The organism is Beduini sp. (assembly GCF_047239305.1).
Taxonomy (GTDB): Bacteria; Bacillota_I; Bacilli_A; order Erysipelotrichales; family Coprobacillaceae; genus Beduini.
On the sequence record NZ_JBKTEM010000001.1, the window covers coordinates 519,045 to 742,391 of the forward strand.

At 36.4% G+C, this 223,347-nt stretch carries 210 protein-coding genes, 1 tRNA gene and 2 rRNA genes (1 of these 213 cut by a window edge); 59 read left to right on the forward strand and 154 right to left on the reverse strand.

Annotation, left to right across the window (positions count from 1 at the left end):
- The 17 genes from ACLRVU_RS02700 to ACLRVU_RS02780 all read right to left on the reverse strand — a co-directional run.
- Nucleotides 1-2,005: the 5' portion of a diguanylate cyclase domain-containing protein gene (locus tag ACLRVU_RS02700; protein WP_412890574.1), read on the reverse strand. 701 nt of this gene lie to the left of the window's left edge; the window shows 2,005 of its 2,706 coding nt (coding positions 1-2,005); its start codon is at nucleotides 2,003-2,005; the stop codon falls past the left edge of the window.
- 1 nt (nucleotide 2,006) lies between these two features.
- Entirely contained in the window at nucleotides 2,007-3,683 is a 1,677-nt protein-coding gene (locus tag ACLRVU_RS02705; protein WP_412890575.1) for a putative bifunctional diguanylate cyclase/phosphodiesterase, read from the reverse strand.
- 162 nt (nucleotides 3,684-3,845) lie between these two features.
- The gene (locus ACLRVU_RS02710) at nucleotides 3,846-5,663 is read right to left on the reverse strand and encodes a hypothetical protein (RefSeq protein WP_412890576.1); all 1,818 of its coding nucleotides are present in this window, start codon (nucleotides 5,661-5,663) and stop codon (nucleotides 3,846-3,848) included.
- 195 nt (nucleotides 5,664-5,858) lie between these two features.
- The gene (locus ACLRVU_RS02715) at nucleotides 5,859-6,683 is read right to left on the reverse strand and encodes a prepilin-type N-terminal cleavage/methylation domain-containing protein (RefSeq protein ID WP_412890577.1); all 825 of its coding nucleotides are present in this window, start codon (nucleotides 6,681-6,683) and stop codon (nucleotides 5,859-5,861) included.
- 108 nt (nucleotides 6,684-6,791) lie between these two features.
- A complete protein-coding gene (locus tag ACLRVU_RS02720) occupies nucleotides 6,792-19,052 on the reverse strand; it encodes a SpaA isopeptide-forming pilin-related protein (RefSeq protein ID WP_412890578.1) in 12,261 nt (4,086 codons plus the stop codon).
- A 12-nt stretch (nucleotides 19,053-19,064) separates the two neighbouring features.
- Nucleotides 19,065-20,246 (reverse strand): AfsR/SARP family transcriptional regulator, encoded by a 1,182-nt coding sequence (locus ACLRVU_RS02725; RefSeq protein WP_412890579.1) that lies wholly within the window; start codon nucleotides 20,244-20,246, stop codon nucleotides 19,065-19,067.
- Nucleotides 20,247-20,423: 177 nt separating this feature from the next.
- Nucleotides 20,424-21,479: a type IV pilus twitching motility protein PilT gene (locus ACLRVU_RS02730; protein WP_412890580.1), complete on the reverse strand. Its 1,056-nt coding sequence runs from the start codon at nucleotides 21,477-21,479 to the stop codon at nucleotides 20,424-20,426.
- A 1-nt stretch (nucleotide 21,480) separates the two neighbouring features.
- A complete protein-coding gene (locus ACLRVU_RS02735) occupies nucleotides 21,481-21,858 on the reverse strand; it encodes a hypothetical protein (protein WP_412890581.1) in 378 nt (125 codons plus the stop codon).
- The gene (locus ACLRVU_RS02740) at nucleotides 21,848-22,216 is read right to left on the reverse strand and encodes a hypothetical protein (protein WP_412890582.1); all 369 of its coding nucleotides are present in this window, start codon (nucleotides 22,214-22,216) and stop codon (nucleotides 21,848-21,850) included. The genes ACLRVU_RS02735 and ACLRVU_RS02740 overlap by 11 nt, the downstream gene beginning before the upstream one ends.
- A gap of 10 nt (nucleotides 22,217-22,226) precedes the next feature.
- Entirely contained in the window at nucleotides 22,227-22,676 is a 450-nt protein-coding gene (locus tag ACLRVU_RS02745; RefSeq protein ID WP_412890583.1) for a DUF4860 domain-containing protein, read from the reverse strand.
- Entirely contained in the window at nucleotides 22,669-22,968 is a 300-nt protein-coding gene (locus ACLRVU_RS02750) for a hypothetical protein (RefSeq protein ID WP_412890584.1), read from the reverse strand. Before ACLRVU_RS02750 ends, ACLRVU_RS02745 begins: the two co-directional genes overlap by 8 nt.
- A 10-nt stretch (nucleotides 22,969-22,978) precedes the next feature.
- The gene (locus tag ACLRVU_RS02755) at nucleotides 22,979-24,007 is read right to left on the reverse strand and encodes a type II secretion system F family protein (RefSeq protein WP_412890585.1); all 1,029 of its coding nucleotides are present in this window, start codon (nucleotides 24,005-24,007) and stop codon (nucleotides 22,979-22,981) included.
- A 10-nt stretch (nucleotides 24,008-24,017) separates the two neighbouring features.
- The gene (locus tag ACLRVU_RS02760) at nucleotides 24,018-24,914 is read right to left on the reverse strand and encodes a transglutaminase-like domain-containing protein (protein WP_412890586.1); all 897 of its coding nucleotides are present in this window, start codon (nucleotides 24,912-24,914) and stop codon (nucleotides 24,018-24,020) included.
- Nucleotides 24,915-25,126: 212 nt separating this feature from the next.
- Nucleotides 25,127-25,852 (reverse strand): hypothetical protein, encoded by a 726-nt coding sequence (locus ACLRVU_RS02765; protein ID WP_412890587.1) that lies wholly within the window; start codon nucleotides 25,850-25,852, stop codon nucleotides 25,127-25,129.
- Nucleotides 25,852-26,712 (reverse strand): ABC transporter ATP-binding protein, encoded by an 861-nt coding sequence (locus ACLRVU_RS02770; protein ID WP_412890588.1) that lies wholly within the window; start codon nucleotides 26,710-26,712, stop codon nucleotides 25,852-25,854. Before ACLRVU_RS02770 ends, ACLRVU_RS02765 begins: the two co-directional genes overlap by 1 nt.
- A complete protein-coding gene (locus ACLRVU_RS02775) occupies nucleotides 26,699-27,076 on the reverse strand; it encodes a GntR family transcriptional regulator (RefSeq protein WP_412890589.1) in 378 nt (125 codons plus the stop codon). Before ACLRVU_RS02775 ends, ACLRVU_RS02770 begins: the two co-directional genes overlap by 14 nt.
- 119 nt (nucleotides 27,077-27,195) lie before the next feature.
- Entirely contained in the window at nucleotides 27,196-28,182 is a 987-nt protein-coding gene (locus ACLRVU_RS02780) for an NADH:flavin oxidoreductase (RefSeq protein WP_412890590.1), read from the reverse strand.
- Nucleotides 28,183-28,289: 107 nt separating this feature from the next.
- On the opposite strand from ACLRVU_RS02780, the gene ACLRVU_RS02785 reads away from it, so the two are divergent.
- Together ACLRVU_RS02785 and ACLRVU_RS02790 are read left to right on the forward strand one after the other, a co-directional pair.
- A complete protein-coding gene (locus ACLRVU_RS02785; RefSeq protein WP_412890591.1) occupies nucleotides 28,290-28,622 on the forward strand; it encodes a winged helix-turn-helix transcriptional regulator in 333 nt (110 codons plus the stop codon).
- A gap of 129 nt (nucleotides 28,623-28,751) precedes the next feature.
- Complete coding sequence (locus tag ACLRVU_RS02790) at nucleotides 28,752-29,642, forward strand: LysR family transcriptional regulator (RefSeq protein ID WP_412890592.1); 891 nt, start codon at nucleotides 28,752-28,754, stop codon at nucleotides 29,640-29,642.
- A gap of 175 nt (nucleotides 29,643-29,817) precedes the next feature.
- Here the strand turns inward: ACLRVU_RS02790 and ACLRVU_RS02795 are convergent, their stop codons facing one another.
- From ACLRVU_RS02795 to ACLRVU_RS02850, 12 genes are all read right to left on the reverse strand, one after another.
- A complete protein-coding gene (locus ACLRVU_RS02795) occupies nucleotides 29,818-30,870 on the reverse strand; it encodes a GGDEF domain-containing protein (RefSeq protein WP_412890593.1) in 1,053 nt (350 codons plus the stop codon).
- 369 nt (nucleotides 30,871-31,239) lie between these two features.
- Nucleotides 31,240-32,028, reverse strand: a complete 789-nt coding sequence (locus tag ACLRVU_RS02800; protein ID WP_412890594.1) for a DUF134 domain-containing protein — start codon at nucleotides 32,026-32,028, stop codon at nucleotides 31,240-31,242.
- A 139-nt stretch (nucleotides 32,029-32,167) separates the two neighbouring features.
- Entirely contained in the window at nucleotides 32,168-32,710 is a 543-nt protein-coding gene (locus ACLRVU_RS02805) for a dihydrofolate reductase family protein (protein ID WP_412890595.1), read from the reverse strand.
- A 526-nt stretch (nucleotides 32,711-33,236) separates the two neighbouring features.
- Nucleotides 33,237-33,800: a hypothetical protein gene (locus ACLRVU_RS02810; RefSeq protein ID WP_412890596.1), complete on the reverse strand. Its 564-nt coding sequence runs from the start codon at nucleotides 33,798-33,800 to the stop codon at nucleotides 33,237-33,239.
- Nucleotides 33,801-34,013: 213 nt separating this feature from the next.
- Nucleotides 34,014-34,373 carry a molecular chaperone Hsp90 gene (locus ACLRVU_RS02815; RefSeq protein WP_412890597.1) on the reverse strand — a complete coding sequence of 120 codons (360 nt, stop codon included), beginning with the start codon at nucleotides 34,371-34,373 and terminating at the stop codon, nucleotides 34,014-34,016.
- 402 nt (nucleotides 34,374-34,775) lie between these two features.
- The gene (locus tag ACLRVU_RS02820; RefSeq protein ID WP_412890598.1) at nucleotides 34,776-36,002 is read right to left on the reverse strand and encodes a Wadjet anti-phage system protein JetD domain-containing protein; all 1,227 of its coding nucleotides are present in this window, start codon (nucleotides 36,000-36,002) and stop codon (nucleotides 34,776-34,778) included.
- 3 nt (nucleotides 36,003-36,005) lie between these two features.
- Nucleotides 36,006-37,277 (reverse strand): SbcC/MukB-like Walker B domain-containing protein, encoded by a 1,272-nt coding sequence (locus tag ACLRVU_RS02825; RefSeq protein ID WP_412890599.1) that lies wholly within the window; start codon nucleotides 37,275-37,277, stop codon nucleotides 36,006-36,008.
- Nucleotides 37,225-39,267, reverse strand: a complete 2,043-nt coding sequence (locus tag ACLRVU_RS02830) for an ATP-binding protein (RefSeq protein ID WP_412890600.1) — start codon at nucleotides 39,265-39,267, stop codon at nucleotides 37,225-37,227. The genes ACLRVU_RS02825 and ACLRVU_RS02830 overlap by 53 nt, the downstream gene beginning before the upstream one ends.
- Nucleotides 39,264-39,647, reverse strand: coding sequence for a hypothetical protein (locus ACLRVU_RS02835; RefSeq protein ID WP_412890601.1), 384 nt, complete (start codon nucleotides 39,645-39,647; stop codon nucleotides 39,264-39,266). The genes ACLRVU_RS02830 and ACLRVU_RS02835 overlap by 4 nt, the downstream gene beginning before the upstream one ends.
- A complete protein-coding gene (locus tag ACLRVU_RS02840; RefSeq protein WP_412890602.1) occupies nucleotides 39,644-39,973 on the reverse strand; it encodes a DUF4406 domain-containing protein in 330 nt (109 codons plus the stop codon). Before ACLRVU_RS02840 ends, ACLRVU_RS02835 begins: the two co-directional genes overlap by 4 nt.
- Before the next feature lies 1 nt (nucleotide 39,974).
- On the reverse strand, nucleotides 39,975-40,136 hold the full coding sequence (locus ACLRVU_RS02845; protein ID WP_412890603.1) for a hypothetical protein: 162 nt from the start codon (nucleotides 40,134-40,136) through the stop codon (nucleotides 39,975-39,977).
- Between the two features lie 144 nt (nucleotides 40,137-40,280).
- Complete coding sequence (locus ACLRVU_RS02850; protein WP_412890604.1) at nucleotides 40,281-40,844, reverse strand: hypothetical protein; 564 nt, start codon at nucleotides 40,842-40,844, stop codon at nucleotides 40,281-40,283.
- A gap of 565 nt (nucleotides 40,845-41,409) precedes the next feature.
- Here ACLRVU_RS02850 and ACLRVU_RS02855 point away from each other — a divergent pair.
- Entirely contained in the window at nucleotides 41,410-42,507 is a 1,098-nt protein-coding gene (locus ACLRVU_RS02855) for a hypothetical protein (protein ID WP_412890605.1), read from the forward strand.
- A 46-nt stretch (nucleotides 42,508-42,553) separates the two neighbouring features.
- Here ACLRVU_RS02855 and ACLRVU_RS02860 read toward each other — a convergent pair whose 3' ends face one another.
- The 7 genes from ACLRVU_RS02860 to cls form a co-directional block, all read right to left on the reverse strand.
- The gene (locus ACLRVU_RS02860) at nucleotides 42,554-43,669 is read right to left on the reverse strand and encodes a DNA cytosine methyltransferase (RefSeq protein WP_412890606.1); all 1,116 of its coding nucleotides are present in this window, start codon (nucleotides 43,667-43,669) and stop codon (nucleotides 42,554-42,556) included.
- Between the two features lie 346 nt (nucleotides 43,670-44,015).
- On the reverse strand, nucleotides 44,016-44,459 hold the full coding sequence (locus ACLRVU_RS02865) for a very short patch repair endonuclease (RefSeq protein ID WP_412890607.1): 444 nt from the start codon (nucleotides 44,457-44,459) through the stop codon (nucleotides 44,016-44,018).
- 170 nt (nucleotides 44,460-44,629) lie between these two features.
- Nucleotides 44,630-44,872 carry a hypothetical protein gene (locus ACLRVU_RS02870; protein WP_412890608.1) on the reverse strand — a complete coding sequence of 81 codons (243 nt, stop codon included), beginning with the start codon at nucleotides 44,870-44,872 and terminating at the stop codon, nucleotides 44,630-44,632.
- Nucleotides 44,873-44,892: 20 nt separating this feature from the next.
- Nucleotides 44,893-45,237: a hypothetical protein gene (locus ACLRVU_RS02875; RefSeq protein ID WP_412890609.1), complete on the reverse strand. Its 345-nt coding sequence runs from the start codon at nucleotides 45,235-45,237 to the stop codon at nucleotides 44,893-44,895.
- 253 nt (nucleotides 45,238-45,490) lie between these two features.
- A complete protein-coding gene (gene rlmD / locus ACLRVU_RS02880; RefSeq protein WP_412890610.1) occupies nucleotides 45,491-46,630 on the reverse strand; it encodes a 23S rRNA (uracil(1939)-C(5))-methyltransferase RlmD in 1,140 nt (379 codons plus the stop codon).
- 12 nt (nucleotides 46,631-46,642) lie between these two features.
- Nucleotides 46,643-46,903, reverse strand: coding sequence for a ParB N-terminal domain-containing protein (locus tag ACLRVU_RS02885; protein ID WP_412890611.1), 261 nt, complete (start codon nucleotides 46,901-46,903; stop codon nucleotides 46,643-46,645).
- Between the two features lie 10 nt (nucleotides 46,904-46,913).
- A complete protein-coding gene (cls, locus tag ACLRVU_RS02890) occupies nucleotides 46,914-48,443 on the reverse strand; it encodes a cardiolipin synthase (RefSeq protein WP_412890612.1) in 1,530 nt (509 codons plus the stop codon).
- 76 nt (nucleotides 48,444-48,519) lie between these two features.
- Between cls and ACLRVU_RS02895 the strand changes: the two genes are divergently transcribed.
- Complete coding sequence (locus tag ACLRVU_RS02895) at nucleotides 48,520-48,804, forward strand: hypothetical protein (RefSeq protein ID WP_412890613.1); 285 nt, start codon at nucleotides 48,520-48,522, stop codon at nucleotides 48,802-48,804.
- A gap of 24 nt (nucleotides 48,805-48,828) precedes the next feature.
- Here ACLRVU_RS02895 and ACLRVU_RS02900 read toward each other — a convergent pair whose 3' ends face one another.
- The 4 genes from ACLRVU_RS02900 to ACLRVU_RS02915 all read right to left on the reverse strand — a co-directional run bounded on the left by ACLRVU_RS02900 (nucleotide 48,829) and on the right by ACLRVU_RS02915 (nucleotide 52,682).
- The gene (locus ACLRVU_RS02900; RefSeq protein WP_412890614.1) at nucleotides 48,829-49,773 is read right to left on the reverse strand and encodes an L-lactate dehydrogenase; all 945 of its coding nucleotides are present in this window, start codon (nucleotides 49,771-49,773) and stop codon (nucleotides 48,829-48,831) included.
- Between the two features lie 54 nt (nucleotides 49,774-49,827).
- Nucleotides 49,828-51,516 carry a DUF2207 family protein gene (locus tag ACLRVU_RS02905; RefSeq protein ID WP_412890615.1) on the reverse strand — a complete coding sequence of 563 codons (1,689 nt, stop codon included), beginning with the start codon at nucleotides 51,514-51,516 and terminating at the stop codon, nucleotides 49,828-49,830.
- Entirely contained in the window at nucleotides 51,509-52,051 is a 543-nt protein-coding gene (locus ACLRVU_RS02910; protein WP_412890616.1) for a LemA family protein, read from the reverse strand. Before ACLRVU_RS02910 ends, ACLRVU_RS02905 begins: the two co-directional genes overlap by 8 nt.
- A gap of 103 nt (nucleotides 52,052-52,154) precedes the next feature.
- On the reverse strand, nucleotides 52,155-52,682 hold the full coding sequence (locus ACLRVU_RS02915; RefSeq protein ID WP_412890617.1) for a TetR/AcrR family transcriptional regulator C-terminal domain-containing protein: 528 nt from the start codon (nucleotides 52,680-52,682) through the stop codon (nucleotides 52,155-52,157).
- Between the two features lie 127 nt (nucleotides 52,683-52,809).
- Here ACLRVU_RS02915 and ACLRVU_RS02920 point away from each other — a divergent pair, with 127 nt between their 5' ends.
- Both ACLRVU_RS02920 and ACLRVU_RS02925 read left to right on the forward strand, forming a co-directional pair.
- Nucleotides 52,810-54,246, forward strand: a complete 1,437-nt coding sequence (locus tag ACLRVU_RS02920; protein ID WP_412890618.1) for a glycoside hydrolase family 1 protein — start codon at nucleotides 52,810-52,812, stop codon at nucleotides 54,244-54,246.
- A 13-nt stretch (nucleotides 54,247-54,259) separates the two neighbouring features.
- Nucleotides 54,260-54,667 (forward strand): PTS sugar transporter subunit IIB, encoded by a 408-nt coding sequence (locus ACLRVU_RS02925; RefSeq protein WP_147549004.1) that lies wholly within the window; start codon nucleotides 54,260-54,262, stop codon nucleotides 54,665-54,667.
- Between the two features lie 149 nt (nucleotides 54,668-54,816).
- Here the strand turns inward: ACLRVU_RS02925 and ACLRVU_RS02930 are convergent, their stop codons facing one another.
- Genes ACLRVU_RS02930 through ACLRVU_RS02950 form a run of 5 tightly spaced genes read right to left on the reverse strand, consistent with a single transcriptional unit; the run spans nucleotide 54,817 to nucleotide 60,133 of the window.
- Nucleotides 54,817-56,064, reverse strand: a complete 1,248-nt coding sequence (locus ACLRVU_RS02930) for an alkaline phosphatase family protein (RefSeq protein ID WP_412890619.1) — start codon at nucleotides 56,062-56,064, stop codon at nucleotides 54,817-54,819.
- Between the two features lie 11 nt (nucleotides 56,065-56,075).
- A complete protein-coding gene (locus tag ACLRVU_RS02935) occupies nucleotides 56,076-57,368 on the reverse strand; it encodes an ABC transporter substrate-binding protein (protein WP_412890620.1) in 1,293 nt (430 codons plus the stop codon).
- 12 nt (nucleotides 57,369-57,380) lie between these two features.
- Nucleotides 57,381-58,199: a carbohydrate ABC transporter permease gene (locus ACLRVU_RS02940; protein ID WP_412890621.1), complete on the reverse strand. Its 819-nt coding sequence runs from the start codon at nucleotides 58,197-58,199 to the stop codon at nucleotides 57,381-57,383.
- 12 nt (nucleotides 58,200-58,211) lie between these two features.
- The gene (locus ACLRVU_RS02945) at nucleotides 58,212-59,090 is read right to left on the reverse strand and encodes a carbohydrate ABC transporter permease (protein WP_412890622.1); all 879 of its coding nucleotides are present in this window, start codon (nucleotides 59,088-59,090) and stop codon (nucleotides 58,212-58,214) included.
- Nucleotides 59,087-60,133, reverse strand: coding sequence for an ABC transporter ATP-binding protein (locus ACLRVU_RS02950; RefSeq protein ID WP_412890623.1), 1,047 nt, complete (start codon nucleotides 60,131-60,133; stop codon nucleotides 59,087-59,089). The genes ACLRVU_RS02945 and ACLRVU_RS02950 overlap by 4 nt, the downstream gene beginning before the upstream one ends.
- Nucleotides 60,134-60,345: 212 nt before the next feature.
- On the opposite strand from ACLRVU_RS02950, the gene ACLRVU_RS02955 reads away from it, so the two are divergent.
- From ACLRVU_RS02955 to ACLRVU_RS02965, 3 genes are read left to right on the forward strand one after another with little or no spacing between them, the layout of a single operon-like run.
- Nucleotides 60,346-61,149, forward strand: a complete 804-nt coding sequence (locus ACLRVU_RS02955) for a Cof-type HAD-IIB family hydrolase (protein ID WP_412890624.1) — start codon at nucleotides 60,346-60,348, stop codon at nucleotides 61,147-61,149.
- A 50-nt stretch (nucleotides 61,150-61,199) separates the two neighbouring features.
- The gene (ahpC, locus tag ACLRVU_RS02960; RefSeq protein WP_412890625.1) at nucleotides 61,200-61,766 is read left to right on the forward strand and encodes an alkyl hydroperoxide reductase subunit C; all 567 of its coding nucleotides are present in this window, start codon (nucleotides 61,200-61,202) and stop codon (nucleotides 61,764-61,766) included.
- Nucleotides 61,766-63,358, forward strand: a complete 1,593-nt coding sequence (locus tag ACLRVU_RS02965; RefSeq protein ID WP_412890626.1) for an FAD-dependent oxidoreductase — start codon at nucleotides 61,766-61,768, stop codon at nucleotides 63,356-63,358. Before ahpC ends, ACLRVU_RS02965 begins: the two co-directional genes overlap by 1 nt.
- A gap of 9 nt (nucleotides 63,359-63,367) precedes the next feature.
- On the opposite strand, the gene ACLRVU_RS02970 is transcribed toward ACLRVU_RS02965, so the two are convergent.
- Nucleotides 63,368-64,690 carry an NCS2 family permease gene (locus tag ACLRVU_RS02970; RefSeq protein ID WP_412890627.1) on the reverse strand — a complete coding sequence of 441 codons (1,323 nt, stop codon included), beginning with the start codon at nucleotides 64,688-64,690 and terminating at the stop codon, nucleotides 63,368-63,370.
- Nucleotides 64,691-64,885: 195 nt separating this feature from the next.
- Between ACLRVU_RS02970 and ACLRVU_RS02975 the strand changes: the two genes are divergently transcribed.
- A complete protein-coding gene (locus ACLRVU_RS02975) occupies nucleotides 64,886-65,431 on the forward strand; it encodes a hypothetical protein (protein ID WP_412890628.1) in 546 nt (181 codons plus the stop codon).
- Here the strand turns inward: ACLRVU_RS02975 and ppk1 are convergent.
- The 3 genes from ppk1 to ACLRVU_RS02990 all read right to left on the reverse strand — a co-directional run bounded on the left by ppk1 (nucleotide 65,421) and on the right by ACLRVU_RS02990 (nucleotide 68,976).
- Entirely contained in the window at nucleotides 65,421-67,520 is a 2,100-nt protein-coding gene (ppk1, locus tag ACLRVU_RS02980; protein ID WP_412890629.1) for a polyphosphate kinase 1, read from the reverse strand. The two genes, ACLRVU_RS02975 and ppk1, sit on opposite strands and share 11 nt — an antisense overlap.
- Complete coding sequence (locus ACLRVU_RS02985; protein ID WP_412890630.1) at nucleotides 67,513-68,430, reverse strand: hypothetical protein; 918 nt, start codon at nucleotides 68,428-68,430, stop codon at nucleotides 67,513-67,515. Before ACLRVU_RS02985 ends, ppk1 begins: the two co-directional genes overlap by 8 nt.
- A gap of 84 nt (nucleotides 68,431-68,514) precedes the next feature.
- On the reverse strand, nucleotides 68,515-68,976 hold the full coding sequence (locus ACLRVU_RS02990; RefSeq protein ID WP_412890631.1) for a MarR family winged helix-turn-helix transcriptional regulator: 462 nt from the start codon (nucleotides 68,974-68,976) through the stop codon (nucleotides 68,515-68,517).
- 344 nt (nucleotides 68,977-69,320) lie between these two features.
- On the opposite strand from ACLRVU_RS02990, the gene ACLRVU_RS02995 reads away from it, so the two are divergent.
- Complete coding sequence (locus ACLRVU_RS02995; protein WP_412890632.1) at nucleotides 69,321-69,917, forward strand: DJ-1/PfpI family protein; 597 nt, start codon at nucleotides 69,321-69,323, stop codon at nucleotides 69,915-69,917.
- Nucleotides 69,918-70,075: 158 nt separating this feature from the next.
- On the opposite strand, the gene ACLRVU_RS03000 is transcribed toward ACLRVU_RS02995, so the two are convergent.
- From ACLRVU_RS03000 to ACLRVU_RS03025, 6 genes are all read right to left on the reverse strand, one after another.
- Nucleotides 70,076-70,936: a DegV family protein gene (locus ACLRVU_RS03000; protein ID WP_412890633.1), complete on the reverse strand. Its 861-nt coding sequence runs from the start codon at nucleotides 70,934-70,936 to the stop codon at nucleotides 70,076-70,078.
- A gap of 142 nt (nucleotides 70,937-71,078) precedes the next feature.
- Nucleotides 71,079-71,792 carry a hypothetical protein gene (locus tag ACLRVU_RS03005; protein WP_412890634.1) on the reverse strand — a complete coding sequence of 238 codons (714 nt, stop codon included), beginning with the start codon at nucleotides 71,790-71,792 and terminating at the stop codon, nucleotides 71,079-71,081.
- On the reverse strand, nucleotides 71,785-72,267 hold the full coding sequence (locus ACLRVU_RS03010; protein WP_412890635.1) for a sigma-70 family RNA polymerase sigma factor: 483 nt from the start codon (nucleotides 72,265-72,267) through the stop codon (nucleotides 71,785-71,787). Before ACLRVU_RS03010 ends, ACLRVU_RS03005 begins: the two co-directional genes overlap by 8 nt.
- A gap of 19 nt (nucleotides 72,268-72,286) precedes the next feature.
- The gene (locus ACLRVU_RS03015; RefSeq protein ID WP_412890636.1) at nucleotides 72,287-72,628 is read right to left on the reverse strand and encodes a hypothetical protein; all 342 of its coding nucleotides are present in this window, start codon (nucleotides 72,626-72,628) and stop codon (nucleotides 72,287-72,289) included.
- A 96-nt stretch (nucleotides 72,629-72,724) separates the two neighbouring features.
- Nucleotides 72,725-74,506 carry an ABC transporter ATP-binding protein gene (locus ACLRVU_RS03020; RefSeq protein WP_412890637.1) on the reverse strand — a complete coding sequence of 594 codons (1,782 nt, stop codon included), beginning with the start codon at nucleotides 74,504-74,506 and terminating at the stop codon, nucleotides 72,725-72,727.
- Nucleotides 74,499-76,235 carry an ABC transporter ATP-binding protein gene (locus ACLRVU_RS03025; RefSeq protein WP_147549045.1) on the reverse strand — a complete coding sequence of 579 codons (1,737 nt, stop codon included), beginning with the start codon at nucleotides 76,233-76,235 and terminating at the stop codon, nucleotides 74,499-74,501. The genes ACLRVU_RS03020 and ACLRVU_RS03025 overlap by 8 nt, the downstream gene beginning before the upstream one ends.
- A gap of 227 nt (nucleotides 76,236-76,462) precedes the next feature.
- Between ACLRVU_RS03025 and ACLRVU_RS03030 the strand changes: the two genes are divergently transcribed.
- On the forward strand, nucleotides 76,463-77,281 hold the full coding sequence (locus ACLRVU_RS03030) for a MerR family transcriptional regulator (RefSeq protein ID WP_147549047.1): 819 nt from the start codon (nucleotides 76,463-76,465) through the stop codon (nucleotides 77,279-77,281).
- Between the two features lie 16 nt (nucleotides 77,282-77,297).
- On the opposite strand, the gene ACLRVU_RS03035 is transcribed toward ACLRVU_RS03030, so the two are convergent.
- Genes ACLRVU_RS03035 through gpr form a run of 3 tightly spaced genes read right to left on the reverse strand, consistent with a single transcriptional unit; the run spans nucleotide 77,298 to nucleotide 79,305 of the window.
- Entirely contained in the window at nucleotides 77,298-77,600 is a 303-nt protein-coding gene (locus ACLRVU_RS03035; RefSeq protein WP_412890638.1) for a hypothetical protein, read from the reverse strand.
- Nucleotides 77,597-78,361 (reverse strand): stage II sporulation protein P, encoded by a 765-nt coding sequence (locus ACLRVU_RS03040; protein ID WP_412890639.1) that lies wholly within the window; start codon nucleotides 78,359-78,361, stop codon nucleotides 77,597-77,599. The genes ACLRVU_RS03035 and ACLRVU_RS03040 overlap by 4 nt, the downstream gene beginning before the upstream one ends.
- A 56-nt stretch (nucleotides 78,362-78,417) precedes the next feature.
- Nucleotides 78,418-79,305, reverse strand: a complete 888-nt coding sequence (gene gpr / locus ACLRVU_RS03045; RefSeq protein WP_412890640.1) for a GPR endopeptidase — start codon at nucleotides 79,303-79,305, stop codon at nucleotides 78,418-78,420.
- A 120-nt stretch (nucleotides 79,306-79,425) separates the two neighbouring features.
- Here gpr and rpsT point away from each other — a divergent pair, with 120 nt between their 5' ends.
- The 4 genes from rpsT (at nucleotide 79,426) to ACLRVU_RS03065 (ending at nucleotide 82,931) form a co-directional block, all read left to right on the forward strand.
- A complete protein-coding gene (gene rpsT / locus ACLRVU_RS03050; RefSeq protein WP_041139167.1) occupies nucleotides 79,426-79,689 on the forward strand; it encodes a 30S ribosomal protein S20 in 264 nt (87 codons plus the stop codon).
- Nucleotides 79,690-79,781: 92 nt separating this feature from the next.
- Nucleotides 79,782-81,560, forward strand: a complete 1,779-nt coding sequence (gene pepF / locus ACLRVU_RS03055) for an oligoendopeptidase F (RefSeq protein WP_412890641.1) — start codon at nucleotides 79,782-79,784, stop codon at nucleotides 81,558-81,560.
- Between the two features lie 4 nt (nucleotides 81,561-81,564).
- Nucleotides 81,565-82,620, forward strand: a complete 1,056-nt coding sequence (gene ispG, locus ACLRVU_RS03060; protein WP_412890642.1) for a flavodoxin-dependent (E)-4-hydroxy-3-methylbut-2-enyl-diphosphate synthase — start codon at nucleotides 81,565-81,567, stop codon at nucleotides 82,618-82,620.
- A gap of 56 nt (nucleotides 82,621-82,676) precedes the next feature.
- On the forward strand, nucleotides 82,677-82,931 hold the full coding sequence (locus tag ACLRVU_RS03065) for a DUF2624 domain-containing protein (RefSeq protein ID WP_412890643.1): 255 nt from the start codon (nucleotides 82,677-82,679) through the stop codon (nucleotides 82,929-82,931).
- Here ACLRVU_RS03065 and ACLRVU_RS03070 read toward each other — a convergent pair.
- Nucleotides 82,923-83,783, reverse strand: coding sequence for a deoxyribonuclease IV (locus ACLRVU_RS03070; protein ID WP_412890764.1), 861 nt, complete (start codon nucleotides 83,781-83,783; stop codon nucleotides 82,923-82,925). The two genes, ACLRVU_RS03065 and ACLRVU_RS03070, sit on opposite strands and share 9 nt — an antisense overlap.
- 4 nt (nucleotides 83,784-83,787) lie before the next feature.
- On the reverse strand, nucleotides 83,788-85,164 hold the full coding sequence (locus tag ACLRVU_RS03075; protein ID WP_412890644.1) for a DEAD/DEAH box helicase: 1,377 nt from the start codon (nucleotides 85,162-85,164) through the stop codon (nucleotides 83,788-83,790).
- A gap of 162 nt (nucleotides 85,165-85,326) precedes the next feature.
- Between ACLRVU_RS03075 and ACLRVU_RS03080 the strand changes: the two genes are divergently transcribed.
- The gene (locus ACLRVU_RS03080; protein ID WP_412890645.1) at nucleotides 85,327-85,695 is read left to right on the forward strand and encodes a hypothetical protein; all 369 of its coding nucleotides are present in this window, start codon (nucleotides 85,327-85,329) and stop codon (nucleotides 85,693-85,695) included.
- Nucleotides 85,696-85,713: 18 nt separating this feature from the next.
- Nucleotides 85,714-86,640 (forward strand): 4-hydroxy-3-methylbut-2-enyl diphosphate reductase, encoded by a 927-nt coding sequence (ispH, locus tag ACLRVU_RS03085; RefSeq protein ID WP_412890646.1) that lies wholly within the window; start codon nucleotides 85,714-85,716, stop codon nucleotides 86,638-86,640.
- Between the two features lie 65 nt (nucleotides 86,641-86,705).
- Here the strand turns inward: ispH and ACLRVU_RS03090 are convergent, their stop codons facing one another.
- The 21 genes from ACLRVU_RS03090 to ACLRVU_RS03190 all read right to left on the reverse strand — a co-directional run bounded on the left by ACLRVU_RS03090 (nucleotide 86,706) and on the right by ACLRVU_RS03190 (nucleotide 103,693).
- Nucleotides 86,706-88,394, reverse strand: coding sequence for a CoA-disulfide reductase (locus ACLRVU_RS03090; RefSeq protein WP_412890647.1), 1,689 nt, complete (start codon nucleotides 88,392-88,394; stop codon nucleotides 86,706-86,708).
- Nucleotides 88,395-88,399: 5 nt separating this feature from the next.
- Nucleotides 88,400-88,702 (reverse strand): rhodanese-like domain-containing protein, encoded by a 303-nt coding sequence (locus ACLRVU_RS03095; protein ID WP_412890648.1) that lies wholly within the window; start codon nucleotides 88,700-88,702, stop codon nucleotides 88,400-88,402.
- Between the two features lie 15 nt (nucleotides 88,703-88,717).
- A complete protein-coding gene (locus ACLRVU_RS03100) occupies nucleotides 88,718-89,005 on the reverse strand; it encodes an ArsR/SmtB family transcription factor (RefSeq protein ID WP_412890649.1) in 288 nt (95 codons plus the stop codon).
- Nucleotides 88,989-89,588 (reverse strand): 4Fe-4S binding protein, encoded by a 600-nt coding sequence (locus ACLRVU_RS03105; protein WP_412890650.1) that lies wholly within the window; start codon nucleotides 89,586-89,588, stop codon nucleotides 88,989-88,991. Before ACLRVU_RS03105 ends, ACLRVU_RS03100 begins: the two co-directional genes overlap by 17 nt.
- Nucleotides 89,581-89,781, reverse strand: coding sequence for a 4Fe-4S binding protein (locus tag ACLRVU_RS03110; protein WP_412890651.1), 201 nt, complete (start codon nucleotides 89,779-89,781; stop codon nucleotides 89,581-89,583). Before ACLRVU_RS03110 ends, ACLRVU_RS03105 begins: the two co-directional genes overlap by 8 nt.
- Before the next feature lie 100 nt (nucleotides 89,782-89,881).
- Nucleotides 89,882-90,067: a 30S ribosomal protein S21 gene (gene rpsU / locus ACLRVU_RS03115; protein WP_041139156.1), complete on the reverse strand. Its 186-nt coding sequence runs from the start codon at nucleotides 90,065-90,067 to the stop codon at nucleotides 89,882-89,884.
- Nucleotides 90,068-90,143: 76 nt separating this feature from the next.
- Nucleotides 90,144-90,806: a deoxyribose-phosphate aldolase gene (deoC, locus tag ACLRVU_RS03120; protein WP_412890652.1), complete on the reverse strand. Its 663-nt coding sequence runs from the start codon at nucleotides 90,804-90,806 to the stop codon at nucleotides 90,144-90,146.
- Nucleotides 90,796-92,259, reverse strand: coding sequence for a UDP-N-acetylmuramoyl-L-alanyl-D-glutamate--2,6-diaminopimelate ligase (locus ACLRVU_RS03125; protein ID WP_412890653.1), 1,464 nt, complete (start codon nucleotides 92,257-92,259; stop codon nucleotides 90,796-90,798). The genes deoC and ACLRVU_RS03125 overlap by 11 nt, the downstream gene beginning before the upstream one ends.
- Complete coding sequence (mtaB, locus tag ACLRVU_RS03130) at nucleotides 92,256-93,569, reverse strand: tRNA (N(6)-L-threonylcarbamoyladenosine(37)-C(2))-methylthiotransferase MtaB (protein ID WP_412890654.1); 1,314 nt, start codon at nucleotides 93,567-93,569, stop codon at nucleotides 92,256-92,258. Before mtaB ends, ACLRVU_RS03125 begins: the two co-directional genes overlap by 4 nt.
- Nucleotide 93,570: 1 nt before the next feature.
- Entirely contained in the window at nucleotides 93,571-94,341 is a 771-nt protein-coding gene (locus ACLRVU_RS03135) for a hypothetical protein (protein ID WP_412890655.1), read from the reverse strand.
- 10 nt (nucleotides 94,342-94,351) lie between these two features.
- Entirely contained in the window at nucleotides 94,352-95,083 is a 732-nt protein-coding gene (locus ACLRVU_RS03140; protein WP_412890656.1) for an RsmE family RNA methyltransferase, read from the reverse strand.
- Nucleotides 95,084-95,138: 55 nt separating this feature from the next.
- Complete coding sequence (locus ACLRVU_RS03145; RefSeq protein ID WP_412890657.1) at nucleotides 95,139-96,317, reverse strand: DUF5050 domain-containing protein; 1,179 nt, start codon at nucleotides 96,315-96,317, stop codon at nucleotides 95,139-95,141.
- A 189-nt stretch (nucleotides 96,318-96,506) separates the two neighbouring features.
- Complete coding sequence (locus tag ACLRVU_RS03150; protein ID WP_412890658.1) at nucleotides 96,507-96,668, reverse strand: hypothetical protein; 162 nt, start codon at nucleotides 96,666-96,668, stop codon at nucleotides 96,507-96,509.
- Between the two features lie 259 nt (nucleotides 96,669-96,927).
- Nucleotides 96,928-97,407, reverse strand: a complete 480-nt coding sequence (locus ACLRVU_RS03155; protein WP_412890659.1) for a GyrI-like domain-containing protein — start codon at nucleotides 97,405-97,407, stop codon at nucleotides 96,928-96,930.
- Nucleotides 97,408-97,511: 104 nt separating this feature from the next.
- Entirely contained in the window at nucleotides 97,512-97,865 is a 354-nt protein-coding gene (locus tag ACLRVU_RS03160; RefSeq protein ID WP_412890660.1) for an Inorganic pyrophosphatase, read from the reverse strand.
- A gap of 119 nt (nucleotides 97,866-97,984) precedes the next feature.
- On the reverse strand, nucleotides 97,985-98,458 hold the full coding sequence (locus tag ACLRVU_RS03165; protein ID WP_412890661.1) for a GNAT family N-acetyltransferase: 474 nt from the start codon (nucleotides 98,456-98,458) through the stop codon (nucleotides 97,985-97,987).
- A 298-nt stretch (nucleotides 98,459-98,756) separates the two neighbouring features.
- Nucleotides 98,757-98,969, reverse strand: coding sequence for a hypothetical protein (locus ACLRVU_RS03170; RefSeq protein ID WP_412890662.1), 213 nt, complete (start codon nucleotides 98,967-98,969; stop codon nucleotides 98,757-98,759).
- A 77-nt stretch (nucleotides 98,970-99,046) separates the two neighbouring features.
- Nucleotides 99,047-99,610, reverse strand: a complete 564-nt coding sequence (locus tag ACLRVU_RS03175; protein WP_412890663.1) for a YdeI/OmpD-associated family protein — start codon at nucleotides 99,608-99,610, stop codon at nucleotides 99,047-99,049.
- Between the two features lie 195 nt (nucleotides 99,611-99,805).
- Complete coding sequence (locus tag ACLRVU_RS03180; protein WP_412890664.1) at nucleotides 99,806-100,174, reverse strand: nuclear transport factor 2 family protein; 369 nt, start codon at nucleotides 100,172-100,174, stop codon at nucleotides 99,806-99,808.
- Nucleotides 100,175-100,412: 238 nt separating this feature from the next.
- Nucleotides 100,413-102,977 carry an ATP-dependent Clp protease ATP-binding subunit gene (locus tag ACLRVU_RS03185; protein ID WP_412890665.1) on the reverse strand — a complete coding sequence of 855 codons (2,565 nt, stop codon included), beginning with the start codon at nucleotides 102,975-102,977 and terminating at the stop codon, nucleotides 100,413-100,415.
- Between the two features lie 161 nt (nucleotides 102,978-103,138).
- On the reverse strand, nucleotides 103,139-103,693 hold the full coding sequence (locus ACLRVU_RS03190) for a DUF1836 domain-containing protein (protein ID WP_412890666.1): 555 nt from the start codon (nucleotides 103,691-103,693) through the stop codon (nucleotides 103,139-103,141).
- Between the two features lie 141 nt (nucleotides 103,694-103,834).
- On the opposite strand from ACLRVU_RS03190, the gene trhA reads away from it, so the two are divergent.
- Complete coding sequence (gene trhA, locus ACLRVU_RS03195; RefSeq protein ID WP_147549121.1) at nucleotides 103,835-104,473, forward strand: PAQR family membrane homeostasis protein TrhA; 639 nt, start codon at nucleotides 103,835-103,837, stop codon at nucleotides 104,471-104,473.
- Between the two features lie 80 nt (nucleotides 104,474-104,553).
- On the opposite strand, the gene ACLRVU_RS03200 is transcribed toward trhA, so the two are convergent.
- The 13 genes from ACLRVU_RS03200 to gmk form a co-directional block, all read right to left on the reverse strand.
- On the reverse strand, nucleotides 104,554-105,180 hold the full coding sequence (locus tag ACLRVU_RS03200; protein ID WP_412890667.1) for a histidine phosphatase family protein: 627 nt from the start codon (nucleotides 105,178-105,180) through the stop codon (nucleotides 104,554-104,556).
- 43 nt (nucleotides 105,181-105,223) lie between these two features.
- Complete coding sequence (locus ACLRVU_RS03205; protein ID WP_412096995.1) at nucleotides 105,224-105,391, reverse strand: hypothetical protein; 168 nt, start codon at nucleotides 105,389-105,391, stop codon at nucleotides 105,224-105,226.
- A gap of 1 nt (nucleotide 105,392) precedes the next feature.
- Complete coding sequence (locus ACLRVU_RS03210) at nucleotides 105,393-105,998, reverse strand: thiamine diphosphokinase (protein WP_147549125.1); 606 nt, start codon at nucleotides 105,996-105,998, stop codon at nucleotides 105,393-105,395.
- Complete coding sequence (rpe, locus tag ACLRVU_RS03215) at nucleotides 105,995-106,642, reverse strand: ribulose-phosphate 3-epimerase (protein ID WP_412890668.1); 648 nt, start codon at nucleotides 106,640-106,642, stop codon at nucleotides 105,995-105,997. The genes ACLRVU_RS03210 and rpe overlap by 4 nt, the downstream gene beginning before the upstream one ends.
- Nucleotides 106,642-107,514: a ribosome small subunit-dependent GTPase A gene (gene rsgA, locus ACLRVU_RS03220; RefSeq protein WP_412890669.1), complete on the reverse strand. Its 873-nt coding sequence runs from the start codon at nucleotides 107,512-107,514 to the stop codon at nucleotides 106,642-106,644. The genes rpe and rsgA overlap by 1 nt, the downstream gene beginning before the upstream one ends.
- Nucleotides 107,515-107,525: 11 nt before the next feature.
- Nucleotides 107,526-109,406, reverse strand: coding sequence for a Stk1 family PASTA domain-containing Ser/Thr kinase (gene pknB / locus ACLRVU_RS03225; protein WP_412890670.1), 1,881 nt, complete (start codon nucleotides 109,404-109,406; stop codon nucleotides 107,526-107,528).
- Complete coding sequence (locus ACLRVU_RS03230) at nucleotides 109,390-110,139, reverse strand: Stp1/IreP family PP2C-type Ser/Thr phosphatase (RefSeq protein WP_412890671.1); 750 nt, start codon at nucleotides 110,137-110,139, stop codon at nucleotides 109,390-109,392. The genes pknB and ACLRVU_RS03230 overlap by 17 nt, the downstream gene beginning before the upstream one ends.
- Nucleotides 110,140-110,143: 4 nt before the next feature.
- The gene (gene rlmN / locus ACLRVU_RS03235; protein WP_412890672.1) at nucleotides 110,144-111,175 is read right to left on the reverse strand and encodes a 23S rRNA (adenine(2503)-C(2))-methyltransferase RlmN; all 1,032 of its coding nucleotides are present in this window, start codon (nucleotides 111,173-111,175) and stop codon (nucleotides 110,144-110,146) included.
- Nucleotides 111,159-112,430, reverse strand: a complete 1,272-nt coding sequence (rsmB, locus tag ACLRVU_RS03240; protein ID WP_412890673.1) for a 16S rRNA (cytosine(967)-C(5))-methyltransferase RsmB — start codon at nucleotides 112,428-112,430, stop codon at nucleotides 111,159-111,161. Before rsmB ends, rlmN begins: the two co-directional genes overlap by 17 nt.
- Nucleotides 112,427-112,867 (reverse strand): tetratricopeptide repeat protein, encoded by a 441-nt coding sequence (locus ACLRVU_RS03245; RefSeq protein ID WP_412890674.1) that lies wholly within the window; start codon nucleotides 112,865-112,867, stop codon nucleotides 112,427-112,429. The genes rsmB and ACLRVU_RS03245 overlap by 4 nt, the downstream gene beginning before the upstream one ends.
- A 9-nt stretch (nucleotides 112,868-112,876) precedes the next feature.
- Complete coding sequence (gene priA, locus ACLRVU_RS03250) at nucleotides 112,877-115,075, reverse strand: primosomal protein N' (protein ID WP_412890675.1); 2,199 nt, start codon at nucleotides 115,073-115,075, stop codon at nucleotides 112,877-112,879.
- A gap of 117 nt (nucleotides 115,076-115,192) precedes the next feature.
- Nucleotides 115,193-116,485, reverse strand: a complete 1,293-nt coding sequence (dinB, locus tag ACLRVU_RS03255) for a DNA polymerase IV (protein ID WP_412890676.1) — start codon at nucleotides 116,483-116,485, stop codon at nucleotides 115,193-115,195.
- Between the two features lie 95 nt (nucleotides 116,486-116,580).
- The gene (gene gmk / locus ACLRVU_RS03260) at nucleotides 116,581-117,156 is read right to left on the reverse strand and encodes a guanylate kinase (protein WP_147549145.1); all 576 of its coding nucleotides are present in this window, start codon (nucleotides 117,154-117,156) and stop codon (nucleotides 116,581-116,583) included.
- Nucleotides 117,157-117,269: 113 nt separating this feature from the next.
- On the opposite strand from gmk, the gene ACLRVU_RS03265 reads away from it, so the two are divergent.
- The gene (locus tag ACLRVU_RS03265) at nucleotides 117,270-118,916 is read left to right on the forward strand and encodes an NFACT family protein (RefSeq protein ID WP_412890677.1); all 1,647 of its coding nucleotides are present in this window, start codon (nucleotides 117,270-117,272) and stop codon (nucleotides 118,914-118,916) included.
- A 10-nt stretch (nucleotides 118,917-118,926) separates the two neighbouring features.
- On the opposite strand, the gene ACLRVU_RS03270 is transcribed toward ACLRVU_RS03265, so the two are convergent.
- A complete protein-coding gene (locus tag ACLRVU_RS03270; RefSeq protein ID WP_412890678.1) occupies nucleotides 118,927-119,253 on the reverse strand; it encodes a hypothetical protein in 327 nt (108 codons plus the stop codon).
- Between the two features lie 77 nt (nucleotides 119,254-119,330).
- Between ACLRVU_RS03270 and pgeF the strand changes: the two genes are divergently transcribed.
- Nucleotides 119,331-120,104, forward strand: coding sequence for a peptidoglycan editing factor PgeF (gene pgeF, locus ACLRVU_RS03275; RefSeq protein ID WP_412890679.1), 774 nt, complete (start codon nucleotides 119,331-119,333; stop codon nucleotides 120,102-120,104).
- A gap of 17 nt (nucleotides 120,105-120,121) precedes the next feature.
- On the opposite strand, the gene ACLRVU_RS03280 is transcribed toward pgeF, so the two are convergent.
- The 5 genes from ACLRVU_RS03280 to ACLRVU_RS03300 form a co-directional block, all read right to left on the reverse strand.
- Nucleotides 120,122-120,727 (reverse strand): non-canonical purine NTP pyrophosphatase, encoded by a 606-nt coding sequence (locus ACLRVU_RS03280; RefSeq protein ID WP_412890680.1) that lies wholly within the window; start codon nucleotides 120,725-120,727, stop codon nucleotides 120,122-120,124.
- Complete coding sequence (locus tag ACLRVU_RS03285; protein WP_412890681.1) at nucleotides 120,690-122,150, reverse strand: NAD(P)H-hydrate dehydratase; 1,461 nt, start codon at nucleotides 122,148-122,150, stop codon at nucleotides 120,690-120,692. The genes ACLRVU_RS03280 and ACLRVU_RS03285 overlap by 38 nt, the downstream gene beginning before the upstream one ends.
- A gap of 68 nt (nucleotides 122,151-122,218) precedes the next feature.
- Nucleotides 122,219-123,706: an NlpC/P60 family protein gene (locus tag ACLRVU_RS03290; protein ID WP_412890682.1), complete on the reverse strand. Its 1,488-nt coding sequence runs from the start codon at nucleotides 123,704-123,706 to the stop codon at nucleotides 122,219-122,221.
- 424 nt (nucleotides 123,707-124,130) lie between these two features.
- Nucleotides 124,131-125,051 carry a hypothetical protein gene (locus tag ACLRVU_RS03295; RefSeq protein WP_412890683.1) on the reverse strand — a complete coding sequence of 307 codons (921 nt, stop codon included), beginning with the start codon at nucleotides 125,049-125,051 and terminating at the stop codon, nucleotides 124,131-124,133.
- Between the two features lie 146 nt (nucleotides 125,052-125,197).
- Nucleotides 125,198-125,539, reverse strand: coding sequence for a hypothetical protein (locus ACLRVU_RS03300; RefSeq protein ID WP_412890684.1), 342 nt, complete (start codon nucleotides 125,537-125,539; stop codon nucleotides 125,198-125,200).
- A 629-nt stretch (nucleotides 125,540-126,168) separates the two neighbouring features.
- Here ACLRVU_RS03300 and ACLRVU_RS03305 point away from each other — a divergent pair.
- The 26 genes from ACLRVU_RS03305 (at nucleotide 126,169) to ACLRVU_RS03430 (ending at nucleotide 154,738) form a co-directional block, all read left to right on the forward strand.
- Nucleotides 126,169-127,296 (forward strand): cysteine desulfurase family protein, encoded by a 1,128-nt coding sequence (locus ACLRVU_RS03305; protein ID WP_412890685.1) that lies wholly within the window; start codon nucleotides 126,169-126,171, stop codon nucleotides 127,294-127,296.
- Between the two features lies 1 nt (nucleotide 127,297).
- Entirely contained in the window at nucleotides 127,298-129,097 is a 1,800-nt protein-coding gene (locus ACLRVU_RS03310; protein WP_412890686.1) for a hypothetical protein, read from the forward strand.
- A 452-nt stretch (nucleotides 129,098-129,549) separates the two neighbouring features.
- Nucleotides 129,550-130,425 carry a hypothetical protein gene (locus tag ACLRVU_RS03315; RefSeq protein WP_412890687.1) on the forward strand — a complete coding sequence of 292 codons (876 nt, stop codon included), beginning with the start codon at nucleotides 129,550-129,552 and terminating at the stop codon, nucleotides 130,423-130,425.
- 304 nt (nucleotides 130,426-130,729) lie between these two features.
- The gene (locus tag ACLRVU_RS03320) at nucleotides 130,730-131,002 is read left to right on the forward strand and encodes an HU family DNA-binding protein (protein ID WP_412890688.1); all 273 of its coding nucleotides are present in this window, start codon (nucleotides 130,730-130,732) and stop codon (nucleotides 131,000-131,002) included.
- 495 nt (nucleotides 131,003-131,497) lie between these two features.
- Entirely contained in the window at nucleotides 131,498-132,010 is a 513-nt protein-coding gene (locus tag ACLRVU_RS03325) for a hypothetical protein (protein WP_412890689.1), read from the forward strand.
- Nucleotides 132,011-132,016: 6 nt separating this feature from the next.
- Entirely contained in the window at nucleotides 132,017-132,790 is a 774-nt protein-coding gene (locus tag ACLRVU_RS03330; protein ID WP_412890690.1) for a hypothetical protein, read from the forward strand.
- 28 nt (nucleotides 132,791-132,818) lie between these two features.
- Nucleotides 132,819-133,601 carry a hypothetical protein gene (locus ACLRVU_RS03335; protein WP_412890691.1) on the forward strand — a complete coding sequence of 261 codons (783 nt, stop codon included), beginning with the start codon at nucleotides 132,819-132,821 and terminating at the stop codon, nucleotides 133,599-133,601.
- A gap of 43 nt (nucleotides 133,602-133,644) precedes the next feature.
- Nucleotides 133,645-133,908 (forward strand): hypothetical protein, encoded by a 264-nt coding sequence (locus tag ACLRVU_RS03340; RefSeq protein ID WP_412890692.1) that lies wholly within the window; start codon nucleotides 133,645-133,647, stop codon nucleotides 133,906-133,908.
- A gap of 52 nt (nucleotides 133,909-133,960) precedes the next feature.
- Entirely contained in the window at nucleotides 133,961-134,500 is a 540-nt protein-coding gene (locus tag ACLRVU_RS03345; RefSeq protein WP_412890693.1) for a hypothetical protein, read from the forward strand.
- Between the two features lie 87 nt (nucleotides 134,501-134,587).
- Nucleotides 134,588-139,468, forward strand: a complete 4,881-nt coding sequence (locus tag ACLRVU_RS03350) for a hypothetical protein (protein WP_412890694.1) — start codon at nucleotides 134,588-134,590, stop codon at nucleotides 139,466-139,468.
- Between the two features lie 44 nt (nucleotides 139,469-139,512).
- Nucleotides 139,513-139,839 (forward strand): hypothetical protein, encoded by a 327-nt coding sequence (locus tag ACLRVU_RS03355; protein WP_412890695.1) that lies wholly within the window; start codon nucleotides 139,513-139,515, stop codon nucleotides 139,837-139,839.
- The gene (locus ACLRVU_RS03360) at nucleotides 139,839-140,645 is read left to right on the forward strand and encodes a phage tail domain-containing protein (RefSeq protein WP_412890696.1); all 807 of its coding nucleotides are present in this window, start codon (nucleotides 139,839-139,841) and stop codon (nucleotides 140,643-140,645) included. The genes ACLRVU_RS03355 and ACLRVU_RS03360 overlap by 1 nt, the downstream gene beginning before the upstream one ends.
- Nucleotides 140,645-144,484, forward strand: a complete 3,840-nt coding sequence (locus ACLRVU_RS03365; RefSeq protein ID WP_412890697.1) for a hypothetical protein — start codon at nucleotides 140,645-140,647, stop codon at nucleotides 144,482-144,484. Before ACLRVU_RS03360 ends, ACLRVU_RS03365 begins: the two co-directional genes overlap by 1 nt.
- Complete coding sequence (locus ACLRVU_RS03370) at nucleotides 144,477-144,677, forward strand: hypothetical protein (RefSeq protein WP_412890698.1); 201 nt, start codon at nucleotides 144,477-144,479, stop codon at nucleotides 144,675-144,677. Before ACLRVU_RS03365 ends, ACLRVU_RS03370 begins: the two co-directional genes overlap by 8 nt.
- A gap of 4 nt (nucleotides 144,678-144,681) precedes the next feature.
- Nucleotides 144,682-146,802, forward strand: a complete 2,121-nt coding sequence (locus ACLRVU_RS03375) for a tail fiber protein (protein ID WP_412890699.1) — start codon at nucleotides 144,682-144,684, stop codon at nucleotides 146,800-146,802.
- 107 nt (nucleotides 146,803-146,909) lie between these two features.
- A complete protein-coding gene (locus ACLRVU_RS03380; RefSeq protein ID WP_412890700.1) occupies nucleotides 146,910-148,109 on the forward strand; it encodes a hypothetical protein in 1,200 nt (399 codons plus the stop codon).
- Nucleotides 148,110-148,149: 40 nt separating this feature from the next.
- Nucleotides 148,150-148,512, forward strand: coding sequence for a hypothetical protein (locus ACLRVU_RS03385; RefSeq protein WP_412890701.1), 363 nt, complete (start codon nucleotides 148,150-148,152; stop codon nucleotides 148,510-148,512).
- A 16-nt stretch (nucleotides 148,513-148,528) separates the two neighbouring features.
- Nucleotides 148,529-149,725, forward strand: a complete 1,197-nt coding sequence (locus tag ACLRVU_RS03390; protein ID WP_412890702.1) for a hypothetical protein — start codon at nucleotides 148,529-148,531, stop codon at nucleotides 149,723-149,725.
- Between the two features lie 10 nt (nucleotides 149,726-149,735).
- Nucleotides 149,736-150,755, forward strand: coding sequence for a hypothetical protein (locus ACLRVU_RS03395; RefSeq protein WP_412890703.1), 1,020 nt, complete (start codon nucleotides 149,736-149,738; stop codon nucleotides 150,753-150,755).
- Nucleotides 150,756-150,770: 15 nt separating this feature from the next.
- Nucleotides 150,771-151,658 carry a hypothetical protein gene (locus ACLRVU_RS03400; protein ID WP_412890704.1) on the forward strand — a complete coding sequence of 296 codons (888 nt, stop codon included), beginning with the start codon at nucleotides 150,771-150,773 and terminating at the stop codon, nucleotides 151,656-151,658.
- A 14-nt stretch (nucleotides 151,659-151,672) separates the two neighbouring features.
- Nucleotides 151,673-152,029: a hypothetical protein gene (locus tag ACLRVU_RS03405; protein WP_412890705.1), complete on the forward strand. Its 357-nt coding sequence runs from the start codon at nucleotides 151,673-151,675 to the stop codon at nucleotides 152,027-152,029.
- Nucleotides 152,029-152,154, forward strand: coding sequence for an XkdX family protein (locus tag ACLRVU_RS03410; protein WP_412890706.1), 126 nt, complete (start codon nucleotides 152,029-152,031; stop codon nucleotides 152,152-152,154). Before ACLRVU_RS03405 ends, ACLRVU_RS03410 begins: the two co-directional genes overlap by 1 nt.
- 82 nt (nucleotides 152,155-152,236) lie before the next feature.
- Nucleotides 152,237-152,713: a hypothetical protein gene (locus tag ACLRVU_RS03415; protein ID WP_412890707.1), complete on the forward strand. Its 477-nt coding sequence runs from the start codon at nucleotides 152,237-152,239 to the stop codon at nucleotides 152,711-152,713.
- A 70-nt stretch (nucleotides 152,714-152,783) separates the two neighbouring features.
- Nucleotides 152,784-153,140: a hypothetical protein gene (locus ACLRVU_RS03420; protein WP_412890708.1), complete on the forward strand. Its 357-nt coding sequence runs from the start codon at nucleotides 152,784-152,786 to the stop codon at nucleotides 153,138-153,140.
- Between the two features lie 13 nt (nucleotides 153,141-153,153).
- Nucleotides 153,154-154,209 (forward strand): N-acetylmuramoyl-L-alanine amidase, encoded by a 1,056-nt coding sequence (locus ACLRVU_RS03425; protein WP_412890709.1) that lies wholly within the window; start codon nucleotides 153,154-153,156, stop codon nucleotides 154,207-154,209.
- Between the two features lie 178 nt (nucleotides 154,210-154,387).
- Nucleotides 154,388-154,738: a hypothetical protein gene (locus ACLRVU_RS03430; protein WP_412890710.1), complete on the forward strand. Its 351-nt coding sequence runs from the start codon at nucleotides 154,388-154,390 to the stop codon at nucleotides 154,736-154,738.
- 57 nt (nucleotides 154,739-154,795) lie between these two features.
- Here ACLRVU_RS03430 and ACLRVU_RS03435 read toward each other — a convergent pair whose 3' ends face one another.
- Nucleotides 154,796-157,906, reverse strand: a complete 3,111-nt coding sequence (locus tag ACLRVU_RS03435; RefSeq protein WP_412890711.1) for an FtsX-like permease family protein — start codon at nucleotides 157,904-157,906, stop codon at nucleotides 154,796-154,798.
- Nucleotide 157,907: 1 nt separating this feature from the next.
- Complete coding sequence (locus tag ACLRVU_RS03440; protein ID WP_412890712.1) at nucleotides 157,908-158,612, reverse strand: ABC transporter ATP-binding protein; 705 nt, start codon at nucleotides 158,610-158,612, stop codon at nucleotides 157,908-157,910.
- Between the two features lie 76 nt (nucleotides 158,613-158,688).
- Between ACLRVU_RS03440 and ACLRVU_RS03445 the strand changes: the two genes are divergently transcribed.
- Nucleotides 158,689-159,219, forward strand: a complete 531-nt coding sequence (locus tag ACLRVU_RS03445; protein ID WP_412890713.1) for a YfcE family phosphodiesterase — start codon at nucleotides 158,689-158,691, stop codon at nucleotides 159,217-159,219.
- Here the strand turns inward: ACLRVU_RS03445 and ACLRVU_RS03450 are convergent, their stop codons facing one another.
- From ACLRVU_RS03450 to ACLRVU_RS03465, 4 genes are read right to left on the reverse strand one after another with little or no spacing between them, the layout of a single operon-like run.
- A complete protein-coding gene (locus tag ACLRVU_RS03450) occupies nucleotides 159,220-159,894 on the reverse strand; it encodes a potassium channel family protein (protein WP_412890714.1) in 675 nt (224 codons plus the stop codon).
- Between the two features lie 9 nt (nucleotides 159,895-159,903).
- Entirely contained in the window at nucleotides 159,904-161,292 is a 1,389-nt protein-coding gene (locus tag ACLRVU_RS03455; RefSeq protein WP_412890715.1) for a TrkH family potassium uptake protein, read from the reverse strand.
- 10 nt (nucleotides 161,293-161,302) lie between these two features.
- Entirely contained in the window at nucleotides 161,303-162,883 is a 1,581-nt protein-coding gene (locus ACLRVU_RS03460; protein ID WP_412890716.1) for an NAD(P)/FAD-dependent oxidoreductase, read from the reverse strand.
- Nucleotides 162,884-162,885: 2 nt separating this feature from the next.
- Nucleotides 162,886-164,091, reverse strand: a complete 1,206-nt coding sequence (locus tag ACLRVU_RS03465; protein WP_412890717.1) for an aminoacetone oxidase family FAD-binding enzyme — start codon at nucleotides 164,089-164,091, stop codon at nucleotides 162,886-162,888.
- Between the two features lie 79 nt (nucleotides 164,092-164,170).
- Here ACLRVU_RS03465 and ACLRVU_RS03470 point away from each other — a divergent pair, with 79 nt between their 5' ends.
- The gene (locus ACLRVU_RS03470; protein ID WP_412890718.1) at nucleotides 164,171-164,953 is read left to right on the forward strand and encodes a histidinol-phosphatase; all 783 of its coding nucleotides are present in this window, start codon (nucleotides 164,171-164,173) and stop codon (nucleotides 164,951-164,953) included.
- A gap of 68 nt (nucleotides 164,954-165,021) precedes the next feature.
- Nucleotides 165,022-165,747 carry a YebC/PmpR family DNA-binding transcriptional regulator gene (locus ACLRVU_RS03475; RefSeq protein WP_147549173.1) on the forward strand — a complete coding sequence of 242 codons (726 nt, stop codon included), beginning with the start codon at nucleotides 165,022-165,024 and terminating at the stop codon, nucleotides 165,745-165,747.
- Nucleotides 165,748-165,772: 25 nt separating this feature from the next.
- On the opposite strand, the gene ACLRVU_RS03480 is transcribed toward ACLRVU_RS03475, so the two are convergent.
- A complete protein-coding gene (locus ACLRVU_RS03480; RefSeq protein WP_412890719.1) occupies nucleotides 165,773-167,227 on the reverse strand; it encodes a serine hydrolase domain-containing protein in 1,455 nt (484 codons plus the stop codon).
- A gap of 334 nt (nucleotides 167,228-167,561) precedes the next feature.
- Between ACLRVU_RS03480 and ACLRVU_RS03485 the strand changes: the two genes are divergently transcribed.
- On the forward strand, nucleotides 167,562-168,002 hold the full coding sequence (locus tag ACLRVU_RS03485) for a hypothetical protein (RefSeq protein WP_412890720.1): 441 nt from the start codon (nucleotides 167,562-167,564) through the stop codon (nucleotides 168,000-168,002).
- Nucleotides 168,003-168,005: 3 nt separating this feature from the next.
- Nucleotides 168,006-171,167 carry an SNF2-related protein gene (locus tag ACLRVU_RS03490; RefSeq protein WP_412890721.1) on the forward strand — a complete coding sequence of 1,054 codons (3,162 nt, stop codon included), beginning with the start codon at nucleotides 168,006-168,008 and terminating at the stop codon, nucleotides 171,165-171,167.
- 46 nt (nucleotides 171,168-171,213) lie between these two features.
- Here ACLRVU_RS03490 and ACLRVU_RS03495 read toward each other — a convergent pair whose 3' ends face one another.
- The 3 genes from ACLRVU_RS03495 to ACLRVU_RS03505 form a co-directional block, all read right to left on the reverse strand.
- Complete coding sequence (locus ACLRVU_RS03495; RefSeq protein WP_412890722.1) at nucleotides 171,214-171,798, reverse strand: hydrolase; 585 nt, start codon at nucleotides 171,796-171,798, stop codon at nucleotides 171,214-171,216.
- A 95-nt stretch (nucleotides 171,799-171,893) separates the two neighbouring features.
- On the reverse strand, nucleotides 171,894-173,702 hold the full coding sequence (gene lepA / locus ACLRVU_RS03500; protein WP_412890723.1) for a translation elongation factor 4: 1,809 nt from the start codon (nucleotides 173,700-173,702) through the stop codon (nucleotides 171,894-171,896).
- A gap of 58 nt (nucleotides 173,703-173,760) precedes the next feature.
- Nucleotides 173,761-174,060 carry a hypothetical protein gene (locus tag ACLRVU_RS03505; protein WP_412890724.1) on the reverse strand — a complete coding sequence of 100 codons (300 nt, stop codon included), beginning with the start codon at nucleotides 174,058-174,060 and terminating at the stop codon, nucleotides 173,761-173,763.
- A 166-nt stretch (nucleotides 174,061-174,226) separates the two neighbouring features.
- Here ACLRVU_RS03505 and ACLRVU_RS03510 point away from each other — a divergent pair, with 166 nt between their 5' ends.
- The 3 genes from ACLRVU_RS03510 to ACLRVU_RS03520 are packed head-to-tail and all read left to right on the forward strand — an operon-like array spanning nucleotide 174,227 to nucleotide 177,670.
- Entirely contained in the window at nucleotides 174,227-175,297 is a 1,071-nt protein-coding gene (locus ACLRVU_RS03510) for a hypothetical protein (RefSeq protein WP_412890725.1), read from the forward strand.
- Nucleotides 175,230-176,597: a spore germination protein gene (locus ACLRVU_RS03515; protein ID WP_412890726.1), complete on the forward strand. Its 1,368-nt coding sequence runs from the start codon at nucleotides 175,230-175,232 to the stop codon at nucleotides 176,595-176,597. The genes ACLRVU_RS03510 and ACLRVU_RS03515 overlap by 68 nt, the downstream gene beginning before the upstream one ends.
- The gene (locus tag ACLRVU_RS03520) at nucleotides 176,594-177,670 is read left to right on the forward strand and encodes a hypothetical protein (RefSeq protein WP_412890727.1); all 1,077 of its coding nucleotides are present in this window, start codon (nucleotides 176,594-176,596) and stop codon (nucleotides 177,668-177,670) included. The genes ACLRVU_RS03515 and ACLRVU_RS03520 overlap by 4 nt, the downstream gene beginning before the upstream one ends.
- Before the next feature lie 90 nt (nucleotides 177,671-177,760).
- Here ACLRVU_RS03520 and rbr read toward each other — a convergent pair whose 3' ends face one another.
- The 18 genes from rbr to rimP all read right to left on the reverse strand — a co-directional run bounded on the left by rbr (nucleotide 177,761) and on the right by rimP (nucleotide 189,620).
- Nucleotides 177,761-178,354: a rubrerythrin gene (gene rbr / locus ACLRVU_RS03525; protein ID WP_412890728.1), complete on the reverse strand. Its 594-nt coding sequence runs from the start codon at nucleotides 178,352-178,354 to the stop codon at nucleotides 177,761-177,763.
- A gap of 116 nt (nucleotides 178,355-178,470) precedes the next feature.
- Complete coding sequence (acpS, locus tag ACLRVU_RS03530) at nucleotides 178,471-178,794, reverse strand: holo-ACP synthase (RefSeq protein WP_412890729.1); 324 nt, start codon at nucleotides 178,792-178,794, stop codon at nucleotides 178,471-178,473.
- Nucleotides 178,794-179,459: a hypothetical protein gene (locus ACLRVU_RS03535; protein WP_412890730.1), complete on the reverse strand. Its 666-nt coding sequence runs from the start codon at nucleotides 179,457-179,459 to the stop codon at nucleotides 178,794-178,796. The genes acpS and ACLRVU_RS03535 overlap by 1 nt, the downstream gene beginning before the upstream one ends.
- A gap of 1 nt (nucleotide 179,460) precedes the next feature.
- On the reverse strand, nucleotides 179,461-180,078 hold the full coding sequence (gene ytpR, locus ACLRVU_RS03540; RefSeq protein ID WP_412890731.1) for a YtpR family tRNA-binding protein: 618 nt from the start codon (nucleotides 180,076-180,078) through the stop codon (nucleotides 179,461-179,463).
- Nucleotides 180,079-180,086: 8 nt separating this feature from the next.
- On the reverse strand, nucleotides 180,087-180,407 hold the full coding sequence (locus ACLRVU_RS03545) for a thioredoxin family protein (RefSeq protein ID WP_412890732.1): 321 nt from the start codon (nucleotides 180,405-180,407) through the stop codon (nucleotides 180,087-180,089).
- Nucleotides 180,408-180,417: 10 nt separating this feature from the next.
- Nucleotides 180,418-181,053: a tRNA (guanosine(46)-N7)-methyltransferase TrmB gene (trmB, locus tag ACLRVU_RS03550; protein ID WP_412890733.1), complete on the reverse strand. Its 636-nt coding sequence runs from the start codon at nucleotides 181,051-181,053 to the stop codon at nucleotides 180,418-180,420.
- 64 nt (nucleotides 181,054-181,117) lie between these two features.
- Nucleotides 181,118-181,834: a pseudouridine synthase gene (locus ACLRVU_RS03555; RefSeq protein WP_412890734.1), complete on the reverse strand. Its 717-nt coding sequence runs from the start codon at nucleotides 181,832-181,834 to the stop codon at nucleotides 181,118-181,120.
- Between the two features lie 5 nt (nucleotides 181,835-181,839).
- Nucleotides 181,840-182,304 carry a hypothetical protein gene (locus tag ACLRVU_RS03560; protein ID WP_412890735.1) on the reverse strand — a complete coding sequence of 155 codons (465 nt, stop codon included), beginning with the start codon at nucleotides 182,302-182,304 and terminating at the stop codon, nucleotides 181,840-181,842.
- A gap of 52 nt (nucleotides 182,305-182,356) precedes the next feature.
- Nucleotides 182,357-182,509 carry a DUF1540 domain-containing protein gene (locus ACLRVU_RS03565; RefSeq protein ID WP_412890736.1) on the reverse strand — a complete coding sequence of 51 codons (153 nt, stop codon included), beginning with the start codon at nucleotides 182,507-182,509 and terminating at the stop codon, nucleotides 182,357-182,359.
- 34 nt (nucleotides 182,510-182,543) lie between these two features.
- Nucleotides 182,544-182,750: a sporulation protein Cse60 gene (locus tag ACLRVU_RS03570; protein WP_412890765.1), complete on the reverse strand. Its 207-nt coding sequence runs from the start codon at nucleotides 182,748-182,750 to the stop codon at nucleotides 182,544-182,546.
- 72 nt (nucleotides 182,751-182,822) lie between these two features.
- Nucleotides 182,823-183,698, reverse strand: coding sequence for an aldose 1-epimerase family protein (locus tag ACLRVU_RS03575; protein ID WP_412890737.1), 876 nt, complete (start codon nucleotides 183,696-183,698; stop codon nucleotides 182,823-182,825).
- 9 nt (nucleotides 183,699-183,707) lie between these two features.
- The gene (gene nagA, locus ACLRVU_RS03580) at nucleotides 183,708-184,844 is read right to left on the reverse strand and encodes an N-acetylglucosamine-6-phosphate deacetylase (RefSeq protein ID WP_412890738.1); all 1,137 of its coding nucleotides are present in this window, start codon (nucleotides 184,842-184,844) and stop codon (nucleotides 183,708-183,710) included.
- 96 nt (nucleotides 184,845-184,940) lie between these two features.
- Nucleotides 184,941-185,294, reverse strand: a complete 354-nt coding sequence (gene rbfA, locus ACLRVU_RS03585; RefSeq protein WP_147549212.1) for a 30S ribosome-binding factor RbfA — start codon at nucleotides 185,292-185,294, stop codon at nucleotides 184,941-184,943.
- A gap of 12 nt (nucleotides 185,295-185,306) precedes the next feature.
- Nucleotides 185,307-187,169, reverse strand: coding sequence for a translation initiation factor IF-2 (gene infB, locus ACLRVU_RS03590; protein ID WP_412890739.1), 1,863 nt, complete (start codon nucleotides 187,167-187,169; stop codon nucleotides 185,307-185,309).
- A gap of 8 nt (nucleotides 187,170-187,177) precedes the next feature.
- The gene (locus tag ACLRVU_RS03595) at nucleotides 187,178-187,477 is read right to left on the reverse strand and encodes a ribosomal L7Ae/L30e/S12e/Gadd45 family protein (protein WP_147549214.1); all 300 of its coding nucleotides are present in this window, start codon (nucleotides 187,475-187,477) and stop codon (nucleotides 187,178-187,180) included.
- Nucleotides 187,467-187,721 (reverse strand): RNase P modulator RnpM, encoded by a 255-nt coding sequence (gene rnpM, locus ACLRVU_RS03600; RefSeq protein ID WP_412890740.1) that lies wholly within the window; start codon nucleotides 187,719-187,721, stop codon nucleotides 187,467-187,469. The genes ACLRVU_RS03595 and rnpM overlap by 11 nt, the downstream gene beginning before the upstream one ends.
- Before the next feature lie 11 nt (nucleotides 187,722-187,732).
- Nucleotides 187,733-189,136 carry a transcription termination factor NusA gene (nusA, locus tag ACLRVU_RS03605; RefSeq protein ID WP_412890741.1) on the reverse strand — a complete coding sequence of 468 codons (1,404 nt, stop codon included), beginning with the start codon at nucleotides 189,134-189,136 and terminating at the stop codon, nucleotides 187,733-187,735.
- A 16-nt stretch (nucleotides 189,137-189,152) separates the two neighbouring features.
- Complete coding sequence (gene rimP / locus ACLRVU_RS03610) at nucleotides 189,153-189,620, reverse strand: ribosome maturation factor RimP (RefSeq protein ID WP_147549218.1); 468 nt, start codon at nucleotides 189,618-189,620, stop codon at nucleotides 189,153-189,155.
- A gap of 347 nt (nucleotides 189,621-189,967) precedes the next feature.
- On the opposite strand from rimP, the gene ACLRVU_RS03615 reads away from it, so the two are divergent.
- A complete protein-coding gene (locus ACLRVU_RS03615) occupies nucleotides 189,968-190,648 on the forward strand; it encodes a hypothetical protein (RefSeq protein ID WP_412890742.1) in 681 nt (226 codons plus the stop codon).
- A 281-nt stretch (nucleotides 190,649-190,929) separates the two neighbouring features.
- Here the strand turns inward: ACLRVU_RS03615 and ACLRVU_RS03620 are convergent, their stop codons facing one another.
- The 22 genes from ACLRVU_RS03620 to ACLRVU_RS03725 all read right to left on the reverse strand — a co-directional run bounded on the left by ACLRVU_RS03620 (nucleotide 190,930) and on the right by ACLRVU_RS03725 (nucleotide 214,492).
- Complete coding sequence (locus ACLRVU_RS03620; protein WP_412890743.1) at nucleotides 190,930-195,237, reverse strand: PolC-type DNA polymerase III; 4,308 nt, start codon at nucleotides 195,235-195,237, stop codon at nucleotides 190,930-190,932.
- A 39-nt stretch (nucleotides 195,238-195,276) separates the two neighbouring features.
- Nucleotides 195,277-196,365: a M50 family metallopeptidase gene (locus tag ACLRVU_RS03625; RefSeq protein ID WP_412890744.1), complete on the reverse strand. Its 1,089-nt coding sequence runs from the start codon at nucleotides 196,363-196,365 to the stop codon at nucleotides 195,277-195,279.
- Nucleotides 196,365-197,516: a 1-deoxy-D-xylulose-5-phosphate reductoisomerase gene (locus ACLRVU_RS03630; protein ID WP_412890745.1), complete on the reverse strand. Its 1,152-nt coding sequence runs from the start codon at nucleotides 197,514-197,516 to the stop codon at nucleotides 196,365-196,367. The genes ACLRVU_RS03625 and ACLRVU_RS03630 overlap by 1 nt, the downstream gene beginning before the upstream one ends.
- Before the next feature lie 10 nt (nucleotides 197,517-197,526).
- Nucleotides 197,527-198,309: a phosphatidate cytidylyltransferase gene (locus tag ACLRVU_RS03635; protein ID WP_412890746.1), complete on the reverse strand. Its 783-nt coding sequence runs from the start codon at nucleotides 198,307-198,309 to the stop codon at nucleotides 197,527-197,529.
- Nucleotides 198,309-199,055 carry an isoprenyl transferase gene (locus tag ACLRVU_RS03640; protein WP_412890747.1) on the reverse strand — a complete coding sequence of 249 codons (747 nt, stop codon included), beginning with the start codon at nucleotides 199,053-199,055 and terminating at the stop codon, nucleotides 198,309-198,311. The genes ACLRVU_RS03635 and ACLRVU_RS03640 overlap by 1 nt, the downstream gene beginning before the upstream one ends.
- Nucleotides 199,056-199,132: 77 nt before the next feature.
- Nucleotides 199,133-199,681: a ribosome recycling factor gene (gene frr, locus ACLRVU_RS03645; RefSeq protein ID WP_147549229.1), complete on the reverse strand. Its 549-nt coding sequence runs from the start codon at nucleotides 199,679-199,681 to the stop codon at nucleotides 199,133-199,135.
- Nucleotide 199,682: 1 nt separating this feature from the next.
- The gene (gene pyrH / locus ACLRVU_RS03650; protein WP_147549231.1) at nucleotides 199,683-200,399 is read right to left on the reverse strand and encodes a UMP kinase; all 717 of its coding nucleotides are present in this window, start codon (nucleotides 200,397-200,399) and stop codon (nucleotides 199,683-199,685) included.
- 287 nt (nucleotides 200,400-200,686) lie between these two features.
- Nucleotides 200,687-201,574 (reverse strand): translation elongation factor Ts, encoded by an 888-nt coding sequence (gene tsf / locus ACLRVU_RS03655; RefSeq protein ID WP_412890748.1) that lies wholly within the window; start codon nucleotides 201,572-201,574, stop codon nucleotides 200,687-200,689.
- A 67-nt stretch (nucleotides 201,575-201,641) separates the two neighbouring features.
- Nucleotides 201,642-202,517: a 30S ribosomal protein S2 gene (rpsB, locus tag ACLRVU_RS03660; protein WP_147549235.1), complete on the reverse strand. Its 876-nt coding sequence runs from the start codon at nucleotides 202,515-202,517 to the stop codon at nucleotides 201,642-201,644.
- Nucleotides 202,518-202,649: 132 nt separating this feature from the next.
- Nucleotides 202,650-203,576 carry a site-specific tyrosine recombinase/integron integrase gene (xerA, locus tag ACLRVU_RS03665; RefSeq protein WP_412890749.1) on the reverse strand — a complete coding sequence of 309 codons (927 nt, stop codon included), beginning with the start codon at nucleotides 203,574-203,576 and terminating at the stop codon, nucleotides 202,650-202,652.
- Complete coding sequence (trmFO, locus tag ACLRVU_RS03670; RefSeq protein WP_412890750.1) at nucleotides 203,560-204,870, reverse strand: methylenetetrahydrofolate--tRNA-(uracil(54)-C(5))-methyltransferase (FADH(2)-oxidizing) TrmFO; 1,311 nt, start codon at nucleotides 204,868-204,870, stop codon at nucleotides 203,560-203,562. Before trmFO ends, xerA begins: the two co-directional genes overlap by 17 nt.
- Before the next feature lie 52 nt (nucleotides 204,871-204,922).
- Nucleotides 204,923-207,025: a type I DNA topoisomerase gene (gene topA / locus ACLRVU_RS03675; RefSeq protein ID WP_412890751.1), complete on the reverse strand. Its 2,103-nt coding sequence runs from the start codon at nucleotides 207,023-207,025 to the stop codon at nucleotides 204,923-204,925.
- 69 nt (nucleotides 207,026-207,094) lie between these two features.
- Entirely contained in the window at nucleotides 207,095-207,841 is a 747-nt protein-coding gene (gene dprA / locus ACLRVU_RS03680; protein ID WP_412890752.1) for a DNA-processing protein DprA, read from the reverse strand.
- A gap of 57 nt (nucleotides 207,842-207,898) precedes the next feature.
- Entirely contained in the window at nucleotides 207,899-208,525 is a 627-nt protein-coding gene (locus ACLRVU_RS03685; RefSeq protein WP_412890753.1) for a ribonuclease HII, read from the reverse strand.
- Nucleotides 208,509-209,381 (reverse strand): ribosome biogenesis GTPase YlqF, encoded by an 873-nt coding sequence (ylqF, locus tag ACLRVU_RS03690; protein WP_412890754.1) that lies wholly within the window; start codon nucleotides 209,379-209,381, stop codon nucleotides 208,509-208,511. The genes ACLRVU_RS03685 and ylqF overlap by 17 nt, the downstream gene beginning before the upstream one ends.
- A gap of 14 nt (nucleotides 209,382-209,395) precedes the next feature.
- On the reverse strand, nucleotides 209,396-209,953 hold the full coding sequence (lepB, locus tag ACLRVU_RS03695) for a signal peptidase I (RefSeq protein ID WP_412890755.1): 558 nt from the start codon (nucleotides 209,951-209,953) through the stop codon (nucleotides 209,396-209,398).
- Nucleotides 209,954-210,015: 62 nt separating this feature from the next.
- A complete protein-coding gene (rplS, locus tag ACLRVU_RS03700) occupies nucleotides 210,016-210,366 on the reverse strand; it encodes a 50S ribosomal protein L19 (RefSeq protein WP_041139079.1) in 351 nt (116 codons plus the stop codon).
- 103 nt (nucleotides 210,367-210,469) lie between these two features.
- Nucleotides 210,470-211,195, reverse strand: coding sequence for a tRNA (guanosine(37)-N1)-methyltransferase TrmD (gene trmD, locus ACLRVU_RS03705; RefSeq protein WP_412890756.1), 726 nt, complete (start codon nucleotides 211,193-211,195; stop codon nucleotides 210,470-210,472).
- Between the two features lies 1 nt (nucleotide 211,196).
- Nucleotides 211,197-211,697, reverse strand: a complete 501-nt coding sequence (rimM, locus tag ACLRVU_RS03710; RefSeq protein ID WP_412890757.1) for a ribosome maturation factor RimM — start codon at nucleotides 211,695-211,697, stop codon at nucleotides 211,197-211,199.
- A gap of 35 nt (nucleotides 211,698-211,732) precedes the next feature.
- Complete coding sequence (locus tag ACLRVU_RS03715) at nucleotides 211,733-211,981, reverse strand: KH domain-containing protein (RefSeq protein ID WP_147549253.1); 249 nt, start codon at nucleotides 211,979-211,981, stop codon at nucleotides 211,733-211,735.
- A 2-nt stretch (nucleotides 211,982-211,983) separates the two neighbouring features.
- A complete protein-coding gene (gene rpsP / locus ACLRVU_RS03720; RefSeq protein WP_041139076.1) occupies nucleotides 211,984-212,256 on the reverse strand; it encodes a 30S ribosomal protein S16 in 273 nt (90 codons plus the stop codon).
- A gap of 88 nt (nucleotides 212,257-212,344) precedes the next feature.
- Nucleotides 212,345-214,492: a Tex family protein gene (locus ACLRVU_RS03725; protein WP_412890758.1), complete on the reverse strand. Its 2,148-nt coding sequence runs from the start codon at nucleotides 214,490-214,492 to the stop codon at nucleotides 212,345-212,347.
- Nucleotides 214,493-214,619: 127 nt separating this feature from the next.
- Between ACLRVU_RS03725 and pepV the strand changes: the two genes are divergently transcribed.
- Nucleotides 214,620-215,987 (forward strand): dipeptidase PepV, encoded by a 1,368-nt coding sequence (gene pepV, locus ACLRVU_RS03730; RefSeq protein WP_412890759.1) that lies wholly within the window; start codon nucleotides 214,620-214,622, stop codon nucleotides 215,985-215,987.
- A 23-nt stretch (nucleotides 215,988-216,010) separates the two neighbouring features.
- Here the strand turns inward: pepV and metA are convergent, their stop codons facing one another.
- Nucleotides 216,011-216,952, reverse strand: coding sequence for a homoserine O-acetyltransferase MetA (gene metA, locus ACLRVU_RS03735; RefSeq protein WP_412890760.1), 942 nt, complete (start codon nucleotides 216,950-216,952; stop codon nucleotides 216,011-216,013).
- Nucleotides 216,953-217,079: 127 nt separating this feature from the next.
- Here metA and ACLRVU_RS03740 point away from each other — a divergent pair.
- Nucleotides 217,080-217,166, forward strand: a tRNA-Leu gene (locus ACLRVU_RS03740).
- Nucleotides 217,167-217,237: 71 nt separating this feature from the next.
- Here ACLRVU_RS03740 and nagB read toward each other — a convergent pair.
- Nucleotides 217,238-217,969, reverse strand: a complete 732-nt coding sequence (gene nagB / locus ACLRVU_RS03745; RefSeq protein ID WP_147549261.1) for a glucosamine-6-phosphate deaminase — start codon at nucleotides 217,967-217,969, stop codon at nucleotides 217,238-217,240.
- A gap of 154 nt (nucleotides 217,970-218,123) precedes the next feature.
- On the opposite strand from nagB, the gene ptsP reads away from it, so the two are divergent.
- Nucleotides 218,124-219,830, forward strand: a complete 1,707-nt coding sequence (ptsP, locus tag ACLRVU_RS03750; RefSeq protein WP_412890761.1) for a phosphoenolpyruvate--protein phosphotransferase — start codon at nucleotides 218,124-218,126, stop codon at nucleotides 219,828-219,830.
- A gap of 239 nt (nucleotides 219,831-220,069) precedes the next feature.
- Here the strand turns inward: ptsP and rrf are convergent.
- Together rrf and ACLRVU_RS03760 are read right to left on the reverse strand one after the other, a co-directional pair.
- Nucleotides 220,070-220,178, reverse strand: a 5S ribosomal RNA gene (rrf, locus tag ACLRVU_RS03755).
- Between the two features lie 51 nt (nucleotides 220,179-220,229).
- Nucleotides 220,230-223,137, reverse strand: a 23S ribosomal RNA gene (locus ACLRVU_RS03760).
- Between the last annotated feature and the right edge of the window lie 210 nt (nucleotides 223,138-223,347).

Genomic DNA, 223,347 nt, shown 5'->3' on the forward strand with positions numbered 1-223,347 from the left:
TTTTACAGTAAGTTCCATCATGACTGCTTTCAAATATATAGACACGACTAACATCAAATTGCAATCCAACAATTTCTAAAATGGATGCGATCGCCTCGGCTAAATCTTTGGAATTATATAAAACTCGAAACACATATTCAGTAAGCTGTCCATTCAGTACTTTATTATTTTCATTAGAGTCTATTTTTTCATTGACAACTGAACCGACTTTAGTATCCCCAAAATATTCATTAATAATCGATTCGTCATAAAGTGCATATTGATTTTTCCCTGCCTTTTTCGCATGATACAGCGCTTGATCCGCTTTTTGGAAAAGTACCTTGAAATTATCGCCATCTTTGGGAATCAGAGCTATTCCAATACTGCATGAAATCGGTACTTGTTTATCATGATTCAGCTGCAGTTCATGCATCTCATAAATCATTTGCCTTGCTTTTATTTTGATATTCTCCATATTTTGCATATCTTTAACAAATACGATAAATTCATCACCACCGATTCTTCCAATAATATCATGGTGACGAAAAACATTCTTCATTCTTCTGGCAATATCACTTAAAACCGCATCACCAAACAGATGCCCAAGACGATCATTGATTTCTTTGAAATTATCAATATCAATAATCATCAAAGCATGAAATTTCTTTTTATCTATCGATGTTAAAGCGCTTTTGATTTGACGCTGAGCAGTCATTTTATTATAAATGCCAGTCAAAGCATCCTCCTGAGAACGACTCAGCAGAAATTGAGAATGCTGCTTTTCCTGATCGATATCAATAATGATCCCAATTGCTCGAATTGGCTGTTCATTTTTATCAAACTGCACACTGACACGCAGACGCCACCAGCGATATTGATGTTCACTGTTTCGCAGACGCAGTTCTTCTTCCACATAGCTGTTTTTATTTTTAATCTTTTCTAGCATACGCTTTAATTTAGGAATATCTGCCTGATGAAAAAGAGAATGTCCGGCTTCGAATACAAATTCTTTAACATTATTTTCCGCTATTGTTTGCGGAATAATTCTTTCCAGTCCCCTTGAGTATTTTAATCGACCATTCAAAATATCCCAGTCAAACACAACATCATTCGTTTGATTCATGATAATATCATAGCGCTCCAATGCCAGATTTAACTCTTCACTTATCTTTTTTTCTTCTGTAATATCTATAATGATGCAGTAATAAGAAGGATAACCTCCTTTAGGATCTTCAATTAACTGACCATTGTCCAATACCCATATGGAACGTTGGTCTTTATGCAAAATGCGATATTCGATCTGCTTGGTTGATCCTAATGTCATTTGCTGTATAACTTCCTGTTCGACACTTTCACGATCGCGGGGATCAATCATTTTTCGAAAACTATCATCAAACTGATCTTTTATTTCCTGACGTGTATATCCCAGCATTTTTAAAAATCCGTCACTCATATAAAGCAACGTTAATGATTCATCGTCTAAACAGCGAAATATCCCACCCGGAACATTATTGGTTAATACTTCCAAATCGTCATTAACCTGTTTTAAATATAAAGCATCCTGATAGTCTCTCTCATTTTGTTTTCGTCTTTTTCTGTCCTTCATCTCTTTATAAAGAAGTTCAGTAGACCGTTCCTCTGATTGAAACATGGATATATAGACTTCTTTAATAATAAATGTACTTTCTCTCGCCTCTACTGTTAAACTACCAAAAAAAGTAAGTGGATATTGATAGTTTTCACCGATCAGCAATGCATCAATTTCGTAACACACTAAAAACGGATTACTTTCCTCCTTGATTTCCTCCATTTTAAACTCACATACTTTAATCCTATAATTTTTACAATTAACAGCTTCTGTCAGCATTTTTTCCACTTCGGCTTTTCCGTTTAGAATTCTTTGACAGCGAACACTGCTCCAACGAATCTGAGGATCCAGCATCTTCATAACCTTTGAAACATCATGCTGCAGGTAATAGGCTTCAATAAATTGTTTAATAAAAGCAGAAGCGGCTCTTGTTTTCATCTTAGCGCCCTCCTGCTTGATTATCATTAAAATAACGGCTTTCAAAATCAGCAGCACTGATTGGTCTGCCAAATAAGAATCCTTGAATATAATCCGGAGATGCCTGTTTGACAACTTCATATTCTTCGATCGTCTCAACACCTTCAACACATACTTTTAAATCAATAATATGTGCAAGTTTCACAATATATTCCAAGAAAGTGTATTCATAACTGCCCTGATTGATCCCCTGAATAAAGCTTCTGTCAATTTTAATAATGTTGGCAGAAAGTTCCTTTAAATGACTTAGAGATGAATATCCAGTGCCAAAATCATCAATCGCAATGCCATATCCCATATCCTGAATATTCTTAAATTCCTGATTTAGGAAATGCAGATTTGGTACCCAACAGCTTTCAGTTAATTCCAAGATAAAATTTCTCGTAGAAAGCTTATGATATTCATTATTTTTTAAATATTCCAGTAATGAATTCTCTTTAAGCTGCGTGTAAGATACATTGATGCTCATGATAAAATCAGGATCATATTTCTGCCACTGCTTGCATTGCCTGACAGCTTCTTCAAACACCCATTTTCCTACTTCAATAATTAAATGACTTTCCTCCAACAAGGGTATAAATTCAATCGGCGAAACCTCTCCATGTTCAGGAGAATGCCAACGCAGCAGCGCTTCCGCTCCCACCACTTTTTTAGTATTAGTATCAATCTGAGGCTGATAAAACATTTCAAACTCTTCGCATCCGCGGCTGACACAGTTATGCAGACTCTCCTGCATTTCAATAATCTTTAATCGACGATTATAGATTTCTTTAGAAAAGAAAACCAACTGGTTCTTTCCATTCATTTTAGCGATTTCTACAGCTCCTTCTGCCTGTCTTAGCAATCGCTGATAGTTATCACCGTCTTGAGGGAAGAAACAAACTCCGGCAGATAAAGATACAAACAATTTATGACCATCCATCATAAATTGATTAGTAATATACACCTGTATGTTTTCATAGATCATCTCAATATTTTCTCTTGTACCATCTTTCATTAAAAAGGCAAATTCATCTCCATCTAAACGATAAATCTGACAATCCTGAGGCAATAGGTTAGATAATTGTGTTGAGATTAAATTTAATGCTCGGTCTCCAAAAGCATAACCATGACGTTCATTAATATTTTTAAAATTATCAATATCCAGTACAACGACTAATCCTTTGATCCCAGAATTTAAAAGATAGTTCATATCACTTTGAAATTGAGCACGATTCATAAGTCCGGTAATATTATCAAACTTATTTTGCTTTCCAATGTTGGAAATACGCCCCACCATAAAAAGAGGACGCTGATTTTCATCTTTATTTACTTCTCCACGGCACGATACCCATATGATATGTCCCGCTCTATTATAGATACGATATTCCATATCATGATAATCCTTTTTCCCATCCCCGATCAGCTGCATATCAGCCAGCCAGCGTTGACGATCCTCCGGTACCATGATTCCTGCCCATTCTTTCACAACATCGGTCTTAATTCCTTCATCAATATTAAAATCGACATAAGCATTATCTGAAATATAAAAATACCCACGCTGGATATCCCACATATAAAGATAATCATCCGTCGTTCTTGAAAACAAATCAAAGAACTCCGCCGCAGTTAGCCCTATATTCTTCATTATATTGCGCATATAGTTGCCTCCCTTATTCTCTATGTTCATTATATCCTAAATCTATTGGCAATACTAGGTTGTTTGATAAAAAGAAACGTGAGTTTACAGATATTTGATCCCATAAATTTAAAAAATCCCAAAGAAAAGAACCACTCTCTTTAGAATGGTTCTAAAACTTCTCTATTTTACTTCTTTTTTTCTCTTCTTTGCAATGTAGAACACAAGTCCCGCCACCACTGCGATTCCTACAGCACTTCCACCTATAATATAAGAAGTTTGATCCTGTTTCTTTCCATTTGCTAATGGTGTTTCATTTTCTTCTACTACTTCGGTTTCTGGTGTATCTTCTGTTGGTTCATTAACCAATTCCCCATTTTCATTTACAACTAGCGGTGTTTCATTTTCCGGTACAGTGATAACTGTTCGACCGGTTGTATAATCAATAGTTACAGTTGTGCCTGTTGGCGTTTCAACTACTCCGCCGTTATCACCCGGCAACACAACAACATCCTGATTTGCCAAGTCATCCGCATTACGGTAAATAAATGTATAACTGCGTCTTGTTGAATAGAATTCATGAGTATATTCTGTATCCTGTCCAGATAATAAGACATATTGGTTCCCGTTTGCTTCATAAGTACTAGGGACTGTAATGGTTAATCCGTCATTTACATTTGCTGTTGCTTTTGTTGTAAATAAGATCTTGTTTTCAGTTAAATCATAATATGAAATCGTCACTGGATATTCTTCAACGTTTAAATCTTTTTCATGGAAATAAACATTGTATTGACGCTGAGCTGAACCGAATTGATGCGTAATTGCTGTTGGCTGTTCTGGTGCTAAGATATAATTCACCCCTGCATCAGTCAAGCTTCCAGGAATATCAAATTTAACCGTTTTATCTACGCCTACCGTTTGATAGTGACTTTCCAAGATTTTCCCAGTTGTCACATCTACATATTGCACATACACATCATAAGGCTGATTTTGATCTGTAACTTCCTTAGTATACTGCACTGTATAGTTTTTAGTAGCATCCCCATATGTATGAGTGATGGTTCCGTTACCGGCTAATTGATAAGATGAAGTCCCTGCTTTAAAAGTAGAAGGAGCCTCATGTGACACTGTTTTTCCATTTTGTACTGTCAATGTTTTTCTAGCCAGCAACACATCTCCAACTCTGTAATCCACAGTTACATAATAAGGCAAATTGGCACTTTCTTCTTGAAGCTGATAACGTACATAGTACGTATTGGCACCATCATCATAAGATTGAGAAATATCGCCTTGATTCGCCATTAAAGTATAAGTACGGCTGTTATGTGTAATTGTTTGCGGTACTTGATAGTATCCGCCGTTGGCTTCACTTACAGTAAATGTATCGTTTGATTTAATCGTATTTCCGTCTTGATCCAAGAACACCACTTTTGACTGATACTCATCACGTGCCTGTAATTCATATTCGAAAACAATCGTTTCCGTTCCATAAGCTACTTCTTTATAATTCAAACCATCTTTCACATTGTAAACACGTCCGTTTAATGGAATCGAAACTGGTGCGCTTGCACTTGCTCCATTAACATTACAAGTAACATAAGTCGTGTCCTTTAATGAAACGCCATTGCTTTGATAATATACTTTAATACGATAAGAAGCAATGCTCGCTACAGCTGCAGAATAATCACCGTCTGTATTATTTTTCAACTGAAAATAAATAGTTCCGCCATTTTTATTCAAGCGAATTTCGTGAGTATTACTTCCATTCGCTCCAATATTCATAGTTGCTCCGCTCTCACTTGTATCTCCAGAAACAGTATAAGTATAATTCTTAACTGCACTATCATTATTAGTTACGGTAAATACACGTACATATGGATCATCACTGATCGCTGTTGAAATCGTCAAAGCCACAGCAGCATGTACATTTTGTGCAAATACAGTCATTGTTGAAAAAACAACGGTCAATGTTAATAGAAATTTTAATAATTTATTGTTCATCAACAATCCCTCCTTCATCCTTCCTTTTTACACCCCTATCATACCATTTAAATATCACAAACATATCACAAATCCTAAAATAATAGCCAAATAGTCAAATTTTCGTTATTCACTAATCATATGCAAAAATTATTTAGGGGATACAAAAAAGGAATAATTATTGCCAATTATTCCTTTTTCATAGGTATTTTATTCTTATTCTATGATCCAATCCACATTATTAAGATCAAAGACAGCATAGGTCACCTCGTTGTCCTGCGTGTCTTTTACCGTTTTGCTGACAATCGGCACCGTTGCTTTTTTCACAATTGGTTCTGAAGAAAAATCCGTGCTGCTGCCATAGTCGTATTGAATGACTTCGACACTGCTTCCTACCATATCCAACGTTATTTTTTGATTGCTGATGGTGATGGTATTGGAGCTGCCGCCATACTTTTTATAGATTCTAAAGCTGAAATTATTCAGATCATAGCCTTTTTCTTTAAGCATTTCCAGTAATACACTGCCTGTATTCGGTCCTTCTGAATCTAATCGTTCAGGACGACTGGCAATATTAAAATAATCATTAATCTTGCCAATAAAACTGCTGCTCAGCAATTCATTTCTTACCTGTTCATGAATAGTGATGTTACTTAAATCATTTGACAAAGTAAATTCCTGTTTTGCATCATTAAAGCTAACATATTTCCCATCAATCTTAACGACAAAATCTCCGGTACTGGTCTGACTTTCATTCAGCTTTATGGAAACCATTTCTCCATCTACTTCCGCTTTTTCCATCACTTCTTTGTGCCATGCCGTATCATTCACTTTTGCCAAAAGCTCTCCTCTAGCATACAGCCAAACCGATTCACTCTTTGTAACAGTCAAGACATTGTGTGCTTTATTTATTATTTTTGTATCTTTAGCATCTTCTACATATCCTGAAACTACCGGTACGACAATCGCCGCCAAAATAGCGATAATCACCAAAACTACGATAATTTCAATGAGCGTAAACCCTTTATCCTTTCGTTTCATACCCTGCTCCTTTACTCTTATTATAACGAAAAATGACATTTTTTCTATATTAAAGAAGAAATTTTTCATAAAATAGCGATTAAAAATAGTGGAGCCGGCATTGCTCCACTATTCAACTTTTTTTAATTTTCTTTTTTTCTTTTTCGTTTCTAATACTGTTCCGCTGATTATCCCGGCTGAAACTAATCCAATCAGCGACCAAGTCATGAATGAAGTTGGATCTTTAGTATTCGGATTATTAAATCCGTCAAGATCGTTCATAAATGATTTTGGCAAGTAAACCCCACAGTCCCATGTCATATCATAGCCTTCTTCATTCAGATAGAAAGGACGGCTGTAATACCAGTTATCTCCAAAGAGAGCAACACCATCAGAATCAATAGCACTGTCGCTTCCAACATTAGATAAAGTGACATAATATGGACGCTTAATTTGGAAACGCACACGATACATTCCCGCATTTAAATCAGTGAATAAATAATATCCTGCGGCATTGGTTGTTGTTCGACCAATAACTTGCCAAAATTGATCGTCACTTAAATCACCGGTTTCATTATATTCCAAGATAACCGGTATGCCGCCGATACCGCTGTTGGTTTCATCCTGCAATCCATTTTGATTCTCATCAAACCAAACATAATCGCCGATAGTACCATAAGAATCAATAATCCCGGCATCCCAAGAAAGATCCTTGGTATGATAGTTTAAATGGATAATGTCTGTCGGGAATCCTGCTCCCGGCAAATAAGTAGCTAAGGCATTAGAATCCAATTCACTGTCTCCATTTTTAGGAATAGTTAATTTTGAAGAGATTGGCAAATCAAAGACGATACGATAAACAATCTCAGTTCCATAATCACTTGATTTTAAATGTTCAAACAAATAATGACCGTTTTGATCTGTTACAGCCTGTGCTACTTGTTCCCAGCCAACACTGTTAGGTGAACGCATCTGTAAATAAACCGGCACATTCGCAATGCCATATTCCTCTTTTGCATCATCTTGAAGTCCATTCTGATTTGCATCAAACCAGACATAATCCCCTAAACTGCTGTAACGTGAGGCACCGCCGTCAATATGTTCGATCAAAGTATTCTGCGGTAAAGTAATGATGTCCGTAAATCCACTCCTTAAATCGGCACTCAAATTATATTCGACATCGCTGTCCTTACTGTCATCCTCACCAATATTGGCGTTGATCATCTCATATTCATCCGGGAATACAAAACGTACTTGATATTGTCCGTCTGATAGATGGTCAAAATAGTAGTGTCCATCTTCTTTCACTACCTGCGTAGCGGTTGGCGTAGCTTCAAGTGTTCCGTCAAGAGGATTAATGCGATATAGTTCTACCAGGGTATTAGGTACCGGAATATCATATCCATTATCTAAATCCTGCCGATCGTTGTAGTTGCGGTCCTCAAAGGCAATACCGCTGATTGCGCTGTAAACGGTTAATCCGGCATCAACAGACATATCATAGTCACGATAATCCAATTGAATCACATCGCTTCGCATTGTAAAGTCATTGACACGGTGCACAGCATTTGAATCATACTCACTGTCCCCCTGATAAGGAATAGTAAAGCTATAATGCTCGTTATATCCTCCGGTCACAACCTGAGAGGTATCAAACTCAACAATATACTCTCCTTCAGAAAGGTCATTAAATACATAGTAACCTTCTTTATTGCCATAGCCGAACGTCGTTTTAGTTTTGGCAACAAGACTTCCCAGACTGCCATCATCATTAGCGTGATAAACACGGACAATGACACCGTTGATTCCTTTTTCATCTTCATCCTGAATGCCGTTGCGATTCGTATCGATCCATACATAGTTCCCTAATGCACCTAAAGCTGTGAAACCAGCATCCAAGCTGTTATTGACTTCTCCTACATAATTCGTTCCTTCTTTTGTCGCCGTCAAGCGAACAATCGGAGTTAATAAATAAGTATCCAAGTCATTTTCATCATTGCCAATATCAGAATCCAACAAATCATCATCACCAACATTCGGAAGTGTTGGGATGTATTGATAACGGGATTCATCATGCGGCTTTTCAAATTCTACTTGATATTCATAAATGATATTGCCGGCAAAATCATTTGGATCCGTTGAAGCTTTCGATGCTCCATTCACCGGAACATTGCAATCCAAATCATCAAATTCATAATAACCAGCAGATGAAGTGATGGTTGTATTGATTAAACTGCGAACAGTCTCAGCAACTCCATCAACATATCTCGTTTTATATTGATATAGCTTTACGCCAAGCCCGGCAATTGGAGCGTCACCTTCATCCTGCAAGCCATTACGATTAATATCATAGAATGCATAGTCTCCAATCTTTCCTTTTGGCATGGATAGTTTTACTTTTACTTCATAATTTTCCGTACGGTTATTGCTGGCAATCGGTGCATCGCGCATTCCTCCGCGACTAACTGCAACCATTGCTGAATTGGCAATATATTCATTTTCAAACTCATCTAATTCGTCCGCACTGTATATCGGTGCCTGCATCTGAATACCAATGCTCAGAGATTCTCCTTTTTCAAAATACTGACCATTGTCACAGCTGATTTCCACTGCAATCGCACTGACATATTTTAAATCATCATCGGTAATTTCATCCGCAGCATACCATGTGTGTACTCCCTTTTGCCACTCTGCATCGCTCATAGTGCTATAAAGGATTGGCAAATCTTCTGTCGTCGTTACTTTTTGACGCGCTTCTTTTGTCCATTTAACCCACTTTTCATCATAGTTACGACTATCAATGCAATAAAAGATTTTAGCTGAAGCATAATCAGGAATATTTAGTAAATCAATTGACTTTAATAGGGCTTCTTTCTTCAAGGTTGTAGAGCGATCAAATACTAAGGCACTATCGTTATCACGACTGGTTAATGTATCCCCATAAAATGGCAAGATATCGACAATACGAATACGATCCACCGGTGTATCCGAATCATCTCCGTTTTTAACGTTAATTTTATAATCAATATTCCCACCCGAAGATGTCTGTGCAACACGATTATAATCTACATAGTCATCATCAAAGTCACCTTTTACCTGTTTATAAATATAAAGGGCATTGTTGTCATTCACTTGAATATCTGCATTAGCATTGGCATGTTTGTTTCCACCCACATCCTCACCTAATGCTTTATCCAATATCTCATCTTCTACTAAAGCATTGCTGTTGTGATCTGAACCATTCACACTAAAGCTGTTTCCATAAGGGTTTTCTGCAGATTTAACAATCTTTTCATCACTGTTTAAATAAGCTAACATCCATAATGGTCGTTCTTGTGAAGATGGCTGACTATATGAGATCGTTCCGGAAAAAGAAATCTTGAGCGATTCTCCCGGTTTTAAATTTGCTGCATCTCCATAGCTTTTAAATCTAAATGTCACTTTCGTGGTTGGCTGGTTTAAACTTTCTAAACCATCTGTACCTGGAATACGGGCTTCTTCTACACTTGAGAAAATCACTTCGATACTATCTTGATCGATGCTGACACCTGTCGTTCCATTGGCTGACATTTTCGTAATTTTAAATTGTTTTAAGTCACTGGCAGCTGTATCGTTCAATGTCATTCCTACCGGTAAATCAAAACTGATAACAGGCTGATTAAAATCTGCGCCATTAGTGGAAACATTTTGCGCAGTGATCGTATACTGCACCCTATCTCCCGGTTTAAATGTTTTAGAATCTCCATTTGGATTTTCAGCAACAACACCTAAGTTCACGGTTGGCACCTTTGTCTCTAACGCCGGAAGCAGAATTTCCACTGTTTCGGATTGTCTTGTTACAGTATTACGCTGTTCTGCTCCATTTTCATCTTTTACGATAAAATGATATTGTGCATCGGCGACATTTTGAATACGTCGAATTTCATTATAATCCGCATCGCTTGGTCGCTGATTAAATGTATAATGAATATCAAAACCATCTGATATAAATCCTTTTTCAATCCCTGTATACACCACTTTTACATGAGCCGCTTTTAATGATGGATCAATTGCTGCGGTGCGGCTTTGACCTTGATTTAATTTTTGAAGGTCTTTAAATTCTCCATAAGGCACTTCTTTCCATGTGTCACTGCCATACGTTTGATAATACAGCTTCGCATTAACTGACTGAGCGGAAGCTTTATTGTAGGCACGATAGATCGCTACCGAGTGAATAAAATATGCATCCTGATCCACATGTGAATCTTTTATATATTTTCCTTGACTGGCATCATAGTATTGAAGTTCTGTCTGAGTATCCGTAATTTCTATTGATTCAGCTTTTACCTTATTTGTCCCGTTGGCAAAATTACGAATGATAAAGACATTTTCATAAGAGTTTAGTGACAGGGATTGATCTGCCGTTACAGACTTCAAATCATTGGAAGTAATCCCTTTATGAATTTCTAAATTAAAATCCATTAAATCTTCTTTAGAAGTATTTTTAAATGTCCCTTTATTTTTATCATTCGCTTCATCTTTTATCAGATCACTCTGATGAATCGGATATACTTTAATAGTAGCTGTTATTGAATTGAGAGTATCATCTAAAACATAACCATCTGGCGCTTTAATTTCTTTTACATAATAGATTGTTCCATCCTTTTCAGCGTCCAATAAGTCACTCACAGCGTAACCAAATTCATTAGTTGTGACTTCACCTATTGCATTTGTATAAGTGGAATCGGAATAAATCCTAAAGACTGCTCCGCTTAATCCTTTATCCGTTAAACTATCCGTTTTATAAATAACCAAACGCCCTTTATCCGCTTTATTTTTAATTTCACCGTCTATTGTTCCATTTGGATAATACGTTTTTACTGCTGATTTTTGTGCTTCCACAGTAACCTGATATTGTGTATCTGAATACACGTAACCGTCCGGATTATCTAATGCATCGATTTCTTGAACATAATATTGTCCAGCTGGAACATCTGTCCAAATGATCTTTCCATCTGCATCTGTCACTTTTTCTTCAACCAAACGATTATCTGACCTATAAAGTCCAAAATGCACACCGCTGATTGGTTGGTTATCTAAACTAGGAATATATGATGAAACATCATCTATTTTCGTTATTTCAACTTGACCTAAAGCCTGATCAACCACATTTTCGCTTCCATCTGAATGAAGCTTTGTGATCTCCTTTTCCTTGATTTCAAAAGTGATAGGTTCTATCTTTTCAAAGCCATCCGGCGCTACTATTTCGACTAACCTGTACTGCCCCGGTTCAAGCATGAATGATGAGAAAGTGCCATCTTCTTTTGTCGTAATGGTATCACTAATTAATTGATCTCCCTTATATAAGCTGAAAACTGCGCCAGCTAGCCCGGTTCCATCCGGTTTAGCTTTCTTAAACTCAAACTTACCAAAATTCGGATAGTTTACAACCGCTTGGTCGCCAGTCAACTTTGTATTTTCTTCTCCCATTACGATGGTAATGGAATAAGAATCTTTGTTTTCCGCAAAACCGTCGACAGTTTTTGTTTCTTTCAAAGTATAAGTTCCAGCAACTAAGTTTAAAAACTGCACCTTACCATTCTCATCACTGACTTCTTTAGCTACTTCTTTGCCAGTCGCATCGTATAATGTAAACTCAGCGCCTTGAAGCGGTAATTTATCTTTTGAATTTGTCCAAGCAGCTACCTTATCAATGATCAAGCTGCCATAAGGATCATTCAATACCTCAATCTCTTTTGGAGTGCCATCAATGTTCGTTGTAAAAGAAATTTTATTTTCATCTAACACATAGCCGTTTGGTGCTTTCACTTCTTGAAGCTGATATGTTGTGTTAGGGAGCAAATCTCCAAAATAAATACCCGTATCGGTCTGATATATTGCAGTGGCAACCAGTTTGTCACCTAAATACAAATTAAATTGAGTACCTTCCATCTGCTTATCAGAAATTGGATTTTTAGTCTTTGAATCTTTCTTAATAATTTGGATAGACTGTTTTTTCTTGTTTGTAATTTGGTATTGAGATGCCTCATTGACTTTCTGCGCCTCTACACGATAAGGACCGTGCATATCATCATCACTGAAATAGCCTTCAGGAGTATTTATTTCTTTAAGACAATACTCTCCTTCTGGCAGCAGCGGCGATACTGCAATGCCTTGAGCATCCGTAGTAATGGTTTTTTGTAAAGACGAACAAGTCCCATCATCCAGTTTTTTATAAACCTCAAATTCAACATCTTTAAGTTTAATGTCCGGAGTAGATTCATCAACTTTTGTTATGCTGAATTGCCCATAATGCGATTCATTGACAATTTTATCCACTGCATTGCCAATAGGCTGCCCCTGTTCATCAATCGGTGTCACAGTCTTCGTTTCCTGATTGCTTGATATAGTGACCTTTCCTAAATAATCGGCTTGATAACCATTGTTAATACTGTCCGCTGTCACTTTTGTTTCTTTTAATACATAATCTCCGGCATCCAGCCAATTTTCACCAGCATTCATCTTGCTGCCATCTAAACGATAAAACGCAAGTGTTCCATCGGATTGAGATTTGGCTGTTCCTACTTTGGTTGAGTCATCTAACTGCAAGGTTTCACTATCAATCACATAACGATAAAGATCAAATTCGGCTCCTTCAATCGGTATTTCTTTTATGGTAAGCTCAATGAGCTGACGTCCCACTTTGTTTAAAGTCAGGCGTCCCTGTTCCATGTTGACGATCGTTATTGGATGATCCAATGCTTCTTGCAGAGTTGGATAATAGGTTGCCTCATATTTTCCTGTCGCAGCATTATAGATGCTTCCAGTAATTTTATTGGATTGAATTTCAAAGTCAAAACTATTGTTTTCATCTGCTGTATATCCGTTTTCAACAGATTGTTCAATTAAACGATATTGCCCGCTCTTTAATAAAATCGGACTTTGATAAATATTTTTATTGGTATCAATCGTTAATGTTTTTCCATTTTCATCTTTGTATTCGGCATAGTAGCCTGTTTCATTTTTAACGTACAATTTAAATACTGCCTGTAATTTCAAGGTTTTATCTGTATAAGCCGTTTTCATTAAAGTGAATTTTCCATAATCTGTCTCATTCACGATCGGATTATCAAATAATACTAAATTATCTTTCCCATCACCTTTTATATAAGATAAAGTGATTAAATGCCCTGTTACTTCATTAGGAATGATAATCCCGCTATTTGCTGGCAGTGAGGTATAATCCTCCACCACTAAATAGCTTCCCGGTTCTAACTGTTCAGTAATGGCAATACCATCTCCGACAGCTGCTTGTGTACCTGTCTGTACCTTGCTGACAAGTTCGACTGAATAGAAATTTCCATCGTTGCCTTTAATAGCACCTTCTGTTCCTTCTGATACTTTTTCTTTAATTTTATAAACGTTGAAATTAACTCCGTTTATTGATTCTTTCTGATCAGCAAATTTCAACTGCTTCTTAATCCAAATACGCTGATATTTATTGTTGACCACACTTAAAATCTGATCACCTTCATAATAATGATAGCTGCCGTCCGCTTCTTTTTTAACTGTCACAGTATGGATAGAAGTATCGCGCAAGTAGTTTTTCGGAGCTTTTAATTCAACGATATAATATGTCTTGCTTTCATCTACTTCGCCAAAATCAATCACACCGTTTTGTGTTTCACTTATGGATATAATGCCTTGAATTTGCTGTTGAAGAGGATCATTAACTAATTCCGCTAATTCTGCTTCTGACATACCGGCAACAGCTTTTGCCTTTTCTTCATTATCCAGTAAAGCTAGGACAGCTCCATTTACAGACTGCCCTGTACCATCTACCTTTTTACCGGTTGGTGAAATCGGCCTGAAATTTTCAATCGTGACTTCCGCTAAAGCTCCGGCTGAACCAGTTTGTACTTTCGTCCACTCTTTAAAAGCTTTATAGCCCTCCGGTGCCTGCACTTCTTTTAGGAAATAAGCTGTATTTGGTTCTAACAATCCCGAATAGCCGATACCATCCTCTGTAGCTCCATTTACGATCTTGCCATCGGCATTCACTAAAACAGCCGTTCCAGAGATAATCTGATAAGAAAGGTTAGATGAAACAACCTTATACTTCATTCCATCCACAACAATGACTTGTTCATTATCCTTTACCTGACTAAATTCTTGATTTTCTGCCAACTGATAAATATCAAATTTTGCATTATTCAAGTGTTTAGAAGAGTCTGCGGCATCTACCTTATCCACTTTAATTCTTGCTTTTTTACTGACATTATGAAATGTTGCCATGGCATTTTTACCTGCAGTTAATTCAACGACCTGAGGTGACTGCTGTTCATAATCTTTCTTTTGATCTTCCGACAGTACTTCTTCTATATAGTAGAATCCCGGAGTTAAATCACTGATCGTAGTCTTTTTGCCACTTACTAAAGTTGCGATTAAATTTCCGTCTTTAATATAATACTGGCCGTTGTAGCTGACTGCATCGGGTGTCGAAGCACTCGCTAATTTAGCGGCATATACGTTGAAGCTAAAGCCATAGGCTGGTAATGTCACTTGACTGCTGCCACTCCCCCAGACCTCATTCTTAACTAATTCTAATGAACCCATTGGTACATTTTGAATCGGTGTATCAAAATAATCTAAATTAATAATTCCTTTTTGAATCGTAAAATTATAAACTTGATCACTTAGAACATAATTACCGTTTACATTTTTTTCAATGACAGCATATTCTGCCGGCTTTAATCCATTAGATTCATATATACCTGTAGATGTATTAAATTCGATAACTTTCTCGGCAAAAGAGGCAATATTGTCTTTTGTCACTGAAGTGATGTCTACCCCATCTTTATAGCGATACAAAACAAAAGTTGCATTCACTGGCTGCTGAGTATTAGAATCCACTTTCTTTAGCTTAAATCGCCCTTTTGCATACGTATTCACTAATTTTAAAGTATTACTTTCTTCCTTAGTCGTCTTTCCGGCTTCTACATCAACAACCTGCGGAGCTAATGGTTCATAAAGTCCATTCGCATTATTTTCTTCTACCCAATATTTACCTTTTTCAAGCAGGATCGAACTTCCCATCCCATTTTGCCCGGTTTGAAGTGTCTTTAATGTTTTATTTTTATTTGCCTCCGCTTTATCTTCCACACTGTTATCACTCAATTTTGGATAATACCAAAATGAAATGCTTAGAGGCTCTAAAGTCGCTGTTCCGCTGTTTCCTTCTTGAAAGGCTGTTCTTTGTTTTTCAAGGAAGAATTTCCCTTTTGGTTCATTTTCTACAACAACCGACTTTTCTTCGATCACCAGTAAATTATCATCTGTATCCATAGCCGATGGTGCGACAAATTCATGAAGCTCAGAATCTAAAACATAGCCGTTAGGTACACTCACTTCCTGATACCAATAGGTTTTACCGGGAACGATATTAGAGAAAGTTGCAAACCCTTTTGGTCCCGTTGAAGATTCCTTGTACTTACTTAGATCATTTTTATCTTCATATATTCTAAACTTTACTCCTGATATTATATTTCTTGTAATGGAATCAATCTTCTTTATTCTAAATTTTATATACGGATCGTTTTTGATTTCATCTTTGATTGTCGTCAGGGTGTTATTAGTAATCGTGAAAGAAACAGGCTCTGTATTTAAAACATAACCATTAGGTGCCTTTGTCTCCAAAAGCTCATAATCTCCCGCAGGAAGGAAGACAGACACTGCTTCACCAAGGCTATTCGTTTTTAAAGTCATCATGATTTCTTTATCACTTTTACGAATGATCTTGAATTCTGCGTTTGCCAATGGTGCATTCGTCTTTGAATCTGTCTTAGTGATCTTTAACTGCCCCAAACTATCTGCTTTATTATTGATGTTTTCGGCTGTTAACTGACCACTTTCTATAGTGACCGGTATTGCCTCTGTTAGTTGTTGATAACCATCAGGATATTTTGTTTCTTTTAAATAATATTGTCCGGGATCTAAATAAACAATATTGGAAGAAGATCCCTGTGCATCGCTCACATCAATTTTAGGAGTAATCACCACCGGATTTCCATCAGCTCCAACAACGGGTTGAGTTAATTCTTGATCCGTATACACTTTAAATTCAGCTCCATCAATTGGCACAGCAAATTGAACCGAGCTTGAAAGAACTCCAAATTTTCTAACCATTAAACTTCCTTGTTTTTCATTAGTAATGATTATTTCTTCTAAATGGTTCTTTGTTACATGGACTAAAAAGAACTGTTCATCTAAAACATAATGCAGCGGTGCTTTTGTTTCTTGCACCACATAGTAGCCTTCCTCCAACGCTCCTGATTCATATTCTCCTTTAACTGAACCTTCTTTTAAATCATGGCTAACTAAGCCCGCAGGATTAAAATTTTTCAGTTCTTCATCAGTTAATGGCTGATTTTTATTGGTTAATTCATATATTTTAAACTCTGCTCCACTTAATAATGTCAGCGTACTTTGAGCATCTTTTTTTATAATCTTAAATTTACCCTTATTTGATACGTTTAACACATACGGATACTTTCCATCAAACTTGTCCATAGAAGCGGGGTAATTGACTTGGTTCGCTGCAACATGGATCTCCCAAGTAGTATGATTTTCTACGAATTCAGCATCATCATTGTTTTCGTTAATGACATAATCTCCTTCCGGAATTCCCGAAAACAGAACTAATCCTTGTTCATTGGAAGTTGCCTGATACACTTTAGATGAGTCATTTTTATTGGTTAAAGTAAATCGTACTCCTTGCAGCCAACCGGTATCCTGCTGTGTTGCATTAGACCCGCGTTTCCAAAAGGCTACATAACCATACTGGCTGGATGTATTCACCACTTCAATTGCCTTATCGTCCAAGATGGTATCATCGACTATAATTGTGCCATCTTCTTGCACAACTATCTTTTTAATCGGCTGTGCATCAAATAACGAAGGTGCACTTTCTTCTTTAAGGTAATACGTTCCTTTCAATAACTTCGTAAAAATAACTTGCCCATTTTCATCTATTTGTTTATTAATCAGCTGCTCCTTATCAAAATTTGAAGCAGGGGTTTGACACTCTAAATCGGTATACAATCCAAATTTTACAGGAGCTTCATCATGCACATAATAGATATCTTGCCATTCCTTTGTCATGATATTCGTTTCTTCAACCGGAATAGAAGGTGTTCCTGTTGTATTCACACGTACTTTTTTAGTTATCGTTAAATCATAATAAGCTGGATTATCGTTCTGCCAGCCAACTTGAACAGCCGCATTACTTTTCAAAGTCTGTTCATTCTTATTTAAAGGCTTATAAAGCAAGGTTGCCTGATTATCCAATATTTTTTGAATAAAAGGCTCATTGGCTGGAATTTCATATGCCCCATAAGGATATAAAACACTGACTGTATAAGTCGTATTAATAGGTGTTCCTTCCGGAATGAAGTTAGTATCCGTAGAACTTGTCTGATATTTATTTAACGAGCTTTCATTGAAATGAATCGTTTTGAGTGAGCCATCATCATTTTTATCCAGTGTATAGTCACTGCCCTCACTTAAGGTACGGTTTCCAACAGCAATGCTGACCTGCTGAGCTCCTCCACCTGCTGGATAACCTACAGGTAAAGAATCATATAAATCAAACTTTTCGCAGTCTAATCGTCCATAGCGGTTTCCGCTTGTTGCTTCATTCCCGGGACGCACTAAGATCTGATAGTTCACTTTATAATAATCTTTTCCATCTTGTTGAATGATGCTGACATCCTGATTTTCCTGTTTTGCAACAGTTTTTTGAACTTCCCATTCTTGATGAGCAGTAGAAATAATGGTTGCATTTGGAATTTTAATATTATTGATAGGAGTCGAAACAGATCCCACCAATTGATTTCCTGTCATGATCATATTATTGAAACTTGCTAAAGTTCCGTCCGGTGTTTTCAGGTTTTCAAAATGCATTTTTAAGTAAATCGTTCCTGCAGTTCCGGATGATAAAGTTCCTTTTGATGTTAAATAGACAAACTCAGTACCATCACCAAACTTATCTTCGACTGTTGCTGAATCAAAAATAGAATTGGCTTGCCCAGACATTGCCAATTCATCAAACTTGACATATTCAGGAAGCTGAATCGTGATCCCACATTCATTATAGCGTACATTATCTCCTCCGGAATTAACGGTATAACGGAGCGCCAAAAAGAACGGTTCTCCGGATTGAATATTTTCAAGTGTCTGACTTGCTCCGATTCCATTTACAATCTGTGATTCAAAGGAAATATTCGCTGTCACATTCCCAGCCGCATGAACACTAGGAATTCCTGAATGAATCAATGAAACTATCATTCCTAAAATCAAGATGAGAATATTTAGTTTTTTCAATACTGGTCGTATTTTTATTGTTTTTTTCATGAAGCTCCCCCCCTAATTAATCTTTTTCAAATCTTTCTTCAGCATTACATGCGGATGCTTTTTCTTTTCATCATACCTTTTTTGTATGCGGTTCACGGCAATTTCTGCCCCCTCAATATCAGGTGAAGCCACAATCAAAGAAAACTGAGTCATATTAAACTTTGAAAATACATCATTTTTCCGCAGACTACCAGCAATAACATTCCTTAGAATTTTAGATTCTTCCTGTAATTCTTTTTCTGATAGCTGATCTGTTTCATCACAGAGAGTCAGCAGCGCTAAAACACGAGCTTTCATAGAACGTCTGGCAGAACGCAGATTCACTTGATAAATATTTTTAAACACGTCAAAATCACAGTAAAAAGTGGCATCAAAATCACCTGTATTCGTTAAATTCTGTTCCAGTTCTTCTACCCCGATTTGAGTAGCCGGTGCTGTATCTAAAACTAACTGATAGATTTCTTTCATTCTTTGAGAAACGCTCATTCCATACTGACTGTAGTAATGATCGACCGTTTGACGATAAAACGATAATGCATTGTCAATTTGTCTTGCTTTATAATAAGCAAAGAGCTTCATTTCACAAAGATGGGAATCCATCAGTCTTTGAACATGCGGATGATTAGTAATATTTAAAATTTCATTAAACCTTTCCTGTTCCTGAAGCTTCTCCAAAGTTTGTTGAACAGCTTCCAAACAATTGGTTTCCAATACATTATTCATCTGCATAATCCAAGTGTTGTAATTGAATTCAGGCAAAAAATCATATTCATATTTTCCCAATAAATTTAAACACTTTTCATACTTTCTTTCTAAATCTGTTTCTTGTTTAACGCGATTAGCCAGTTTTAATATTTCTTCATAATCGATCTTGCATTCAATCTCGATATTCCAGTGATAACTATGTCCCTGTGACTGGATGCAGTTCACATCATCAAAGAATTTTTTCATTTCTTTGCGTGCGCGATAAACTAAATTTCTTAATGCTCCCTCCGGTTTATCAGAGTCTCCATCTGACCATAAAAAGTCAATCAATTTAGAAGTGGTCAAATTACGATTACGATTCAATATAAGATAAACAATTAACAGTTCCACCTGAGCACTTCGCTGTCTTTCTGAAGGAAAATACGTTTCCCCGCTTACTATTTTAAGTTTCCCCAATGTTTGAACACTTAATATTTCTCGATCCATCATAATTATCTCCTTCTTTATTCCCAATGAATTAGTTATTTCTAATCCAATATAAGTTTCTAAACTCTACTTATCCACTTTCATTATACTCTTTTCCGTCACAAAAACTATATGTTTTAAAAGTAATTTCGCTTCGTTTTTTGTAATTTGTGATAACTAAAAAGGAGGAAATCCTCCTGATTATAATTTTTTTTCGATTTGCATTGGATTTGATGCAAACAGCATTACTGTTTCCTTTGTAATCTTGTTTTGCCTGTAAAGATCAAGAATTGCTTCATCCATAGTAATCATGCCCTGCTGTCGACCTGATGAGATCGCATTATCGATCTGATGCGTCTTTCCATCTCGAATCAAAGTGCGAATAGCCTGATTACAGATCATTACTTCAAATACCGGGATCATCTTGCCATCGATCCCCGGCAGCAATTGCTGAGACACAACGGCATTAAGCACCATGGATAACTGAATACGAATCTGCTGCTGCTGAGATGGCGGAAATACATCAATCATTCGGTCAATCGTGTTCGCCACCCCTATTGTATGCAGGCTGGAAAAAATCAAATGCCCAGTTTCCGCCGCCGTAATCGCAATTTCAATAGTCTCCAAATCACGCATTTCCCCTACTAATATGACTTCCGGCGCTTCTCTTAAAGCGGCACGAAGGGCAGATACATAATCTTTCGTATCATGATAAACTTCACGCTGAGAGACAATGCTTTTTCGATGACTGTGCAAATATTCAATTGGATCTTCAATCGTTACAATATGCGTATTGCGATGACGGTTGATTTGATCGATCATACAAGCTAGAGTTGTTGACTTACCGCTTCCCGCTGATCCGGTGACTAAAATCATCCCTTTTTTGGTTGATGCCAAATCCATTACCGCTGCAGGGATATGAAGTACCTGGGGATCCGGTAATTCAAAACGTACAACACGAATTACAGCCGCTAAAGAACTTCTTTGTTTATAGACATTGACACGAAAACGTCCAACATCTGGAATCGAAAATGAGAAATCATCATCACCGCTTTGAATAAATTCCTCAATATCTTCTTTTTGAGCAATATGATAAATCTCACGAATCAGATTTTCGGTATCCTGAGTTGTCAGTCGATCTCCTGTATATTTTTCAATCTGTCCTTCTATTTTAATGGCACATGGAGACCCTGCCACAATAAATATATCCGATGCTCCCTTGTTTACCACATCTTCTAATAATGTCTTTGCTTCCATGTTATTCCTCCATATTTTCTGTTTTTAATGATAAAAGAACCAGTTGATTTTCTTCAACTTTAAAGGTCAGCTTCAAGATACGCCCATTCATCATTGGCTCTTGCAGAATATATTCATCATCTAAATACTGATATTCTATTCCCACAAGATCTTGTTGGAGATCAGTGCTGTCTAATCCATAATACAGATCAAGAAGCTTTGCTTCTGATTGATAATAGTCGCTGGTAAGTTCCATTTGGCGCATCATCGCTTCATAACTAGAGTTTGCCCTTAAATAAGAAAGAATAGCCAAAATAAACATGACCAGTACCACAAATATCATAAAAATAGTAGATGCACCAATCCCCATATGAAAACCTCTACTCTCCTTATTCATCATGGATCCCTCCTAAAACAAAAGGAAACCGGCTTATTATTTCCTCTTGATGATAAAGAATGACCTCACCATGTACGAATTCATCTTGACTCCATTCAATGATTAGATTATCCAGCTGATAAGTTCCGTCATCTTTTTTCACTGCATCAAAAAGCTGCTGGGGAGTTTGTGAAGGGTACGCCTGCATCGTTTCAATCATGCTTTGTGCCTCACTCATAGCAGCCTCTAAATAACTCGCAGTTTCTTGCCTTTCTTTTGCCTTCACTACTAAAGATACGCAAACCGTAGCAGAAATTATAAAAAAGAAGATCACAATAATAAGTTCCATTAAATATGAAAATGAATGTCCTTTCGATTTCATGTGATCCCTCCTAACTATGCATATAAACAGAAATCTGTTCACTCTGTTGACCAATCTGTACACTAAAATGATACAGCCGATCCTGATAGCTCATTTTAAAATCATCTAATTTAAACAATTTTTCTCCCTCATCTAATGATGGCATATAATCTTTCACAGCATAAAGTTCCCGCAGATAACCCTCAAAATAATAGATATAAGTAATATGTTGATCTTCTTCCATTTTTAGACAGGGTATCTCTTCAATGGTAACAAGCTCCACTGCTTCTTTTTGATCACAGCTTTTTAATCGTGTATTTAAATAAGCTAAAGGTGTCATTAGGCGATCCTGCAAAGCAATACTTTCATGAATATTCTGATAGACCTGAATTTCACTTGTCATAACAAAGAAAGAACCCATCACAAAAACCAAAAATAAGGTAAGAAACATCAAGGTTTGAATATGTGATCGTTTATTCACTATGAGTCACCTTCTTACTGACGCGGATCGTTGGTTTCAGATTATCCCCTTCATAATGATAGAGTATATTATAGTCTTTTTCATTGACCAACAAGCCGTAATATTCTTTTAAATAAGCAACATCTTTAGGGTATCTGCCTTCAATGCTGTAACATTTTAAACTTAATTCTTCAATGGTCTCGCTGATTCTCTGCAAATCTTCTTTCTGAGAATACTGACTGGCTTCTTGAAATCCGATCCATATCAAGAAAATCACTGCTCCCACAAATAAGATTTTTATTATAGTTCTCATGAATATTCACCTACAAAGAAGAAAGAACGCTAACGATCGGCAGCATCACAGAAAGCAGGATTATTCCCACAATGACAGACAAAAAGGTAACGATTGTGGGCTCGATAATATTCAAAAAACGAGCGATAGATTCACTGACTTCATCCTGATATGTAACGGACAGCTGTTTAAGCACCTGTTCAACTTGTCCGGTCTTGATCCCTACTTGCAGCATATTCAGTTTCATTCCCTGATAAATACGATGCTTAGAAACACTGTCAATAAACATTTCCCCTGCCTGCATATCCTGATAGGCTTTTTGCAAACTCCCTTTTAACGCTTTTTCTTCTACTAAAGGAATCGTATTTTCCACGGCTTCTTCAAACTCATAGCCACTTGACATAAACATAGATAAGGCATAAGTCATCTGCGCATGAGACAAAGCATAGGACAGAGATTTCATAAAGGGCGTTTTATAGATAAAAACTGTCAGTAAATTCATATTCGTGATTTTAGAATAAATATAAAAGACTAAAACAGCAGCTAAAACAATCGTCAAAACAACAAATCCAACAATAGAAGCAATCTGTCCCACTTTCATAAATGTATACGCATAAGGCGACAGGTGACTTCCTAAGCTTTTTAAGACATTTTGAAAAATAGGCAGCACTTTAAACACAATCACCCCGATAACTACAAACATCATCATCAATAAAACAATAGGATATGTCAAAGCTTGCTGGAGCTGATCCGACATCCCTTTCATTCTCCCATAATAGTTGGCTAACGAAAGCATAACATCATCTAAATGCCCGCTCATTTCCCCTACTTCTAATAAATGCACCATATAGCCGTCAAAGGCATCTGTTTTCATAACCGCTTGGCTTAAACGAGAATCTTCTTTAAAATTTTCAATAACCTCTTTCAGCACTTCTTTTAAATGTGAATTTTCTGATTCCTGCCGAATCATCTCCACTCCCTGCTGCATATCAAATCCGGCGTCTAAAATCATCGCCATCTGACTGGCAAAGAGGCATTTTTCCTCAAAGTTTAGTTTCATAGTGCTCCCCCTAGTAATAGTAAACAGCTTCATACTGTCCTTTATAATTGAATTTTGAACTGGCAAAAGTAGGATCCATTCGTGTCCATACTTTTTCGTCAATAAATGTATCCGGATTAACCCAGCCTTTTCCTTCTAAATAAACCTCTACCCAAGCATGATATTCGATATCTGTATTCCCACAGATCAGTCGTGCCGGGATATGATTAATTCTCAGCATTGCGACCATCATGGCTGCATAATCGAAACAAATTCCTTTTTTATTTTCAAATAGTTCCGTTAAATTCGGAAGAATATATTTCGTCGTTGCGATCGTCGCTTTATCATCGTCATAATCAAGATAATGCACTACATAATCGTAAATATTACGAATTCTTTGTAAGTCATTGGTATCTTCCTTTACCAGTTCAATACTCTTTTGTGTAATGATATCTCCTTTTTTATAATCAACCAACTGATTAGGATATAAAAAAGGCGTTAATTCATCTTTTAATACTACATTAATTTTCTGCGACTTCACGATCGCATATTCATCCCCCTGTGTGTTTTCCAATATCTTAATAAGATATTCCCCATTTCCCATCTGCATTGGAAACGCCACCGGTTCAGTGCTGATTAAATCATAATTATAAGTTTGTACGGAAGTGGATATTTGAATTTTGATCTTTTTTTCACTCTCATTATTCAAATAAGCCATAACATAGCCTAAATCAGAATGGCTGTAATCAACGTTTGCTATAGAACTTTGGATAAGATATTCTCCGGAGTTTTCCGGATATAAAATATCCTCTTCACTATAGGAAGGTGAATCCGGATAATCACTTGGATAATCCCCTTTCTTGTTTGAACAGCCGCATAATATCAGAGACAGTGCTAACATCATAATATAAAATTTTTTCAATCTCACACTATCCCCTTCTTTCTTTATTATTATACACGAAACCTATTGATAAAACAAACATGCGGTTTGTTAAGTATCCAACAATCCGATAGACCCATTATTCTAAATAAAATGTTTACTACAGTAACACACCCTTGCCAACACTAAATATAACCTTTAATCAAAAAATATTCATGATCATCCTTTTATTTTTGAAAACAAAAAAAAGACCAAAGCCTTTATACTTTAAGTTCGGTCCTTTTAATAACCCAATAACTACTGATCATAATCACTACATTGACAACTAAAACAGTCAAGATTGGAAATGAAAATTGAATAGTGCCATCACTTCTATAGCCGATTACTCTTAACAGTCCATAAAGAATATCCATCACAAGCTCTCTTGGCAAAACTAAATTGAAAAGTAATGGAGTGACCACAAATAACACAAGTCCTAATGTAATTAAGATAAAATAGAATAGTTTTTTACCTATTTTATTTGATATTAAATTCAGCAGATACATCAATGATGAAACTAGAAAATAAAATCCAAACAGCCAAATAAACTGGATTAAAATGGAATGCCCGGATCCGTAAATTTGATGAAAAAGCGGAGCAAATCCGGTAAATTGCACAAGCAATGCAGCCATGCATGTATCAACAACCGCCATCAGTAATGAGATAAAGACAAACATCCCCAGTGTTCCTAACAAAATAGATTTTCTTGTGAATCCATTTTGCATAAAAAACTTGAAATCTTCATTAAACCCCAGAGAACCAAGAATCCCTAAATAAATCATACACGCCATCTCTGTTCCACTAAAAACAGATCCTCCTAGATGCCCTTGAATCATCCAGGCAATTAAATATCCAAATAGAATAATTCCATATAAAATGGCATAGAAAACAGCTAATGATTTCAACGAAGTATAACATTCAAATTTAATTAGTGTTTTAAGTTTCATTAGTAAGCTCCCCCATTCTCTGTTAATTTTACGAATAACTTTTGTAGGTTAATCGATGACGGATGCAGACGCTCGTTTAACTGACATTCATCAAGTTCTCCTAACACATAGGCAATTTTCATATTGCCTAACTCATCAAAACCAATCACATTTTTATCTTGACAATATGCGTCAACATCACTTTGCAGTCCGGAAATACTGTAACCTTTAGACATCAGATTTTCTACCGAATCTTGAAGCAGTATTTTACCATGATCGATAATAACAATATCCTCAATCACGCCCGCCACCTCTTCAATTAAATGAGTCGCTAAAATGATTGTACGCTGACTCTTTTCAAAATCCTCCAACAACAGCTTATAAAACATTTCACGATGATTGGCATCCAATCCTAATACCGGTTCATCAAAAATAACATAGGGAACCTGCAAAGATAAAGCAATAATCAATTTAAAGATCGATTTATATCCGGTAGAAAGCGCATTGATCTTTTTATTACGATCCAATCCAAATTGATTACATAGGATAATCGCCTTTTCCATATCGAAACAATCGTAAAACTGCTTTGTCCAATTCATTAATTCTTTAACTTTAAGATTAGGATATAGATTTGCCTCACTCATGCAGAAGATAAGTTCATGCACCTTTTCATTGTCTCTGCTGTCTAGTCTATCAATCAGAATTGTTCCTTCGGAAGCAAAAATACGATTGGATATAATATTTAGAAGTGTTGACTTCCCAGCTCCGTTTCTGCCTAGCAGACCATAGATCTTTCCATGTTCAAACTGAAAGTGAACCTGATCTAAGGCTAATGTGTCCTTGTATTTTTTTGATACTTGATTAATTTCAATGGCTCTCATTACTATACCCTCTTTCTATCAATTGAATAATTTGTTCTTTGCTCATCTTTAACTTGTTAGCTTCATTGATCAATGTTGCTATATACTGATCGTAAAACTTATTTTTCCTTTTTATCCGTATATTCTCCACTGCGCCCTCTTTGACAAACATACCTAATCCTCTTTTCTTATAAAGAATATCTTCATCTACCAGCAAATTCATTCCTTTTAAGACAGTATGAGGATTGATATTAAAAATCATGGATATTTCGTTTGTAGAGGGAACCTTAGTTTCCTCTAGAAAAATACCGGTAAAAATAGAATCTTCCAATTGCTCGGCAATCTGGATAAAAATAGGAATTTCACTTGCTGTATCTATTTTCATGAAGCCCTCCTTCTATAGTTTGTTACTAAAGTAACTAACTACCACACTTGAAGTATATCATACCGGAATTATTTGTCAACACTAAATAAAAAAGATCTGCTTTATTCACAGATCACTTCTTATATTAAAGATTCAATACAATGCTTTGCCCATAATGAATCTTGAAACAATGCTCGTCCAACTCCGATTAAATCGGCACTGTTTTCTTCCAACAGGCTTTCTGCCCCGTTTGCTGTTTTAACGCCGCCAGTTAAAAGTACCGGAATCGAGACATTTTCCTTGATGAGTGAAGTTACATCACTAAAATACCCTTCTTCATTTCGATTCGGACGAAGATACCCATTCAAACCTCCGCTGATATCCAGTAAATCTACTCCTGCTTTTTCAAAAGCAATACAAGCCTCTAATGCATCGCTGATGTCACTCCCGCCCTCTAAATAATCACATGCGCCTAAACGCAGTGCGATCGGATAATCATCTCCCACTGCTCTTCTAACTGCTGCAATGATTTCAAGATGCAGACGGATTCTTGAAAGCAGATTCCCTCCATACTGATCCGTTCTTTTATTGGTTATCGGTGAATAGAACTGATTAAGCAAATAACCATGTGCCGAATGAATCTCTACTCCATCAAAACCGGATTTTTTCGCTAAAATCGCAGCATTGACAAAATCTTTAATTACTTTTTCAATATCTGCAGCACTCATTTCTTTTGGCAAAGGATCATCCTTTTTATCACGAGGATGATGAACTGCACTGGCGCTTAGCTTGGTTTCACTGATCGTCCTGCTGCCGGCATGATTAATCTGTGCAAAAACCGGGGTACCATTTTCATGAATTAATCTTACTAACTTCCGATATCCATCTGCATCTTCCTCTTTAGATAAAGATACCTGGTGAAGACTTGCTTTTCCCTCATCACTGATATAACTATGTTCGGTAATAATCAGACCTAAATAGCCCCCCAATGATTTCTCTTTATAATAGTCTAAGTGAGCTTGATTGATTTCCCCATGATCGGCTTTAGAAGTTGCCATCGGCGGCATAACCAAACGATTTTTTAAAATTAAATTTTTTATTCTTACAGATGTATTTAATCGGCTCATAATATTACTCCTTTTCTTTCCTATTGATTAATCAAATCTTATCATAGTATAATACAAAAAGATAGAACGCACTTTTAAGAAAGGTACTACCTAAAAGGAGAGTAAAGATGAATAACCAAGAAATAGATATTCGCCCGTTTGCCTATGCCATATCTTTAATCGAGGGCAAATGGAAAATGCATATCTTATTTTGGCTGTGGAAAAATGAGATTATGCGCTATGGAGAATTAAAAAAAGCATTAGGCAATGTCACTCATAAAATGCTCAGCAGTCAACTAAAAGGCTTAGAACAAGATGGTATTATTATTCGTAAAGAATATCCGCAGGTTCCACCTAAAGTCGAATATTCTCTATCGGTAACAGGAAGATCCATGATGCCGATTTTAAGTTCATTATGTCAATGGGGGAATGAGCATATACCTACAAATTGGACACTGTAATATGAAAAGTATCTTATAATGATGAGATACTTTTATTATCTAAAATAATAGACCTATATATAACACGCTGATATACTTGATAAGCATATAAATTGACGCTATACTAAAATATAAAGGAGGTCAGCTACTATGGAATTAAGAGTATTAGAATATTTTTTAGCGATTGCCAGAGAAGAAACAATTTCAAAAGCCGCTGAATTTTTACATATTACCCAGCCAACACTTTCAAGACAAATGAAAGATCTCGAAGATGAATTGGGAAAGTCATTATTCATTCGTGGGAATCGCAAGATTACATTAACCAAAGATGGGATGCTGTTAAGAAAACGTGCTGAGGAAATCGTCAGTTTAGTCGAAAAGACAGAAGCTGAAATGTTAGCCGATGACAGTGATTTAAGCGGTGATATCTTCATTGGCAGCGGTGAAACAGACAGTATGCGCTTAATTGCTAAAGTGATGCACAAAATCAAACGAGATCATCCGCATTTAAAATTTCATCTTTACAGCGGAAATGCTGAGGATGTGACCGACCGTTTGGATAAAGGTCTCATTGATTTTGGTATTCTTATTGAACCGGCTGATGTTTCTAAATATGATTTCATTAAAATGCCGACAACCGACGTATGGGGCGTTTTGATGAGAAAAGACGATCCATTAGCTGCTTTATCAACGATTACTCCTAAAGATTTGGTCAACAAACCACTGATTTGTTCAACCCAAAGAGCCGTAGAAAATGAAATCGCCGGCTGGTTTGGTAGAAATCATAAGCATTTAAACATCACGACAACGTATAATCTAATCTATAATGCTTCCCTTTTGGTTGAAGAAGAAGGAGAATACGCTTTAACTTTAGACAAGCTGATTAACACCAGCGGTGACAGTCCTCTATGTTTTCGTCCATTAGAGCCAAAACTTGAGGTTAACTTGAATCTTGTCTGGAAAAAATATCAGATTTTCTCTAAAGCTTCTGAATATTTCTTAGATCAGGTTCGTGAAGAATTCACTAAATACAAAAAATAGAATATTTCTTTATATAAACGAGATAGGAAAAGCAAAAAACCTTTAACTGAGCAGTAAGCTAAAGGAACTTGATGCGATTAACCTATCTTTTTTTAACTTAATCATAAAGTAAAAAAGCTTCTTACTAGTGTACTTTGCTTCATACAATGCAACATCTTATTACATGAAAAAAGGTCTATTTTATCAAGACCTTATTTTTCCCATCCTGTTTGCCTTTATAAAGCAGCTGGTCTGCCCGTTCAATCCACTGATTCAAATCCATCTCATCCTTATTTTCACTTATCCCAAAGGTTAAGGTAATATGAACCACATTATTTTCATAGTGAAAGTCATATTCCTCTATCCATTGACAAAAATCAATCAATTCTTTTTGTACTTTCTCAAGGCTTGTTTTTGAAAATACAAAGACAAATTCTTCTCCGCCCCAGCGGCACAAGACAACATCGGAATCGAAAAACTGTCGCATCTGCTCAGATAGTTCACGAAGGATTTGGTCACCGCAAATATGACCATATTGATCATTAATCATTTTAAAATCATCAATATCTCCAATCGCCAGCACTTTATTTTCTTTGATACCATTTTTGAAAATTTCTTTTAAATAATGACGGTTATACAAGCCCGTCAGCTGATCATAGTCTGCCAGCTGCTGAAGATTATCATTTTGAATCATCAGTTCTTTTTGACTTACGGCCGCATTAACTTTAGAAACATAGGCAACATACAAAATAATACTAAAAGAACCGATGCAATTGCAAAAGAAAATAGCATGCGTAAAAATAGGATTAATCATAAACCACGGAGCATAATTCAAGGTGTAGATACGAAGGATAAAGAAAACAGTAAAATGAAAAACAGATATAAGATAAGGAATATAAGTACGTTTATAAGGACAAAAATAAACCAAGCTTGCCATTGCCACCAGCAGCATATAAAAACTTCCATCCCATCCGTACATCAGTGTTTGTAAAAATACAAACAGGCAGGATTCCATATGGATCAGTGTAACGACTAAAGTATAACGGCGCTTTTTTATAGCAATATACAACATAGCACTATAAAATACAACACTTCCAATATTATATAGACAACCCAGCTTATATTGAAACAATCCAAATAATAACGTATAGACGATATGCAGAAGGAGTCCTAGAGCAATAATATTTCGATAAACTTTATAGACATAGTTTATCTCATTTGTAACAGATGTTTTGGGTGTATCAGACATTATGGATTCCTCCCCTCTACTTACATCATAATTACTTTTTTAATAACAGACAACCATTTTATCACAAATAATATGAATTCAGGCTGCAACTTTGGTAAAAACTGCCGAATACCTGTCGATTTTACTTTTCATTCGTTTGTTTCTATAATTAAACAAATAAAAAGCAGCCAATATAAATTGACCACTCGATAATAACGTATACTATTTTCATTATTCATTTCTAATTTTCTTTGATCGATTTATAAATAGTGTCAACCATTCAATCCATAACAGCGGCACTAATCAATTAGAAACATTTAATATGCTCTTATTTTTCAAGAATACACTCCCTGTCCGTGAGAGCTAAGACTATAGAAAGCAAGTGACTTATTAATTACTGCCTTTACTGCCTGCACAGCCATGCTTATCTTCACCACAATGATGTTCCCCACAATTATGTTCTTGTTCATGGTGAGAGCAATGTACATTTACATCATAATTCAGTTCCCCAGCCAAATAAGCAGTAACTGCTTCATCTGTATCTCCAGTTACTCCGCCACACAATTGAATCTCGGCGTTAGACAGTGCAGTCTTGGCACCCCCACCAATCCCACCGCAGATGAGCAGGTCAACGCCTGCTTGTTTCAAAAACTCAGCTAATGCACCATGCCCTTGACCAAACGTATCGATAATCTGTGATTTTACAATCTTTTTATCCTCAACATCATAAAGCTTAAACTGCTTCGTATGCCCGAAATGCTGAAAAACCATTCCATTTTCATAAGTTACTGCTATTCTCATTTGATTTTCTTCCTTCCCTTGAATCCTTATTTTTCTGACGGATGCCTCTGCTCTGTTACATGTCTTATTACAGCAAAAAGAAGCTGCTCCATCACACAACCGATAGTGACCGCCGGAAATATACAGTCTTTTTCCATTCACAACACTGTCCGCAAGTTTCTGTCGGGCAGTTTCATAAATCTCTGTTACTGTTGTACGAGAAATTCCCATCTGCTTTGCACATTGTTCATGAGTCCTTTTTTCCAAATCAATCAAACGGATTGTCTCATATTCATCAAGTGCCATGACAATCTCCTCACCAGTCAACACTCCATCTGGCTGAAAACAGTCATAAGCTGGTTCTGTGCAGATTCTCCTGCATCTGGTTGGTCTTGCCATCAAATTTCTCCTCCCTTTATTTCCGTCATATGTCGTTAACTATTATAACATAGGTAAAATTTAAAATCAATTTACTATAACTAAGTTCTTTATTCAGGGCTAAATATATACCAGCTTGATATTCAACTATTGTGTCATTCTAATTTTCTCTAATTCGTTCATAAACTATATCCACCATTCCATTAAAGTTACTATTAGAGATTAATTTAAATCGTTTCATTTGTTCCTGATCTTCAAACAAGCGAACGCCTTTTCCTAAAAGACATGGAATCAGTGTGAGATGCAGTCGATCAATCCTGTCATTTTTTAGGCATTGAGTCACAATACTCGCTCCACCACAGATCCAAATATCCTTTCCCTCTTGATGTTTAAGTTCATCAATAAACACCGAAATATCTCTTTCATTTATAAATTTGATTTCCGGTTGCAAAGGATAATTGTGATGGGTGAAAACATAAGTTTGTTTTCCCTCATAAGGCCAGTTATCAGGTGACAATTCTGTCGCAATCTGATGATAAGTTGTGTGTCCTAAAATGACCGTATCAATCGTTTTTATAAATTCACCATAACTGGTTTCTTCAAGATCACATGATTGATCTCCAACGAGCCAGTCTACCTTACCTTCATGGTCGGCAATGAAGCCATCTAAACTCATCGCAATATATAAAACGGTTTCTCTCATACTTTTCTCCTTCTAACAACGTATCTTTTTTCTTTTATATCCTCATTTACCTTTGTCGATTGTTTTTTGAATATCATCAGAAGCTAAAGGGACTGGACATTAGGTCTTTTTCATATCTACTTCAACAACACCTATTATTTTTACTACACGCATCAGTTCATTACTTAAAGGCAAATAAATAATTTTTAATTTTATTGGATTTTACCAACTAAAAGTATTCCTTATCTTTCTTCTTGTTTTCTCCTTTCTATAAATAGCATAATCCAATCTATGTGACAAGCAATGTGGCCGATTAAAAAGGCAATATAACTCTATATTGTGCTTCGTTCTTATTATTTTATTCTAATCAGCTGATCATAATCCATTTCTAAAGCTCCGATCTCCACTGTATCTGTATTCACCTTATAATTTGGCAGGGGATATTTTATTCGGTGTCCTGACTTCTGAAAAATAAACTTCTCCTAATGTATCAATAATAACTTTATATCTTAGTTCTGTTTTTTTCTCTCCTTCTTTACCCTCATATTCAAACATCCTCAAACGGGATCTCTTTCATATCTTTAATCAATTCATTAATTTCATGATAAATAAAATACCATCCTTGCTGTGCCCCGCAGTGTTCACATACATTCATCGGATAACTTCTTCCTTGTGTCTTACTGTATTTTACTTTGATTCGATCTGGATAATGATTCATGATTAACGCATCTAACCTCTCGTCATCGCCGATCACCAACAAGCCATAATATTCAATACTCGGATCTTGAAGATGAGCCATTAAATTTTGATTCTTCAATAGCCTTTTCTTATCCCATGGATACTCCACATTCTCGTTAGTTCCATCATTAAAAACAATGTAAGTATAAATCGTTGTATCTTTATGGCATCGATAACAACGCTTTTTTAACTTGTAAATTTTAAAAGGCTCTCTTTTACTTTGTTCTTTTAACGGCTTTATAATTTCAATATTATCTTCATAATAAGCATACTCTTTACCATTCTCTACAAACGTTATGTATGCCTTCTTGTCCCTTATTTCAATAGCATAGGCCTCTTTTATTTCATCGCTCCGTTTATCCCTAAATTTCATAAACCTGCTCCTTCCTATCCTCTTTACATAATTGTAGATACGCCCACTTTCCTTTATTTTACTAGAGGTGAAGATGAATTACCATCTTTAACTCCCTCTTATGAAAAAGATTTATCAAATACATACTTTAAAATAAAGTAAAAACAGCAATAAAATGAATTATCACTGTTCTTTAATATTAAAGATTATTCACGTATAGAGAACTATGAATTTTTATTTCAAAAGCTCATCTTTTTTATCAAGGATCGCTTCCGCAATTGCACAAGCTGGGCAATCACAGTATTTTGCCCCATTTGCTTTAATTTCTTTACCATGCTTCGCAATATTCGCCGCTGTTTCTTCCCCAAAATGCTTTATTCCTACTTCTGATTCAACAAAACCAATTAACCCATCCACACTCATAATATTATCTTCTAGTTCCGCAATGTATTTCTTTGTTTCATCTGCTTCTTTTTCTGTCCCTACTGCATCCAGCCATGCTTGTGCCGACTCTTTCAACTCTTTACAGCAGGTTGAGGCATTCATTAATTCTTTTGTCTTTTCGACTGTGAATTCTAATACTGTTTTTTCCATAATAACCACCTTTCTTTTGTTACTCTTATTGTAACATGAATTTTAAGCGGTTACAAATTAGAACGATTTGGATATATTTACTTTTATATCTATATTACTTAAATTGTAATTTCCTTTCTATGACAAAGGCGGCAGAAGAATATCCTCCGCTAAACTTTATAAAAATCTATGAAAATCTTTTCTCAATTTATGAAAAAGGAATTTAAACTTAAAGACGGTAAATCTGATTACGCTAAAAATACAATACGGATGTATCCATGTGGTACTTTTTTAAATAGAAACCATAAAGCTCATGTATTAAAGACTTTTCTATTCATGACCAACAAATATACATAAATTAATATTAAGTCTTCCTCATAAGAATTAGTTTATAGTATTTTATCATTATATATATCTCTGTATCTAGCATAACTCCGAGCTTCTTTTCATCAGATCCAAACTTACAATCTCTTGTTCTAATTTCACATTTTGTACTAACATGTAATGAATTACTTCTGCATAAGTATTTATTGTTTTTAACTCCGTGAGTCTGTTTCTATCATTACTTGATAACTCATGTAAACACAATGCATATGTATCATTTTGCAATTCATCAACAGACATGCCAAACAGCCCAAAATTTATTCCGGTAACTTCACACAAATTATGATGAATCCAAAAGCCCCCCGCATCAATATCTCCAAAATGCTCATATGTAATATCCTTGTTGAATGCATACACTAATTTAAGAAAATCCCGCTGATATCTATTCATATATCCACCAAGATAAAACGTCACAACATTCTCCGCATGATATCTAAGATAAGAGGTTCGATTTTCAACTGTCATAAACTTCAGAGCAATAATCTTAACCGATTGAATATTAATCAAATCTGATGCAAGAAACTCTATCCCATCATGAAACCCGCTTATATCAATTTGTTTTCCTGAAATAGTGATTATCGCATTGCCCTTGATACAAAGTTTCTGTGGTTCTTTCGCTATATGGTAATCTAACAGAATCTCATCCGATAATTCATTATCAGAATCCCGATTTGAATATTTACGGAATATGCTGCAAACCGACTGCAATATTTCATTTTCAAAAAACTTCGAATCTCCATATACCTTCGATGAGACTTCTCTGATATATAAGTCTTGCTTATTTGATTCAATAAAAGCTATTGCTTTCAAAATATTATCTAATTCGTCAATATTCTTTGGAATCTTTCTGTTTTTTATATACTCGGTCAATTTAGCACATTCCTTCTTACATATAGATGAGGCATTTTGATATTTATCAACCAATTCTTTTAGTTTCTCAATCTTCATGTCCTTCGACACATATCCGTATTTATCTGCCAGATATTGTTCGATATCTTGTATTTTCTCATCTATTAGATAAATACAATGAAGTTGGGTACCAAAAGTTTCTGTTTCTCTAGCAACAAAACCTTTTTGGAACAATTCTTCTACCGCCTGATTAAGCTTTGTGATTTCTTCAAAATCTCCGTCATTGGCACTATATTTCTTATATAGTTTCTCAGGTTTTATTTGTGTTCTCCTATTGGTCTTATTATTACCAGCATCTTTTTTACTCTTTCGGAAATTCTCAACCAAACTAGTCAGTATTTTTTCTTCGTACTTCAAATGTCACACCCCTTTATGCATATCAATAATTCCCATCTCCATAAGATCCGGTCTTGTTCGAAGCACCGGCAATATCACTTCACATTCATTTCCAATCAGTTCTGTTTTATCCGGAGCACAGAAAATCATCTGAAGATTCTGCTCTTTCATAAAATCAAGCATAATTTTCACATTTGTTGGATCCATTTTGGCAAACGGCTCATCAATAAACACTAGTCTTGTTGAACTGTTCTTAGCATTATAAATCATAAGCAGCGCAGACAACAAAATAAGCATGTATGGAATCTGCACCTCCGCTCCCGAATTATAACCTGACTGCTTAGATAGTTTCGCCTTTGCAAGCACATCATTTGTCAAAATAATTTCGTAAGTCATATAGTTTCTATAGTCCGCATAATGTTCAATCTTCTCTTTATTGTTGCTTTCCACGATATGATTAATAATTTTTTTAATGTCCTGCTCCAATATTTCACCTTTATCATCAGAATATGATGTTACAGCATCGATTGTCATTTGCCCTGATGCGGTCCCTATATCTTCACGTTCTTTTAAATATCTCGCATACTCCAAAATTTTCTCGTAGTCTGAGCCATCCTTGACATACTTCACCTCAAATGAATATTTTGATTTAAATTGAAGACATGCCAATTCTGCATTAATAAGTTTCAATTCGTCTCGGGCTGCCTCGCAAGACTTTAATACAGTAAGAACAAATTCATTCTTGAATATTTCTTCATAACGTCTTGTCTGCTCCTTTAGTTCTGCCTGTACTTCTTCTCTGTCATCTATCCAAATTCGCGATTTTCTTGCTTGATAATCCGCTATAGAACTCTCTGTCATAGGAAGCTGATTATCTCCAGTTCTAGATAAATTATAGGCAGCTTGTCCGCCTCTTAGTTTTTTTCCGGCTTCTTCCAAAGTACGCTCAGCACGCGCCCTGTCTTTTAATGTTCCCCCCATTCCATTTCCCTTATTGAGGATAAACTTATCATAATTCTCTATTGCTTTTGCATAAACGCTACTATCACTATCCTTATATTTCTTTAACTGCTCTTTTACAATGCCTATATGTTCGCCTGCTTCTTCATAGTCCTTTTTATTCATATCATGCTTAGTCTGCATTGCTGATTTACCATTATATATAGATTGTCGTTCGTCATTAACTGCCATAAGTTCATTTTCCAATACATCGACTCTCTGAGCAAGCTCCATGTACTCCATATTATTCTTTTGTAGAACAATCAAGCTGTGATTCTTCATATTCTCGACAGGCATCGTAGTTGTATTCACCAAAAAATTGCATCTGACTATCAAAATATGTCTTCTTGAACTTTTCGTTGGTCAACTGGTCCATATATTGGTTATATACCTGTTTTAATTCCTCTAATTTTTTATTAGCTTTGATCCTATTTAACTCAATCGCCTCCTGTCCCAAACAGTAAAATTTAACATGGGCAAAGCGCAGAAAATAACTATCCATCGCAACAGATACCCTTCCTTCTTTTGACATGGCATTCTCATAATTTTTAACCTTATCTTTAGTCACAGCATGAAACCTTCCAAGCTGATAGTTAAAATACTGCTTTGCCACCGAGTTCTTTATCTCGATAAACTGGACCACAGAGTCTTTTTCTGGAATAATATGTTTTCGCATTAATAGTTTGGTGTTAAATAAATGGGCATATTTATTTTTAGAAGCATTTAATACATCATCAGCAATATCGTAATATTCCGGTTCCACAAGAATTGTATACCTTCGCCTTCCAAGATACGCTTCTATAGAGTCACGCCATGCCTCATCTTTAAGGCATAATACATACTCACAAGCAAATCTTGCCTCAGACTGTATATTTCTTTTTTCAAACTCTCGATTAATTTCATTCTTCAAGGCTACATAATCCGGAATTTCTGAAAAAGTAGTCTTTCTTGCCTGACAATTATCAATAATTTGCTGATATCTGTCCTGTTCCCCTTGATTATCTTTCAAATCATCATTAATTCTTGTGATTTTACTAAGGGTATCATCCCTATATTTTTGGATTTCTTGTAAAAAAGAAGCGACACGGCTCTCCTTCTCAACTTTAGTAACAATATCTTCTGTTAAAGAAGATAGAATCTTCTGCTCTTGTACAACATATTGTTCTTTGGCAAACCATGTAATTAATTTATTAACTTTTATCTGGAAGTCACAAAGCTTGTTCTTTTCATCTTCCAAGTTCGTTTTTACCTTTCGTGCTTTTTGCAATGCTTCCTTAGCATCCTCGATTGCCTTGGCACAATCCATGGAGTTTAGATTATCTTTTGCAGCATTATATGCAGCTCTAGTTTCTTTTTCGCGAACATTAATAATTTCCAATTTCTGCTCATACTCAGCAATCTGTTTCTTAGCAATTTTCATATTTCGAGAAGTCTCTTCTAATGTTTTTTTATGTTTTAAAAAACTTTTATAAGCAAGCTTTATATCATCAGCTAAAATAGTATTTCTTGCCCGCTTAAGTTCCTCGAATAATTTAACTATCGTTTCCAATTCTTTAATCTCAGCATCAATAATTTCAAAATTAGCATTCAAGATATCTATATTCTTTTTAGCCTCCACTAGTTTAGAAAAATCAACTTTCTTTTCTTCTAATACACTTTCTCGAATAAACTGATCGATTTTGGCATTCGGATCATAAGACATAATACTACGAAGTTTACGCCTGAATGCTGCTAATTGCTGCTCATTAAGACGTAACCCTGTTCTTTGCATAAATTTTGAAAGACCTTCTTTCACATCCATCATTCTTAGTCCATAGGCTTTCTGCAATTCAGATGTACTATATGGAACCGTCTGCCCATCTAGCTCATATGTGTGAACCACATCGCTTAATGTTTTATTTTCAATCACATAACGTTGTGTCTTGAATCCATTACCTGAATCTGTATCAATGGCTGCACCTAAAAGAAACGTTCTTCCAAGCTGGACTTCTTCCATCTCAAGAACAATATGCGTATATACATTCGGTATCTTATCGGATGGCCTCATATAGGTGCCAGCAGTCGCATCAAGCAATCCTCTGGTATAAGAGGGTATCGTTCTACTACCTTTATTTTCTGTTGATTTATTAAATACCGTATCTCCATATAGCGCATACTTCACCGCATCCAAAAAAACGGATTTGCCATTCCCATTTTTACCAGCAATTAGAGTGAATAAGCCGATAGGAACAGTAATCTGACCAAAAGCATACCAATTAATTAAACGAATTTGTCTCAATTTAATCATGACCCATCCTCCTCATCCTCTCCAGCTATATCAAATAATTCCTCCATATCTTCAGCCGATTCATTCTTCATATACTCCGCTGCGTCAATATACCTGGCCTTATCACCGTACTCCAGACAGGCCTCCTCCATCCGCTTCTTCCGTTTCTCGTCCTTCTCATTCCCGAACACCCATATCTCATCCGCCTGCTGTGCAAGCCTGCAGGCCAGAAGACGTTCCGCTGCGCCGCCCAGCTCATCCGTAAATACCTTGTGAAAAGCAAGGTAAGGGCTGACTGGTATCACCCCTTTGTGTGCGGCATAACGGCAGTACTCCGCCGCCCGCATCCTGTCATTCTTCTCATTCCCTGTAATCTTTGTCACAATCATTGCCAGCTTCATGCTTCCTTTTCTCCTTTCCCATCCCGGAACCAGACATGGATGCCATGCTCCACCGCAAACCAGATTTCCTGCTCCATGCCCTCTGTGGGTTCCCCGAACACCCAGATCTCGTCACACTCCATCAGCAGCTCCAGCCCCATGGAAATCCCATCCGCACGTTCCTTCAAATTGCCCTCATCCAAAAACTGCGGAAACAGCAGATGCGGCGCAATGGGAAGGCACCCTTCCTCATAAGCCCTGCGGCAGTACCCCGCCGCCCTTACGCTGTTCCCTGTCATATCCCCACGGAAGGGGCTGCAGATAAAAATCTTCTTCCTTTCTGACATCTCATCCCTTTCCTTTCCGTTTTCTTATTCCGCCAGACATCTTGTCCTTCCCGGATTCATACTCCCTGATTTCACCATCAATCCGCATTAATTTCTCCGCCAGGTTCTTCGCTACAATGCTGATAGCCTGCAAGATACCGATTAACTCCTTAGAATTTTCCATGAATCTTCTGCTCCTTTCTCCTGTATTCGGGGGCCGTAACTCACCCTCCTACTATCCGTAATGACACTTTTTCAAAAACTGGCAATGAAATCTGAAATTTTCTTCAAAAACCATTCGACAAATGCCGCCTCTCTTGTCGGATAACTATAATTCAATCCCTTTGTCCTCAAAAAAATCCCGCAGCTTATCCAAAACCTTTCCCTTGCGGAAAGCCAGAGTCCTCCTGTTCTCCCCTTTTAATCTGGCATACTCACAGACACTCATGTCCTCACCAAATACCTTTTCTGCAAGTTCCCTCTCGTTCGGAAGCAAGGATTCCATTGCCTCCTCTAAAACATCTAACATCATTTTCTTTTCCACCAATTCTTCCAGACTCCCTGCATCAATATCTGGAATTCCTCTGTCGTCAGCCGTCCCATCACACCATGCCTCATAAGATTCCTCCCTATATCCCTGTTCCTCTGCTCCGTCTTCTTCTGCTGCCACCATGGGCGGTAATAGTTCTGATATTCCTCTTCCGTAACCTCCATCCAAACCACTTCTTTTCCAGACTGGATTTTGATTTTTCTTCCTGACATCTGCTGTCCCTTTCTTTACTTCGCAGTAAAGCCAGGCACGAACAAATGCCCTTTTCCAAAAATGCACAAAAAAAGACCGCAGAAAATCCAGTTTCAGATTTTCTACGGTCTGTATTCGCCTTTTGTCCACATGGGGAATGCCCCGGTGGATACATTATTTTATTTCCAATATAACTGCTTTTCTTACAATGCAGATTAAAATACTCTGCGCGGTAGTTGTCTGTGGTGTCTATTCTATGATTCAGCCATGCTCTGTGGGCCGGAATCGCAGGATCAGGCATCTTCGCTCTCCTTCCTGGCAGTACCGCTCATATTCATGAACTTTCACGTACTCCATGCGGTCTGCTTTGATGCATTCCCTAAGGTTATGACACACCACTTTCCATGAATTTCCACGTATATTTAGTATTGCCAGTTTTATATGCAGTAAAACAAAAGTCCTAACAGATGTCCCCTTGCTTGTCATCAATGATTATATGGTACTATCTTCCACTTTTAGGATTTTATTGATGATATTTATGATACTTTCCGGCTTTTTATATATGAAAAACCTTTGTTTTATCCTTTATTTTCCCATTTTCTAATTGATTTTATAAAATTTTTATAATTTAAACGGGTTTTTATATATACAATTTTGATAATGTGTGATATTATTTTTTTATAAAAACCCGCTTATATATTCAAAGGAGGAAAATATGAGTATTATTACAGAAAATGGAATTACCGTTGCCGAAATCGTCAATCTACTAAGTTCTCTTTCCAGAGGGGCAGAATATCCTTATGTAAATGCTTCAACACATACAGTTGTTACAATTGAAGAGATTATCTCCCCATATGGTCCTGTCTATATCAAACGCTGGGATCCAACAAAAGGTGAAACCAAAAATGCCGCTGAACCTCAGTCAATTTCAACAGCGATGATTAGCCGTGTTGCAAACGCCATAACAAATGGCACACCGATTAACATTGACAGACTTTTAGGTGCATCTTACAACACCAGATCAGCCTTAGAAACCCTTTTATGCCATACACCACCATTTTACTATTGTTATCCCGGAAGAATTGAACTAATTCATGGTAAAACCAAAATCAAAGCTGGACATAAACACGTAATTTATTTACCCGAAAACCTACATGAAAAAGGAATTTTATGTGAAAAAAAATTAGAACATCTTGAAATCAATGAAATTCCTTCAAAAAATGTTGTATACAATGCTTTAGAGCTGCCTGCCAGCACACTAAAAACAGGTAAAGTAGATACTAATGAAAGCAGAATTCACTCGCAAATGCAAATGGCAATTTATGAAATCGGATGCAGTTTATCCTTAAAAACTTTTATTGCCCAAAACGATACTGGTATACGTTATAAAGGAAAAATGTTATCTGAACATGATAATATTGTTACTAAGCTCAATGAAATCCCTACTATTGGCGCCTTTGATGGTGCAGCTGATGCTGGAAAGCTTATTGATGCAATTTGGCTGGGTGACAAAAGCATTCCAGCTGTTTTTGAAGTTGAGCAATCTACTGGTGTAACCTCAGGGCTGACTCGTATGTCAAACTTTAAGAAGACTCTCCCCGAGTACCGTGGCATGAGATATATCATCGTTGCACCTGACGAGTATCGCGAAAAAGTAGTTCGCGAGATTAACAAGCCAGAATTTACTCATCTTCATGCATTCTATTTCCCATATTCATCAGTCAGCGAATTACTGGGACTCTGCCAGGCGCGAAAACTTAAAGGAATTACAGAAGCTTTTATCGAAACTTTTTTAGAAGATGTTTATGCCTAAAAGAAAAGCCTGTATCTCTGTTGATTGAGGTACAGGCTTTTTAGTATTACTGTCCAATATCCAATTCTGTTAAATAATCATGAATCGTCCTTGCGATTCCGCTTGACAGCATATATGGAACTCCATTTCCTATGGTTTTAAACATTGCTGTCAGTGTCATATCAGGTGGCAGAACAAATTCTTCCGGAAGCGATTGAATTGCCAACGCCTCTGCTGCAGACAGCCGCCTTGCATGGTACGGGTGAAGATGAACTTCATTATTACCATATGCTGCAGTAGGTGAGTATTTCCACCTGTGAAGCCTCTTATAACATTTTTTACTGACATCCCCTTCTTGATAGAGTTGCATTTTTGCAAGCCCTGCCCTAGGTACAAAATGATGCATTGCATTTGGATGAGTTTCTACATGATTTTTTTCAAACCAGTATTGTACTGTCAAAGTCTCCGGAATTCCCACAGGCATTGGCCGTACTCCACCTTCTTCAAAGTCCTGATTTTCCGGCCAAGGATATTCATTTATTTCATCCATTGTATGGAGCCGATACCGTAACCAAGGAAAATCTGGTATTTCAGTTCCTTCATGATTTTCCCCCAACAGCTCATTCTTTATACCAAAAAACAAAGCCCTTTCTCTATCTTGAGGAGCTCCAAATTCAAGAGCATTAGTTAACCGTTCAGTGGTACTATATCCAGCCACATGGAGCATCTCCTTCAATTCTTCAAAAAAAGCTCTATGCCGTTTTGTACTCCATAATCCTTTTACATTTTCAAAGAGGAAAAAATCTGGTTGTCTTTGCACAATCAAATTAACATATGAAAGTGACAATCTTCCATTATCGCCTTCCCGTCCACGGTTCTTTCCCGCAATCGAAAAGTCAGGACAGGGAGGTCCGCCTATGAATCCAACCAATTCGCCTTGTGCCCTGACCGCTTCCATATTCCTGCTAAGTTCTTCACGTTTCAAGGCATCATTCAAAAATACATTTACATCTCCTCTATAATATCCATATTCCGGCGGCTCAATCCCCATATTCTGCCTAGCATACTGGTATGCTCTCATAAATTCAGGATCAAACTCATTTACAAAGACTACATCAAAACCGTTTGTTTCAAACCCTAAATCTAAAAATCCACTACCAGAAAAGAAAGAAAAAACTTTCATCCAGCCATCTCCTTTATGTATCGTTCACATTAAAGCTTGCCTTACTTTTCATCTGTATGCTGAAAAGTAAACTTAATCCCCCTTTCACAGGCATATTCTGCTACCATATATCCCGTAAAAGGCCAGGAATTGCAAGTCTTTTATTTATAATTCCCAAGGTTTTTCCTTACTTTAGTGTAAAAAAACCAGTGTACCAAGTATATCAAATTGTCTTTTCTATTACAATCTTTTTTAGATTATTATGCAATGCATATTAATCCAGCACTTAATATCTATAAAATCCAAAAACAAAATGAACCATCATTATGTTTTTGATGGCGACCAAAAATTGTACTGTCATGCACCCCTATTCTATTTCATCTTTTTCCATCAACTGGTCAAAAATAGCTTCTTTTATTACCTGAACACATGACCCTGGATTTTTCTTTATATCTATTCCCCAAAAACGTATGACTTTCCACCCAAGATAATGAAGTTCTTTCTCTACCTCATTATCCCGGTTCATATTTCTCTCAATTTTCTTTATCCAATATTCACCTTTATCAGAACGTTCTAGCCGTAATTTTAAAGCGTCCCAGTCTTTCCCTTGGAAGAACTCACTATCACAAAATATAGCTATTTTATATTTTGTTAGTGCAATATCTGGTTTTCCGGGAAGTTTTTTATAATTTTTCCGGTATCTATACCCCTCATTCCATAAAGCCTTCCTTAATGCCAATTCAATTGAGGTGTCCTTTGACTTTATATTTTGCATATTTTTTCGCCGTTGTTCTTTTGTAAGGACATCCATGATATCACCACATTTCTGAAATTAGTAGCTTTATTATACCCTTGTTTACTCCCCTGTTTTTAAATCTATCTTCGTGGCTTAATAATTCATCATTTTCTAGTTATATGTCAAATACATACTGTCCCAATCAAAGTTGATCCGAGTTAGGTAATTAGTTTTTAATACCATAACTATTCATGAGACAAAGCCATTGTTTCTGCAAACACTTTATTATATAAAAAGATATTCTCTGGGAATTCTACCCATTGATAAAAAAATGACTCTGGGAAACAGTTCTCTTGATTAAGGACATCATCATATTTCCCATCCAAGCCTTCTTCATGAAGCATCTCTTTCACAATCAATATTGTGTCTGTATACATCGTAGCTCCGTGCAGTCTTCCAGCACCTTTTTCCATTGTAAAATCCATCATCCTCAATTTCCCTTTGCGATTCACACCCCAAATCCAATTATAAAATTTTTTGACATCTCAGCTATTTCATGAATAGCGTTCGTTGCTACCACCCCTGACCACGCTTCAGACAATATTTTATACTGCATACTCCCTTTTTGCGCCTCAGCTATATAAGTGTAAAGATGAGTGATCAAAACCATATTTCTCTTTGCATTTATTGGTACGAAAGTTCCCAAAACAGCTTCTGCACCCACACGTACAAACATATCCGCAATATTTACTGTTCCACTTTCCCTTGGGCTAACATGGCATGCACTTAAAACCACAACAAGCGGAACTCTATAATCGTTCTCATCCGCCATCCAAAATTCATTTCCAACCATTAGTCCTGCCATATTTCTTCTATTATTATCGCAATGCCCTAAATCATTCGTATTTTTGCCCCGGTGTATGACTTTTGCTAAAAAGTATGAGTTTTGCCAAATTGTTTCCGCTCCCCGGCAAAACCCATATCCAAGCACCTATTAAACTCACACGGCGTTACCCCATCCCCACTTCCACGGCAACTTATCCATATCTATTTTCGTAAAAACACAACTTCATTTCCACCAAATAATCCCGCAAACCCGCATAGAATCAAGGTTTCTTCACGAGAAGCACGGCGGTCTCCACATGCTCCGTCATGGGAAACATATCCACTGGAATCATCGTATCAAACGCATATCCCGCCTCTTTAAACAACCCTAGATCACGCACCTGTGTAGACGGATCACAAGAAATATAAACCACCTGTTTAGGCTTCAACGCTTTCACCGCATTGATAAAGGCAGGTGTTGTCCCACTGCGCGGCGGATCCATAATCACCGCATCAATTTCCACTTTCTCCTTTGCCAATTCCACCATAAATGCTGTGGCATCTTCATTAATGAAACGAATATTTTTGATGTTATTCATCTTAGCATTATAAATCGCATCCTTCACCGCATCTTTATTCAATTCAACCCCAATAACCTGCTTCGCTTTTTTAGAAGCTACCATTCCAATTGTTCCAATACCGCAATAAGTATCAATAACGGTTTCACTGCCTTTTAAATCCAATAAAGACAATGCCTTATTATAAAGCACCTCACACTGATCACGATTGATCTGATAAAATGATTTAGGTGAAATCTTGAATTTCAATCCACACAGCTCATCTTCAATATAGCCTTTACCAAAAAGAATCTTTTCATCATTCCCCAACACAATACTCGTTTTTCTTGTATTAATATTCATAACAATGGTTTTAATACTTTTAAACTGCGAAGTCAGTTCCTTCACAAAATTCTTAGAACCGGGAAAAACAGACGAAGTCGTCACTAAAACCACCATTGTCTGATTTGTTTTAATGCCTCGGCGAATCAATACATGACGTAAGAACCCCTTACGACGATCCTCATTATAAATCTGAATTTTATATTTACGCAGTAAAGAAGCAATTTTTTGGATAATCGCATCACTTTCTTCGTCATGCAGCAAACAAGTTGTATAAGGAATGATTTTATGTGAATTTTCTTCATAAAATCCTGCTTCATTACGCTGATTAAATCCCACAATCACCTTGTTTCGATAATGATAGGGATCTTGCGCTCCAATCGTATCTGCCACTTTAACTTGTGATAATTTTGCCTTTTTCACAAGCTGAACACAATATTCCCTCTTCTTTCTTAACTGCTCCTCATAAGCTAAATGCAAATAGTCACAGCTCCCACATTGTTTAAATATCTTACAGTTCATGTTATCCTCTTTCTAATGATGATTTCTTCCTCGCCAGCAATCATTCGAGCGATTGTTGCCGTTATTAACGACAATTGCTGGTACTTCTTTCACCCCTAAATCATTCAAAACCGCTAAGCGCTTATGTCCATCAATACAACAATACCCATTTTCTTTTACTTCTACCTTAATCGGAAAAGATAACCCAATCCTTTCCACACTGCTTTTTAATAAGTCATCATATTCTTTATTTATAAATTCAATTGTCTGAATCTGCAATTTTATAATACGCATATTCACCTTTCTACATTAACGGTGCAAACAGCTTTAAAAGGACCGCAATGATTCTTAAATACCATGGTTTTGATTTAAAATAGCCAATAAAAACAGGCTGAGAAACTTCCAACGTTTCATAATAATCTTTTTTAATATCGTAAACAGCACTGGTTCCCAGCATATATGTCCCACACTCAAAATGATGCACCAAGCTGCGATAATCTAAATTAATAGTCCCCACCGTTGCCACATGGTCATCACTGATAAACGTTTTAGCGTGAATAAATCCAGGTGTATATTCATAAATCTTAACACCAGCTTTAAGCAATTGATCATAGCTTGCCTGACCAATTAAATGCACATACCACTTATCAGGAATAAAAGGCATGATAATACGAACATCTACTCCACGTTTTGCCGCATTGCATAAGGCAATCATTAAATCATTATCGATAATTAAATATGGCGTTGTGATATAGACATAATGATTTGCCTGATTAATAATGTTAAGATAAACGTTTTCTCCTACCAGTTCATAATCCAAAGGACTATCTTCATAGCATTGTACATAGCCATTTTCAATCGGAAGACTTTCTTTATCATAGAGGAAGACAGAAAAATCTTCATCTTCATCCATATAATAATTCCATGTCTCTAAAAACATTAAAGTGAAATCATTAACACCTTCCCCTTCCAACATCACTGCGTTATCTTTCCAATGACCGAAGCGGCGAACCTTATTTATATATTCATCGGCAATATTAATACCACCATTAAAAGCAATCTCACCATCAATAACGGTAATCTTTCGATGATCACGATTATTATGCACGATAGATAAAATCGGTTCAAAAGGATTAAACGCCATTGCTTTTATTCCATGGGATCTTAAATAACGAAAATATTCAGGCGGCAGTGTCGTCAAACAGCCAAGATCGTCATAGATAAAGCGCACTTCTACGCCCTCTTTTACTTTATCAACCAAAATATCCAGTACCGTTTGAAGCATATAGCCTTCATCTACAATAAAGCTTTCAATAAAGATATACTTTTTAGCTCGCTTCATTTTTTCACACATCGCTTCAAACATATTCTCGCCTAAGGGGAAATAAGTCGTTTTCGTATGAGCATAGACTCTCGCGTTTGAATAATTTCGCAAATAATTGACCTGTCCGATATAATGTGGAAAATCTATTTGCAGTTGTTTAAATGTTTCTTGATCGCTGTAAGATGCACTGTTTCTTAAAGCGTATAATTTATCATTTTCTTTCTTTAAAGCTTTAGATACATGGTTTTGCCCAAATAATAAATACAAAGCCCCGCCAAATAACGGAATCAACATCATGATCACCAGCCATGGCAGTTTCAAAGACGGAGAAGTCTCTTTATTTATTAAATAAAGAACCATGATAATGCTTAATAAAATAAAGAAAATATAAATATATGTAAACACATGGGAAAAGCTGTTAATCAAAACTAATAGTATAATAGCCTGAATAATAATCAGTAAAATCGTTACCATGCGTCGGCTTAAAACCAAATTGGTAAATTTTCTCATATTTATACCTCTTTCTAGTCATTTATTATAACATAATTTTATTTGATTGCATAATTATAACTGAAAGGATGATAATATGTTCTATGCTGATTTAGATTTAGGTCCCGTAGATCTTGGATTTGTCTTCCCACCATTTTGGGGACCACAACCGCCTTTTTGGGGACCACGCCCGCCATTTATTTTTCCAGTTCCGCCTATTTGGCCGCCGCGTCCGCCTTTTGGACCTCGTCCACCATTTGGTCCAGGTCCAGGAAGACCACCATTTGGACCAGGTCCGGGAGGACCAGGACGTCCACCATTCGGTCCGGGTCCAGGAAGACCGCCGTTTGGACCAGGGAGACCCGGAGGACGCGAATATTAAAAGCAACCAAACGGTTGCTTTTTATTATTCTATATAGTTGTTAATCGTTTGTTGTAAGGTTTCACAGCTATGGTTAAATTTGTTCTTATCATTTTCATTTAATTCCAGCTTGATAAGCTCTTTAATTCCCTGACGGCCAATAATAGCCGGCACTCCGATATAAAGCCCTTGTTTTCCATACTCCCCGCTTTGATAAGCAGATACTGTCAAAATACTATTTTCATCATTAAAGATTGCTGACAGCAAACGGTTTAAAGATAAGCCGATGCCATAATACGTCGCTTTTTTTCTTTCAATAATTTCATAAGCCGCATTCCTTACTAAATCATAGATATGCTGAATGCTATCCATATTCTTATCTTTTTCAACCAGATATTCTAATAACGGCTTGCAGCCAATAAAGCAATTCATCCAAGGAACAAATGAGGAATCACCATGTTCGCCTAAAATATAGGCATGAATATTAGAACTGCTGATCTGCAGATAGTCTCCCATGTAATAGCGCAGACGTGCTGTATCCAGTAAGGTTCCCGAACCGATTACTCGAGTCGGATTCATCCCCGATGCTTTCATGACTACATAACTCATAATATCCACGGGATTGCTTGCCACTACAAAAATCCCATCAAAATGATTTTCCATCACTTTGACCGTAATATCTTTCATTATCTTCGCATTAATCTGTGTTAATTCTAAACGTGACTGTCCCTCTTTTTGATTTGCACCGGCACAGATCACCACTACATCTGCATCCCGACATTCACTGTAGTCTCCCGGTCTGACTAATATCTTTTTATTTAAGTAAGGAAGTCCGTGATTTAAATCCATTGCTTCACCGATTGCTTTTTCATAGTTTTGATCAATTAAAACCAATTCGTCAATGCCTCCGGTATTAAGCAAAGAATAGGCTAAGGACATGCCTACAAATCCTACTCCAACCAATACCACTTTTCTTTGTTCGTTATTCATTTTATCACCCATTATAGTATGAGCGAAAAAAAAGAAGATAAACAGCAAAACTGTTTATCTTACACCACCACCGGAACCACCGCCGCTGAAACCGCCGCCTCCGCCGCCACCAGAAAAGCTGGTAGATTGAGAAGACTGGAATCCAGCCGAGTAACCTTGGTGCAATGAATAATTCATATGATTAATCATCATAATCGTTGCATATGGATTTGAGTAATAAGGAATATATTCTTCGAAATATTTAGGATACAATTCCTCAAACTGTCTGCTTACCTCACTGGCAATGCCGTATAGACTGGCATAAATTAAATAATCTTTCCATAGGTACACTTCCCTAGCTTCACGTTCATTGACCAATGTAAATTCTTTCAGATAAAATTTTAGTCCGAGAACTTCTTCAACTTTTGTTTTTCCCATGTCATTAATATAGCGCTGTTTCGCTTTAATGAGATGGAACAATCCTTTTTTAGTATATGTTGAAATAAATCCGTTATCTGTAAAATAGTTTTCACCGTTCAGTTTTATAGATTCGAGCCAGCTTTCAACATCTTCATAATTATTTTTAGCCCAGCTTTCAAATTCGTCTTCCTGTAGAATATGATCTCTTCCGCTGGCTTTATAAAGCATTTCATACAGCTGTTTTTCTAAATAATGATCAATTCCCAGGTTATTTTCAAAAACGATTGAAGGCTGCTGCTTAGATCTGAACAATCCCGACTTTTCTGTCACTTCAATACGAATATTTTTATTCAGCATCCATCTTAATAAATAAGCCCCTATAATATCCGTCTCGTTTTTTAATTCACTAGTCTGAATCAATGAGAAATAAGCTGGAATTAGATTTCCGTCAAAAGGAATATCTCGATAGTAGTTGACATCACGTTTAGAAACATGATATTTCTTCACTTTACGAGAACTTGCATAGAAACGCACCGTATAAATAAAAATGAATAGTAATACCGCACCACCTCCAACAATCGCAATTGGAGCAATCATTTCAAATAAGTTCAGCCGCCCTCTTTCATTCGCTTCTTTTTCTACTTCAGCATAGGTTTTATCTACCTTGTTTGCAGGTGAAAACATGCCTTTATCAAAACGCATTAAAATAGTAGCATGATTCTTGCTTGAAAGACTTTTGCTAGATGTGGCATACAAATAGTCACTGTATAATATGACATCTCCTTTAAACCCCATCCCTTGATACTTGGTATTTTGATCACTGAATTTGACACTATCGGCACTAATAGTAATACTGACCTTTTGCGGCGGATTACTCATCTTATCATTAACCAAGCGCTGATTAAATCCATCATAATCCTCATAGCTGTTAATAAAATTGGTCATCGTATACGATATAGTATAGCGATTTCTCCCATACTGACTTACTCCCCAGCAAATTTCATAGCCTGAAGAGATTTTATTTAATCCGCATTTATACTTTTTTTGTTCAAATGATAAAGAGGTGTTCCATCTATCAAACGTAGTAAACACATTGCCTTTATCATCTTTTACCCGTAAATCTAAAATTTCACAATCGTTTAAGTGACTTTCATCTTTATAAACTTCAGTTCCTTCATCAATATACATATCCCAAACTTCTTCGATATAAGCATCCCCATTAGGTTGAAGATATACATGAATATCAATTGAATTACATGTAATGGCTTCAACTCTCACCAAACAGCTAACCGCAATGAGAATCGCCAATAATGAAAAGACACACTTTTTCAGTGATTTAAACATTCGGCATGGCTTCCTTTGCTTCATCCATTTCCAGATAATCTTTTAAATCACCAAAGCCCAACATGCTCGCAAATAAGCTTGCCGGCAATTGTCTGATCTTACGGTTAAATTTAGTAACCGTATCGTTGTATACCATCTGACTATAGCGTACTTGATCTTCGTATTGCTTTAAGCTCTCCATTGTTTTCGTGTAGACTTGATCTGCTTTCAAGTCAGGATATGCTTCAGAAATAACCTGAAATTTTGAGATTGCCTGTTCCATGATTTTTTGTTGTTCATTGATTTTATTAACATCATCATTTTTTGTCAAGGTCTGTCTTTGCTTTACGACATCCATTAATGTCTTATATTCGTAATCAGAATAATCTTTTGTTAATTTTACTAAGCTGGTAATCGCTTCCCAGCGTGCATTTTGCTGAACACTGATCTGTGACAATGCGTTATAGCAATTCTCATCTAAATGAACCAAGCGTCGCTGAATGACAACTAAATACCCTACAACGATGGCAATAATAGCTACGATAATGATTAGCATATGCTGCACCTCCCTTTTTCTTTATTATAGCAGTTCTTGATTAAGATTACTCGTTTTTCAAAAAAATAAAAATACCTTTCCGATAAAATAGTTTCAAAAAAACTTATTTCAAAACGTCAAACGGAGCCGGAATAAGATCAAGCATTAAGGATGCCATATATTTCGTTGTTTCTCTGTCTTTCTTTCTAAACCAGCGATAAATTACATAGATTTGACCGCTAATCATAGAAGTCAGGCGATAATATTCATCTTCATTTAATTCTTTCTTTTTTGTTTTTGTAAGATAAAGCTTTGTCATTCCATCACTTAGATACTGATAAAGATAGTCAAGCAGGCTGTTTCTTCCTTTCATCCTATATACTTTTGTAAAGAAATTTTCTTCTTCTAAAAAAAGTTCAAAAATATCTCTAAACACTGTTTCCAAATCCGCATCAGCATAGCCGTCTAAAATACGTACAAGATGATTCTCTAAAAAGACACCCGCTATATCATATTTATCTAAAAAATAGCGATAAAAGGTTGATCTTGCTACTCCGGCTCTATCCAAAATCATTTGAATGGTTATATCCTGAAAACTCTTTTCCTGAAGTAGGTCCATCATCGCCTGAATAATAAACTGTTTTGTTTTCACTGTGTTCACCTCTTAGTTTACTATATCATACAAAATATCAATAAAGTACGATTTCGAACTTTTTTTATAATCCTTCTGTTTCTCTTTACCTTATTTAATTTTATAGTAAAAGCAGGAGGAAACGAATATGCAAATAACTCAAAATACATCATTCCCTAAACATTTTTTATGGGGTGCTTCAACATCAAGTTTTCAGTTTGAAGGAGGTGCAACGTTAGGAAACAAAGGAATTTCTGTTCAAGATCTTCAGCAGCCTAATCCTGGATGCTGTGATTTTAGTGTCGCCAGTGATCACTACCATCATTATAAGGAGGATATTGCATTAATGGCAGAAATGGGTTTCAAAGCCTATCGAATGTCGATTGCCTGGTCACGAATCTTACCTGATGGGTTTCATCTAAATCCAGAGGGCATTAACTTTTATAAAAATATATTTAATGAATGTCACCGTTACCATATTGAACCAATTGTCACAATCTTTCATTTTGATATCCCGCAGGCACTGATTGATCTCTATGGCAGCTGGCTGGATCGCAGAATGATCGATGCTTATGTGGATTACGCCAAGCAATTATTCAAGCACTATAAAGATGATGTTCATTACTGGCTGACGTTTAATGAACAAAATATGCTGATCTTTTTTGGGGCGGTCGATATAATGGGATCAAACCGCATGTTTCACAGTGATAAAGAATTATATCAGCAAGCTCATCATCAATTAGTTGCCCAGGCAAGAGCAATGATCTTATGTCATGAACTATGTCCGACTGCAAAAATCGCTCCTGTCCCGAATATAACCTGCTGTTATCCAAAGACATGTCATCCGCTTGATTATATTGCCGCAAAACGTTTTTGTGATCTGAGAAACTATTTTTATCTTGATGCTTTAGTAAAAGGACAGTACCCTACTACTTGTTTAAGCTATTTACAACAGCAAGAAGCAATGTTTACATGGGAAGCAAAAGACATGGACTATTTAAAAAATGCTCATCCCGATTTTATTGCATTTAATTATTATGGCGGAGCAACCATTGAACATTGGAAAAAAGAAGACGCTCCAAATCTGGAACAGCTTCAAAACATGGAAAATCATGATATAAGCTTTCTTTCTATTTTAGCCCAAAAGCCATCAATCGGAAAATCGGTCAGCAATGAATACATCGCTAAAACAAGCTACAACATGAATATCGATCCAATTGGCTTAACTGCTACTCTAATCGATCTATATGACCGCTATCATTTACCTTTAATCATTACAGAAAATGGATGTGGGTGTGAAGATGAACTGACACCGGATGGGTGTATTCATGATGATTATCGCATCGATTATTTAAGACAGCATATTTTAGCAGTAAAAGCAGCACTTGATTTAAACGTTGATGTTTTTGGTTATTGTCCTTGGTCAGCCATTGATCTTATCAGTACCCGCGAAGGCTGCAGGAAACGTTATGGCTTCGTTTATGTTAATCGTGATGACTTTGATATAAAAGATTTGAAGCGAATTCGCAAGGATTCTTTTTATTGGTATCAAAAAGTGATACAATCTAATGGAAGTCAACTATAAGGAGGAAACAATAATGTTGAAAATTTTAATTTGCTGTGGCGGTGGTTTTTCATCTAGTGCAATGGTAACCAAAGTAAAAAAGGAAATCGTTGAAAAACATCTAGAAGATAAAGTCATGATTGATTTTTACCCTTTCACTCTTGCCAATGAAATCATGAGTAAATACGATGTATTAATGGCGTGTCCGCATTTAAGATATGGAGTTCCTCAATTCATTAAGGCATATGAAAAAGAATGTATCCCTATTTATCTATTGCCACCTAAAATGTATGGAACCATGAATTTGGAAGATATTATGGAAGATGCAGAAGATATCATTGCCGGATTTAAAGAAACCAAAATGAATCCTTTCCACTTTCCCGGTGAAGATAATGTTTTAAAAGTAAGAAGAATTCATAGCTACAGAAGAGAACATCAATAAACCTCACCATTATTCCTAGCCTTACATCAAAGAATTAAATAATAGTAATACGGCTTAATTTCCTATTTAATGAAATTAAGCCTTTTTTCATTGTCTGACATAATAAAACCCTGCCGATAAACAGGGTCAGGATAGGAGCTTGTTTTATTTTATATCAGAGCAGTTCCGTCAATATCATCCGGGATCACGAATCCTAATAATTTCATGAAGGTTGGAAATTCATCCACTAAACGTCCATGTTCAATTACTCTTGCAGGTAATTGTGAATTATAGATGATAAACGGCGGGCGATCCCCTTTGATCGGTAAATGTCCATGGGTTGCTTTCGCATATTTATAGTCATCATTATTGATTTCATTTACAATTTCTACATCCACATCATTGGATATAGAGATAAACGGACAACTTTCAACAACATAATCAAAATCTCCTGATAAATGCATGCTGTTAAGCTGATCGCTGTTGAAAATATGTTCAATGTAACCTAAGCGTTTTGCTTCTTCTAAGATACCAATCACTTTAGCGGCTACTAATTTGTTTTTAATATAGACATGTCCGGAAATTCCGGCGGACTGAACATAGGCATCATAATCCATAACATTGCCTAATCCGTCAGTTTTAATCAGTCCTTCTCGTCTCAGCATTTCGTTAATGCTGACCACACGATGAATATTTAACTGACCGTGATCTCCCAAAATAACAAATGTTGTCTTATCAAAGATCCCGGCACGTTTATACATTTCAAAGATATTGGCAAGCCAATGTCCATGTTTTTGCTGGGCTTCAAAGATGGCTTCTCCTTGTGTTCCGTTGATATGGCGAACATGGTCGAGTGTTGCTTGATGCAAGAACAGCACATCCGGCTGATAATGATCGACGATATCCATTACCGCTGCTTCGGCAAACGTATCCAGAGCTAAGTTCTCTTTCCAATTCAGTAAATGTTTATTGCGATAATATACTTTCTTTCCTTCTAAAGAAGCTGCGTTTAAGATAGCCGAATTACTTCTTTCATAATCCAAAGGCCAGATTTCCGGCAGTAAGTAATCAATCGGTCCGCCTCCGGTTACCGGCCATGATACCGCTGCCGTTGTCAGCTTGTTTTCTCTTGCATAATCAAAGATCGTCTTTACTTTCAGATCCTTATAATGCCAAAACCAGTTGCCGTTGTGAATACCGGGATCTAATTTTTCATTATGAAAGATCCCGTGTTTATTGGGATAGCATCCGGTCATGATGGTGGCATGACAAGGGTAAGTCAACGTCGGATAGATACATTCAATATTTTTAACGATGATACTGTCTGATAAAGCTTCATTGAATCCCGTCAGATTTTTAACCTTGTCCAAATCACTGGTAAACAATGAATCTACACTGATAACAACTAATTTTCTCATGCTATCCTCCGTTATTTATTTTCCTGTAAGATCTTGGTTGCACTGTCCGCAGCGGTGTCTAAGGCTGCTTTAGGATCTTCATTGGTCGTAAATATTTTATCTAAAGCTGTCGTATAGACTTTCGCTGCTTCAACATAACCTTTGTTCATTGGACGTCCGCTTCCATACTGCAGCTGATCTAAAGCTACTTTAAACTGCGGTGTCTGTTCATATAATGCTTTGATTTCATCACTGTCAATTGCTGTTTGAGTTGTTGGCAAGTATCCTGTTTTCTTATGAGAATAGACCACTTGTTCCTGATCAGTCATGAAGTTAATGAACATTGCAGCGGCTTCTTTTTGCTTATCACTTAACTTTGAAGTCATGACAATATTGCAGCCACCAGTAGGCACACTGTATTCTTTACCGCAAGGAATGAAAGCTGTTCCGATTTCATAGCCATTTTGATTGGCGATATCCAGGGTATTGTTTAAACTTCCAGTTGATCCAAGCCACATCGCTACTTTCTGATTCATCTGTTCTGTGCTTAACGTATCGCTGGCATTATTTCCGCTGTAATATTTAAAATTACTGTTAGCAAGTCCGTCTTTTAAAAAGCTGACTGCTTCTAAGGCTTCCGGCTGATTGAAAACTGCAGTAGTTTCATCTGCACTGACAGTATTTCCGCCATTCCCCTTTGTCAATGCTTCAAAATGCCAAACATCGTTCAGGAATCCAAACCCTTTTACGCCCAAAGATTCTAATTGTTTAGAAACACTTGCCAGCTCCTCCCAATTTTTAGGGGCTTCACTGATTCCAGCCTGATCGAATAGAGTTTTATTATAATAGAAGATCGGTGTACTTCTTAAATAAGGAACTCCGTATAGTTTTGAATCAACATAAGAGTTTTCCATTAACCCCGATAAGAAGTTAGCTTCTTTTTCATCAGAGATATAAGAGTCCAATGGTTCTAACATACCGGCTGCTGCAAATGTCTTGATACTGCCGATTTCCATGACCGAAATGGCAGGCTGTTCATTGGCTACAAAGGCACTCTGTAATTTCGCATGCAGGTCATCATAAGTTCCCTGATACTCTGCTGTAATATGAATATTGTTTTCTTTTCCAATCGTATCATTAAATTTTTGAGTGAGTTCTAAATTGTTTTCGGCAACTTTATCCTGCCATGAATACCAGAATGTTAATTCCGTTACCTCGCTGGCTCCTCCATTATTTTCTTTATTGGTTGAACAGCCAAATAAGGCAACAGTCATCAGTGACGCTAAAGTAACTTTTAAAAGCTTATTCAGTTTTGTTTTTCTCATTTTTTTCTCCTGTTATTTATCTCCCATATAGGTGAATGCTTTGATAATTTGTTTTTGTGCCAGTAAGAAAGCAATTAGGATTGGAATAACCAGCATTACATTTCCTGCCATTAAGACATGGAAATTAACGCCGCTTTCAATATTTCTTAAAGAAGCAATTCCAACCGGCAATGTTCTTACGGTGTCTTTGGTCGTTAAAACTAAAGGCCAGAAATAATCGTTCCAAGTATTGATGAACGTCAAGAGTCCTAAAGTTGTCAGCGTTGGCCTAGCTAACGGCAGCATGATTTTGCGAATGATCTTAAATTCACTTGCCTTGTCCAGTTTAGCCGCTTCAATCAATTCTTTAGGCACCTGCTTAAAGGTCTGGCGCAGCATGAAGATTCCAAAGGCACTAGAAGCAAACGGCAAAATCAAACTTTGATACGTATTGATCCAGCCTAGTTTTGAAAACATGACAAATAAAGGCAGGAAGACAAGCTGAGCAGGAATCATCATTGTAATCATGATTAATCCAAACAAAATCTTATCCCCTTTAAACTTATATCTGGCAAAAGCATATGCCGCCGGAACAATGGTACACATCTGCAGGATCAAGACACTTAATGTAACAATGACACTGTTTCCCAGATACTGCATGAACGGAATCGCTTCAAATGCCCGTTTAAAATTCTCCCATTGAAAGATCTCCGGCCACATCGTCGGTGGTATTCTGACGGTTTCTCCCAAGGTTTTGACAGATGTCGTAAACATCCAATAAAAGGGAAAGAAGAAGATCAGAAAGAGAACGACCGTAATAAATATACGTGGTGTTTTTTTTACTATTTTCATGATCTGTCCCCCCTATTGATAATGCACTTTCTTAGATAATAATTTGAAATAAATGATCGTGAAGATGCTGATAATCACAAGCAGAACAACGCCAATTGTAGAAGCGTAGCCAATCTTATAGAACTTAAAGCCATATTCATACAAAGAATAAACCAAAGTATTGGTACTGTTCTGCGGTCCTCCTTGAGTGATGATCTGAATGGTATCAAACACTTTAAATGAAGCGATGATATTGACGATAGTTAAGAAGAATAAGGTTGGTGAGATCATCGGAAAAGTAATTTTCAAGAAAGTCTGACGGCGATTGGCTTTATCCAAAGATGCTGCCTCATAAAGATGTTTAGGAATACTTTGCAAAGCCGATAAAATAATGATGGTATTGTATCCCACGGTTTTCCATACAGAAATGATTACCAGTGAAAACAAAGCTATTTTAGGACTTCCCAGCCAATCGATCGGTCCAATTTTGAAAATGGATAAAATATAATTAATTAAACCAAAATCTGTATTCATCAGCCACATCCATAAAAATGAAATAGAAGCCAGTGAAACGATATAAGGTGAAAAAATAATGCTTTGCATAAAGCTGTTTACTTTCGATTTCTTATTTAAGAATAGTGCCAGCAGCACACCAAATAGGATACCTAGGCCAACCGTTAAGATCATATAGACAAACGTATTGGAAAGGGTCTGATAAAAGTCACTGTCTTGAAATAAAGTGATGTAATTTTGAAAACCAACAAATAGTTTTGTCGGAGATATAAAGTCCCACTCAAAAAAGCTGAGCTGGATCATACTTGCGATCGGATAGATCGAAAAAACTAAGAAGATAATAAGAGCCGGTGCAATAAAAAGATAGGGTTTCGCTTTTTTTAAGAATTCGTTTTTCATGAATGAATGGTATCCATTCTATTTTTATTTTCATCAAAACAGTGAATACTAGAATAAGAAAGCGATAATTTGATTTCATCGTCCAAATTCAAGTTGACATCACTAAACATTTTAACTGCCACGACTCCCATATTCGTTTGCACACGATAAATGATTTCTGAACCTAACATTTCCTTTGTTAAAACGGTACCGGTGAAGATCAGCCTTTCCTTTTGATCATGTGTCGGTTCATACATTTTTACTTTAGATGGTCTAAATCCGATATACGCAATTTGTTTTGGCAGTTCTGCGATCGCTTCAAACTTCTGACGTTCGATGATATTCATTTCCGGGGTTCCGATAAACTGTGCGGTAAACACATTCTTTGGATAGGTATAAATATCATGCGGTGATCCATGCTGACGGATCTTTCCTTTTTCCATTAAGACAATATCGGTCGCCATCGATAATGCCTCCACCTGATCATGCGTTACATAAACGAATGTCGCATTTAATTTGTGATGCAGTTCAATCAATTCTGAACGCATTTGATTTCTTAATTTTGCATCTAGGTTGCTTAGCGGCTCATCCATCAAAAAGACTTTCGGCTTTTTAACCATTGCTCTAGCTAATGCTACACGCTGTCTTTGTCCCCCGGATAATTGTGACGGCTTTTTGTCCAGGTATTCTCTTAATCCAACAATATCAATAATTTCTTCAATCAGCTGTTCTCTTTCCTCTTTAGGAATCTTAGCATTGATCAAACCAAATTCAATATTCCCTTTGACGCTCATGGTTGGATAAAGAGCATAGTTTTGAAATACCATGGCAATATCACGGTCTCCCGGATCAACGTCATTCATCTTTTTCCCATCAATATAGAGTTCTCCCGATGAAATATCTTCGAGTCCGGCAATCATGCGAAGTGTCGTCGATTTACCGCATCCTGACGGTCCTACCAATACCGTAAAACTGCCTGATGCAATGGTTAGATCCAGATTTTCAATGACTGTACTTTTATTGTCATAATCCTTTCTAACATTTTTTAATATGATCTCTGACATATTTCCCCCCTGTAGTTATGTTTCGTCTCTTTTGAAGACGCCCCCATTATAGCAAAGTCATATTAAATCCAAAGACAGCCTGCGTTAACTCTATGTAAACAATTTCTCATGACGGTTTTTAATTTTTAAAAGTAAGTTATTTAGGTTAATTTAAAGTTAATTGAATTTAGAAAAATACAAAGATCTGCTATGATGCTTAGCGGGAGGAAATTATGGAAAAGAAATTAATTTTTTTTGATATTGATGGAACACTGATTGACTGCCATACTAATTTAGTCAAAATGAGTGAAAAAACACACTATAGTTTAGAAGCTTTAAAAAAAGCTGGTCATCAGATTTTCATTGCCAGCGGCCGTTGTCTTTGCTTTATGCCACAAGAAATTCAGGACTATCCCTTTGATGGATATATCAGCTGCAATGGCGCCAGTATTCATTACCATGATCAAGTGATCTATAAAAATACGATTTCATTGGCACAAATAAAAAAACTGGAGACATTCGCTAAAGACAATGAGATTATTTACTTTTTGGAAGAGGATCAAAAAATATATACGAATAGAATAAATGATCCGATCTGCATCCGATTTGCGGAAAAATGGCAGATGCCGCTAGCTCGTTTATATCCGATCTCGAATGCAGAAACATTAAAGGTTCAAATGGCGATGATGATTTGTCCAACCAAACAAATCTTAGAAGCTGCCAGGGTGTATTTTCAAGATGATTTTGATGTTCAGGTACATCCCGGTCAGTTGTCGACTGATCTGAGTCTGAAAACCTCATCTAAAGGAAAAGCAATTCGTATCTTAGCTGACTATTTAGATCAAAGTATCACGAATACGATCGCTTTTGGCGATGGACCCAATGATACGGAAATGTTTAATACTGTTAATCTGCCGATCGCCATGGGAAATGCTGTCGACGAATTAAAAGCCATAGCAAAAGATATCACTAAGCCAATTGAAGAAGACGGAATTTATCATGGACTAAGGAAACACCATTTAATCAAAGAAATCTAAGTATAAGCCCCTCATTGCATAGCATAATAACTATGTAAGGAGGTTTTTTTATGGAAAATTTAATTGATAAAGAATTATTAGAGTTTAAAGTAGAAGCGTATCACGATGGAAAGTTTGAAGAAGTAACCCATAAAGATTTAAAAGGAAAATGGGCAATCTTTTTCTTTTATCCAGCTGATTTTACTTTTGTATGTCCGACTGAACTGGCAGATTTACAGGATTACTACGAAGAATTAAAATCAATGGATTGTGAAGTTTATTCTGTTTCTTGTGACAGTCATTTCGTACATAAAGCATGGGCAGATACTTCCGAGACGATCGGAAAAATCAAATATCCGATGCTGGCAGATCCAACCGGAAAATTAGCGGATTTCTTCGGTATTTTAGTAAAAGACACTTTTCAGGCATTACGTGGGACTTTCATTATTGATCCACATGGAAAAGTCAAAGCCTATGAAGTGCATGATATGGGAATTGGCCGCAACGCAGAAGAATTAGTGCGTAAAGTCGCTGCTGCTCAATTCGTTGCAAAGCATGGAAACGAGGTTTGTCCGGCGAAATGGAAACCAGGCGAAGATACCTTGATTCCCTCACTGGATTTAGTAGGTAAGATCTAATGAATCAAGAAATCTATGATCTGATTATTTTAGGTGCCGGAAGTGCCGGTTTGAGTGCCGGAATTTATGCCGGCAGAGCTAAACTAAAAACATTGATCATTGATAAGAATGCTCCTGGCGGACAAATTTTAAATACCAATGAAGTTGTCAATTATCCGGGTATTATTTCAACGAATGGTCCGGATCTGATTGCTTCCATGAAACAACAGGCAATCAATTTCAACTGTGAGATTATTCATGAAGAAATTATTGATGTAGTGTTAAATAGTCAAATCAAAGAGATCAAGACAACCGATAAAACGTATCAGGCACTCTCTTTGATTATTGCTACAGGAGCAATGCCAAGAAAGCTGAACTTCCCCGGAGAAGAAGAATTCACCGGTCGCGGCATCGCTTATTGTGCAACGTGTGACGGTCAGTTCTTTACAGATTTAGATATTTTCGTGGTTGGCGGTGGCTTTGCCGCCTGTGAAGAAGCCATGTACTTAACGCGCTTTGGTAAAAGTGTCACGATGATTGTTCGTGAAGAAGATTTCACCTGTGCCAAAACGATTGGTGACAAAGTTCGTGCGCATCCTAAGATTACCGTTCATTTCAACAGTGAAGTAGTAAGTGTTGAAGGCGATGATTTTGTTCATACCTTAACCTATGTCGATAATCAGACAAAAGAAAAAACCGTCTATACACCAAAAAACAATGATGCATTTGGTTTGTTTATTTTTGCCGGCTATCTTCCTGCAACCACATTATTTACCGGTAAAATAGAGCTAGACGCTCATGGCTACGTTAAAACTAATGAACAGCTTGAAACAAACGTCGAAGGAGTCTATGCCGCCGGAGATTTACGCATTAAAGAACTTCGCCAAATTGTTACAGCAGTCAGTGATGGGGCTATTGCAGCAACAAACTGTGAACATTATCTAGCTAAATTAAAAGAGGAGTATCCTCAATATAATGTGATTGAACCTAAAACACAAAAAAAGAAAGAATCTAAAAACCAGTCTGATTTAATCAATCAGGATTTAGCGAAACAGCTGCAAGCCGTCTTTACTAAATTTAAAGATGCAGTTACGCTGGAGCTATATCTTGATGACAGTGATAAATCTAAGGAATTAGAAGATTACATGGATAATATTGCGGATCTTAGTAATAAGGTGATGATAGAAAAACGATATGAATCACGATCTGAAATGCCTGTGGTCAAATTTAAGGATCACCCAATTTCTTGGCATGGGATTCCTGCCGGTCATGAATTTAATCCGTTTATTTTAACGATGTATTACATTTCTACTCATCAAGTACCTTTAGAAGAAGCGCAAAAAGAAAACATCATGAAAATTAATCATGATGTTCACATTAAAGTCGGAGTTACACTTGCTTGCCATTTTTGCCCCGATATCGTCGGCAATATAGAAAAAATGGCACTGGTAAATCCAAAAATTAAAGTTGATGTTTATGATATCAGTCTATTCTCTGAATTTAAAAAGAAATATCGTCTGATGTCTGTGCCTGCAGTTATTTTTAATGATCAGGATATTTTATTTGGTTCTCAGAGTTTAGATACTTTAATAGAAAAAACAAAAGAGGCTTAGCGCCTCTTTTTAGATTGCAAAATATAAAATAAAGACAATAATCAAGCCAAGGATAATCGGACTGATTTCTTTCGCTTTACCTGAAGCCAACATTGCAATCACATAAGCAAAGAAACCAAAAGCGATTCCGTTAGCAATTGAATAAGTTAAGATCATGGTAATGATCGTTACAAATCCACAGCTGGCAAATACTAAATCATCCCAGTCAATCCCTTTTAACTGCTGTGCCATTAAGATTCCTACAACAACTAATGCCGGTGTCGTCACGGCAGATGTCACTGTAGCTAAAATTAATGGTGAAAAAATCATCGAAATAAAGAACATGATCCCGGTTGTACAAGCAGTAAGTCCGGTTCTTCCGCCTACTTCTACACCAGAAGTCGATTCAACAAAAGAAGTGACAGTGGATGTCCCTAAAGCTGCTCCGGCTACCGTTCCGACTGCATCGGCTACTAAAGCTCTTTCAACATTTTCTAATTGTCCTTTTTCATTTACCAGACCGATACGGTTTGCAACAGCTACCAATGTTCCGGCTGTATCAAAGAAATCAACAAATAAGAATGAGAAGATAACCATGCAGGCACTCAATGGTTCTGCAAACAATTCTCCAAAGCCATCCATAAAGGCACCTAAAGTATGGATACTGAAATTAAATTCAATGACCTTATCCGGTAATGTCGGCATCCCTGCAAAGCCTCCGGCTAAATGAAGAATAATCCCAATGATCGCTGTAATGATCATCCCGATAAATACTGCGGCAGGTACTTTTTTTATCAATAAAACAAGGGTGATCAAAATCCCGGCAATCGCCAGTAATACTGCCGGATCTTTTAAATTTCCTAAAGCGACTGCAGTTGAACTGCTGGCAACGATAATACCTGCATTTTTCAAACCGACAAAAGCAATAAAGAACCCAATCCCGGCTCCAATCGCCAGCTTTAACTGCGATGGAATCGAATTGATGATCATTTTACGAATTCCTGTTACTGAAATCAAAATAAAGATCAGCCCGGAAACAAAGACAGCAGCTAAGGCAGCTTGCCAGCTATATCCCAATGTCAAACAAACGGTATATGTAAATAACGCATTTACTCCCATTCCCGGTGCTAAAGCGACCGGATAATTGGCTACCACTCCCATAATGATAGAGGCAATCCCGGCAGATAAAGCTGTCGCAATAAACACTGAATGCTTATCCATCCCTGCTTCACCTAAAATAGACGGATTGACTCCAAGAATATAAGCCATCGCTAAAAAGGTTGTGATCCCCGCAATGATTTCTGTTTTCACGGTTGTATTTTTAGCTTTCAACTTAAAAATCTTTTCTAACATAATTTCCCTCTTTCTTTCAATTTTCTGTCAAATATAACAAATGACTTACTTATTATACTGGAAAATATTCTTAATCACAAGATGAACTTATTTTGTCATAAACTTTCAATTACTAGTATTCCATTCCTAGAACTATCTATTCTCATATTGAAAAGCAAAAATAAGTTTGTTATGATGATTAAACGAGGTGAGTCCATGAAAAAATTCAATATCTTAAATAATGTCATTATTCCGATTTTCATCGTTGCTGTCTGTTCACTATCCTCAATGCTTCATCAAAACCTGACCTATATTGCCAACCAGCTGCCCTATCGCTTTCTTGTTTTTATATTAGCCGGACTCATTGCTTATAATTTTTATACACAGTTTTCCTGTCTGTTTAAAGCCACCGGATTCTATGGACAAAAGGTGGCTTCTTTGATGATCTTTTCTTTATTATTGATCCCGCTTGCGGTATTAGTTCCCTATAATAAAAAGGATATCCTCATTTCAACGATACATGTTTGGATATCCTTTGGCGGCAGCATTCTGTTTATGATTCTGCTCAATGTCTTTCTATGGCACCTTGCCAAGACACAACTTGAAATCTATCAGCAGATTTTGCCGGTGTATTTATTTTTAATTACGGGCTGCTTCACTCTTTTTGTATGGTTGGGGAGTGTCAACTCTTTAGTGGAAATCTTTTTTATTTGGGTGTTAGATACTTTGATCTATCGTCTCAATCTTCTTTTCAAGCTTTAAGCTTCTTCAGCCATCGCTGCAGCCATGATCCTTGTTTTGGAATAAGGCTGTTTTCTTTTGCCTGTTCAATGAAATATTGATGAGAATTCATCGGTTCTCCCTGATCTTTAATTGAAATATACTCCTGCCCAACTAAGAGCTTTCCATTGATATTATCCTGACACATAATATCAATCATCTCTAAGATGCGCTTTTTAATACGCTGATCATATATTGGCACAGCAATTTCTACACGCTTCGTTGTATTTCTTGTCATCATATCGGCTGAGGAAATGTAGACTTGAGCATCATGTCCCTTACCGAAAGCGTAAATTCGAGAATGCTCTAAGAATTGTCCTACGATGCTTTTAACCGTAATGTTTTCTGTTTTCCCGTTCACTCCTGGCACTAAACAACAGATCCCGCGAATCAACAAATAAACAGTAGTCCCGGCTTGGCTTGCAGCAGCCAAAGCATCAATAATCTGACGATCCGTCAATGAATTCATTTTCATAAAGATATTGCCGCTGCTGCCTTTTTCTGCCTCACCTTTAATTTTATCAATCAGTGATGACTTTAGAGAATTAGGCGCAACCAATAGATGCTGATAGTCCCCATCCAGATTAGAGATAGCCATATTTTTAAAGAAACGGCTGGCATCTTCACCAATTCCTTGATGGTAGGTCATTAAACTTAAATCTGTATAAAGTCTGGAAGTCGATTCATTGTAGTTTCCGGTTCCAATCTGGGTAATATACTGAATTCCTTTGTGGGTTTTACGAGTAATCAGACAGATTTTAGAATGCACTTTATAATCTTCAAAGCCATAGAGAATCTGACAGTCGGCTTCTTCTAACACCTTAGAAAAGAGAATGTTATTTTCTTCATCAAAACGTGCTCTTAATTCCATCAAGACAACGACATCTTTTCCGTTTTCAGCGGCTTCACATAAATATTTTACAATCTTGGCTTCTTTAGCTAAGCGATAGATCGTGATTTTAATCGAAATGGTTTCTTTATCATTGGCACACTCCTTTAATAAACGTATAAAAGGAGTCATCGATTCATAAGGAAAGCTTAATAGCTTATCTTCTTTTAAAACCTGTCGGGTAATGGACGTTTCCATATCAAAATCCTGTGCGGGATAAGGGGAAAACGGCGGATAGCTTAGTGTCATCTTGCTTTTTTCAGGAATGGCTTTCAAAAGATCAAACAAGTATTTCATATTGATCGGGGATTGACTCATATAATAGCACTCTTCCGTTAAATCTGTATGCTTCAGCAAGTATTTTTTTACTTTCTCGTCCAATAGTCCCTGTGATTCTAAGCGCACCGCATGCAGTCCTCGGCGTTTCTTCAACAGCTGTTTCATCATCTGACGGTAATCTTCATAGTAATCCTCAATTTCTTCATCAATGATTAAATCGGCACTGCGTGTAACAGAGATAATGCCGCTGTTTTTAACGACATAGTTCTTAAATATCTTATCTGCAAAATGAAGCAGGACTTCTTCCGCCAAAACATAGCGGACAGTATTTCCCGGCAGCAAAATCAAACGTCTGCAGGCAGAAGGAAGCTGAACTAAACCGAAATAATCTTCCAATTCTTCCTTTAAAGATGCCACAATATAGAGACTTCCGTTTTCCAAATGAGGAAAGGGATGTACTTTATTCATCACCATAGGTGAAAGAATCGGAGAAATCTGATGTTTAAAATAGTCACTGATAAACGTGCGGTCATGCTTATTTAGATCAGAAATACGCTCATGTGTAATATCATAATACGCCAGTTCTTTTTCCAAAGAATGCACAGTCTGATCTTTGTAGGCACACAATGTACGTGCTGTTTCGTGAATCTTTGTCAGCTGCTGACGCGGAGTCAGATGACTGCGTACATCCTGATGCTGCGGATTCATCTCCAACATATCATTGATGCTGCCGACACGCACCCTGAAAAACTCATCTAAGTTACTGGAGAAAATAGCCACGAACTTGCATTTTTCTAATAACGGCACCTCATTATGATGGGCTAAATCCAGTACTCGCTGATTAAATTTAAGCCAGGATAATTCACGGTCCTGGCTATAACTATAGTCATAATCTTCATTCATAATACTCATCCCCTGTCATTTGATAACGATTCATCAAATAGCCTTCCCTTAATCCTGTATGAGAAATCAAAATGCGCTCAATCCCATACGTATTCATTATTTGCAATAGAATCAGCATTCCCGGAACAATCGTATGGATTCGATCCGGTTTGATCCGCAATATCTTATGGGCACTGCTTTCCATATCATCTAATATTAAATCCAGCATCATTTCTACATCTTTCTTATTAAATGCATTTAAGTCCTTCACTTTTACTTCTTTACGGATTAAAAGCAGCAAAGCCCGAATCGAACCCCCTACTCCAATGGCAGTTGTCATTTTATGATTTTTAGGTTTATCAGGCAAGGCATTCAATTCTTTTTTGATCCTAGTTTTAATATTTTTTACTTCTGCTTTTTTTGGAAAAAGATAGTCCACATAGTCAGTATAAAGATTCAATGAACCTACCGGCATTGAGGCATTATAAAAAATACGATCCTTTTCATACCCGACAATCTCACTGCTTCCGCCGCCGATATCAATCAGCCAGCCGGAATTCACATTCATTGATAGTCTTGAACCGTAAAAATCATATAATCCTTCCTGATCCTGACTTAAAAGTTCAATCTCAATTTCCAATTGATGCTTTACATGCTGAAGCACTTCTTTTTTATTGCTGACATTTCTTAATGATGCCGTTGCAAAATAATAAGCATGTTCGACATAAAACATCGTACAAAAATGCTTCAATTGAGACAAAGCATCGGTTAATTTTGTAATTCCTTCGCTTGTGAGTGTCTTATTTTCAATACAGCTGGCTAACCCCAGCATGATTTTTTTGGAAACTAACTGTTTAAATGTTTTATCATGCATGGTATACACAATTAATCTTACGGTATTTGACCCAATATCTATGACTGCTACTTTCATCCTTTTTCTCCTAAATTATATCAAAAATATTCTTAATATTGTTTTATGTTTATGTTATCTTTTCGTTAACTGCCACGCAGCGCATTATTCCCCTTCTTCTTTCTTGCTTTCTTCTTCTACGAAACTGTTAAGCTGTTCGATAAATTTAGAAAGCAGAGGCGCTAATTGATTCATTTCTTCCTGCGTATACACTTCAAATGCTTTTGTGGCTAAACGACTGGTAAAAGCACTGTTCTCGATGGCTTTATCTTTACCTAACTGCGTTAAGTAAACTCGAATGATACGCTTATCATTAGAATCCGGCTTTCGTTTAACTAATCCTGCTTTTTCCACTTTCATCAATAATTCACTCATTGATGCTCTGGCAATATCCATATGATTCGCAAGCTCCGTTTGAGATATCCCATCTTGTTTAGATAAAACCGAAAGAAGCTGCCCTTTACCTCGAAAACTGCCTTTAGGATCGTTCTGCTGGTGACATTTATGTAAAGCTTTATTGCATTTCTTAAATAAAATCAATAATTCTAATTCTTCGATATCTTTCATAATTTACTCCTTTTTTATGCACCCTTATTATAATAATTATACTGTAAATTTAGCCAAACAACAAGTCCCACTCATGAATCACTCAGTAAAAAACGTATTATTTATTTACTTGTTTTATACCTATTCCATCATTATACAATCGACTTCTCCCTTTGCCAAACATATGTAAAATAGCTTGCTTATGACCAAACATGCTCTATTGCAACATTAATTTTAAACTATTCATCTTTGGTGCGGTTAAAAAATATAAATGTATACAAATCACTGAAAATAAAAAGAGCCTATTAAATAAAAACTATTCATGCTATCATAGAAGCAGCAAGCTATTTAAGGAGAATCATTTTATGGAAGAAACAACACCCCTACAACAAAAAGAAGTATTATTGTTGCTAACAAATCAATGGGCAGACTGGGAAGCTGCCTACGCTATTGCCAGCATCAATCTAATGGATCAATACGTAGTCAAAACGATAGCTGTGGATCATGAACCAAAAGTATCTATGGGAGGACTGAAAGCAACAATCGATTATACACTGAACGATTATCACGATTTAAATAATTTAGCGATGATTATTTTACCCGGTGGTTTGGGCTGGAATGAAGAATCAACTGACGATATAGCAACCTTTGTGAAAATGGTTATTGATGCAAACATCCCTGTAGCTGCAATCTGCAGTGCCACTTTATTTTTAGGCAGATATGGTTTTTTAGATGAAGTCAAACATACCGGTGACGAACTGGAGCTCTTCCAAAAAGAACCTCTCTATCATGGAGAGAATGTCTATATATCCGCTCAAGTGGTAACGGATCAAAACATTATTACTGCTAATGAGACAGCGGCTGTTGAGTTTGCTGATACTATTTTTAGGGTGCTTAAAATGTATACGGATGAACAAATCGATGGTTGGTTTCATTATTTTAAACATGGTATGGTTCAATAATTGATGTTAGGTCTCGTCTTAAAACACCATAATTAAACCTGCTTACTATCCCTCATTAAAGGACTGCTGTTGACGGCAGTCCTTTAATAATAGATTGTACAGTTTATCCATCTGATTTTTAGTCTAAAAAAAGATCAGCTGATGCTGATCATTTTATTCTAGTTTTTACGTGTTGCTGAAACTCCAATAGCCCCTTTTCCGCCATGTGTAGTCATAACACATCCCAACTCTAAGACAATTACTTCTTTAAAGCCATAAGCCTTTAAAGCTTCGACCATATTTCCTAAGACATCCATTTGAACCCCTACAGAATAGAAGGCAAATGCTGTTTCTTTATCGAATTCTTCCTTGCCTAAGAAATCTTGAATAAATTCCTTTGCTACTTTTTTCATCATCCCCAGATATTTTTTACCGGCAATCAATTCACCGTTGATAATATCGATCTGCGGTTTAATTCTGAAGATACTTGCACCTAATGCGGCCGCATTGCTGACACGTCCGCCAGCCGAAAGGAAATCTAATTTATCCGGTACAAATGCCGTTTTTGTTCTTGTGACATAATTCTTAATCTTCTCCACCAGTTCTTCTACTGTCTGATCTGGATTTGCTTCCACCATACGTGCCGCTCTGAGTACCAAATTTCCTAATCCCCCGGAAACATTCTTTGAATCGACTAAATGTACTTTCGCATTCACACAATCTCTGACCCCTAAACAAGCATTTTGAAAAGTGGATGAGCAAGCTGACGAATAACCAACATGTACGATCTCGCAATCCGGATTTTCCTTAGCGATATTCTCAAAAAATTCTGTATACTGATATGGTCCTACCGCATTTGTTTTAGGTATTTGCTTAGTTTTTTTATAGAACTCATAGATCTCCTGTACGGGGATTTGTCCATCCTGTACAGTACGATCAGGAAAATTTAATCCAAAAGGAATAATCCGAATCCCATATTGATTTAACTGTTCCTTTGTTAAATCACAACCACTCTCCGAAGTGATAATTATTTTTTTCATGTTTGCCCTCCTTTAGACTTTTCATCTATTTTATATTTTACGCTAGCGATCCCTTACTGTCAAACCTAACACTAACAGTATACCACGTTTTATGGAAGAATTATGTTTTTTCTTCGACAGCAAAAAAGTACTTTTCAGTACTTTAATGATTTCTGTGTCGTTGATGATGTTCCTTAGATGACAAAGGTTCATCGGATAATGTGTTATAAATATCCCGCAGCTGTGCCATCGATAAATCTTGCAGTTCTTCTATTGAATATGCAGAATCCAAATTCATAATTTTCTTAATCATTTCATATTTACCACCGGACATATGGTGTGACGAAGCTTCTTGATGTGTTACTTCATCGATGCAATGACAGTTATAGCGATTTTTCATTTTAGTGTTGTTTAAGTAATCACAAAGATTTTGTTCAATTTCAAAGGAACGTTCTTCGTCTTTTGAATAGATGCTGATCTGTAATAATGATTCTTGCTTAAAATACTGCTGATACCCCTCTGTCTCCATCAGCTTCGTCAGTGCTTGTTGATAATGCAGTCCTACCAAGTCAACTGAGGATAACGTTTCCTGAGCCTCCCTGTTATAGGCTTTTACTAACATAACACCATCATGTTGATCCAAGATTAACTCTAAACTTGGATTAATATCGAGGGTGATATAGCTATATGCCTCTGCCTGCGCAGGGTGAAAAAACGTGATAGCCATCATGATACATACAGCCACACAAGCCAGACTACCCCATTTTAAAACGGGGTGCTGTAAAGAAGAACGGCGTTTTATGTTTTGCCATGTTTTTTCCTTCAATGCCTCTTCTGCTTTTATCTTAGACATTGCTTTCAAAGGTCCCTTAGTCAAAATAATCGCCTCCCAGTTTCTCTTTCAATTCCTGTTTTGCCCGTCGCAGACGTGTATGTATCGTATTTTCATTCTTCTTTAACAATGCAGCAATCTCAACGATCTTATAACCTTCATAGTAATACAGATAGATAATATCCCGATATTTAGGAGAAAGCGTCATAACAATGTCTAAAAGATGTCCTTGATCTGAATGGGGATCAATTTGAAACTGACTGAAATCTTCCGTTAAGACGGCTTTCTTTTTAAACCAGGATCCTAAAAAGTCATGACAGGCATTGATCGTTACACGTATCAGCCATGCCTTTTCATGTTCAGCTGAATCGAAGGCTTCTCTTTTAGTCGCATATTTAAAAAATACGTTTTGAAATATATCCTCTACATCAGCGTATTGTTTTAAATGAAGAAAACAGATGCGTCGAATCATATCTCCATAAGTCTCTATTGCAACTTTTATTTCTGCTTCTGTTTTCATAACGGTCTCCTAAAAGTAATTATCTGTGATGTCGCTGATGATGCATTGAACGATTGTTGTTTTGTTCTGTTCTGTTTTGATGACATCCGCTTTTATCATTATAGCAAGTTTCACCGCAATTTTCACTCCCAATGCAGGCTTCATTCCCATAAGGACATTGCCAAACATCACTTTCATCATTTAAAAGAGATTCTCCTGTCCAGTTTTGATAATCATCGTTATGCATTTCATACACATGTGTTTGACACCCTTGTGTATCATTCGATGATGTGTCATTATTTAAAGGCTGATTAAGTGCATAAATGACCGCACCGCCTCCTAATAAACTTGTAATACCTAAAACAGATAATGCTTTGATCATGTTGTATTTCCTCCTTGATAGCTTCATTAGGAATACGATGCTGTCTTTGAAAACCTTTCAAATTATTTAAAAAAAGAAAAAACCGGTCTCCCGGTCTTATTCTTGTTCTGCAAACTGTGCATTATAAAGTTGTTCATAGAATCCATTTAACTGAATTAATTCTTTGTGAGTTCCTTTTTCAACGATTCTTCCGTCACGAACAACTAAGATCAGATCTGCACTTTTAATTGTCGATAAACGATGAGCAATAACAAAGCTTGTACGGTTTTTCATTACATTCTGCATTGCTTCCTGCAGCATTTTTTCCAAACGCGTATCCACCGATGAAGTTGCTTCATCCAAGATCATGATCTGCGGATCTTTTAAGATCGCTCTGGCAATCGTTAATAACTGCTTTTCACCTTGAGAAATATTATTTCCCTCTTCATTGATCTGCATGTTGTAGCCATCGGGCTGAGTACGGATAAAATGATGCACATTCGCCTGTTTAGCGGCTTCAATAATCTCATCTTTTCTGGCATTCATACGCCCATAACGGATATTGTCATAAATCGTACCGTTAAACAGCCAAGTATCCTGCAGGACCATCCCAAATAAAGAACGCAAGTCTTCACGATCCATATCACGGATGTCTACACCATCAATCTTGATTCCACCCTGTGTCACATCATAAAAACGCAGCAATAAGCTGATCAAGGTTGTTTTTCCTGAACCGGTCGGTCCTACTACGGCAACCATCTGTCCGCTCTTGATATCCACATTGAGGTCATGAATAATTTCTTTTTCATTGTAACCAAAGTGAACATGGTCAAATGTTACATTTCCTTCAATTTCATGAACAGGCTGCGGATGTTCTGTAATTACTTCTTCTTTCTCGTTTAAGACTTCAAATACACGAGTTATAGCGGCAAAGGCAGACTGAATCTGTGAAGATAAGTTACTTACCTGAGAAATTGGATCGTTAACCTGCCAGATATAACGTATAAAGGCTTGCAGCTGTCCGATTTTCAATGTACCGCTGATCGCTAAAATACTTCCGATCAATCCGATTGTTCCGATAACTGTATATGTGACTAATGAAATACAGGGCGAAATGATTGAAGACATGAATTGTGCCTTGAAAGCATTTTGACATAAGTTTTCATTGATATCTTTAAACTGATGAATTGATTTTTTCTGCTTATTAAAAAGCAATATCTCATTGTACCCCGTATACATTTCGGTAATCGCTCCGTTCAGCTTACCTAAAGCATCCTGCTGAGCTTTAAAGCGTTTTTGTGAACGATGAACAATAAAACGAGTAATCAGCAATGCAATCGGAATAATCATACAGACAACAATTGCCATCATCGCATTGATTCTTACCATCATGACAATCGCTAAAATAAGAGTCAAAACTCCACTGATGATCTGTGTCAAGGTTTGCTGCAGGGCATTTGACACTGTGTCAACATCATTGGTAATACGGCTTAGTACATCTCCAAACTGACGCTTGTCAAAATAACTGACAGGCAGATGACGTATTTTTTCCTGCAAGGCATTTCTTAAATCATGCATTGCATTTTGGATTGAATTCGTTAAAGCAAAGGTTAAAACAACCTGTGATAATGTTTTGATCAAATAGATCGTGACTAAAACAACAATAATCTTGATAATAGCGGCAAAATTAACACCGGCATTAGGCACATGATTTGCAATATTCGTCGCATCACTCATCAGCTGCGTGGTAATCATCCCTTCTACCGTCGGTGCAACCGCTAATGCAATATTGGTTACCACAACCATTAGAATTGCTACAAAGAATCCCCATTTATAGGGTGAAATAAAAGGTGACAGCTGTTTAATAGATCGTTTGAAGGTTTGCCATTTCTTACTCATAAGCCAATTCCTCCTCACTCAACTGAGATGCTGCAATTTCGTAGTAGATCGAGCAATTTTTGAGAAGTTCTTTATGAGTTCCTTCCCCTACTACCTTTCCTTCATGCAAGACAATAATCTTATCGGCTTCCATGATTGTAGAAATACGTTGTGCAACAACCAGCATAATCGATTGTTTTGTAACTTGTTTCAATGCTTTTCTTAACATAGCATCTGTTTTAAAATCTAAAGCTGAAAATGAATCATCAAAAATATAGATTTCCGGCTTTTTAACTAATGCACGGGCGATGCTTAAACGCTGACGCTGTCCCCCTGATACATTCGTCGCACTCTCCGTAATGACTTCATCAAAGCCTTTTGGTTTTTCCATAATAAAATCATATCCCTGAGCGATTTTGGCGGCCTCAACCACTTCTTCCATGGTTGCATCCTCTTTTCCATAGCGGATATTTTCAGCGATAGTTCCGGTAAACAGCATTGCTTTTTGCGGAATAAAACCAATCTTATCACGCAGTGCCTCCATAGAATAATCCTGAACATTTTGTCCATCGATTTTAATGGTTCCGGCGCTGACATCATAAAAACGCGGAATCAGATTGATTAACGTACTTTTTCCTGAACCGGTGCTGCCAATAAAGGCTATGGTCTGTCCCTGACATGCTTTGAAAGAGACATCTTTCAAGACCGGTTCTTCTCCATCCGGATAAACAAAGGTCACATGATCAAAATCTAAGGTATGTTCATTGACCGTTGGCACATTCATCGTGCTTTCTTTATCTTTAATGAGAACCTGAGTGCTAAGAATTTCCTGAATACGTTTAGCTGAAACAGCGGCACGCGGATACATCACAAAGACACTGCAAAACAGCATCATTGAGAACATAGCATGGAATAAATAGTCCTGAAAAGCAACTAATCGTCCCACCTGCAATGTTCCTGCATCAATCATCTGACTTGCCAGATAGAAAATAAAGACAGCCGCTAAATTCATTAACAAAAAGAATATTGGCTGAGTTACTGACATTAATTTAAAAATCTTTTTAGTATAATCTGTAAACTCTACGTTCGTTTCATTAAAACGAGCTTGTTCATAGCGATCATTATTGAAAGCACGAATAACTTTGATCCCCGTTAAGTTTTCTCTTGAAATACGATTTAAGTGGTCTAATGACGCCTGTTGTTTTTGTGACATTGGCTCTGAAATCTTTGCGACTAAAATAACCCCCAGAATAACAACTGGCAAAGTGGCAGCAATCACTAAAGATAAGTCCAAAGAAGTTCTTAATGTCATGATAAAGCTGACAACCAGCATAACCGGAGTCATTAAAGCAGTTCTCAATATAACATTGATAAACATCTGAATTTGAAACGCATCATTGTTTGTTCGAGTAATCAATGATGAAATCCCAAATTTATTGAATTCGCTAGGTGAGAAATCCTGCACCTTTGTAAAAATATCGTTACGGATATCACGTGTAATTGACGTTGAAATCTTTGCACAGCAATACCCTAGTAAAATCGTTCCTGCTACTCCCACAATCGAAATAACAAGAATCGCTCCCCACATTGAATATAAGTAGTTACGATCCTGATTTTTAACCCCAATATCAATCATATTGGCGATAATCGTCGGGATTCCCAATTCTACAAGTGCAAACCCAAAGACAGAAATCACATTTAAAACCAATAACTTTTTATATTTTTTCAAATACTTTAAAATAAGTTTCATATTAATCTCCTTCCCTTGTTGTTTTTACTCGACTGTTCTATCATAAACTATAAAGTAACCTTATAGTCAAGAGGTATTTTATGTATTTTGAACTTTTATTTAAACTACATATCGCTTTATAAGAAAAACGAATTCATTCTGCCTTTATTTTAATGAATAAACCCATAGCCAACTTATTCAATTCATGGTATAAAGAAGATAGTTATTTTACGTAGGAGGTGCTTATCATGAAAGAAAAATATGAAAAATACTTTACGACTGGTGAATTTGCTAGAATCTGCAACGTACCTAAGCATGTCCTGTTTCATTATGATCAGATCGGCTTATTTACTCCGGCAATTGTAAAGGATAATCAGTATCGCTATTATTCGCATCACCAATATGAAACGTTTGCGATTATCATGATTCTTAAAAATATTGGAATGTCATTGCAGGATATCAAGATTTATCTGGAACAAAGGACACCTCAGATGCTCATTGATCTATTGAACGATAAAGAAAAAGAACTGGATGATCAAATAAAAAAACTTAAGCATGCCAAGGAGTTTATTAAAGCAATTCGCTCCACAACCTCCAACGCTTTAAAAGCTGATGTTAACGAAGTCAGTTTAGAATATATGGAAGAAGAAATCCTGCTGTGCAGCGACGATGTGGAAAACGCCACCAGCAAGCATTTTGCAACCTACATGGAAGAGTATGTCAACTTCTATAATAATAACTATCTTGCTACCGAAGATCGTGTCGGGGCAATTCTCTCCATTGCCAATATTAAAAACAAAGATTATACGAATTTTCAATATTTGTTTACCCGTACACGAAAACGCAATTTAAAAAACATCAAAATCAGAAAAGCCGGATATTACATTGTAGCTTACCACAAAGGTCCTTATGATTTAGCGTATAATGCCTATCAGCGAGCCCTCGACTATGCCCAAAAGCACAAGATTCCATTAGGAGAAATGGCGTATGAGGAATACATTCTCTCAGATATTGCTGAACGACATACTGAAAACTATATCACAATGATCTACCTAGAAACCAAATAGAGACCCTTTGAGGTCTCTATTTTATTATTGCCGCACTTACCATCATTGAAAAGAAATCGCCGATAAAAACAACAACCATGCGAATAAATTCTGTAACTCCATTGCTGACTGCTTTTGCGCCCTTGGCAACGGCGTTTTCTTTTCCGTCATCATAAATGACATAATGATCTTCTAATTGTTCTTCATTTTTTATATCTGATTCTAATTGACTGGTGGATTGATTCACAATATCCGTTTTAATTTCCGGACCTTTAATCACAGCATTAACGACCACTAAGAAAATAACCACCAGAAAAACATCGACGATGATATCTCTCATTGTTGTGCCTCCAAATAATCGTGAATGGATAAAGCCAGTACATCCAAACTGTTTTTCACTTCGGTAAAACTGTTTTCAACGCCCCCTACTTCTATCAGCAGCATATGATCTGTCACATATTGATTATAATAGGCTTCTCGTTCAAAAGTCCCGCGGCTGATTCCCGGCATATAGCTGTCGATCAGCGTGGACAAAGCCTGTGAAGCTCCGCGTACTGCTTCCACCTTTTCACTTAGTCCGCCAATAACAAACATCATTTTCGCATATGCCTTATCATTAGCTAAAAGCCTTGTTACATTTGCTCCCACCGAATCACGGTGAAAGTCAATCACTAAATCAAAACCGCCATTATTGACTAACGCTTCGGTGAGGAATGTATTTGATACCTGATAGAATTCATCATACTGCATTCCGTTGGCTGCCGCATAATTTTCAAAATTACTTTCCTCAACGATCACGTTATACCCCATCGTTCTTAATTTCTCGGCTAAGTATTTACTTCCTTCAAACACACCCTGATCGGCATATTTTTCCTGCTGATGCGTAGAATAGATGTAAATACTTTTATTAACACCTTGATTCTGATTCAACTTCACCATCTGCGATTCAAGATCGCTTACTACCTTGCTGTCCTGCTTTTCCAAGGCATCCACGCGGACATTATTATTAAGTAAATTAGTTACACACATATTGAGTGCAAACAAACATACGCTGAATATCAAAAACTTCCCTAAAATATAAAAACCTGAATTTCTTCGCATATCCTCACCTTCTATTCACTTATATAATGTATGAAAAGAATAGAGGATTTAGAACATTAATTCAAAATATTCATCAAACAAATACTGATCATGTTCGATAAAATTTCAATACGATAGTCGATATCTTTACTTGTTATGACATAATTCTTGTTGATTGGATTCATTATTTCCTCAATTAAATGATAGCGTTCATCGTGATGAAGAGTGCCTAAGTGTCCCATCAGGAATTGTTTTTTCTCATCATCTAATTCTCCCTGATAAGGATTTTTGCGCACCACTTTCAAAATATTTTGACCGCCCTGCAAATTCTCAGAAAAGAAGCCTTCGACATATTTAAAAAATTCATTGATCAGGTTGCTGACTTTAATGACACAAGGAATACCGACAGCGATGACTTTACAGCCTAAATACGCTTCGTTGATCGCTGTGGTATAGTTGCCTACACCGCTTCCCGGACGAATCCCGATATCATTGATTTGAATCGTCTTATATAAAGCATCGGATTGAATCGCTGAAAGAGAATCGATAGCGATGACTAAATCAATATGATATTTCTCAACAATGCTTTTTACCATCTCGGCACTTTCCAAGCCGGTTTGTCCTTTTACACGCGGAATAAATAAATAAAGATGATCGAGACTCATTTCCATTTTACCGACAATTTTTGGTCCGATTGCATCCGCATTGAAATCAGCGTTTCCCAACCCCACAACAAGAATACGCTGTACCGGTAAATAAGGAGTCATCACCACTTTAAAGGCCTCTAAAAGATCATCCTGCTGATAATCATTTAAAATGATCTCATCGTAATGCCCTTTAGGTTCTTGAAAAAAGTCATATTGTTCTAATGTGACGTCATTAAATGTAAGCTTATTAAACTTATAATCTTCGTTTTCTTTTAGATGTTCCAGCTGTTCTCTGGCTAAATCTGTATTATAATTCATAAAATCACCAAACTTAGTATGACCATAAAACCATGATTCAACAAAAAAATAAAAATAAGATTGCATTTCATTTCTATTTTTGTTAAAATTGGTAAGGAAATGAATCGGAGGTGGACAAAAATGGCTAACATGAAACAACAAATCAAACGTTATAAAAACGATGATGCTAAACGTGCTGTTAATAACGGATACAGAACTGCTTTAAAAACTGCTATCAAAAAAGTATTAGCTGCTGTTGAAGCTGGAAATAAAGAAGAAGCGATTGCTGCTTATAATGTAGCTTCTAGTAAATTAGATGCATCTGTAACAAAAGGATTCCATCACAAAAACTATGCTTCTAGACAAAAATCTAGATTGGCTAAATTAGTAAACTCTATTAACTAAGGCTAATAGAGTTTTTTTGTTGCTTAAAACAACGTTATCAATACAGTTTTTTTTTTGCGCTTTTTTTGCTATGATAGTAACGAGGTGATTGAATGAATAGAAATGAAATCAGCCTTCAGGATACCTGGGATCTAACCAAAATCTATGAAGACGAAAAAAGCTTTAATGAAGATTTAAAGGAAACCAAAAGTTTATGTGAAAAATTAGTGCAGCAGGAAAAAACATTTATTGACAGTGCAGATCAGTTTTATCAGTTTTTAGAAGATTATACGAAGATGGATCGTCTGCTTTCAAAATTGTATTGCTATACACATTTAAGTGTAGATGTTGAACCTAACAATCAGTTCATTAAAAGCATGGAAGCAAGAGTCATGGCTCTATATGAACAAATCTCGCAAAGTCTGACTTTTGTTGATTTGGATATTATCGCTCATCAAGAAGTAGTCAAAGACTATCTGAAAGAAGAACGTTTTATGGTCTATCGTTATAATATGCAGGAAACCTTCCGCCAAGCCAGTCATACACTTTCTAAAGAAATGGAAGATCTGCTTGCTCAGATTTATCCTCTAGCGGATACTGGAAGTGATGTCTTTGATGCATTGAGACTGGAATTCGAACCGGTTTTAGTGGATGGTAAAGAAGAGTTCTTAAATAGTGCGACACTAACTAAATTCTTAAAGAATGAAAATGAAGAAGTACGACGCACTGCTTATCATCACTTTTATAAAGAATATCAGCGTTTTGAAAACGTCTTTGCCAAAACGTTATCAAGCACAATGAAAAAAGATGCCTTTTTAGCGAAAACACGTCATTTTGAAGACAGCTTAGCTGCCAGCTTATTTGCCGATCAGGCACCAAGTGAACTGTTTCATAAAATCCTAGAACAGGCCAATGAGAAATACCGTCCACTCTTTCATCGCTATAACGCATTGAAAAAACGTTTAATGAATAAAGAAATTATGTATAACTATGATTTAAGTGTACCTTTAGTTAAATCAAAGCAGCGCCATTACACAATTGATGAATGTTTTGATATTATTCTTAAATGTGTGGATGTTTTTGGTGATGAATATACAGATATTATTAAAAAAGCCAAAGCAGAACGCTGGATCGACTTTTATCCGCATGTCGGTAAACGTGCCGGTGCCTATTCAAGCGGATGCTATGATACAAATCCATATATCCTCATGAATTTTATCGGTGACTATCAATCATTGTCAACCATGATTCATGAATTAGGACACAGCTGTCATACGTATCTTTCTAATAAATATCAGCCGCCCCAGACGAATAACTATCGTATCTTTGTAGCAGAAGTGGCATCAACAGTAAATGAAATGCTGCTGATCCAACACTTATTAGCGAATACTCAGGATAAGCAGGAAAAAGCCAGCCTTCTTTATGATCTGTTAGAAAACTGCGTGGGATTGATTTTCAGACAGCCGATGTTTGCTGATTTTGAATACAAGCTGCATGCTATGGCAGAGAAAGACCAGCCGATGTCCAGTCAAATCATCACAGATCTTTATCAGCAGTTAAATCAGGAATATTTTGGACCGGATGTAGTGTTAGATGACTTAACTCGTTATTCTTGCTATCATGTGCCGCATTTCTATTACAATTACTATGTCTATAAATATACTTTGGGTATGTGCTGTGCCCTCGCTATTACAGCCAGAGTCACAAAACAGGATACTCAGCAAATTGAATGTTATCTGCAGTTCTTAAAATCAGGTGGAAGCAAACCACCGATCGAACTGCTGCAGACTGCGAATGTGGATCCATTATCCGATCAGCTTTATGATGATGCTTTCCATTATTTTGAGGATTTATTAAATGAATTTGAAAGTTTAATGCTTGAAAAGGAGTAAACGCATGAAAAGAGAGGAAACTCGCTCAATTAAAGTCGGTGACTTAATCATTGGGGGAAACAATCAAGTCATCATTCAATCGATGACCAATACCAAAACAAAGGATATTGAGGCTACTGTAGCTCAGATCAATCAATTAGCCGCGGCAGGATGTCAATTAGTCCGAATGGCTGTTTTCGATCAGGAGGATGCCTTAGCCATCAAAGAAATTAAAAAGCAGGTGAAACTGCCTTTAGTAGCAGACATTCATTTTGATCATCGTTTAGCTTTAACAGCCATTGAATCGGGCATTGACAAGATTCGTATCAATCCCGGCAATATTGGCTCAAAAGAAAAAATCGAAGCGGTGGTCAATGCTTGTAAAGCAAAACATATTCCTATTCGTATCGGTGTCAATGGCGGTTCTTTAGAAAAAGATATCCTGCAAAAATACGGGCGCCCCACTCCCGAAGCAATGGTAGAGAGTGCAAAACGTCATGTTCAGATTTTAGAAGATTTAGATTTCCACGATATCTGTATCTCTTTAAAAGCTTCCTCTACACTATTAACGGTAGAAGCCTACAAACTAGCGAGTCGAACCTTCGACTATCCGCTTCATTTAGGAGTAACCGAATCAGGAACTGCCCTTGGTGGAACGATTAAATCAAGTGCCGGATTGGGAATCTTACTGTATGAAGGCATCGGCAATACGATTCGTGTCTCTTTAAGTGATGATCCTTGTCAGGAAATTCCGGTAGCTAAAACATTGCTAAAGGAATTCGGATTAATGAGCAACGTACCGACATTAGTCTCTTGTCCGACCTGTGGACGTATTCAATACGATCTGATCCCGGTTGCTAAAGAGATCGAGCAATTTCTAAATACAATCCATGCTGATATTACCGTTGCCATCATGGGGTGTGCGGTAAATGGTCCGGGGGAAGCTAAACACGCGGACATCGCTATTGCCGGCGGAGTAAAAGAAGGATTACTGATAAAAAAGGGTGAAATTATCAGAAAAGTTAAACAAGAGAACATGGTTGAAGAATTAAAAGCAGAAATATTAAAGATGGTACAATAAATGTATCATCTTTTTTAGTGAAGAAGCATATATACAGATTAGGGGGAAATATCACGATGAATCTAAAAGAAAATTATATGCATATCCAATCCTTAACACTTACTAAATTAAAAAAAATATGTCAGGACTACCAATGTCAGATTAACGATTATGATTTAAGCATTATTCTTCAGATCATAAAAAATAATGTGTATGCATTGGTTACTGCACATTACCATCCTGCTTTATACAACGAGATAGAAAAAGAGACAAACATCTCTGTTTGTCATCAATTTAAACCCATTATTCAAGACTCTATTTTATTATTTTAACCCCGGCTCAAACTTCTTATTGCGAATCATCGCAATTTCACGTTTATATGGGGCTTTTTCTTCATGATAAGGCGTTTCTAAAAACTTAGGTACATGACTTAGACGTTCGTTATAAATAATAGAGCAAAGCGTATCAAAACCAATATAACCATAACCGATATTTTCATGTCGGTCTTTTTTTGCACCACGTTCATTTTTAGAATCATTGATATGCATCGCTTTAATACGATGAATACCGATTTTTTCATCAAACTCATCCAAGTAGGCATCAAATTGTGTAAGATCATATCCGGCATCATGAAGATGACACGTATCTAAGCATACACCTAATTTATCATTATGTTCAACATGATCAATCATATATTTTAACTGATCTGTCGTATAGCCTAGTTCACTGCCCTTTCCCGACATCGTTTCTAAGGCAATAATAACATTTGTATCTTCACTTAAAACCATATTTAATCCTTTTACGATTTGATCTAATCCCGCTTCTTCACCCGCCTTGACATGACTTCCCGGATGAAGAACAACCATTTTCACTCCGATTGCCTCTACTCTTTCAATTTCCTGTCGCAGAAAGTCCACTGCTAACTCAAAAGTTTCAGGCTTTATTGTATTGGCTAAGTTGATAATATAGGGAGCATGGACTAAGACATCTTCAATCGCAATGCCATGCTCCTCCATCAAAGCCTTGGCTTCATCAATTCTCAGCTCTTCGATTTTTTTACGGCGTGTATTCTGTGGCGCACCGGTATAAAACATAAAGGTGTTCGCTTCATAAGACAGAGCTTCTTTGACCGAACCCACCATCATTTCTTTTCCAGACATGCCAACATGACTTCCAATTTTCAACATTCTAATAATTTCCTTCTTCTTTTTGTCTTTTTTCAATCTGTGCCTGTTTTGCACGTTCTTTTTTCTGACGGCGAATATCCTGCTGGATAATCGAACGTTTTTCTTTTCTCACTAATTTTTGAATTTCTATCTTACGTTTCTTTTTATACCCGGGCTTTACTTTTGTTGGACGGTTAACCATCTTAGAGATACGTGTTTCAATCTCATTGCTGTGACGCACACGTTTATTGCGGCGATCACGATCCGCTAAATCTACCCAAACGCCATCTTTTATTTCCTGATTAGTAAACTTAATCCCTTTATTTTCCAGATACTTAATACTTCCTTCATCTTCCACGTTATATAAGCTGTAACAGATTCCGGTATATTTCCCACGTCCGCAGCGACCAGCACGATGCACATAGAAATCTAATTCCGTTGGAAAGTCCATTGAGATAATATGACTGGCTCCGTCAATGTCAATTCCTCTGGCAGCAATATCAGTTGCCACGATATACTGGTAATCCATATTGTTGATACGGCGCATCATTTGACGACGTTCACGCGGTTCCAGATCTCCATGAATCTCACCGACACGATATCCATCGTCATGAAGCTTTTGAGCAATATCTCTTGCTTCACTGCGCTTATTGCAGAAGATCAGACATATGTAAGGATCGATTGTATCCATGATCTTTTTAAGCAATTCAAATTTACTCTTATGACGAACCGGGACTAAGATATGTTCAATATTATCAGTTGTCGCTTTCTTTTCATCAATCTCAATAATCTGTGGATTCTTCATATACTTTCTTAAAAATGGTCGGATATTCTGCGGAATTGTCGCACTAAAAACCAACATCTGCAAATCATCCTTCATCAGTCCGGCAACAGCATCAATATCTTCAAGATAACCAAACTCTAAAGTCATGTCGGCTTCATCGACAACAAAAATATCGGCTGTCGTAATTTTTAATGCTTGTTCATTAATAGATAAATCGCGGATTCTTCCCGGTGTTCCGATAACCACGTGCGGCTGTACCGTTAATTTATCAATTGCTTTTTGTTTATCATTCCCACCGATCACCAATGACACACGCACGGCTGGGTTCGCTTTTTGAAATAAACGGGCATGTTCAAAAATCTGTGTCGCTAATTCACGCGTTGGGGCTGTAATAACCGCCTGTACTTTATCTGAATTGGGATCAATTCCATTCATGATCGGAAGCAGGAACGCATGTGTTTTCCCTGTTCCGGTTTGAGAAATCCCGATAATATCGGTATGCCGCATGACCTGCGGAATAACTCTTTCCTGTATTTTTGTCGGCTTTTTAAAATTAAGCAGACGGATTGTATCATTAACAAACGGTTTAAAGTTAAATTGCTCAAAAGTTTTCATTTTATCACTCCTTTTTTTATTATACATAAACCAAAATAAATAAGCAAATACCCTGATTAAAAAATTGGCGTATGTCTTATTTTAACAAAATCGTGACTTTTGTCAACTATAGGATAACATCTTATCCTTTTTTACATATACTAAGTAAGAGGAGGTAAAACAATGAATAACTACCCACCGCAATATCCATTTTACGGCTATAACGCGCCCTACTATCCAAGTCAAATGAACATGTCAATGAATCCGATGCAATATCAAAATCCGATGATGCCAATGTCACCGATCAAAAAAAGTCTGATTCCATTCAACATGCAAACTACATTACGAACGGCTCAAAAAGCCATTACGACATTTAATCAAGTCATTCCTGTCATTTATCAAGTACGACCGATAGTAAGCAACGCCAAAACCGCTTTTAGAGTGATCAAAGCGGTCAAGCAGATGGACCTCGACCCATCTTTTGACCAAGAGATCGACGATGCATTAAAAAATGTCACCGATGAAGACACGCAGTTTGAAAATATGCTATAATCTTTCTGAGGTGATGAAATGAAAGTATTTAAAGTCGTTCCTCGCGGCTATTGCCAAGGGGTTGTTAACGCAATTAAGATCGCAAAATCTACCCGTCAGCAATACCCTGATCAACCGATCTATATTTTAGGAATGATCGTGCATAATCAGTTTATCGTTGACGCCTTAAATAAAATCGGGATCCGCACCATTGACTGCAAAGGAAAATCCCGTCTGGAGCTATTAGATGAAATTGACTCCGGAGTCGTGATTATCACGGCACATGGTGCTGGTCAAAATGTCTTTGAAAAAGCAAAGCAGAAAGGTTTGATCGTAGTCGATTCTACATGTAAGGATGTCATCAAGACTCATGAATTAATCTCACACTCTCTAAACATGGGACAAGATATTCTTTACATTGGAAAACAGGGTCACCCTGAAGCAGAAGGCGCTTTGGCCATTAATCCTATGCGTATCCATTTGATCCAAAATCAAGAGGATATTGAACGCCTTGAAAACAAGGAACAGCATTATGTTGTGACAAACCAAACAACGATGAGCATGTGGGATGTGCAGATGCTTTCACACTATGCCGCAACGCAATTACCCCATGTTGAAATCATGAAAGAAACCTGTAACGCTACAACGATCCGCCAGCAGGCGATGGCAGCTTTACCAGAAGATGTCGATTTTCTTTATGTTGTAGGAGATCCTCATTCCAACAATACCACTCGTTTAGCGAATATAGCGAAAGAAAAGAAAGATATTCCTGTACGATTGATAGAAAGCGTTGAAGATATTTGTTTAGATGATTTAAAAGGCAGACAGCATATTGCAGTGACTGCCGGTGCGTCTACTCCTACCTATCTAACCAATATGGTGATTGATTATCTTGAACAACTGGAGATGGAAAACCCTGCAACTTACAAGCTGCCTGTAATCGATGCAGAGAAGATTTTAAATTAGTACCAATTCGTTGGTACTTTTTTAATATAAAAAGGCAGTTACTCCTAAGAGTAATTGCCTCTTCTTTATTTTTCGTCAATACCGCAAGGACGCATCCCCGCTGACTGCATTATTTTATTTTCTTCGATATGCTGATAAATACCATAGCCACCTGCAATATTTTTGCATATATAGCCATTTTGACTTAGAATACGACATGCCAAATAACTTCTCAGTCCACTTTGACAGTATACTTGAATATCTTTATCCCGATCAATTTCTGATAGGCGGTCTCGCAGTTCATCAAGAGGGATATGCAAAGCATTAGGGAAATGTCCGCGTTGATATTCTAAAATAGTTCTTGTATCTAAAATAATAGTCTTTTCATCATCCTTGATGTCTGACCAGTGCATTTGTTTTACCTTATCTGTCAATATATTTTCAATGACAAACCCAATCATGTTAATGGGATCTTTGGCAGAAGAAAATGGCGGTGCATAAGCCAAGTCTAATTCTGTTAAATCATAAGCGGTCATCTTTGCCCGAATGGCTGTCGCCAAAACGTCAATTCGCTTATCCACCCCATCATAGCCAATTATCTGTCCGCCTAGTATCGTGCCATCTTTCTTATCAAACAAAACCTTTAGATACATATTTTTAGCGTTTGGATAATAAGCAGCATGACTTGAAGAGGTGATAATCACATAATCATAGTCAATTTTTGCTGTCTGTGCTTCTTTTTCATTCAGTCCAGTTGTCGCAATATGCATATCAAACAATTTTAAAATAGAAGACCCTTGACTGCCCTTATAGAGATGATCAATTCCACATATATGATCTGCTGCAATACGCCCTTGTTTATTCGCCGGTCCCGCTAAAGAAATGAGACTATCTGTTTGGGTAATAAAATGCTTCACTTCAACCGCATCCCCAACTGCATAAATATCATTGACATTCGTCTGCATATGGGCATTAACTTTAATAGCACCTTTTATCCCAAGATCAATCCCAGCAGTTTTTGCCAGCTGACTATCCGGCTGTACCCCTACTGCCATAAGAATCATATCACAGGCTATCTCTTTTTGATGATCCAGCACCGCTATTGTTTCATTTTCTTTTTTGAGAATCTTGGTCAATGATGTCCCCAACAATAATTCAATGTCTTGATTTTTGATATAATTTTGTACAATGGCAGCCATATCTTTGTCTAAAGGAGCCAAAATCTGATCCATTAGCTGAACAATCGTGACATCAATTCCTTTTTCTTTAAGATTTTCTGCCATCTCTAAGCCTATAAAACCTGCTCCAACGACAACTGCTTTTTTTACTTCATGATCTTTTAGATAGTCATCTATCTTAAAAGTATCTTCTACCGTACGCAATGTAAAAACATTCTCCAATGTGATCCCGGTAATGGGTGGTAAAACTGCCTTTGCTCCCGGAGAAAGAATCAGTTTGTCATAACTTTCCTGATAGGTCGTATGATCTTCAAGCTTATGAATCGTCACTTTCTTTTCTAAAGCATTGATTCTTGTTACTTCTTGATGGACACGAACATCAATGCGAAATCGATTATAAAAAGATTCCGGTGTCTGCAAAGTCAATGCTTTTTTATCTGTAATACTCCCCCCAATATAGTAAGGAAGTCCGCAGTTCGCATAAGAAATATATCCGCTTCTTTCCACCATGATAATTTCCATTTTTTCATCTAAACGGCGTAATCGAGCCGCTGCTGTTGCACCGCCAGCAACTCCGCCAACAATCACTACTTTCATCTTGCTCATCCTTCCTGTAAAGTTTTTTTACTTTTATAAATCCCGCCAATATTTATTAAATCAGTATACCCCATTTTAGATAGCTGCTGTACTGCCACTGAACTTCTTGCTCCGCTATGGCAGAAAACATATAGGGGTTGATCCTTTTTAATATCAATCGTATCCATTTTATCTAAAGGTACATTCTTACTGTTTCTCAAATGTCCCGCCTTAAACTCCTCGCTTGATCTTACATCCAGCAAAACAATATCTTTTTCATAGGCTTCATCAACATAGTCATCAAACGTCTTCTTTTTTCTAAAAAACATTTTCTTTACTCCTTTCTAATCCTCTTGACAATACATTACTTTTAACACTTTAATCACTTCAATAATTCGCTGATCACTGATTCGATAATAAACATTTAATCCTTTTTTATCGCTTTCTATAAATCCCGCCAATCTCAATGCTGAAAGATGCTGAGATAAAGCCGGTAAAGTAATATCGTTTATTTTTTCTCCTAATTCACCGACAGAATATTCTCCTTCTTCTAATATACAAAGAATCATTAAGCGGTTAGCATTAGCAATTATTTTTAATATGGATGCAACTTCTTTAGCCTTCATTTCCATAGTGAGTACCTCCTTTTTTTAATTTACAGATTGCCTGTGTCATAGTTCCCATCGGGCAGTACACACACCAGCTGCGCGGTCTGTATAAAAGCATCGTTATAAAACCTAAGAGACTCGATGTCAGCATAATACTGTACATGCCAAAAGCAAACTGTGCGAATCCCCAAGAAGAATTAGTCCCATGAAAAGCAAATTGCCAAGGAATCTTGAAGGTCCATAATAACGTCACTACTTCTTTTAGGTTTTGTGTTCCCGAAAATACTTGAACTGTGGAGACGATCATCAGAATAAACATAGTCATAAAGAACACTAAAAAGCTATTTCTAAACCACAATGATGATAAAAATCTAGGCGGTGTAATATGTCGAGATAATTTTAGTTTGTTTCCCAATAGTTCAAATAGCTGTCCTCTTCCACAATAGCGATTGCAAAAAAGCTTTCCCCCGCCAAAAATCGAAATAAATAAGGGGACGATGAATTCAATCATCCCTAACCAAGCAAATAAAATATTAAACATTCCTAAAAACAAATAAACGGGTGTATAAATCCATAAATAGTCATACCAGTGTTTCTTCTTATTCATGTGATCCCCTCGCTGCTTTATCTATAATGCCTGCCGGACACGTCTTTACACACAAACCACAGCCAATACATAACGACTCATCAACGACAGCTTTAATTCCATTTTCAACCTTGATGGCGCTCTTAGGACAGACTTTCATACATGCCCCACATGCAACACATCTTTTTCCAACTACAGCAATAAATTTACTCATAATTCCCTCCTCATATTTTAGTATATGCTTAATTACTTAAATTGTCAACGCAGCAGACTTATAAATAAAAAAAGACTCCCGGAGGAGTCTAATTATTTTTTTATCTTTGTTTCCCTTTATTATTTTTTCTAGCTGCTTCTGATTTCATTTTTCTTTTTAACCCAGGTTTTACATAAAACTCTCTTTTACGAGCTTCAGCTAGGGTTCCTGTTCTAGAAACTTGTCTTTTGAAACGACGTAATGCATCATCTAGTGATTCATTTTCACGTACTACTGTCTTAGCCATTTGAACTTCCCCCCCATCTGTCTTACTAACACAACATGTATTATACTATCCTTGACATGAAAAATCAATATATAATTTAATAAGTTTCACCATTTTCTGCTTTTTTAGTCATTAAAGAAACACCTGAAGAGGTTCCGATTCTTGTTGCGCCTAATTCAATCATTTTAATCATCGTATCATAGTCTCTCACTCCCCCTGAAGCTTTGACATCCATGTCTCCTACCGTTTCTTTCATCAGTTTTACTGCTTCAAATGTCGCTCCTCTAGTTGAGAACCCGGTTGACGTTTTAACAAATGTCGCTTTTGCTTTTTTAGCTAACTGACATGCACGAATGATTTCCTCATCAGTTAACAGACATGTTTCGATAATCACTTTTACGGTATGTCCTTTTGCAGCCTCAACGACAGCTTTAATCTCTTCATACACCATTTCATCCTGATGATCTTTTAAAGCGCCAATATTAATGACCATATCAATTTCATCAGCCCCATTGCTCAAAGCGTCTTTTGTTTCGAACACCTTAACGGCTGTTGTATTGGCACCTAACGGGAATCCGATAACAGTACACACCAACACATTTGTATCAGCTAAACGCTGATGAGCATGTGCCACCCAAGTTGGATTGACACAAACAGAAGCAAAATCATATTCAATTGCTTCATCAATTAAACGATCGATTTGTGATGCTAAGGCATCTTGTTTTAATAATGTATGATCGATATATTTATTATAATTCATAGTCTTCTTCTCCTCCATAGACTTCTTCAATTGCATTTAATAATGCTTGTTTATCTCCAATATAAGGAATTGGTCCTCGACGTTTATACATCGTTTGTTCTTCTCCCTTTCCTAATATCAGAATAATATCATTTGGATTGGCAATTTCTACAGCCTGATAAATAGCCGTTTCACGATCTGTAATCACCACATTTTTAGTCTTTTTAATTCCTTTTTTTATTTGTTCGCAGATTTCTTCGGTGTCTTCATCACGTGGATCTTCTTCCGTTAAAATAATATGATCACAGTAGTGGTCTGCGATTTCGCCAAGAACCTGACGTTTTTTAAATTCACGTTTGCCGACACTGCCGAAAACTGCAATGATTCTTCCCTCACCGACTACTTTAGACGCATATGACAAGACTTGTTCATAGTGCTGCGGACTATGTCCGTTATCGACAAAAGCATGGAATTTATGTTCGGTTTCTACATACTCTAAACGTCCTTCAATATTATTAACCCCTTCAATTGCCTCGATCGCCTGTTCAATTGTGAACCCGATCTGCAGCAGGGCAAGGATTGCCGCTAAAATATGATAGATATTAAACTGTCCGATCAAAGATGTTTTGACAGGATATGTATACCCTTCATATAAAACCTCAAACAAGGTTTCTCTTAGCTTTAATACGATCTTTGTTGCTTGAATATCAGCAGTATGTTCAATTCCAAACGATAACACATGTGCTTTTGTCAGTGTTGAAATACGATTAAACATTTCCTCATCATCACGATTTACGATCGCAATGGCATCGCTGCGCAGTCCTTCAAATAATTTTAATTTCGCTTTCACATAGTTATCCATGCTGCCATGAAAATCCAAATGCTCCGGTGACAAATTGGTAAAAATTGCCATATCAAAATCGACCCCAGCTACTCTCCCCAATGCCAATCCATGTGACGAGACCTCTAAACAAGCTCCCTGAATTCCGGCATTGACCATCTTTCTAAGATGCTCTTGAAGAAAAATAATCTCCGGAGTAGTAAATTCGCATTCACACGTTTCCTTATTAAATAATACATGATGCGTCCCAATGTAGCCAAATGGCATTATCTTTTTAGCGATTTGGTAAATCAGCATTGAAACAATCGTTTTTCCATTCGTTCCGGTAACTCCGATCATATTTAACTGCTGACTAGGATCATCATAAAACTTGCAAGCTACTTCATTTAGACATTTTAGTGTATCCTTTACTTGATAATAGACAATATCTTTATTTTTAACTGAGACGTCTTTAGAGTGAACGATACAGACTGCCCCCTTATAAATAGCCTCTTCAATGAACTGATGGCCGTTAACTGACAATCCATCTAAACAAAAGAAAATAGAATTAGGGCGTACTTTTCGAGAATCACTGTGAATCGATTCTATCGCTAAATCACTATCTATCGGCAATAATTGATTTAATTTTTTCATAGGCGTTCTCCTTCAAGCACTTCCCCTGTGATCCCTAAAACACTGGCTTCTTTAATTACAACCGGCACAACCTGACCAATCCATTTCGGATCCGCTTTAGCAATGACCTTTAAATAATTACCGGCATGTCCGATCAAGTGTTCTTCATCAAAAGCTTCTTCAAAAATAACATCAACAGTTTTATCAATAAACTTTTTAGCGTAATTGACATGCAGCTTTTTAGAAAGATCGATCAATGCTTTCACGCGTTCATTCTTAACCGCTTCATCGACTTGACCATCCATTGCCGCCGCTGGGGTATTTCTTCTTTTTGAATAAGGAAAGACATGCAGTTCACTATAGCCTACCTGTTGGATAAATGCATACGTTTCATCAAATTCCTCTTGTGTTTCCTGCGGAAACCCTACGATAACATCGGTCGTAAAGGCAATGTCCGGCAAGACAGAACGAATTTGTTCAATCTTTTCTAAATACTGCGCACACGTATACTTACGGCGCATTCTTTTTAACACACCATCACTTCCTGATTGTAATGGAACATGCAGATGATCCACAATAATAGAATTATTTTTGATTAAATCTATTACTTCATCTGTAATCTGATTAATTTCGATAGAAGAAATACGCAGACGCTTTAATCCCTTTGTTTGTTCGACTAAATCCACCAGCAGATCATAGAAACGATAATGCTTTAAATCGATGCCGTAAGCTCCGGTATGAATCCCTGTTAAAACAATTTCCACAAAGCCATGATCGACAAGGGTTTGAGCCTGTTTCAAAACACTTTCCGGTTTACGTGAGCGTACCAATCCCCTAGCATAAGGAATGATGCAGTACGTACAAAAATTATTGCAGCCGTCTTGGATTTTCAAGAAAGCACGGGTATTTTCAGTAAAAACATCAACATCTAATTCTTCAAATTCTTTTTCCTTCATGACATCGCTGATCTTTGTAATTCTTTGTTTACTTTTTATATGATCTTCAACTAAATCTACGATTTGATGACGGAACTGAGTACCTAAGATAATATCAACCCCTTCAATCGCTTCAATATCGCTAGGAGCTACCTGTGCGTAGCACCCTACAACACAAACGACTGCCTCGGGATTTTTACGGATTGCACGGCGTATGATCTGACGTGATTTACTATCTCCGGTATTCGTTACCGTACAGGTATTGATGACATAAACATCCGCTACCTCTTTAAAAGAAATCTTGTGATAATCGTGTGCTTCAAATAAGCGCACAATTGCCTCCGATTCGTACGTATTCACTTTGCAGCCTAAAGTATGAATAGCAAATGTTTTCATATTAACCTCCTAAAAACTTCTTCTTTAACTTCATATAAACCTTTTTACTGATAAACTGATGATCCTGCAAATATTCTAGCAAAACCTCTTCTTTTTGATGCTGATACAGTGTCACTATTTCTCTCAGTTCTATCATTTCCGGAATTTTCTTACTATATTTATCAACGAGAATACACTGATCTGTAAAGACCTTATCAGATTCATTAAACACATAGATGGATTTAAAATCTTCTAAATAGAGATAATGCTCATTCTCAAAGGATTTTATCCAAATAAAATCACAGAAGCCATTCTTCAGCACTTCAATTCCATACAGTTCAATCGGATCTTTTAGATTCTTCAGCTGTTCTTCTACGATATCTTTATTCTGTTTCAGCAATAAAAACTGATAATCCTCACAAAAACGATGATTCAGTTCACTGTCAAAGCAGGGAAGCAGGATCAGCTGATCCCCAACATTAAAATGAGGTAAACAATCCAAGTCCGTCATCAGTTCACCATGCAGTAAAATTTGACGTTGCTGATAGCTCATGGCATTCCACAACTCTCCATTTTCGTTTACATTTAACAAATAGATGCCAAACAAGGCTTCTTTATTTAGCATAGAATGAAGATAAACGAGTGTTGCCTGCAGCTGATATTCATTTTTATAAACAGGCTGAATATGATTCTTTTTAAGCAGTGTACTATTTTCCTCAATGAAACGATAGCTCGCTAATTTTTTTATAACGGGATGCATCCCGTATTTGTTTAATCCTTTGACTAACTGCATATCTGATCCTCTATCCTAACTCTAGTGCGTATCCAATGGCACTTAACAAATATAACGGTGCTGTTTCGCTCCTTAAAATGCGTTTTCCTAATGAGCAGGGAACAACCCCCATCTTTTCTAATTCATCAATTTCACTTTGCTCAAAACCACCCTCGCAGCCCACAATAATAGTGATTGTATCACCATTATGCACCTGAGACAAGACCTCTTTTAGCCTAGACATCTCATTTTGTTTCGCATTTTCTTCATAAGCAACTAAATTATGATCTCCTAGATATGATGCTACTTCTGAGAGTTTAATCAAAGGAGCAATCTTCGGTATTTGATTTCGATAGGACTGTTCTGCCGCTTCCTTTAAAATTTTATTGAATCGCTGATATTTTTTATTGAAAGTTTCGCGATCTGTTTTAACGATACAGCGTTTCGATAAAAGCGGAATAATACAGGTCACACCCAATTCACATGCTTTTTGCAGAACAAACTCAAATTTATCGCTTTTAGGCAGTGCATAAATCAGGTTTACCTTAACCGGCAGTTCGCAGTCCTGCATAAGTTCTTCCATCACTTCTATTCGTCCGATTTCGATATTCATGATCCGACAAAGAAAAACCTGTTGTTTTTCATTAATGCAAACAATCTCATCGCCATCATGCATACGCATCACCTTTTTCATGTGATGATGATCCTCTTTTTCAATTATAAACTGTGATTCATCAAAATTTTTAACAAAATACCTTTGCATTTTACTCCTCCTTAGTTGAATTCATTTTATCATAAAAAAAAAGGGAACGCTACTTTTAGATGTAACTCCCTATATTTTGAATATAGACATATTCCCCATTTTCGCCGTTAAGATCCATGCGATACCATTCATAATCGCCATAATAATCATCGCTTTGAATAAAGAGATATTCTCCCTGCAGCTGTAGACTGTACCCTGTTTCCTCATCACTAAGCACTTGATTATCAAGTCCGTTTGTCTTCATATTGATGACCTCATTTGAATCATTCAAATAATAAATCTGATCTTGATTAACTATTAAGTTATTTGATACTTCACGATTCAAACGGGTGCTGACCTGTGTGTCACCGGTTAAATCCATCGTATAAATAAAACCTGAATTTCCATCGATATAATAAAGCGCATCTTCCTGACAAACTAAATTGATCACTCTGCCTTGTTTGATCATCTTCATTTCCTTTGTTGTTGTATCATACGCTTTAATGGCATCTGCTGTTGAAAAATACAATAAATTTCCAACTAGCTGCAAATTATAGCTAGCTTCATTATTGATCTGAACAGTCTCATTTGTACTCATATTATAATGGAAAATACTTTCGTTGTTCTGATCACTTTGATAGTAAATATCCTGTCCGTATACACGCACATAATAAGCATCTTCTTCTAATACGGTGGTGACTTCCTTTGTCGCTAAATCCATTTTAAATGTATAGTTATTTTTATATGTGTCTTTAAAATATAGATAACCTTCATGCACTTGCAGATCCCCACAGCTTCCGGTGTAGATCACTTCATTTCTACTCATGTTTTTATCAAACTTAGCAATATTTCCATCATCATTTACCATATAAATGGATTCTCCATCATCTGTGATATAACCGCCGCCGTTTAGGTTACTGATGGTGAGATCATCGCCTTTGCCAAGAATATAATCCCCATTTATTTCTTTATAATCATATTTTTCAGGTTTATGTGTTGTGTAGGAATCGCTATTATAATAGTTATCCTTCGATGAAGAAGGGTTCGCTGTTAATTTAAACACAGCTAATAAAATCAACACAACGATTAAGATTATCCAAACGACAACATTGCGATTCGCTTGGTGCTGTTCAAACACTGGAACACGATCCGTGACACGACTTACGGATTGTGGACGTGCTTCTACTTTCATCCCACAATGAGGACAATATTTATCATTTTCAGTCAATTCTGTATCACAAAAACGACATTTCATCTTATTTATCACCTCATAAGCTATTCTATCATATTTTTTTAAGAAAGTATTAAAAATATATAAAAATAGTATTTTCCCATATTTTTAATTTACTTTCACTAAATCTTATCAGGAAATCACTTCCTGCTTTAACATGATAAATAGGAATAGACTACTGGCAATGAAATATTTTTTACTTATGTCTTTTCGTTAATCCTTCTTACAACTTACACGCTTTAATAATAAATGTAACCAGCAGCATTTTGGCTTCAAAGCTGTGACTCCTAAAACATCACTGCCAATCGTATCCCAAAAATCACCATTTGTTTGATGTGCTGTATTTTTATCTAAATCTAGAGTTTTTGCTTCCATGGCTTGATGACCGCCTATATTCGATTTAATTGAGAGGCTGTATTTAAAAAGGTAATCTCACCATTTTTTGTTAAAGTGATTCCTTTTTTTACTAAAATTTCTTCAAGAACATTGCTGATATATAGCATCATCTATTACTAATATCGTTTTCAAAATGATTCCTCCGTCTTATCATGCTTATCACCTTTTATAATTTATCTGTTATGCTTATCAATGATAATATAAGACAAAAATAGCGATGTATAGTTATTTTGTCTTATTAAGACATCTCTGCATTTCTTATTGGTATCCAAATTTCAATGATTGAATCTTTTCTATTCCAATGAAAACGCTGATCGTATTTTTCAAAATGAATACAATCCTCTTTTAGTGGATGAAAGTTTGTATAAGGCAAAATATCTTGATAGATTTTACCATAAGTCTCATAAATCCTGTTCATGGATCCACAATGTTCTACTACCAAATACCAATGAGCCCTGATCTCTTTTAAACTAAAACCACTTGGAACTTCACCTTGAAATGGAATTGCACAGAAATAAAACAACTGACCATTCTTTCGTTCCATAAAGGCATATTTGAGCCAATTGCCAGATTGTGACAGATGTTCTTTCTTAAGATTCCTATTAAAAATTCGCCAAAACCGTGTACTGATTTCAATATTTTTTCTTTGATTTTGCGTCAATTCTACTTCTTGTCCAATCACTAAAAACGTTTCTAATTTACGCAAAGTATAGTTCATTTTCCCCTCCAAATAAGAAGTCATATTCTTACTCTACAAACCATTAACCTTTATACTATATAAATAATTACTTGTATTTACTTACCACTATCGCAATTTAAGCGTTAATCACGACGGATTAATATCCCTTTCATGCCCTGAGTTTCATTGTGCGTTTGGTAAATAATTTCCATTTCCTCTGAAGTACACCCGATTAGTATCTTTATTTCTGAATCCTTTTTTAAAAGATCAACGATGCAAATAACCGCATCTATGGTTTTCTCTGGTTTTGATCCCATCCAGACATCAATGCCGCCACCATCCATGGATGCAGTCTCTTTCAGATAACCATAATCCACTTTATACAATAAATCCGGATATTTAGGATGAACAGATCCTTTTGGACGATCGATCACAATTTCACTGTTATCTACTAATTGTTCCAAAGCTTCCCAAAACGGTACATTATTTTCATTCATGGTTTACACTCCTTTATATTTGTTTAGTAAAACTGCATGACTGTAATCTCTTATTTGTCAATACATCTCTTAATGCTTGTATAGATTCTTCTAAAATATAAATTTCCAGCTTTACCGCCTTATTTAGAACTAGTAAACATGAACATTCCATGTTCAAATGTATTATTTTGATCTGTGTATTCATCAATCACACGTTTCCAAAACAAATAAGCTTTTTCACTTCCATATGACGGTGATACTTCCCAATTTCCTTTAAACAGATTGAAACATTCTACAGCTGCTGTTTTCCCAATCTTATTTCGGCGATATTTAGGAATCACCATAAATTCAGCAATACAGTGTCCTGTTTCAAATTGCTGCAGCTGCCTATTCACCATGATAAATCCGACTATTTTTCTAGTTTCTTTATCTCTTATAAAATAAGCGGAAGCATCACTATTTGTAAAATAATCATCAAATCCTTCATATTCAAAAAGAGCTTTTTCATTCATTTCATTAAAATCACTGATACTTTCTTCAAATAATGAATACTGAAGCAGTCTGTAACATATGTCTTTATCTTTTCTTTCTGCCAATTCTAATATAATTTCCATTTTCTTACCTCAATCTATTATTCAATACCCTTTTAAAGAGCTCTACTTTATTGTTCATTAGCAAAACCCGCAATAACCAATACATAATCTAAATAATCTCCGGCAAAGCGATCTTTACTGTCATTGAATCGGCTTTGATCCAATTTAAATCCGACACTTTCATACATTCGCCAAGAGGTTATTGACGGATTCGATGAATCGCTTCTTTAAGCTGGTATTTTCCAAAACCACTTCCTTTGTATTTTGTTTTTATACAGTTATGTCCTACAATAACCGATTTTGGTTTATTTCTTGAATCTCATGAAACAAATCCGATTGTTTCACCAGCAATGGTGGTGATAAATCCACAACTATCTGCAATCACTAAATGATTAAAGAAAAAGTCGTCAAATTCTTGCCAGTCTTTCTCCCAATGCTGTTGGCATTGAATATCAAAAGAATAAGCATCTGTAAGCAGTTCAAAAAGAATTCCTCGTTTAAATTGGCTTATTTTTTTAAATTCCAATTTCATTCCTATCTCCCCTATGTATAAGATAACAACAATATATCACCCTTGTTTATTGAATTTAAATTATTATATTCGATCATCTACATTGGCTTCAAATTTTTTTCTAAACGACCAATCATCCAGGCTTTGCGTTTTGCCTGTCCTGCTTCTGTTTTAGCATCTAAATAAGCACGCGTATACGTCTTTTGCACAGAAGGTGACATCGCTTTAAAATGAACATATGCCAGTTCATTTTCTTTCAATAGTTCAGCAACCATCATAATCTGTTCCTGTGTCACAGCAGAAGGTTGAGCTGCTTTATCCCATTGTCCGTTCTTTTTTGCTTCTTCAATTTTTGATTTGCCTAGCTCCGTCATTCTGCCTGATTTTTCCAGACTTTGTGCCAATGCTTTATTCTTTTTTGACCATTTGCTCTCTTTTTGTCGAATAGAAAAATATTTCATGTAAGATGTATCATCGATACGCTTCATCAGTCCATCGATCCAGCCAAAGCAAAGTGCCTCTTCCAATGCTTCACTCGCTTTTAATGTTTGAGACGTTTTCCCCTTGCCAAATAACAGCCAAACACCTTGACTATCTAAACAATGCTTAGTCAGCCAATTTCTAAATTCATCACGTGTTTTAAAATGCAGTGGATCATTCATTAAATTTTCTCCTTTTTATTATTTTATTAAAGACAGTTCAAACTCATTTTTCACACAGAATCCATCAATAATATTTCATTCCTTAGTTCTAAGGATAAACATCGTTCCATGGTTTCGCAAAAAAATCGCTATGAACAGATCTGCGTTAGCTTCCAATACATCATGATCTAATTGTTTTCCTTTCTTACTTCAACATTATTGGATCGGTTTTCCAATATGCTTTTCTTTTCGCCATTGCGGAATATCTCCATCTTCTCCCCAATATTCATCCATCAAGATAATCTTTTCATCTTTAAGTTGTATAAAAGAAACAACATGAAACGACAAGGGCTTATTTAAAGCATAAACATGGGTAGCGGTAATAATCAAATCTCCCATTCTTTCTGCACGCTCTACTTTTCCGCTCCATTGATCAGGATACTCACAATTTGCCCGAATGAATTCTTCTAAAGTAAAATGTTCATTCGTATCATGCCAGTTAATATGTGCCCCTTCATGAAAAAAGGTTCTCATCTTCACTGCATCCTGTTTTAATGTTGCTTCCCAAAAATCATAAATATTCATTGCATTCTCCTCCATTATTTTAAAATGTTATATTAAATATTTTAAGCAGTTCCTTTTGTGTAATGTTATACTTTGTAAGGTTCTTTGTATTTCATTAGATTATCATAAATTTCTTCATTCGTTTGGCTTTCATATCATAAACAGCGGTTATTAATTTAAGTGTATCATAGATCCTTAGTAAATTCCATGTTTAGGTCGTTTACTATTTTAAGCAGAAAAAAAGGGAGACAAATCTCCCTTATTGCACCTCAATAACAAACTGACCATTCTCAACATCAATAGCGACTTTAGAATTCGGTACGATTGCTCCTTCGATAATTTTCTTTGCTACCAATGTTTCAATATACGTTTGGATATAACGCTGCAATGGTCTTGCACCATATTGATAATCATAGCCATTATCCATGATAAACTGTTTTGCCTGATCACTGACTGATAATTGAATATTTTGATCACTTAAACGTTTTTCCAATTGATGAATGAATTTATCAATTACTTTATAGATGACGCTTTGATCTAATGAATTAAAGAGTACGATCTCATCAATACGATTCAGCAATTCAGGTTTGAAGTAAGACCTTAACTCACCCATCACTAAATCTTGATTTTCTTTTGTATTTCCGTCTAATAAATAATTTGAACCAATATTTGATGTCATGATAATGATTGTATTTTTGAAGCTGACTACTTTTCCTTTTGAATCGGTAATACGTCCGTCATCTAATACCTGAAGTAAAATATTGAATACATCCGGATGGGCTTTTTCGATTTCATCCAGCAAGACGATGGAATAAGGATTGCGGCGTACCGCCTCGGTTAATTGTCCGCCTTCTTCGTATCCTACATATCCTGGAGGTGCTCCTAATAAACGAGAGACGCTGTATTTCTCCATATATTCAGACATATCAATTCGTACAATATGTTTTTCACTGTCAAACAACTGTTCTGCCAATGCTTTAGCGACTTCTGTTTTTCCTACCCCAGTTGGTCCTAAGAACAAGAAGGATCCAATCGGTTTGCTTTCATCACGAATCCCCGCTCTTGAACGCAGGATAGCATTGGTTACTTTCTCTAAAGCCTGATCCTGACCGATAACACGCTGTGCAAGCACTTCACCTAATGTCAGTATCTTTTCTCTTTCAGACTGCTGCAATTTGCTGACTGGAATATGTGTCCATTTTGAAATAACTTCCGCTACCGTTTCTTCGGTTACTTTTTCTTGTAGTAAGTAGTCCTCTTTATTGGTACTTTCTAAAGCTTCGATTTTCTTTTCAATCGCTGGCAGCTCTTCGTATTTGATACGTGATGCTTTTTCAAAATCAGATTCCAGTTCATACTGTTCCTGCTGCAGCTGAAGTTTAGAACGTTGATCCTTTAATGCCTTCGCTTCTTCAAGCTGTTTCTTTTCTTCCTGCCATTTTGACAACAGTACTTTCTCTTTTTCATCCAATGAAGCGATCTTTTGTTTAATATCGTCCAAACGTTCTTTGTTTTTTTCACTCGTATCTTTTTCAATAGATATTCTTTCCATCTCTAAACGGTTCTTTTCACGGGTAATCGTATCTAATTCCTGCGGCAGAGAATCGATTTCCATACGGATCGTTGCACAAGCCTCATCAATAAGATCAATCGCTTTATCCGGTAGGAAACGATCTGTGATATAACGTTCTGACAGATTGGCTGCGGCAACTAATGAACTATCACTGATCTGAACTCCGTGATGCGTTTCAAAACCATTTTTAAGTCCTCTTAAAATAGCAATCGTGTCATCAATGCCAGGTTCATCTACCATTACCTTTTGGAAACGTCTTTCCAAAGCAGCATCCTTTTCTATATACATACGATATTCATCCAATGTAGTTGCCCCGATACAATGCAGTTCTCCTCTTGCAAGCATTGGTTTTAATAGGTTGGCTGCATCCATAGCACCATCGGTCTTACCGGCACCAACTAACTGATGAATTTCATCAATAAACAAAATGATGTTTCCCTCAGCTTTTTGAATTTCATTTAAAACAGCTTTTAATCTCTCTTCAAACTCACCGCGATATTTTGCTCCGGCTACCAAAGCTCCTAAATCCAATTCATAAACCGTCTTATTTTGTAATGAAATAGGTACGTCATTTTTATAAATACGCCAAGCTAACCCTTCAACAATGGCAGTTTTACCTACCCCAGGTTCACCGATCAAAATTGGATTGTTTTTAGTTTTACGTGATAATATTTGGATCACACGACGAATTTCTTCATCACGCCCGATAATAACATCGATCTTTCCATCTTTTACTTCTGAAGTAAGATCACGTCCATATTTGGTTAATACTTCATATTGATTTTCTGGGTTTTGATTATTCACTGTATTTGTCCCCCTTATCTCTTTAATTGCCTTCAATACTTCGGCTTTATCCATTTTCGTTTCTTCTAAGAACTCTTTTACAGTATGTGACTGAGTATCATATAATGCAATAATAATATGTTCAACAGACAGATATTCATCTTTCAATTGGTTCTGCACTTTCAATGCATTTTGAAATAATGTATTTAAATCATAAGAAATCCGCATCTCTTCCTGAGTTGTCCGAACCTGTGGCAGCAGCTTCAATTTCTGATCCAAGTAAGCCATAGCTAAATTCTTATCTAAGTTCAGCTTTTCAAAAATACGTGGCAGCATACCGCTGCTATCTTCCAATAATACTTTTAGTAAATGTAAGATATCGACAATTTGATTCGATGAATTCAAGGCTAACTGAAAAGCCTTCGAAACAGCTTCCTGCATCTTATGCGTCATTTTTTCTATATCCATGTTATCACTCCTTAGCACTCTTTTATCCTAAGTGCTAATTTTATTATAGCACTATTCTTAGCACTGTCAATAGGAAAGTGCTAAAATATCTAATATTACATATTTAGCATGGGCAGAAATAAATGAATCATTCCCAAAACAAAAAAAGAATGCAGCGCATTCTATTTTACCGGATAATATTGATCGATCAATTCCTGTGCTACTGATTTTGAAAATTCAGACAAAGCACACAAACACAACACCATGACTAAGCGATCCTCATCTTGAGCCAAGTTTAACTTTTCATCTCTTAAAATAGTATCAATAGCAACAGCCATGACTTCTTTTTTATCCTCTTTCAATTCTAAATAATGATCATATATATGACTTAAATCGACATTATTCTCATCGGACAGCTTATATATTGGTTGTAGGATCCGCTTAATCTCTTCTATTGACAGCGTATTCTTTAAAGAATAGATAATCAGCATCTGAATAATGTGATCTTTAGAATATTTTTTTCCTTTAATAGGTTTTAAAATTCCCTGTTTACTATAGTTATTCACCATAGTCTTCGTTAAAATCTTATCTTTTTCATTTCTTTTATTATTGCCTAGTTCCTGATCCAGCAAAGTAATGATCTGATCGATATAAAGATCTAATGAAGGAATTGCATCCGCATGCACATCACTTCTCTGTAAGATTTTATGTACGATTTCAGTAAATCCATCTGTCATTGTTTTGCCCTCCCTATGTACATTCTATATTAAACAGTTTTTAAAATCAATATTTTAATTGACTAATACACATATGATGATATAATAACTTCATAAAGTAGTTCTGAAAACTACATTCATTTATTTAAGGGGGATTATTTTATGAAATTTTATGATCGGGCACAGGATCCCATTAGTTTTTTAACCCATTTTATAGGAGCGATTTTTGCCGTAGTGGGAACAGCGGTCGTCGTTATCAGTCAATGGCTGCGTCATGGATCGTTATCTTCAATCCTGTCCGTTCTCGTCTTTGGCTTATCTATGATGGCACTTTACAGTGCCAGCAGTATTTATCACTATGTAAGAGAAGATGCGCCTTCTAAATTACGTTTAAGAAAACTTGATCATGCGATGATTTACATCCTCATTGTAGGTTCTTATACGCCACTCTGCTTAGCCTATATGGATGATCCGCGATTATTTCTAGGAGTGATTTGGTCTGTCGCCATCCTTGGCATTATTATTAAAATGATTTGGATGGATGCTCCGCGCTGGCTGTCAACCGTATTTTATTTAGGCTTAGGCTGGTCGATCTTGTTTGATGTCAGCATTTTAACTTCAATGAGTACCGCCTGTGTCACACTGATTGCCATCGGAGGCATCAGCTATAGCATCGGAGCTATTATTTATATTATTAAAAAACCAAACTTTACAGAACGTTTTGGGTTTCATGAGTTATTTCATATATTCATTATGATTGGCACTTTCTTTCATTTCATTGCCATTGCATTATACATTTAAACACCTGCGGGTGTTTTTTATTTTAAACTAATTACAACTCAGACCAATAAAAAAAGACAAGTATTTAGCTCGTCATTCATTTATTCCTTTACAGATCTTTTTAGTCCTTGATCCCGATAGGTCGTATCGTTTAATGCTTTTAAATGATATTCACCATCATATTCAATAATGGTTACCGAACAATTTTCAATACCACGATCTAATAATTCGATATTAAAATCCTGGGGCACCATTTCCTTTAGAATTGCCATAATAGTTAAACCATGTGTCGTTACTAAGACATTGCCATTTTCATGAAGCGATGTGATTTCATCAAAGAAAGAACGGACTCTTTCACGTACCATCGTTTCATTTTCACCGCCGTCTTTTACCCAGCCTATTTTAATCGCGGTTTCAAAATCCCCGTTAAAAGGCTTCATCAGCACTTCGTTTTTTTCCCCCTCCAGCATGCCAAAATTAAATTCCTTTAGGCGTTTATCAATCGTTAAAGGAATTTTCCGATTTTGAATAATAGCATTAGCGGTATCATATGCACGTTCACTGATGGAGGTGTATGCATGACTAAACAAAACATCATGCAATCCTATCCCGGCACCGATTGCCTGATTGATTCCGGTCTGAGTTAAAGGTGAATCACACCATCCCTGTACCATATCTTTTTGATTAAAAATAGTTTGTCCATGACGAACAATATAAAAGCTTATCATATCTTTCCTCCTAAAAAAGAGAACGATGCGTTCTCTTTTGTGTTTATGCTGAAAATTTAGTTAGAATCCATAAACAAATTAAAACAACACCAAACAATGCCCATTTGATTCTGTCGCTTTTGCTCATTAATTCTTTCTTTTTCGTTTTTTCTTCAAATTCTTCATGATTCTGCTTACGTATTTCATTACGTTTTTCTCTTTTTGTTGCCAAACTATATTCCCCCTTTATTATTCGACTGCACAACAATCACATCATTTGTTATTTCTATTTCACAAGTCTCGTTACATATCTCATTGGAAACACATAACGGATCATTGTTTTTCAACAAATACTGATCTAACGGATAAACGCATCCTTTAATTGTAATATAGGTATCCTGATCTGTAAAAAAAGATAGATAGCGATACCCCTGTTTATGTATGCAGTGTTTGCCTGCTTTTAATAAATAAATCTTATTTTGTTCATCCAAGATAGTTAAAGAATGATCCCGATATTTTTTAAGCATACACAGTACCGCTAGGAAATGATCCAGTCTTCCCCCTGTCACTCCATACAACACGATATCATTATACCCGTTTGATAATAAATATTCAATCGCTATTGCCGTATCTGTCTCATCTTTTTGCTGAGGCAATTGTATATTTTTAATCTTCTTTAAACAGTTTTTATCCTTTAGTGAATCGTAATCTCCAACTACAACCATTGGCATGATTCCTTGTGACAGCAATGTCTCTACACCGCCATCCACCCCAATATAAGGTAAATTGGGATCTAATGTCATTTGTGTCGGTGCAGCTCCAACTAATCCTGCTTTCATTTTAACGACTCGATTGCTTTTTTTGTATTCTCATGTTTAAAGATATAGCTTCCTGCTACTAAAACATCAGCTCCGGCAGCTTGACATTGCTTTCCGGTTTCTTCATTGATTCCGCCATCCACTTCAATCAAGCATTGAATTTTATCCTGATCAATCCAGTTTCGGAGTGTTTTTATTTTATCAACCGCATTTAACATAAAGGATTGTCCGCCAAATCCCGGTTCTACACTCATCACCAAGACTAAGTCTAAATCAGATAATAATGGGCGAATGGCTTCGACACTTGTATTGGGTTTGATGCTGATGCCGGCTTTAATTCCTTGATCTTTTATTTTAGTGATCGCTGTTTTTATTTGATCAAGACTGTCATAAGACTCATAGTGAAACGTAATAAGATCTGCTCCTGCCTTGATGAAATCATCTAAATATTTGTTTGGATCACTGATCATCAAATGAACATCTAAAAATAAATCTGTGACTTTTCTAACATCGCTTAAAATACTATAGCCAAACGAAATATTAGGCACGAAATGTCCATCCATTACATCATAATGAAGCCAGCTTGCACCGCCTTCTTCTATTTTTTTAATATCTGTTTTTAAATCAGCAAAATTGGCTGATAAAACTGAAGGTGAAATAATCATTAGTATTTTTCCTTTCTATTCTTGATTTCATTTAAAAACTGTAAGTAATGCTGGTAACGTGATTGAGCAATTTCTCCTGCTTCAACCGCTTCTTTAACCCTGCAATGAGGTTCTGAATCGTGCAGACACTCCCTAAATTTACACTGTGCTGACAATTCGGCAAAATCATGATAGGCAGTGGCCGCTTCTTCTTTGCTCATCTCTAATTCGAGTGAGGAAAAGCCAGGGGTATCAGCTACCAGTCCGCCAAGAATTTTCACTAATTCCACATGGCGAGTAGTATGCCGCCCTCGCCCTAAGGCTTTAGAAATTTCACTGGTTTCTAAATTCAAATGAATATTCAAGGCATTCAGCAGCGTTGATTTCCCTACTCCGCTTTGTCCGGTAATGACACTTTCTTTTCCTTTGAATACCTCCTGAATCTCTTCTAAGCCACTCTCATCTTTTGCACTCAGCAAATGAATCTCATAGCCACTTTTACGATAGTTTTCAATATCCTTTAATAAAGGATCATCAGAATCGATCAAATCCGCTTTAGTAATACATATCACCGGTTTAATTTTTGAAGATTCAATCAACAAGAGAAATTTATCCAACAGAAGCGTTGAAAAATCCGGTTCTTTTGCCGATACGACAATGATCGCCTGATCGATATTGCTGATTGGCGGGCGTACCAAAAAGTTACGTCGCTCTTTTACTTCCATAATATACCCGGCAGTTTTGTTTTCTATTTGAAAGACTACTTCATCTCCTACTAATGGTTTAAAATCAATATTTCTAAATTTTCCTCGTGCACGGCACTCATAAATCATCTCATCGCTTTGCACATAGTAAAATCCGGATAAAGCTTTTATAATCTTTCCTTCTGGCATAGTTTTCTCCTTTATTGATTCGTCGTCGGTGTATCGGTATTCGGTTTATCGCTTGGGGTTTCCGTCTGCCCATTTCCCGGTGTAGTTGTATTTCCATTATTATTCTGTCCGTTATTGCTGCTTCCGTCGCTATTATTTCCGTTGTTTGTGCCATTATCATCGTCATCATCAGGATCTTCGGCTGGAAGATCAGGCTTCTTATCATAATAATCGAGCGTAATAGCTTCACCTTTTTTATGAACGACTGTTCCGGCGCTTAATGATTGTCCTTCTACGACATTAATCTTCATATTTTGAATCTGATAAATTGCTGTAGGGGCAGGTAAAACATTCAACGTCACAAAAAAGCCCTGACTTTCTAAGTTTGCTTTTGCGCTAAAGACATCCATTCCTAAATAATTCTCTACTTTGATGGATAATCCGCTTGAAACTTTCAGCGTGATAATTTTATTAGGCGCATCCGGTACAATCTTTTGTCCTTCATCAATGGATTGCGAAATAACGGTTCCTTCGGCTTCCTCGCTCTCCTGTTCGATCACATTGACAACCATACCCATATCATCTAATTCTTTTTTAGCGGTATCAATATTTTTCCCAATATAATTCCCAATTAAAATATATTTTCCTTTTGAAACCGTCAATCGCACTTCTGATTTTTCTTTGACCTCTTTACCTGATGACGGATTAACTGCAACAACATGGTTTTCTTCATATTCATCAGAAACAGTATAGCTAATTAAATCTGAAACAACTAAATTATTTTTTTCCAATTCTGCTTTAGCTTCTTCTAATGTTTTTCCAACGACATTGGGAATTTCTATCAGCTTTTCTTTTTTCCCAAAAGGATTTGCCATCACCACATAAAGTCCGACAACAAAAAGAATCACGGCAACCATTCCTGCATAAGCTGCCATTTTCATTTGCTTTTTCTTTTTAGCTTTTTTATCCTCTTCACTTACCACCGGTTCTGCCGCAGGGATTTCCGACTGGCTGTAAAATTCCTCGTTTCCAACCACAATCGTTGTATCATCATCTTCCTGACTGATAAACGTTATTTTTTCATCGTTTGGATGATCTAAAGCCTGTTTTAAATCCTCCAGCATTAAATTTGCATTCTGATAGCGATTCTCGACATTTTTAGCGGTTGCCTTGATAATGATGTTTTCCACAGATTGATAAATAGTCGGGTTGATCTCACGTACTGACGGTAATTCTTCCCGCATATGTTTTAACGCTATATTGACTGGTGATTCACCATTAAAAGGAACCTGTCCGACTAATAACTCATAAAACATGATTCCTAATGAATAAATATCGCTTTGAATCGTTGCTTTTTCTCCACGGGCAATTTCCGGGGCTAAGTAATGCAAAGAACCCATAATCGTATCAGCCTTCGTTACATTGGTTACGGTTTGAATTGAAGCAATCCCGAAATCGGCGATTTTAGCGATGCCGCCATTAGTCACTAAAATATTTTGCGGTTTTAAATCACGATGGATAATGCCGCATTTATGAGCGGCTGCTACTCCGGCAGCGACTTGTTTCATCACATCGATCGCTTCTGCCATATGTAAGGCACCACGCTTAAAAATAAGTTCCTTTAATGTCTGACCAGAAACATATTCCATGACAATGTAATATTTGCCGTTTTCTTCTCCCACATCATAAATTTCAACGATATTCTTATTGCTTAATGTTGCTGCAGCGCTGGCTTCACGCTTAAAGCGCTGAACATATATTGGATCTTCGGCTAATACCTCACGCAATATTTTAACCGCGACTTCGCGTTTTAAAATCAGATCTTCTGCCAGATAGACATCTGCCATTCCACCTTGACCGATGATCGCTTTGATTTCATAACGGTCATCAATGATTCTATTTTGATTTGGCATTAAGGTCGCCTCCTTCCACTTCAATCAATGCAACACTGATATTGTCACTTCCGTTTTGCTTCAATGCCAACTGGATCAGACAGTGACATTTATTTGCCACTGTCCCCTTGCTCATGACAATCTCTCTGATTTGTTCATCACTCACAGCATTATATAAGCCGTCACTACATAGCAGTAAATAACCTGGCTTTAAGCTGTACTCTTGAATAAACACTTCGATTTTTTCATTAATTCCGACCGCTTTCATCAAAACATTGCGTTTTGGATGAAATTTGGCTTCTTCTTTAGAGATTACCCCCGATTTGATCAGTTCATTCACAAACGTATCATCATCTGTCAGCTGAGTAATTTCATGATGAATATGATAGCAGCGGCTGTCTCCGATATTACCGACATATACTTTATCCTGATAAATCAGCGCTACGACAATCGTTGTTCCCATTCCGGCATGCAAAGGTGAGGTTTGAGCTTGTCTTTTGGTGACTTGATTTGCTTCTTTAATCGCATCCTGCAGCCATGACTTGGCTTCTTCGCTTGAAATAAAACCCGGCATCATTTTAAAACAATCCACGAGATATTCACAAACGATCTTGGAAGCAAGTTCACCCGAATTATGACCGCCCATGCCGTCACAAACTAAAGCCAGCAATTGTCCGCCGCGTGTGTTGACAATCGCCACCTTATCCTGATTGGATGTACGTCTTCCTATATTTGTCTCATCAAATACTTTCATGTTCTCACCTCTGGAATTTTGCTCTTAACTGACCACAGGCTCCATCAATGTCTGCCCCATGCTCACGGCGAATCGTCGCTCTTACCTTTAATCTTGCTAATTCGTTATAGAACGCCTCAATTGTTTCTTTGCTTGCTGATTGATAGCCATGTTCATCCACACTGTTATAAGGAATGAGATTAACATAAGCATTTAACCCTTTTACATAATGAGCCAACTGTCTGGCACAAACCAGACTATCATTGACATCTTTTAATAAGATATACTCAAATGTGATGCGTCGATTCGTTTTTTCACTGTATCTTTTGATCGATTGTCTTAATGTATCCATCGGATATTTTTTATTGATGGGCATTAGCTGATTACGAATTTCATCATTAGGGGCATGCAGTGAAATCGCTAAATTAGCCTGCAATCCTAAATCTCCATAAGCTTCAATTTTATCACATAGCCCGCATGTCGATACTGTGATATGGCGTGCCCCGATCGCTAAACCTTTGGGTTCATTGATCGTTTGAATGAATTTGGTCACTTCTTCATAATTATCAAAAGGTTCTCCGGTTCCCATCACCACAACATGGCTTACACGTTCACGCTCTTCTAGCAAATCAAATTGAACATGCATGATTTGGGCAACCATTTCTCCCGAAGTAAGGTTACGCTGTTTTTTCAACAGCCCGCTTGCACAAAAAGAACACCCCATATTACATCCTACTTGGCTTGTGACACAGACCGAATTCCCATATTCCATGCGCATCAGCACAGTTTCAATCAGATGCCCATCCATCAATTCAAATAAATATTTTGTTGTCCCATCTTTTGATACTTGTTTTTTCTTAACCTTTAAAAAGTCAATCACAAAGCTTTCCTGCAGCTTTGCCTGCAAATCCTTATTTAAGTTCGTCATTTCATTAAAATCCTTCGCAAACTTGACATACAGCCAATCAAAGACCTGCATCGCTCTGAATTTCTTTTCATTTAAAGATAAAAAGGCTTCTGTTAATTCCGTTAAATTATAATCATAAATTGCTTTCATTATCTGCTCCTTTAGTTAGTTTACACATATAGAATCCATCACTGTGGTATTCATAAGGTAAAATCAGTTGTTCTTTTACACATCGCATATTTGGATGTAGTTTCATAAAGTTTTCCATCTGCATTTGATTTTCTTTTTTATTGATTGTACATGTACTGTATACCATGGTTCCTCCGGTTTTTAATAAATAATAGGCAACTTCCAGTAATTGTCTTTGCAGCGTAATGATCCCATCCATAGAATCAGGCGCTTGATATTTGATTTCCGGTTTTCGTGCCACTACTCCCAGCCCAGAACATGGAGCATCCAATAAAAGACAATCAAAGGTTTCATCCGGATATACTTCTCTTAATTGGGTAGAATCCATCGCATGTGCGGTGATGTTTAAAGCTCCCAAACGCTCAGCATTCATTTCAATCAGCTGAATTTTATGTTCATGAATATCATAGGCTTCAATCTTTCCGGTATTGTTCATCAGTGCGCTTAAATGCGTCGTCTTTGATCCCGGGGCACTGCACATATCAAGAACATAACTGTTTTCTTTCGGGTTCAAGAAACGTGCCACTAATTGACTGGACTCATCTTGGATCGTTACTTTTCCCGATTTAAAAAGTTCATGATGAGCAATGTTTCCTTTTTCAAAAAGGATAGCATCTTCACTTAGTTCTCCGGCTTTAAGGATCGGATATTCCGCCAATATCTCATCGCGGCTTGCTTTTAATGTATTCACTCGTCCCGCTAAAGCGGACTTTTCTAAATAACTATGACAGATCTGGACTGCTTTTTCTTTTCCCAGCTGTTTATTTAACAGCTTTACCAGCCATAAAGGCGTTGATGTTTCAATGCTTAAATAATCTAATTCATCTTTTGCTTCAATTGGACGTACGCCTTGACGTATGAAATTTCTTAAAATCGCATTCATCAGTTTTGAACGCTGCATACCGTATTTCTTTTTAATCATATCCACTGCTTCATTGCACACCGCATAGGTGGGAATCTTCGTTAAAAAGATCAGCTGATAAAAAGAGATCAGCAAAACTGCCCGCTCATAAGCTTTGATCTTGCCATGAACAAACGGCTCTAATTGATACATCAAATAAATTTCATTTTGCACCGTTCCGTAAACGATACGAGTAATCAAATCTTTATCTTCACGTGATAAAGGTGTTTTTTCCAAAGCCGCATTGAGTTCTATATTTAAATAGCTTTGTTTAGTCTGATAATGGTATATAATCTCTGCTGCTACTTTTCTCATTGCTTCCCCCTAAAACGGTCAAAAAAACTTTTCTTATATACTTTTCGAATAAAACGCTTGGCATCCACATCCGTTTTTGCCGCTTCTTCCATCAGCGCTTTTCCGATTTCTTCATCCTGTGTTACCCCTTCACCTCTGTAATAACAAAGGGCCAAATTATATTTAGACTGATCATATCCCAAATCGGATCCTTTCCGATACCAAAAGACCGCTTTTTCTAAATCCTTGGTCACACCATCGCCATTGGCATAACAGACGCCTAATGCCTGAATGCTTTGCACATGTCCGCTGCTGGCTGCTTTTTTAAAACATTCAATCGCTTTATTCATGTCCGGTTCAATCGACTTTCCGGTATAATAAGCAAATCCCAGCTGATAAATTGCATCAAGATTTCCTTTTGCCGCTTCCTGTTTTATCTTTTCTAATTTATTACTCATGCTTTTCTCCTAAATTTGTGTATATGGATTAAAATCGATCATGACCGATACTTTTTCTTTTCTTTCCCTATTATAGTGCTGATGAATCGTATTTAAAGCATTCATCAATCCTTCACCGTTTTTATATTTGATTAAAATACGATAACGATAATAATCGTTCATGCGATAAATCAGTGATGGAGCCGGTCCTAAAACGGTGGCATGGGTGGCATTGTTTTTTAGATACACTGCAATCTGCTGTGATCGATCCGTTACAATATTTTCGTCTTTCCCACGGATTTCTAAAGACACCATACGACAATAAGGCGGATAATTTCCATAATAACGATACTGAATCTCTTTTTGGTAAAAGGCAAGATAGTTGTGCTGACTTGCCGATTGTATCGCATAATGCTCCGGATTATATGTCTGAATCACGACACTGCCGGTTTCTTTTCCGCGCCCGCTCCTGCCTGATACCTGACAAAGCAATTGAAAGGTACGTTCATTGGCTCGAAAGTCCGGCAGATTCAAAGTCTGATCGGCATTCAAAACACCGACAAAAGTCACATTGGCAAAATCCAAACCTTTCGCAATCATCTGAGTTCCCAGCAAAATGTTGGCTTCCTGCTTTTCAAAAGCTTTCAAAAGATGCTCATGTGCGCCCTTTTTCCGTGTTGTATCGACATCCATACGAATAACCTTGGCATTTGTAAATTCTTTTCGAATCATTTCTTCTACTTTTTGTGTCCCATATCCAACCGGATACATCGCTCGACTTTGGCAATTAGGACAGGTCGAAACAGGAGCCGCAGTATAGTCACAGTAATGACACTTCATCACATGTTCCTCTTTATGATAAGTCAAAGTGACATCACAATGCGGACATTTCACTACATGACCACATTCTTTGCATTGCAGATAATTAGAATAGCCGCGCCGATTCAGCAATACGATCGCCTGATGATTTTGGTCAATGCATTCCTGCAAACGCTGACGCATCGTTCGTGAAAACAAAGAATAGTTTTTTGCCGAAACCTCTTTTGCCATATCGACAATTGTGACATTCGGCATCGGCTGATTATTAATTCTTTTTTTCAGTTCAAACAGTTCATACGTTCCCTTTTTAGCGCGGGCATATGTTTCAATCGAAGGCGTCGCACTCGCTAAAACCAATGGACAGCGATGGTACTCTGCACGAAAGCGGGCAATATCCCGAGTATGGTAGCGCGGCGGGGAATCTTGTTTGTAAGACTGATCGTGCTCTTCATCCATAATGATTAATCCGATATTTTCCAAAGGTGCAAAAATAGCACTTCTCGCACCTACCACAATCTTAACGTCATGTTTTAGAATACGTCGATATTCATCATACTTTTCACCTTGGGACAAGCGTGAATGCAATACTGCCACCGCCGGACCAAAACGTTCTTTAAAACGTGTCACCATCATCGGTGTCAAGGCAATTTCCGGCACCAGCATCATAACCGTTTTCTGTTGTGACAATACTTTTTTGGCAGCCTGAAGATACACCTCTGTCTTTCCTGATCCGGTCACCCCATATAATAAACATACTTTATGTTTCCATTCATTCGTAATGCCCTCTACCGCCTTTTGCTGCGGCAAGGTGAGCTGCGGCCATATTTCTTTTGTCTTTATATCTAAATAGTGATTGCGATATACCTCAACATCTAAAATATCGATTGCTTTGATTTCCGCCAGTTTTTTTAGTATCGCGGCTGAATAAGGCACTTCCTTTAAACGTATTGGTCTTCGCAGTTCTTTAAGATAATCATGACACGCTTTTTGCTTTGGTGTCATTTTGAGATCATCCCGATCCACCGCTTGAACATAACGTTCATATTTTTTTCCAACCCCGTTCTTACTGCTCGGCTTAAACTGAATTGGTAGCATCACCGACAGACAGCTGATTTTAGGAGACAGCGTAATCCTGGACAAGTAATCCGCCACCTGCATCAGTTCACTATTCAGCAAGGGTTTTTCATCAATAATTTCACTAATCCATTTTAATGGATATCCATTTTCTTCTTCCAATTCTTTTTCATTCAATGTGGTTTCCGAAACACTTTCCACATAGCCGACCAAACTTTGAGCGGCAAACGGAACTTTCACTCGAATTCCTTTTGAGATCGGTAATTCACATAAATAAGAAAAAGGTCGATCTAACGGATTGACTGGATGTTCAATTAAGACATCTGCTATATACATGTGTATTACCTCCCTATCTTAGTTATTGTATCAAAAAACGCACTGAAATTCCACTATTACCTATTATGCCGCAAAGATATTTAATCTTTTTTAAAATTATAAAAAAGCAGGCGGTTTTCAGCCTGTTTTATGTGAAGAATCCGAATATCCAAAGAAACCAACAGGATGGATCACATGATCATTTCTAGGATCAAAACCCGTCAGTTTTTCATCTTTTATCATAATGCATCGCTTAATTTTATCAGAACCGTACTTTTCTCTGATCTTTTCAATTGTTTCTTCTAAGTCACGATTATGCATTGTTCTGTTTTCATTTTCAAAAAGACTCAATTGAATTTTATGTTCATCTTTTTGCAGTTTCGATACCACCACCCCAACACTGCGATAAGCCTCCTCAAAAGTACCATCGCTTTTTAACGAGAGATGTGCCTGCAGCAGATGATCCACGCATTCCATGATCGCATCGCTGGTATCGATCAGATAGTCTGATTTTATCTGCCGGCTGCAGCAATCAAACTCATTCGTTCTTAAATAAATGCTGACGACACTGCCTTTTTTATTCAGCTGCCGTAATCGAGCGGCGACCGATTCCGATAATACCCGAAACACCATTTTTAATTCCTCTAATGTTTCCAGATCATGAATCGCTGTGATGCTGTTTCCTACCGACTTAATCATCGGCTGCTGTTGTGACTTTGCTACTTCACTGTCATCTAAACCATTAGCAAATTCCCAGATCCATTCTCCCGGCTTGCCTAAAAAAGATTTTAAATAGAGCTTTTGTGTATTGGCAAGCTGTCGAATTGTCCCAATTCCTCTTGCCCGCAGTTTAACGGCGGTCGCTCTACCGACATAAAACATTGCTTCGATCGGCAAACACCATAAGCGTTCCTGATAATTCTCCGATGTAATGACAGCGACTCCATGATGCTTATCCATATCTGAAGCGATTTTCGCAAATACTTTGTTGAAGCTGATTCCGATTGAGATTGTCAGTCCCAGTTCCCGATAGACTTCCATTCGAATCTTTCGGGCAATCTCAATCGGATCCCCGAATAAAGTCTGCGAATGTGTCACATCGATCCAAGCTTCATCTAAGCCAAACGCTTCTACTTTGTCACTATAGCGGCGATAGATGTCTTTTACCTGCTCACTGATTGATAAATAAAGATCGTAATCCGGATGAATAATCGTTAAATGCGGACATTTTTTATACGCATCTCGCAAAGCTTCCCCGGTTTTAATTCGATATTTTTTAGCGAGATCATTTTTTGCCAGAATGATCCCATGACGAGATTCTTCATGACCGCCAACAGCCATCGGTACTTTGGCAAGCTTTGAATTTCGTACTTCCTCAATCTGCGCATAGCAATGATTAATATCTGCATGGAGAATTGCCCTATCCCACATTTTGATCACCTCATCATTACCATACCCTAAAATTCTTTCCTCATTCAACTCTCAGGCAGCCATAAAAAAACAGCCTCTCGGCCGTCTATGTATCTTTATTTAGTTAACACGTTTGCGTTCATCTTAATAATTTTTGCGATTTTATTTTTTGCTTCTTCGACATCATCATTGCACACGACATATTTATATTCGTTTTGTGTCGCAATTTCTCTTTTAGCTTTATCTAAGCGCTGTCTCACGATATCTTCTTCTTCCGTTCTTCTTCCCCGAATGCGTTTCTCTAGTTCATCCATTGAAGGCGGTACTAAGAAGATCGTTAAAGCTTCCGGACATTTTTTCATAACCTGCAAAGCTCCCTGCACTTCTATTTCCAGCACAACATTTTTTCCATCATTCAGCAATTGATCAACATAATCCTTAGGCGTTCCATAGCAATTTCCAACAAACTGTGCATACTCTAAAAATCCGTCTTCATCAATCTTTCTTTGAAATTCTTCCTGACTTACAAAAAAGTAATCGATCCCATCACGTTCCCCCGCTCTTGGAAAACGTGTTGTCATTGAAATCGAATAGGCCAAATTCAAAGATTCATCTTCAAATAAAGATGCTCTGACGGTCCCTTTTCCGACTCCGCTTGGCCCACTTAAAATGATTAATTTCCCCTTGGCCACAAGTAACACCACCTTTTACTAAAGGATACAAAAAACACTCCTTATTGTCAAATGTTTTTGCTATTAAAGTAGAAACAAAGAGAATTTATGCTATAATGGGGAAGGTGATAAAAATGGCTTATGATGGAATCATGATGCATGCCGTAACAAATTGCTTAAAAGAACAGCTGACGGCAGGCAGAATCAATAAAATATATCAGGTATCAAATTATGAACTGCTTTTTAATATACGAGCGAATCAAAAAAATGTAAAACTGCTGGTTTCCTGCCACCCGACTTATGCACGTGTGGCTTTGACCAATGAAAGTTATCCGACACCGGCAATCCCACAGCAGCTCGTTATGCTTTTAAGAAAGCATTTAGAAGGCAGTCATATTAAAGAAATCGAACAGATCGGTTTAGACCGAATTATGAAATTCACTTTTTTAACGCGCAATGAGCTAGGTGATTTAGTAACACTCTACGCCTTTATTGAAATCATGGGAAAACATTCTAATTTTGTTTTGTGTGATGCTTCTTTAAAGATTATCGATTGTCTAAAAAGAATCAGTCCCAGCATGAATACTGTGCGTTTTCTGCAACCTGGTGCACTTTACGAACTGCCGCCGATGCAAAAAGGAAAGCTCAACCCTTTTGAACAAACTCAAATCATCAGTGATAACTTGAATAAAACCTGTTTAGGTGTTTCTCCGATCTTATCAAGAGAACTTTTATTTAGAATGGAACAGGGAGAATCCTTTTCTGATTTAATGCAGCGATTAGATCAAAGCCGTTTTCTTTATATAACAGCTACTTCTAAAAAAGAATATTTTCACCTGCTTCCGCTGACTCATTTGCAGGGAGAAACAAAGGAATATTCCTTATTTGAAGGATTGGATCTTTATTTTAAAGATGCTGATGTGAAAGAGAGAATTAAACAGCAGACTTCCGATCTGGAGCGTTACCTTCTAAGTGAATTAAATAAAAATAAAAACAAACTTTACAAATTAGAACAGACGCTGTTTGATTCGCAAAACAGTGACGATTACCGTATCAAGGGAGACTTGCTGTTTGCATCGCTGCACCTATTAAAAAAAGGAATGCGTTCGATCGATGTAGAAAATTATTACGATAATACGATGATGACTATTGAATTAGATGAGCGTTTAGACGGCAAAGCAAACGCTAAAAAATATTATAACCGTTATCAAAAAGCAAAAAACTCGATTGCGGTATTAAATGAACAGATTGCTTTAACTCAGGCAGAGATTGATTACTTTGATTCTTTGATTTGTCTGATGGAAAACGCTAATTATAACGATGCTTTGGAAATTAAAGAAGAGCTTGAAAACTTAGGCTACCTAAAAAGAAAAAAAACAAGTGTGAAAATAAAGAAAAAAAAGCCACTGTTTGAAACCTATCAGACAAAAGATCAGGTAACAATTTATATTGGGAAAAACAATATGCAAAATGATTACCTTACATTTCATTTTGCCAATAAGAATCATCTTTGGTTCCATGCCAAAGATATGCCAGGCAGTCATGTGGTGGTGGCTTGGGACGATCCTGACGAATATACAATACGTTTAGCGGCAAAATTAGCTGCTTATTATTCTAAGGGAAAGAACAGCAGCAGCGTTCCTATCAATTATGCGCCTGTTAAATCTTTAAAACGTCCAAACGGTGGAAAGCCCGGACAAGTTATTCTAAGTAAATACAAGACCATTTATATCGATCCGGATAGCGATTGTCTAAGTGAAATAGAAAAAACAGATGCCTAAGGCACCTGTTTTAGTTAAATTGTGTATAAGAAGTATTTTGTACTACTGGATAAAATCTAGGAAAATAGCAGCATTGATTGATTGTACGTCTTTCAATAGGTACGATCACTGGCTGTTCTTGAGGAACCATTCTTCTTTGCACACAAACTTGAGTTGGCATTACAACTGGCTGAGGTCTAGGACATCCGCAAGGTCCACACCCACAAGATGATCCACATCCACATCCTCCAGCGTTGAATGCTCCCCCCATACCACATGAGCATGTTGGACGGCATCCGCAAGTTGGTTGACCACATCCACCTGATTGACATTGACACCCTTGATTAAAACAATTCATTTCACTCACCTCCTAATGTAATATATGTTTCTTTACAAAAAGGTACAAGGCGAGTGTACAGATAAAGGAGAAAAAAGATGAAATTAATACCTTGGTCACCCTTTCCTCAGATCGAAGCTTACAGTGTTACCCGTGAAGGTGGGTTCAGTAAAGGCGATTGCAAAGGGTTAAATTTAAGTTTTAATGTCGGTGATGATCCGGAACATGTTTTAAAAAACAGACAGCTTTTAGCGAATTATCTGCATACGGATCTCAACCATATGGTCGCAACACGTCAAACCCACTCTACTCGTCTGTTGAAGGTCACAAAAGAAGACGGTGGACGTGGCATGTATTCGATTGAAGATGCATTTTATAATTATGATGCGATGTATACACGTGATAAAGATCTTTATTTACTTAGCTTTCATGCCGACTGCACACCGGTATTGATTTATGCTAAAGATCAGGATCTGATCGCTTCTATTCATTCCGGATGGAAAGGCAATGTAAATGAGATTACTTTAAAAACAATCACTCATTTAATTAAAAAGGAGCATTGTGATCCAAAAGAAATATATGCTTACATCGGTCCAAGTATCAATTATGAGCACTTTGAAGTAGGTCAGGATGTCATTGACAGGATTGATCAGATGTCTTTTGATGCCCGTGATTATTACCAAGCAAAAGAACATGGCAAATATCTTTTTAATGCGAAAGGTTTAGTCGAAAAACAGCTATTGCTTAGCGGGGTTTTAAAAGAGCATATTACAATCAGTGAATACTGTACGATTAAAGATAACGATCTTTTCTTTAGTTATCGTAAAAATAAAAAATGCGGACGTAACGTCAGCATGATAAAGATGAAATAGTTTGACAAAACGTCAAACTATTTTAATTTTAAACTTCTAACAAGAAATTGATGAAAACGCTCATCATATTCCTGTTTTTTTAATTGTGTCTCTTCTTCACTGAAAAAATCAGTGGAGCTATGTAATGAATCTAACGGCCATCCCGGCGTATACGTATCAACGATATGATCATTTAGATAAAACGCATAATAGCGATTGAATTCATCATACTCCATAAAAGAAGAAATCACTCCCTGCTCATAAACAGCGACGCCTTGAACATAGCTCGCTAGAATTTTTCCGCCATGCTCACAAGCGAGCTGACTGTAATAGTCGATCATTTCTTCATCACTCAGCTCTTTGCCATGAACACGACGAATATACAAGCCCGGCTGCACCGGATCATTCAAGGGAAAATCAAGAAAATACAATCCTGAATCATTACAGATAACACTGTCAAAGAATTGTCCGTAATAGTGCGCTTTGATCTCCGCATTCTCTTTTGGAGTCTGTCCTGTTTCCTCAGGAGTGGTTTCAATTTTTAAATCTTTTAATGTATACCATTCGATATCAAAATCAGAGAGATAATCTTGGTATTTTTTTATTTTAGAGGGATTTGTTGTCCCAATCAGTATCTTTTTCATTACTTAACCTCTTCATCATTTCCGGTATTTTTTCTATCAATCGATGCGGCAGCACAGTATAATGAGCTAAATAAAGCTGATCACCGCATAAACCATGAAGGTACACCCCCAGCTGTGCAGCTAGCAGCGGTTCGTAGCCCTGACCGCAAAAACTGCTGATCATTCCGGCTAAAACATCTCCCATTCCCGCTGTTGCCATGCCCGGATTTCCTGTGGTGTTTCGATAAAAGCGATGATCGCCATAAACGATAGTATTAGGACCTTTAACGACCATGATGACATCATAGCGCTCCGCAAACGTTTGTATCGCTGTCTCTAAATCATCCATTTCAGGACAAAGACGCCCAAATTCGCCTAAATGCGGTGTCAGGATAATCGGACACTGCTTTTCCAGCAACCATTCCGGATGTTCGCTGATCACATTAATCCCATCTGCATCAATTACTAAAGGAACCTTGCTTTCTTTAATAAGGCATCGAATCACCTGTCGAGTGGAATCCGTCCACCCACAGCCGCAGCCACATAACAGGGCTTGCTGCCCCTCTAACATCTCAGCAGAAAATAAACTCTTGTCCAATGTGATTGCTTCCAAGTTATGTATCTTTACCTGCTGCAATACATAATCATCACCGCATACTCTTACGATTCCGCTGCCCGAATAGACACTGGCTAATGAAGCTAAACAAGCAGCTCCGGTATATTCACGACTGCCAGTAAAATGGATGATTTTACCGTTTACGCCTTTATGATCATGATTCTTTCTCCTTCTGAAAAATGAAGAAATAACATTCTGATCAATCGCATCGGCAATCAGTGAATGTTCCAACACTTCCTGTTCGATTCCAAACGTTTTGACTGTAATCATACCAAACCATTTTCTTAAATCCTGATTCATCATAGCCAGCTTATAACACATAAACGTCACTGTTTTCTCAGCCTGAAAGCACACAGACTGCATCGCTCCGGTGGTCGCATTTATTCCTGTCGGATTATCAATAGCGATACGAATTCCATCTAACTGATTGATTTGTTGTAAATAGTGTTGAAGGTCCTTATCGAGTGCCCTTGACAGCCCATTACCGAAAATACCGTCAACCACTACCTCCGTATCTACCCAGCTTTCAACAAATATCACCTGATCTTTAATCAGTTCATAAAAATGTTGAACCGTAGAATTTGCATGTTCAAAATAAAAAAGCTGAACATAAACTTCTTTCCCATCATCTATCAAGCGTTTCGCCAAAGAAAGTGCATCAGCTCCATTGTTGCCGGGACCAGCTAGTAAAAGATAGCTTTTTCTTTTTGGCATTTCTTCTAATAAATGCTGACTTGCCATTTCCACTAATTCATAGATGGAATAGCCATATTGATGGATCAAAGCACCATCAACTGCATTCATCTGCATTGCTGTCGCTATTTTCATGAATATCACCTCATAGTATTACTTTACCATAAATAAAAAAGAGTAACAAAACAATGTTACTCCTTTTTCTAGTATCTTACTGCTCCTGCATATGTAGATTGCCAATAAGATCCATAGATGCTTGTTACTTCTACTCCTGTATCTTCACTTCCACAGTGAACCATTTGACCATCACCTAAATAAATACCAACATGTCCAAGAGACCCTACTGTATTAAAGAACAGTAAATCACCCGGCTGGATATCATTTACCTGACTTCCCCCAGCATATTGTGCATAGGTTGTACGTCCAATAGAAATTCCCGCTTGTGAGAAAACATAGCTTGTAAATCCTGAACAGTCAAATGCCGTTGGACCTGATGATCCATATACATAAGGACTGCCTACTTTACCAACTCCGATAGAAGTCACTGATCCGTTTCCACCGCCTGAGGCAGAGAAGGTTGGTACAGTGTAAGGTTCATTTACAGTGACTGAAACTGAACGGCTTGCTTCGTTTCCAGCTTCATCTTTTACAGTCATAATTAAAGTATAGTTACCTGGTGTGTTTACATCGATATATCCATCTATGACAACATTTTCTGTCACATCACCGTCTTTATTGTCGACAGCGACGATATAAGGGCGCACATCAAAATTTTCTCCTGTTTCAATTTCAAAAGAATCTTGACTTACCATAATCACCGGTGCACTCAAATCCTTTACTTCTACTTTAATACTGTCTTCTGTTTTATTTCCAGAAGGATCGGTTACTGTAAATTTAGTTTCATAAGTTCCGATTTGCTGTGTATCGATTGCTGATTCAAACTCAATAGTTAACGCATCAAAATCTGCCGCATTATCGACAATTTCTGCATAATCTCTTAAATCAAACTGCGTACCGAAATCTGTTTCAACTTCATTTCCAGAAGTCCAGTTCACTTTCGGTGCCTCAACATCCGTAATAACAAATTGGTAACTTGCTTCATTGTAATTTCCTGAAGAGTCGCTTACACTTACCACAACATCTTGTGGTCCTACTTTTGAAGTGTCCAATGGACTAAGTATGTTCATGAACATCGTAATATCCCCATCCGCATTATCTTTAGCTAAGATGTAATGAGATAATTCGCTTGGTGCATTGACATTAATTTTTAAAGTCCCATTATCATTAATTAAATCCTTATTTGCAGTATTTAAAGTGAATTCTGGTTTTTCTTCATCAACGACATGTACCAAAATATCTTTGGTTGCCTCATTTTTACAACGATCACTTACGGTTACACTCACATAATAATCACCTACACGATGAATATCTAAACGAGCGGTATCCATTTCTACGACTAAATCTGCCACTTCGTCATGATTATCACTAATCAGTAAACGACTAGCATCTAGTTCTTGACCATAAGCAAGTTTAATTTCATCAGTTGCAATGATTGGTGCCTCCTTATCTAAAGCGGTATACCCTACAATTAAAAAGGAAAATACACTAATCACTGGAATAAACATTGCTTTGCGCCCATCGACATGCTTCTTGACGGTAGCCAATAAACGTTTCAACGACTGAACGTTCATCAAACGCCCCCTTTCACCTTATTGATATCTCCATTATACAAGACTTAATTAAGAAAATCCAATGTTTTTAAAGATTTAACAAATTTTATTTAAATTTTTATCGACTATTTAGCGAATATATAAATAATATTTTACATAATTCTACAGAATATGCTTATTCCTATAATCCTTCGTGTGAATTTAATTTCACTTAAGTTCTCCTTAAATGAAATATCTCCTTTTCATAAAAAATATTTGTGATATTAATTTATAAAAACAAGTTTATTAAAAATATACGATGCAATAGTCTCCTCATTAAATAAAACTATATAATTCATCAACTATTATCTTTAATCCCTCTATTTCCTTCATTTCAGGATTATGTTCTTGCCTATATTTTAAATCTTCTATCTAAATTAAAAAGGTGAAATAAATGATCTCACCTTTACACAATTCTTTTATACAAAGCTTTAAAATTATAATAATTAATATCTCTGCCAAAGTTGTTTAGTATCTCCTCGTAGACTCTTGTTCTTTCTCCGCTATTTTCTTCAGCGTAATAATCACTATAGAAATCAAGATTTCTTTTGATCGCCTCATTAATGACATAATTCAGCATTCCGCTTCGCATATAGGTTTTTGCATTCACCTTTTTATTGAGAGCAGCTGAGATTCTTTTTCTAATCACATCATTAAGATATACTTCATTTTCTGGAGCGGCACTTAAAATGATGGTCGGTTTAAAAATCCTATCTTGAGATACATTTAATTGATATTCTTTATCACCGGACTTCAAACTCTTTAATCCGTTTGTTTTCTCTAACCGGTCATAAAGATCATCAGGAATCAGGTCATTATTTCTGATCTTATTATAAACATAATATTTACCGTTTTTCTGTATAATATCACTCAATTTTAAATGAGTTAACTCTTTTGTTGAAAAAACAATGCCATAATATAAGCATTCAATTAAAGCAACATCATATTCCCCAGTTTGAGATTTTTTTACAACCTCAATATCTCTAAGAAATTGATCATGGGTGATATAATTAATGATTTTTTTACTGTAGTTCTCATCTAAAAATCTAGTTATAATCAAGTTCTCTAAAGGATTTTCCTTAACAGCGTGCATCTGTACACAATAATTAAAGAATTCCCTAAGGAGGGCTAACATTTTCGAACATGTTGTCTCCGCTTTTATTTTTACGGCTTCCCGCAGAATTTGTTCTTCGGAAAATTCGCTCAAATCTATACCATATTGCAATTCTTTTTCTTTATACAACGTAAAGACTTTGTCCGCTATTTTCTTTTTAGTGTCAGGCAACAGTTCATAAAAACTATCCTTTAATACATTACTATACATCATGACACCCCCTCTCTTTATTATATCCTAAGATATTATCCACGACAACATTTTCCATATTAAGATCCTTTGTTTTCAATTATGATGATTCCATCACGCTTTCTTATAACTTCAACAAGCCAATTACTCATGCCAAAACTATGACTTGATCATTTTCCTCTTATCCCATTCTCAATAAAATACTTGATGAGAATACCCAATATAATATTTTTTTCTCTGCTATCAAAATCATCGATAAAACGTATATGTTCTTCTTTATTCTTTATATAATAAAGTTTATAATTAAGTTCATCATTTTCATAAGAAATCAACAGATACAAAACATCTATTACTTTACCTATTAAAAATGACACCAAATTTTTATCATTAATGGATTGAGTTATTAACTTGCTATTGAATTCTATATAAATATCACCGCTATCCATTAAGACTATGTGATCTGTATTAAAACATAATTCTGAAAATATATTACACATCTTTACACTTCTCATCGTCTTCTCCCTTTGTTGAAAATTTTCTGATTGCGCCTCTCAGATGATTACCCCTTACAAAATAAATCTTAGCATGGCAACCGCAAAAGTCAATTTATAATTAGCTTTATTCAACATACGATATAATAAGATATAGCTTTTTCCTAAATATGTAATTTTTTATTATAAACTAAAAAAGTTACCCCCTTCAACCAGTGTAACCTTCCTTGCAACTAACATTAGAAAAATAACGAAATGACACGCTTCTAAATATTCTTTGTTTCTAAACTTATTCGTTAAGTTTTATTATTAATCTGACATGCTTTTCATAAACAGTATATCATATATTAGAAATATAAAAATATTTTTTTCTATTTTTATACTATAGAAAATTTTATAAACTGTACTTACTTTAAAAAAATATTGATATTATATCTATGACTTCTAATAATAAATTAAACACATTCTTATTTCCTAAAATGACTGAAAACAACCGATTAAAATAAATAAATTGGGTTGATAAAATATTCCCTCATTTCATTCATGTTGATAAAACTATGTTGACTTTCTATTTTATCGCGTTATAATCATCATGTAATCCCAAAGTTAATAATTTTGGAAATATTAGTTTATAATAAAGGAGAATTATTATGATTTATCTAGATCATGCAGCGACAACCCCTGTACATAAGCATGTACAAAATGCCATTTTCAGGTGCTTAGACCAAGATTGGTATAATCCTTCAAGTTCCTATCAACAGGGTTTATTTATCAGAGAAAAGATTGATCAAGTCAGAAAAGATATTGCCGATTATATTCACTGTCTTCCTGAAGAAATTATTTTTACATCTTCCGGATCAGAAAGTAATAATTTAGCTATTAAAGGATTTTTAAATGCCAATAAAAATTTTATATTACTGATCGATCCTACTAGTCATTCTTCAATTATGAATATTAAGGCAAGGCGAGCTAAACTGGAGGTCAACAGGAATGGGATCATCCTTCCCTCTTTTTTAATTGACCGTTTAGATAAGGCAGATAAACTTTACCAATGTCGTTCATTAGTAACCATCAATGGGGCAAATAATGAAATTGGTACCCTTCAAGATATTAAAAAAATCAGTTCCATCATACATACCCATCAGGGAATCTTGCATATTGACGCCGTTCAATTATTTCCTACTCAACGCATTAATGTTCAAGAATTAGGAATTGATATGATGAGTGTCAGCGGGCATAAATTCGGCTGTCCTAAAGGAATTGGCTTCTTATATAAACGTAAAAGTCTGCGTTTAGAGCCTATAATTTCCGGTGAACAAGAAAATTCACTAAGAGGTGGTACTGAGAATACTCCCTATATCATCGGCTTAGGAGAAGCGTTAAAAAATTTAACTCAGACCGATTTTCATTTAAAAAATACATATATAGCCTTTAAACGAGACTATTTTATTCAGGAATTGGAAACGATAGATAATACCTATTTATTAGGAAGTAAAAAACACCGTCTGTCCAATAATATAAATATGTGTTTCAAAGGAATAGAGTCCCACTCTCTGCTCTCTTATCTGAGTCTCTATAATATAGCCGCTTCCTCCGGTTCTGCCTGCAACAGCTTATCGCTAACCCCCAGCCATGTTATCTCTGCTTTAGGTTTAGATAAAGCCGATCAGATGTGTTGTGTTCGTTTTACGATTGATGAAAATACAACCCTAAAAGAAATAGATGAAGTGATTCATGTCATTAAAAGATTTAAGAACAGTATAGACAGGGGCGCATAATTTGGAAGATATCAAAAAGGGACTAAAGATATTATCCTTAGAAGCCAAGGATATTTATTTATCTAATTTGGATGATGCATTGAATGGTTATGAAATAAAATATAAATCCGGTGAAAAAGCAGGACAGTTTTTAGAAAAGAAATTTTGTAACGTACTTGATTTTTCTTTAGAACTCATCGAATTAAAGAACTTATACCGTAAAAAAATCAGTAAAAAGAATTTTATAGTGGAAGTGAATCAACACCCTGCTACTTTGCAGGTCATCAATCTTACCTATCGTTATGCTTTAAAAGAATTTAATCCTGTAGGTAAAAACAGGTACATTAAATTAGGCGCAAAACAAAAGGATTTAGTGTTTCAAGATAATGTATGTATAAAAGACGGTCAGCTTATTGGAATCATTATCAATGAAAATATAGATCATCCGATCGATGAAAAACTGTTAGGCAAATGTTTTAAGATCATTGAGGGGAAGTATCAAACAGCAACTATTCCCACTGTAATGACCACTGCAATGTTAAGGGAATGGACCTATTCCCATGGCTTTGTTGTTAATCAAACCAAATATTGCCGATACAAGCGCTCCTCGGGTTCTTCTCGAGTCGGCAAATGTCTGTTTATTAATGCAGCCCTATATCCCTTTATACACAAATGGGAGCTATGCGGCTTGAAAGTGAACGAGAATACAGAATCCGATTTGGCAGCTTGGGAAGCCTATATCTCTCTTCCTTTGTCTTCTATTATCGATACAATAAAAATAGAGCTGCATCAAATTTTAGTTATAAATGATTATGAATCGGTTTTCAAAGATGAGGTCATCGAAGTCTATGATAAAAAGCAGCATTTAACGGTTAAAGAAAAAACGGCTAAAATAAAAAACAGCATATGGGACGGTCAAACACTTTTAGATCATTCACTTTTTGGTTCCTATTCGCATAAAGGTATGCTTTTACTGAGAAATCGTTTTTTTAAATCCGCATGCTTTAATGCCAATATCCAAAAATGGTTTAAAGACCAGCATATTACTGAAATTTCACAGCTAAATGGATTTACCTTAGCAAAAGATATTCAACAGATAAAAATGATTACTACTCATAGCAGTATTAAATATCTTAAATTTGGAACCCTTAAAAACTGGTTGAAACATGTGGATCCTATTTTTGGAATTGTTAAACATGATAAACCGACACATTATTTTAATGGTTCTTATGTTCAAACCAACTATCAATTATTAAACACGATCCAGTTAACTTTTGAAGAGGTCTTCCAATTAGTTAAACCCTCTTTAGACTATTTGGATTTAATAAAGCAGGATGCCAGTATTTTAAGATTTCATATTCATTATAATTTAAAAACAGAAAAATGGGATACTCCGGCACAGAATAAAAATGAAATCGTCTACAAGCTATTAGGATTGAACCAAAAATTCGAAAAAACAAAATTATATGCTGAATTCAGACAAGATCTGGTGACTTCCTATATTAAAAATTTAAGAACAGGGCATCTATTAATCAGTGGCACCTATGCGACATTATTAGGCAACCCCATTGAAATGCTGCAAGAAAGTATCGGGCAATTTAATGGAATCAGTATCATAAAAAAACAAAATGTCTGTTCTTACTTTTTTCCAGAAGGCCGGCTTTTATGCTGCCGTTCACCACATATCTGTGCAGGCAATATTTATTTACCCCACAATATCCGACATCCCTTGATTGAAAAATATATAAATATGACAAAAGAAATTATTGTTTTAAATAGTATTGAAGAAAATGTATTACAGCGTCTGAATGGTGCGGATTAACCATAATCGGTCCGCCTTATATAGTAATATATATGTAAAAAGATTTGTGAACCTAGACATCTAGGGTGTATAACTAACGCTAAGGAATATTAGGAAATGACTATTAGTAGTTATGCTGACAGGGAACGCTTTTATTGAGCCAATCCTGTGCCAAGTATAAAAAGCAATTTTTATAAAGGTCAAACGAGCAATGGAAAGGTACCCACGCGGTATAGACCATGTATATTCGAAGTGAAATTCTTCGTTTAGAAGCGCAAGTCTACCCTGAACTCAGGGTAAATGATATGCTCTACTCCCTCCCCATTCATTTTAAGGGAATTCAAAATACTGGGTAACCAGGGGTAAGATGGTTTGATTCAGATGCAATTCTTATAACTAATAACCCGATCCTTTTAAATAAGGCGGAACTTAATTATAACTTATTTAAAGTGCCTACCTGCAATGTAAATTCAGTGAAGACAAAACGTTTATTTTCGCTATCCCAAAAAACGGCTTTAGATATCAAAACGAGTGAAAACCAAATTGGCATGTTCGTTAATTTATCACAAGAGTTAAATACCTTGCTTTTTCATAATCTTAACCACCATGCCAAAGCAAAAGATATTCACATGATTTATTTAGATATATGTAAATTAGCCGTCATGTCCGGCTTGGAAATAGATAGTGCTAAAAAAGAATTTTCGATCAGCAGCAGCAACGAATATAAAGAATTAAAAAGAAAATGGAAAAGAGAACACAACGGAAAAGTAATCAAGCCCTATTTCTTTAAAAAAATTGCTCAGATAAAAGGGTATGAGCAAGATACAAAAAAAGAATATGTTTTCCATGATTCCACTATGGATTATCTGCAAAAAATCATTAATATGTATTTAGTCCAAAAGCGCAAGCCATCGCCATCGAAAAATGACTATCTTCCCTTTGATCAAATTCTTAATCAGGAAGGATACAATGTCCATCACATCACAAGAGAACAAGTTGCCAAAATAATTCAACTTTTCAAAGACTACTCAGCCTTTAAAAAAAGACTGTTTTCTATGTCTGCTTTAGAGGAAAATAAAAACGATTTTCTGCAAATAGAAAAAGAAAAGTTATATCGGAGCATTGGAAAAACAAAGTTAAGCCGCAATACGATTATCTACTTACTCAAAACTTTTGATCATGATCAGTATAAACCCTTCTATCTCTCTGCTCTCTACATACTATTTGGATATCCAAACAGTTCTTTTTACCAAGTGATAAAGGAATCCCAAGAAAAGCTCCCCGTTTTAAAAGAAGATGCTTGCGGAAAGCTTCAAATACTAAACAAAAAATACAAAAAAATAGAGTAAAAATGATAAAAACAGCCTAATTTCTTTACTTTTTTCACTACCAAGCATAGGAATCCCCCTGTTTATCGCCAGTTCAAAACAGAACATACATTCTATCTGGTAAGAAGGAAGAAACTCCGCAGAAAGTTAGAGTACAGACATAAAAATGATGATCTGATCATTAAGTTAAACTCGTTATTCAGATTTATACAAGAGATCAAGATTAAGCAAACCAATTTAACTTTTATTATCACTTAAACATTTTTAATGTATATCTGAACGGACCAAGTAAACAAACAGAATGAAAATAGAAAGGAGATACCTAGTGACTAAAAAAGAGTTTATAGATGAATATATGGCCATCACAGATTGCCCGCGTACAAAAGCAAATGAGGCAATCAATACATTTTTGTACATTATTGAACAGAAACTTGCATCAAGAGAAAGTATTTACTTTAGAAACTTTGGACGTTTCTATTTAAGAGAGACCCCAAAAAGAACCGGGGTAAATCCAAATACGTTGCTGCCTATGACAATAAAAGAATCCATTAAGATATGTTTTTCCCCCTCAGATACTCTAAAAGAAAAACTAAAGTAATCTCCACTCTGCAATAAGCAGAGCTATCTATCTAAATTCATATTCATAAATAATTTTCCGAAATCTAACAACATGATAAGGAAAATTATTTTTATTTAGTAAAAGCAATATCTTCGTTCATCTTATATAAAGACCTCCATTTAAGAGAATCCCTTTATAGTAAAGCAAAATAATATACAAACAACACCCCACAATAACTAAAAAAAAGATAAATGATGATATTCCGTACATCAATATGTTTACTTCTTATTCAACTGTATTATCCTTCTTACCAAATAATGAAGATGATTAAAAGTTATTCTTTATTACACAAAAGAAAGGAGATGTTTATAAATCGTTTCTTTATCAAAATTATATTAAATTTTAAAAGTAACCGATGATAAAGAATTCTCAAAATCTTATACTAAGATAACAACTTTATAGGAAGGACTTTCAAACAAGAATTATGCAGCAAATATTGTGATTCATAATCTTTAGAAGGCTAGGATTAAATTCATGGCAAACAGCAGAATTATAAGCGAGCTGAAACAACGTGTATTAAATGATCTGATCCATGATCATGATGTGATTACTTTAATCGACAGCCCCGATCAAGAAAAATCAAACTGGGAACCTATATACCTATTAAATACACCAAAAACAAAAGAAATGGGATTTACTCCTCACCTTTATACGGAACAACAAAATCCCAATTTCACGAATCTGCCTATTACTTTTATAATTGTAGAGATTTCAATTCCAAATACAGAAAACATCACATTTACTTGGGTAAAGCCTATTTTAAGCATTACCATTATCTCTCATCGCGATCATTTATTTTTAGACAATGATCCAAAATGGAAAATAAATCGCAATGATGCGCTTTCTATTTTAATTGATGAAAAGTTTAACAGTGATGGAAGTTATAATGATCTGCATCTTGTATCCAATGAACCCGCTTTATATGAAAAAGACTTTTTAAGCAGGACTTTAATTTTTGAAGGCATAGACTTGAATAATGCCCTTTAATACTAAATGGATTTATTAAGCTTATATCGTGGGAACCATTATAAGATTAACGATCATTTTTATGTTTACCAGCCAACCTTAGGTGAAATAGAAGAATTTGGAGAAGAGCGCTATTTTTCCGTGGCAAGCAGCATATGTGCAACCCCAACAGATTTAGCATGGCAATTAGACCAATGCGGGATTGACTTTACTCAAATCAGTCCTTATATGGTCTTTTTATATTTTATCGCCCCAATCTTGCTTAAAGACAATACAAAACTTCTTTTCGGAAGTGACATCGACTTCTCATGTATGACACTTTGTGATTCGACAACAACAGGAGATAAAATATTAACACAGCATATTATTCGAAGTATTGAGACAAAAGAAGATGGCTCCTCTACAAAGGAGTTTGATTTCATATTTGATGAATATAGCTATATCCAGCTTACTCAATATTTAAGAACTCTTCATGGGTTTGAAAAAAATGAACTGAAACCAGGGAATATGGGAGCAAAACTTTATTTGATTGATGAATCAAAAAATAGAGTCGATAAAAATATAGATAAAGAATATAAATCTCAGTTGCTTAATCTCATATCGGCGATGGTCAATTCTGAAGGATTTAAACATGATGAAAAAACGGTTTTTAATATGAAAATCTTTCCGTTTATGGATAGTGTCAAAAGAATTCTAAAAATGAATAACGCTAAACTTCTTCAGCAAAGTGCCTATTCTGGTTTTGGTATTCGTTTTAAAGATATCGATAAAAACGATATTAACATATTAAGCGATCTTTGATTGCTTTTAAATTAGGAGGAAATAATAAATGGAACAAACATTAGATTTAAATGAATTAGTCGTTAAAAAAATGCGTGAGGTCGTATTATCAGACATTGAAGACGGATCCGTCGCAGTAAGAATCACGAGTGTCGAAGATGCTTCTTTAAAAACCGGAGCAGAAGGAACAGAAGTATTAGATAACGATAAAGCGAGCATTATGACATTATATAATGCCGCAACGGCTTCTTTAAGTGGCTCAAACTCAATCTTTAGTACAGATTTATATGCTGTGCAGTTAGGAGCTCAAAAGGAAGTTGCTACTACAGCTAATAAAATCAAAGCTTATTCTGCTGACATTAAAACTGCGGCAGAAGGTAAATTAGAATTGAATCACGAACCCGTTGCCGGAAGTTTAAAATTTGTTTATAAACTAATCAACAACGGATTAGCAGAAAAATTAACATTAGCCACAGGTGAAGTGACTCAAGGACATTTCTCAGTATCCGGTTCAACCGTAACATTGCCTGCCGATGCAGAAGGAACATACTGGGCACAATATGAATATGAAAGCACTAGTGCCAATAAAATCACAAAGAAAACAGCCGTTGACGGAACTCAGTTTAAAATGCATGCCTATGCTCTATTCTTAGATAAATGTAATAAAAATACTGTCTATACCGGGGTTATTGTCGCTTCAAGAGCGGAATTTGATCCATCAAGTATCGAATTATCTTTAAAAGCAGACGGAAAACATCCATTTGAAATCAAGTTTAACAAAGACTATTGTTCAAGCGAAGATACACTTTTCTCAATTATTATTGATAAATAGCAGGATAAATAAAGGGTAGAAATCTCTGCCCTTTGTCTTATTTATGACAACTAAACTCAATCATTGGTGTGTGATCTGTGGAACAGGCTACCATAGCTGTGATTCTTGTGAGGCGATTGGAATCTATTCATGGAAAAAACATACAGATACTTTAAATCATTACCAAATCTATTTCATCATCAATGATTATACCTATGGTATTTTAAATAAAAAACAAGCTAGAGAAAAGCTGAATCAATGCGATATGACGGGATGGGAACAATTCTTGCCCAATGTCCGTGTGAAGATATCTGAAATACTATCATAAAAAACAAATCGATCATACTCAAAGATATCTATAAAAAGAAAAGGAGAGCATAATGACAACAAAAGATTTAAAAGTTAAAAAAAGCTGCATGAGTGCATCTGAGTACCTTTCACTACATAATGATATCATTAAAAACTGCGTCAATGAAACTACCGGGGACATCATCTGGAGTGTAAAAGATATTATTCTGCAAAATACTTTCTTATTATTTTATTTTGATGTTGACCAAGAAATGGACGCTAACGAAGCTTATGCATTATCTTCTCAAGTCTATCCTTGTGCGACTCAGTACGGGATCAATTGCCTGCAATGGGAGTCTCTTGTCGAGACCGTTAATAAAGAACTCAAAGCATTAGAAAAGAAAAACTACAGTAATAAAACAAATCATTTATTTGCAAACTTAAATGCCGTTTTCGCTGAATTGACACGTCTGTTAAATGAATTAGACAGCGATCAGCTATTAATGTCCATTTCTAAAAGTCTGCTTCTAAACGATAATAATCAATTAGTAAAAATGATGGGTAAAATCAAAGAAAAAGAAACAAAAAAAGAAGTACCGAATAAAGATATAGATCCTAAAAATATGAATTAACCTATAAATATCTTATTTCTTATTCTTCATTTATAAAAATAAGAAGATTAAATGCTGGTCTTCTTCAATACAGAAAGGAGGATAGGTTTGGCAAATAATAATTCAATTTATATCGTTCCTGTCTTATCAACAAAAGCAGGAACCATGATACAAGAACAATTAAATCAAATTAAAAATTTATCCATATCCATTGATACAATTTCTTTATCCCCTACTGCGATCCGCACATTATCACAGCAGCTCAATAAACTAATGACCAACAGCCTTTTTGATAAGAACATTTCGTTTATGTCAAAAGAATTGTCGTTGCAGCAAACTTCACCCATGAATACAACATCATACAAACTAAAAAAAGACAGCATCAAAACAAATCAAATCAATTTTCCAATAAAGGGAACGACACAAAAAGAAAGCAATTCTACTTTAGAAAATATTCCTTCATCAACAGCAGCATTAAAACAATCCATTGGCGAAACAAAAAAAGCGATGACTTTGGTTGATTCTTTAAAAAAATCTTTTATAACAACGCTTACGAATAGTCTTAGTGATATGGCAGTTTCATTAGCGATCAATGGATTTACTCAATTAATATCCTCTTTATATAAAACTAAAGAAGAGCTTATTAATGTTGCTGAAGAATCAAAAACACATTATGAAGAAAGCAAAGCGCAATTAAACGATCTAAATACCAAGCTTAATACAAACAATGCGTCTCTCGCTAATATTCAAGGGAAAGGTATCCTTTCCTATACGGATCAAGAAGAAATTAAAAAAATCCAAGAAGCTAATGATGAATTAAAAAAACAAATTATCTTAAAAGAAGAACTACTAAAAAAAGATAGAGAAAAAGCAGCGAAAGATGCTTATGATGTTTCCTTGAAAGGAAATGATTACTTTTATTCACAAAAAGACAGAGAGAATTTTGCCGGTAAAATAAAATTCGATGGTGCTAATGCAGAAAACGGAGAAATGAACATTGATCAAGCCGCAAGTGACAATGCCGGACTTTCTAGCTTAATGGCCTCCTACGATGTACTCCAAAATAAACTTGGAACACTAAAAGAAGGCACTAAAGAATGGCTTGATACCCATAATAAAGTTGAAAACATCACCACCATTGTAACTGGAAGATTAGAAGAAATGTCCAATCTTCTTTCCGCTATGAAACCGGAATATGAGAATATTTTAAACAAACAAATAAACCATCAATTTTTATCCAATGACGAAATTCATATCAAAAATAAATATGAGGATCTCAATTCTTCCTATGATGACATCCTTAAAAGCATGTTTCCAGAACAATGGAATTCAGCACAATTCGATAATATCTTTAACAACTCAGATATTGAATTAACCAAAGAGCGATTGCTCTCCATGCAAAAAGCAGGATCCTTAGATGATCTTGATTTATCACAGTATATAAATTTAGCTAACGCTATTCAAAATGCTAGTTTTTCTTTTGGCGAGGGAGAAGATGCCATTACATCCTTTAAGAATCAACTTGCTTCAATGGCAGATATGGATACCTATGATCCTTATGAATTTGCAAACAAAACAGCAGTAGACGAAACAATCAATCGTTATGATGAGTTATCCGATACATTAACCTCTTTGGCAGATCTGCAAGAGGCTTTAGGTAACAGCTTTACTTTATCAGCTGAGGAAGCTCGCCATTTTGCGGAAATATTTCCAGAAATATTAAGCATGGGTGAAATCACAGGAGATGGCTTACTGCAATTAAATGAAGATCAAGCTAATGCCTTTATTACCGGAAAACAAGAAATGGAAAATAAAGATACACAACAGCGCATTCAGGAATTAGAAAACGCCAAGAACACTTTAGTTGGACTGAAAATCAAAGCAGAAACAGAATTAGAAATAGCACAGCAAGTCGCGAATGGTAAAATGACAATGGAAGAAGGCGCTACTTTAGCGACTTCAGAAGTAAGAAAAAATCTTACTCAATATCTGATTGATCTTGGAATGGATGAAGCCACTGCACAAAAAGCAATAGCCGAAGTCAATGCCGGAAACATTTCTGAGTTTGGCAATGTTGTTGCTGGCGTATCTGAAAAAAATAATGAGAATCTCGTCAATAGCGCGGATGCTTCTGCTATTGGTATTAAAGACAACGCTGAGAATATGTCCACTAGTTTAGATGGCATAGGACACACTGCGGCAAATGTTGCCGGACAAATCGCTAATTTATCAGCTGGTCAAGTCTCTTATACCGGAAAAGCCGCCATCATTGGCGGAGCGGCAGGAACCGGTAAATTTAAATCCTCTACTTACCTTGGCAATTTCAAAGGAACTGATCCTACACCAATCACCGCCCAATATAAAAGTCCTGAAGAATGGGCTTCAAAATTAGAAATCGATATTTCTAAATATACCTCCGCTATTTCAAGTATTGATACACAAATCAATTTATTAAAATCAGCCAATACAGGCGAGCTCTCTAATTTCAGTTCCGGTAAATATACACCCACCAAGACAGGTTCTACAGGCAGTTCATCAAATGGGTATACCCCGCCAAAAGAAGAAAAGCAATATTCAAAAACATTTGATTGGATTACCAATTCCATCAGCCGACTTGAAAATAAGATCAAGCAGCTAGGCAATATAGTATCTAATGTATATAAAACGTGGAGTGAACGTAACTCTGCATTAAATCAGGAAATTACAAATTTAGTTGATGAACTGCAGCTGCAATCCTCTGTTTATGGAGCCTATATGGATCAGGCCAATTCGATTGGCTTATCCGATCATTATAAAAGCCTTATACAAGACGGCTCATTAACCATTGAAACGATTAACGACGAAGCTTTAGCAAAGCAAATTGAAGAATACCAAAAATATTATGAGAATGCCCAGCAGGCATTTGAAAAGATACAAAATTTGGAGAAAGATTTAAGTGATGCTTTCAGTACAAAATTTGAGAATATTACAAAAGAATATGATAATCAATTATCAACCATTGAATTTAAAACGCTCCAATTAAATAAGTACATGGAGATGAGTAAAAATCAAGGCTTTACAACATCTGCGAAATTTTATTCTTACTTAGTAGATCAAACCTTAGAAAATATCAGCTTTTTAGAAAAAGAGAAAGCAGCACTGCAAAACGCTGTTAACGAAGCTATAGACAATAAAACTATGGAAATCGGTTCTGAAAAATGGTACGAACTTACTCAAAAGATTTTAGATGTAGAAAATGCGATCACAGATGCCAATGCATCCCTGATCGATTTTGGAAACAGCATGCGAGATATTGAATGGGATTTATTCGATCATCTGCAAGATACTATTTCACAAGTTACAACCGAATCTGACTTCTTACTTGGTTTATTAGAAAATAAAAAGCTTATATCAAACACCGGTGATTTAACCAATGAAGGAAATGCGGTGATGGGTCTCCATGGAGTCAATTATAACACTTACATGCAGCAATCCGATGAATACGCAAAAAAAATCAAAGATCTTGATCAGCAGTTTCAACACGATTCCTTAAATAGTGATTATTTAAAACGCAGACAAGAATTAGTTGAACTCCAGCAAAAATCAATTCAAAATGCCGAAGATGAAAAGCAGGCCATGGTTGATTTAGCCAGACAAGGCTATGAAACAATGATGAATTCCCTAAAAGAATTGATTGATCAACGCAAAGAGTGGCTACAAACAGAAAAAGATTTATATAATTACCAAAAAGAAATTGCCCAGCGAACAACTGAAATCTCTCAGATTGAAAAGCAATTAGGAGTATATGGTAATGACAACAGTGAAGAATCAAAGAAAACTGTTCAGGAACTTAAAGATCAATTACAGCAAGCTAAAGATAACCTTCAAGACACAGAATATGATCGCTATATTTCTGATCAAGAAGTCTTGCTGGATAAATTATATGAAGAAGCAGAATTATGGCTAAACGAGAGATTTGACAATATTGATCTATGGTTTGGCGAATTGATTGATCAAGTAAATGCTAACTCCGGTCTTATCGGATCTACTCTGACAGATACTGCCCATGATCTTGGTTACACCTTAAGCGGCGCCATGCAAACAATTTTTGGTTTAAATACAGACAAAATGATTGGCAGCAGCAATGGTATTCAAAATACGATAGTAAAATACGGAGATCAGTTCGGCAGTCATCTGACAACACTGCAAACCGCTATTAATAGTATTAAAACAAATATTCAGGCAATGATCGATAAAGCCAATATTAAAGCCGAAAAAGCAAAACAAGAAGCAGAAAAAAAAGCACAGGAAACAAACCGTCCTGCTTCTAATTCCGGATCAAATAATAACAGCGGATCCAATTCCAATGCAAGTAATTCCGGCACGAATACAGGCAGCAATAATTCCAATAATTCCTTAAAATCAATCTTCGTTTCCAAAAAAGATTCCTATCCTAAAAACCAGCTTAATCGTTACACCTCTATCGTTGATGCTTTAAAATACTATGATTTTGACAGCAGTTTTGCAAGATGCGAAGAATACTATCGAAAGCTTGGCGGAGGCGGAACCTACATTGGCTCTTATGCACAAAACACTTGGATGCTAAGCAAATTCAGAGGCATCATGGGTTACAGCAAAGGAGGCATTGTCGGCGAATTACAATCAATTGCGCAAGGAAATGGCGATGACATGTTAACAATCAACACCCTTAAGCGCGGAGAAGGAATTATTCCATTAGCTTTAATGCCTTCCATGCAGTCTTTAATTAACGGACTTCCAACATTAAACAAAGCAATGGAACAGATTCAAGGTAATGGATACACCTCATCTAAAGAACTTAACCATCTGTATTTAGATAATTTATCGGTAACTTTGCCTAATATTACAAATTATAAAGAATTCAGAAATGCTATGTTGAATGATAATAATCTAATGAGTGTTATAAAATCGGAAATCGGTACAGAATTAGGTTTTGGAACTAAACTGCAGAAAAATCGATATAAATTTTAGAGGGGATCTCCCCTCTTTATCTTATTAAAGTAAAGGGGAATCATATGTGGAGTAAAAAAAAGAAAATGGAAATAAACAACCATAATTTAAAAACGAGAATCCATCAATTAGAAAAAGAAAAGAAGTCACTAAATGATGAACTGCTTAGTAAAAAAGAGGTCATTGAATCTTCGATCCATGCCTATCAAGCGATGCTGGTTCAATTAGAAAATGCAATTAACGCTGTAAACACAGAAAAAAGAAACGCAGAAAAATATAAACAGGATTATATAAAAGTATTAAATGAGATTAACAAATTAAAAATACACTATCAAAATACAGTCGAAATGAGTATTAAAGATATTCAAAAGAAATTAGGTGATCATAGATAATGTTATTTAATGATTTTAATTACAGAGACAAAAATCTATCTGATTTTAATTGTCTTATATGTAATTTCAATGGAAATTCAGGTGTAAATATTACTGCTGGATCTTCATTAAGTTTCACCTCTTTTAAACAACGATCAAATAATCGCTTTATGATCGCTGAAAGCAAGTTTGATCAGCCATTATCCGCAACTTTTCAAATCTGTAAAAACAAAGAGAATGGACTGTTATCAGAATTTGATTTAGATGAGGTTAGAGAAATTACAGAATGGCTGCAAACAGAAAAATATTTTGAGTTTCAGCCCTTTGAAGAAGAATATGATGATATTTTTTATGAAGGGACTTTTACAACGATCTCCCCGATCACTTTTAAAACTAAGATATACGGCTTAGAACTCACTTTCATGACAGACTCTCCTTGGGCACATGGTAAGAAAAGGACCCTTTGCTGTGATTTTACAAAAGATGCTCAATATGAGTTCATCTTAGATACAGATCGCATTGGCTCTTGCTATCCCCTATCCATGTCTATCGAGTTAAAAGAAGCGGGTGATTTTCTTTTTTTTAATCACTCTGAAGAAAACCGTGTCATGAAAATTGCTAATTGCAAAGAAAATGAGAGGATTGAGGTCGATTACACAAATTTTTCCATCTATTCCAGCCTAGAACACAATGTCAAAAAGGATTTTAATTATATATTCCCACATTTAAATAAATCCTATGATTCTTCTTTAAATAAAATATCTTGCAATAGAAAATGTCTGATTAAACTTTCTTATTTTCCAATTAGAAAAACGGTGGTGGTATAGTGAATAATAAAAGCCTTAACACTTTGCCAAAAGATATTCTAGGTAATACGGAAGAATTAAAACTTGTAGTCGCTGATAAAATGTTAGAAAAACATGGCATCATTCAAAATGTAATGAATACAAAAATTTCATTTAACTTTAATGCGGCAGATGAAATATATGCAGACATCTATAAAGAACTCGATGGTATTTCGTGCAGACAATGGGATCAGCTTACTTCTCTTAAAACGATTTATATTCCTGAACCTGCCGGATATTATGAAGCAAAAATATCATTAGACGAAAATGATTCAACCATAAAACATTTAAGTGGAATCAGTTTATGTGAAGCAGAACTCAGTCAAATTAACTTATATAATATTGAAATCAATACTAAGAATGATATTTTAAGAGAAGAATATACGATCCCTACTACATTTTATAATGAGGAATACCCGAAAGCCTCATTATTAAATCGGTTAATGGAAAAAATTCCCCATTATTCCATCGGTTATGTCGCATTATCGCTAAGGAAAGTTCAAAAAACATTTACCTTTGACAATATCAGTATATACGATGCTTTGATGGAGATTGCCGATGAAACAGAATGTTTATTTCAATTTGACAGTCTTAATAGAACGATAAATGTTTATGACCTACTGTATTATTGTAAGCACTGCGGGCATCGTGAAGATCAAATGAAGATCTGTTCTAAATGCGGCAATGAACAGATTATGGAACCCTATGGTGAAGAAACCTCTATATTTATCAGTACAGATAATATCGCTGAATCGATCAGTCTTGAAGATAATGCTGACCAAATAAAAAATTGCTTCCGCTTAAAAGCCGGCGATGAATTAATGAGTGCGACGATCAGAAATTTAAATCCTAACGGTTCAGATTATATCTATTATTTCTCAGATGATATGAAACAAGGTATGCCTAAAGCGCTAGTTGACAAACTGCAAGATTATGATGTTTTATATAACTGTTATTTAAATGAATATCAAATTCATTGTGATAATGATCCATTAAAAGAAAGCTTTAATGCATTAGTCAAAAAATACAATCATCATTCCTATGCCAGTTACAAATACGATGATGATAACAACAAAGTGCTGACTGATAATGCATTCGTTGAAATAGATGATGCTCAAGTAGGTTATGCTTATCTCACCAGCCTGAATTATAGTATTATCGATTTCAAATATTATTTGGAATCTGGCTTGCTGCCTACGGTTTTAGATGATGAAAAAACAGCTCAAAAAGAATTAGAAAAAGTGCTGCTCAAAGAGATCAGTCCGATCGGATTATCCAAAGTCAGTGCATCAACCAGTCAGCAAACAGCAGAAAGTGCAATTAAGAATTACATACAATTTATCTTATCACAGGGATATACCGCTACACTACAGACTGAATCATTTGACTATTTAGGACAAAATAATTCAGGTATTTACGAATGCCGTTGGTCTGGTAAAATTCATATCTATAAATATTCTGACAAGGAAGATTCTTTTCTTTCTGACACTTTGACCATTATTATTAATAATGAGTATGAGATCTATTTAAAACAAAAGATCGAAAAGGAATTATCCGATGATGAAGAACATGGAAGTATTTATGATCTTATCAATATTCCATATTCTGACAGTGAATCTCAATTCAAAACTGCTTTGTGTTATTATTCTAAAAATCGCCTATTATCATTTTCAGATGCTTATGAAGCCGCTTTAAATATCTTAGCTGACCTAGGTCAGGGACAATATGGAGCGAGTTTCTATGAAAGCTTTTATGTTCCCTACTTTAATCGCAAGAATCTAATCAAAAAGGAATATGATCTGCGAGTTGATGAATTAAAAAGATGTACAGATACACTTTCAATGATAGAAAAAATAAAGAGTGATATTGCTGAGGTATTGGATTTAAAGTTATTTCTAGGACATTCACTATGGACACTGTTTAATACTTATCGCAGAGAAGATACCTATGAAAATCAGAACTATGTCTCTGCCACGCTAAACAACAGTCAAATGATTGCTAAAGCGGAAGAATTTATTAAAATAGCTTCACAAGAACTAATGAAATCTTCTACCCATCATATCAATATTACCGGACAATTCAAAGATTTTCTTTCAATAGAACAATTTAGAAATCATGTTGAACAGCTTCAGCTAGGCTGCTGGATTCATCTTTCCATAGATGATTATGTATACAAGGTTCGCTTGATCAGCTGTGAAAAAGCATTAAATTCACAAGATAATATCCCCTTAATTTTTTCATCGACAACAAAAACGAATCATCTGTTATCTGATATCGAAAATATATTAAATTCTGCCAAAAGCATGTCAACCAATTACTCTTACACTACTCATCAGGCATCACAGGGAGCAGAAGGTAATGCAGTCGTACAAGATTGGCTTAAAGAAGGATTGGACCTAACAAAACTAAAAATCTTTAACGACAAGAAAAGAAAAGTTACTACGGATAAAAATGGGCTTACTTTACGCGCATACGATGATATAGAAGATGTTTACGAACCGGAGCAAATGAAACTGACTGAAACTTCAATCTTACTTACTGATGATGATTGGGAAACCGTTAAAACAGCAATAGGGAAGTATTGGTATATTGATCCCCTCACAAACGAAAAAAAGGCTACCTATGGTATAAATGCTGAAACTTTGATTGGGAGATTAATTATTGGTGAGACTCTAAAATTATCAAGTAAGAGTGGTACGATGATTTTCGATGAGAATGGGTTAACGCTGAATTCAACGAATAAAGATGGCAAATATCAAAAAGTCTTTACTATTCAAAAAGATGGTAACAATATTGTTTTTATAGATAATAATGGAGCATTAAATTTAAAAGATATTATAGCAAGTGGATTGATAAATGGCTCAACTATAAAAGGAAGCACAATTTCTGGTGGAATGATTAGTGGCTCTACAATTAATGGTAATACCATTACAAATGGTTCTAACTTTACTGTTGATACTATGGGTAAAATGAAAAGTATTAACGGAGATTTTCAAGGGAAAATAACTGCAAAAAGTGGTATGATCGGTGGATTAGATGTTTCGGCTAATGCACTATCATATGTAGTAGAAAATACATCTTATGATGATCCAGAGGTTACTGGTAAGGTATATGGAAATTTTAATCTTTATATGAAAAAAACTGGTGCAACTGACAAATTTTTCGGTTGGAAATTCACAGCTAAAAATGATCCCAAATTTAGTGATGGAACAGTCTTAGTTGACACAGGATTTTCATCTTTCGGTATGACCGGAGTTAAAACCATATCAGCTAAATCCATAAGTCTTATGGGACTTACTTCCGCAATTAGTTCGCTTGGACAAGCAACGTGTTCATCTCTAATTGTTAATGGCACTAAAAGTCGTATTGTGCAAACACAAAATTTTAGTACAAGATTACTTAATGCTGTGGAATCACCTGATCCAATATTTGAAGACAGTGGTATTGGCTATATTGCTGCAAATGGGGAGTGTATTATTTATATTGATCCTATTTTTAGAGAAACAATTAATTCAAAAAATCAATATTATATACAGTTAACAAAATGTGGCTTAGGTGATATATATGCAAAAAAAATGTATCCTGATTACTTTATTGTTGGTGGAACTTCTAATTTAAAATTTTTTTGGAATATAAAAGCTAAACAGCTTGGATATGAAAATAATAGATTAGTTAAAGATTCAACAAAAGTTTCAGATACAGTAACTAAGCTAAACAAGGATACGATACAAGAAATTTACAACAAAGAAAATAGTTTTGTAGGAGAAGTATCTAATTTCTTTACTTCTTATTTACAAAGATTGGAGAATTATTATGAATAAAACAATTATTACTAGTTTCACCTCTATGATGACTTCTGAAGGAGAAACCATCGCTTATACCTATTCCGTTATTAATGAAGACGGTGAAAAAATCATTGAAAATGCTAGACGGTCTCTTGTCTTAGTTAATGATCAACAGGTTCATTTAATCAGACAAATGAAAGATTTTCTTTTAACAAAAGTTGGAGATTAAAATAATGTTTCAAATCACACAAAATGGATTAACATTAGAAAAAAATTTTGAAACATTCCCCACACAATATAGTGAAAATGTTAAAGTAGCCTTTATAAGAGATCCAGTGTATAACGATCATATTATTATTCCATTTATTGCCTATGGAAATAATAAACAATATGTCACTACACCTAAAATGCTCACTGACGATACTCTCGTCTTTCCAAAAGAGGTATTTGAAGAAAGTGGAATCATTGCCCTATCCTTCTCTATTGCTCAAGATGATGAAGTAAAGAATACAAATGTAATTAATATTCGAGTGAATAAAAGTTCTGGTAAAAGCAATACTCTTCCAGCTGACGAAGAGACATGGAAAATGGTATTGAGTGATTTCTTGATGCAAGAATTACGTGATCACATTAATCCCGCGATAGAGACAGTTTTAGAAGACACAAGAAAATTACAGGACATTGCTGCATTGCAGCAAGATACAATAGACAAATTAGTTGCTGACAACAATGCACGTTTAGATAATTTATATAATACAACCAGCGAAAATGTGCAATCTCTTATTGATGCAACAACAAATACTACACGAGAATTAATGAAGGAAGCTAAACAGCAACAAGAAACGGCTTCTGATCAGCAAGCCTTGACAGAGCAACAACAGACGAATACTACCAACTTGCAAGAAGAAGTTATAAGACAACAATCAGAAGCAAAAAAACAGCAGGGGGAAGTAAATAAATTAATAAAGACTTCAACAGATCAACAAACCACCATTACAAAACAACAAGGGAAAATAAATGATTTAATTACGGAAGCTGAAAATCAGCAAACCGCAGCTACTAACCAACAGATGAATGCCTCTAATTTACAGAAAGAAGCGGCTAAGCAACAAGGCGAAGTCAATGCCCTTATATCAGTGGCAGAACAGCAACAGGATAATACCGATAAAATGCAAAGTACTTTAACTATCAATTTAGAAGAATACAAGCGTATGCTCGATGCCGGAGAATTTATTCCGGAACACAAATGGGAAGGTACCACGCTTTATTTTAAAAATTCTGATGGTACATGGGGAGAAGGAGTTCCCATAGATAGTCCGGATTTGCTGAAATATATGCAAAAAAGCGGGGGTACATTTACAGGAAGTGTCACAATGGCTAGTGGAGTAAAAATACCAAATAACATATCGATCTTTGGAAAAACTACACTTGGCACATATGCAAATTTAACAAAAGTATCGAGTGACGATAAAATTTATATGGGTACAGTAACCCTGCCATCACAAATTAATTCATCTGTCGCACCGGTTTGGAGTGATGGATCATCTAAACATAAATTTATTTTTGAAGGAGATCACACAACGCCTGTAGGAGTAATATCTCAATTCGCTGGGGAAACGGCTCCGAGTGGCTACTTATTATGTCAAGGACAGGCAATTAGTAGAACTGAATACGCTAAATTATTTGATGTTATTAGCACTAAATATGGTGCTGGTGACGGAAGTACAACGTTTAATTTACCTGATTTAAGAAGCCGCATTCCAGTTGGAATGGATGACCAAGATAACGATTTTAAAACACTAGGGATTACCGGTGGAGCCAAAACAGTCACACTTACGACCAATCAAATTCCAGCACATAATCACAGTGCTACGACTACAGTGAACAGTGGCGGTGCTCATACGCATAGTGCATCAAACACAAGCGCAGGAAGTCACGCACATACTTCAACAAGTGATAGCGCTGGCGGACATACACATACCATTAATAATAGTGGAAACTTGAATATTCCGTTATATGTTGATGGAAGTGCTACAGACAAAAATAGATTAAAATATTATCCCTATGGTCAACCATATTCTGTGGAACGTAGTTTAATCACATGGGATGAAGGAACCCCTAATCATAGTATATCGGCTATTGGTGGTAATCACGCTCATAGTATGGGAAGTGGTGGGGTACATACACACACTGTTACAGTTGCATCTAATGGTGCACATAGTCATACCATTACAGTTAGCAGTGGCGGCGCTCATACGCATACTGCAACAACAAACATCGGTAACACTGGTGACGGACAGGTTCATAATAATATGCAGCCGTATATTATATTGAATTATATTATTAAATACTAATTTTTTATTAAAACCTTATTTATAATCTGACTTACAATATTAAAAATCAATATTTTCCATGATATTAAAAAAATCTATAAAATAAACAAACATAGAAAGGAGAATAAATGAACTATATTATTACACAAAACGGATTAACATTAGAAAAAAATTTTGAAACATTTCCAACACAATATAGTGAAAACGTTAAAGTAGCCCTTATAAGAGATCCAGTGTATAACGGACATATTATCATTCCATTTATTGCCTATGGAAAAAACAAACAATATGTCACTACACCTAAAATGCTTGAAGATGACACTCTTGTCTTCCCAAAAGAAGTATTTGAGGAAAGTGGAATAATCGCTTTATCCCTGTCAATTGCTCAAGATGATGAAGTAAAGAATACAAACGTGATTAATATTCGAGTGAATAAAAGTTCGGGAAAAAGTAATCCTCTTCCAGCTGACGAAGAGACTTGGAAAATGGTATTAAGTGATTTCCTGATGCAAGAATTACGTGATCACATTAATCCCGCAATAAAAACGATTTTAGAAGACACAAGAAAATTACAGGACGTTGCTGCATTGCAGCAAGATACAATAGACAAATTAGTCGCTGACAACAATACACGTTTAGATAATTTATATAATACAACCAGTGAAAATGTTCAGTCTCTTATTGATGCGACAACAAACACTACACGAGAATTAATTGACAATGTAAATCAAAAAGTATTAAACGGTGATTTCAATGGTTTGACCATTCTAAATGGTATAGGTGTTCCCAACCCATCTCTAGGAAGAAATGGCGATAGTTATATTAATACTGAAGAAGTCGGTGACTATGCCCAGTATCTCTTTATTAAAGTAAATGATGTATGGGAGCCGCAGTTCAAAATAGTAGGGAAAAATGGAACAGATACGCTTCCTATTGGAGCAGAAGTTTTAATTGATGCCGATCAACCTACTCCTCCCGGATATGAGGAAGTAGATGAAACCTATGAAGCATCAGAAGTCTTTTTAGAAAATGGTAACACAGTTGAAGGTTATTTAAGCACTATAGATTTAGATGGTAATGTGCAAAAATCTATGTCTATGGCTACAATACGAGACAGCTCTAAAGAAATGGTTAAAGTACAACTAACAGATAGCACAGGTAAAGCAGTGATGATTGAAACCAGTGCAGATCAAGTGTATATCGACAATGATACAAAACTAAGTGATGTATTAAATGGTCAAACATTTTATATAAAACAAGAAAATGGCTTACTTTATATTGGTAACTACACAGAATGGGTAGAAGCTGGTAAACCATCTATACAATAGGAAAAAATTAAACTATGAAATATAGGAGACAAGGTAAAATATGACGAAAGCAATCCCTACACTAGAAAGTTTTGAAGTTATCGAAAATGAAAATGGAGCAGCTTTAAAACTCCCAAATGGATTCATGATATGTTATCATAGAAAATATTTTAATTTAGGAACTTTTGTTGCAAATGGCACAGGTTTTAGAAATACAATAAGCGATCCATTTATCTTTCCTGTACCTTTTGTAGACAATCCAACAATAGTTACCTCCACAGCGAATGACGGTGATTATAAATATTGTAGTGTGATAGGCGTAATAAGAAATCAAACTAAAATATCATCGGTAACTTGCTCGGCTGATACCAGCACAGCAGGAATTGTGACTATACAATACACCGCATTTGGTAAATGGAAATAAAAGGAGATAACAAAGATTGATAATTAAAAAGAAAAAAAGAATTAGAAAAGTAACACAAATAACAGCTTTAAATGATGGTTCGATTATTAACTCAATAGATTCTGATTCAATGACAGATGCGCCAAGTATAAATGCTGTTAATAGAAGCTTTTTAAGTAAAACTAATCCTGTATTAGAAAATAATGTTAGTTTCAAAGGTAAAAAGAATGATGGATCAGAAGTGGATATTTTATCCGTAATTGACAATGATATTGTAGTAAACACTGCAAAACTTAAAAGCTCAGTTCAACCAGTTTGGGAGAGTGAAACTGAAACAAAGAAGTTGCTTGTAGAAGGAGATGCCGCAGTTGGTGATACGTTACCTGTAGGAAGCGGTTTTTTATATACAGGAGAAGAACCTGTCCCAGATAACTATAAAATTGCAGAGCCACCATTTAGTAATCCTAATTTATTAATCAATGGTGATTTTCAGATTTGGCAAAGGGGTGAAAGTGTTCTTGCACCTAGTTCGGGATCATATGCTTGCGATAGATGGCAAATACACCGTGGAACTTCTACTGTATCAGAAATATTGTTTCAAAAGGATGAAAAAGGAATAAGTGTCTTCGGGGATAATCAAATCGGGTTACTACAACATGTAGAACTGGTTAAATCAAGAGTATTAAATAAAGTATTTACTTTTTCATTCTCTGTAGATGGCAAAAAATACGTTGATACATTTTCTTTAAACACTGTTAGCAATGGTGTTGATGGTAATATGCATAATGCTTATTTTGCGGATGGTAATATTTTTACAGAAATTTACATGGATAGTGGTACAAGAGGATTAATTGCAGGAATTCATTTAAAAAATAAAAAGACGAATATTATAAATTGGGCTAAGCTTGAGTATGGTGAACTAGCGACGCCATTTGTACCAAAGTCTTACAGCGAAGAACTGGCTCTATGTAAAAGGTTCGGACGATATATTTATATTTCATTTTCTAGTAACGCTGCCATTACTGGGCAAACAATTCCAATGACAATTAATTTTGATATTCCATTCAGAGTCAGTCCTACAATTACCGCCATTGATTCAGGCGAACTTATTAACACAAATAGTCCTGTCTTTGGAAGAACTCCTAATTATCTTCTTGTTAATTTAGTATCTTTAACAAGTGGTCTTGTTAGGATATACAAAACTAAGTATTGGGCAGACGCAGAAATTTATTAGGAGGTATTAAATGGCACAATATATACAAAAGAAATTCCAACAAACTCCACTAAACGTAGGTAAAGTAGAAGATTCATTAGAATCCAATTCTACCCAAAACGCCCCCTCTGTTCGTGTAGTAAGAACAATAGATGATCGAGTAACCACACTAGAAACAGACGGAGTTGTTGGAGATACATTACCAGTCGGTACAATAATTGATTATCAAGGGGATATTGCTAATATACCAACAGGATATAAAGTTTATGATTATGTTCCAAGAAAACAATTACTAATAAATAATGATTTTCAAGTTAATCAAAGAGGAAGCAGTGAATATAAATTAAATATCCTTGCAGCAAAATTAACAATGGATATGTGGTATTTGCAGTCAACAACAGGTGTAACGAGTGCAAAATTAACATCAACAACAAATAGCATCAAAATAATATCCAATGTCACTGTTGGACTAGGACAATATATTCCTATGGATTTTGTTCCAAACAAAACGTATGCTATATCTTTTAAATTTGATAATATAGTTCGCTATTGTACTTTAATTGTAAAAGAAAAAGATGTCACTTATTCTTTCGACTATGGAGGGAAGAATACAATGAACTTAGCTTATATAAGTAATAAGAATGCATTATTGCTAGTTACCTTTATTAAAGACTCTCAAGAACATACATTTGAATATATCGACCTATTCGAGGGGGATATTGCTTATCCTCATGTAAAAGAAGATTATCCAATAGCATTAGCAAGGTGCACAAGATATTTACAACTTATACATGGATGCGTGCCGATTACTTATGCGTATAGTAACAATTTTTATTTATTTAACACAGGTTATAGTCCAATGGCCAATATACCAAGTATTACATCTTTTGATTGTTGGTCTTACAATTCAAGTGGGGGAAATATTAATTATAAATCTTATAATTCACTTGCCTTAAACAAAATAAGAATTCAACTGCGCGCAGAATTTGCGGAACCATTAACTGTAATGGCATGTATCTATGATATAACATTGTCTTGTGAACCATTATAGAAAGGAAGCCTAAATATGAAATTAATTAAAACGTCTCAAAAAGCTCCCATACAAGCTGTCACAGAAACGACTTTAGAAAGTAATAGTAATATCAATGCGCCTACAATAAAAGCCGTTGTAGACAATCTATATCGCCCTAATCTATTAGTCAATGGTGATTTTCAATGTAACCAAAGAGGACTGAGCAGTTACATGAGTGCTGGTAATACCATATATACAGTGGATATGTGGAGAATAAACAAAATGTCATTAACGGTAGAGAATGACGGAATTACTATAACAAACACGGACACAACGACACATGGTTTAGTCCAAATATTAAACAACCCATTAACAAATGGAAAATATACTGCAACAGTTAAAGTAGCTTTGGTCACAGGGGATGTATTATTATATGGAGTTAAGAAATTAGAATCCGGAATAAACATTTTTACGTTTGATTCTGCGATTGTTAGTAAGGATCGATTAAATATCGATGTACAGCCAAATTCTTCGGTTAAGTTAATATATTGTGACTTATTCGAAGGGACAATCGCTTACCCACACATTAAAGAAGATTATACTGTTGCATTAATGAGGTGTCAAAGATACGTTATATTTTATGACGGTATTTATGCAGATTCTAATATTACAGCTTCTAATAAGGCTAAAAATGATTTGTTGAATTTTAATATGTGGCTACCGTCTGATTTATCGGGAGCAACGACATCTATAGAAGCCGCTATTGCATATGCTGGAGGGACACAGTTTAATTATACTTTAAAAACTTTTAGCACAGAAGCTCTTAAAAATCGTGTGAGATTACGATTTAAAAAAACAGATGAAACTTCTTTCCCTATTGAAACAGATACCGAATATAGCGTATCAATAAGAAATTTATTAATAACTAAAGAACCATTATAGAAAGGAGATAAATAATGTACAAAGTATACGCAAAACTAGATACAAATAATTGTATCATCAGTATTGAAGGAACTGCTTTCCATACTGAACAAGAATTAACAGATCAAGGATACATCTATATTGATGAAGGAGAAGATGGGGATGTTTATGGGCATTGTCAACCTAATTATTTAATTAGAAAATATGGCTACCCCATTATTGATGCTCAATTCAGATACAACTATAAATTAGTAGATATGATCCCTACTCTTTTAACCGATGAAGAAAAGGAATCACTATATTCCCCTGTTACTTATCAACCAAGCGAACAGGAGAAAATCAATTCTCAGCTCATATTAGAAATCGCAAAGTTAAAGGCAGGTATCAAATAATGGAATATAAAATTATAAGAGAATATTATAATATGAAGCTATTTGCTGATGCAGATTTAGCCCTGTTTGTATCATGTGGTTGGATCACTCAAGAAGAAAAACAAAATATTATTAAGAATACATAATAAATCAGAGATACTTTAATCTAAGTAGGGTACAGCTAGTCAAAACGACTGGCTTTTAAATACAATTTTATAAGGAGACACCATGTCTGAGTTTATTAAATATATTCAAGACAATTATACATGGCTTGCTGGTCTTCTTGCAGGCATTGGAGTAATTATACAGATTACACCTATTAAAATTAGCCCCTACTCTACCCTTTCAAATTGGATTGGTTTGGCATTTAAATGGTCTGGCAAAAAGCTGAATCAAGATATGATGGAAAACATAACCACAATTCAATCTGAAATAAAAGAAGTAAAAGAAGAATTAGACAAGCACATTGTAGAAAGTGATATAAAAGAGGCTAAGAGAATTAGAGGTGAAATTTTAGATTTCGCTAATTCCTGCAATAATGGAAGAAAGCATAAAATGGAAGAATATGAACATATCATGGATATTTATGTGGACTATCACGATTATACAGAGCGCAGAGGAATAAAAAACGGTTATCTCGATGAACAATACAATTATATTCTGGATGTATTCAAACAATGTCGTAGAGATAACTCATTTTTATAATACTAGAACGTATCTGCAAGATTAATACTGCCTTACAGAGCGTTCTTTTTATATTGGAGGATAACTAATATTGTTACAAACAATTTTAAATGATATGAAAACAATTATGGCAGTATATGGTGTTTTTGTAATGGCATATGGAGCTAATATTGTATTAAGTCTTTATAAAAATTTGAGCATTAAAAAAGAACAATTTAGTTTTAAAAAATTATTTAAAGGATTGGTACAATTTGCAGTATTAATTCTAGGAACTTTGATGTTAGTCGCTTCGGTAGATTTAGCTATTATCTTTATAGGCGGAACTAGTACTGAATGGGGAGAAATAGTTAATATAGCTAGTATTGTTTTAACCATTGGTTTAGCCATCGCTAAATACATCAAAGAAGCTTATACAACATTACAAGACATTTTAAATGTTACAAAATGAGGAGGAAAACCGAATGGCGAAAATTTTATTAATCAGCGGACATGGTGCTGGTGATGCAGGAGCTTGCGGTAACGGATATAGAGAAGCAAATTTAACAAGAGAATTTGTGAATATCCTCGCTCCTAAACTTAGTAAATATGCTGTTGTAGATGTATACGATCAAAATAGAGATGCATTTCAAGATTTATGCAAGGGCTGCTTAAATATTAGCAATGCCTATACATACATATTAGAGGTGCATTTTAACAGTGCTTCAAGTGCTGCTTATGGGTCAGAAATATACGTTGTTCATGAAGAATCAGGCATTACCGTAGAACAAGAGATTATGAAGCATATGGCAAATTTTTTCACTTTACGTGATAATGATTCAATGTTTGATGGTGTTAAGCGTGAGAATTTCGGTGTTATTAACAGAGTTCATAGTTTAGGAATGAGCGGTGCTTTATTGGAAGTTTGTTTTATTTCAAATGCTTCTGATATCCATACATATCAATCTAACAAATATGCAATTGCAGATGGTGTCGTTCAAGGAGTCGTTGACGGATTTGGTTTAACTCTATCGAATGATCAAACATCTCCTCTCCCTACTCCAAACAATTCAACTCATGTTCAAGCTTATAGTATTGGTGACATTGTTAGATTTAGCACTTGCTATACAAGTTCAAACGCACCTATTAGCGAACATTTAAATGCCTCTGATATGGCAAGAGATACAGGAACGATTACTAAAATCATTGCAGATGCAAAAAATCCTTATCTATTAGATCAAGGATTATGCTGGGTTAATGACGGTGATATTCGAGAAGTGCTGAATGCTTCTACTCCTTCAGCTGAGTCTAATACTGGAACGGTAACATTCCCTCAATCTGGGGGAGCGTGGAACGTGTATCCACTAGGTGCAGCGCCCATTTACGGAAATCAGATTGGGCAGATTAACCCGGGATATTATGGAGACTTAACATATGTTATCGTTGATCAACCACAAACAAATGTAGTTACGATCGACACTGAGACTTTTGGTCGTGTAAATGTTTATGCTTCATTAGATGACGGCGTCAAATTCAGCTAATGGTATAGGATAGAAAGAAATTATCTTTCTATCCTATTTTTTTGAATTCACACTGTTTCCTCTATCCATTAAAATAGATATTCTCATCTCTTTATTTAAATATTTATACAGAGGCGTTGCACAATACTGGTATATTTTTTTATTAATTGGTATAATAAATACATTAAGGAGGTTAGTTATGATAAAAATTGAAATCGTTCAAGACTTTATTAATCCTGATGAAGAACTCACAAAAGAAAAATGTGCCATGTATATACGACACATCAATGATACACTTAAGCAAGCTCGAGCTTCTATTTATGATTTGTTTTTAGGAGGTAAAAGTTTAAGATATGCGATCTATATTCTAGCATTCTCCATGATGCTTTACTTTATTTTTAAACAGCCCTTTATTCTATCCTTAACCCTATTTGAGATTGCTGGATATCTTCTGCTTTCGGTATCATTAAGTGAGTACCTTACTAAAAAATTAAAAAGCAGTTTAAAAGTTCAGCGTAAGTATTTTATTGATCAATTTGAAAAATTATAGTTTTAGTTAACTAATAAAAGGATGTCCCCTAGAAATCAGGGGAACATCCTTTTTACATTATTCAATACTCTTTAAAGACTCAATCATATCAATTTCATCCAAGCTCTTACGCATGATCCGGTTGATAATAAACGTAAATAGAACCGTCAAGACTAAGGCATAGACATAACTCATTAAATCCAAAGAACGATAAAACATCGTTGCATCAATTTCTACTGTACGAATAACGAACTGATGCAGCAGAGTTCCAAACATTAATCCTAAAACTGCGCCAATGCCAGACAAGAGAATATTTTCTCTAAAAACGTAATCATAAACTTCTTTCGGATAAAAACCCAGCACCTTTATTGTAGCAATCTCATTCATACGTTCTTGTATGTTGATATTGGTTAAATTATATAAAACGACAAAGGCAAGTATCGCTGCCACCACAATGATAATCACCACAACGATATCGATACTTTTGATCATCGTATTAAAGTTTTCACTTGCAGAAGATATGAACTGTACACTCTTGACATGCTTTTGTTCCTTTAAAACAGTAGCAAGCGGATCTTCCAGCTCTGTATTATTATCTTTCATTCTAAATAAAATCTGATTATAGGTTAATGTTTCCTTAGTTAAATTTTCATACATCGTTTTTGACATATATACATAGTGTCCATAATAGTTCTCACATATATTCGAAACCGTTACTGAATAGGGTTGAGCGTGAATAGTTAACGTAATTTTTTCTCCTAACTTCACTTTCAATAACTCCGCGGTTTTCTTACTGATGATAACTCCATCGTCTTCTAAAGGCAATTCATTAAGATCATCATCATAGTAATGAACCAGATCATTATAACGTTCTGATAACACTCTAAATGTTCCATTTAACTCTTTGGCATGTTTTGAAGAAGTGATAGCTGTTGATTTTTCACTGATCGCCATTGCTTTTGCCACATTATATTGAGCACTGACATTATTCACCACTTCCGTTAAATTGTCACTGTCGATTTCAGCATCTAAACTGACACTGCCATCAAAGTTCCATATTTCATTGAACTGTAGTGGGATAATCTGTTTAATAGAATTTTTAATACCAAATCCAGTCACAATCAAAGCACTGCAGCCGGCAATCCCCGCAATAGACATAAAGAAACGTTTTTTATAGCGGAACATATTTCTGACCGTAACTTTCTGATTAAAGTTCAGGCGCTTCCAAATCACATTAATCTTTTCTAAGAAGATACGTTTACCTAATTTCGGCGGTTTAGGACGAAGAAGTACTGCCGGATTACTGTTTAATTCAGCATAGATCACATAAGCCGTAACCGCTAATGTAATGATTACCGAAATAAACAGTGTTAATGGAATAATATACGGAGTTAAATGAATATGAATCGCCGCATTTACCTGATAAAGCAGACTCGTATATAAATAATAGATAATGTTTGTAAAGAAAACTGTACCAAAGGCAATCCCCAATATGCTGGCAAAGAACGTAGCTAATAATACATATTTAATATATAAAAGCATGACATCTTTTTTGGAATATCCTAATGCTCTCAGCGTTCCGTTTTGCAGACGCTGCTCCTCCACCATACGTGTCATCGTGGTCAGCGAAACTAATGCTGCGACTAAAAAGAACATTAATGGGAACACCTTCGACAATGCATCCATTGCCTGTGTATCATTTTGATAACTGACAACCCCGGCATTTTCATTTTTCGTCAGCGAGTACAGAACACCGTCAGGAATATCCTTGATTTTCTGCTGTGCCTCATCAATCTGTATTTTCGCATCGTCCAACTGTGCTTTTGCCTCTTCTAACTGCCGAGTCGTATCGATCTCTGTATTTTCTAAAGCTGCTTCTTGTTTCTGCACTTCCAAAGAAGCCTGCTCTAATTCATTATTGGCTTTCGTTAATTCGACATTGGCATTGATCAGCTGCTTAACACCATTTAATGTCGTCTGCAGTTTCTCACTCATGACATTCACTTTGTCTTTTAATTCTTCTAAGCTTTTGTTTGCTTCCTGATTGATTTGATCCAATGATCCCTCAATCTGATCCTGAGGCGGCAAAACCGGATCAACAGGTTTATCTGGCAAAGCAACATCTACTTTTGGAATCGCATTGATCTCTTCTTGATATTGTTTGATTTTCTGATTTAATGAGTCAATTTCCCCTCCCGCTGTAGCTGTCTGTTCATTCAGCTGACTCTGCGCATCTAATAATTGTTTTTTATTTTCAATGATCGCTATTTTTCCTTCCAGCAATTGAATTTTAGCGTTATTGATTGTCTTAGTGAATTCTTCTTTATTACGATTATATTCCTCTAATCCATCTTCATATTCTTTTAACGGACCGCTTAGTTCATCTTCATAACGTCCGACAATTTCTTTTTTTGTCTTTACCAAATCATTTTGCAGCATATCCGTAATATTCGCTTTTACCGTGCGGGTCACATCATCATACTGATTATCAAAATAACCAATCGTCTGACTTACTTCATACCCCACCACAATTTCATTATAAATATTTTCATGATTACGCAGATCTCCTAATTCACTTGGAATCGCAAGTGTTTTTATGTCATTGTTTCTTGCGATAATGAACCCTTCATTTTCAGCATTCGTATAAGAGTTTGTCCCTCTTTGAATATTTGAAATATAACGAGAATCATGAACAATTCCCACTACTTTCAGATTCAACTCACCAGTATCATTTTGAATGGTGATCGTTTTATCTAATAAATCCAAATCTTCGAGACGGGCATCAATAAGACATTCACCATCATTTTCAATGTTGCGTCCCTCGATAATATCCGGTGAATAAAACCTCTGAGTCTGTCCATGAGCAATCACATTCACTTCTTTTTTTAGGTCTTCCTGTTTTAAAACAACATCGGTTCGATAAGCCCCTTCAATTTTGCTGACTCCTTCGATGGACGCAATCTTATCAATATCGGACTGCGTAAAGCCAAAAGAAGAAATAAGATTTAAATCACCATAGTCATGCTGCTTTAAATAAGCATCCATCGATTTTTGCATTGTGATCGGCGTATTTCTTAATCCGGCAAAAAAGGAAGCCCCTAAAAAAACAATGACAAAGATAGAAAGAAAACGAGATTTTGTTTTTCTAAGACCTCTTCTAAAAACCAGTTGATAAGCTTTTTTCTTCATCTTACCACTCAATCAAATCAATCGAAGTAGGTTCCGGATTCAATTCCATATCTTCTACTTTCCCATTCTTCAAATGAATGACACGATCTGCCATCGGTGCAATGGCTAAGTTATGGGTAATCACCACAACCGTCATTTGATAGCGATCCGCCATTTCTCTTAATAGTTTTAAAATAGTTTTACCGGTTTTATAGTCTAAGGCACCTGTCGGCTCATCACAAAGAAGCAGTTTAGGATTTTTAGCGATTGCACGAGCAATAGCAACACGCTGCTGTTCTCCTCCGGATAACTGTGCCGGGAAGTTAGCTTTACGTTCATCTAGCCCCACACGATCCATCACTTCGTTAGAATCCAATGGATTTTTACAAATTTGCGAAGCTAATTCAACATTTTCCAAAGCCGTTAAATTTTGAATCAAGTTATAGAATTGAAATACAAAGCCAATATCATCACGACGATATTTTGTCAGCTGCTGCTGATCAAAGCCGGCAATATTCGTATCATCCACATAGATCGTTCCGCTAGTTGGCGAATCCATTCCTCCTAAAAGATTTAGGATCGTAGTTTTCCCTGCTCCGGAAGCTCCCACAATCACCACAAACTCTCCTTGATTAATTTCAAAGTTAACGCCATCACTGGCATTAATCGTTACTTCTCCCATGACGTAAGACTTTCTAACGTCTTTAAATTCAATAAATGAGCGCATATTCATCCTCGCTTTCTTTCTTCTATCATGTTAATATAATAGCATAAAACCCAATTAGATTAAAGGAAGGATACCTATGAAAATAATTATTATGAGTGATTCTCATCTGAAAAATGATACAGTGATGTCCATTATCGCACATCATCCGGATGCCGATTATTACATTCACTGTGGTGATGTCGGAAAACCGATTGACCAAAAAAGCATTCCTCATTTCTATATTGTCAAAGGAAACAATGATTACAGTGATTTTCCTAAAGAGCTGCTGCTGACCATTGATCACAAACAATTTTTCATCACTCATGGTGATACCTATCAGGTCGATTTTGGTTTAGAAAAACTTCATCATGCCGCACAAAAAAAGCAGGCAGATTATGTTTTATACGGGCATACTCATCATCCCTGCAAACAAGTGATCGGCTCTATTACCTTCATCAATCCCGGCAGTGTAACCTTTCCTCGTGGTGGACAGATTTTTGTTCCCAGCTACTGTATTTTAGAAAATGATGAAGCTCATTTTTACCACGCCAAAACATTCGAGACTATCGACCATTTATTCGAACCTAAAAAAAGAACCTCTTTATTCAAAAGGCTCTTTGGTAAATAATTATTTTTCAATTAAATAGTCATATTTTTCAACCGCTTCGGTTTCTCCTAAGACTAGGAAATGATCTCCATCTTCAATCACGTAATTTGGATCTACAGACAATACCAATTTTTCCTGATTAGCGTAGCGAATCGCTAAAATATTCATTTTATAGGCAGAACGGACATTCAATGTCTTTAAGGTTTTGCCAATCCAGCTTGCCGGTGCTTTCATTTCAATAATACTATAATCATTATCGACTTCAATAATATCGATAATGTTTTTTCTTACCAAGCTTTTTGCGACACGTTCACCCATTTCTTTTTCAGAACGCACTACACGATCCGCTCCTATCTTCAATAAGATCTGCATGAACTGTTTGTTTTTTGCTTTGGCTAAAACATATGGAACACCCAATTCCTTCACATTCATTACTGAAAGCATGCTTTCTTCTAAGTGATTCCCAATCGCTACAATAACGGTATCGAACTCACCGATTCCCAAACTGCGCAATTCATTAATGTCTGTCGCATCCGCCTGAACCGCTTTTGTGACAGTGTTGGCAATACGTTCCACACAAGTGATATCACGATCGACTGCTAATACTTCATATCCCATTTTAGCTAAGCTTGAGGCAATCGTTGAACCAAAAACTCCTAAACCGATAACTGCAAATTGTTTTCTTTTGTTTGACATAACTCTTCCCTACCCTATAATAATTTCGCCTTTTGGGAATACCATGTTCCCAGTATTTTTTTGTGACTTTCTCATGAATGACAGCATCATGGTAATTGGTCCGATACGTCCAATATACATTAAAATAATGATGACAATTTTCCCGACATCACTTAATGACGGTGTTAGTCCAGCAGTTAACCCCACTGTCGCAAAACCTGAAAAAGCTTCAAAACATAGATCGATAAAGCTTTGTTCTTCTGTAATCGTTAAACAGAATAAACCGACAACGACTAATGCTAATGAAAAGATGAAAATACATAAAGAACGCTTTAAGAAATCGATTTCGATACGTCGTTTAAAGACATTGACATTATCGTCCCCCTTAAACAATGATTTTAAGGTAATCATGATGACTGCAAATGTTACCGTTTTTACCCCACCGGCAGTTCCGGCAGGTGATCCACCGATAAACATATAGATACACATAATGAATTTAGTAGCGACTGTCAGCTGCGCACAATCAATTGTAGCAAATCCGGCAGTTCTCAGCGTGGTGGATTGGAAGAAAGCTCCCATCAGCTTATAGCCGCCATCCATGCCGCCAATTGTATTTGGATTCTTATATTCTAATAAATAGACAAGGATTGTTCCACTGATTAATAAAAAGACTGTCGTTGTCAGTACCAATTTAGAATGCAGCTCTAACGATTTAAAGATACGCACTGCCGATTTACGAAATGAATAGCCTTCTTTTATTTTATTGGCAATATCAAACCAAACACAGAATCCTAAACCACCCATAATAATTAAAATACAGATCGTAAAATTAATAATAAGATTATTCTGATAGGGCACTAAACTGCTTGCTCCAATAATATCAAATCCGGCATTACAGAATGCGGATATGGAATGAAACACTCCCATATAGAGTCCTTTAAACAATCCATAATCAGGAATAAACTGACTGCATAAAAGCAATGCTCCGATTCCTTCAAAAAGGAAAGTGTAGATCACGATATTCCTTAAAAAATGAGACAGGTTGTTTAACGAATTCACATTCAATGCTTCTTGAACCACTAATTTTGATGTAAACGATAACCGTTTTCTTGCTTTGACATAAATCAATGTCATAAACGTCAAAAAGCCTAAACCACCGATCTGAATCAGACATAATATGACAATTTGTCCAAACAGAGAATATTGATCCACTGTCGGATAAGGAACCAGTCCTGTCACACAGGTTGCAGATGTTGCAACAAACAGATGATCCAAATATCTTGCCGGTGTTCCATTATTGGCAATAGGCAAAGTCAGCAAAAGTGAACCGATAAAGATCACGGCCAAAAAGCTTAAAGCAATCTGGCGCGTAGGCTTAATCATTCTTTTCTTTTTGCCTCGGACGATAACCTCTTTCATAAAAGCCTCCCTATAGATTTTTATCTGCGATGATGATTTGGGCACATTTAATGCCGTCGATTGCAGATGTCATAATTCCCCCGGCAGCACCTGCTCCTTCACCAATAGGATAGATATTGCCTATGTTACACTGATAGTTTTCATCACGAACGATTTTAACGGGCGAAGAGCTTCGGCTCTCCACAGCAGTTAAAATAGCGTCTTCATTGGAAAATCCTTTGATCTTTTTATCAAAAGCACGCAGTCCATCGCGCATTGCTTCACATATATAGGTTGGAAATAATTCCCATAGATTCGCAAACTGAATTCCCGGCTGATAGCTCGGTATCACTTTGCCGTAACGATCTGATGACTTTTTTTCCATAAAATCTTTTACTAACTGAGCTGGGGCATGATAATTTTTACCGCCTAGTTCAAACGCTTTTTGTTCTAATTCGATTTGGAAGTTCATTCCGGCAAACACATCTTCACCCTCGAAATCTTCCGGTAGAATAGAAACCAAAACCGCACTGTTCGCGTTTTCCCCATCTCGGGCAAACTCGCTCATCCCGTTTGTCACAACACCGCCTTCTTCAGAACTGCTGGCGACAACATAACCACCGGGACACATGCAGAAAGTGTAAACACCTCTGCCGGATTTATCATGATAAGCTAACTTATAATCCGCGGCTTTAAGCGGCAGATCATCACGCTTATATTGATTATGGTTGATCAACGCTTGTTTATGCTCTATTCTTGCTCCAACTGCAAACGGCTTTCTTCTCATTTCAATCCCACGTTTGTACAATAAACGATAAGTGTCACGAGCTGAATGTCCTAAAGCTAATACTAAGTGATCACAATATAGTGTTTGTCGCTGACCGTCTTTTAAAACGGTAACGCTTTTAACTTGCCCGTTTTTTTCTTTAAAATCAATAAATGTTGTTTCAAAAAGCACCTGTCCGCCAAGAGAAAGAATAGTTTCCCGCATATTTAATACAACCTGTTCTAAATAATCGGTTCCAATATGTGCTTTTGCTTCATATAGAATTTCTTTCGGTGCTCCCGCTTTAACAAATTCTTTTAAAATGTAATCTTTTCTTTTATCTTTAATATTGGATGTCAGCTTTCCATCAGAAAATGTTCCTGCTCCGCCTTCACCAAACTGTACATTGCTGCTAGGATCCAATTTCCCTGTCTGCCAAAATGTTTGAATATCTTGTTTTCTTTTTTCCACACATTTTCCGCGTTCAATCAAAATCGGCTTCATTCCTGCATAGGCTAAAGATAAAGCACAAAACAGTCCAGCCGGACCGCTTCCAACTACAACGACTTTTTCATCCGATTGGACTTTCGGAATTGTAAAATCATCTTCATGATAGACACTTAATGCCAGCTTAGAGCTGTTTATTAAAGCTTGTTCATCACCGCTGTAGCTAAAAGCAAAACTACAGATATAATGAATATCTCTTCGACGAGCATCAATGGAACGCTTCAACAACATAACATTGCTCACGCACTTTGTCCTTACATTCAATAATTGTGAAATCAGCTTAGGGTAAGCACTTTCCGGTGTGTTTAATTTTACTTTAACGTTCGCTATTTTCAGCACGTCTATACCTCCATTAATAAGGATTGATAAATCGCTTTTGCGATTGCGTTTCCGCTGGCAAAAGCAAAATGCAGATTGTATCCGCCGCAGTCTCCCGCAACATCTAATATTTCTCCGCCGGCATAAAGATGCGCCGACAGTTTAGATTCAAAAGTCTCATTATTAAATTCAGATACATCTGCTCCGCCAATACATACTTGGGCACTCTCTTTGCCCTTAGTACCCATGATTTCAAAGCGATAATCCTTTAATAATTGTACTATTGTATTTAAGTCTTTATAAGAATACTCTTTTATTCGACCATTTTCAAGATAATTAGCATATTTTTGATGGATAATGCCATTTAATTGCAATTCCCCATTTTGTTGCAGCTGCCATTTTAATTTTTCTTTTAATTGTGAGGGCTCATATTGATCTACGGCATCAATCCCAATCTCAATTTTTTGATCAGAATACTGCTGATAATAACGTGAAAGCTGAAGAATACTGATACCGGATAATCCATATTCGGTAAATAAGATTTCTCCTTTTTCTTGATGCACTTCTTTTTGAGCTGCATACAGCTTAAAAGTTCCATGAATACGCACTCCTTTTAAACGTTTATCCATATTCCTGCAGACAAGCTGAACTAAGCTGGGAACCGTCGGATAAATATGATGTCCTAATGCTTTCAGCAGTTTAAAACCACTGCCGTCACTGCCAAACTGGCTGGCAGCATCTCCGCCCATACTTAATACGACGTAATCACAAATGAACTCTTTTTGATTCGTATAAAGATGATACTTTTCCTTTTTCTTTACTATGCTTTCGACATCACATTCACAAATGCTGCTGACATGATACTTATTTAGTGTTCTTAGTAAACATTCATGTACGCTAACTGCCTGTTCGCTTTGAGGATAAAGCAGATCCCCTTGATATTTACTCCATAAGCCTAATTCTTCAAAAAAAGTCTGAACATCAAAATTTTGGATCAGTGATTCCAAGGTTGAAAGGTCATGTCCTTCATAATGGTTCATGGAAAGATCGCGGTTTGATAAATTGCAGCGTCCGTTCCCTGTCGCTAATAATTTTTTTCCCAGTTTTTCCTTTTTTTCTAAGATTATTACCTGTGCATCTAAGTCACTTTCAGCAATAAATCTTCCTAAAACAGCACCGCAGACTAAGCCGCAGCTGCCACCGCCAATAATCATGATTTGTTTTGTCATAGCCTCACCTCTTTGATTCTTCTATTATATACTAGATTCAACAAAAAAAGTAGGTTATAATACGCTAGAGGTGAAAAACATGTTAAAGAATAATTATCATACCCACACATCACGCTGTCATCATGCTGTCGATGAAGATGAAGCCTATGTATTAGAAGCTATTCGTGCCGGTATTGAGACACTGGGCTTTTCTGATCATATTCCTTTTTTAAACGGACCTGAAAGTCGTATCCGCATGGATATTTCCGAAATGGACGGGTATCTAAAGAGTATTCGATATTTAAAAGATAAATACGCAGATCAGATCCGTATTTTAGTAGGTTTTGAAGCAGAATACATTGATGATGAAATTCCTTTTTATCAATCTTTATTAAATGAAAACAAGGTAGATTACTTAATTTTTGGGAACCATCTTTATGATGGCTATGAAACATCTTCGCAGCGTATTGAAAATGCCGAGCAGCTTCAGCAGTATGTTGATCGTGCCATTGCCGGCATGAAATCAGGTCTGTTTCAATATTTAGCTCATCCGGATCTATTCATGGTGAATATTAAGGATTTTGATGAGAATTGTATCAAAGCAGCTGAACAGCTCTGTCAGGCAGCTTTGGATTTAGATATGCCGATTGAATTTAACTGTGAAGGATTGCGCGATCATTTAAATGGTCATATTTTTAAAAACGGTACTACTTTAGCTTATCCGCATCCGCAGTTTTGGAAAATTGCCGCTAAAATGAAAAATAAGGTCATCCTTGGTGCCGATGCACATGCCAGTACGGCTGTAAATGATGAAGCGATTAAAGAAGCGATTCGTCAAACCAAAGAATTCGATTTAAATATGATCGATCATCTGGAAATCTAATTAATGATTGAAAAACAGTACATAATTCGTTATAATAAAAAAATGTAGAAACAGAAAGGAAGATAACGATGGGAAGAGCACATGAAGTAAGAAAAGCTGCCATGGAAAAAACTGCTGCTGCAAAAGCTAAGTTGTACTCTCGCTTTGGTAAAGAAATTTATTTGATTGCTAAGCAAGGTGGACCGGATACAGATGCTAACTTGGCTTTAAGACGTATTGTTGACAGAGCTAAAAAGGCACAGGTACCTACTGATGTTATTAAAAGAGCGATCGATAAAGTAAAAAGTGGTGTAACGGAAAATTATGAAACGTTGATATATGAAGGTTATGGTCCGGGAGGATCAACCATTATTGTGGAATGTTTGACAGACAATGTCAATCGTACATTAAGTCAGGTTCGTCCTGCTTTCACTAAATCAAAGGCAAAATTAGCTGCAACCGGTGCAGTAACTTACGCTTATGACACTATTTCACTCCTTGCTTTTAAAGGCTTAGATGAAGAACAAACATTAGAAGCATTAATCATGGGTGAAGTGGATGCAAAGGATATTGAAACCCAAGAAGATGGTTCAATCATCATTACCGGTGAACCGACTGATCTTTATCAGATCAAAACAGCTATTGAAACAGCTTGTCCAGAAGCTGATTTCACTGTTGAGGAAATCACACGTGTTCCTCAGGATTATGTGGAATTAGCCGGAGAAGATATGGAATTATTTGAACGTTTATTAAACTTATTGAATGAATGTGATGATGTAGATACTATTTATCACAATGTTTCGAATATAGGATAAAGGAAGCAATCACTGCTTCCTTTTTTTATCTTCTTTTTAAGGCGACCGCACTTGGCGTAATCAGATGATAGCTTCTTTCTACTATCCATGCATTGATTTGAACAAAAGGTGTAAAGCTCAGCATATAAGCATACTGATCCAATATCTCTTCCACGGTTGGATTCTCACTAAAATGGATCATGATCTTTTTAGGAGACAAGAGATCTAATTTCAAAGTACGTGAATACGGATATTCTAAAAAGACAAGCCGGATCATCAGCGTATTTGGATCGGGAAACCAGCCAACCGCAGAAATGTTGAACTGTTTTTCATAAAGCAGCAGTTTACTGTAGCGGTATCGACCGTCTAAGCCAATTCGAATAATATTGGTTGTATAATGCTCCTGCCAATGTAAAAGCAGTTGATGGTGATCCATCACCAGTTTAAACTGATCGGCATGTCCAGATTGTTTTTCTAAGAAACGAATGGGAATCGGCAGCAAACTCACATTAGCTAAGCGCAAAGAGAAATTGACATCTAAAAATTGCTCGATTCGGTTGGTTTCGATGCCCATAGGCTCAACAGATCCAGGAATTGCCTGATCACTTTCTTGAACTTCCTCTTCCAATACCATTTTCCATAGATCAAATACAATCGGATAAAGTTTAGCGGTGTTAAGACAGTTGGCGGTAATGACGATAAAGCATTCTTTCTCGACAGAAAACAAGACCAGCTGTCCAAAGATGCCGTCAAAACGAGCCCCTGTATCTTGGGGATTCATCCAGCATAGATAGCCATAACCCTGATCGTAATCATGAGAACTATGATGCGCACTGGTTACTTTTTTTGTTGTCATCGCTAAAAGATAGTCTTGTGGCAAAATCGGATCTTTTTTAACGATAGCTTCGGCAATCTTAGACAGATCATGAGGTGATAAATAAAGCCCCCAGCCGCCCGTGTTATACCCTAACGTACAAGTATCCCAATGAGGATGCTCAATTCCTAATGGTTCAAACAATTTTTGATATAGATATTCATTACAGGATATTCCGGTAATCTTTGTCACAATGACACTTAAAATATAGATATCCATATTGTTGTAATGAAAATAGTGTCCCGGCTCATGAGTAAACTGCTGTTTAAAATAAGCATCAACCCAATTTGACTGAGTAAAAACAGTCTGCTCCTGCGTACTGCCTGATGTCATCGTTAAAAGATGAATCACTTTTAATTTGCGCAGCGCATCACTGGCTTTTAAAAAATATTCGGGGAAAAATTTTAATACTGCCTCATCTAACCGCAGGCGCTTATCTTCAACTAAATATCCGATCGCTAAAGAGACAAACGATTTAGAGATGGAAAAAAGCATTTGCGGCTGTTCGAGCGTATAGGGTAAAGCAGTCTGCTGGTAGAGATAATCCTCTCCCTTTTTCACAATACAGCTATGCAGTTCTATTTGTTGTTCTTCAATCTGGGTTAAAAATTCATTTATGGCAGACATCTCGATCACCTATAATCTTTTAATAGATTACTTATCCTTTCATTCTTTTATTTTAAGAAACTATTTTAGTTAATAAACTAACAATCCATACTAGTATACTGGGATTTAGCTTTCTTTATCATAGCATATCTTATTTTTAAATTCATTAAAATCTCTACCATTATTTTTATACCAAATAATAAATCTATCCAAAAAACCTGATCTGAATAAAAGTTTATTCTTTTTATTTCTAAATTTACATGTACCCAGTCAACATGAAGTGGCTGAAATTGGGTAAACTAAATACTACTAATTTATTTAAAGATACGATATAATAAAGAAATGAGGTGATTTCATGAAAAAGAAAATTTGTTTAATTTTGTGTACCTTTTTAGTACTGGTGAGTGTTGGCTGCACCAATAAACAAACCTATCCGCGCTTTACATTAAAACTCTTTTATTATGATACTTGTTCTCGATGTACAGCATTTAAAAATAGTGCTTTACCGGCAATACGGGAAGCTTTCGACAATAATTTCGATATTGAATACTATAATTTGGATAATGATAGTGACCAAGCTGTCTATCAGGAGATTGTGGATCAATTGATTGATTTTGATCAAGAATACTATGGGGAGACACCGCTGGTTGTGGTGGATGAATCCTTTGCTGTATTGGGATATAATGGAAGTAAGGAAGATCAGGAATTGATTAAAGAAATTAAACGGGCATTAAACAATGAACCCTTGGGTAGTTACTATTCAATGGGACGATATCAATTTAAAAAAGGGGAATAGACTATGCTGATCACGGAAAGAAAAATATATATGCTTGCTGCTCGTCCCAGTCATTTAGAAGATGGACTGGAGCTGCAAAAGAAAGAGCATGTGACAAATCTGCATTTTAAAAATAAAGAAAAATCGATACAGGCGGATGTGGTGGATCATGTTCCCTATCACACCACGATTCGTTTCAATCAGCAAAATGGCATTGCCTCTTATTCTTGCGAGTGCGAGGAGTCTAAATACTTAAACGGTGCCTGTAAACATATTATTGCTACTTTAAAACAGGCTCAAGAATTAATCGAGGAATCCCGCCGTAATCAGGTGGAAATGGATCGTACTTTAAACGAGATTTTGAATTGTTTTGCTGATCCTATTTTAAGTGAAACGATCATAAAGCAGCCGATTAAAGTAGAAGTTCATTTACAGTTGAATAAACACGGCGGACGACCGATCGGCTTATTTTCATTAAAGGTTGGCTTAGATAAAATGTATGTAGTAAAAAATATCCGTGAATTCCTGCAAGCATTTGAATTTAATGAAGAAATCGAATACGGAAAAAACTTTACCCTTTATCCGGAGTACCATGAACTTCCCCACGGTTTAAAAAATTTCTTTAAAACCTTGGAAGATATTCAAGAAGAAGGTCACGATCACTTTAGAACACCTAAAGAATTATTAGTGAATGAGCATTATTTAAAAAAACTGATTCGTTCTTTGATGCATCAGACTATCTTTATAGATCCCCTTGATGAAGCAAGTTATCAAGTATTTGTCACCGATGACCAGTTTTCCGGATTAGTGTCTATCAATGATAAGAAGAATGTGACACAGCTTGATTTAAGCGAATTTAAAAAGGTTCTGCCAATCACTTCGGACTATCATTATGTTTTATATGATTACCAGATTTATCATTTGCAGAAAAGTCATTTAAATACTTATATGCCTTTTTTCAGAGCCGCCGCTTTAGAACAAAGCATTATTGAATTTAAAGGAAAACATCGTCAGGAATTTATCGCCAAAGTGGTTCCCTTTCTGCCTAAAAGTGTGGAACAGCCGGATTCCTTAAAAGAATCCTATATACAGCTGCCGCTTGTTGCTTCTTTGTATTTAGATAAAGTCGATCAGGCCATTATTGCAACTCCGATGTTTCGCTATGGCAGCTTTGAATTTAATCCCATCAAAAATAAAGAAGAAATTCTGTTAAATGATAAAATACTGATTAGGGAAATTAAAAAAGAGGAAGAACTCATTAATATATTAGATAATGCTAAATTCAAGGTTCAGCCGGAAACGTTGTATATCGATCAGGAAGACGATGTAATTGACTTTGTAGAAAAGTATTTGCCGATTCTAAAGGTCAACATGGAGATCTTCTATTCTGACAGTTTCAAATCTATCGTTAAACGCAGAACACTTTCTTCTTCTATTCGTTATAATGAATCCTCACAATTGTTCGAAATTCGCTTCAACTATGAAGATATTCATTTCAGCGAACTAAAAGAAATTATGCGCAGTTATAAGCTTAAACAGAAATATTATCGTTTGTTAGATGGCAGCTTCTTATCCTTGGATGATAAACAGACACAGGAGTTTATCGATACCCTTTCTTATTTGGATATCTCTTTAGATAATTTAAAACAGTCTAAGATACAACTAACATTATCAGAAGCTTTATTCTTAAATAGTGCCGTTGAAATTGATGACCATGATGATTATTTTGATCGTTTGATTGAAACAGTCAGCAGTCAGCAGCTAGTGGATATTCAAGTTCCTAATCAATTGCGTGGGATCATGCGTGATTATCAGATCAGTGGATATCGCTGGCTAAAAACATTGAATCAATATCATTTGGGCGGCGTTTTAGCCGATGACATGGGACTAGGAAAAACACTGCAGGCGATTGCTTTCTTAGATGATGAAGCAAAGCAAGATCCTTTGCCGAACCTTGTGGTATGCCCTACCTCCCTTGTTTATAACTGGGAAGATGAAATCAAGCGTTTTGCACCTGATCTTCGCTATTTAATTGTTTCTGGCAATGTGGCGGCGCGTAAAGACCTGATCCATCAGTTAAAAGATTATCAAGTGATTATCACGAGCTATCCGTTATTGCGTAAAGATATCAGCTACTATCAGGATGTTCAATTTAATCACTGCTTCTTAGATGAAGCACAGTATATTAAAAATCCATCATCATTAAACGCAAAAACTGTCAAGCTTTTAAGAGCGAAAACACGCTATGCCTTAACTGGAACACCGATGGAAAATTCACTGGATGAATTGTGGTCAATCTTTGACTTCGTCATGCCGGGAATGCTTTTATCTCACTATAAATTTAGAGAAACATATGAGATTCCAATTATCAAAGATGAAAATAAAGCAGTCAAAAAGAAACTGATCAAACGCATTAAACCCTTTATTTTAAGACGTATGAAATCGGATGTATTAACCGAGTTACCAGATAAGATAGAATCTAAATACACGATTGATCTTTCAAACGAACAAAAAGAGCTTTACTTAGCAACCTTGGAAGAAACCCGTCAATCCATCAATAAAGAAATTGCCGAAGACGGACTGGAAAAAAGCCATATTAAGATTTTCGCAGCTTTAACTCGTTTGCGTCAGCTATGCAATCACCCATCATTATTCATTCAAAATTATTATGGTGGCAGCGGCAAACTCGATGCTTTAAACGAAATTATTGATGAAGCGATTGAAAATCATCATAAAATTCTAATCTTTTCTCAGTTTACTTCTATGCTGCATATTATTGAAGATCAGCTTAAGATCAAAGAAATCAGTTACGGCTATCTTGATGGCAGCACGCCAATGGAAGTCCGTGGTAAATATGTCAAGGAATTCAACGACGGCGATATTCCTATCTTCCTTGTTTCCTTAAAGGCAGGAGGAACCGGCTTAAACCTAACCGGAGCAAATATCGTGATTCATGTCGATCCGTGGTGGAATCCCGCCGTTGAACAACAGGCAACCGATCGTGCCTATCGAATTGGACAAACTAAGAACGTTCAAGTAATTAAACTTGTTACAAAAGGAACGATCGAAGAAAAGATATATGAGCTGCAGCAAAGAAAGCTGTCACTCATTGATTCTATCATTCAGCCGGGCGAAACCTTTATTTCAAAATTAACTCAGGATGAGATCATGGATCTCTTTAAATAGACAAACCTCCACACGACTATTTGTGGAGGTTTTCTTTATACATTTTTTATTTTTTTCCTTCAAGAAAGTAAGTAGCTTCCATATCCGCAGTGGATAAAGCAAAAGATAACGGAAACATTTCAAATGAAGCACCGACATTGCGTGGTTCTTCATTTCCGGAAAATCCCATATGATAGCGAATCGCAAAGGCTTCTTCACGGGTTAAACGCATATATCCGGTAATGATATAGACTGATTTTTCTCCATGCCCATAGGGAATCGTATCTTCATAGTCATACGAAGGCACTTGCTGCCATTTTCCATTGGCATCTTTCACATTTCTAAATCCTTTTTTATAACAGTTAATCTTACAGAGATCATGAAGCAATGCCACAATAGCCATTGTTTCCTCACCGCATTGGAGTCCATAAGTTTCTTTCACTCTTGGACGCTTTAAATAATCGACTAGACAGTCATACACATTTAAGCTATGTTCAACAAGTCCTCCGGGATAAGCGCCATGAAAACGTGTTGAAGCCGGTGCTTCAAAGAAATCACAGTGAGCAGATAAAAGAAATTCTAACAGTTTCTCACTTCCGGGACGATGTATATATTGTTTATAAATTGATACAAATCTTTCTTTAAAATCCATAATCCTTCTCCTCTTATAGTTAAAGGATACCAAACTTATAAAAGATGTCAAGAATTAGCCCAATAATTCTGACAAAAAAAGAGAATCAAGTTCTCTTATTTATCATCTACGGATAAAACCGCCATGAATGCTTCCTGAGGAATCTCGACACTTCCCACAGCTTTCATACGTTTCTTTCCTTCTTTTTGTTTTTCCAGCAATTTCTTTTTACGTGTAATATCTCCACCATAACATTTTGCCAACACGTTTTTACGCAAAGCTTTGATTGTCGTTCTGGCGATAATTTTTCCTTGAATAGCTGCCTGAATAGGAACTTCAAACATCTGCTTCGGAATAATGTCTTTTAGCTTTTCACAGATAATCTTACCACGGTCATAAGCAAAATCACGATGTACGATTGAGGATAATGCATCCACCGCTTCACCATTCAAAAGAATATCCATCTTAACCAACTTACTTTCCTTGTAACCACAAAGTTCATAGTCAAATGAAGCATACCCCTTAGAACAAGACTTCAGTCGATCAAAAAAATCATATACAATTTCCGCCAAAGGAATTTCATACAATAAAGTCATACGTGTTTCATCCGTATATTGAATATCGATATAATCGCCACGCTTATTCTGACACAATTCCATAATCGGTCCTACATAATCGCTTGGCGTCATAATAGTTGCTTTTACATATGGTTCTTCTAATCGACTGATTTTCTGAACGTCCGGCAGCATTGATGGATTATCTACGGTTGTCATTGAACCATCTGTTAAATAGGCATGATAAACAACAGACGGTGCCGTCGCGATTAATTCCAAACTGAATTCTCTTTCCAGTCTTTCCTGAATAACATCCATATGCAGTAATCCAAGGAACCCACATCTAAAACCAAACCCCAATGCCTGTGAAGTCTCCGGATCAAATACCAGTGCCGAATCACTCAGCTTCATCTTCTCCAAAGCTTCTCTTAAATCATTATATTTGCTGTTATCGATTGGATATAGCCCGCAATACACCATTGGATTTAATTTACGATAACCCGGTAATGGTTCACTGCACTCATTCCCCACCACAGTTACCGTATCCCCAACATTAATGTCATGAATAGACTTAATTGCCGCTGAGAACCAACCGACTTCCCCAGTCACCAACTCTTCTTTTTTCGTTTCAGCAGGTGTATGCACACCGACTTCAACGATATCATATTCCGCATTAGATGCCATGAATCGCACTTTGTCTCCAACTTTGATCTTTCCTTCAACAATACGCACCAATACGATTACACCGCGATAAGCATCATAATATGAATCAAAAATCAAGGCTTTTGTCGGATGGTCAACACTCCCGCTTGGCGGTGGTACCAACTGAACGATTGCCTCCAGCACTTGTTCAACATTTAAATTATTTTTAGCCGAAATCAAAGGGGCATGTTCAGCCGGCAACCCGACAACCTCTTCAATCTCCTTAATCACACGTTCAGGATCAGCACTAGGCAAATCAATCTTATTAATGACCGGAATGATCTCTAAATCATTATCAATCGCCAAATAAACGTTCGCTAATGTCTGTGCTTCCACCCCCTGAGCCGCATCCACAACCAAGACAGCACCTTCACATGCCGCTAATGAACGTGACACTTCATAAGTAAAATCGACATGGCCCGGTGTATCTATCAAATGCAATAGATAGGTTTCATTATCTGAAGCCGTATATTGTAATTGAACGGCATTTAATTTAATCGTAATGCCGCGTTCTCTTTCTAATTCCATGCTGTCGAGCAGCTGTGCCTTCATATCTCTGGTAGCCACAGCTCCGGTTAACTGTAAAATACAATCCGCTAAGGTCGACTTCCCATGATCGATATGGGCAATGATCGAAAAATTACGAATCTTTGACTGATCTATTTTCATCTTAACACCCACTTTCAGATGTTAATTATACCAAATCTTTTAATTAAACACAATAATCCTAATTATGAATCATACGATCTAAATATTTAATTTTTTCTGCCATGACATACATCTGATCTGCATGCTTCTCTAATCTTCCTTTCAGACTGAGCCAGTGGCAGTCTTGAGCAAGTGCCAGCAGTCGATCCGCCTCTCCTTTCCAAAGCAGACAATCAATACGATCTTTCTCATAAAATCCCTCATTATTGATAAATGCTTTTTCTACTTCAACTAATATATGTAAATATTTTTTCCCATTCAGCTGAATAAATCCTTTTTCACTCTTATATGTTCCAATGATAATCACTTCGTTGATCATTTTCATCACCTCAATATCACTTTAACAAAGATCTTATTATTCGACAAACCGGATATTTCTAATATTTATGATGATTTTGTTGTTTCATTTCAATAAACTCTATTCAAATTTAAAAATATGGTATTTTTTCTAAATAAAAGTTAACAATTATTAAAGGTGATATAAAATGAATAAAATTAAAAACATCAACAAAAATTATATAATTGCAGCCGTACTGTCCAATCATTTTTTTATAACCAAGTACCTGCTTTATAACCTATATACCCATGGAACGATTTACAGTTTCATGTATCTTTTTATCATATGCTTAATTATTACAGGGCTAAGCCCAATTCTTTATCACTATACGAAAAAGAATTTTTTAAATAAGAGATCGCCCATTGTTTCCTGGATTCTAAGTGTCTATTTGCTTATTTCAAGTATCTTGTCGCTGATCACTTTAGGAAATTTTGTCAGTATCCACTGGCTCAATGCTACAAATCAAACCCTGATTATCGGATCAATCTTACTTCTAATCCTATTCATTGCTTTTGTAGATGATAAAGCGGTTTATAAAACATTAGCTCTGCTATTCTTAGTATTACTTGCTATTCTCTTAATCTACGGAATTTCTAAATATCAATTTCTATCAATCGAGCATATTACAACTTACATTTCTCTATCAAAGATGAATTTTGATGTCATTATTTATTCAGTCTTTATCATTTTAGAGACCTTCTTCATTTTCTTTATTCCCAATGTAGACAAAGCACCACTTACTAAAAAGAATTATTATACCTATATCGGCTTTATGATTTTTGTCATTCTATTTGAAGGGATTATAGAGTTAAATGAATTTAATGGAATTATTCAATATGTAACCTATCCCTTCTTTGAAAGTTTCAATATTATCTACTTCGGTCAATATATTGGCTATCTTAATTTTCCGGTATTATTCATCTATGTAATCGGATGTTTCAGTAAAATCGCATTGAATCTTAAAGTATTGCAGAAAAACTTAGGTAAAAGCAAATGGAACGGCATTTTTATTGCCTTATGCTTTATTATTCCTGTTGCATTGCTTAAAAACGCTAATGATTATGCCAACATTCGTTTATTCTTTGTGATTCCTGCTCTCATCGCTTTATTTTTAGCTTTATTACTTTACAATCTTAAAGGAGGTTTATTGAATGGAAGAAATACAAATTCTACAAGACCATTATCAAAAAAGCGCCGACGTCAAGTTCAAGGTCAATAAGAACTATGCATTAATCTACTGTGAGGGATTAAGCAATGTGAAAGAAGTCGAGGAAGAACTGCTGCGACGCATTAACCGTCATATCAAATTTAATCCTACCCACCTGACTTCTTCTCTGCTCACCATTGAAGAAATCAAAGATACCTCTTTTGAAAAACTGGACGATCTTGTCTACAGCGGGATGTGTCTGCTTTATTATCATCATCAATACTACAGTATTAATGTCATTAACGTACCAAAGCGTACACCCGATCAATCCATCATTGATATTACGATTACCGGACCACGTGACAGTTTGATTGAAAATTTGGAAACAAATGTTGCCCTGATCCGTAAACGTTTAAAAAGTTCTGATTTACACTATGAAAAGTATACTTTGGGAAAACATTCCAAAACTCAGGTCGGACTCTTATATGTTGAAGATAAATGCGATCAAAAAGTCATTGATCAAATAACTCAGCAATTAGAAAATATTAAAGATGAAGATATCGTCAGTACCGGTCAATTCCGTAATCTGATGTTTAGTAAAAAGAAAAAAATGCTGTTTCCACGAATGACAAATACTACTCGTCCCGATTATTGTGTTTACAGTTTGCTGGCAGGCAAATTTATCTTGATCTTAGACAACTTCAACAGTGCCAATATCGGACCAGCGACTTTACCTTTATTTATTGATTTCTCAGATGATGTCAATAACCACTATCTGACAACATTCATTACCCGTTTTCTTTACATAGCCAGCGCATTTATCGCTATTTATTTAATGCCGTTTATTTTAGCGATCTATTCCTATCATCCCCAAGAAATTCCGTTTCTCTGGCTGTCCAATCTGATCAGCATTCAAAAAGGGCTGATCATGCCCGTCTATTTGGAGATTATTTTTGCGACTTTCCTATTTGAATTATTCCGCGTAGCTGGGACTCGTTTTCCCGCTGGAATCTCGACAACACTCCTTGTTATCGGAAGTGTTCTCTTAGGTCAGAATATTACTTCGAGTGGATTTATCGGCTATGATATTATGTTTCTTTCTGCTCTCTCGATTATCTGCAACTACTCCATTTCTAACAGCATCTCATTTAACAGTGTGATCACTCTGTTTAAAGGCTTTGCTTTCTGCTGTTCCCTCTTTCTAGGACTGTATGGCTTTATGATCGCTTTTATAACGATTACCATTTATATTTGTCAGCTTAAATCGTTTGGCAAAGACATGTTGGATGGTCAAATCGCAATTAGCCTAAAAGCTTTTACAAATATATTTAAATCTGCAAACTTCGATAAAAAGGTGGAGAAAACAAGATGAAAAAGATACTCTGCTGCTTTATATTAGCATTTGGTTTATGCGGCTGTGCTGCCGATATGAAAGATATGTATAACTTAGCTTTCCCTACATCGATGGCACTGGATTTTAAAGATGAGCAGTTTGAAGTGACACTGCAGATCATTAATTCCAATTCACTTTCTAAACCTGAGTTAGAATCTTCCATCAATAAAGGAGAAATCTTGATTACCTCTGCTCAGGGGATGTCGATTAGTGACGCTATTCAAAAGTTGGAAAATAAGCTGCGTATGGAAATTGTTTTAACCAACATTAATACCGTCTTTTTAACAGAAAAGATGACTGCCAAAGAGCCGTTTGATGCTTTTTTGAATTATTTATTAATTAATCCGGAACTGCGTTTAACAACCAGTATGTTTATTAATGATGGGGATATAAAAGACATCTTTGAAGTTAAGCACAACATTACAAGCTCACCGTATTTCTCTTTAGTTGCCTATACTTCTCAAGATCGCATGAGCTCGTTAGAACTCCCCGATAAAGCCTTATCGATCCTAAAAAATTACTACAATAATACCGAAGTTTCCATCATTCCTAATATGGATACCGATAAAGAGTCTACCCTATTAAGTGACGGGGAAAGCAACGAACAGCTGCGCTATGATATCAAACGATTAACGTTATTAGACTGTCAGACATTTACGACATTTAATGTCGAAGATGTTCAGGGATTAGAATACCTGACCAATAAAGAAAGTAAAAATGCGGTAGAATTGATTAAACAAGAAGACAGTACCATTAACTTTTTAATTGAAGGAATTAAAAAGTCAACATTCTATAAGGACGACGTGTTCCATGTGCGTTTAGACACCATTATTTCTATCGGTGCCAGTGAGTTGGACATGGATGAACAGGAGATCGTCAATCAGATCACTCAGCATATTGAGACATCGGTAAAAGAAACCTATGCAACCTTACTCGACCATGGGATTGATTACCTGCGTCTTCAAAATCTCAATGAAAATCCATTAACCATTGATAAGATTTCATTCGAAGTTAATGTTTCATTACAGACAAAAACAAATTATTTGAAATAAAACGAGGACTGCCTGTGTTTCATCGGTAGTCCTTTTATGTATGAAAAAAGCAGACAAATGTTTATGTCTGCATCGATATAACGGCACTATTTATTTTGTATAGGGGGCTAACTCGATTCTGATAAAATATCCTTGATCGTGATCACATACCGGACAGCGTTCGGGAACAGCGGTTCCTTCATAAATAAACCCACAGTTTAAGCACATCCAGTGACATGTCACGTTAGATACATATAACTGATTACTTTCCAATAAGGTCGCAATTTCCTGAAAGCGATCTCCATGTGTTTTTTCTATGTTTGCGATGTTTTTAAAATCCTGAGCTACTTTTAAGAAGCCTTCTTGTTTTGCAATCTCAGAAAAGTTTTGATAGACATCCTGATATTCTTCATATTCATTGTGATGCGCACTCTTTAAAAGTGAAATAACATCTTCAGAAATATCAATAGGATATCCCCCATCAATAAAAATCGTTTCACCAGAAAGCTGCTGTAAATGATTATAAAAAATTTCAGCATGTTCTTTTTCTTGATTGGCAGTAAATAAGAAAACATCCGCTATCATATGTTGTTTTTGTTTCACTGCAATTCCAGCAGCAAATGTGTAACGATTTCTTGCCTGTGATTCACCGGCAAATGCACGCATTAAATTATCTTTTGTTTGACTTGTTTTAAAATCGACCATAATCATTCTCCTTTGCTCATATATTATGAACAAGATAGCAAAAATTATTCTCTGCTCAGCTTAAATTATGATGATTTCTCTCTGCAAATAAAAATCAGGATCGTTAATAACCCTGATCATCCTATCACCACAAAGGCAACAGCATATTCTTTTTCATGAGAAATCGATATTTTAGCGTTTGGCGCATTGAGATATGGCTTCCCCAATTCATCGTTTAAAACTTCGATCTGCTGAAAGCTGATGGGACCAATACCGGTTCCCAAAGCTTTTGAATAGGCCTCCTTAGCAGCAAAACGCCCACCTAGAAACTCCAGCTTTTGCTGATCCGTCTTCTTTTGATCAAACAGTTCTCTTTCATCCGGTGTTAAAATACGTTCAATAAAATGGCGATTATGAATATTTAATCGTTTTAAATCAATGATATCTACTCCAATTTCCATTATTCTTTCAGCTTTTTCTTTTCGTAAAGACTCATCAGTTCATCTAAAGTCATTTCATCATCGATTTCATCAATCAATGTTTTTTCTTCTCCCTGAACAGCAGAAAAATCCAATTGAAATTCTCCTGTTCTTGCTTCAATGATCTTTAACTGATTTTCTTCTTCTTTAATAATATTAGCTAAATTGCGTAAGTTCTCCGTTACTGAATCCGGCTTTTTATTTTCTGTTTTTTCTTTGCTTTTTTTAACGATTATTTTCTCTGTTGATAACTCTTCATCGACTTCAGCCTGCTCTTCTTGAGCCCCGTAAAAAGGTGAAATCACCGGTACTAACTGCTCTTTAAAGTTAGTTGTACGTTTTCTCTTTATCTTCTTAACCGCCGGACGATAGCCTGATTCCGCTTCTTCTTTTTTTCCTGTCATCGGTGAAATAATCTCCGACATACTATAAAACGGAGTTACAGCCGTATCAATCTTCGGCTTTTTAACTTTAACTTTTTCAACCGGTTTTGTTTTTTTAGCTTCTGCTTTCACTTCTTCTTGTTCTTCATTATAAATTAATGGAGAACTGAATTTTTCCTTACGGCGCTGTTCGATGACCGGGTCAATACGTTCTTCAATTGCTTCTTCTTTTTTGAATTTTTTCATCAAATCTTTTAACGCCATTCTATTTTCCTCCCATATATTGTTTTAAAAAGGATTGTCCTACCTGATAATCATCATCCAATACCATAATTCCTCTTACTTGCGGAGCATTGGGCAACAATAATTCACGGGCTGAACACAGCATTCCGTTTGATTTCACTTTACGCAAAGCAGACGGCACGATCAGCAGACCGCTAGGCATCATCGTTCCCGGTGTTGCTACAACTACTTTTTGATGAAGGGCGACATTAGGTGCTCCGCATACAATCTGAGTGGTTTCTTTTCCCAAATCCACTTGACAGATATGTAAATGATCCGAATCAGGATGTTCTTCAATCGCAACAACTTGCCCTACAATCAAACGTTCCTGATCATCTTTTTCTACTTGAATCTCTTTGGATGGATCAAGCAGCTGATTAATTTTACTGATGATCTCATCCGTGATTTCAACCTGCCCATCTTTTAAGCCAGTCATATGCTTTGAAGCCTCAAAGACATTCAGCCCAATAATCTGTCCCTTATGATCATAAAGATAGCAAATATCATCGATACGTTCAGCGTGATCCGTCTGCCCGTTTTGAAAACGGCAAAGCAGGATATCTCCTACTTCTGCTTTATTGTAAAATGCATGTAATATCATGGTCACACCTACTTTACTGAATCAATAAAATTCTGAATTTCCTGTTTTGTTTTTCTTAATTTACTTACAAAACGTCCTGTTTCTACACCCTTGTCATAAGCAACAAATGATGGAATTCCCATAATATCCAAATCTTTACATAAGTCAATGAATTGATCACGGTCTATTTTATAAAATTTAAATTCAGGATTATCTGATACAATCTGTCCGATAAACGGTTTTACGAAAACACAATCCGGACACCAACCTGCCGTAAACATAAAAACACTTTTTTCCTGCGTTGCTTTTTCAAAATCTTCTAAACTTAAAATATCAATTAAATTTTCCATTGTCTTTCTCCTATCTAAAGTTTGCCTGTATTTTATAAATCGGTCCAAAAGGACTGAATTTTCTTTCATATTCTGTCATGATATTGTCTTCATACCTCTCTGAATGGTGAAGGTCTAAACAAATATCTTTAAAATTCATTGGATACTGATTCATGGATACAATCGAGAATTCAAACAAACCTCGGTTATCCGTTTTAAATTCAATATCACCATCTTCTTTTAATAATAGCTTATAGATATCTAAATAGCTTCTATACGTCAAACGGCGCTTGTCATGCTTCGATTTTGGCCATGGATCACTGAAATTCAAATAGATTTTCTCTATTGAATGTGCAGGAAATAAATCCGGCAGATGCGTTGCATCAAAGCACATTAACCGAAGATTGGGAATAGCTTCCCCACTGATCAGTTTTTTTAGAGCTGCCACCAGCACACTGTCGTATTTTTCAATACCAATAAAATTGATTTGGGGATAACGCTTTGCCATTTCAATAATAAAATCGCCTTTTCCCATTCCGATTTCAATGCACAGGGGCTGATCATTAGTAAAAATATTTTTTAAATCGAAAGGTTCATCTGTTTTAAGAACGATCTCTCGATGATTTTCTATCAATTCTTTCGCTTTTGGATTATTTCTTAAACGCATGTTCTCCTCCTCATAATTCTTTTTCCATTATAGCACATATCTGCTTATAATAAATTGCAAATTCTTATTTTACATCGATTTTCATAAGATTTTCCAATTCATCATTTGTCAATTCGCGATATTGCCCTTCTTCTAGCTGAGGATCTAATATTAAATGTTTCATTTTTATTCTTTTTAAATAAATAACCGTTTTACCAACAGCTTCAAACATCCGTTTAACCTGATGAAACTTTCCTTCAAATATTTCGATTTCGACTTCACTTTCCTCGTCATTTGCCGACAGAATTTTCAAATTAGCCGGCATTGCCTGAAAATCACCCAAATCAAGTCCTTGTTTAAAAGCTGCAGCATCTTGTTCATTAACCTTTGCATTAATTTTTGCATAATAGATTTTTGAGATATGTTTTTTCGGAGACAAGATATGATGGGCCAGTTGTCCGTCATTGGTTAAAAGCAGCAGCCCTACGGTATCGATATCCAATCGTCCAACCGGAAATAATTCATATTGCTCATACCCCTCAATCAAATCAATAACCGTAGGATGTACCTGATCCATCGTAGCACTGATATAGCCCTGCGGCTTATTCAACATTAAATAGACAAAACGACGATAATGAATTTCTTCATTATCTAATAAGATCGTATCTTCTATTTCATTGACCTGATAATCATCTTTTTTAATGATAAGACCATTAACCTGTATATGCCCTTTACGTATTAACTGTTTCATTTCTTTACGACTTCCGACTCCGCAATGAGCCAATAATTTATCTAAACGCATCTGCATTAAATTCCTTTGCTTAATTTTATATATTCCTGATGAAGCTGACCCTGAGAGTCTTTAAATTCAATCAAAACATGGATTTCCACTTCTTCCTTTGTAGTTATCCCTGATAAATGAATTCCTTTATATGTTAAGGTACTTGTCTTTGTATACGTATCTAAATTGACTGGGTCATCATAGACGCCTATGCTGGGATAGTAATCTGCCTGACTGTCATCTTTACAGACAATGCGGACATTTTCTAAACGCTCCTTAACATTGCCGATAAATAAATCATAGCGATAATGATCCTCTACCGAATTCATCACTAATGTTATATCGCAATATGAAGATTCATCTTGAAATTCATTTTGATCGTTAATGGCTTCAACAAACTGGTTATAATCAGCAAGTGACACTTGGGGAACTTCTTTTTTACAACCGCTAAGCATGAAGCAGCAGAGTATTAATATCCATATTTTCTTCATTATAACCACCTATATAAATTATATCAAAAAAAAGGGCTAAGCGCCCTATATTTTATAATTCTTTCTTTTTGAATGTCGCACATTCAGTTTGTTCACAACAATGTGCTTCCTTACAATTACAATTGTGAACTGCGATTTCTTCTGCGTCACATTTACAATCGCTGTTGTAAACACATTCTTTAGCTGTACAGTTAATTCTGTTCATGTTGTTCACCTCCACACAGATTAGTTTGGGCGTTCTAATCTTCATTATTCATGCATTTGTAAATTAACATGGCTGAATAGGAGTAAATCGTGTCTTCTTCTTCGTCATTGTCTAAAAAAGCAGTTTGGTATTCGACTGAAAGTAAATCATCATCCTGGATTGTTTCTAAAAATTCGTTGATTTCATCTTCAAGATCTAACTCATGACAACAGTCAAACATCTTTACTTTTATCATTTGCATCACCGCTGGTATCATACCAATAAAATAAAAAAAAATAAGTCGGATTTACGACTTATTTTCATCATTTTTTAATTATTGTGTAATTTCTATTTTGAAACAGCATTCAAATGTTTGATCAACAGGAAGACTTACGATATCTTCCTTATCTTTCAATTCACCCGTAAATCCGGCATCATCAGCATGAGAACGCCAAGGCTCCAACGCTAAAAGTCCACCAACTTGACGAGTTGCCCAAATTCCTAAAAAGTTAAAGTTTTCCATATGCAAAGTGACTGCTTTATTATGATTGATCGATTTCAAAGAGACTGATTTTGATTTAAAATCAGTAACCACTACCGCATCATCTTTAAACATTTCCTGTCTGACAAAGAAACGTTTTTCGTTTTCTAACAATGGCTGTGTTTCTCCGTTATAGACAGAGTTTTCAACATCTAATAAACGACGGCTCAATGTTTCCGGCTGCTCAAATTCAACATAATAGTCATTGCTTGATTCATTTTCATACATTGGACAGGCAAATGCAGGATGTCCGCCTACACCAAAGTAAATCGTTTTATCATCTTTGTTTTCTACTTTGATATGGCAGCAAAGTGTATTCATATCCAGCGTATAGGTTACAGTTAATTTAAAATCATATGGATATACATCTTTGAACTTTTCATTATCTAAAGTTAAAACAACACGATCATCTGCTGTTTCTTCTACAGTAAATTCATTATGACGAGCAAAACCATGCTGTGTTAAATGATATTCCTTCCCCTCAGCACGATACGTATCATTGATGACTTTTCCTACGATTGGAAAAAGAATCGGCGCACTGTTTGCCCAATAAGCCTTGTCTCTTTTCCACATATAGTTCATTTGATCTGACAATCCCACCATTTTATGAATTTCTGCTCCCTTGGGATGAATGTCCACTTCTAAAAAATCATTTTTTAATGTTATCATAAGTTTCTCCTAATAGATTAATTTACCATTTACAAAGGCATGTTTTAAGCGTACTTGATCATCAAAAATAATGATATCCGCTAATTTTCCGACAGCAATGCTGCCTAACTGATCTTCTACTTTAATCGATTTAGCCGGATTTAAAGAAGCTAAACGTACAGCTTTAACAATATCAATATGGAAATAGTCCATCGCATTCTTCACTGCATCATTCATACATAAGATACTTCCCGCTAAAGTCCCATCTTTTAAGCGAGCTGTTCCGTTTTCGACAGTGACTCCCTGTCCTCCTAATTGATAAGTTCCCGGATCTTTCATGCAGGCTTCCATAGAATCGGTAATCAGTGTTAAATAATCATCCCCTTTAGCATGGTATAAAATACGTGCTGCCGGTGCTGAAACATGATGCCCGTCTAAAATCAACTCTGCATAAGTCTGATCGCTGTCCATTGCTAACCCTACAATTCCCGGATTACGATGATTCAATGGTGTCATGGCATTATACGTATGTGTGAAATGATCCGCTCCTAAATCAAGCAGCTTCTTTCCTTCCTCATATGTTGCCCCGGTATGTCCTAAAGAAACGGTAATTCCTTTTTCCAACAAGTACTTCGTTAGAGCATCTGATCCCGGCATTTCCGGTGCTAACGATAATAATTTAACAACCTCGCTGTATTCACCGGTCATCTTATCAAACATTTCAATTGAAGGATCAACGATATATTCTCCCGGCTGAGCACCTTTATGTTTAATATTAAAGAATGGTCCTTCCATATGTGTCCCAATGATTCTGGCTCCATTCACTTTGTCCTGATTTTCAGCAATGTTTTTAATCGCTGCATAAGTGCTTTCCTGAGATTGCGTCATCGTCGTTGGCAAAAAACCAGTCACTCCCGTTTTAACATTTGATACAGATAGATTATCTAAATCTTCAAAAGTAGCATTCATCGCGTCACTTCCGTTTTTTCCATGCGTATGCACATCGATGAATCCCGGTGAAACAAAGTTTCCCTGCGCATCAATAACTGTTGCTTCCGGATCTGTTTCATCTGTAATGTTAATGATCTTTTCATCTTGAATCCATAGATTCTTTTCTACAATCTGATCATTTAAAATAATTTTCCCGTTAACAATACAATATTTCAATTTTATCACCTCGTTTTCATTATAACAAAAAACCTATTATTAGTGTGAACAAAATGCTTGATTCCATAAAAAAACTATCCGTTAATCGGATAGTCTCTATTCTTGAGTTTCATTCGTATGAATATCTTTAATGATCTTTTCAATTTTATTTCCATAATCTAATGATGTATCCAATAAGAAATGGAGTTCCGGTACACGTCTGATAGTTAAACGCTTTGCCAAAAGGGTACGAATAAACCCTTTTGAACGATTCAGCGCTTCTAATCCATCACGTGTATCATAATCTTTTCCTAAAAATGTTACATAGATTTTAGCGATTGACAGATCACGTGTCACATCTACTGCGGTGATTGTACAAAATCCAATCTTTGGATCTTTTACTTCCATCTGTAAGATCTGTGTTAATTCTCTTTGAATGATCCCATTTAATTTTTCTTTCTTTAAAACCATAAAAGCCTCCAACTATCTTGCGACTTCTTGCATTTCAAATCCTTCGACAATATCGTTTTCTTTGATATCATTGTAGTTTTCGATTGTCAGACCGCATTCATACCCTTGGGCAACTTCCTTCGCATCGTTTTGGAAACGTTTTAAAGAACCCAGTTTCCCTGTATAAATCACAATTCCATCTCTGATCAAACGAACTCCGCAATCTCTACGCATAAAGCCATCTGTCACGTAACATCCTGCTACTGATCCAACTTTAGACACTTTAATCACTTGTCTGATTTCTGCTTGTCCGATGATGACTTCTTCGATCTCCGGTGCAAGCATTCCCTGCATTGCCGCTTCAATTTCTTCTACCATTTTATAAATGATATTGTGCAAACGAATTTCTACGCCTTCTTCTTCCGCTTTCTTACGTACATTTGCTTCCGGTCTAACGTTAAATCCATAAATGATCGCCTGAGAAGCACTCGCTAAAAGGATATCAGATTCAGAAATACTTCCGACAGTTGAACGAATAACATTGACTCTAATGCCATCAACATCGATTTTTTCCAATGATGACTTCACTGCTTCTGCTGTTCCTTGAACATCTGATTTAACGATGATATTCAAATCTTGAACAGCACCCTCGTTAATTTTAGAGAATAAATCATCCAATGATAAAGCGCTTGTTGTTTTTCTGTCTTTATCTTGTTTTAATTTACTTCTTTCTTCTCCGACATGTCGTGACATCTTTTCCGTTTCAAAGGCCATGAATTTATCTCCGGCAACTGGTACTTCATTTAAACCTGTAATTTCTACCGGTGTTGAAGGTCCAGCCTCAGTGATTTCTTTTCCTTTATCATTCAGCATCTGACGCACACGTCCATAAGCGGCACCTACAACGATTGGATCTCCCGTTCTTAACGTTCCGTTTTGTACAAGTAAAGTCGCTACAGGACCACGTCCTCTATCTAGTTTACCCTCAACTACAGTTCCATATGCATAACGTTTTGGATTCGCTTTAAAATCTGCCATTTCTGATACAACCAAGATTGTTTCCAGTAATTCTTCAATTCCCATGTTCATTTTAGCTGAGATTTCACAATAAACAGTATCTCCGCCCCATTCTTCTGGAGTCAACCCTAAATCTGCCATCTGTGATTTAATGTTCTCAGGATTTGCTCCCGGCTTATCAATTTTATTGACAGCTACAATGATTGGCACTCCTGCCGCTTTAGCATGGTCAACCGCTTCTCTTGTCTGAGGCATCACTCCATCATCCGCCGCTACTACGATAATAACGATATCGGTTACCTGCGCACCACGTGCACGCATCGCTGTGAAAGCCTCATGTCCTGGTGTATCTAAGAACGTAATTTTCTTTTCATTGATCAAAACCTGGTAAGCACCAATATGTTGTGTGATTCCACCAAATTCACCATCAACAACACTTGTTTTACGAATGGTATCCAATAATGTTGTTTTCCCATGGTCAACATGTCCCATGATTGTGACAACCGGAGGACGATTCATTAAATCATTTTCATCATCAACAATTTCAATCTCTTCAAAGTTTACTTCATTAACTTCAATATGTTTTTTAATTTCATAACCGTATTCCATACATACTAATTCTACATTTTCATCATCCAATGAAGAATTGATCGTTACCATTTTCCCTAACATAAATAACACTTTAATAACATTTGCAGGGGTTTGATTGATTTTTTCAGCTAATTCACCAACCGTAATACCTTCTTCATAAACAACGATTCCGTCTCCTACCTTCACTTCTTCTTTTTTATTTGGCACGTTCGAAATCAATGTTTTCTTTTTAGGCGCTGTTTTTTTACCTGAACGATTTGGTCTCTTATTTTTATTCATCTTTGCCATATAACCACCTACCCTATCTTTTCTTTTAATTTTTCAGCAAATTTTTTATCCAACACAGCGATTGCCATACGATTGCTTTTACCAATGGCATTCGATAACTCTGTGCTATCACCTATTATTATATACTCAATTTTGTAATGTGTACACTTATCTATTAAACGTTTCTTCGTGTTATCACTTGCATCTTCAGCAATAATAACCAATTTCGCTGATTTATCCCGAATACTTAACAATACGCCTTCACCACTGGCGAGGTTTCTGGAACGCATCATTAAGCCAATATAATTAAGAACATCTTTATTCAACATTCTTCAACAATTCCTCATAGATCGCTTCCGGCACTTTCGTTTCCAATGAACGATCCAATGATCCTTTTTTCTTTGCCAGTTCAACTGCTTCTTTTGATTTTTTCAGATAAGCACCACGCCCGTTTTGCTTTCCGGTATAATCAATAAAGACTTCGCCTTCTTTGTTTTTAACGATACGAATCAATTCTTTTTTAGGACATTGTTCTCCCGTTGCTACACATTTTCTCAGTGGGATTTTTTTCATCTAAAGCCCTCCTAATCTTCATCGTAATATTTATCAAATTCATCGTAATCGATTTCTTCGTCATATTTGCTGTAGTCGTCATCGTAGTAATCTTCTTCATCGTCTTCGTCTACAACTGTTTTCTTTGTTTCCTGCACAGGGGCAGATGGTGCTTCTTCAATGATTTCCTCCACTGCTTCTTCCACGATGTCTTGATTAGGCATCGCTTCAATAACTACCTCATTTAGATCAGATTCTTCAACGATTTCTTCTACAGCTTCCGCCACTTCTTCTACTGCTTCCACTTCTTCAGCTGTTGTTTCTGCCAGCATTTCTTCTTCGATATCTTTATATTCTTCATGTTTCACTTCTTCTAAAGAATATAATCCTTCACTGATCGCATCACTCAATGATTTAATATCGATTTTCCATCCTGTTAAACGCGCCGCTAAACGGGCATTCTGACCGCGTTTACCAATTGCCAGTGACAATTGATTATCCGGTACCACAACAAAAGCAGATTTATCTTCTTCATTGATGCTGACATTAATAACATTTGATGGTGCCAAAGCATTTGATATGAACGTTGCCGCATCTTTTGAATATTCCACAATATCAATCATTTCGCCATGTAATTCTTCAACGATGTTTTTAACACGTGTTCCTTTTGGTCCAACGCATGAACCGATCGGATCGATATCATCTGCTTTTGTATAAACTGCAATCTTACTTCTTTCCCCGGCTTCTCTTGAAACTGAGAAAATCTCAACAATACCTTCATAAATTTCAGGTACTTCCATCTCAAATAAGCGTTTAACTAAACCAGGCTCTGTTCTTGAAACAACGATATGTGTTCCTTTTGTCCCATGGTCTACTTCTGAAACATATACTTTTAAATGCTGCCCTTCTACCAGTTTTTCACCTGGAATCTGCTGATTAGCTGCTAAGAAAGCTCCTGTTTTACCAATATTAACAATTGCAAAACGATCTTCTACACGATCCACGATCCCAGTAATGATTTCATCTTTCTTATCAATAAATTCATTATATAAGCTTTCTTTTTCAGCTTCTCTGATCTTTTGACGCAAGATCTGTTTTGTCTGCACTGCCGCTAAACGTCCAAAGATATCCGGTGATACAGCATTTTCAACCACATCTCCGATTTTATAATTAGGATTAATTTCCTGTGCTTCTTCCAACGAAAGTTCAATATCTTCATCTTCGACTTCTTCCACAACTGTTTTAATCTCATGCAGTGAAATCTTCGCTGTTTTAGGATCGATATCCACACGAACGATAGAATCCGGACTTAAATAGTTTTTCTTATAAGATTTTTCCAAAGCTTCTTTTAATGCATCTAATACAATTTCTTTTTTAATACCACGTTCATTCTCTAATATTTCTAAAGCTTCAATAAATTTTTTATTCCCAGCCATTTTGTTTTATTCCTCCTTAAAATTTGACAGCCAATCGAATAAACTTAATACGATCATAATCTATTTCAATACGTTTCTTGATGTTTTTTACTAGGTATTCTAAAAGAATGATTTGATCGTTTACTTCTAATATTGTACCATACACTTCGTCCATTCCTGCCATTGGCATTGCCAATTTGATATACACATATTTACCAATAGAATGGCTGACTTGTTCCAAGTTCTTTAACGGCTTTTCAGCTCCCGGTGAAGATACTTCTAAATAGTATTCACCTTTGATTGGATCTGATTCATCGAGAAGCGCACTGATTTGTTCTGATACGTTGACACATGTTTCCATATCTAATGAACCGTTTATTTTTTCAATAAAGATTCTTAAATACCATTCATTATTTTCTTTTTCATAAACGATTTCATCTTCATAGCACTGTGCTTCATTTAAAATCGGTTTAATCATATCAGAAATCTGTTGAATTAATTCCATCTTATCTCCCTTTCCAATAATAAAGAGTGGGTCCCCCCACTCTTTTAGATTCGTTGCTTTAGTATCTAAATGACGTAATTAATATATCATATATTTGTGTAAATGTCAATTAAACACATCTTTTTTTATAGGTTTTATCGACTATTTTTCAAACTAGCAGGATATACATCAAAAAAAGACTGATCTAATAGAAAAGATTAAAATTAGGATTGAATAATCATCTCTATTATTCTAAGATAAAGACAGTAAGTTTCTTTAAGTGTCATTTTCTCAAGATTTATATATAATCCATCAAAAAAAGAGGTGAGTTAGATAAACAAAGTATAACCATAATGGAGGAAATGTCTATGAAGCATAAAAAAATTATAAAAATATTGCTTATTTTATTAACTGTTGTTTTTTTTGGCGGCTGTTCTAGTCAGACGAAAATAAAAAGCATTCATATTGATAGTCCGGATATCACTTTAGATCTTGACCAAAGCCAGACTTTTAAAGTGGAGATTGAACCTTCTAAAGCCAATATCGAAGAAAAAGATATCGTTATTAGTGACACCACACTCATTACTTTAACGAAAGTCAGTGACCGTTCATTGACAATTAAAGCCAATCAAAACGAGGGAATCGCTACTCTTTACATAATGACAAATAATGTAGAAAGCAATAAAGTCACAATCAATATAGTAGATATAAAAAAAGCCAAAGAAAAAATTGCACAAGAAGAAAAAGAAGCCAAAGAAGCGGCAGAAAAGGAAAAGCAGGCGGTGGAGGCAGAGGCCAAAGCGCTGGAAGAACAAAAACAAGCAGAAGCAGCAGCCAAAGCATTGGAGGAACAAAAACAGGCAGAAGCAGCTCAGTCCAATGAATCCACCTCAAATAATGCTATTCCAAATACCAGCACTGTTTATCTGCCTAAAAGCGGAAAAAAATATCATTCAAATCCAAATTGCAGCAATATGAAAAATCCGCGGGCAGTCAGTCTTAAAGAAGCCCAGTCGCTAGGTTATGAGCCCTGCTCTAAATGTTATTAAAACGCAGACCATTATGATCTGCGTTTTCTTATTATTCTAATTGTGCTTTAATCTTGGCAATAATTTCTTAATAGTTGAGATTGTCCAGATTCGTCACATCAATTTCAATGCACTTTCCCACTCCATTAAAATCGTTCATTCCACGATGCTGAATACCTTTTGATAACCCTCAAAAGTGGAAGGAGCAGGCAATCTTTTTTTGTTTTCAGGTAAGATCATTGATGATATGACCAAGATATCGGCACACCGATGATAATAATGCAATACATATATTTATCCCTTTAGAATAGAGATAACTGATTTTCTTCTTCCATTCCGGCAAAGACATTCAATTTACTCATAAATTTGATATGTGTATTATTTAAACGTGTACGTTTAATAACGTCTTCTTTTGATAAGAACGGATTAACATTTCTGGCTTCAATCACGCTGATGCCAACAGCTTCTCCCAATCCGTCAATAGCGGTAAACGGTGGAATTAAAGCTTTTTCATCATCCGGATCTAAAATAAAATCAGTCGCATCCGATTTATCCAAAGAGACATTGTTGAAATGGAATCCACGTTCATACATCTCTAGGGCAATTTCAAACATTCCCAGCAAGTCTTCATCTTTCTTAGTTGAATTATATTCCTGTTTACTTTTTTCAATTTCCTGTTTTCTAAGCAGAATAGCTTCTTTTCCTTTGATCATTGTTTCGATGTCATAGGCATCACAGCGAGTCGTAAAATAAACTGCGTAATATTCTCTTGGATAATAGAGTTTCCACCAAGCCACGCGAATCGCAGACAACACATAGGCGGCCGCATGGGCCTTTGGGAACATGTATTTTATTTTCTTACATGATTCAATGTACCATTCCGGCACATTGTATTTTTTCATTAGATTTTCATAGTCTTTTTCCGGGAAGACTTTTGGCGACTTTCCTTTACGTACACACTCCATAATATCAAAGGCATCTTTATTTGGCAGTCCTTTTTCAATTAGGTATACCATGATATCATCACGACATCCGATAACCTCTGATAAGGTACAGGTACCGGATTTGATTAAGGATTCGGCATTTCCCAGATACACATCGGTTCCATGAGATAAACCGGAAATAATGAGTAAGTCGTTAAAGTTTTTAGGCTGTGTCTGTTCGAGCATTCCACGAACAAACTGGGTTCCAAACTCAGGTAATCCCAATGCTCCCGTCTTACAGTTTAAATAGCTAAGATCAATTCCCATCGCTTCAGTTGAGGTAAAGAGGCTCATAACCTTCTCATCATTTGTCGGAATATCTTTAGGGTCAATCCCGGTTAAATCCTGCAGCATTCTTGTAACCGTTGGATCCACGTGACCTAAAATATCCAGCTTTAATACGTTATCATGGATGGCATGGAAGTCAAAATGGGTTGTTTTCCATGAAGCATTGACATCATCAGCCGGGAACTGAATCGGGGTAAAATCATACACGTCCATATATCCGGGAATAACGATGATTCCACCGGGATGCTGTCCGCTGGTACGTTTAACACCGGTACAGCCCATCGCAATACGTTCCAGTTCAGCCGAACGAATCGAATTATCAATACCTAATAATTCAGCATATCCCTTGGCATATCCGTAAGCCGTTTTATCCGCCACAGTAGAGATCGTTCCGGCACGATACACCTTGTCTTCGCCGAACAATACCTGTGTATAGTTATGAGCCTTCCACTGATAATCTCCCGAGAAGTTCAAGTCAATATCGGGAACCTTATCCGCATTAAACCCAAGGAATGTTTCAAATGGAATATTGTGTCCATCTCCTTTTAACGGCTTTCCACACTTTGGACATAGCTTATCCGGCAAATCATACCCATCGGCAATTCCCTCTTCTTCAACAAATTCACTGTATTGACAATGAGGACAGTAGTAATGCGGCGCTAATGGATTTACTTCAGTGATCTCCGCCATCGTGGCAACAAAAGAAGAACCAACCGAACCACGAGAACCAACCAGATAACCGTCATCGTTTGACTTTTTAACCAGTTTATGAGCGATATAATAAATAACCGCAAACCCATGCTTGATGATATTTCCTAATTCTCTTTCTAAACGGGCTTCAATTATTTCTGGCAATGGATCACCATACATTTTATGTGCATTTTTATAGCAAAGTTCTGTCAGCAATTCATCTACTCCTTCAATTCCCGGAGTAAACAGCTGATCATGGACAACACTGAAATCGCCATCGATCATATCGGCAATTTTATTAGTATTTTCCACTACATATTCGTAAGTTTCATTACGATCTAAATATGGATAGCATTCCATCATCTCATCAGTTGTTCGAAAATATTGAGACGGAGTAAAAGCACGAGGATCCTTACGGTTACACAATGGATGTGCACGGCGGTTAATCCCGATCGTCGGATTGGCAATAAAGACATCACGATAAATTTTATCCGTAGGATTCAAGAAATGTACATCCCCTGTTGCGACAATCAGTTTATTTAGCTTCTTTGCCATTTTAATCAAACGTTTTAATGAAATAATCAGATCCTCTTCACTTTGCAGATTACCGCGATCAATCAAATGATAATAGTCTGCAAACGGTTGAATTTCAATATAGTCATAGAATTTCATATACGCTTCCAGCTCGCTGTCCCCTAAGTTGAGTGCGGCTTCAAAGACATCTGAACGATAACAGCTGCTTCCAATCAGCAGACCTTCGCGGTATTCCTCCAAGACTTCTTTTGGAATACGGGCATCCCCATAATAAAATTCTGTACATGATTTTGAAATGATTTTAAATAAATTTTTTAATCCGATTTTATTTTTCACCAGCAAAGTGGCGTGATATGGGAACACTAACTGATATGTATTCATTGTTTGAAGACTATTCAATTCATCTAAATAGGTAATCTTTTTCTTATCCATCGCATCACCGATGAGAAGATTAAACACACTCCCCAATACTTCCGCATCATAGTCGGCGCGATGGGCAACTTCTTCATCATAGCCTACCTTGTAATGACGGGCAACCGTTCCTAAACGATAGGATTTCATTGGTTTCATGATAGCTCTGGCTAAAGGAAGGGAATCAATATAAGGATTATGAATCAATTCCATATTATGGCGTTTGCAGGCTTCATTCAAGAAGCCAACATCAAAGGTCGCATTATGGGCTACGATAATATCATCACCAAAGAATGCTTTAATAGTTGGCAAAAACTCCTTGATGGTAGGAGCATCCTTGACCATTTCATTTGTAATGCTGGTCAGCTGGGTAATTTTTGCACTGATTTCTTTTTCCGGATTAATAAATGACTGCAAACGATCAATCACTTCACCGTTTTGAATCTTCACTGCCCCAAATTCTGTAATCCCATCATGAATTACCGATAGCCCGGTTGTTTCTAAGTCGAAAGAAACATAAACAGCATCCCGCAGCGGCGTTTTTGTCGCATTGCGAACAATATGCAAAATAGGATCAATCATATTGACTTCACAGCCATACAGCATCTTAATTCCGGCTTTGCTTGCTGCCTGCTGGGCTTCCGGGAAAGATTGCACATTCCCATGATCTGTAATCGCAATCGCCTGATGTCCCCATTTTGCGGCTTGGTCAATATAATCGCTGACATTGGCAATTCCGTCCATCGTAGACATTTTAGAATGCATATGCAGTTCTACACGTTTCTTTTCGGCTCTGTCTGTTCGCGCCAGTGGTGCCGGAATGATTTCCAGCTGATTTGCCATCATAACGGTTTCTCTAGCGAAGCTATCGAATTTCACTTCACCAATAACTTTGATCCAAACCCCTTTTTTTACTTCATTCAAGGCGTCTAAATCTTGACGTGCATTTTCAAAACGTTTGCACATGATAGAATCAGTGTAATCAGTAAGCCAAATCGACTGAATATGCTTTCCTGAACGAATCTTTGTTAATTCTACTTTAAAGACATAGCCTTGAACACTGACATTAGGAAGATCTCCGTTAATTTCATTCAGCTTTAAAGCAATGACATCATTGAATTTCTTAGAATTATAAGGCACATACTTATTCTCTTTTTTTGTAGGTGCAATCGGTGTCGGCTTAATATAGACTTCCTGTGTACGCTGAGTCTCCATCTCTGCCAGCATTCTTTGATAATCCGGATTTTCTTTATTCACATAAAAATCAATAAATAAATCAATTCCTAAGGTATGGAAGAATTCATTTAGTTTTGGTTTTAATGGTTCAATGCTGTTAAGCTGAATCTCATTAACCAGTTCGATTCGCAAAAGATCACGATCTAATTGAATCTGAGATGGCTCCACACAGCCTAACTGCGGATAATCCTGTGCATGATGCTTACAGAAATATAAGAAATAATTAGCAATATCATCTTCACGGTAAAATAATTTATTTAAACTGAACAGAAAATCACAGGGATATGGGAAACGGTCCAAATGGGATTGCAGTTCAATAAATTCATGATAGTCGAGTAAGGATTCTAAACGGATATGAAACGTAAAGGCATCGTGTTCGATCTCTACTTTTTCAATCACCGCGGTTTCTTTTAATTGTGTTGTATTTTCTAATTGCAGTTGTTCTAAAAGAATCTCCATTTTATTCATAATATATCCCCTCCAAAAAAATAAGCACCACCGTGCTTATTAAAATAATCGCGTAATATCATTGACTGTGACAATAATCATCAAGCCAAACACTAAAGCTAATCCGGCAAGCTGCAATGCATATCGGAACTTAACCGGTATATCCCGACCAATCGCTTTTTCAACAACAGCAAATAAGACCTGACTTCCGTCTAAGCCCGGAATCGGCAGGAGATTAAACACCCCAATATTGATTCCCAGCATCGATACCAATAACAAGACATTAGCAAAATTTCCTGACTGTGTTACTTCACCGACAACATTATATATACCAACCGGACCTGACAGCTGTCCAATGGTTTCTTTTGAATTGGTAATCAGTTTTCCTAAAGTTGAAAAGACCAGTAAAGAAGCCTCTTTAAAATAATTGGCACCGTATTCCACGCTTTCCACAAACGTCAAGCGTCGCATTGTAGGTGAGATACCAAGAAAATAACTATCTGTTTCTGAACGGTATGTTGCATTGACGTTATAGTCAAAGGTTGTATGATCTCTTTCAATTGTTACTTTTAAGGCTAATGTTTCTCCGCTGTAATTATTTTGGCTTTTACTTAAAGCTCCTTGTAAATCTGAATAAGATCCAATTAAAAACTGTTTGCCGCTGTCAACCACGGTAATTTTATTGATTGTATCCTCAGCCTGAATCCCGGCTGTCATCGCCGGAGAATTATCAACTACTTTTCCGATCGTTGAAGAGTTACTTTGAACGGGTACAGAAATCGCATATACAGCGACAATGATGATAAATGCAGATAAGAAATTCATGAAAACTCCCGCCAAATACACAACGACCTGCTTCCATGTTGCAATTCCTTTTAAGGTACGTTCAAAAGGAACATCTTTCATATCTTCATTTTCTTCCTGATCTGCTTCACCAGCCATGGCAACGAATCCACCGATCGGTAAGGCTCTTAATTCATAATTCGTTTCACCGATCTTCTTTGACCATAGTTTTGGCCCCATCCCAATTGAAAACTGACCACAGTAAACACCAAAATGTTTTGCGGCAATAAAATGCCCTAATTCATGAATGGTAATGATAAATCCTAATACTAGGATAAAAACAATAAAGATTAATATATGTTGCATTACTTTCCTCCTATTTGTGCTAAGACGTGTTCTCTTGCCCAATGATCGATTTCCAGCAATTCTTCAATTGTCGGATCTTCGACCCATTGATGATCTTTCAATGCACTTTCCACTAATTCTTCAATCTGTAAGAATTCGATTTGATCATTTAAAAACAAACTGACAGCTTGTTCATTTGCACCGTTTAAAACACAAGGCATGCTTCCCCCTTTACGTCCGGCTTCAAAAGAAAGACGTAAAGCTCTATAACGATCAAGATCCGGCTCCCTAAAATGCAGAGCCCCGATCTCATCTAAGTGTAAACGTTTCGCATTACTGATTTCAAAACGATCCGGATAAGTCAAAGCATATTGGATCGGCAAACGCATATCCGGTGTGCCTAGTTGTGCAATGATGGCAGTATCATTATATTCCACCATCGAATGAATAATACTTTCCGGATGAATATACACTATAATATCATCATAATCCATATCAAACAACCATTTCGCCTCGATCACTTCAAAGCCTTTATTAAACATCGTTGCAGAATCGATTGTAATTTTTGCGCCCATTGACCAATTAGGATGGCAAAGCGCTTCTTTTTTAGTTACTCCTACTAATTCATCACGGGTTTTATCACGAAAGCTTCCTCCTGAAGCCGTAATCATCAGTTTATGAATCTGAGAATGTTTTTCACCGTTCAAAGACTGAAAAATAGCGGAATGTTCACTATCGACTGGCAATAATTGAACCCCATATTCTTTTACTAAACGAGTAATAATATGTCCTCCCACAACCAATGTTTCCTTATTGGCAAGTGCGATATCTTTATGTTTTTTAATCGCTTCTATTGTCGGCACCATACCAACAAATCCAACGACCGCATTTAATACTAGACTAATTTCCTCCAAAGTCGCGATTTTAATTAATCCTTTATCTCCATAATAAATAGTTAATGATGGATATTGACTTTGTAATTGCTGAGCATCTTTTTGATCCATCACACACACGTATTTAGGGTGGACTGTTTCAATGACTTCTATCAGCTTTTTAATATTATGTCCGGCAGAAACCCCGATAACTTGAAATAAATCAGGATGATTTTTCACGACATCAACAGTCTGCATGCCAATCGAACCGGTTACACCTAATACAGATAATGTTTTCATATAAAACTCCTTATAATAAGAAATAAGTAACAAATAATGCAAATACTAAACAGTTAAATAACAGACTATCAATACGGTCTAAAATTCCGCCATGACCAGGCAGCAGATTTGAGAAATCTTTAATCTTAAAATATCGTTTCACACTGCTGAATGTCAGATCTCCAACCTGAGCTGTCAACGTTAAAATAAAAGCCAGAAAAGCACTTTGCAGAAGTGTCAGATCTAAAGGATTAAAATAAACGAATATTGTCGCTAAAAGCGTTCCTAATGCTATTCCGCCGATCGATCCCTCTATCGTTTTTTTAGGAGACAATCTAGGAATTAATTTGTGCTTTCCTAAAGTTACCCCGGCAAAATACGCTCCCGTATCACTTCCATAAGTCGCAATTGCAATAAACAGAATCGATGAAAAACCAAATTTCAAACGAATATTCAATATACAATGAAGTCCTATGCAGACGAATGTTGTAAATCCTAATAGAAAATTAATTTTTCCAATATCCAGACATTCCAGTACCATACTTAATACAAACAACATAACAGCAAACAATACGATCGCATAACTGCTCACAAAAAACATTGAATCATCAATAAAGACAATATAAAATGCGTACAGATAGGCGACGATATCTAAAAAGATATTCCAAGTTGAAAGATGCATGATCTTTAGCAATTCATAGATCGCAAGTGCCATGATTACCCCGATCAAAAACGTAAAAATCTTTCCGCCGATGACAGCAGCCGGAATGACGACTGCCATTAGGATCAAAGCGGTGATAATACGCTGCTTCATTATTTTAAGCCTCCGTAACGACGGTCACATTTTTGATAATGATCCAACGCCTTATATAATTCTTCAACTCCAAAATCAGGCCAGTAAACATCACTGAAATACATTTCTGCGTAAGCCATCTGCCAGAGCATAAAGTTAGACAGACGGCATTCTCCGCTTGTTCTAATCATATAATCCAATGGCGGAAGATCAGCACTCATTAAATAGGTTTCAAACAGTTCTTCATTAATTTCCTCTTCACTGACTACACCTTCTTTAGCGTCTTTCACAATATCTTTAACCGCACATATGATTTCATCTTGTGATCCATAAATAAAAGCAAAACAAAGGATTAATCCCGTATTGTTTTTTGTTTGTTCAACAGAATCTAAAATGACTTCTCGCGTTGATTCCGGTGCTTTTTCAATATGACCGATATAACGTACTTGAATATTGTTCTCTAAGAAATCTTTTAGATAGATTTTGAAAAATTCCTTAGGTAATTTAAAAATAAAATCCACTTCACTTTGTGGCCTTTTGAAATTTTCCGTTGAAAACGCATAAACCGTCATTGCTTTAATCCCTAAACGATTGGCCTCTAAAGCTAAAGTACGAATATTTTTCGTTCCCTCATGATGCCCGTAAGTCCTTGGCATTCCTCTTTTTTTAGCCCAGCGTCCATTACCATCCATAATAAACGCAATATGCTGAGGAATCAGTTCATCAATTAATTCTATATTACTTTCATCTTTTCTTTTAAAAAGCATTGTCCACACCTCACAGTTATTGGTATTATACCATAGTTTTATTTTAAACAAAAAGAAAAAGATGTAAATACTACATCTTAAACGGTCATAATATCTTTTTCTTTAACGGCTGCGATTTCATCAATCTTTTTTGTATAGCGATCTGTTTGTTTTTGAATATCCTCTTGTCCGCGTTTCTTTTCATCTTCTGAAACATCACTCAATTTCTTGATATCATCATTCGCATCACGACGAATATTTCTGATTGCTACTTTTGCATTTTCTGCATATTTTTTGACTTGCTTAACAAATTCTTTTCTTCTTTCTTCTGTTAAGGCAGGGACATTCAAACGAATGACAGATCCATCACTTTGAGGATTTAATCCCAAATCAGATTCTAAAATTGCATGTTCAATATCTTTCATTGTTGAAGTATCATAAGGTTTAATCACCAATTGACGTCCTTCTTGCACACTGATGGAAGCCATTTGATTAATTGGTGTTGGTGTTCCATAATAATCAAATTGAACTCTATCCAGCATTGTTGGATTAGCGCGGCCGGTTCTTACCGTTGATAAATCTCTCTCATAGCTTTCAATCGCTTTATCCATTCTTTCAACTAATTCTTCTTTAATCATTGAAATCATCTTATTTTCCTCCTGAAATGATTGTTCCGTTTACTTCACCAGTAACAGCTCTGGCGATATTGCCTTCTTCTTGCATATTGAAGACGCATAAATCAATATCATTATCTTTACATAATGTGATCGCTGTCTGATCCATGATCTGTAAATTCTTATTTAATACATCCAAGTACGTAATATGTTCAAAACGTGTCGCTGTCGGATCAAGTTTAGGATCCGCTGAGTATACACCGTCAACTCCGTTTTTAGCCATCAAAATTACTTCGGCATCTACTTCCGCAGCACGTAATGCCGCAGTAGTATCGGTTGTAAAGAAAGGACTTCCTAAGCCGGCACCAAAGATCACGATTCTTCCTTTTTCTAAATGTCTGACGGCTCTTCTGCGAATGTATGGTTCAGCAATTTCCTGCATTTCAATCGCAGATAATAAACGTGTTTCAACATTTAATGTTTCCAATGCATTTTGAATCGCTAAGCCATTCATAACGGTTGCCAGCATTCCCATATAATCCGCTGTCGCTCTTTCCATCCCCATCTCACTGCCTACTTTACCACGCCAAATGTTTCCACCACCAACAACAATGGCAATTTCAACGCCCTTGTTTTTAGCGTCTACGATTTCTTGAGCAATTTTTGCTACTGTTTTAGCGTCAATTCCAAACTTCTGTTCTCCGGCTAAAGCTTCTCCGCTCAATTTCAATAGTACTCGATTGTATTTCATTTTATGTAGTATCCTTTCTTTTTCCAATATTTGGACTCACATCTTTTTATCTTTATCATTATACCCAAATCGTTTCGATTTTAAGTCTTAATTAGGAATTTTAGGATAATCGCGGCTGATTTGCCACTTATACGTCATCTTCCTAACCTTTTTAATTATACCCAATTTAATTTAGTGTTGCAACTATTTTTTAGGCAGGAATGAGCAAGATAACAATCGCTATTATTCCCATTTGGCATTAAAAAAACTGCGATAGATAAACATCTATCACAGTTTATGTGGAATCATTATTTTCCCATTTGTTTTGCTACTTCTTCAGCAAAGTTTTCTTCTTTCTTTTCGATTCCTTCACCTACTTGGAAGCGTGCCATTTCTACAACTTTTCCGTTACCGATGTATTGAGCGATTGTAACATCAGGGTTTTTGATGAATTCTTGGTCAACTAAACAGATATCTTTTAAGTTTTTGTTTAAACGACCTTCTACCATTTTTTCGATAATATTTTCTGGTTTTGGTTTAGCCGCTTGTGCATTTTCTTCTAATGCCTGAGCTAATAATACTTCTCTTTCATGTGCTAATTCTTCTGTAGGAATAGCTGTTCTATCGATGTATTTTGGTGATTGAGCGGCAACATGCATTGCAACATCTTTAGCCATTTCTTCGTTAGCACCGTTAATTTTAACGATAGCGCTCATTTTACCACCCATATGACTGTAAGCTCCGAATACTTCATCACTGTTTTTGTTCATCACAGCAAATCTTCTCAAGCTTAATTTTTCTCCGATTTTTCCAGATGCTTCAGCGATCACGATTTCTAATGGTTTACCATCAACATCGATTTTTAAAGCTGCATCTAAATCAGCCGGCGCATTTTTTACCATTAAATCTGCACATAAAGCAACTAAATCTTGGAATTCTTTATTTTTTGCGACAAAGTCAGTTTCTGAGTTTACTTCTACTAAAGCAGCTTTATCTCCATCAATTACAAATGCAGTTAATCCTTCAGCTGCAATACGATCTGCTTTTTTAGCTGCTTTTGCAATTCCTTTTTCTCTTAACCAGTCGAAAGCTTTTTCGATATCACCTTCGCAAGTTTCTAAAGCTTTTTTGCAGTCCATCATCCCTGCACCTGTTTTTTCACGTAATTCTTTTACTAATGCTGCACTAATTGCCATTTTATTTTATCCTCCATTTTATTTTTAATAAAAAAGGAAAAGTAGTGATTACTTTTCCCTTCGCTGACTATTCACTGACTTTTTTTTCAGGGCTTGTTGCACTCACAGTTCTGTCATTATTTCTGTTATCGTATCTAGGACGTCTTGGACGATCATCTCTATAACGAGGTTTTCTTCTTTCGTTATTTTCTACTGAAGTGATCGCATCATTCATTGATACTTCTTTATCATCTTCATCTTTAACGTAAGCGACTGTTAAAGGTTCACCTTTTGCTTCACAGATTGCATCAGCCATAGCTGCAATAATTAATTTAACTGCTCTGATGGCATCATCATTTGCTGGGATTACGTAATCCACTTCATCAGGATCACAGTTTGTATCAACAATACCAAATACAGGAATACCTAAGATTCTTGCTTCCGCTACTGCGTTGTGTTCAGCTTTTGGATCAACAACGAATAAAGCGTTTGGTAATTTTTTCATTTCTTTAATACCACCTAAGTTCTTTTCTAACTTAGCGGCTTCTTTTTTAAGTAAGATGACTTCTTTTTTAGGTAATACTTCAAAAGTTCCGTCAGCTTCCATTTTTTCTAATTCTTTTAATCTTCTGATTCTTTTTTGGATAGTTTTGAAGTTTGTTAAAGTTCCACCTAACCATCTGCTGTTTACATAGAAAGATTCAGATCTTAATGATTCTTCTCTTACTGCTTCTTGAGCTTGTTTTTTAGTACCTACGAACAGTACTTTTCCACCTTTAGCAGCGATTTCACCCATTGCTTTGTAAGCTTCATCAATTTTCTTAGATGATTTTTGCAAATCGATGATGTAAATCCCGTTTCTTGATGTAAAGATGTAAGGTGCCATTTTTGGGTTCCATCTTTTTGTTTGATGTCCGAAATGAACACCAACTTCAAGTAATTTTTTCATTGAAATTACAGACATAGTAACTTCCTCCTTTTGTTTTTTTCCTCCACCACTTCTAACTCCTATCACCTTTCGGCACTCGATAGTCGAATCCATGATGTGTGTATTTTTTTAATACCTCGTTGATTATATTATAAAATAGTGAATCTGTCAATCTTTATCTTTCCCTTTTAATGGGCTTTTATTCGCTAAAGGATGTGCAGACATATATGTTTTTTTCAATTTATCCATAGTGACATGCGTATAAATTTGGGTAGAAGATAAATCAGCATGTCCCATCATCTCCTGGACAATACGGATATCCGCTCCCTGATCCAGTAAATGTGTAGCAAAAGTATGGCGCAGCATATGCGGATGCACCTTCTTTTTTAAAGGAGAATTTAAAGACACTTTTTCCAACATGTCATAAACGCCGCGTTCTGTTATTTTGCCACCGTATTGATTCACAAATAAGTATGGATGATCTTCGTTTTTCTTTTCCATCAATTCTTTACGCGTATCTTCTATGTATTCTTCCATATACTGCTGACAGATCGGATTAAACGGGACATAGCGTGTCTTTCCTCCCTTTCCTTTTACCACGATCAGTCCCTGATCAAAATCAATGTCTGTCAGTTTAACATTGATCGCTTCACTGACTCTTAACCCGGTGGCATACATTAATTCAATGATCATCTGATTGCGTTTTCCTAATGGTTTAGAAAGATCAATACTGTCGATCAGCGCTTCAAATTCATCATAGTAAAGAAACTCCGGCATTTTTTTTGTGATTTTCGGCTGAGACACTAAAGCAAATGGATTTACTTGAATGATATCATTTTCCAGCAGGTAAGCAAAAAAGCAGCGCAGCACACTGATATGATGACGAATCGATAAATTAGACAGATCATGGTCATGCAGATAAACAATATACCCGCGAACATGAGGATAGGTGATCTGATCAAAACTGTCGAAGGCCTCTTTTTTGCAGTAAAGATAAAACTGTTCAATATCGTTGGAATAGGTCTTAATCGTTAATTTAGAATACTGTTTAAGATTCGTTAAATAATTTAGATAATGATCAATCCATTCTTTCATCGTCTTTACCTAATTGTTCCTTCATGATCTTAATCGCACGCGCCGCATAAGCTGCCTTTTTTTCTTTCTTTTTTACTTTAGTTTCCAAATCTGGAACGATTCCGAAATTAGCCTTCATCGGTTGGAAATTCTGAGAGTCACTATGGGTGATATAATAAGCCAAAGCACCCGTAATCGTACGCGGATCAAATGTAATCAATGTTTTTTTCTGAAGCAGTCTTACCATATTTTTCCCTGCCACAATTCCGCTGCTGGCAGATTCCACATAGCCTTCTACTCCCGTCAGTTGTCCGGCAAAGAACAGATCATCACGCAGACGATACTGATAAGTTTGTCGTAAATGAAGCGGCGAACAGATAAAAGAATTGCGATGCATCACTCCATAGCGCACAATTTGACAGTTTTCTAAACCCGGAATCATCTGTAGGATGCGTTTTTGTTCCGGCCAAGTCAGATGAGTCTGGAATCCGACAATATTATACAGACTGGCATTCGCATTATCCTGGCGTAGCTGAACAACAGCATAAGGGCGCTTTTCGTCCGGTGTTTCTAAGCCAACCGGTTTCATGGGACCAAACAGTAGCGTCTGATTTCCGCGGCGAGCCATTTCTTCAAACGGCATGCAGCCTTCAAAGAACTTTTCTTCAAAATCCTTTGGTTTCACTACTTCTGCATGAATCAAAGCATCATAGAAGCTCTCAAACTGTTCCTTATCCATAGGACAGTTGATATATTCCGCTTCTCCTTTATCATAGCGTGATTTATAGTAAGCTTTCGTAAAGTCAATGCTTTCCTTAGTAACGATCGGAGCAGCGGCATCAAAGAAATAGAAATAATCATCACCCAGCAAGCTCTTAATCGCTTCACTTAATGGCTGAGAAGTCAGTGGTCCGCTGGCAATGATCGTTGGTCCTTTTGGAATCTCTGTTACTTCTTCATGAATCACTTCTACTAAAGGATGATTTTTTATATATTCTGTTACGGCACTCGAAAAGCCATGACGGTCCACCGCCAGGGATCCCCCGGCCGGTACCGCATGAGCTCTTGCGAAACGGATAATAATGCTGTCCATCATCTCCATCTCCTGCTTTAATACGCCAACGGCATTCCCTAAGCCATCGGCACGCAGTGAATTTGAGCATACTAATTCAGCAAAGTTTTCTGTTTGATGCGCTTCCGTTGATTTGATTGGACGCATTTCATATAAACGAACCGGAATCCCTTCTTTAATCAATTGATAGGTGGCTTCACAGCCGGCTAATCCGGCGCCAATGACATTTACTTTCTGTTCCATAAGTTCCTCCTTCTAAGCTAAAGAAAGGCTAAACGTTAAACGAATAGCCTTATTATTTAATGATCGTTTTACATTTCGGATAGTTGATACAGGCTTTAAATTCACCATAACGTCCTTTTTTCAAAACCACTTCTCCTCCGCAGTTCGGACATTTCTCACCTTCGACAATCACCGGCTCACTTTTCTTCTTCGCTGAAGCTGCGGTGCTTTTTTCTTTTTTCTTGATATGTTTGCAGGCCGGATAGTTGCTGCAGGCTTCAAAGCGTCCAAAGCGTCCCTGCTTATAAATCATCGGACTTCCGCATTCCGGACACATTTCGCCCGTTTCTTCTACTTGCTGCTCCGGTTTTTTAATATAGCGGCAAGTCGGGAAATTACTGCAGGCTACAAAGGTTCCGTAGCGCCCTTTTCTTTCCACTAAGTCATGTCCGCATTCCGGACACAGCTCTCCTGTTTTCTTATCTTCGATTTTTTCCATATTTTCATAGGCTTTTTCAAGCAATGGATCAAACTGCGTACAGAAAGATCTTAAAGCAGATACATAATTATCTTTTCCTTCTGAAATCTCATCCAGCTCATGTTCCATATCAGCAGTATATTCTACATTGATGATAGAATCAAAATATTCCGTTAATTTATCACTTGTCAGATACCCTGATTCTGTTGGTGAGAACTTCTTATCCTCATAGCTGACATAGCCTCTCGTTTGAATCGTATCAATGATGCTGGCATAAGTGCTAGGACGTCCAATCCCCAATTCTTCAAGGGTTTTAATCAGCTTAGCTTCACTGTAGCGAGCCGGCGGTTTAGTAAAGTGCTGTGTTTTTTGAATATCTTGAGAAATCAAAGTTTCAGTTTCAATCAATTCCGGCAACAGCATATCTTCTGATTTATCATAATCACTGTAAAGTCGAAGATACCCATCAAACTTAATTACCGATCCGGTTACTTTGAATTCGTAACCGTTGTTATCTAAGCTGACAGAAGTGGCATCAAATACCGCTGGTGCCATCAAAGAAGCCACTGCACGACTGTAGATCAATTTATACAGACGGAATTCATCATTAGATAAATGTTCTTTTACAGATTCCGGTGATCTTTCAACGCTGGTAGGACGAATCCCCTCATGCGCATCCTGAACATTTTCTTTTTTCTTCGATACTTTTCTTTTCCCTACATACTTTTTACCATAAACGTTTTCAATATACTGATCAGCATCTTGAACAAAGCTGTCTGATAAACGAATGGAATCGGTACGCATATAGGTAATCAACCCGACAGTTTCACTTTTCAAGTCGATCCCTTCATAAAGCTTCTGAGCAATCGACATTGTTTTCTTCGCACTGAAGCCTAATTGTGAAGAAGCAGCCTGCTGCAATGTCGACGTTGTAAACGGCGGCTTGGAATCACGATTTCGTTTTGTCTTTTTAACACTGCTGACAATAAATTCTTTATTTAAACGTTCATAGATAGAATTCGCTTCTTCCACATTATGAATTTCAATCTTTTTATTCTTGTATTTCGCAAGTTCTCCGCTGAATTCAATTTCATCTTTCAAGAACTTTGCATTAATATGCCAGTATTCTTCTGGTTTAAACGCATCGATTTCACGTTCTTTTTCAACAATCAAACGTAATGCGACGGATTGCACACGTCCAGCCGATTTGGATTTAATCTTTTTTTGAAGCAGTTTTGAGAGTTTAAAACCAATAATACGATCAAGCACACGACGTGTTTCCTGTGATTTTACTAAATTCGTATCGATCTTGCGAGGATGATTTAACGCATCCACCACCGCATCCTTTGTAACTTCATTAAAAACAATACGGTTTTCCAGTGTTTCATCTAAGCCTAATACTTCGGCTAAATGCCATGAAATAGCTTCTCCCTCACGGTCAGGATCGGTAGCCAGATAAACAAAGTCTGAATCTTTGACTGCTTTTTTCAAATCTTTCACAACATCTTTTTTATCTTTACTGATAACGTATTTAGGCTCAAATTCATTTTCAACGTCGACTCCTAATCCGTCTTTTCCAGAAGTAGATAAATCTCTTATATGTCCTTTTGAGGAAGTTACTGCATAATCACTCCCCAAATACTTTTCTATCGTTTTAGATTTAGAAGGGGATTCCACAATCACCAATTTCTTTTTCATGTTTATTCCTTCCTTTCTTACATACTTATCCATTTATTACACTTTTTTTATAAATTGTCAACAAAAATATTAAAACAAATCTTCGACATCAACTAAAATGTCAGCCCCTTGACTGATCAATCGATTACAGCCGTCATACTCCCCAATGCGATTAGGAACACAATAAATATCCTTCCCCTGATTCAAGGAAAAATTCACTGTAATCATTGTTCCAGAACGCTGTTTTGCTTCAACGACAATCAGCTTCTCTCCTAATCCCGCAACGATCCGATTGCGTATCGGGAAGCATTCTTTTTTAGGAATCATTGCTCCCGGATATTCACTTATAACTAAATGCTCTCCCTTCAGCAATTGATAGAGAGACAGATTTTCTTTTGGGTAGCAGTAATCAATGCCGCTGCCTAAAACAGCGATTGTTTTCCCCTGCCCTTTCATCGCTCCTAAATGACTATATGCATCGATGCCTTTTGCCATACCGCTCACGATAACTTTTCCTTTCTTCGCTAAATTAAAGCTGATGGATAAAGCCATTTTTCTTCCATAGTCACTGCACGCCCGCATGCCTACCATGCTGATGCAATCACGATTGCAAAGAGAAAGATCTCCGTAATAAAATAGAACGAACGGCGGCGAATCGATCTCTTTAAGGCGCGTAGGATAATCCTTGCTGAGGATCGTGGTATAAGAGCATGTTAAAGCATCTTTCATTTTAGTAAGTTCATTTTTATTGATCGGTTCATTTTTAGTAACGGCTTTATAGATCTGATTAAAATTTCCTTGATATTTAATCGCATAATAAAGGAGTTGTTCTTCCATCTTTTCACCTCACTTACCTATACCTTTTTAAAAGTGAGAATACTAAAAAAGATTTCTTTATACATCTAAAGAAATCTGCTTATGTAATATGCTTTTTATCGGTTCAAAAGTTCGGCGATGGATAGGCAGAACACCATATTCAAATACCGCTTCTTTATGTTTTTTAGTCGGATAACCTTTATGATTTTTAAAGCCATATTCAGGATATAATTCATCATAATCACGCATGATGCGGTCACGTGTCACCTTCGCAAGAATGCTGGCAGCAGCGATCGTAATCGATTTAGCGTCCCCTTTAATAATGGATTGCACAGGAATACCCAGATTCAGCGGCATCGCATCGCTTAACACTGCATCCACTTTGAGTTCCAACCCACGAACCCCTTCTTCCATTCCTAACTTGCTGGCTTGGTAAACATTGAGTTCATCAACTGCTTTTTCATCATAAATCATAATTTTATAGTCAAGGGCATGCTCAATAATCACATCATACAACAGCTCTCGTTTTTTCTCCGTTAACTTTTTTGAATCATTGATGCGGTCATCATTAAAATCATTAGGCAGCACACAAGCTGCGACAACCAGCGGTCCGGCAATCGGACCTCGTCCGGCTTCATCACACCCGGCAATAATCAGCTGTCCTTTTTGGATGCAGGCATTTTCATAATCACGCATGGAAGCCATAATCTTCTATAACCTCCCATGTTACTTTCGCAATCGCAGCATCCAGCAGATCTTTCAAGACAATCTCAATGACACGGTCATAATCGGTTTCCCCATTGATTTTTTTCAAATGTCGGCTTGCCGCAATTTTAGTAAAGGTATCTTCAATCCACTCCCCGTCAAAATCAATTGTCCCCATTTGATAACGCTCATTTAAACTGCCGGGATAATGCTTTTCTAAGTATTGCAAGGCATAGATGATCAATTCATCCAATGGCAGAATTGTACTTTTAATCGATCCGATTAAAGCGATGTTACGAGCCACTGTTTCATTTTCAAACTTAGGCCACAATACCCCCGGTGTATCAAACAATTCAAAATCATTATTAACACGAATTATCTGTTGAGCTTTCGTTACTCCCGGACGATTTCCGGTAATTGTCGCTTTCCGTGAAGCTAAACGATTAATAAAGGTGGATTTCCCAACATTCGGGATACCGACCACCATTGCCCGAACCGGCCTTGGCTTAAGTCCGCGGGCACGCTCTTTTTCCATTTTTACTTTCAACGCTTCCTGACAAAGCTGAATAATGGTCTTATAATCATTGAAGTTCTTTAGATTAACACTGATCGCAAGATAGCCTAATGATCGATAATATTTCATCCATTGATCGACTCTTTTTTGATCAGCTAAATCTTTTTTAGTAATGACAATCAAACGCGGCTTATTTTTAATAATATCATCAAACATTGGATTCTTAGAAGCAAAAGGAGCACGTCCATCCACCAGCTCAATTACGATATCAATTATTTTTAAACGTTCCTCTATTTCACGTCTAGCTTTTGCCATATGACCTGGAAACCATTGTATACTCATTTTCGTTTTCCTCCTTATTTAATCCAATTAAAATGATTGAACGGGTAAATCACAACCCCTTCTTTTCCAATAAAATCATTGAAGCTAAAACATCCAATCGTACGTGAATCCGCTGAATTCAGACGATTGTCACCTAATACAAAGTATTGTCCTTCTGGTACAATATATTCAAAATCAGCCGTAAACTGACTCACTCCTCTTGAAGCTTTTGCCCGGGCAACATAATCACGATCCAGATAATCTTCTTCATAAAGAACGCCATTAATATAAAGCTCATCGTTTACAAACTTAATATGGTCTCCGGGAAACCCAATCAGTCGTTTAATAATATTTTCATTATTTTGTTTCCAGTCAATGATCACCACATCAAAACGTTTGAGTTCACTCTCTTTTAAACCAATCACATTGATTAGTGCAATATCCTGATCCGCTACTGTCGGATACATCGAGGATCCGATAATCGATACCGGGCGAATCACTTTAGTAAAAACAAGCTGTGAAGCCACGATGATTGCAAGTAACTCAATTATATAGATGACGACACTGCGTGCCGTTGATTTTTTATCTTTCATACTTTCACCTCTTTCCTTATTATAAAGAAAAAGGAGGCATATTTCCATATGCCCCATTAAAATTATTTTCTAAGTTCTTTAATTCTAGCCGCTTTACCAGATAATCCACGTAAGTAATGTAATTTAGCTCTACGTACTTTACCCACTTTAACAACCTCGATACGATCGATGATTGGTGAATGAATTGGGAAAATTCTTTCAACTCCAACTTGGTAAGAGATTTTTCTTACTGTAAATGTTTCAGAAATTCCTCCGCCGTTACGAGCGATACATACACCTTCAAATAACTGAATACGGTGCTTTTCCCCTTCTTTAATCTTTACATAAACTTTTACAGTATCCCCTGGTTTAAATTGAGGGATGTCAGTTCTTAATTGTTTTTTAGTGATTTCTTCAACTAATCTTAAGTTCATCTTATTTCTCCTTTTATCAAATTTTTTCTTCAAAGTTCATACGTTTATAACCAGCGGAACTTCTGTAGTCCACAAAGACTTTAATATATTAGCACTTTTCCTTTTATAAATCAACATTATTTTTAATTTTCTCTAATAAAGCGGCTTCTTCTTTATCCAATACTCTGTTTTCTAAAAGATCGGGACGACGTTCCCATGTTTTTTTTAATGACTGATATAAACGCCAGCGGCGAATATTTTCATGATGACCGCTAAGTAAAACATCCGGCACGCTTTTTTCATCATAAACCATAGGGCGTGTATATTGCGGAAATTCCAGTAAGCCATTAGAAAAACTATCGTCCTGATGACTTTCTTGTGTAATCGCACCATCTAACAGACGAATCACAGCATCACTTACTACCATGCTTCCCAGTTCACCGCCAGTCAGGACGTAATCACCGATTGAAAGCTCCATATCGCAATAATCGCGAATACGTTCATCATAGCCTTCATAATGTCCGCAAATAATAATTAAATGGGAGCAGCGTGATAGCTTAGCAGCAACTGCCTGCTTAAACTGCTGTCCGGTTGGACACATTAAAATAGTAAGACTTTCCTTTGTCTGGATTGCTTTTAAACAATCAATTACAGGCTGGCATTGCAGAACCATGCCTTGCCCACCGCCATAAGGATAATCGTCTACTTTCTTATGTTTGTTCTCTGCATACTCGCGAAAATCGTGGATTTCAACAGAAACAACGCCACTTTCAATCGCTCTTGAAATGATAGACGTTTTTAAAAAGCCCTCAAACATTTCCGGAAACAAAGATAAAATATCAATTTTCATACTACATACCTTCCAACTGATTGAAACGGATATACTTCTCACTGATTTTTTCTTCCAAAATGAAAGCCTCAATATAAGGAATCAGCAGCTGTGTCCCATCTTCCTTTTTCACAACTAAAATATCATAACGGGGATTCTCCATAATGGAAGTCACTATTCCCATGTACTCTTCATGCTGATTATATACCTTGCAGTCAATCAAATCCTGATAGAAGTATTCATCTTCTCCCAATAGATTCGGATCATAATCTCCGTATATTTCATAGTCTCGATACTTTTCAACCAGATTAATATCTTCATGGTCTTTAAATGTCACTAACTCCACACCCTTATGCTGACGGTGACGAAGGCATTCTAACGTCAGTGTCTCTGCGCCTTTTGTAAGAGTAATTTTCTTTCCTTTTTTAAATCGTTCCGCTGCAAACGATGAAACAGATTTAATTTTAACTTCCCCTTTAATGCCATGGGTTCCTACCACTTTTCCGATATATAATTGTTCCATTGTTCCTCCATTAAAAAATAGATGTGAGAACACATCTATTCATATGATTCAAACTTAATCGTTACTTTCTTTTCTGACAAAACGCCAGTGACCGACATTAACTGTCTGATGGCGCTTGCCATTGCCCCTTTTTTACCGATCAGTTTTGCAATATCATCGTGCGTTGCATAGACATATAAAACGATCTCATTTTCTTCTAAAGAAGGCATTTCTTTTACTTTAAGATGTTCTTTATCATCGACCAAATCCACACAAATATCGTGTAAGATTTTTACGTAGTCCATCATTATTTTCCAGCTTTTGCGTCAGCGAATTTTTTGATGATTCCAGCTTTTGATAATAAGTTTTTAACTGTATCTGAAGGCTGAGCTCCAACGTTTAACCATTTCATTACAGCTTCTTCATTAATCGTTACTTGTGCTGGATTTTTAGTTGGATCATAAGTTCCTAATTGTTCAATGAAACGACCATCTCTAGGTGATCTTGAATCTGCTGCTACGATTCTATAAAATGGTGCTTTTTTAGCTCCCATACGTTTTAATCTTAATTTTACTGCCATGTATTTTCTCCTTTATATTAAATGTTTACTGGTACATAATACCATATTATTTTCTTCTGTCAAGTATTTTTACTTAACAGCATAAATTTTATGGATGGATCATCGTTAATGCTACTTTTTTCTTAGCTGTGTCTACACTGTCTACCCAAACTGTAATAATATCGCCTACATTGACTTTATCTAATGGATGTCTCACTCTTGTTTTCGCCATTTTAGAGATATGAACCAGTCCGTCATTCTTCAATCCGATATCCACAAACGCTCCAAAATCGACTACATTTCTGACTGTTCCCTGCAATTCCAATCCTACAGACAGATCATCAATATTTAAAATATCTTTTTTTAAGATAGCACTTTGATAATGATCCCTCGGTGTTCTCAATGGGCTTTTCAAACAATCAATAATATCTTCCAATGTATACATATCAATCTTTAGTTTATCAGCTAACTCATTAAGATCCAGCTGCTTTAAACAGTCATTTAATTCCTTAGTTCCGATCTGCTGAACCGTGAATCCTAAATCGTTCAGCAAACGCTGCGTAGCTTCATAGCTTTCCGGGTGAATAGCGGTCTGATCCAGTGGATTGATTCCATCTAAAATACGCAGAAAGCCAATCGCCTGCATGTAGGATTTTGGACCTAATTTAGGCACTTCCTGAATCTGCTTGCGATCATTAAAACGACCGATTTTTTCACGATAGGTGACAATATTTTTAGCGATTGTCGCTGAGCATCCGGAAACATATTGCAGTAAGGAAGGCGAAGCCGTATTAATATTAACGCCTACTTGGTTTACAGATTTTGTAACGACAAACTCCAACTGCTCCCCTAAACGCTTTTGATTCATATCATGCTGATACTGTCCGACACTGATTGCCTTTGGTTCGATTTTCACCAATTCTGCCAAAGGATCCTGAAGCCTTCTGGCAATAGAAACCGCTGAACGTTCCTCTACCTGATAATCAGGAAATTCTTCTTTTGCCACTTTGCTGGCACTGTATACAGAAGCCCCTGCTTCCGACACAATAACATAAGCCACATTCAGATTTTCTTCTTTGATTACTTTGGCGATAAAAGCCTCTGTTTCACGGCTGGCTGTCCCATTTCCAATCGCAATTACTTCAACTTGATACTGTTTTACCAGTTTTACGACTTTGCGTATATCATGAGAATAATCTGCTTTTGGCAAAGTCGGGTAAATCTTATCAATCGTCAATACCTTTCCGGTTGGATCAATAACTGCCAGTTTGCATCCCGTTCTAAAAGCCGGATCGACACCTAAGATCGTTTTATCTTTTAACGGCGGCTGCATTAATAATTTTTCTAAATTGATTGAGAATACTTCTAATGCCTGCAATTCTGCCTTTTCAGTCAGCTCACTACGAATTTCTCTTTCGATCGAAGGATACAACAAGCGTTTAAATCCATCTTCAATAGCTTCTTTAATCACTTCTTTTGCGATTGTTTCCTTATTGCGGATAAATCCATAAAGAATATAATCTAAAAAACGTTCCTTATCATAATCAAATGAGACACTGATAACTTTTTCATTTTCTGCACGGTTAATTGCTAAAATACGGTGAGGAACAATGTATTTTAACCGTTCACTGAATTGATAATACATTTCATACGTTTTGTTTTCATCGGTATGTTTTTTCTTTTCTTTGGTTATAATGACACCTGTCTTATACAACATATCCTTTACATATTTACGATATTTGACTTGATCTGCCATATTTTCTGCAATGATATCTTTAGCGCCATCGATAGCCGCCTGCTCATCCACAACATTTTCATTTATATACTTCTTTGCCTCTGCCATCACATCCCCGCTTTTAGGCAAAGATAACAGCCACTGACTTAACGGCTCCAAGCCATTTGCCTTCGCCATAATCGCACGGGTCTTCTTTTTTTCTTTGAAAGGGCGATAAATATCTTCTAATTCACTTAGCTTTTCACATTTTAGGATATCTGCCTTCAATGTTTCATCCAGCATTCCCTTTTCATCAATCAAACGAATGATATCTTCCTTACGCTTATTTAAACTGATGCCATACTCATATATTTTTTCAATTTCTCTGATCTGATCTTCATTTAATGCACCGGTTACCTCTTTACGATAACGCGCAATAAAAGGAACAGTATTTCCTTCTTCTAGTAAAGTCAATACTTTTTCAACCTGATTTTTCGTGATCTCTAATGTTTTTGCAACTTGTTCTATGACTTGTTTATCCATTTCACAACTTCCTTTCTTGCCTTAAAATCATAGCATTCTCTTATCCTGAATACAAGTCTTGACATCTTCAAACTTTTTTAATATTTTCATTTAATTTATGATACAATAATCATCAAGAGGTGATAATATGATAGATTTTAAAAAAGCGATTGATGATCAGTTCGATCAATTAATCAAAGATATGGCTGATTTAGTTTCAGTAAACTCTGTTCTTGATGAAACAACAGCGAGGGAAAATCAGCCATTTGGAAAAGCAAACCGAGACGTCCTAGATAAGATGCTGGCAATCGGTCAGCGTGACGGTTATGCAACCAAGGATGTCGATGGCTACGCCGGTCATATCGATATTGGCAGCGGTGATGAAGTCGTAGCCGTATTAGGACATCTGGATGTTGTGCCGGTGAATGAAAGCGGATGGGCAACTCCTCCATTTGAATTGACTCAGGTCGGCAATAAATATTTTGGCCGTGGAACCAGCGATGACAAAGGACCGTTGCTTGCTGCTTACTATGCCGCTAAGATCATTGAAAAAAGTGGGTTAGAAACACGTAAAAAGATGCGTATTATTTTTGGTTGCAATGAAGAATCCGGATCAAAATGTATGAAATACTATTTTACAAAAGAACCTTTCCCAAATATGGGATTTACTCCTGATGCCAACTTCCCAGTTGTTTATGGTGAAAAAAAAGGCGTTCAATTTCATATCAGCGGACACGTTCAAGAAGATGTATTAATTTCTCTTCATGCCGGCAGTGTTGTCAACATTGTTCCTGAAAAAGCCACAGCCGTTTTAAAAGGAACAAAACAACAGTATGAACAGGCTTTCCAGCAATTTTTAAGTGATAAACAATTGACGGGTACGATTCAATCAGACGTTGCGACAACGACAATTGAATTGACCGGAAAATCAAGCCACGCATCTTTACCGCATTTAGGACGTAACGCAGTTGTCTTACTTTCAGAATTTTTAAATACCATTATTTCAAATCCGGTCGTTGATTTTATCGCAAAATACTTTACAGATGATTACTACGCCAAAAAGCTGGGATTTGGCTTCACCGGTCAGATGGGACCATTAACATTAAGTGTAGGTATTGTGCATTATGAAAATTCCAAGCTTAATATTTATTTAGACCTGCGTTGTCCTCATGAATTAGACAGCGATAAAATGCTGGTATGTATGCATCAGGCTATTGATCCTTACGGATTTAATGAAGAGCATCACATTGGCTCTCATTTGTTTGTTGATCCTAATTCAGAATTGATTCAGGGACTGCATCAGGCTTATGTGGACTGTACAGGTGACCAAGAAGCTAAACCACAAGCCATTGGCGGAGGCACATATGCCAAGACAATGCCAAACTGTGTCGCTTTTGGACCGGAATTCCCCGGTACCGATAACCAAATCCACCAAAACAATGAATTTGTGGACATTGACGAACTAAAATTGGCAGTTTTGATTTATGCCAATGCATTATATAATTTAATCAAATAGAAAAGGCGCAGATGCGCCTTCTTTTATTTCATATGTGATTTATCTCCGACCATATTCAGATCGTATGGGGTTTGCTGATAAACATAATAGTTCAGCCAGTTACTAAAAAGTAAATAAGCATGAGAACGCCATTTTACCTGAATTGTTTTATGACAGTCATTATCTTTATAATAATTCATAGGAATATCAGGATTCAATCCTTTATTGACATCACGGACATATTCATTATGTAAGGTTTCCGGATCATATTCGGGGTGTCCGGTCACAAAAAATCTTGAACCGTTAACAGAACCGATTAAGTAAGGTCCTGCTTCCTTTGAAGAAGCCAAGATATCTAAATCATCAAATTTTAGGATATCTTTTTCTAATAAAGTCGTATAGCGTGAATGGGGTGCATAAAACTGAAAATCAAATCCACGCAGGATTTTACGTTTCATCTTTTTAACATTCGTTTCATGGTCATATACTCCCGACAGTTTTTTATCTAAGCGATACTTATTGATGCCATAAAAGTAATGAAGTGCCGCCTGAGCTGCCCAACAGATATAAAAAGTGCTGAATACATTGGTTTTAGACCACTCCAAAATTTGAGTAAACTCTTCCCAATAATCAACTTCTTCAAAAGAGAGTTTTTCCACCGGAGCACCTGTAATAATCATACCATCATACTTATTTTCCTTAATTTCATCAAACGTATGATAAAAGGCTAATAAATGCTCCTGAGAGGTGTTTTTTGATTCATGACTCTTCATATGAATCCAGTCTACATCAATCTGCAGCGGCGTATTTGACAGCATGCGCAGCAATTGTGTCTCAGTCACTATTTTTGTCGGCATAATATTCAAAACAATAAGTTTTAAAGGACGGATATGCTGTGAATCCGCTCTGGAAGTCGGCATAACAAAGATGTTTTCACTTTCCAGTATTTTTTTAGCCGGTAAGGCATCAGGTATTCTAATAGGCATCGTATCATCCTTTCTTTTAGCTAAAGTAACTATATCATTAACCCCTAGTCAATTCAATAAAAAATCAATCAACTTGACTTAAAAACATTGCATATTTTATAAGAATATGATATAAATTTTATGTATTGCAACTGTGGTGGAATTGGTATACACGTAAGTTTGAGGGACTTATGAACATTCGTTCGTGCAAGTTCAAGTCTTGTCAGTTGCACCAATATACGATTTAAGAAGCCTTTAGCTTCTTTTTTTGTTTGTATAAATAAAAAAAGAATCTTGCGATTCTTCTTATTTATCTAATTTACTTGCAGCACCTTCATCAATGATTAATGTAAAATCAGGATGTGTGCTCAAGATTGAAGCTGGTAAAGAAGTTGTTGGTTCATCTTCCACCAATCCTTTAATAGCAGTTGCCTTATTATCACCACAAGCGATTAAAACAACACGTTTAGCTTCCATAATATTTTTAATTCCCATTGTCACAGCATGTGTCGGCACATCTTCTAAGATACCATCAAAGAATAAACGCGCATTATCTTTACGAGTAGATTCATCTAATTCAATATAGTGTGTCACTGAGTCAAATGATGTCCCAGGTTCATTGAACCCAATATGCCCGTTAGAACCGATCCCCAATAATTGAAGATCAATTTGATTTTCTGCCAACATGGCATTATAACGGTCACATTCTGCCTGAATATCTTGATTTCCTTTTGGTACATTAACATTATTTAAATCAATATCCAAGAATTTAAACAAATGTTCAGTCATGAAATAATAATAACTTTGTGGATGAGTTGGTGCCAACCCATAATATTCATCTAAGTTAAACGTATGAACATTTTTATAAGATGTCCCGTTCACCTTATGATCTTCTGCTAATAATTCATACATTCTGATCGGTGTAGATCCTGTTGCCAATCCTAAAATTGAATCCGGTTTTTCTTTAACCTGATCTCTAAAAATTTCAAACGCTTTTTGTGATGCTTCCTCGTAATCTTTTACTTTAATTACTTTCATACAATCCCTCCTATCACATAAAAAGGATAACATTTTTACAGAAAATTTCAAGTGCTAGTTAAAAAAATGTAAACGTTTAAATAAATACACATAATCTCTTTATTTTTTAGCCATTTTAAGGTACAATAGTAACATATATGGAGGTGTTTTACACATGATAAAAGGTATAGCTGCATCTAGTGGAATTGCAATCGCAAAAGCTTATAAACTAGTAATGCCAGACTTAACAGTTACAAAAACAACAATTGAAGATGTGGAAAAAGAAATTGCTTGCTATGAAGAAGCAATGGCTAAAACAGCAAAGGATTTAGAAATGATCAAAGAAGCTGCTTCTAAAAACTTATCTGCAGAGGAAGCGGCAGTATTTGATGCTCATGCATTAGTATTGAGTGATCCAGAAATGAAATCTCAAGTTGAAGACAAGATCAAAAACGAAAAGATCAACGCTGCCGCTGCTCTTGATGAAGTAGCTAATACGTTTATCGCTATGTTTGAATCAATGGATGATGATTATTTCAGAGAAAGAGCTGCTGACATTAAAGACGTTTCTCGTCGTTTATTAGCCGCTTTATTAGGTAAACAGTTACCTAACCCTGCTTTGATCGATGAAGAAGTTGTTATTATCGCAGACGACTTGACTCCATCTGATACAGCTCAATTAAATAAAAATCTAGTTAGAGGATTTGCTACAAACATCGGAGGTAGAACTTCTCACTCAGCAATCATGGCAAGAAGTTTAGAAATCCCAGCTGTTGTTGCTTGTAAGACGATTACTTCTGAAGTTAATGACAACGATATGATTATCTTGGATGGTAGTGAAGGTTTAGTGATCATTAACCCTAATGATGATGAGATCGCTACTTATGAAAAGAAACGTGATGACTATGTTGCTTATCGTGAAGAGTTAAAGAAATTAAAAGATGAAAAAACAGTGACTACTGATGGACATCATGTTGAATTAGTGGCAAACATTGGTTCACCAAAAGATATTGAAGGTGTTTTGGAAAACGGCGGAGAAGGTGTTGGACTTTACAGAACCGAATTCTTATACATGGAATCAGCTGAACTTCCTACTGAAGAAGAACAATTCAATGCTTACAAAGCTGTTCTTGAAGGAATCAATGGTCCTGTTGTTGTAAGAACATTAGATATTGGTGGAGATAAAGAAATTGCTGCTATCGACTTACCAAAAGAAATGAATCCATTCTTAGGTGTTCGTGCAATTCGTCTATGCTTCCAAAGAGAAGATATCTTCAGAACTCAATTAAGAGCCTTACTGAGAGCTTCAGTTTATGGAGATTTAAGAATCATGTTCCCAATGATTGCTACTCTGCAAGAATTCAGACAAGCTAAAGCTTTATTATTAGAAGAAAAAGAAAAATTAACAAACGAAGGTGTTGCTATTTCACCTAATATCCAAGTAGGTATCATGATTGAAATTCCTGCTGCTGCAGTATTAGCTGATCAGTTCGCTAAAGAAGTTGATTTCTTCTCAATCGGAACAAATGACTTGATCCAATATACTTTCGCTGCTGACAGAATGTCATCTTCAATCTCTTATTTATATCAACCATTTAATCCATCAATCTTACGTTTAGTTAAAAATGTAATTGATGCCGCTCACAAAGAAGGAAAATGGGTTGGTATGTGTGGTGAAATGGCTGGTGAAGCTATGGCCGCTCCTTTATTATTAGGATTAGGACTTGATGAATTCTCAATGTCTGCTACATCTGTACTTGGACAAAGAAAATTAATCAGAAGCCTTTCTAAAGTTGAAATGGAAAAATTAGCTAATGAAGCACTTCAAAAAGGAACAATGGAAGAAGTTGTAGAATTAGTAAAAGGTGCTACTGAACTTTAATAAAACGAAAACATAACCACAGTTGAGGTTATGTTTTTTTATGCTCTTTTTCCTTTATATACCTTAATTAAGTATATAGGAATCTCTATTCATTTATTTCCTATGTCCCACGTTCTCTATACAGGCAAGTAGCACATATAGATCCTATTCTTATCTTATATTTAGTTTTTCCTATGACTACATCTCCCTTTCTTTATACTTCAACACAAAAAAAGGAGGAAACCCTCCTCTCTTCTCTTACCCGGCAATCTGCTATTTTCGCGATCCCTCACTATCTTCGCCGTTGATATGCTTAACTTCTGTGTTCGAGATGGTTACAGGTGTGTCCATATCCCCATCATCACCGGATTCTTTTCTCTCTGAGCTCTCACTCAAAACTGGATAATAAGTTTCTTCTTCTAGGTTAAGTTCTCGACCTATTAGTATCAGTCCGCTCCATATATCACTATACTTCCACTCCTGACCTATCTACCTTATCGTCTTTAAGGGGTCTTCCAACTTGCGTCCGGAAGTCTCATCTTGAAGGGGATTTCACGCTTAGATGCCTTCAGCGTTTATTCCTGCCACACTTAGCTACCCAGCTGTGCCACTGGCGTGACAACTGGTCCACCATTGGTGTGTCCATCCCGGTCCTCTCGTACTAAGGACAGATCCTCTCAAACTTCCTGCGCCCACGACAGATAGGGACCGAACTGTCTCACGACGTTCTGAACCCAGCTCGCGTACCGCTTTAATGGGCGGACAGCCCAACCCTTGGAACCGAATTCAGCTCCAGGATGCGATGAGCCGACATCGAGGTGCCAAACCTCGCCGTCGATGTGAACTCTTGGGCGAGATCAGCCTGTTATCCCCAGGGTAGCTTTTATCCGTTGAGCGACGGCCCTTCCATTCGGCACCGCCGGATCACTAATCCCGACTTTCGTCCCTGTTCGACTTGTTTGTCTCACAGTCAAGCACGCTTCTGCATTTGCACTCGTCGATTGATTTCCATCCAATCTGAGCGTACCTTTGGGCGCCTCCGTTACTCTTTAGGAGGCGACCGCCCCAGTCAAACTGCCCACCTGACACGGTCCCTCACCCAGTTCATGGGTGCAGGTTAGAACTTCAATCAAACAAGAGTGGTATCCCAACAGCGGCTCCTCGTATACTGGCGTACACGTCTCTTCGCCTCCCACCTATCCTGTACATCTTTGATCAAAATTCAATATCAGGCTACAGTAAAGCTCCATGGGGTCTTTCCGTCTAGTTGCGGGTAACCTGCATTTTCACAGGTACTAAGATTTCACCGAGTCTGCTGCCGAGACAGCGCCCAAATCGTTACGCCTTTCGTGCGGGTCAGAACTTACCTGACAAGGAATTTCGCTACCTTAGGACCGTTATAGTTACGGCCGCCGTTTACTGGGGCTTCAATTCATTGCTTCTCCCTTTCGGAATAACAACTCCTCTTAACCTTCCAGCACCGGGCAGGCGTCACCCCATATACTTCGCCTTGCGGCTTCGCATAGAGCTGTGTTTTTGATAAACAGTCGCTTGGGCCGTTTTACTGCGGCTTATTTTCATAAGCACTCCTTCTCCCGAAGTTACGGAGTCATTTTGCAGAGTTCCTTGGCCATAGTTCTCTCGCTCACCTTAGGATTCTCTCCTCACCCATGTGTGTCCATTATCGGTACGGGCTAATAAAAATGTTGTTAGAAGCTTTTCTTGGAAGCTTGCTTCGACAGCTTCTGTACTTGGGTTCCCCCTTTCCATACGCTTCACGCCTTCTCCTTTTCGGTATGCGCATTTTTCTTCATACCAGATATCTCGCTTGCTCCGGCTCTTCCATCCGCCGGACCTGTCTAGCCTTCTCCGTCACTCCATCACTCTTTATTAGGTACAGGAATCTCCACCTGTTGTCCATCGACTACGCCTTTCGGCCTCGCCTTAGGTCCCGACTTACCCAGAGCGGACGAACCTTCCTCTGGAAACCTTGGGTTTTCGGTGCGTGGGATTCTCACCCACGTTCCGCTACTCACACCGGCATTCTCTCTTCTATCCTCTCCACATGTCCTTACGATCATGCTTCTCCGATGATAGAACGCTCCCCTACCACTCACATCTTAAATGTAAATCCATAGCTTCGGTATATTGCTTAGCCCCGGTAAATTTTCGGCGCAGAGTCATTCGACTAGTGAGCTGTTACGCACTCTTTAAAGGGTGGCTGCTTCTGAGCCAACCTCCTAGTTGTCTGGACATCTCCACTTCCTTTTCCACTTAGCAATTATTTTGGGACCTTAGCTGATGGTCTGGGCTGTTTCCCTTTTGACAATGGACCTTATCACCCACTGTCTGACTGCCAGGTATGTTTTCGTGACATTCGGAGTTTGATTATGTTCAGTACCCCGGGATGGGGCCATCACATATTCAGTGCTCTACCTTCACGCTACTTTACCCTGACGCTAGCCCTAAAGCTATTTCGGGGAGAACCAGCTATCTCCGAGTTCGTTTGGAATTTCACCCCTAGCCACAACTCATCCGCCAACGTTTCAACGGGGGTCGGTTCGGTCCTCCATCGGGTTTTACCCCAACTTCAACCTGGTCATGGCTAGATCACTCGGTTTCGGGTCTATGACATCCAACTACTCGCCCTTTTCAGACTCGCTTTCGCTTCGGCTCCGCATCTCCTGCTTAACCTCGCTGACTATCATAACTCGCCGGTTCATTCTACAAAAGGCACGCCATCACCCCTTAACGGGCTCTGACTTCTTGTAAGCATATGGTTTCAGGTTCTCTTTCACTCCCCTCCCGGGGTTCTTTTCACCTTTCCCTCACGGTACTGGTTCACTATCGGTCACAATGGAGTATTTAGCCTTTCGAGATGGTCCTCGATCCTTCCGACAGGATTTCTCGTGTCCCGCCGTACTCAGGATCAGTCTCGGCTTACCTCTACTTCGAATACGGGGCTCTCACCCTGTCTCGCATACCTTCCCATGTATTTCTTCTGTAAAGTTTCTTGCCTTCTTTGACTGTCCTATAACCCCAAGATAGCTCTTGGTTTGGGCTTCTTCCCTTTCGCTCGCCACTACTCAGGAAATCATTCTTATTTTCTTCTCCTACAGGTACTTAGATGTTTCAGTTCCCTGCGTCTTGCCTCCTATGCACTATCTATTCATGCATGGATACTATCTCTTAAATAGTGGGTTCCCCCATTCGGATATCAGCGGCTCTTGCGTGTGCTTACCACTCGCCGCTGCGTTTCGCCGTTTGCTGCGTCCTTCTTCGCCTCATTGTGCCTAGGCATCCTCCATACGCTCTTCTTTTCTTATCCTAGATTTGCTTTTGTTACTTTTTCTTAGTTTTTTCGACTATTAGGAAAGATCCTTTTTTTCCTGATCTTTCTAATATATCTTTTTCATCTTATTATCCAGTTTTCAATGATCTCTTTTCTCTGAGTGTCTCCACTCAAAACTGAACAGAACCTGCTTCTCCTTAGAAAGGAGGTGATCCATCCCCACGTTCCCGTAGGGATACCTTGTTA

Bases quoted from the DNA above. Each gene is read 5' to 3' on its own strand.
- rpsU (WP_041139156.1), bottom strand. From the start codon at position 90,067: ATGGCTAAGACAGTAGTACGTGAAAATGAATCACTAGATGATGCATTA.
- ACLRVU_RS03020 (WP_412890637.1), bottom strand. From the start codon at position 74,506: ATGAGTAAGAAATGGCAAACCTTCAAACGATCTATTAAACAGCTGTCA.
- ACLRVU_RS03175 (WP_412890663.1), bottom strand. From the start codon at position 99,610: ATGAATGATCCACTGCATTTTAAAACACGTGATGAATTTAGAAATTGG.
- ACLRVU_RS03515 (WP_412890726.1), top strand. From the start codon at position 175,230: ATGGAAGAAATACAAATTCTACAAGACCATTATCAAAAAAGCGCCGAC.
- ACLRVU_RS03345 (WP_412890693.1), top strand. From the start codon at position 133,961: ATGACAACAAAAGATTTAAAAGTTAAAAAAAGCTGCATGAGTGCATCT.
- ACLRVU_RS02740 (WP_412890582.1), bottom strand. From the start codon at position 22,216: ATGAAATCGAAAGGACATTCATTTTCATATTTAATGGAACTTATTATT.
- trmD (WP_412890756.1), bottom strand. From the start codon at position 211,195: ATGAAAATTGATATTTTATCTTTGTTTCCGGAAATGTTTGAGGGCTTT.
- ACLRVU_RS03640 (WP_412890747.1), bottom strand. From the start codon at position 199,055: ATGCTTTTTAAAAGAAAAGATGAAAGTAATATAGAATTAATTGATGAA.
- ACLRVU_RS02985 (WP_412890630.1), bottom strand. From the start codon at position 68,430: ATGAAAGTAGCAGTCATAGATATTGGGTCAAATACCGTAAGATTAATT.
- ACLRVU_RS03105 (WP_412890650.1), bottom strand. From the start codon at position 89,588: ATGAATAAGAAGAAACACTGGTATGACTATTTATGGATTTATACACCC.
- ACLRVU_RS02885 (WP_412890611.1), bottom strand. From the start codon at position 46,903: ATGCGTATTATAAAATTGCAGATTCAGACAATTGAATTTATAAATAAA.
- ACLRVU_RS02995 (WP_412890632.1), top strand. From the start codon at position 69,321: ATGGAAGAAACAACACCCCTACAACAAAAAGAAGTATTATTGTTGCTA.
- ispG (WP_412890642.1), top strand. From the start codon at position 81,565: ATGAAAAGAGAGGAAACTCGCTCAATTAAAGTCGGTGACTTAATCATT.
- ACLRVU_RS03510 (WP_412890725.1), top strand. From the start codon at position 174,227: ATGAATAAAATTAAAAACATCAACAAAAATTATATAATTGCAGCCGTA.
- ACLRVU_RS03325 (WP_412890689.1), top strand. From the start codon at position 131,498: ATGGCAAACAGCAGAATTATAAGCGAGCTGAAACAACGTGTATTAAAT.
- ACLRVU_RS03230 (WP_412890671.1), bottom strand. From the start codon at position 110,139: ATGAAAGTATTTGATGAGACAAATATAGGAAGACGTACATCCAATCAG.
- rpe (WP_412890668.1), bottom strand. From the start codon at position 106,642: ATGATTATTTCACCTTCAGTTTTATCAGCCAATTTTGCTGATTTAAAA.
- dinB (WP_412890676.1), bottom strand. From the start codon at position 116,485: ATGTGGGATAGGGCAATTCTCCATGCAGATATTAATCATTGCTATGCG.
- ylqF (WP_412890754.1), bottom strand. From the start codon at position 209,381: ATGAGTATACAATGGTTTCCAGGTCATATGGCAAAAGCTAGACGTGAA.
- ACLRVU_RS02945 (WP_412890622.1), bottom strand. From the start codon at position 59,090: ATGAAAAACGAATTCTTAAAAAAAGCGAAACCCTATCTTTTTATTGCA.
- ACLRVU_RS02705 (WP_412890575.1), bottom strand. From the start codon at position 3,683: ATGCGCAATATAATGAAGAATATAGGGCTAACTGCGGCGGAGTTCTTT.
- ytpR (WP_412890731.1), bottom strand. From the start codon at position 180,078: ATGATATTACATGCATTTTACAATAAAGCAGAAGTAGGAGATATCCTG.
- ACLRVU_RS02845 (WP_412890603.1), bottom strand. From the start codon at position 40,136: ATGGAAAATTCTAAGGAGTTAATCGGTATCTTGCAGGCTATCAGCATT.
- pgeF (WP_412890679.1), top strand. From the start codon at position 119,331: ATGAAATTAATACCTTGGTCACCCTTTCCTCAGATCGAAGCTTACAGT.
- ACLRVU_RS03555 (WP_412890734.1), bottom strand. From the start codon at position 181,834: ATGCGTTTAGATAAATTATTGGCTCATTGCGGAGTCGGAAGTCGTAAA.
- pyrH (WP_147549231.1), bottom strand. From the start codon at position 200,399: ATGAAATACAATCGAGTACTATTGAAATTGAGCGGAGAAGCTTTAGCC.
- ACLRVU_RS03075 (WP_412890644.1), bottom strand. From the start codon at position 85,164: ATGAAAACTTTTGAGCAATTTAACTTTAAACCGTTTGTTAATGATACA.
- ACLRVU_RS03620 (WP_412890743.1), bottom strand. From the start codon at position 195,237: ATGAATAAAATGGAGATTCTTTTAGAACAACTGCAATTAGAAAATACA.
- ACLRVU_RS03015 (WP_412890636.1), bottom strand. From the start codon at position 72,628: ATGATCAAAGCATTATCTGTTTTAGGTATTACAAGTTTATTAGGAGGC.
- lepA (WP_412890723.1), bottom strand. From the start codon at position 173,702: ATGAAAATAGATCAGTCAAAGATTCGTAATTTTTCGATCATTGCCCAT.
- ACLRVU_RS03335 (WP_412890691.1), top strand. From the start codon at position 132,819: ATGGAACAAACATTAGATTTAAATGAATTAGTCGTTAAAAAAATGCGT.
- ACLRVU_RS02860 (WP_412890606.1), bottom strand. From the start codon at position 43,669: ATGAAAGTTTTTTCTTTCTTTTCTGGTAGTGGATTTTTAGATTTAGGG.
- ACLRVU_RS02800 (WP_412890594.1), bottom strand. From the start codon at position 32,028: ATGGCAAGACCAACCAGATGCAGGAGAATCTGCACAGAACCAGCTTAT.
- ACLRVU_RS03375 (WP_412890699.1), top strand. From the start codon at position 144,682: ATGTTTCAAATCACACAAAATGGATTAACATTAGAAAAAAATTTTGAA.
- ACLRVU_RS03400 (WP_412890704.1), top strand. From the start codon at position 150,771: ATGAAATTAATTAAAACGTCTCAAAAAGCTCCCATACAAGCTGTCACA.
- ACLRVU_RS03385 (WP_412890701.1), top strand. From the start codon at position 148,150: ATGACGAAAGCAATCCCTACACTAGAAAGTTTTGAAGTTATCGAAAAT.
- rpsT (WP_041139167.1), top strand. From the start codon at position 79,426: ATGGCTAACATGAAACAACAAATCAAACGTTATAAAAACGATGATGCT.
- ACLRVU_RS03300 (WP_412890684.1), bottom strand. From the start codon at position 125,539: ATGAGAAGTGTAAAGATGTGTAATATATTTTCAGAATTATGTTTTAAT.
- ACLRVU_RS02725 (WP_412890579.1), bottom strand. From the start codon at position 20,246: ATGATGGATCGAGAAATATTAAGTGTTCAAACATTGGGGAAACTTAAA.
- ACLRVU_RS03380 (WP_412890700.1), top strand. From the start codon at position 146,910: ATGAACTATATTATTACACAAAACGGATTAACATTAGAAAAAAATTTT.
- ACLRVU_RS02750 (WP_412890584.1), bottom strand. From the start codon at position 22,968: ATGAGAACTATAATAAAAATCTTATTTGTGGGAGCAGTGATTTTCTTG.
- ACLRVU_RS02785 (WP_412890591.1), top strand. From the start codon at position 28,290: ATGAATAACCAAGAAATAGATATTCGCCCGTTTGCCTATGCCATATCT.
- mtaB (WP_412890654.1), bottom strand. From the start codon at position 93,569: ATGAAAACATTTGCTATTCATACTTTAGGCTGCAAAGTGAATACGTAC.
- ACLRVU_RS02955 (WP_412890624.1), top strand. From the start codon at position 60,346: ATGGAAAAGAAATTAATTTTTTTTGATATTGATGGAACACTGATTGAC.
- ACLRVU_RS03135 (WP_412890655.1), bottom strand. From the start codon at position 94,341: ATGCAGTTAGTCAAAGGATTAAACAAATACGGGATGCATCCCGTTATA.
- ACLRVU_RS03520 (WP_412890727.1), top strand. From the start codon at position 176,594: ATGAAAAAGATACTCTGCTGCTTTATATTAGCATTTGGTTTATGCGGC.
- ACLRVU_RS03140 (WP_412890656.1), bottom strand. From the start codon at position 95,083: ATGCAAAGGTATTTTGTTAAAAATTTTGATGAATCACAGTTTATAATT.
- ACLRVU_RS03155 (WP_412890659.1), bottom strand. From the start codon at position 97,407: ATGAACTATACTTTGCGTAAATTAGAAACGTTTTTAGTGATTGGACAA.
- ACLRVU_RS03090 (WP_412890647.1), bottom strand. From the start codon at position 88,394: ATGAAAGTAGTGATTGTTGGCGGAGTTGCTGGCGGTGCAACAGCAGCG.
- metA (WP_412890760.1), bottom strand. From the start codon at position 216,952: ATGCCTATTAGAATACCTGATGCCTTACCGGCTAAAAAAATACTGGAA.
- ACLRVU_RS03340 (WP_412890692.1), top strand. From the start codon at position 133,645: ATGACAACTAAACTCAATCATTGGTGTGTGATCTGTGGAACAGGCTAC.
- ACLRVU_RS03290 (WP_412890682.1), bottom strand. From the start codon at position 123,706: ATGAACGTTCAGTCGTTGAAACGTTTATTGGCTACCGTCAAGAAGCAT.
- lepB (WP_412890755.1), bottom strand. From the start codon at position 209,953: ATGAAAGATAAAAAATCAACGGCACGCAGTGTCGTCATCTATATAATT.
- rbr (WP_412890728.1), bottom strand. From the start codon at position 178,354: ATGGTCGATTTTAAAACAAGTCAAACAAAAGATAATTTAATGCGTGCA.
- ACLRVU_RS02795 (WP_412890593.1), bottom strand. From the start codon at position 30,870: ATGTCTGATACACCCAAAACATCTGTTACAAATGAGATAAACTATGTC.
- ACLRVU_RS03210 (WP_147549125.1), bottom strand. From the start codon at position 105,998: ATGAAAGCAGGATTAGTTGGAGCTGCACCGACACAAATGACATTAGAT.
- ACLRVU_RS03100 (WP_412890649.1), bottom strand. From the start codon at position 89,005: ATGGAAATGAAGGCTAAAGAAGTTGCATCCATATTAAAAATAATTGCT.
- pepV (WP_412890759.1), top strand. From the start codon at position 214,620: ATGATAGATTTTAAAAAAGCGATTGATGATCAGTTCGATCAATTAATC.
- ACLRVU_RS03190 (WP_412890666.1), bottom strand. From the start codon at position 103,693: ATGACAGATGGATTTACTGAAATCGTACATAAAATCTTACAGAGAAGT.
- ACLRVU_RS03150 (WP_412890658.1), bottom strand. From the start codon at position 96,668: ATGGAAGCAAAAACTCTAGATTTAGATAAAAATACAGCACATCAAACA.
- ACLRVU_RS02765 (WP_412890587.1), bottom strand. From the start codon at position 25,852: ATGAAACTTAAAACACTAATTAAATTTGAATGTTATACTTCGTTGAAA.
- ACLRVU_RS03200 (WP_412890667.1), bottom strand. From the start codon at position 105,180: ATGATAAGCTTTTATATTGTTCGTCATGGACAAACTATTTTTAATCAA.
- nusA (WP_412890741.1), bottom strand. From the start codon at position 189,136: ATGGCTGGGAATAAAAAATTTATTGAAGCTTTAGAAATATTAGAGAAT.
- ACLRVU_RS03030 (WP_147549047.1), top strand. From the start codon at position 76,463: ATGAAAGAAAAATATGAAAAATACTTTACGACTGGTGAATTTGCTAGA.
- ACLRVU_RS03110 (WP_412890651.1), bottom strand. From the start codon at position 89,781: ATGAGTAAATTTATTGCTGTAGTTGGAAAAAGATGTGTTGCATGTGGG.
- ppk1 (WP_412890629.1), bottom strand. From the start codon at position 67,520: ATGAATGAAGATTATGACTATAGTTATAGCCAGGACCGTGAATTATCC.
- rimM (WP_412890757.1), bottom strand. From the start codon at position 211,697: ATGGAACAATTATATATCGGAAAAGTGGTAGGAACCCATGGCATTAAA.
- ispH (WP_412890646.1), top strand. From the start codon at position 85,714: ATGAAAGTATTTAAAGTCGTTCCTCGCGGCTATTGCCAAGGGGTTGTT.
- ACLRVU_RS02855 (WP_412890605.1), top strand. From the start codon at position 41,410: ATGAGTATTATTACAGAAAATGGAATTACCGTTGCCGAAATCGTCAAT.
- ACLRVU_RS02910 (WP_412890616.1), bottom strand. From the start codon at position 52,051: ATGCTAATCATTATCGTAGCTATTATTGCCATCGTTGTAGGGTATTTA.
- ACLRVU_RS03725 (WP_412890758.1), bottom strand. From the start codon at position 214,492: ATGGATAAACAAGTCATAGAACAAGTTGCAAAAACATTAGAGATCACG.
- ACLRVU_RS03355 (WP_412890695.1), top strand. From the start codon at position 139,513: ATGTGGAGTAAAAAAAAGAAAATGGAAATAAACAACCATAATTTAAAA.
- ACLRVU_RS03040 (WP_412890639.1), bottom strand. From the start codon at position 78,361: ATGCGAAGAAATTCAGGTTTTTATATTTTAGGGAAGTTTTTGATATTC.
- ACLRVU_RS03000 (WP_412890633.1), bottom strand. From the start codon at position 70,936: ATGAAAAAAATAATTATCACTTCGGAGAGTGGTTGTGATTTAACAAAG.
- rlmN (WP_412890672.1), bottom strand. From the start codon at position 111,175: ATGAAAGCAATTTATGATTATAATTTAACGGAATTAACAGAAGCCTTT.
- ACLRVU_RS02975 (WP_412890628.1), top strand. From the start codon at position 64,886: ATGAAAAAATTCAATATCTTAAATAATGTCATTATTCCGATTTTCATC.
- ACLRVU_RS02790 (WP_412890592.1), top strand. From the start codon at position 28,752: ATGGAATTAAGAGTATTAGAATATTTTTTAGCGATTGCCAGAGAAGAA.
- ahpC (WP_412890625.1), top strand. From the start codon at position 61,200: ATGGAAAATTTAATTGATAAAGAATTATTAGAGTTTAAAGTAGAAGCG.
- ACLRVU_RS03430 (WP_412890710.1), top strand. From the start codon at position 154,388: ATGATAAAAATTGAAATCGTTCAAGACTTTATTAATCCTGATGAAGAA.
- acpS (WP_412890729.1), bottom strand. From the start codon at position 178,794: ATGGAAATTGGAGTAGATATCATTGATTTAAAACGATTAAATATTCAT.
- dprA (WP_412890752.1), bottom strand. From the start codon at position 207,841: ATGGAAGAACAACTCCTTTATTATGCGATTAAATATCAAGGAAATTTT.
- ACLRVU_RS03395 (WP_412890703.1), top strand. From the start codon at position 149,736: ATGGCACAATATATACAAAAGAAATTCCAACAAACTCCACTAAACGTA.
- ACLRVU_RS02935 (WP_412890620.1), bottom strand. From the start codon at position 57,368: ATGAGAAAAACAAAACTGAATAAGCTTTTAAAAGTTACTTTAGCGTCA.
- rpsP (WP_041139076.1), bottom strand. From the start codon at position 212,256: ATGGCAGTAAAATTAAGATTAAAACGTATGGGAGCTAAAAAAGCACCA.
- ACLRVU_RS03305 (WP_412890685.1), top strand. From the start codon at position 126,169: ATGATTTATCTAGATCATGCAGCGACAACCCCTGTACATAAGCATGTA.
- frr (WP_147549229.1), bottom strand. From the start codon at position 199,681: ATGATTTCAATGATTAAAGAAGAATTAGTTGAAAGAATGGATAAAGCG.
- ACLRVU_RS02950 (WP_412890623.1), bottom strand. From the start codon at position 60,133: ATGTCAGAGATCATATTAAAAAATGTTAGAAAGGATTATGACAATAAA.
- ACLRVU_RS02830 (WP_412890600.1), bottom strand. From the start codon at position 39,267: ATGATTAAATTGAGACAAATTCGTTTAATTAATTGGTATGCTTTTGGT.
- ACLRVU_RS03455 (WP_412890715.1), bottom strand. From the start codon at position 161,292: ATGAAAGAGGTTATCGTCCGAGGCAAAAAGAAAAGAATGATTAAGCCT.
- deoC (WP_412890652.1), bottom strand. From the start codon at position 90,806: ATGAATTATAATAAATATATCGATCATACATTATTAAAACAAGATGCC.
- ACLRVU_RS03425 (WP_412890709.1), top strand. From the start codon at position 153,154: ATGGCGAAAATTTTATTAATCAGCGGACATGGTGCTGGTGATGCAGGA.
- ACLRVU_RS03615 (WP_412890742.1), top strand. From the start codon at position 189,968: ATGAAGCATAAAAAAATTATAAAAATATTGCTTATTTTATTAACTGTT.
- ACLRVU_RS02930 (WP_412890619.1), bottom strand. From the start codon at position 56,064: ATGAGAAAATTAGTTGTTATCAGTGTAGATTCATTGTTTACCAGTGAT.
- xerA (WP_412890749.1), bottom strand. From the start codon at position 203,576: ATGAAAGAATGGATTGATCATTATCTAAATTATTTAACGAATCTTAAA.
- ACLRVU_RS03360 (WP_412890696.1), top strand. From the start codon at position 139,839: ATGTTATTTAATGATTTTAATTACAGAGACAAAAATCTATCTGATTTT.
- ptsP (WP_412890761.1), top strand. From the start codon at position 218,124: ATGATAAAAGGTATAGCTGCATCTAGTGGAATTGCAATCGCAAAAGCT.
- ACLRVU_RS03125 (WP_412890653.1), bottom strand. From the start codon at position 92,259: ATGAAAAAATTAAATCAATTATTGCCGATAGATAGTGATTTAGCGATA.
- ACLRVU_RS03330 (WP_412890690.1), top strand. From the start codon at position 132,017: ATGGATTTATTAAGCTTATATCGTGGGAACCATTATAAGATTAACGAT.
- ACLRVU_RS03490 (WP_412890721.1), top strand. From the start codon at position 168,006: ATGCTGATCACGGAAAGAAAAATATATATGCTTGCTGCTCGTCCCAGT.
- ACLRVU_RS02905 (WP_412890615.1), bottom strand. From the start codon at position 51,516: ATGTTTAAATCACTGAAAAAGTGTGTCTTTTCATTATTGGCGATTCTC.
- ACLRVU_RS02755 (WP_412890585.1), bottom strand. From the start codon at position 24,007: ATGAAACTAAACTTTGAGGAAAAATGCCTCTTTGCCAGTCAGATGGCG.
- ACLRVU_RS03415 (WP_412890707.1), top strand. From the start codon at position 152,237: ATGTCTGAGTTTATTAAATATATTCAAGACAATTATACATGGCTTGCT.
- ACLRVU_RS02895 (WP_412890613.1), top strand. From the start codon at position 48,520: ATGTTCTATGCTGATTTAGATTTAGGTCCCGTAGATCTTGGATTTGTC.
- ACLRVU_RS02770 (WP_412890588.1), bottom strand. From the start codon at position 26,712: ATGAGAGCCATTGAAATTAATCAAGTATCAAAAAAATACAAGGACACA.
- ACLRVU_RS03095 (WP_412890648.1), bottom strand. From the start codon at position 88,702: ATGTTTTTTAGAAAAAAGAAGACGTTTGATGACTATGTTGATGAAGCC.
- infB (WP_412890739.1), bottom strand. From the start codon at position 187,169: ATGGCAAAGATGAATAAAAATAAGAGACCAAATCGTTCAGGTAAAAAA.
- ACLRVU_RS02990 (WP_412890631.1), bottom strand. From the start codon at position 68,976: ATGAAAGATATCGAAGAATTAGAATTATTGATTTTATTTAAGAAATGC.
- ACLRVU_RS03485 (WP_412890720.1), top strand. From the start codon at position 167,562: ATGAAAAAGAAAATTTGTTTAATTTTGTGTACCTTTTTAGTACTGGTG.
- ACLRVU_RS02730 (WP_412890580.1), bottom strand. From the start codon at position 21,479: ATGGAAGCAAAGACATTATTAGAAGATGTGGTAAACAAGGGAGCATCG.
- ACLRVU_RS02710 (WP_412890576.1), bottom strand. From the start codon at position 5,663: ATGAACAATAAATTATTAAAATTTCTATTAACATTGACCGTTGTTTTT.
- ACLRVU_RS02965 (WP_412890626.1), top strand. From the start codon at position 61,766: ATGAATCAAGAAATCTATGATCTGATTATTTTAGGTGCCGGAAGTGCC.
- ACLRVU_RS02810 (WP_412890596.1), bottom strand. From the start codon at position 33,800: ATGAAATTTAGGGATAAACGGAGCGATGAAATAAAAGAGGCCTATGCT.
- ACLRVU_RS03025 (WP_147549045.1), bottom strand. From the start codon at position 76,235: ATGAAACTTATTTTAAAGTATTTGAAAAAATATAAAAAGTTATTGGTT.
- ACLRVU_RS03295 (WP_412890683.1), bottom strand. From the start codon at position 125,051: ATGATGTATAGTAATGTATTAAAGGATAGTTTTTATGAACTGTTGCCT.
- ACLRVU_RS03445 (WP_412890713.1), top strand. From the start codon at position 158,689: ATGAAAATAATTATTATGAGTGATTCTCATCTGAAAAATGATACAGTG.
- ACLRVU_RS03185 (WP_412890665.1), bottom strand. From the start codon at position 102,977: ATGGATATAGAAAAAATGACGCATAAGATGCAGGAAGCTGTTTCGAAG.
- trmFO (WP_412890750.1), bottom strand. From the start codon at position 204,870: ATGGAACAGAAAGTAAATGTCATTGGCGCCGGATTAGCCGGCTGTGAA.
- ACLRVU_RS03465 (WP_412890717.1), bottom strand. From the start codon at position 164,091: ATGACAAAACAAATCATGATTATTGGCGGTGGCAGCTGCGGCTTAGTC.
- ACLRVU_RS03635 (WP_412890746.1), bottom strand. From the start codon at position 198,309: ATGAAGCAGCGTATTATCACCGCTTTGATCCTAATGGCAGTCGTCATT.
- ACLRVU_RS03245 (WP_412890674.1), bottom strand. From the start codon at position 112,867: ATGAGTAATAAATTAGAAAAGATAAAACAGGAAGCGGCAAAAGGAAAT.
- ACLRVU_RS03280 (WP_412890680.1), bottom strand. From the start codon at position 120,727: ATGAAAAAGATACTGATTGGGACAACAAATCCCTCTAAAATAAAAAAA.
- ACLRVU_RS03535 (WP_412890730.1), bottom strand. From the start codon at position 179,459: ATGGCGTTAAAAGATTTGATGAAAAAATTCAAAAAAGAAGAAGCAATT.
- ACLRVU_RS03450 (WP_412890714.1), bottom strand. From the start codon at position 159,894: ATGTCAAACAAAAGAAAACAATTTGCAGTTATCGGTTTAGGAGTTTTT.
- ACLRVU_RS02815 (WP_412890597.1), bottom strand. From the start codon at position 34,373: ATGGAAAAAACAGTATTAGAATTCACAGTCGAAAAGACAAAAGAATTA.
- ACLRVU_RS02900 (WP_412890614.1), bottom strand. From the start codon at position 49,773: ATGAATAACGAACAAAGAAAAGTGGTATTGGTTGGAGTAGGATTTGTA.
- ACLRVU_RS02925 (WP_147549004.1), top strand. From the start codon at position 54,260: ATGTTGAAAATTTTAATTTGCTGTGGCGGTGGTTTTTCATCTAGTGCA.
- rimP (WP_147549218.1), bottom strand. From the start codon at position 189,620: ATGGAATTAATTCAACAGATTTCTGATATGATTAAACCGATTTTAAAT.
- ACLRVU_RS02715 (WP_412890577.1), bottom strand. From the start codon at position 6,683: ATGAAACGAAAGGATAAAGGGTTTACGCTCATTGAAATTATCGTAGTT.
- ACLRVU_RS02805 (WP_412890595.1), bottom strand. From the start codon at position 32,710: ATGAGAGAAACCGTTTTATATATTGCGATGAGTTTAGATGGCTTCATT.
- ACLRVU_RS03545 (WP_412890732.1), bottom strand. From the start codon at position 180,407: ATGGAAAATTTAATTGATATTTTAAGTTTAGAAGATTTTGAAAAAGCA.
- ACLRVU_RS03405 (WP_412890705.1), top strand. From the start codon at position 151,673: ATGTACAAAGTATACGCAAAACTAGATACAAATAATTGTATCATCAGT.
- topA (WP_412890751.1), bottom strand. From the start codon at position 207,025: ATGAAAAAGAAATTGGTGATTGTGGAATCCCCTTCTAAATCTAAAACG.
- ACLRVU_RS03685 (WP_412890753.1), bottom strand. From the start codon at position 208,525: ATGGCTTCCATGCGTGATTATGAAAATGCCTGCATCCAAAAAGGACAG.
- ACLRVU_RS03160 (WP_412890660.1), bottom strand. From the start codon at position 97,865: ATGAATGAAAATAATGTACCGTTTTGGGAAGCTTTGGAACAATTAGTA.
- ACLRVU_RS03715 (WP_147549253.1), bottom strand. From the start codon at position 211,981: ATGGACTACGTAAAAATCTTACACGATATTTGTGTGGATTTGGTCGAT.
- ACLRVU_RS02775 (WP_412890589.1), bottom strand. From the start codon at position 27,076: ATGAAAATAGATACAGCAAGTGAAATTCCTATTTTTATCCAGATTGCC.
- ACLRVU_RS03010 (WP_412890635.1), bottom strand. From the start codon at position 72,267: ATGAAAACAGAAGCAGAAATAAAAGTTGCAATAGAGACTTATGGAGAT.
- ACLRVU_RS03570 (WP_412890765.1), bottom strand. From the start codon at position 182,750: ATGCAAATGATAAAAGTAAAGATGTTTGACTGTTGTCATGAGTTAGAT.
- ACLRVU_RS02825 (WP_412890599.1), bottom strand. From the start codon at position 37,277: ATGCCTGTCGAGAATATGAAGAATCACAGCTTGATTGTTCTACAAAAG.
- ACLRVU_RS03595 (WP_147549214.1), bottom strand. From the start codon at position 187,477: ATGTTGAATAAAGATGTTCTTAATTATATTGGCTTAATGATGCGTTCC.
- ACLRVU_RS03270 (WP_412890678.1), bottom strand. From the start codon at position 119,253: ATGAATTGTTTTAATCAAGGGTGTCAATGTCAATCAGGTGGATGTGGT.
- ACLRVU_RS02835 (WP_412890601.1), bottom strand. From the start codon at position 39,647: ATGAAGCTGGCAATGATTGTGACAAAGATTACAGGGAATGAGAAGAAT.
- rsgA (WP_412890669.1), bottom strand. From the start codon at position 107,514: ATGCCAGAAGGAAAGATTATAAAAGCTTTATCCGGATTTTACTATGTG.
- ACLRVU_RS03625 (WP_412890744.1), bottom strand. From the start codon at position 196,365: ATGCAACATATATTAATCTTTATTGTTTTTATCCTAGTATTAGGATTT.
- priA (WP_412890675.1), bottom strand. From the start codon at position 115,075: ATGTATATAGCAGATGTCTTAATTGAACATCCAGTCAATCCGTTAGAT.
- ACLRVU_RS02875 (WP_412890609.1), bottom strand. From the start codon at position 45,237: ATGGTTGGAAATGAATTTTGGATGGCGGATGAGAACGATTATAGAGTT.
- ACLRVU_RS03065 (WP_412890643.1), top strand. From the start codon at position 82,677: ATGAATCTAAAAGAAAATTATATGCATATCCAATCCTTAACACTTACT.
- ACLRVU_RS03505 (WP_412890724.1), bottom strand. From the start codon at position 174,060: ATGATCAACGAAGTGATTATCATTGGAACATATAAGAGTGAAAAAGGA.
- ACLRVU_RS03630 (WP_412890745.1), bottom strand. From the start codon at position 197,516: ATGAAAACATTATCTGTATTAGGTGTAACCGGTTCGATTGGCATGCAG.
- ACLRVU_RS02720 (WP_412890578.1), bottom strand. From the start codon at position 19,052: ATGAAAAAAACAATAAAAATACGACCAGTATTGAAAAAACTAAATATT.
- trhA (WP_147549121.1), top strand. From the start codon at position 103,835: ATGAAATTTTATGATCGGGCACAGGATCCCATTAGTTTTTTAACCCAT.
- gpr (WP_412890640.1), bottom strand. From the start codon at position 79,305: ATGAATTATAATACAGATTTAGCCAGAGAACAGCTGGAACATCTAAAA.
- ACLRVU_RS03285 (WP_412890681.1), bottom strand. From the start codon at position 122,150: ATGAAAATAGCGACAGCAATGCAGATGAATGCAGTTGATGGTGCTTTG.
- ACLRVU_RS03440 (WP_412890712.1), bottom strand. From the start codon at position 158,612: ATGCGCTCATTTATTGAATTTAAAGACGTTAGAAAGTCTTACGTCATG.
- ACLRVU_RS03575 (WP_412890737.1), bottom strand. From the start codon at position 183,698: ATGATAACATTAAAAAATGATTTTTTAGAAGTGGACATTCATCCCAAG.
- ACLRVU_RS03560 (WP_412890735.1), bottom strand. From the start codon at position 182,304: ATGAAGAAAATATGGATATTAATACTCTGCTGCTTCATGCTTAGCGGT.
- ACLRVU_RS03435 (WP_412890711.1), bottom strand. From the start codon at position 157,906: ATGAAGAAAAAAGCTTATCAACTGGTTTTTAGAAGAGGTCTTAGAAAA.
- ACLRVU_RS03170 (WP_412890662.1), bottom strand. From the start codon at position 98,969: ATGAAATTGGAATTTAAAAAAATAAGCCAATTTAAACGAGGAATTCTT.
- ACLRVU_RS03180 (WP_412890664.1), bottom strand. From the start codon at position 100,174: ATGAATATTTATGATTTTTGGGAAGCAACATTAAAACAGGATGCAGTG.
- ACLRVU_RS03145 (WP_412890657.1), bottom strand. From the start codon at position 96,317: ATGAAATGTCGTTTTTGTGATACAGAATTGACTGAAAATGATAAATAT.
- ACLRVU_RS02870 (WP_412890608.1), bottom strand. From the start codon at position 44,872: ATGATGGATTTTACAATGGAAAAAGGTGCTGGAAGACTGCACGGAGCT.
- rpsB (WP_147549235.1), bottom strand. From the start codon at position 202,517: ATGTCTGTAATTTCAATGAAAAAATTACTTGAAGTTGGTGTTCATTTC.
- ACLRVU_RS02865 (WP_412890607.1), bottom strand. From the start codon at position 44,459: ATGGATGTCCTTACAAAAGAACAACGGCGAAAAAATATGCAAAATATA.
- rnpM (WP_412890740.1), bottom strand. From the start codon at position 187,721: ATGAAAAAAATCCCACTGAGAAAATGTGTAGCAACGGGAGAACAATGT.
- ACLRVU_RS02780 (WP_412890590.1), bottom strand. From the start codon at position 28,182: ATGAGCCGATTAAATACATCTGTAAGAATAAAAAATTTAATTTTAAAA.
- ACLRVU_RS02940 (WP_412890621.1), bottom strand. From the start codon at position 58,199: ATGAAAATAGTAAAAAAAACACCACGTATATTTATTACGGTCGTTCTC.
- trmB (WP_412890733.1), bottom strand. From the start codon at position 181,053: ATGCGTTTAAGAAATAATCCAAAAGCGAAAGAATTGATAGAAAATCAT.
- ACLRVU_RS03480 (WP_412890719.1), bottom strand. From the start codon at position 167,227: ATGTCTGCCATAAATGAATTTTTAACCCAGATTGAAGAACAACAAATA.
- ACLRVU_RS03470 (WP_412890718.1), top strand. From the start codon at position 164,171: ATGTTAAAGAATAATTATCATACCCACACATCACGCTGTCATCATGCT.
- rlmD (WP_412890610.1), bottom strand. From the start codon at position 46,630: ATGAACTGTAAGATATTTAAACAATGTGGGAGCTGTGACTATTTGCAT.
- pknB (WP_412890670.1), bottom strand. From the start codon at position 109,406: ATGCCAAATCAAAATAGAATCATTGATGACCGTTATGAAATCAAAGCG.
- ACLRVU_RS02840 (WP_412890602.1), bottom strand. From the start codon at position 39,973: ATGTCAGAAAGGAAGAAGATTTTTATCTGCAGCCCCTTCCGTGGGGAT.
- ACLRVU_RS03565 (WP_412890736.1), bottom strand. From the start codon at position 182,509: ATGAACAGAATTAACTGTACAGCTAAAGAATGTGTTTACAACAGCGAT.
- rbfA (WP_147549212.1), bottom strand. From the start codon at position 185,294: ATGGTTTTAAAGAAAGAAAAATTAAATGGGATCATTCAAAGAGAATTA.
- ACLRVU_RS03410 (WP_412890706.1), top strand. From the start codon at position 152,029: ATGGAATATAAAATTATAAGAGAATATTATAATATGAAGCTATTTGCT.
- rsmB (WP_412890673.1), bottom strand. From the start codon at position 112,430: ATGAGAAAAGTAGCAGCAGAGATTATATACCATTATCAGACTAAACAA.
- ACLRVU_RS03475 (WP_147549173.1), top strand. From the start codon at position 165,022: ATGGGAAGAGCACATGAAGTAAGAAAAGCTGCCATGGAAAAAACTGCT.
- ACLRVU_RS02735 (WP_412890581.1), bottom strand. From the start codon at position 21,858: ATGATGAATAAGGAGAGTAGAGGTTTTCATATGGGGATTGGTGCATCT.
- ACLRVU_RS03080 (WP_412890645.1), top strand. From the start codon at position 85,327: ATGAATAACTACCCACCGCAATATCCATTTTACGGCTATAACGCGCCC.
- ACLRVU_RS03165 (WP_412890661.1), bottom strand. From the start codon at position 98,458: ATGGAAATTATATTAGAATTGGCAGAAAGAAAAGATAAAGACATATGT.
- rplS (WP_041139079.1), bottom strand. From the start codon at position 210,366: ATGAACTTAAGATTAGTTGAAGAAATCACTAAAAAACAATTAAGAACT.
- ACLRVU_RS03035 (WP_412890638.1), bottom strand. From the start codon at position 77,600: ATGAGAGATATCATCGTCGATGTTTTTCTGGTGGTTATTTTCTTAGTG.
- ACLRVU_RS02970 (WP_412890627.1), bottom strand. From the start codon at position 64,690: ATGTTAGAAAAGATTTTTAAGTTGAAAGCTAAAAATACAACCGTGAAA.
- nagB (WP_147549261.1), bottom strand. From the start codon at position 217,969: ATGAAAGTAATTAAAGTAAAAGATTACGAGGAAGCATCACAAAAAGCG.
- ACLRVU_RS03370 (WP_412890698.1), top strand. From the start codon at position 144,477: ATGAATAAAACAATTATTACTAGTTTCACCTCTATGATGACTTCTGAA.
- ACLRVU_RS02920 (WP_412890618.1), top strand. From the start codon at position 52,810: ATGCAAATAACTCAAAATACATCATTCCCTAAACATTTTTTATGGGGT.
- cls (WP_412890612.1), bottom strand. From the start codon at position 48,443: ATGAGAAAATTTACCAATTTGGTTTTAAGCCGACGCATGGTAACGATT.
- ACLRVU_RS03495 (WP_412890722.1), bottom strand. From the start codon at position 171,798: ATGGATTTTAAAGAAAGATTTGTATCAATTTATAAACAATATATACAT.
- tsf (WP_412890748.1), bottom strand. From the start codon at position 201,574: ATGGCAATTAGTGCAGCATTAGTAAAAGAATTACGTGAAAAAACAGGT.
- pepF (WP_412890641.1), top strand. From the start codon at position 79,782: ATGAATAGAAATGAAATCAGCCTTCAGGATACCTGGGATCTAACCAAA.
- ACLRVU_RS03265 (WP_412890677.1), top strand. From the start codon at position 117,270: ATGGCTTATGATGGAATCATGATGCATGCCGTAACAAATTGCTTAAAA.